Genomic DNA, 197,371 nt, shown 5'->3' on the forward strand with positions numbered 1-197,371 from the left:
GACAGGAGTCGCGGTACCGGGTGAGGCCGTCGGGGTCGTCGCGCCGTTTGAAGAAGGGGAAGCCGAGCGCGCTGGAGTCCCACTCCAGGGGTCAGCTTTCCTCGCGCCAGCCTTCGTGGGAGGTCGCGACAGCGTCGAGGGTGTGGAGAAGGGCGGGGGTCCAGCCGTTCTCGGGGGGTTCGACGACCACCAGCCACTGGGCGTCCTCGGCGTCGTCCTCCCCGGCGAGGGCGTCGCGGACGATTTCGAGCTCGCCGAGGTCGGGGTGGTCCGCACTGAGCTCCTCCGCGACCTCCTCGGCGGCGTCGCGGTCGGGCAGGACGAGCAACTGCCGGGCGTGCGGGTCGAAGTCGTCCGGCAGGTCGGTGGTGGGGTCTTCGGTCACCCGCCCATTCTCCAGGGGCGGAGCTGTCCGTCCCCCGTGGGATGCTGGTAGGCGATGGCCAGGAAGAGTGCACCCGACGACCTGCTCGCCCCGCTGACCCTCGCGGTCGGCCAGGAGGAGCTGCTGCTGGACCGCGCGGTCGCCCAGGTGGTGGCCGCCGCGAAGGCGGCCGACCCGGACACCGACGTGCGGGACCTCCCGCCCGGCGGCCTGCAGCCGGGCAGCCTGGCCGAGCTGACCACCCCGTCGCTCTTCGCCGAGCGCAAGGTCATCGTGGTCAGGGCCGCCCAGGACCTCCCCGCCGACTCCGTCAAGGAGGTCAAGGCGTACATCGAGGCCCCCGCCGATGAAGTGATCATGGTCCTGGTGCACGCGGGCGGCGCCAAGGGCAAGGGCCTGCTGGACGCGGGCCGGAAGGCCGGCGGCCGCGAGGTGGCCTGCGCCAAGCTCGCCAAGGCGAGCGAGCGGCTGGCCTTCGTCCGCGGCGAGTTCCGCACACTCGGCCGCTCGGCCACGCCGGAGGCCTGCCAGGCCCTGCTGGACGCGCTCGGCAGCGACCTGCGCGAGCTGGCGGCCGCCTGCAGCCAGCTCACCTCCGACGTCGAGGGCGCCATCGACGAGACCGTGGTGGCCCGCTACTACAGCGGCCGGGCCGAGGCGACCGGTTTCGAGGTGGCGGACCTGGCGGTCACCGGCCGGGCCGCCGAGGCGCTGGAGCGGCTGCGCTGGGCGCTGGCCGTCGGCCAGCCGCCGACCGGCATCACCTACGCGCTGGCCTCCGGCGTGCGCAGCATCGGCCGGCTGGCGACCACCGGGCGGAACATGCGCCCGGCGGACCTGGCCCGCGAGCTGGGCATGCCGCCGTGGAAGGTCGAACGGGTCCGCCAGCAGATGCGCGGCTGGACCGGCGACGCCGTGGCCACCGCCCTGACCGCGATCGCGCAGGCCGACGCCGCCGTCAAGGGCGGTTCCGACGACCCGGCCTTCGCGCTGGAGCGGGCCGTGGTCGCCGTGGCCAGGGCCGCCCGGGCCGGCTCCCGCACGCCCTCGTACTGACCAGGCCGGGGACCAGCACCGGGACGGGAGCTACGGGCCGCCGATCGCCTTGAGCATGTCCCGGGTGTCGTCGAGGATGGCCTTGCGCACGGTCTCGCGGTCCAGCGTGTGGTTCTTGCCGACCTGGTAGTTGTCCGTCCAGTACAGCGAGTACGTCATCGCGCCGTCGCGGACCTGCAGGTAGTAGTTGATGTCGTGGAAGGTCTTGTCCGAGCTGGTCGGCTCGTCGCCGTAGGCGAAGTAGGCCTCCTCGCCGAGGCCCGGCGCGTCGGTGATCTCGTACTTCTGCTGCTCGAAGTAGTGCCGCAGGGCGGCGAACTCGGGGACGGAGTCGACGGCCTTGTGCAGCTCGGCCCGGATGTCCAGGGTGGCGTAGTCGGGGGTCTCGCTGTCGCCGGGCGTGCGCTTCATCAGCGCGTAGCAGCGCATGACGTCCATGGACTCGCTGCGGCCGGCGTGCTCCAGCGGGTAGTTGTCCACCATCTTGTACTTGCCGCGGAACGCGGTGAGCTTGCCGGCTTCGCAGATCTTGTCGACGGCGTGGTAGCCGCGGACGCTCTTCGCGCCCGACCCGCCGTCCACGATGCCGGGCACCGCGACGACGGCGCCGGTCCAGACCGCCGAGGCCAGGATCGCGCCGACGAACGCCCAGACCGCGTTGCGCCGCAACACGCCGCGCCCGCCGCGCCCGCCGTCCGAGCCGGGCGCACCGGGCGCGCTCGGCACGCCGGGCGCACTGGGCAGCCCGGGCGGCGGCCCGAAGCCCGGCAGGCCGCTGGGTGCCGGCACCGGTGCCGGCGGCTGCTGCGGAAAGCCGGCGAAGCCGGGTCCGCTCGATGGCGGCGGCGGTGGCGGCGGTGTCCCCAATGTGTGCCCCCCTCGGGCCCTCGGCGTGGGTGCCGGACACCCGGGACCCTACCGGTCGTACCGGAGGGTGGGACAGGCGCCGAGGCGCTCCGCCCGACCGGTAGGGTCGGGGCCTTCATCGGCCACATGTCCCAGGGGGGACCTTGCGCACGCGCACCATCACGATCGTCTCGACGGCCGGTCTGCTGGCCGGCCTGACGGCATGCTCCGGCGGCGCGAACCCGGGGACGGCGGCGGGGGCCGCCCCGGTTCCGCCGCCCGCGGTCACCCAGACCGTCACCGTCACCGCCACGGTCACGGCCCCGGCGCCGCCCGCGCCACCGGCCCCGACGGTCACCGTCACCGTCACGGCGACCGCGACGCTCACCGCGCCGCCGCCGGCCACGACCGCGCCGCCCGCCGAGACCGCGCCCGCCGAGCCGGCCGACACGATCGCCGGCAGCGGCACCTTCCTGGTCGGCACCGACATCCGGCCCGGCACCTACCGGACGGCCGGCCCGAACAGCAGCTCGGTGGGCATGTGCTACTGGGAGCGCTCCCGGGCCGCCGACGGCGATCTCGGCTCGATCATCGCCAACGAGAACCTGATGGGCCAGGGCGTCGTCACGATCAAGAAGACCGACGTCGTCTTCAAGACGCAGGGCTGCCAGAGCTGGACGAAGATCGGCTGAGCCCGCCCGGACGCACGCGCGCACGCGCACGCACGCACGCGCACGGCCACCGGCCGCCCCGGAAACACGAACTGCCCGGCCGGTGGGGAACCGGCCGGGCAGTGGCGGGAAGGGCCGGCGGGCCGGCACTTCCGGTCGATCTCTCGTGCACCGCACCCGCGTGGCGAACGCAGGCCGCGTGCGGTGCGAAGTGTGCTGCGCCTCGGGTTTCCGGGTAGAGGGCCGGGTCGTCCCGAGGGGGTGGGGCCGTCGAGGCGGCCCCGGGGGCGTCAGGCCTGGACGGCCGCGTTGACGCGCTTGGTGATGGCCGACTTCTTGTTGGCGGCCTGGTTGGCGTGGATGACGCCCTTGCTCACGGCCTTGTCCAGCGCCTTGGAGGCGGCGCGGGCCAGCTCGGTGGCCTTCTCGGTCTCACCGGCGGCGGCGGCCTCACGGGCCTTGCGCAGGGCGGTCTTCAGCGAGGACTTGACGGCCTTGTTGCGCAGGCGCGCCTTCTCGTTGGTCTTGTTGCGCTTGATCTGGGACTTGATGTTCGCCACGAAAGAGCCTCAGTCTGTGTTATCGGTTCCGGGTCCCCCGGCCGGAGGCCGGCGGGGGCTGCACCGCGCGGCCGTCGGACCTGCTGAGAGGGCATGCCGAGGCCAGGTGCAGCGCCCCACGCTACCAGGGGCGCCGGGCCCGGCCCAAACCGGGCGCTGGCGCGCGGCCCGCTCGCGGGAAGTGGGAAGATGGGAGGAACTATCTCGATCGGACGACCGTCCGGTCGCCCGGGAAGCCGGTCAGCGATGATCCGGACACCCCCGGCCCCCGGACCAACGGAGAATCGGACCAAGGTGCCCGCGACCCCCAGCAATGTGCCAGAGCCCAGCCGTACCGACCCGGCGCTGATCCGCAACTTCTGCATCATCGCCCACATCGACCACGGCAAGTCGACGCTCGCCGACCGGATGCTGCAGATCACCGGTGTGGTGGACCCGCGGCAGATGCGCGCCCAGTACCTCGACCGGATGGACATCGAGCGCGAGCGCGGCATCACCATCAAGTCGCAGGCGGTCCGTCTCCCGTGGGCGCCGAAGACCGGCCCGGACGCCGGCAGCACGCACATCCTCAACATGATCGACACCCCGGGCCACGTGGACTTCACGTACGAGGTGTCCCGCTCCCTCGCGGCCTGCGAGGGCACCATCCTGGTCGTCGACGCGGCCCAGGGCATCGAGGCGCAGACCCTCGCCAACCTGTACCTGGCGCTGGAGAACGACCTCACGATCGTCCCGGTGCTCAACAAGATCGACCTGCCGGCCGCCCAGCCGGAGAAGTACGCCGAGGAGATCGCCCACATCATCGGCTGCGACCCGGCCGACGTGCTGAAGGTCAGCGCCAAGACCGGTCTGGGCGTCGAGGACCTGCTGGACCACATCGTCAACACCGTCCCGGCCCCGGTCGGCGTCAAGGACGCCCCGGCCCGCGCGATGATCTTCGACTCGGTGTACGACGCCTACCGCGGCGTGGTCACCTACGTCCGCGTGGTCGACGGCCAGCTCACCAAGCGCGAGCGCATCGCCATGATGTCCACCGGCGCGACCCATGAGCTGCTGGAGATCGGCGTCATCTCGCCGGAGCCCAAGGTCGCCGACGGCCTGGGCGTCGGCGAGGTGGGCTACATCATCACCGGTGTGAAGGACGTCCGGCAGTCCAAGGTCGGTGACACCATCACCTCGCAGCACAAGGGCGCCACCGAGGCGCTGGGCGGCTACAAGGACCCGCGCCCGATGGTGTTCTCCGGCCTGTACCCGCTGGACGGCTCGGACTACCCGCTGCTGCGCGACGCGCTCGACAAGCTGCGGCTGAACGACGCGGCCCTGGTCTACGAGCCGGAGACGTCGGTGGCGCTCGGCTTCGGCTACCGCTGCGGCTTCCTCGGCCTGCTGCACCTGGAGATCATCCGGGAGCGCCTGGAGCGCGAGTTCAACCTCGACCTGATCTCCACCGCCCCGAACGTGGTCTACCGGGTGATCATGGAGGACGGCACCGAGCACACCGTCACCAACCCGAGCGAGTTCCCCACCGGCAAGATCGCCGAGGTGTACGAGCCGGTCGTGCGCGGCACCATCCTGGCGCCGAACGAGTTCGTCGGCGCGATCATGGAGCTCTGCCAGTCCCGCCGCGGCAACCTCCAGGGCATGGACTACCTGTCCGAGGACCGGGTCGAGCTGCGCTACACCCTGCCGCTCGCCGAGATCGTCTTCGACTTCTTCGACCAGCTGAAGTCCAAGACCCGCGGCTACGCCTCGCTCGACTACGAGCCCATCGGCGAGCAGACCGCGAACCTGGTGAAGGTCGACATCCTGCTGCACGGCGACGCGGTGGACGCGTTCTCCGCGATCGTGCACAAGGACAAGGCCTACGGCTACGGCGTGATGATGGCCGGCAAGCTGCAGAAGCTGATCCCGCGCCAGCAGTTCGAGGTGCCGATCCAGGCCGCGATCGGCTCCCGGGTGATCGCCCGCGAGACGGTCCGCGCGATCCGCAAGGACGTCCTCGCCAAGTGCTACGGCGGTGACATCTCCCGGAAGCGGAAGCTGCTGGAGAAGCAGAAGGAGGGCAAGAAGCGGATGAAGATGGTCGGCCGGGTGGAGGTCCCGCAGGAGGCCTTCATCGCCGCGCTGTCCACCGACGCCGAGGCGCCCAAGGGCGAGAAGAAGTAACGACCGCCCATCGGAGGGGCCCGGAACGGACGCACCGCGCGGACGCGTTCCGGGCCCCTCCGGCATCTCCCGCCGCTCAGCGCAGCGACAGCACGACGCTCTTCAGGATCGCCGCCTTGGCCAGCCGCCCGGCCCGCCCGGTGAGGACGGCCGGCCGCATCGAGTCGTCACCGTGGATGAACTGCAGCAGCCCGTCGCGCCGCCCGAGGCTCAGGCACTGCACGACGTACCGGAAGGCGAACGGCTTGTCGGTGCGCCCGGTGAGCACCTTGCCGAGGTACTGGCCCTGCGGCAGGGCGGTGGCGCAGCCCATCCGCAGGGTGCCGGTGCCGGGGACGGTGACCTCGGCGGCGTCGCCGATCACGTACACCTCGGGGTGCGAGACCGAGCGCAGGTGGTCGTCGACGACCGCCCGTCCGGCGGGGGTGACGGCGAGGCCGGCCTCGGCGGCGAGCGGGTGCGGCTCCATCGAGGCGGCCCAGACGACCAGGTCGGCGGGGATCCGGCCGGCGGTGGTGGTGAGGCCCCCGGCGTCGACGGCGGTGACGGCGCCGTGCTCGTGGATCGCGACGCCGAGCCCGCGCAGCACCCGGTGGACGTGGTCGTGGCCCTTGGCCGAGAACCAGCCGCCGACCTGCTCGGCGGCGACGATCCGCACGGTCCAGCGGGGGTGGGCCTCGGCGAGTTCGGCGGCCAGTTCGATGCCGGTGGCGCCGCCGCCGACGACCGCGACGGTGCCGGGGCGCTCGGCGGTGCGCAGCCGCTCGGCGACCTCGGCGGCCCGTTCGACGGGGTAGGCGTGCTCGGCGGCGCCGGGGACGTCGTGCCAGGCGGTGCGGCTGCCGAGGGCGTGGACGAGGGTGTCGTAGGCGAGGGTGTCGCCGTTGTCGAGGAGGACCTTGCGGCCGGTGAGGTCGAGTTCGGTGGCGCGGGCCCGGACGTGCCGTACGCCGCGTCCGCGCAGCACCTCGGCGATCGTGGGCCGGTTCACCGGGAGGCCGGCGGTGGTCTCGTGCTGGCGGATGCGGTGCAGGATGCGGCTCTCGGGGGCGACCAGGGTCACCCGGCCGCGCTTGCCGGCCCGGGTCGCGGCGGCGAGGCCGGCGTAGCCGGCACCCAGTACGACGATCTGCTTCTCGGTCATGTCGTCCCGCTCCTTCGTGGCGCCGTCGGTGGCGTCCTCTCGCGGTGTCCCCGGGGTGGCCGGGGAGCGTTTCTCCGCGTGTTCGGAAGGGGGACGACGGCGCCCGCCGGAGTGTGACGGTGACCCGCGTCACATCTCCGGCGGGGTGGCGGGGGTGTTGAGGTGGGTGAGCTTCTCCGGGTTGACCACGGCGTAGGCCTCGGTGATCCGGCCGTCGGCGACGGCGAAGGCCATGACGCCGCCGATGACGCCGGGCCGGGAGTACCAGACCAGGCCGGGTTCGCCGTTGACCGGGGCGAACTCCACGGCGGCGTCGGCCGTGACCCACTTGTTGACGAGGCCGAGGACGAGCCGGGAGACCTTGCCGGCGCCGAGCACCGGGCGGGCGCCGGCGGTGACGATGCCGCCGCCGTCGGAGTGCCAGACGATGTCGGGGTCGAGGACGGCGAGCAGGCCCTCGATGTCGCCGCGGGCGCTGGCGGCGGCGAACGCCTCGACGGCCTGCCGGTGCTCGGCCGGGTCGGCGGTGGCCCGGCGTCCGCCGTCCTTGATCCGGCGGCGGGCGCGGGAGGCGAGCTGGCGGGTGGCGTCGGGGCTGCGTTCCAGGGAGGCGGCGATCTCGTCGAAGCCGACGGCGAAGACGTCGTGCAGGACGAAGGCGGCGCGTTCGGCGGGGGTGAGCTGTTCGAGGACGGCGAGCAGCGCGAGCGAGACGGATTCGCCGCGTTCGGCCAGGTCGGCGGGGGAGGCGGGGGTGTCCTGGTAGGAGAGGGACGGTTCGGGCAGCCATTCGCCGAAGTAGGACTCGCGGCGGGCCCGGGCGGAGCCGAGCTGGTCGTAGCAGAGGCGGGTGACGACGGTGGTGAGGTAGGCGCGGGGGTCGGCGACGGCGGTGCGGTCGGCGGCGCGCCAGCGCAGCCAGGCCTCCTGGAGGACGTCCTCGGCGTCGGTGAAGGAGCCGAGCATCCGGTAGGCGACGGAGCCGAGGTAGCGCCGGTGGGTCTCGAAGGCGTCCGGGCCGGTGGCGGCGGGCGCGCCGGCGGCGGTCCCGACGGCGGGCTCGGTGGCGGCGGTCGCCGACGGTTCGTCACTCACGGCCCTACCGTAGCGCCCGCCCCGGGCCCGGCGGCAGGGGCGGGCCCGGACGCGCGGGAGCCCGGGGCGGGCGGCGGGACCGTCCGCCCCGGGCTCCCCGGGGGCGGCGGCGCTACTCGACCTCGGCGACCGCCTCGGCGAACTGCGCCTTGTAGAGCCGGGCGTAGGCGCCGTCGGCGGCGATCAGCTCGTCGTGGCCGCCCTGCTCGACGATGGAGCCGTTCTCCATCACGAGGATCACGTCGGCGTCCCGGATGGTGGAGAGCCGGTGGGCGATGACGAAGCTGGTGCGCCCGGTGCGCAGCCGGGCCATGGCCCGCTGGATGAGCACCTCGGTGCGGGTGTCGACGGAGCTGGTGGCCTCGTCGAGGACGAGGATGGAGGGCTGGGCGAGGAAGGCGCGGGCGATGGTGATGAGCTGCTTCTCGCCGGCGCTGACGCCGGTGCCCTCGTCGTCGATGACGGTGTCGTAGCCCTCGGGCAGGGTGCGCACGAAGCGGTCGACGTGGGCGGCCCGGGCGGCTTCGACGACCTGGTCGCGGGTGGCCCCGTCGGCGCCGTAGGCGATGTTGTCGGCGATGGTGCCGCCGAACAGCCAGGTGTCCTGGAGGACCATGCCGATGCCGGAGCGCAGTTCCTCGCGGGACATCGCGGCGATGTCGACGCCGTCGAGGGTGATCCGCCCGGAGCTGACCTCGTAGAACCGCATCAGCAGGTTGACCATGGTGGTCTTGCCGGCGCCGGTGGGGCCGACGATGGCGACGGTCTGGCCGGGTTCGACCTTGAGCGAGAGGTCCTCGATGAGGGGCTTGCCGGGGTCGTAGCGGAAGGCGACGTCCTGGAAGACGACCCGGCCGCGCAGGGCGTCGGGGCGTTCGGGCATGGCGGGTTCGGGGGTCTGCTCGGGGGAGTCGAGGAGTTCGAAGACGCGTTCGGCGGAGGCGACGCCGGACTGCACCAGGTTGGCCATGCTGGCGACCTGGGTGAGCGGCTGGCTGAACTGGCGGGAGTACTGGATGAACGCCTGGACGTCGCCGATGGACAGCGCGCCGCCGGCCACCCGCAGGCCGCCGACGACGGCGATCAGCACGTACTGGAGGTTGCCGATGAGCATCATCGCGGGCTGGATGATGCCGGAGATGAACTGGGCCTTGAAGCTGGAGGCGTAGAGGGCCTCGTTGTGCTCGCGGAAGGTTTCGGCGGACTCCTTCTGCCGGCCGAAGACCTTGACCAGGGTGTGGCCGGTGTACATCTCCTCGATGTGCGCGTTGAGCTGCCCGGTGGACTTCCACTGCTGGACGAACTGGGGCTGGGCGCGCTTGCCGACGCGGGTGGCGACGACGACGGACAGCGGGACGGCGATCAGCGCGATGAGGGCGAGCAGCCAGGAGATCCAGAACATCATGGCGAGCACACCGACGACGGTGAGCAGCGCGTTGACCACCTGGCCCATGGTCTGCTGCATGGTCTGGCTGATGTTGTCGATGTCGTTGGTGACCCGGCTGAGGACTTCGCCGCGGGGTTGCTTGTCGAAGTAGCTGAGCGGCAGCCGGGCGAGTTTGGCCTCGGTCTCCTGGCGCAGCCGGTAGCCGGCGCGCTGGATGGCGTGGGCGGCGAGGCGGCCCTGGACGACGCCGAAGACGGCGGCGGCGACGTAGATGGCGAGGACCCAGAGCAGGACGGTGCCGATGGCGCCGAAGTCCATGCCCTGGCCGGGGGTGAAGTCGACGGAGGAGATCAGGTTGGCGAGGTCGCCGTCGCCGCGGGCGCGCATGGCGTCGACGACCTGCTGCTTGGAGGCGTCGGCGGGGAAGCGGCCGCTGATGACGCCGGCGAAGATCAGGTCGGTGGCGTGGCCGAGGATCTTGGGGCCGACGACGGCGGCGCCGATGCTGAGGGTGCCGAGGGCGAGGACGCCGGCGATGAGGGCGCGTTCGGGGCGGAGCAGCTTGAGCAGCCGCTTGCCGGAGCCCTTGAAGTCCATGGACTTCTCGGCGCCCTGGCCGCCCATGAAGCGGCCGGGGCCGGCGGGGCCGCGGCGGGCGGCGGCGGCCTGGGAGTCGCCGGCCGTCTGGGGCGGGCGCCCGCCGGCGCCGGGTCCGCCGGGCCCGCCCGGGCCTCCCGGCCGGCCGGGTCCGCCGGGGTGTCCGCCGGGGGCCTTGTCGAAGCCGGGCGCGGACTTGTCGGGGCTGGTCACGCCGCCTCCTGCTCGGTGAGCTGGGAGAGCACGATCTCCCGGTACGTCGGATTGCCGGCCATGAGCTCGCCGTGGGTGCCGCTGCCGACGACGGCGCCCTCGTCCAGGACGATGATCCGGTCGGCCTCGCGGATGGTGGAGACGCGCTGGGCGACGATCACCACGGTGGCGTCGGCGGTCTCGCGGGCGAGCGCCTTGCGCAGCCTGGCGTCGGTGGCGTAGTCGAGCGCGGAGAAGGAGTCGTCGAAGAGGTAGACGTCGGGGCGGCGCACCAGGGTGCGGGCGATGGCCAGGCGCTGGCGCTGGCCGCCGGAGACGTTGCCGCCGCCCTGGGAGATGGGCGCGTCGAGGCCTTCGGGGAGCTGTTCGACGAAGTCCTTGGCCTGGGCGATCTCCAGGGCGTGCCAGAGTTCCTCGTCGGTGGCGTCGGGCCGGCCGTAGCGCAGGTTGCTGGCGACGGTGCCGGAGAACAGGTAGGGCTTCTGCGGGACGAGGCCGACGCTGTCGGACAGGGCCGTGGGGTCGAGTTCGCGGACGTCGACGCCGCCGAGCAGGACCTGGCCGGAGGTGGCGTCGAAGAGCCGGGGGACGAGGCCGAGCAGGGTGGACTTGCCGCTGCCGGTGGAGCCGATGACGGCGGTGGTCTCGCCGGGGCGTGCGGTGATGCCGATGCCGCGCAGCACGGACGCCTCGGCGCCGGGGTAGCGGAAGTCGACGTCGCGCAGTTCGAGGTGGCCGCGGCGCAGTACCTCGGTGACGGGGGCGGAGGGCGGCACGACGCTGGAGCGGGTGTCGAGCACCTCCTGGATGCGTTCGGCGCAGACCTCGGCGCGCGGCACCATCATGAACATGAAGGTGGCCATCATGACGCTCATCAGGATCTGCAGCAGGTAGGAGAGGAAGGCGGTGAGGGCGCCGATCTCCATGTCGCCGCTGTTGATCCGGTGGGCGCCGAACCACAGGACGGCGACGCTGGAGACGTTGACGACGAGCATGACGCCCGGGAACAGGTAGGCCATCAGCTTGCCGACCTGCAGCGAGACGCCGGTGAGGTCCTCGTTGGCGCCGCCGAACCGGTTCTGCTCGTGGTCGTCCTTGACGAAGGCGCGGATGACCCGGATGCCGGTGATCTGCTCGCGCAGCACCCGGTTCACGGTGTCGATCTTCTCCTGCATGCTGCGGAAGCGCGGGCGCAGCTGGCGGACCAGGGCGGCGACGACGATGCCGAGGGCGGGGACGACGGCGAGCAGCAGTCCGGAGAGCGGCACGTCCTGGTTGAGGGCCATGATGATGCCGCCGACGCACATGATCGGTGCGGCGACCATCAGGGTGAACGACATCAGGACCAGCATCTGGACCTGCTGGACGTCGTTGGTGGTCCGGGTGATCAGGGAGGGGGCGCCGAACTGGCCGACCTCGCGGGCGGAGAAGCCCTGGACGCGGTCGAAGACGGCGGCCCGGATGTCGCGGCCGACGGCCATGGCGGTGCGGGCGCCGTAGTAGACGGCGCTGATCGAGCAGAGGGTCTGCAGGAGGGTGACGCCGATCATCACGGCGCCCACCCGCAGGATGTAGCCGGTGTCCCCCTTGATCACTCCGCTGTCGATGATGTCGGCGTTGAGTGTGGGCAGGTAGAGCAGCCCGAGGGTGGAGACCAGCTGGAGGAGCACCAGCAGGGTGATCGGTCGGGTGTAGGGGCGCAGGTACGCCCTGAGCAGTCTGATCAGCACTGGCTCACTCTTGTCGTCGTCGGCGGCGGCTTGGGCATCCCAATTCTCGTTGTTCGGGAGGCCGGTACATGAGATTCCGGGCAAGCGAGCCGGATCTTTGTCCAGCCCTTTGCCGAACGTTCCGGGGGACGCGGTGGTGCCGTGCACCGGTGGTTCGGGAGAGTGCCGCCTCGGTCAGCCCTCTTACGGAATGACCGGTTTCCCCCTAGGCTGCTGGCAGCCCTCTTGTTACTCGCTGGTACCAGTCCCGGTTGCCAGGGGGCCGGCGGCCGCCCCCACGGACGTCACATCCTTCAGACGGCCACCCGCTCCCGGAGGTCCTCGTTGAGTTCCGCGCAGTCCCTGATCGACTCCGGCCGTACCGACATCGTGGCCGGGCGCCCCGCCTCCGTCGCGCATCTGTTCCAGGAACGGGTCGCGCTGACCCCCGGCGGCGAGGCCTACCGCTACCCCGTCCCGGTGGACGAGCACGCGGCGGACAGCACCCCCGGCGCCGAGCAGTGGCGGTCGCTGACCTGGGCGCAGACCGCCGCCCGGGTGCACGCGGTGGCGGCCGGCCTGCTGTCGCTGGGCATCGAGGCCGAGGACCGGGTGGCGCTGGCCTCCTCGACCCGGCTGGAGTGGATCCTCGCCGACCTCGGCAACATGTGCGCGGGCGCGGCCACCACGGCCGTCTACCCGAGCACCAACGCCGACGAGACGGCGTTCATCCTCTCCGACTCCGGCTCCCGGGCGCTGTTCGCCGAGAACGCCGCCCAGCTGGACAAGGTGGTCGCCGAACTGGACCGGCTGCCCGGCCTGGAGACGGTGATCCTGTTCGACGCGCCGGACGGGCCCCCGCCGGCCGGCCGGCTGCGGGTGATCACCCTCGCCGAGCTGGAGCGGCTCGGCGCCGAGCACCTGGCCGCCCACCCGGACGCCGTGGAGAAGGCGGTCGCCGCCCTCGACAAGGAGCAGCTGGCCACCCTCATCTACACCTCCGGCACCACCGGCCGCCCCAAGGGCGTGCGCCTGGTGCACGACTGCTGGGCCTACGAGGGGCGGGCACAGGAGGCGAGCGGGCTGCTGGCCGCCGACGACGTGCAGTTCATGTGGCTGCCGCTGTCGCACGTGTTCGGCAAGACGCTGATCTCGGGGCAGGTCGCGACCGGGCACGTGATGGCGGTGGACGGCCGGGTGGACCGGATCATCCACAACCTGCCGGTGATCCGGCCGACCATCATGGCCTCGGCGCCGCGGATCTTCGAGAAGGTCTACAACGGCATCGCCGGCAAGGCCCGGGCGGAGGGCGGCGCCAAGTACAAGATCTTCCTGTGGGCGGCGCGCACCGCCCGCGACTACGCCCGCACGGTCCAGGACAACCGGGTGGCGACCGGCGTGGGCAGTGCCCCGGCGGCGCTGCGGATGAAGCACGCGCTCGCCGACCGACTGGTGTACGCGAAGATCCGGGCCGCGTTCGGCGGGCGGCTGCGCGGGGCGGTGTCCGGCAGCGCCGCGCTGGCCCCGGAGATCGGCTACTTCTTCGTCGGCGCCGGGGTGCCGATCCTGGAGGGCTACGGGCTGTCCGAGACCAGCGCCGGCTCCAGCGTCAACCGGGCCGAGGACATCCGGGTCGGCACGGTGGGCCGTCCGCTGCCGGGCACCGAGGTGCGGATCGCCGAGGACGGCGAGATCCTGCTGCGCGGCCCCGGCGTGATGCGCGGCTACCACAACCTGCCGGAGAAGACCGCCGAGGTGCTGGAGGCGGACGGCTGGTTCCACACCGAGGACATTGGCGAGCTGTCCCCGGACGGCTTCCTGCGGATCACCGACCGCAAGAAGGACCTGTTCAAGACCTCCGGCGGCAAGTACGTCGCGCCGAGCGAGGTGGAGGGCAAGTTCAAGGCGGTCTGCCCGTTCGTCAGCAACGTCCTGGTGATCGGCAACGGCCGCAACTTCTGCACCGCGCTGATCGGCCTGGACGAGGCGGTGATCATGCCGTGGGCCGCCGAGCACGGCCTGGCCGGCAAGTCCTACGCCGAGGTGGTCGCCGACCCGGCCACCCATGAGCTGATCGACGGCTTCGTGCGGCGGCTCAACGGCCGGCTGCAGCGCTGGCAGACGATCAAGAAGTTCCACCTGCTGCCGCGCGACCTGGACGTCGAGCACGGCGAGCTCACCCCGAGCCTGAAGATCAAGCGCCCGGTGGTGGAGCGGACCTACGCGGAGGCGGTCACCGCGATGTACTCGGGCGCCAACGAGGCCTGAGCCACCCGCTGTCCCGTACGGCCCGGAGGGATCACCCCGGCCGTACGGGACAATGGGGTCATGCCCTCCGCACTTCCCGACGGCGAACCGGTGCCGTCCGACGGTTCCCTGCCCGCGCACGCCCTCGACGGGCTGGGCTCGCGGCCGTTCGGCTTCTACCTGCACGTGCCCTACTGCGCGAGCCGCTGCGGCTACTGCGACTTCAACACCTACACCGCCACCGAGCTGCGCTCCTCCGGCACCGTCGCCTCCCAGGAGACGTACGCGGACAACGTGGTCGCCGAGATCCGGCTCGCCCGGCGGGTGCTCGGCGCGGACGCGCCGCCGGTGCGCACCGTCTTCCTCGGCGGCGGCACCCCGACCCTGCTGCCGGCCCGCGACCTGGTGCGGATGCTCGCCGCGATCCGCGCGGAGTTCGGGCTCGCCGACGGCGCCGAGGTCACCACCGAGGCCAACCCGGAGTCGGTGGACCCGGCGTACCTGGCGGAGCTGCGCGAGGGCGGCTACAACCGGATCTCCTTCGGCATGCAGTCCGCCCGCCCGCACGTGCTGAAGCTGCTCGACCGCCACCACACTCCCGGCCGCCCCGAGGCCTGCGTCGCCGAGGCCCGCGCGGCCGGCTTCGAGCACGTCAACCTCGACCTCATCTACGGCACCCCCGGCGAGTCCGACGACGACTGGCGGGCCTCCCTGGACGCCGCGATCGGCGCCGGCCCCGACCACGTCTCCGCCTACTCGCTGATCGTCGAGGAGGGCACCCGGCTGGCCGCCCGGGTCGGGCGCGGCGAGCTGCCGATGATCGACGACGACGTGCACGCCGACCGCTACCTGATCGCCGAGCAGGCGCTGGCCGCCGCCGGCTACTCCTGGTACGAGGTCTCCAACTGGTCCACCACCCCCGAGGGCCGCTGCCGCCACAACGAGCTGTACTGGACCGGCGGCGACTGGTGGGGCGCCGGCCCCGGCGCGCACAGCCACGTCGGCGGCGTGCGCTGGTGGAACGCCAAGCACCCCGCCGCCTACGCCCGGGCCCTCGCCGAGCACCGCACCCCCGCCCAGGGCCGCGAGCGCCTCACCGACGAGGACCGCCGCGTCGAGCGGATCCTGCTCGAACTGCGCCTCACCGAGGGCGTCCCCCTCGCCCTCCTCACCGCCACCGGCCGCGAGGCCGCCGCCCGCGCCCTCGCCGACGGCCTCCTCGCCCCCGCCCCCTACGACCACGGCCGCGCCGCCCTCACCCTCCAGGGCCGCCTCCTGGCCGACGCGGTGGTGCGTGACCTGGTGGACTAGTCGATCCGCCGCACGGGCTGCCCGGTCAGCCGGGCCATGGTCTCGAAGTCGGCGTCCTGGTGCAGGACCGTGAGCTTGTGCTGGGCGGCGGTGACGGCGACCAGCAGGTCCACCGGGCTCGCGCACTGGTGGGCGCCGGACTGGGCGAGCCGTTCCTGCAACTCGGCGGCGTCCTGCCAGGCGCTGTCGCGCAGGTGCTGGTACGGGAAGAGCTCCCGGAGCAGGCCGGTCGCCTCGAAGAAGGCGGCCCGGCCGCCCACCGCGCGCAGGAACTCCTGGCGGACCGGCTCGCAGAGCAGCACCAGCCCCGCCGTCACCGCCTCGTCCCAGGCCGCGCCGGTCTGGCCGCGCATCAGCCGGACCAGCGCACTGGTGTCGATCAGGAACTCCTCGGTCATGCGGTCGGCCTTCCGGACGCGTCCGAAGCGCTATCGGGGTAGCCGATGACCGAGAAGTCGATCTCGCCCTCGGCGACCATCTCGCGCATCCGGGCCAGCGCCGCGGCCCGGCGCCGGCGGTCCGCTATCTCCCGCAGGGCGGCGTTGACGGTGTCCTTCTTGGTCGTGGTGCCGAGGTAGCGGGCGGCATCGGCCAGCGCCTCGTCGTCCAGGTCGATCACGGTGCGGGACATGGCTACCTCCCATGGCGTATATCCGATTGCCGAAAAGGATATACGACCGAGTCACTCGGGGAGGGTGACGAAGTCGATCAGTTCCTCGACGCGGCCCAGCAGCTCGGGCTCCAGGTCCTTGTAGGAGTTCACCTTCGACAGGATGCGCTTCCAGGCGGCGGGGGCGTCCTCGGGCCAGCCCAGGCGGCGGCAGGTGCCGAGCTTGAAGTCCTCGCCGCGGGGGACGGCGGGCCAGGCGGGGATGCCGACGGAGGAGGGCTTCACGGCCTGCCAGACGTCGATGTAGGGGTGGCCGACCACCAGCACGTGCGGGCCGGTGACCCGGGCGGCGATGCGGTGCTCCTTGGTGCCGGGGAGCAGGTGGTCGACCAGGACGCCGAGGCGGCGGTCCGGGCCGGGGGCGAAGTCGGCGACGATCGCGGGCAGGTCGTCGACGCCCTCCAGGTACTCGACGACCACGCCCTCGATCCGCAGGTCGTCGCCCCAGACCCGCTCCACCAGCTCGGCGTCGTGCCGGCCCTCGACGTAGATCCGCGACTCGCGGGCCACCCGGGCGCGGGCGCCGGGGACGGCGACCGAGCCGGAGGCGGTGCGCCCGGGGGCGCGGGCGGGGGCCGGGCCCGAGGGCCGGACCAGGGTGACCGTCCGGCCCTCCAGCAGGAAGCCGCGCGGGACCATCGGGAAGACCCGGTGCTTGCCGAACCGGTCCTCCAGGGTGACGGTGAGGCCCTCGGCGGTCTTCTCGCAGCGCACCACCGCCCCGCAGAAGCCGGTCGCCGCCTCCTCGACCACCAGGTCCCGCTCGGCGGGCACCTCCGGCGCGGGGGCCTGGTTCTTCCACGGCGGGGTCAGATCGGGTCCGTACTGGCGGCTGCGCATTCCACGGAGTCTACGAGGCGTCAGCCGAGGTAGTACGAGGTGTTGATCGCCAGGACCTCGGCGAGTCGCTCGCGCAGGGCGGCGGCATGGCGCAGCGCCAGCGGCTCGGCGCCCGGGGCCGGGCGCACACCGCGGTCGGTGAGCAGGTACACCACCCGCAGCGTGCGCAGGGTGTTGGAGACGGTCGCGGGGACGACGCCGGGCTCGCGCCGGCCGGTCGCGGCGATCGGGTCGAGCCAGGCCAGCGCCTGGCGCTCGGTCAGTTCCGGGCGCGTGAGGACCTGGCCGACCGCGCGGCCGAGGCGGTCGTCCTCCATCGCGTCCAGGACGTGGCCGGTGGGGGCGAGCAGCCGGGCCGAGGCCAGCTCCAGCAGCGGCGCAGGGTCGGCCACCAGCGGGCTGCGGCCGAGCGCGCCCAGCAGGTCGGCGCCGTGCGCGACGGCGTGCAGCCAGCCCAGTTCGGCGTCCCAGCCGCGCAGGTCGGTCTCGGTGACGTACCAGTGGGCGAAGGCGTCCAGCCAGGCGGGGCGGTGGGCGCCGGCGTCGACGAGTTCGGCGAGGACCAGCGGGGCGAAGGTGCGGGCCTGGATCTCGGGGTCGGACAGCCGCTCGGCCATCTCGTCGCCGAGGGCGAGGCGCCGCTCCGGGGTGAGCAGCGGCACCCAGCGGCACAGCTGCTCGTAGGCGTGGGTGTCGCGGGTCTCGGAGTCGCGGGAGCGCAGGGCGTCGCTCACGGCGGCGAGCAGGTCGGGGGTGGGTTCGGCGGTCTCGATCTCGGTCCAGTTGATCACGGCCGGACCCTAGGCGGCCCGGGCCGCCGCGGCCACCGGTTTTCACCGTCCCGGCGCGTCCTCACCGCCCGGCGGCGAGGCCTCACAGCCCCGGCGCGCCCCAGACCGGGAACCAGCGGGTGAGGTCCTTCTCCAGCCGCAGGTCGTTGCCGAGCATCGCGTTGACCTCCAGCTCCAGCGGGCTGTCGCGCTTCTCCCCGCCGCCGGGCAGCGGGGCGAACGGGTAGAAGGTGCCGCGCTTGTACAGGTAGACCAGGGCCAGCGGCCGGCGTCCCCCGGCGTCGCGGAAGCCGACCAGTGAGCAGAGCAGCTGCGGCCCGAAGCCGTGCGCCTCCAGTTCGCTGTTGACCGCGTGCAGGTCGTTGACGAGGTCGGGAAGCTCCTCGGGGGTGTGCCGGGCGAGCAGCCAGGAGTAGCCGTAGGAGTCCTTGGACGCCTCGACGGGGACGCCGCCGCGCCCGGTGTCGGCGTCGAGCAGCGCCCGGACCTGCCGCTCGACCTCGTCGAAGGCCCCGCCCTCGACCGAGGCGAAGCAGACCGAGCCGAGCCCGGTGGGCCGGAAGCCCGCCCCGGCCTCCAGGGTCAGCGCGGCGGACGGGACGCCGAACAGCTGGTCGAGGTCGGGCCTGACGGGCTTGGTGCGGCCGAACAGCGCGTCCAGGATTCCCACGGCGGTCCTTCCGGTAGCGGCGGGCGGGGTGGGGGCAGGGGCAGGGGCAGGGGCAGGGGCAGGGGCAGGCGCGGGGGCGTCAGCGGCCGAGCCGGGCGGAGATCTTCGCGAGCTGCGCCAGCCGCTGCTCCAGGCTCGGGTGGGTGGAGAACAGCTGGGTGGCGGCCTCGCGGGCGCTCAGCGCGGGGGCGAAGTAGAAGGCGTTGTAGGCCTGCGCCCGGCGCAGGTCCTTGGTCGGGATGGCGGCGATCTGGCCGGTCACCTTGGTGAGCGCGGAGGCCAGCGCGCTGGGCCGGCCGGTGAGCTGGGCGGCGGCCCGGTCGGCGGCCAGCTCCCGGTAGCGGGAGAGCAGCCGGGTCAGCAGGAAGCTGATCGCGTACACCGCGATCGACACCAGCGGGATGATCAGCGCGATGATCGCGGCGTTGGAGTCGTTGCTGTTGCGCCCGCCGCCCATGAAGCCGCCGTACATGGCGATCCGGGTCATCGCGCCGGCCAGGACGCCGAGGAAGCCGGCCACCGTCATCACGGCGACGTCCCGGTGGGCGACGTGCGACAGCTCGTGCGCGAGCACGCCCTCCAGTTCCTCGGGTTCCAGCCGGCGCAGCAGTCCGGTGGTGACGCAGACCACCGCGTTCTGCGGGTTGCGGCCGGTGGCGAAGGCGTTCGGCATGTCGTTGTCGGCGACGGCGACCCGGGGTTTGGGCATGTCGGCGAGCGCGCAGAGCCGGTCGACGGTGCCGTGCAGCTGGGGGAACTGCTCCGGGGTGACCCGGTGGGCGCCCATGGCGCGTTCGGTGATCTTGTCGCTGAACCAGAACTGGGCGACGAACAGGCCGCCGGAGATCAGGACGATGATCGGCCAGGCACCGCGCAGCAGGGCGATCAGCAGCCCGGTGAAGCCGACGTACAGCAGTCCGATCAGGAACATCGTCCCCACCATCCGGCCGGTCAGGCCGCGGTCGGGGGCGAAACGGGTGTGCTGGCCCGAGGTCGACATCGCTGTTCCTCCGTTCGCCGTCCGCTTCCGATGCTGCCACCCGGGCGGGCCCGCGGCATCACCCGCGCGCCGCGAACTGCGGGCAGGATCACCCCGGCCGGGCCGTTCCTGCCGTCGGACCCGGGCCTTACACTGGCAGGTACGGTTCTGGCACTCGGATGGTCGGAGTGCCAAGGCCGGGGCCCTGCGGGGCCGGCCCGGACAGCTCGAATGCGGACACATGCCACAACGGCGTGTCACAACGGACAACGCGTGAAGACGGAGGTGCGTGCCCCATGGCCGGTGAGGTCCGCCAGCTCGACGACCGCAAGCTCGCGGTGCTTCGCGCGATCGTCCAGGACTACGTGGGGACGGAGGAGCCGGTCGGCTCCAAGGCCCTGGTGGACCGCCACAACCTCGGGGTCTCCCCGGCCACCGTCCGCAACGACATGGCCGCGCTGGAGGAGGAGGGCTACATCCACCAGCCGCACACCAGCGCCGGGCGCATCCCCACCGACAAGGGCTACCGGCTGTTCGTCGACAAGCTGGCCGAGGTCAAGCCGATGAGCGCGCCCGAGCGGCGGGCGATCCGGCACTTCCTGGACGGCGCGGTGGACCTCGACGACGTGGTCGCCCGCACCGTGCGGCTGCTGGCCCAGCTGACCCGCCAGGTCGCGGTGGTGCAGTACCCCTCGCTGAGCCGCTCCACGGTGCGGCACATCGAGCTGGTCGCGCTGGCCCCGGCGAAGGTGATGCTGGTGCTGATCACCAACACCGGCCGGGTCGAGCAGCGGCTGGTGGACTGCCCGGGCACCGTCGGCGAGACCCTGCTGTCGGACCTGCGGGCCCGGGTCAACGCGCGGGCCGCCGGCCAGCGCCTCCCGGACGTCCCCGGGCTGCTGGAGGAACTGCCCGCGCTGTTCGAGGCGGCCGACCGGCCGACCGTGTCGACGGTGCTGGCGACGCTCTTCGAGACGCTCGCCGAGCAGAGCGAGGAGCGGATCATGCTGGCCGGCACGGCCAACCTGACCCGTTTCGGCCACGACTTCCCGCTGACCATCCAGCCGGTGCTGGAGGCACTGGAGGAGCAGGTCGTCCTGCTCCGTCTCCTGGGTGAGACCGCGGACGCCGGGATGACGGTCCGGATCGGCCGCGAGAACGCCTACGAGGGGCTGAATTCCACGTCGGTCGTCTCGGTCGGTTACGGTTCGGGCGACGAGAGCGTGGCCAAACTGGGTGTGATCGGTCCGACCCGGATGGACTATCCGGGCACAATGGGGGCGGTGCGAGCGGTGGCACGGTACGTGGGCCAGATCCTGGCCGAGTCGTAGGGACGGGCACCGTCGGACCTGACGGTGCCCGAAGTCGCAAGCACTCTTACAGGCGGAACAAGCGGAGCATTTGGTGGCCACGGACTACTACGCGGTACTCGGCGTCCGACGGGATGCGGGGCAGGACGAGATCAAGAAGGCGTTCCGGCGCCTGGCGCGCGAACTGCACCCGGACGTCAACCCGGACCCGAAGACGCAGGAGCGGTTCAAGGAGATCAACGCCGCCTACGAGGTGCTCTCCGACCCGCAGAAGCGCCAGGTCTACGACCTCGGCGGCGACCCGCTCTCGCCGAACGGCGGGGGCGGCGGGGCGGGCGGCTTCGGCGCGGGCGCGGCCGGCTTCGGCTTCTCCGACATCATGGACGCCTTCTTCGGCGCCGCCTCCGGCCAGCGCGGTCCGCGCTCGCGGACCCGGCGCGGCCAGGACGCCATGATCCGGCTGGAGATCACCCTGGAGGAGGCCGCGTTCGGCACCACCAAGGAGCTCCAGGTCGACACCGCCGTCACCTGCACCACCTGCAGCGGCGAGGGCGCCGCGCCCGGCACCTCCGCGCAGACCTGTGACATGTGCCGCGGCAAGGGCGAGGTCTCCCAGGTCACCCGGTCCTTCCTGGGCCAGGTCATGACCTCCCGCCCCTGCCCGCAGTGCCAGGGCTTCGGCACCGTCGTGCCGACCCCGTGCCCGGAGTGCGCCGGCGACGGCCGGGTCCGCGCCCGCCGCACCCTGACCGTCAAGATCCCCGCCGGTGTCGACAACGGCACCCGGATCCAGCTGGCCGGCGAGGGCGAGGTCGGCCCCGGCGGCGGCCCGGCCGGCGACCTGTACGTCGAGATCGCCGAGACCACCCACGCGGTGTTCCAGCGGCGCGGCGACGACCTGCACTGCACCGTCACCATCCCGATGACGGCGGCCGCGCTCGGCACCCAGGTGCCGCTGCAGACGCTGGACGGGGTGGAGGAGGTCGACATCCGGCCCGGTACCCAGTCCGGCCAGTCCATCCCGCTGCACGGCCGGGGCATCACCCACCTGCGCGGCGGCGGCCGGGGCGACCTGATAGTGCATGTCGAGGTGCAGACGCCCACCAAGCTCGACGCGGAGCAGGAGGACCTGCTGCGCCGCCTGGCGGTGCTGCGCGGCGAGGAGCGGCCGTCCGGCCAGTTCGCGCCCGGGCAGCAGGGGCTGTTCTCCCGGCTGAAGGACGCCTTCAACGGCCGGTAGCCGTCCCGTGCGGGGGTGCCGAGGCTTCCTCGGCACCCCTTTCGCGTTCCCGTTCCCCTTCCCACCCCGGAGGTTCCCCGTATGACCGCGCCCGTGTTCGTCGCCGACACCGAGCGGCTCGCCGCCGCCGCGCCCGGTGCGACGGTGCTGCTGGACGGGCCGGACGGCCGGCACGCGGCCGCCGTGAAGCGGCTGGAGCCGGGCGAGGCGGTCACCCTGACGGACGGGCTCGGCCAGGGTGTGGACGGCACCGTCGCGCGGGTGCTCGGCAAGGACGCGATCGAGGTGACGGTCGCGGCGGTGCGTCACGAGCCGCAGCCGCAGCCGCGGATCGTCGTGGTCCAGGCGCTGCCCAAGGGCGACCGGGGCGAGCTGGCCGTGGAGACCATGACCGAGGTCGGCGTGGACGTGGTGATCCCCTGGGCGGCCTCGCGCTGCATCACCCAGTGGAAGGGCGAGCGCGGCGGCAAGGCGCTCGCCAAGTGGCGGGCCACCGCCCGCGAGGCCGGCAAGCAGTCCCGCCGGCTGCGCTTCCCGGTGGTCCGCGACGTGATGACCACCCGGCAACTGGCCCCGGTGCTGATCGGCGCCGCGTTCGCGGCCGTGCTGCACGAGGAGGGCGCCGAGCCGCTGGCCGGCGCCGCGCTGCCGCAGACCGGGGACATCGTGCTGGTGGTCGGCCCGGAGGGCGGGGTCTCCCCGGAGGAGCTGGCCGCCTTCGCCGCGGACGGCGCCAAGCCGTACCGGCTCGGACCGTCGGTGCTGCGCACCTCCACCGCGGGTGTGGCGGCCGGCGCGCTGCTGCTGGGCCGCACCGGCCGCTGGTCCTGAGCGGACGGCGTCCCCCGCAGGGGTCCGTGGTCGGGAAAGTCCCGGCGCGCGGAGCGGCCCCGTGCCTAGGGTGGCGGGTGTGAGCGAACCCGAGAACACTCCCGTGGGCGCCTATCTGCGCCACCCGCACCTGCACGGCGACCTGATCACCTTCGTGGCCGAGAACGACGTGTGGCTCGCCCCGCTGGACGGCGGCCGGGCCTGGCGGCTGACGGCCGATCACGTCCCGGTCCGCCGCCCCCGGTTCTCCCCGGACGGCCGGTACGTCGCGTTCACCTCGGCCCGGGACGGCGCCCCCGAGGTGCACCTCGCGCCGGTGGACGGCGGCCCCTCGCGCCGGCTCACCCACTGGGGCGACGCGCAGACCCAGCTGCGCGGCTGGACCGCGGACGGCCGGCCGATCGCCACCACCGCCGCCGGGCAGGCCTCGCTGCGCCGCACCTGGGCGCACGCGGTGCCGCTGGACGGCGGCGAGCCGGTGCGGCTGCCGTACGGGCCGGTCGGCGGGCTGGCCTTCGAGCCGGGCGGCGAGCGGGCGCTGCTGGTCTCGGCGTTCGGCATGGAGCCGGCCTACTGGAAGCGGTACCGGGGCGGGCGGGCCGGCAGGCTGTGGATCGGCGCTGAGCGCTTCGAGCGCGTCCACGAGGAGCTGGCCGGCAACATCGAGTCGCCGCTGTGGGTCGGCGAGCGCATCGCCTTCCTCTCCGACCACGAGGGCGTCGGCGCGCTGTACTCCAGCCTCCCGGACGGCTCCGACCTGCGCCGCCACGGCACCTCGCCGGAGGGCTTCTACGCCCGCGACGCCGCCACCGACGGCACCCGGGTGGTCTGGCACAGCGCCGGCCGGGTGTGGCTGCTGGACGACCTGGCGGGCGCCGAGCCGCGCCGCCTGGACGTCGGACCGGCCGGCCCGCGCGCCGGCCGCCGCCCCCGCCCGGTCTCCGCCGCGTACTGGCTGGAGGGCGCCGCCCCGGACCGCACCGGCCGGGCCGGCGCGGTGGTGGTGCGCGGCACCGTGCACTGGCTGACCCACCGGGAGGGCCCGGCCCGGGTGCTGGACGAGACGCCGGGCGTGCGCGCCCGGCTGGCCCGGGTGGTGCCGGGCGCGGCGGGCGAGGACGCCGCGCAGGGCGTGGTCTGGGTGACCGACGCCGAGGGCGAGGACGCGATCGAGTACGCGCCCGCCGTGCTCGGCACCGAGCGCCGCCGGCTGGCCGCCGGGCTGCTGGGGCGGGTCCGCGCCCTGCTGGTCTCGCCGGACGGCAAGCAGCTGGCCGTCGGCGCGCACGACGGCCGGGTGCTGCTGGTCTCGCTGGCCGACGGGGCCGTGCACGAGCTGGCGCGCAGCGCCGACGGCGAGGTCAGCGGGCTGGCGTTCAGCCCGGACTCGGCGTGGCTGGCCTGGTCGCAGCCGTCCCTCGGGCCGTGGTCGCTGCGCCAGATCGTGCTGGCCAACCTGGCCACCCGGACGGTCTCCGAGGCGACCCCGCAGCGCTTCATCGACACCTCGCCGGCGTTCACCGCGGACGGCCGGCACCTGGCGTTCCTCTCGGTGCGCAACTTCGACCCGGTGTACGACTCGCACGTCTTCGACCTGTCGTTCCCCAACGGCTGCCGCCCGTACCTGATCACGCTGGCCGCCGACACGCCGTCCCCGTTCGGGCCGAGCCGGGCCGGGCGGTCGGCCGGCGGCGAGGACGACGAGCCCAAGGGCAAGCGGGCGGACGGCGAGGACGGCGGATCCGACGCGCCGCCGGTGACCCGGGTCGACCTGAACGGCATCGCCGACCGGATCGTGCCGTTCCCGGTGGAGGGCGGCCGGTTCGGCGCCCTGCGGGCCGCCAAGGACGGGGTGCTGTGGACGCGCGTCCCGCTGGTCGGCGAGCTGGGCGACGACGCGGCCTCGCTGGAGGACGAGCGCCCGCGCCCCACCCTGGAGCGCTTCGACTTCCGCAAGCGCCGGGCCGAGCAGCTGGTGGACGGCCTGGACGCGTTCGCGGTGAGCGGCGACGGCACCCGGCTGGCCGTGCTGGACGAGGGCGAGCTGCGGATCCTGCCCGCCGACCACAAGGCGTCCGGCGAGGACGAGGAGATCGACGTCGACCTGGCCCGGCTGCGGGTGACCGTCGACCCGGCGGCCGAGTGGCGGCAGATGTACGACGAGAACGGCCGCCTGATGCGGGACAACTTCTGGCACCCCGACCTCGCCGGGGTGGACTGGGCCGGGGTGCTGGCCCGCTACCGCCCGCTGGTGGAGCGGCTCGGCTCGCACGACGACCTGGTGGACCTGCTCTGGGAGGTGCACGGCGAGCTGGGCACCTCGCACGCGTACGTGGTGCCGCCCGGCGCGCACACCGAGGCGGCCCGCCGGCAGGGCCTGCTCGGCGCGGACCTGGTCCGGGACGGCGAGGTGTGGCGGATCGCCCGGATCCTGCCCGGCGAGTCCTCGGACCCGAGGGCGCACTCGCCGCTGGCCGCGCCGGGTGCGGCGATCCGCCCGGGGGACGCCGTCCTCGCGGTCAACGGCCGCCCGGTGGACCCGGTGACCGGCCCGGCGCCGCTGCTGGCGGGCACCGCCGGGCAGCCGGTGGAGCTGACCGTGGCCGGCAAGGACGGCACCGACCAGCGCCACCCGGTGGTCGTCCCGCTCGCCGACGACGAGGCGCTGCGCTACCACGACTGGGTGGCCGGGCGGCGGGCCGCGGTGCGGGAGCTGTCCGGGGGCCGGCTCGGCTATCTGCACATCCCCGACATGCAGACCACCGGCTGGGCGCAGATCCACCGTGACCTGCGCTCGGAGATGGCCCGGGAGGGCGTGATCGTCGACATCCGGGGCAACCGGGGCGGGCACACCTCGCAGCTGGTGATCGAGAAGCTGTCGCGGCGGATCATCGGCTGGGGCGTCGCCCGGGACGTCGCCAACCCGACGCCGTACCCGGAGGACGCGCCGCGCGGGCCGGTCGTCGCGCTGGCCGACGAGTACTCCGGCTCGGACGGCGACATCGTCAACGCGGCGATCCAGGCGCTCGGCATCGGCCCGGTGGTCGGCACCCGCACCTGGGGCGGGGTGATCGGCATCGACAGCCGGTACTCCCTGGTGGACGGCACCCTGGTGACCCAGCCGAAGTACGCGTACTGGTCGGAGCGGGTCGGCTGGGGCCTGGAGAACCACGGCGTGGACCCGGACGTCGAGGTGCCGTTCCCGCCGCACGCGTGGGCGGCGGGGGAGGACCCGCAGCTCGCCGAGGGCGTCCGGCTGGCGCTGGCGGCGCTCGCCGAGCGGCCGGCGAAGACGCCGCCGGTGGTGCCGGGGCACCGGTAGGCCGGGTGCGCGGTGGGGGTCCGGCCGGTCCGGCCCCCCACCGCGCGGCGGCTCGGCTAGCATGCCGCCGTACGCACCGACCCGACCCCGCGAGGAGACCCCGATGGCCGGCGAGCCGCAGTCCGACTGCCTGTTCTGCAAGATCGTGGCGGGCGAGATCCCGGCCACCGTGGTGCGCAAGACCGAGCGGATCCTCGCCTTCCGCGACATCGCGCCCAAGGCGCCGGTGCACGTCCTGGTGATCCCGCACGCCCACTACCCGAACGCCGCCGCGCTGGCCGCCGAGGAGCCGGAGATCGCCGGCGAGCTGCTCGCCGAGGCCGGCCGGGTCGCCGCCGACGAGGGCGTCGAGGACTACCGGCTGATCTTCAACACCGGCGCCGGCGCCGGGCAGACGGTCTTCCACGCCCACGTCCACCTGCTCGCCGGCAAGCCGATGACCGAGAGCATGGTCTGACGGGGGTGTCGCAGCGCGAACTCGTCGTCCTCGGCACCGCCAGCCAGGTGCCGACCCGGCACCGCAACCACAACGGCTACCTGCTGCGCTGGGACGGCGAGGGCCTGCTCTTCGACCCCGGCGAGGGCACCCAGCGCCAGATGCTGCGCGCCGGGGTCTCCGCCACCCAGCTCACCCGGATCGCCGTCACGCACTTCCACGGCGACCACAGCCTGGGCCTGGCCGGGGTGATCCAGCGGATCAACCTCGACCGGGTGCCGCACCCGGTGGACATCTACTTCCCGGCCTCCGGCGAGGTGTACTTCGAGCGGCTGCGCCACGCCACCGCCTTCCACGAGACGGCCGTGCTGCGCCCCCGTCCGATCGAGGAGCCCGGCCCGCTGGAGGCGCCCGGAGCCCGCTTCGCGCTGGACGCCGTACGGCTCTCGCACCCGGTGGAGTCCTTCGGCTACCGGCTGCGCGAGCCGGACGGCCGCCGGCTGGTGCCCGAACGGCTGGCCGCCCTGGGCATCGGCGGTCCGGACGTCGGCCGGCTCCAGCAGAGCGGCGCGATCGAGGCGGACGGCCGGCGGGTCACCCTGGACGAGGTCAGCGAGCCGCGGCCCGGCCAGCGGTTCGCCTTCGTCATGGACACCCGGCTCTGCGAGGGCGTGCACGAGCTCGCCGAGCAGGCCGACCTGCTGGTCGTCGAGGCCACCTTCACCGACGCCGACGCCAGGCTCGCCGAGGACCACGGCCACCTCACCGCCGGCCAGGCCGGCAAGGTCGCCGCCGAGGCGGGCGCCCGCACCCTGGTGCTGACCCACTTCTCCCAGCGCTACCCGGACCTCGGCCAGCACCTCGCCGACGCCCGCAAGCACTTCGACGGCCCGATCGTGCTTGCCGAGGACCTCGCCCGGGTACCAGTACCGCCCCGGCAGCGGTGACCAGCGGCGGACGGTGCGGAAAACCGCTCGCGCCACTCGGGCGGTCTGCCGCAGCATCGTCGGGTGCGGCCCCGCCGCCCGCCGCGTCGATCACGTGCGCGGCGTACCCTGGTGCCCCGGAGAGACCCAGCGGCACCACGAGACACGGATGGGATGAGGCAGGCCCCAGCGCCGACCTATGAGTGACACATCGCAGACCCGTACCAACGGACAGCCGCGCCCCGAGCCGGCCGACGACGGCCGCGTCAGCGCCCGGATCGTCATCCCCGAGAAGCATCCGATGGTCACCCTGCTCGGTGCCGCCGACTCGCTGCTGCGGGTGATCGAGGAGGGCTTCCCCGCCGCCGACATCCACGTCCGCGGCAACGAGGTGACCGCGACCGGCGCCCGCGCCGAGGTGGCCCTCGTCAAGCAGTTGTTCAGCGAGATGATGCTGGTGCTGCGCACCGGCCAACCCCTGACGGAGGACGCCGTGGAGCGCTCCATCGCCATGCTCCGCGGTGCCGCGGAGGACCCCGACAGCCCGGCGCCGTCGCAGGTGTTCACCGCGAACATCCTGTCCAACCGGGGGCGGACCATCCGTCCCAAGACCCTCAACCAGCAGCGCTACGTCGACGCGATCGACAAGCACACGATCGTCTTCGGCCTCGGCCCGGCCGGCACCGGCAAGACCTACCTGGCGATGGCCAAGGCCGTCCAGGCCCTGCAGGCCAAGGAGGTCAACCGGATCATCCTGACCCGCCCGGCCGTGGAGGCGGGGGAGCGGCTGGGCTTCCTGCCCGGCACCCTCTACGAGAAGATCGACCCGTACCTGCGCCCGCTGTACGACGCGCTGCACGACATGATGGACCCGGACTCCATCCCGCGCCTGATGGCCGCCGGGACCATCGAGGTCGCGCCGCTCGCCTACATGCGCGGCCGCACCCTCAACGACGCCTTCATCATCCTCGACGAGGCCCAGAACACCTCGCCCGAGCAGATGAAGATGTTCCTCACCCGCCTCGGGTTCAACTCCCGGGTGGTCGTCACCGGCGACACCAGCCAGATCGACCTTCCCGGCGGCACCCGCAGCGGCCTCAAGGTCGTCCAGGAGATCCTGGCCGACGTGCCCGACATCCACTTCTCCGTCCTCACCAGCACCGACGTGGTCCGCCACAAGCTGGTCGGCCGGATCGTGGACGCGTACGAGCGCTGGGACGCCCGCCAGGAGTCCCAGGAGACCGAGGAGCGCCGCCTCCCGGTCAAGCCCGCCCAGCGGCGCGGCTCGCGCGCACCCCGACAGTCCCATCGCACCGAAAGCTGAGTAACCAGCCCGTCATGTCGATCGACATCGCCAACGAGTCCGGTTGGGACGTCGACGAGGAGTCCGTCCTCGCCGTCGCCCGCTACGCCCTGGACAAGATGCGGATCCACCCGCAGTCCGAACTGTCCGTGATCCTCGTGGACGGGGCGGCGATGGAGGAGCTGCACATCCAGTGGATGGACCTCCCGGGTCCGACGGACGTGATGTCCTTCCCGATGGACGAGCTGCGCCCCGGCAAGGAGGGCGAGGAGCTGCCGCAGGGCCTGCTCGGCGACATCGTGCTCTGCCCCGAGGTCGCCGAGCAGCAGGGCAAGGCGGCCCCGTCCAAGCACTCGATGGACGAGGAGCTTCAGCTGCTCACCGTGCACGGCGTGCTGCACGTGCTCGGCTACGACCACGAGGAGCCGGACGAGGAGGCCGAGATGTTCGGCCTCCAGAAGGCGATCCTGGACGGCTGGCGGGCCGAGCGGGGCCTCGGCGGCATCTCGCCCGCCCCCACCACCCACTGAGCGCGGAGCCCGAACCCCTGTGAGTGGTGAGAGTACGAGTTTCATCCTCGGTGCCGTGCTGCTCGTCGTGCTCGGCTGGCTGGCCGCGTGCGCCGAGGCGGGCATCTCCCGGGTCTCCCGGTTCCGGGCGGAGGAGGCCGTGCGCTCCGGGCGCAAGGGCTCGGCCCGGCTGCTGGCGCTGGCCACCGACCCGATCCGCTACCTCAACCTGGCCACCCTGATCCGGGTGGCCAGCGAGATGGCGGCGGCGGTCCTGGTCACCGTGGTCTGCGTGCGCACCATCGACACGACCTGGCAGGCCGTGCTGCTGGCGTTCGGCGTGATGGTGCTGGTGTCCTTCGTGGCGGTGGGCGTCTCGCCGCGCACGATCGGCCGCCAGCACCCGCTCACCACCGCCACCGCGGCCTCCTTCGTGCTGCTGCCGCTGGCCCGGATCCTCGGCCCGATCCCGCGGCTGCTGATCCTGCTCGGCAACGCCCTGACCCCCGGCAAGGGCTACAAGGAGGGCCCGTTCGCCTCCGAGGCGGAGCTGCGGGCCCTGGTCGACCTGGCGGAGAAGAACGACGTCATCGAGGACGAGGAGCGCCGGATGGTGCACTCGGTCTTCGAGCTCGGCGACACCATCGTCCGCGAGGTGATGGTGCCCCGCACCGACCTGGTGATGATCGAGCGGCACAAGACCGTGCGGCAGGCGCTGACCCTGGCGCTGCGCTCGGGCTTCTCGCGGATCCCGGTGGTCGGCGACAACGAGGACGACGTGGTCGGCATCGTCTACCTCAAGGACCTGGTGCGCCGCACCCACATCAACCGGGACTCGGAGTCCGACGAGGTCGGCGCCGTCCTGCGCCCGGCCGTGTTCGTCCCGGACTCCAAGCCGGCCGCCGACCTGCTGCGCGAGATGCAGCAGATGCGCTCGCACGTGGCGATCGTGATCGACGAGTACGGCGGCACGGCCGGCCTGGTCACCATCGAGGACATCCTGGAGGAGATCGTCGGCGAGATCACCGACGAGTACGACCGGGAGATCCCCCCGGTCGAGGACCTCGGCGACGGCTCGTACCGGATCACCGCGCGGCTGCTGGTGGAGGACCTCGGCGAGCTGTTCGGGATCGAGCTGGAGGACGAGGACGTCGAGACCGTCGGCGGCCTGCTGGCCAAGCACCTGGGCCGGGTGCCGATCCCCGGCTCGTCCTGCGCGATCCCGCTGCCCGAGGAGGTCCCCGGCGGCCTGACCGCGATCCGCCTGACCGCCGAGAGCTCCGCCGGCCGCCGCAACCGCATCGGCTCCGTCGTCGCCGCCCCCGTGCGGGCCGAGGCGGAGGTGGCCGGGGCGGGCGGCGAGTAGCGTTCGGGTGCGTGCGGGGCGACGATGGGAGGCATGACTCACCAACTTCGCGCGGAGTACGGCCCGCAGGGGACGGCGGGCGGGGTGAAGGTCTGGCACGTCGTGCGGGAGAGGGAACCGGCGCTCGCGCTGTGCGGCCGGGCCATTCCCGCCGAGGCCGAGACCCGGCCGGAGCAGGAGTGGGGGACCGGCCTTCGGGGTTGCCAGCAGTGCGGCTCGCTGTACATGCACGAGGTGCCGCACATGCAGGGGAGCCACCCCTACAGCTAGCCAGGCGTTACGGCCACCTCGGAGGTCGCCATGAAGCTGCAAGACGAACTGCCCGTCGACCACAAACTGGTGCTGGTCTGGCGGATCGGGGCGGGGCTCGGCGGGGTCTTCCTGATCGTGTTCGGCTGCCTGGGGCTGGCCGACCACCCGGGCTTCCTGTCCACCCAGGGCAACGAGATCGCCGGGATGTCCACCAACGGCGCACTGAGCATCCTGTCCATCGTGGTGGGCGGGATCCTGGTGGTCGGCGCGTTCATCGGCGGCAACTTCGCCGCCAACCTGAACATGGCGGCCGGTGCGCTGTTCATCCTGTCCGGGTTCTACGGGCTGACGGTGCTCGAACGGCCGGACGCCAACATCCTGAACTTCGGCATCCACAACGTGATCTTCGCGTTCGCCTTCGGCGTGGTGATCGCCGCGTTCGGGATGTACGGGCGGGTCAGCAGCCACCTGCCGCACGACAACCCGTACTGGCGCAAGCGGGCGGAGGACGAGCAGCCGCTGCCGACCGGTCCCAAGACCTTCGTGAAGGTGATGCGGCCCGGGCCGCCCAACCCGATCGGGCACTGAGGATCCCGCCGGGCCTCCTCGGCCGGGGCCTATGCTCCTGGGCATGAGTGACATCGTCGAGCTGGACCCCGAAGACAAGAAGATCATCACCCTGGCCCGCTCCGCCCGCGCCCGCAACGGCGTGGCGGAGGGGGCCGCGGTGCGTGACGAGACCGGCCGCACCTATGTGGCCGGGACGGTCGCGCTGGAGTCGCTGCGGCTGAGCGCGGTGCAGACGGCGGTGGCGATGGCGGTGGCCAGCGGCGCGAAGTCGCTGGAGGCGGCGGCCGTGGTGACCGAGGCGGAGCAGCCCTCGGAGGCCGATCTGGCGGCGGTGCGGGACCTCGGCGGCGCGGGCACCCCGCTGCTGCTGGCCGGGCCGGACGGGGCGCTGCGCGCCTCGGTCGGGGCCCGCTGAGCGGTGGCGGTGCCACCGGTGCCCGGGGTGCGCGCCCCGGGCACCGGCGCGTTCCAGGGCCCCTGAAATTGCCGGATAATCTCACCGGGGACGGGCGGGGAAACGGCGCGGTGAGGGGGCTGGGCGATGGGACCGTTCGCGTTCTTCGCGGGGCTGCTGCTGGGGGTGATGGGCATGGGCAAGTGGCAGGAGACCGGCTCGCCGTTCTGGCTCTGGGGCTCGGTCGCCTTCCTGCTGCTCGTCCTCGGCTGGGGCCTGGGCGCGGTGTTCGGAGGCAAGAAGTGAGGGCCCGGACGGGCGGTGTCCGCCCCGGCGGGGGTGATCAGGGAGAATGGAGCCCATGAATGCCCCTTCCTCCTCGTACCGCTCCGGCTTCGCGTGCTTCGTCGGCCGGCCCAACGCGGGCAAGTCGACCCTGACCAACGCTCTGGTGGGGACGAAGGTCGCGATCACCTCCGACCGCCCGCAGACCACCCGGCACACCGTCCGCGGCATCGTGCACCGCCCGGACGCCCAGCTGGTGCTGGTGGACACCCCCGGCCTGCACAAGCCGCGCACCCTGCTCGGCGAGCGCCTCAACGACCTGGTCCGCACCACCTGGGCCGAGGTCGACGTGATCGGGTTCTGCCTGCCCGCCGACCAGAAGCTCGGCCCCGGCGACAAGTTCATCGCCAAGGAACTCGCCGAGATCAAGAAGACCCCCAAGGTGGCCATCGTCACCAAGACCGACCTGGTCGACTCCAAGCGGCTGGCCGAGCAGCTGATCGCCGTCCACCAGCTCGGCGTCGAGCTGGGCATCGAGTGGGCCGAGATCATCCCGGTCTCCGCCGTCGGCGACAAGCAGGTCGAGCTGGTCGGCGAGCTGATCAGCAAGCTGCTGCCGGAGGGCATGCCGCTCTACCCGGACGGCGACCTCACCGACGAGCCCGAGCAGATCATGGTGGCCGAGCTGATCCGCGAGGCGGCGCTGGAGGGCGTGCGCGACGAGCTGCCGCACTCGCTGGCCGTCGTGGTCGAGGAGATGCTGCCGCGCGAGGGCCGCCCGGCCGACCGGCCGCTGCTGGACATCCACGCCAACGTCTACATCGAGCGGCAGAGCCAGAAGGCGATCGTGATCGGGGCCAAGGGCGCCCGACTCAAGCACGTCGGCACCACCGCCCGCAAGCACATCGAGGCGCTGCTCGGCACCCCGGTCTTCCTGGACCTGCACGTCAAGGTGGCCAAGGACTGGCAGCGGGACCCCAAGCAGCTGCGCAAGCTCGGATTCTGAGCGGCCGGGGAGGGACGGCGGCGTGAAGCTGCACACGCGGGAGTGGGGCACCGGCGACCGGGTCGCGCTGCTGGTGCACGGGATCATGTCCGACCACCGGACCTGGCGGTCGGTCGGCCCGGCGCTCGCCGGGCGCGGCTACCGGGTGATCGCCGTCGACCTGCGCGGCCACGGCGCCAGCCCGCGCGGCGAGGGCGCCACCCCGGTGGACCGCTACGCCCCCGAGCGGTACGCCGACGACCTGGTCGACACCCTGCCGCGGGGCGCCGACCTGGCCATCGGCCACTCGCTGGGCGGGCTGACCCTGCTGCACGCCGTCGAGCGGCTGCGGCCGGCCCGGGCGGTCTACGCCGACCCGGCCTGGCGGTTCGCCCAGCCGGGCCTGTTCGACCCGGCGGTCTTCGTCCGGTTCAAGGAGGCCACCCGGGAGCAGATCGGCGCGGTCAACCCGCGCTGGGACGCCGCCGACGTGGACGTCGAGCTGGCCACCCTGGCCCGGTGGGACCCGGACACCGCGCTGGCGCTCTCCGCGCTCCACGGCCGGGCCGCGCTGCCCGGCGCCCCGGCCGTGCCGTCACTGGTGCAGCTCGCCGACAACAGCTGGCTGATCGGGCCCGAGGACGCTGCGACCCTGCGCGGCCTCGGCTACCAGGTCCGCACGGTCGCCGGGGCCGGCCACACCATCCACCGCGACGACCTCCCCGGCTTCCTGGCCTCCCTCGACGGCTGGCTGTGACGCCCGGCGCCGCCGTGCCGCCCGGCGCTGCGGCGCCCGGCGCCCGTCTAGGCGCCTTCGCGCAGGACCAGCGAGACCAGTTCGCGCTGGGACTCGGTGAGCTTGGGGTCCGCGCAGTGCACCGTCCGCCCGTCGACCGTGATTTCGTAGTGGAAGCCGTCCGGCACCCCGTAGGAGGGCGTGCGCAGCCCGCCCGCGACGGCCTCGCGGGCGAGCGCGTGCACGTGCGGGGCGTCCACCCGTTCGGTGGTGTCGAGCTCAGCGCGGCGGACGTGTCCCGCGAAGCCGCCGGTCCGGGTCACCTGGATACGCATGGTGTCCATGGTGCTACCCAGCGATGGCGTTTGCCGGGGTTTTCCCGGACCTTGACTTAAGCGCGGCTCAAGTCGGGCTGATGCCGACCTTCGCCCAGGACGCGGTCACCGTGTCGGCCACCTCCGGCTCCGGGTAGCGGGCCCTCGCGGCGGCCACGGTGGCCCGGGCGAAGGCGGTGAAGTCGGCGTCGGAGGGCAGCCGCCGGCCGGTCAGCGCGTCGTACCAGATCCGCCCGGCGCGCTCCCAGGCCGGCCCGCCGAGCGCGGTGGCGAGCAGGTAGAAGGCGTGGTTGGGGATGCCCGAGTTGATGTGCACCCCGCCGTTGTCCTGGCCGGTGCGCACGTAGTCGCGCATGTGGGCGGGCTGTGGGTCCTTGCCCAGCCGGGGGTCGTCGTACGCGGTGCCGGGCTCCTTCATCGAGCGCAGCGCGACCCCCTGCACGCCGGGGGCGAGCAGTCCGGCGCCGATCAGCCAGTCCGCCGCGGCGGCGTCCTGCTGCAGCGCGTACTGCTTGACCAGGGAGCCGAAGACGTCGGAGACCGACTCATTGAGCGCGCCGGGCTGGTCGCGGTACTCCAGGCCGGCGGTGAACTGGGTGACGCCGTGGGCGAGTTCGTGGCCGATGACGTCGACGCAGGCGGTGAAGTCGCCGAAGACCTCGCCGTCGCCGTCGCCGAAGACCATCCGGTGGCCGTCCCAGAAGGCGTTGTCGTAGTCCCGGCCGTAGTGGACGGTGGCGTCCAGCCGCAGGCCCTGGTCGTCGATGGAGTGCCGCCCGAAGACGGCGGAGAACAGTGTCCAGGTGGCGCCGAGGCCGTCGTAGGCGCGGTTGACGGACTGGTCGGGCAGCGGGCTCTCGCCCTCCCGGCGGACGGTGCGGCCGGGCAGGCGTTCGCGGTGCCCGGCGTCGGAGATCACCCGCTCCAGGCGGTCGGCGGCGGCCCGGTCGGGGAGGGCGGCGGCGGTGAGCCGCGCGGCCCGGTGCGCGGCGTCGAGGGCGAGGGAGCGGACGGCGGGCTCGTGACCGTCCTCGGCGAGGCGGTCCAGGACGTACGGCGGAACGATCGCGCAGAGCGTCGGTTCGGCTGTCATGTGGCCCAGAGTGAGGCATCGATGACCTGTTGTCACCGGCGCGGACGGGATTGCGCGCCGCCCGTCCGGGCCCGCGCGCCGTCTCAAGGAATGGGAAGACCGGACGGCCCGCTTCGGGGTCGCACGACCCTGGGTTAGGGTGGGTCGCATCATGCGCAACGGCCTGCTTCTTCTTAGCTGCCGCGTCGAGGGCCTGTAGTCCACCAGGGGCCGGCTCCCTCGCCGCGGGGACTGTGCTGCGCGCTGAATTCGGGTGACCCCCTCGCGGGTCGCGAGCGGCAGCAGGCCGGCCGAGTCGGGTGAGGACACCGCCCCGACCAGCCCGCACCACGCACCACAGGAAGCCGAGACTCACCCCCATGACCGAGCAGAGCTCCGCCGCGTCCGTCCCCGCCGCCCGGGCCTTCGTCGACCGCCCCACCCCGATCACCGCCGGCTCGGTACGCCAGCGGCCGTCGGGCATGCGGCACGGCCGCTACCTGCCCTTCGGCACCGTCGACCTGCCGGACCGCGGCTGGCCGTCGAAGGTGATCACCAAGGCGCCGCGCTGGCTCTCCACCGACCTGCGGGACGGCAACCAGGCGCTGATCGACCCGATGTCCCCGGCCCGCAAGCGTAAGATGTTCGACCTGCTGGTCGCGATGGGCTACAAGGAGATCGAGGTCGGCTTCCCCTCCTCCGGGGCCACCGACCACGCCTTCGTGCGCTCGCTGATCGAGGAGGGGGCGATCCCCGAGGACGTCACCATCTCGGTGCTGACCCAGGCGCGCGAGGAGCTGATCGAGAAGACCGTCGAGGCGCTGGTGGGCGCGCCGCGCGCGACCGTGCACCTGTACAACGCGACCGCGCCGCTGTTCCGCCGGGTGGTGTTCCGCAACGACCGGGCCGCCACCAAGGAGATCGCCACCGAGGGCACCCGGCTGGTGATGGAGTACGCCGAGAAGCTGCTGGGCGACGACACCGTCTTCGGGTACCAGTACTCGCCGGAGATCTTCGTCGACACCGAGCTGGACTTCGCGCTGGAGGTCTGCGAGGCGGTCATGGACGTCTGGCAGCCTGGCGAGGGCCGCGAGATCATCCTGAACCTGCCGGCCACCGTCGAGCGGGCCACCCCGAACGTCCAGGCCGACCAGTTCGAGTGGATGTCGCGCAACCTGTCGCGCCGCGAGTTCGTCTGCCTGTCGGTGCACCCGCACAACGACCGGGGCACCGCCGTCGCCTCCGCCGAGCTGGCCTACATGGCCGGCGCCGACCGGATCGAGGGCTGCCTGTTCGGGCAGGGCGAGCGGACCGGCAACGTCGACCTGGTGACCCTGGGGATGAACCTGTTCTCGCAGGGCATCGACCCGCAGATCGACTTCTCCGACATCGACGAGGTGCGCCGCACCGCCGAGTACTGCAACCAGATGGAGGTGCACCCGCGCCACCCGTACGCCGGCGACCTGGTGTACACCTCCTTCTCCGGCTCGCACCAGGACGCCATCAAGAAGGGCTTCGACGTCCTGGCGGCGGACGCGGCCGCGGCGGGCGTGCCGGTCGAGGAGCACACCTGGGGCGTGCCGTACCTGCCGATCGACCCGAAGGACGTCGGCCGCACCTACGAGGCGGTCATCCGGGTCAACAGCCAGTCCGGCAAGGGCGGCGTGGCGTACGTGCTGAAGAACGACCACAAGCTGGACCTGCCGCGCCGGATGCAGATCGAGTTCTCCCGGATCATCCAGGCCAAGACCGACGCCGAGGGCGGCGAGGTCACCCCGGGCGAGATCTGGCGGGTCTTCGAGGACGAGTACCTGCCGACCCCCGCGAACCCGTGGGGCCGGATCTCGCTGAGCGGCTCGCGCACCCTGACCACCGAGGACGGCCGGGACGCGCTGACCGCCGAGGCCGTGGTGGAGGGCGTGCCGGTCACCCTGGCCGGTACCGGCAACGGCCCGGTCTCGGCGTTCGCCGACGCGCTGGCGCAGATCGGCGTGGACGTACGGGTGCTGGACTACGCCGAGCACGCGCTGAGCGAGGGCGGCGACGCCCAGGCCGCCGCGTACGTCGAGTGCGCGGTGGACGGCCGGGTGCTGTGGGGCGTCGGGATCGACGGCAACACCGTGCTGGCCTCGCTGAAGGCGATGATCAGTGCCGTCAACCGGGCGCAGCGCGGATAGTTCGTACGAGTGGTCATGGCCGGGCCGTCCCGTCGGGGGCGGCCCGGCGGCGTTCCCGGGCCGGGTCGGGCGCGTCCGGACCCCGGGGCGCGCCCGCTGTGTCCTGCGCCACATTTTTTCCGTGATCGGGCCGTTCGAAGTACTGACACGTGTCGGCAACCGTGGCAACATCGTCCCACCGGAAAGCCGGGTCGGTGGGACGGCCCTGCGTCCGGTCGCGTGACCTGCCCATTGTTGTGCAGGCCGCCTGCCATGTCTGGGGAGTGGCGCCGTGACAGGGATGTGGGGTGTTCGCCCGCGGTGGCGGACTGACGTTCTCGGTGACTTCTTCTGTCCAGGCTGCGGCGGGGACCGCAACTACCGCCGGCAGCACGGCCGGCGGTGGCTGCGGCTGCTGGGGACCCCGGTGCTTCCGCTCGGACCGGTGATCGGCAGTGTGCAGTGCACCAGCTGCCACGGCCGGTTCGGGGTGGAGAGCCTGGAACAGCCCACCTGCGTACGCCTGGGCGGGATGCTGCGCGACGCGCGGTACACCGTCGCGCTGGCCCTGCTGGCAGCCGGCGGCACCGCGCACCGCGCGGCCCGCGAGGCCGCCTGCGCGGCGGTCCGGGACGCCGGGTTCGAGGACTGCGGCGAGGCCCAGGTGCTGGCCGCGCTGGCGGCGCTGTCCGGGCTCGGCGGCGAACTGTACGACGCGCACGGCATGGCCGGCGGGCTGGCCGTGGAACTGCACGCGGTGCTCGAACCGCTCGCCCCGCACCTGGCCCAGCCGGGCCGGGAGCTGCTGTTGCTGCAGGGTGCGGCGATCGCTCTGGCCGACGGCCGGTACCGGCCGCAGGAGCGGGACGCGCTGGACGCCGTCGGGCGCTGCCTGGACCTGCCGCAGGCGCGGGTGGGGGCGCTGCTGGAGGCGGCGACCCGGGCGCCCTACTAGACCTGCCGGACCTGCCGGACCTACTGGATCTGCTGGACCTTTCCTCCCTCCTGGACCCCCACGAACGGGCCCTCCCCCTCCGGGCCCGCCGTGACCCGCACCGTTCGGCGGTCCCCCACGGCCCGGTGCGGGCACACGGCTGTCCGTCGGGAAGGGGCGGCCGGGGGAGGCGGTTGGGGGACAATGGTGGGATGTCCACACTGTTCGAGGCCCGCCGCGGCGAGGCGGGCGCATGAGCCTCTTCCGGGACGACGGCGTGGTGCTCCGGGCGCAGAAGCTCGGCGAGGCCGACCGGATCATCACCCTGCTCACCCGCCACCACGGCAAGGTGCGCGCGGTGGCGCGCGGGGTGCGCAAGACCAAGTCGAAGTTCGGCGCGCGCCTGGAGCCGTTCTCCCACGTGGACGTGCAGTTCTTCAGCCGGGGGAGTGAGCTGGTGGGGCGCGGGCTGCCGCTGTGCACCCAGGTGGAGACGATCGCCCCGTACGGCGGTTCGATCGTCAGCGACTACGGCCGCTACACCGCCGGCACGGCCATGCTGGAGACGGCGGAACGGTTCGCCGAGAACGAGGGCCAGCCGGCCGTCCAGCAGTACCTGCTGCTGGTCGGGGGCCTGCGCACGCTGGCCGCCGGGCAGCACGAGTCGCACCTGGTGCTGGACGCGTTCCTGCTGCGCTCGCTCGCGGTCAACGGGTACGGCGCGAGCTTCGACGACTGCGCCAAGTGCGGCATGGAGGGCCCCAACCGGTTCTTCTCGCTCCAGGCGGGCGGAGTGCTCTGCCCGGACTGCCGGGTGCCCGGATGTGCCGTACCCTCCCCTGAGACACTGGTACTGCTCGGGGCGCTGCTGTCAGGGGACTGGCAGACGGCCGACGCCTGCGAGCCGAGGTACTGGCGGGAGGGCAGCGGCCTGGTCGCGGCCTATCTGCAGTGGCACCTGGAGCGGGGCATCCGCTCGATGAGATACGTGGAGAAGTGAGCACATGGCAGCGCGACGGCTCTTCGGCGGCGGCAAGCAGAGGGAGTACCTCCCCCCGACCCCGCACCCCAGCGGCGCCCGGCCCCCGAAGATCCCCGGCGAGCTGGTGCCCGACCACGTGGCGATCGTCATGGACGGCAACGGCCGCTGGGCGAAGGAGCGCGGGCTGCCGCGCACCGAGGGCCACAAGGTCGGCGAGGGCGTCGTGCTGGACGTGCTGAAGGGCGCGATCGAGCTGGGCGTGAAGAACATCTCGCTGTACGCGTTCTCCACCGAGAACTGGAAGCGCTCACCCGACGAGGTGAAGTTCCTGATGAACTTCAACCGCGACGTCATCCACCGCCGCCGCGACGAGATGGACGCGATGGGCGTGCGGGTGCGCTGGGCGGGCCGGATGCCCAAGCTGTGGAAGAGCGTCGTCCAGGAGCTCCAGGTCGCCGAGGAGCAGACCAAGGACAACGACGCCGTCACCCTGTACATGTGCGTCAACTACGGTGGCCGGGCCGAGATCGCGGACGCGGCGGCGGCCATCGCGGCCGATGTGGCGGCGGGCCGGCTGGACCCGAAGAAGGTCAACGAGAAGACCCTGGCCAAGTACCTGTACCACCCGGACATGCCGGACGTGGACCTGTTCCTGCGCCCCAGCGGCGAGCAGCGGACGTCCAACTTCCTGCTCTGGCAGTCGGCGTACGCGGAGTTCGTGTTCCAGGACGTGCTCTGGCCGGACTTCGACCGCCGCGACCTGTGGCGGGCCTGCGAGCAGTACGCGATGCGCGACCGCCGGTTCGGCGGGGCGATCCCGAACGAGGTGCCGGCCGAGCTGGCCGAGGTGCCGGCGCAGCGCTGAGCCGAGCGCGTTCCGGTGCGCGGGAGGGCCCGCGGGAGGTGACTCCCGCGGGCCCTCGTGTCGTTCCGGCGCCGTTCAGGCCTTCTTGGCGCACTCCGCGCAGGTGCCGAAGATCTCCAGGGTGTGCGCGATGTCGCTGAACCCGTGCTCGGCGGCGACCGAGTTGGCCCAGCGCTCGACGGCCGGGCCCTCGACCTCGACGGTGGCGCCGCACTGGCGGCAGACCAGGTGGTGGTGGTGTCCGCTGCTGCACCGGCGGTAGACGGCCTCGCCGTCGGCGGTGCGCAGGACGTCGACCTCGCCGGCGTCGGCGAGCGACTGGAGCGTCCGGTAGACGGTGGTGAGGCCGACCGAGTCACCCCGGTGCTTCAGCATGTCGTGGAGCTCCTGCGCGCTGCGGAAGTCCTCGATCTCGTCCAGGACCGCCGAGACGGCGGCGCGCTGCCGGGTCGATCGGGCTCGCGGCGACGGGCCTGCGGTGGTCACCGTGGGTCCTCCTGGTGGTGTGGGCGGCTGGCACCTCATTGTGCCAGCCCCGCACGGGGGGCCGGAGTGCCCGCGTCCGCCCGGCCCGGGGCGCCTTCGTCGGCCTGCTGCGGGTCCGGGAGCCGGACGTCGCAGACCTGCGGTCCGGCGTCGGGGGTGGCACGGTGGCGGCGCCGGGCGAGCGGTGCGGCGATCGCGCTGAACACCGCGAACACCGCGATGGCGAGCAGCACGATGGCCGGGCCGGAGGGCACGTCGAGCTGGTAGGAGCCGGTGACGCCGGCCAGGGCGACGCCCACGCCGACCGCGATCGCGCCGGCCTGGGTCGCGGCGAAGGAGCGGGTGAGCTGCTGGGCGGCCGCCACCGGGACCACCATCAGCGCGCTGACCAGCAGCAGGCCGACCACCCGCATGGCGACGGTGACGGTGACCGCGGCCATCACCGCGAGCAGCAGGTTGAGCAGCCGCACCGGGACGCCGGTGACCTTGGCGAAGTCCTCGTCCTGGCAGATGGCGAAGAGCTGGCGGCGCAGGCCCAGGGTGACCGCGATGACGACGGCGCCGAGCGCGGCGATGGCGGCCAGGTCGGCGGGGGAGACGGTCAGGATGGAGCCCCAGAGGTAGCTCTCCAGTGAACCGGCGCCCGCCTGGGCGGACTTGGAGACCAGCAGCTTGCCGCAGGCCATGCCGCCGTAGAAGAGCATCGCGAGGGCGATGTCACCGCGCTGGTTGCCGCGCGAGCGGACCAGTTCCATGGTGACGGCGCCGAGCACGCAGACCAGGACGGCCATCCAGACCGGGCTGGTCTGGAAGACGAAGCCGAGGCCGACGCCGGTCATCGCGACGTGGCCCATGCCGTCGCCCATCAGGGCCTGGCGGCGCTGCACCAGGTAGATGCCGACGGCGGGGGCGGTGACGCCGACCAGGACGGCGGCGATCAGCGCCCGCTGCATGAAGTCGTAGCTGAGCATCTCGGTCATGACAGCAGTCCCCGGATCCGTTCGTGGTCGTGGCCGTGGTCGGCGTGCGGGTGGACGTGGTCGTGGCCGGGCAGCGCGTGCAGGCCGGTGTTGGGCACGGGCGGGCCGTCGTGCGCGACGCAGCCGTCGCGGAGCACCACGGCGCGGTCGATCAGCGGTTCCAGCGGCCCGAGTTCGTGCAGCACCAGCAGGACGGCGGCGCCGCGCGCGACCTCGGCGCGCAGGGTGTCGGCGAGCACCTGCTGGCTGGCGGCGTCCACGCCGGCCATCGGCTCGTCCATGATCAGCAGGTCGGGGGAGCCGGCCAGTGCGCGGGCGATCAGCACCCGCTGCTGCTGGCCGCCGGAGAGGTCGCCGACGCCGTCGCCGGCCCGGTCGAGCATGCCGACGGCGGCCAGCGCGCGGTCCACGGCGGCGCGGTCGGCGCGGCGGAACGGCAGCAGCCGGTGCAGCGGCAGCCGGCCGGTGGAGACGACCTCGCGCACGGTGGCGGGGACGCCGGAGGCGGCGGTGGTGCGCTGCGGGACGTAGCCGATCCGGTGCCAGGCGCGGAACCGGGCGAGCGGGGTGCCGAACAGTTCCAGGCCGCCGCGCTCCAGCGGGACGGCGCCGGTGACGGCCTTGACGGTGGTGGACTTGCCGGAGCCGTTGGCGCCGAGCAGGGCGACCACCTCGCCGGGGCGGACGGTGAGGTCGACGCCGCGCAGCACCGGCCGTCCGCCGCGCGAGGCGACGGCGTCGTGGAGGCGGACGGCCGGGGGGGCCGGTGTCGGGGGAGTCATGCCGGTGGTCCCGTCAGCTGGTGGGGGTGGTGGCGGCGGCCGCGGCCGGGCTCGCGCTCGTGTCCGGGCCCGCGCTCACGCCGAGGGCGGCCTGGAGGTTGGCCAGGTTCTGCCGCATGACCGTGAGGTAGTCGTCCTTGGCCTGGTCCTTGACGCCCTCCAGCGGGTCGAGGACGGCGGTCCTGAGGCCGAGGTCCTTGGCGACCGTCTCGGCGAGCCGGGGGCTGGCCAGGGTCTCGAAGAAGATCGTGGTGACGCCGTTCTCCTTGGCGGCCTTCTGGACGTCGGCGAGGCGGGCCGGGGTGGGCTCGGACTCGGGGTCGACGCCGTTGATGGAGACCTGGGTGAGGCCGTAGGCCTCGGCGAGGTAGCCGAAGGCGGCGTGGCTGGTGACGAAGGTGCGGTTCTTCGCGTCCTTCAGCCCGTCCTTGAACTCCTGGTCCAGGGCGGTGAGGCGGCCGACCAGCTCCTCGGTGTTCTTCCGGTAGTCGTCGGCGTGCGCCGGGTCGGCCTTGGCGAACTCGGTGCCGACGCTCCGGGCCACGGCGGCGTAGCGGGTCGGGTCGAGCCAGATGTGCGGGTCGCCGGCGGCCTCGTCGTGGTGGTGGTCGTGGCCGTCGCCCTCGGTGTGGCCCTCGCCCTCCGCGTGGTCCTCCGCGAGGTGGTGGTCCTCCAGCGGGACGGCGGCGGTGGCGTCGACCTTGAACTTGGCCCCGGAGCCGGCGACGGCCTTGTCGACGGTGGGCTGCAGGCCCTTGAGGTAGACGATCGCGTCGGCCTTCTGGACCCGGCCGACCTGCTTGGCGGTGAGTTCGAGGTCGTGCGGCTCGACGCCGGCGGCGGTCAGGCCGGTGACCTTCACGTGCTCGCCGCCGATCTTCGTGGCGAGGAACTCCATCGGGTAGAAGGACGCGACGACGTTCAGCCTGTCGTCCGCGCCCTGGCCGCCGCCGCTGCCGCAGGCCGTCAGGGTGAGGGCCGCGGCGAGGGCGGTGGCGGTCAGGGCCAGAGCGCTGCGGGCATGTCGTCGGATCATCATGACAACCATTCTCAGATTAGATGGAAATGATTGTCAAATCACTCGGACGGGTGAACGGGTGGTGACGGTGAGTGGGCCGGTGCCGGCGATACCGATTTGAACCCCGTACCCATATGGCCGGTAACCTGAGGTATTCGGGTACGCGCAACCAGCCGTGCCCTGACCGGGCCGTACGTACTGAAGAGAGCACTGTGGCAGCCGACAAGATCGAGACGATCGTCAGCCTGAGCAAGCGCCGTGGCTTCGTCTACCCCTGCAGCGAGATCTACGGCGGCACGCGTGCCGCCTGGGACTACGGTCCGCTGGGCGTCGAGCTCAAGGAGAACATCAAGCGCCAGTGGTGGCGCGCGATGGTCCAGGCCCGCGAGGACGTCGTCGGACTCGACTCGTCGGTGATCCTGGCCCGCGAGGTCTGGGAGGCGTCCGGCCACGTCCAGACCTTCAACGACCCGCTGACCGAGTGCCTCTCCTGCCACAAGCGCCACCGGGCCGACCACCTGGAGGAGAAGTACGAGGCCAAGCACGGCTTCCCGCCGCCGAACGGCCTCCAGGACATCAACTGCCCGGACTGCGGCACCAAGGGCCAGTTCACCGAGCCCAAGGACTTCTCGGGCATGCTGAAGACCCACCTCGGCGTCACCGAGGAGGCGAGCGGCCTGGCGTACCTGCGCCCGGAGACCGCCCAGGGCATCTTCACCAACTTCAAGGCCGTCCAGACCACCTCGCGCAAGAAGCCGCCGTTCGGCATCGCCCAGGTCGGCAAGAGCTTCCGCAACGAGATCACCCCCGGCAACTTCATCTTCCGGACCCGCGAGTTCGAGCAGATGGAGATGGAGTTCTTCGTCAAGCCGGGCGAGGACGAGCAGTGGCACGAGTACTGGCTGCAGCAGCGCTGGGACTGGTACGTCGGCCTCGGCCTGCGCACCGAGAACATGCGCCTGTTCGAGCACCCGAAGGAGAAGCTCTCCCACTACGCCAAGCGCACGGTGGACATCGAGTACCGCTTCAACTTCGGCGGCAGCGAGTTCTCCGAGCTGGAGGGCATCGCCAACCGCACCGACTACGACCTGTCGGTGCACAGCGAGGCCTCCGGCCAGGACCTCAAGTACTTCGACCAGGAGTCCGGCGAGCGGTACTTCCCGTACGTCATCGAGCCCGCGGCCGGCCTCAACCGCGCCCTGCTGGCCTTCCTGCTCGACGCCTACTTCGAGGACGAGGCGCCGAACGCCAAGGGCGTCATGGAGAAGCGGGTCGGCATGCGCCTGGACCCGCGCCTGGCCCCGGTCAAGGTCGCGGTGCTGCCGCTGTCGCGCAACGCCGACCTCTCGCCGAAGGCCCGCGGCCTGGCCGCCGACCTGCGCACCGCGTGGAACGTCGAGTTCGACGACGCCGGCGCCATCGGCAAGCGTTACCGCCGCCAGGACGAGATCGGCACGCCGTTCTGCGTGACGGTCGACTTCGACACCCTCGAGGACAACGCGGTGACCGTGCGCGAGCGCGACACCATGACGCAGGAGCGCGTCTCGCTGGACCAGGTGAAGTCCTACCTGGCGGCGCGCCTCATCGGCTGCTGACGTCCCCCGGTTCGCACGGAGCCCCCGTCCGCCCTTCCGGGCGGGCGGGGGCTCCGTGCTTCCCCTGCCGTCGGCCACGCCCTAGCGGCGGCCCCAGCGGGAGCGCCGGCGGGCGGCGGGGGTGGTCGGCAGGCCGGCCGTGCGGAGGGTGGCGAGCGTGGTGCGGTGGCGTGCGGGGTCGTCCAGCAGCGGTGTGAGCAGCGCCTCGTAGAGGTCCGGGCGGCCGGCCAGCGCGGCGGCCAGCCGGACCAGTTCGGCCGGCGGGCGCAGCGACGGCAGCTCGCCCAGCAGCAGGGTGGGCAGCGGCGGGGCCATGGTGACGGCGAGCGCGGAGAGGTCCCCGGTGGACCGGCCGGCCGCCTGGCGCAGCAGGGTCCGGGCGTCGGCGACACGGTCCGCCCGGTAGAGCCCGGTGGCCAGCGCGGCCAGTTCGGCGGTCGGCGCGGAGCCCCACTCCCAGAGCAGGGTGGCGCCGTCGGCGTGCTGCCCGGCCCGCTCAAGGGCGTCCAGCAGTGCGGGCAGGGCGGCGGCCGGGCAGGAGCGCAGCGCGTGGAACAGGTCGCCGGCCTCCTCGGCGAGCCCGGCCTGGCGCAGCTCGGCGAGGGTGGTGGCGGCGTGCTGGGGGCCGGCGTGGACGGCGCTGCGGGCGAGGCGGACGGAGGCGCCGGCCGGGCCGCGCCGGGCGAGCAGGGCGGCCAGCTGGGCGGTGTCGTGCGGCGTGAGGTGCTCGGCGCCCTGGTCCAGGACGTCGGCGGCCTCGTCGGGGGAGGCCCGGCGGCAGAGGACGGTGATCCGCTCGGCGAGCGCGGCCAGTTCGCCGGGGGAGCGCCGGCGGGGCGGGGTGGGGGGCGCCTGCTGCTCGGCGGGGGGCTGCCCGCCGTCGGGCGCGCCGCTGCCGCCGCCCTCGCTCCCGTGCGAGCTCCCGCTGTCGTCGGTGGGCGGATCGGACGGCGGGTTGGACGGCGGGCCGGACGGGGCGTCGCCGGGCGTGCCGGTGGGCTGGCGCGGGATCCACCGGCGCGGTGCGGGCTGCCGCAAGCGCTCCTCCAGTGCCTTCAGCCGGTCGCTCAGTTCCAGGCAGCGGGCGCCCAGGCCCTCGCGCAGCGTCCGCGCCTGGGTCAGCTGCCGCAGCAGCTCCCCGTCCGCCGGCTGCCGTTCGGGCAGCGCCCGCAGCGCCTCGGCGAGGCGCCGCTCGCGTTGGCCCGCGTACTGCCGGGCACGGAGTAACTCGTCGAGCTGTGCTCTGAGTTCGAGAGCCGCCTGCTCGCTCTCACTGCTGCCCGCAACCGGGGTGAGGGGCTGTTCCGTGTGCCGTGTACGCATGATCACCGCAACCTGTCCAACTCGGCCCTGACGGCAAGACATCCTCGCGTCGGAATACGGCGTTGGCGTTACGGCAGTGCGTCCACTGGCTTGCGAGTGGTGTCCAGGAGCGCGCAGAGCGCGAGGGTGGTGAGCAACCCGGCGCACGTGCCCCGCAGGAGCGCCGCCTCGTCGTGGGCGTCGGTGGCCCAGTGGACCGCCGCCCAGGCCGCGCAGGCGCCGGCGGCGGCGGCGGGCACGAGCGGGAGCAGGCGCCGCCCGCCGGTGCGCGGCGCGGCGGCGCCGAGCACCACCAGGCCGCTCGCGGCGGCGAGTTCCGGCGTCCCGAAGCTCCCCGCGTACCGCGGCGACGGTGCTCACCCGGCGGTGGTCCCGGTGGCGGTGGTGGTGCCGGCCGCCGCCAGCCGGGTGCGGGCCTCCATGAGGGCGAAGCCGAGCAGGTTCTCGCCGCGCCACTCGGCGGGGCGCCGGGCGCGTTCGTCGTCGGCGCCGAGGCCGATGCCCCAGATCCGGTCGAGCGGGCTGGCCTCCACGAGAACCCGCTGACGCGTGGACAGCAGGTGGGCGCGCAGCTCCCCGTGACCGCCGAACTTGGCCATGTTGCCCCGGACGACCAGCTCGAACCGCCCGGCGGTCCAGGTCGCGTCGTCGAAGTCCCGGACCTGGCGGCCGAGCTTCTTCGCCTCGGCGGGGCTCGCCGCCGCGAGGATCCGGGCGAGCGTCCGGTCGTCCCCGAACATCCGGGCCTTGCCCGCCATCATCCAGTGCTCGGCGGTCGCGTACTCGACGCCGTCGACGGTGAACGGGTGCCCGGGCCACCACTGGCTCAGCACCCCGGGACCGAGCGATCCGTCACGCTGCTGCTGATGCCCCCAGAACATCAGCCACTTGGGCTCCGCACCGGCCGCCACGGCGGCGGTCAGCGCGGCGCGGTCGCGGGTGTCGACGGGGTCGATCGTGCGTTCGTCGCTCATATCGTCATGCTGACACAAAGGGGTCCGAGGCGGCCAATGGGTTTTCCCGGACTGCCGTTTGGCGGTCCCGACGAGAACTGTTGAGGGATGAACAAGGGAATGTGACATATCATTGCGCCCGGTCGAATCCGGACGTATCGTCACGATTCCTCCGGGAGAGAAGCCCTCACCCTCCCGTACCCTCGAACATCCTCTGGAGTCCCCCATGAGAGACCGCATACCACCCGCCACCGGCGGGCAACGCCCGGCGCCCGCACACCGGTCCCGGCGCCTGCCCGGTCGGACGGTCCTCGGGGCTCTCGCCGCCTCGGCGCTCGTGCTCGCCCCGGCCGTGGCGCTCACCGCCCCGTCGGCGTCCGCCGCGCCGGCCACGACGGCTGACGCGGCCTCGGGCAAGGCCCAGGCGGGCAAGGCGGCTCGTGGGCTCGGCACCCAGCGGCCGATCGGACCCGACCCGACGGTGGACCTGCTGGCGCACGGCAACCTCACCATGGCGTCCAACTCCGTGCTGACCTGTGACGACAGTGACGGCTCGGCGTGCAACGACACCGAGGGCACCAACAACGGCCGCACCAAGTACGTGAAGAGCGATCCGAGCGCGCCCGGGGACAACGCGTCCTCGGCGCAGCTGGTGATCCCGGCCGGGGCCCAGGTGCTGTCGGCCCGGCTGTACTGGCAGTTCAACCCGACCAACACCAGCACCGCGGGCGGCACCTCCGGGGACATCGACAAGGGCAACCAGGTGTCCTGGAAGGTTCCGGGCAGCTCCTCCTACGAGCGGCTCACCGCCGACACCTACGACTGGTTCGACCAGCAGGTCGGCGGCACCCCGCCGGAGCCGCTGCTGGCCGGGGCGGGCGTGAAGGACGTCACCGCCCAGGTGAAGGCCGCGGGCCCGGGCAGCTACACCGTCGCGGACCTCCAGGCGTGCGCCGGGCGTTCCTCCGCGCAGAACTTCGGCGGCAACAACGTCGGCTGCTGGGGCGGCTGGTCGCTGGTGGTGGCCTACGAGAAGCCGTCGGAGCCGCTGCGCTACCTCCAGGTCTGGGACGGGTTCCAGCTGCTGCGCAGCCCCGACAACCTGGCGACGCTCACCCTCTCCGGCATCCACACGCCCGCCACGGCCCCGCCGGCCACCATGGGTGTCACCATCGGTGACGGTGACGCGCCGATCGCCGGTGACCAGCTGCTCGTCGGTTCCTCGACCGACGACCTGACGCTGCTGCCGATGCCCGGCCCCGCCGGTGCCGCCACCGACAACGCCTTCGCCGGCCGGATCGACCACGTCGCGGCGGACGGGACCGGCAGCAACCTCACCACCCGTGACCCCGCGCCGGTCAACAACTACGGCTACGACGCCCGGATGATCGACGTCACCGGCAAGATCCCCGCCAACAGCACCCAGGCCGTGCTCCGGATCAACGGCGCCGGCGACGCGCTGCACCCGCAGGCCGTCTGGCTCGCCGTCGACGCCCTCGAACCGGATCTGCAGATCACCAAGGCCAACCAGCCGGCCGGCTCCACCACGAACAACCCGCCCGGCAACGTCGACCCCGGCGCCGAGATCACCTACACCTTCAAGGTCGCCAACCGGCACAAGGACGGCAGCACCGCCGACCTCGACAAGGCCACCGGCGTCACCCTGACCGACGAACTGCCCGCCGGCACCAGCTACGTCGACGGCTCCGGCCCCGGCTGCACCGCCGCCGGGCGCAAGGTCACCTGCCTCGCCGCCGACCTCGCGCCGGGCGCCGAGACCACCGTCTCCTTCCGCGCCCGGGTCGACGCCGGCCTCGCGCCGGGCACCAAGCTCGACAACACCTCGTCGCTCTCCTACCGCGGCGCCCAGACCGGCCGCGACCAGCAGCGCACCAGCAACACCGTGCGCAACACCGTCGCCGAGCACGCCGGCTACCGGCTCGCCAAGACCGCCGACAAGGCCCAGGCCCTGCCCGGCGACACCGTGACCTACCAGGTGGACATCACCAACACCGGTAACGCGCCGCTCACCGGGCTGACCGTCACCGACGACCTCTCGGCCGTCCTGGACGACGCCGCGTACAACGGTGACGCCAAGGCCACCGCCGGCAAGGCGTCCTACGCCCAGCCGGTGCTCAGCTGGACCGGCGACCTGCCGGTCGGCGGCAGCGCCCGGGTGACGTACACGGTGAAGGTGAAGGACCCGGCCGCCGGGGACCACACGCTGCGCAACACCGTCGTGGCCGACCGGCCCGGCGGCAACTGCCCGGCCGGTTCGACGGCGGGGGAGTGCACGGCCACGGTGACGGTCACCACGTCCTCGCCGTCCCCCACGTCCTCCCCGACCGCGTCCCCGTCCGCCACCTCCTCCGCGTCCCCCGAGCCGACCGGATCGCCCTCGTCCGCGTCCTCGCCGACCGTGAGCGGTAGCCCGAGCTCCCACCCGCAGCCCACCGGCACGCCGGAGCAGCCGGGCGGCGGCAACCTCGCCTCGACGGGCAGCCAGGTCGTGCTGATCGGCGGCATCGGTCTCGCCGTGATCCTCGGCGGCGCGGCCATGGTCGTCGCCTCCCGCCGTCGGAGCCACCGGCACTGACGTGCCCTGAGCCGGAAATGAAGGCGGTCCCACCGCGGTTGTCGGTGGGACCGCCTTTCCCTTTCCGCCTCGCCGAGGAGCCGACGTGTCCCAGCCGTCCGACCGGACCCCCGCCGTCCGCGAACTCCGCCTGGTCGTCACCGCCGCCGACTACGAGCAGGCGCTGCACTTCTACCGCGACGTCCTCGGCCTCCCCGAACGCGGTGCCTTCACCTCCCCCGACGGCCGGGTCACCATCCTCGAAGCCGGCCGTGCCACCCTGGAGATCGCCGACCCGAACCACGCCGGCTTCATCGACGAGGTGGAGGTCGGCCGCCGTGTCGCCGGCCACCTCCGCGTCGCCTTCCAGGTCGACGACGCCACCGCCACCACCGCCCGCCTCTCCGCCGCCGGCGCCGAAGTCCTCGCCGAACCCGTCCGCACCCCCTGGAACTCCCTCAACTCCCGCCTCGAAGCCCCCGGCTCCCTCCAGCTGACCCTCTTCACCGAACTGGGCGCCCCGGCCGCAGAGTGACCGCGGAGTGACCGCGGTGGACCTCGCGGACGCGTTCCGGGTGTGCGCGAGGAGAACGGCAGCGGCCGGGGTGAATCCTTCTCGGGGTCGCCGCCTCTTATAGGCGGCTTCGGCGAGGGCCGGGGCGGACGAGGAGGCAGTGACGATGGTGTGGGTGGCTGTGGCGGTCGGCGCGGCGTTGATCGTGACCTGCAGTGTGACCGTGCTGCGGAAGTGGCGGCGGCGGCGTGGCTGAGGTGCGGGAGTGGCCGGGGAGTTCGGTGGTGGCCGCGGCGCAGGACGGTGATGTGGAGGCGATCGCCGCGTTGGTGTCGGGGGCGCACCCGCACGTGCAGCGGTTCGCGCGCTCGCTGTGCGCCACGCCGGAGGACGCCGAGGACGCAGCGCAGGAGGCGCTGATCATCCTGTACCGCAAGATCGGGATGCTGCGGGCGACCGGGGCGCTCGGCTCGTGGATGTTCCGGATCGTGCGGAACGAGTGCCTGCGGCGGGCGCGGCTGCTGCTGCGGGAGCGTCCGGTGGGCGCGGAGGCGCGGTACCGGTCGGCCGAGGACGAGGTGCTGGGGCGGCTGGAGGCCGGCCGGGTCGCCGAGGCGATCGCCGCGCTGCCGGAGGACCAGCGGCGGGTGCTGATCATGCGGGACGTGCAGGGGCTCAGCGGGCGGATGGTCGCGGACCTGCTGGGGCTCAGCACGGCCGCCATGAAGTCGCGGCTGCACCGGGCGCGGGCGGCGGTCCGGGCGGTCACCGCCGGTGGGGAGTGCTGATGGCGGCGGAGTCGGGGTACGCCAGCCGGACGCTGGCCGGGCATCTCGTGCGGGGCGGGGTGGGGTTCGGGGCGTCGGCGGGGGCGTTGGCGCTGCTGCCGTTCGTCGGGCCGGTGGCGCTGCTCCTGCTGCCGGTGGGGCTGCTCGCCTTCCGCGGGTGTCCGACGTGCTGGGTGATCGGGCTGATGGAGACCGTGTCGCGGGGGCGGCTGCAGCGCGAGTGCGTCGACGGGCGGTGCGAGCTGCGGAAGGCCGAAGGGGCGTAGCCGCGCCGCGGCCACCCACCACGGGGGAGTGGGTGGCCGCGGCGCGGCCGGGGGACCCGGGCCCGGCCGTCACCCGATGGAGCGGGGGAGTCGGGTCGTCAGGTAGAAGACGGTGAACGAGCCCAGGAGCTGGATGCCCAGGCAGAGGGCGAGCGCGTGGGCCATGCCCAGCGTCGGCGAGAGGGCCAGGTACAGGGAGCCCAGGGTGGCGACGCCCAGGGCGAGGCTGGACTGCTGGCTGGTGGCGAGCACGCCGCTGCCGACGCCCGCCCGGGCGGCCGGCACCTTGGAGAGGACGACCCGGAACAGCGGGGTGCCGATCAGTCCCTGGCCGATGCCGGCGAGGGCGACGCCCGGCACCATCCGCAGCGGGGAGAAACCGTCCGGGTCGGCGAGCACGGTGACCGCCAGGGTGGCCAGGCCGGTGGCCTGGACGGCGGCGCCGGCGGTGAGGACCCGGCTGCCGAAGCGGCCGATCAGGCGGGGGCCGGAGAGGGAGGCGGTGAAGTAGCCGACGGCCATCGGGACCAGCGCCCAGCCGGCCGCGACCGGACCGAGGTGCAGGCCCTGCTGGAGGGCGACCGCGATGACGAACATGAAACCGCCGAAGCCGCCGAAGTAGGGCAGGGCGATGCCGAGGCCGCGCCGCATCTCGGGGATGCGCAGCAGGGTGGGCGGCACCAGCGGGGTGTCACCGCGGCGCTCGGCCCGGCGTTCGACCAGGGCGAAGGCGGTGGCGAGCACGGGGAACAGCGCCAGCAGCAGCCAGGACCAGAGCGGCCAGCCGGCGGCGCGGCCCTCCATCAGCGGGACGAGCAGGGCGAGCAGGGCGGCGGTGAGCAGGACGGTGCCCGCGATGTCGACCTTGGTGGCCTGTTCGGCGCGGCTCTCCGGGACGAAGCGCAGCGCGAGCACCAGGGCCAGCAGGGCGAACGGGACGTTCAGCAGGAAGACCGAGCGCCAGCCGCTGCCGAAGAGGTCGGCGGCGACCAGCATCCCGCCGAGCACCTGGCCGATGACCACCGAGATGCCGCCGACCGCGCCGTAGACGGAGAGCGCGCGACCGCGCCGGGCGCCCTGGGTGGCGGCGGTGATGGTGCCGAGGACCTGCGGGATCAGCAGCGCGGCCGAGGCGCCCTGGGCGGCCCGGGCGGCGACCAGGGACCAGGCGTCGGGGGCGAGCCCGCAGGCGAGCGAGGTGACGGCGAAGGCGGCGGCCCCGGCGACGAACAGGCGGCGGCGGCCGAGGATGTCGCCCAGCCGGCCGCCGAGGACCAGCAGGACGGCGAAGGCGATGCCGTACCCGGCGGCGACCAGCTCCAGCACGGCGGGGCCGGCGGCGAGGTCCTGGTCGATGGTCGGCAGCGCGACGTTGACGATGAAGAAGTCGAGCATCGGGAGGAACGCCCCGAGCAGGACGGTGACCAGTCCGGCGGTGCCGAGGGAGGGGCCGGGCGAGGAGCCGGGGAGCGGCGAGGAGAGGGCGGCTGGGGCAGCGGGGGCGAGGGGCCTGGTGGCGGTCAGGTGCTGGGTCACGGTCCTACGATCCGCCGCGCCGCACCCTGGTACCAGAGTGTTCTTATCCGGGTATAAGAAGTACCTGGAAACAGGATGCCGAGTGGCGCATCCTGGTGGAATGAGTCTGACCACCGTCACGGCAAGCACCGGCCGAGCGCCCGTCGATCCGCGGCGCCAGCAGCTGTCGGCGTTCCTCCGCAGCCGCCGGGAGCGGATCACCCCCGAGCAGGTGGGGCTGCCGATGACCGGCCGGCGGCGCACGCCGGGGCTGCGCCGCGAGGAGGTGGCGCAGCTCGCCGCCGTCGGGGTGACCTGGTACACGTGGTTGGAGCAGGGGCGCGAGATCCAGGTGTCCGTGCAGGTGTTGGACGCGGTGGCGCGCGCCCTGCTGCTCGACCCGAGCGAGCGGGCCCATCTGTTCACGCTGGCCGGGGCGGAGGACCCGACGCCGGTGCGGGAGTGCCCGACGGTCACACCGGGGGTCCGGCTGACGCTGGACCGGATGGCGCCCTACCCGGCCGCGGTGATCAACTCCCGCTACGACGTGCTGGCGTACAACGCGCAGTACACCGGGATCGTCGGCGATCTGGAGGCGCTGCCGCCCGAGGACCGCAATCTGATGTGGCTGGCGTTCACCCCCTCGCGCTTCCGTGAGGTGCTGGTCGACCACGAGGACGAGCGCGAGGTCATGGTGGCCCGGTTCCGCTCCGGGATGGGCGAGCACGGGGGCGAGCCCGCCTGGCGGACGCTGCTCTGCCGGCTGCGCAAGGCCTCCCCGGTGTTCGACGAGGCCTGGCAGCGGCACGACGTGCTGCGGCCGGGCAACGGGTTGAAGCGTTTCCTCCTGCCGGAGGTGGGGCTGCTGCGCTTCGAGTACACCAGCTTCTGGCTGGGCCCGTCCCAGGGCCCGCGGATGGTGGTCTACACCCCGAAGGACGAGGAGAGCGCCGCGCTGCTGACCCGGCTGCCCACCCGGCTGCCGTCGCCGGCCGGTGCCGCGGCGGCGGACGGGGCGGTGCCGGCCCGCTGAGGGCCGCGCGGCGCGGGACAGGACGCGGGCCGGATCCCGGGACAGCCCGTAGGCCTGGGCGCGGGTCAGGCCGAGCGCCAGGCAGAGCGCGGCGAGCGGGAGTTCGACGCAGCCCGCCATCATCAGCGCGGCGAGCGTCTCGGCGCCCGGGCCCGCGGTGGCGATGTCGGCCAGCGCGTCGGCCGCGAGCAGCAGGGCGACCGCGGTGGCCGGTGCGACGGCGCCCGGGTGGCGGTGGCGCAGCACGGCGTCCAGCCGGAGCAGGGCGGTGAACTCGCACAGGTCGAGGACGACCCACGCCGTCTCGCCGGACGCCGCGAGCAGCGCCACCCAGGGCAGCAGCGCGAAGGCGGCGAAGGCGGGCACCCGCGAGGCGAGCGGGGTGAACCGGGCGAGCGGCGGGCGCACGGGCGGGACGGCGGTGCTCATCGGGCACCCCCGGTCCCCGGTGCGACGGTGCGGACGGCGTGGGTGGTGCGGGCGGTGCGGACCCGGGTCAGCGGGGACCGCTCGCACCCGGCCCCGCCGGCCGCCTCGACGAGCACGCCGTCGAAGACGCCCTCGGCCCACGCGAGCCAGAACTCCCCGGCGACGGTGACCACTTCGCCCGCCGCGACCACCGGCGCGGGCCGCCCCGGCAGCCGGAGCAGCCGCCCGCCGGTGAACCCGACGGCCGGGACGCCGCCGCCGTGCGGCAGCCGCCCCCAGGCGAGCCCGTGCCGGGGCCGGCGGCGCCCGCCCGCACCGGCACCGGCCCAGGCGCGGGCGCCGCGCAGCAGACCGCGGTCGAGCCGGGCCTCGACCAGCACGTCCACCAGCTCGCCGTGCTCGTACACCTCCAGGGCCGCCCGCCGCCCGCGGCCGCCCGGCACGCAGCGCACCGACCACGGCCCGGCCGGGGCGCCGGGCACGCCGGACCCGTCGGACACGGCCGGCCCGACCGGCAGCCGGCCCTCGCCCGCGGCGGCCGACGCGGCCAGGTCGACCAGGCCGGCCAGGTCGGCGGGTGCGACCGCGGCGGCGGACGCGGCGCGGGCGGTGCCGTGGGCCGGGCGCCCGTGCGGCGGGGTGGCGGAGTGCGATGCGGTCGTCGTCATGCCGTCAAGACTCGTCGTCGCGAGCGGCGTTGTCGGTAGTGCGCCGATCCGAATCGGGGGTGTACCTGGCTTCACCATTTCTCGGCAGCCCCCTTCATGGTGACGCTTGATCACCTCGCTCTAGGCTGTCCGCCATGCCCTCCACGACGCAGCGCCGCACACCCGCCGGGAGCGCCGTCCGGCCCCCGTGGTCGGCGGCGGTCTGGCGGGACACCCGTTTCCTCGCCGCCGGGATCCCGCTCTCCCTGCCCGCCTGGCTGATCGTCCTCGCCCCCGAGTTCACGCTGGCCCTCGTGGGCACGATCCTGCTCTCCGTCCGCCTGCTCACCGCCGCCCAGCGCGGCCGGCTGCGCGCCCTGCGCGGGGTGGAGATCCCGCCGCTGCTGCGCTCCGCCCGCACGCCCGCCGGCATACTGACCGCGCTGCGCACCGGCGTCAGCTGGCGCCAGGTCGGCTACCACCTGGTGGTCGGACCGCTGGTCGCGGCCGCCTCGACGGTCGTCGTGTACGGGTGGGGCGCGGCCGCGATGGGCTCCACGATCTTCGGCTGGTCCTGGCTGATGCCCCCCACCTCCCCGGTCCGCGACCAGTGGTCCAAGCTGGACATCCCGGTCACCGTCGGCGGCGCGCTGCTGCTCGTGGTGCTGCCCACGACGGTCGGCCTGCTGGCCCGGCTGGACGAGGTGCTCGCGGTGCGGCTGCTCGGACCCGGCCGCACCGCGGAGCTGGAGCACCGGATCGAGGAGGTGGTCGAGAGCCGGGCCGGCCTGGTCGACGCGGTGGACGCCGAGCGCCGCCGGATCGAGCGCGACCTGCACGACGGCGCCCAGCAGCGGCTCACCTCGCTCGCCATGAACCTCGGCCTGGCCCGCCGCACCCTCAAGGACGTGCCGCCCGCGGCGATGCAGGTGATCGTCGAGGCGCACGAGGAGGCCCAGGCGGCCATCGACGAGCTGCGCGACCTGGTCCGCGGCCTGCACCCGGCCGTCCTGGAGGACCGCGGCCTCGACGCGGCGCTCTCCGGCATCGCGGCCCGCGCCCCGCTGCCGGTCCGGCTGGACGTCGAGCTGGCCGAGCGGATAGCGCCGACCGTCGAGGCGGTCGCCTACTTCACCGTCTCCGAGGCGCTGACCAACGTCGCCAAGCACGCCCGGGCCTCCCGGGCGGACATCTCGGTGCGCACGGCCGGCGGCCGGCTGCGCCTGGTCGTCAGCGACGACGGCGTGGGCGGGGCGGACGCCTCGCGCGGTTCCGGCCTGACCGGACTGCGCCAGCGCACCGCCTCGGTCGACGGGTCCCTGTCCGTGCTCAGCCCCGCCGGGGGCCCGACCACCATCACCGTGGAGTTGCCGTGCGTGCTGTGATCGCCGAGGACTCGGTCCTGCTCAGGGTCGGCCTGGTCAAGGTCCTGGAGGCGGTGGGCTACGAGGTGGCCGCCGCCGTCGGGGACGCCGAGGAACTGCTCGCCGCGGTGGGCGAGCACCGTCCCCAGGTGGTGGTGGCGGATGTCCGGATGCCGCCGGGCTTCACGGACGAGGGCGTGCGGGCCGCGCTGGTGATCCGCCGGCAGTGGCCGGAGGTGGCGGTGCTGCTGCTCTCCCAGTACGTGGAGGAGCGGTACGCCGCGGACCTGCTGACCAGCAACACCAGCGGGGTCGGCTACCTGCTCAAGCAGCGGGTGGCCAATGTCGACGACTTCGTGGACGCGCTGCAGCGGGTCGCCGAGGGCGGCACCGCGCTGGACCCGGAGGTGGTGGCCCAGCTGCTGGTGCGCCGCCACCGTGATCCGCTGGAGCGGCTGACCCCGCGCGAGCGGGACGTGCTCGCCCTGATGGCGGAGGGCCGATCCAACGCCGCGATCGCCGCCGCCCTGGTGGTCAGCGACAGCGCGGTGGCCAAGCACATCAACTCGATCTTCGCCAAGCTCGACCTGCCGCCCGCCGACGAGAGCCACCGGCGGGTGCTGGCGGTGCTGCGCTTCCTGGAGGTGGGATGAGGATGACGACGGCCACCGGCCCCCAGGGCCCGGCCGCCGCCGGGGAGCGGGCGCCGGGGCCCGGCCGCCGCGGCCACCGGGCCTGGCGGGTGTTCGGCACGCTCGCGCTCACCGTGACGCTGGTCCTCGGCGCCGTGCAGACCTGGGCGATCGCGGTGCAGCAGCGCACCCGCTCGGAGATGTCCTACCCGGTCGCGGTGACCGGGGTGCGGCTGGACACCGGCAACGCCACCGTGCGGATCCGCCCGGGGCGGCAGGGCCAGGTGGTGGTCCGCCAGTACCTGAACTGGATGGTCAGGATGCCGGTCGTCTCGGCGCTCTTCGAGCAGGACCGGCTCGACGTCCGGATGCGCTGTGCCCAGGTGGTGCCGATCAGCGACCTCGGCTGCGGCGCGGTGATCGAGCTGGACGTGCCGCCCGGGGTCTCGGTCACCGGCAAGCTGTCCAACGGGAGCATCGACGTGGCCGGTGTGGCGGGGGAGATCAATCTGATCTCCACCTCGGGGGAGGTCGCGCTGACCGATGTGTCCGGTCCGGTGACCGTGCGCACCACCTCGGGCTCCGTCCGGGGGCGCCGTCTCAGCTCCCCGAGCGTCAACGCCGCCGCGACCTCGGGATATCTGGAGCTGGGCTTCGCCTCGGCCCCGCAGGTGGTGGACATCGGGATGACCTCCGGGTCGGTGGTGCTGGGCCTGCCCCGGGGGTCCCGCTACGACTTCGACGGCGGGGCGTCCCCGCGGGTGCGCGGCAGTATCGACACGACGCTGGCCGACCGCTCCAGTCCGAACAAGATCAGGGTCTCGGTCAGCTCCGGCTCGGTGTCGGTCTTCGCGAAGGACGCCTCCACCGACGACTGACCCCGACGGGGAGCGGCCGACCGCCGGCCCCGGGGTGAGGGCCCCGGACGGCTCGGCCGGGTGGGGGACAATGAAGAGTCCCCCACCCGCCGTCCCCGAGGTCAGCCGCGCATGACAGTCCCGCCCGCACCCACCGAGCCGAGCACGGCGACCGCCACCGGCACCGCGACCGCCACCGGCACCGCGACCGGCCCCGCCGGCGGAGGCGCCACCGCCACCTCCGCCGCCGCCGAGTTCGCGCCGCTGTCCATCGGCCCGCTGCAGGTCTGGCCGCCGGTCGTGCTGGCGCCGATGGCCGGCATCACCAACGCGCCGTTCCGCACCCTGTGCCGCGAGCAGAGCGGCGGTAAGGGCCTCTACGTCTCCGAGATGATCACCACCCGGGCCCTGGTCGAGCGCAACGCCAAGACGATGCAGCTGATCAGGTTCGACCCGAGCGAGAAGCCGCGCTCGATCCAGCTGTACGGGGTGGACCCGGTCACCGTCGGCAAGGCGGCCCGGATGATCGCGGACGAGGGCCTCGCCGACCACATCGACCTCAACTTCGGCTGCCCCGTCCCCAAGGTGACCCGCAAGGGCGGCGGCTCGGCGCTGCCGTACAAGCGCAATCTGCTGCGCGAGATCCTGCGCGAGGCGGTGGCCAACGCCGGCGACCTGCCGGTCACCATGAAGATGCGCAAGGGCATCGACGACGACCACCTCACCTACCTGGACGCCGGCCGGATCGGCGCCGAGGAGGGCGTCTCCGCGATCGCCCTGCACGGCCGCACCGCCGCCCAGCACTACGGCGGCACCGCCGACTGGTCGGCGATCGCCCGGCTGCGCGAGTCCGTCCCGGACGGGATCCCGGTGCTCGGCAACGGGGACATCTGGTCGGCCGACGACGCGGTGCGGATGATGCGCGAGACCGGCTGCGACGGCGTGGTGGTCGGCCGCGGCTGCCTGGGGCGGCCCTGGCTGTTCAAGGACCTGGTGGCGATCTTCGAGGGCGAGGTGGACTACGCCCGCCCGACCTTCGCCGACGTGGCACGGGCGATGGTCCGGCACGCGCAGCTGCTCGGCGAGTGGCTGGGCGACGAGGCCCGCGGCGTGATCGACTTCCGCAAGCACGTCGCCTGGTACACCAAGGGCTTCTCGGTGGGCTCGGAGCTGCGGGTGAGGCTGGCCAACTCCTCCTCGCTCGCCGAACTGGCCGAAACCCTGACCCTGGTGGAGCAGTCCCAGGCCTGGCCGGCCGGCGCCGACGGTCCGCGCGGACGGACCAGCGGCAACAACCGGGTCGTCCTGCCGGAAGGCTGGTTGGACGATCCGTACGACTGTGCCCGACCGGGCGAGGATGCCGAATCGGACATCTCCGGCGGCTGATGTATCCGAAGCGGCCAAAACGGCCCCTCGGGGCCGACTGCCACTCCGGCCCAGCCCTCTTAGCCGATCTGGCCAAGAGGGCTCCTTTCTGGCAGTCCGACATCACGGAGCGGACACATTTCTGGACGCAGTGCGACGAAGAGCGGAGGAGGCCTACGCCCGAACCGTGAGATGCGCTCGTGACGCTGGCCACATACCCTGGCGGTCGGAGGTGACCGACAGGACGAAATGAACAAGTCGGGGGCGGATCGCTTCCCGAAGGGGAGCGGCGGCGGATCGGGCACTCAGGGTGCAGGAAATCAAGCCGGTTCGTCAGGCCGGAGCATCCGCGACTACCGAGCGTTCCGGTTATGTGATCTTCCGGTTTCGCCGCCTTCAAGACTTGAACGCTCGCTAGCGTCAGCCGGACGATTTCACCACCAGAGGTGAACGCCATTCAGTGCATTCGATCTAGCGGGTTACTTGCCGATCCTGACGACGTACGCCCTATTGGCGGCGCGGAAGCGCCTTCGAAATGGGTATGTTCTCCGGCGTCAGGGCAACCGTGTGCGAGGAGACCGACCCGTGGCGTCCCAGCAGAAGTTTGTTTACTCCTTCACTGAAGGAAACAAGGACCTCAAGGATCTTCTTGGCGGTAAGGGCGCGAACCTGGCCGAGATGACCAACCTGGGCCTCCCGGTCCCCCCGGGGTTCACCATCACCACCGAGGCCTGCAAGGTCTTCCTGGAGACCGGCAGCGAGCCCACCTCGCTGCACGAGGAGATCAGCGCCCATCTGGACGCCCTCGAACAGGAGATGGGCAAGAAGCTCGGCCAGGCCGACAACCCGCTGCTCGTCTCGGTGCGCTCGGGCGCCAAGTTCTCCATGCCCGGCATGATGGACACCGTCCTGAACATCGGCCTCTCCGACGCCTCGGTGGCCGGTCTGGCCGCGCAGTCCGGCAACGAGCGCTTCGCCTGGGACTCCTACCGCCGCCTGGTCCAGATGTTCGGCAAGACCGTGCTGGGCGTCGACGGCGAGCTGTTCGAGGAGGCCCTGGACGAGGCCAAGCACGCCAAGGGCACCGTCAACGACCTCGACCTGGACGCCGAGGACCTGAAGCGGCTGGTCGAGGTGTTCAAGGGCATCGTCGAGCGCGAGACCGGCCGGGCCTTCCCGCAGGAGCCGCGCGAGCAGATGGACCTCGCCATCCACGCCGTCTTCCACTCCTGGAACGGCGACCGCGCCCGGCTCTACCGCCGCCAGGAGCGCATCCCGAACGACCTGGGCACCGCGGTCAACGTCTGCACCATGGTCTTCGGCAACCTCGGCGAGGACTCCGGCACCGGTGTCGCCTTCACCCGTGACCCCTCCACCGGCACCCAGGGCGTCTACGGCGACTACCTGTCCAACGCCCAGGGCGAGGACGTCGTCGCCGGCATCCGCAACACCCTGCCGCTGTCCGAGCTGGAGAAGCTCGACAAGAAGTCGTACGACGAGCTGATGACGATCATGCAGACGCTCGAGAACCACTACCGCGACCTCTGCGACATCGAGTTCACCATCGAGCGCGGCAAGCTCTGGATGCTCCAGACCCGCGTCGGCAAGCGCACCGCCGCGGCCGCCTTCCGGATCGCCGTCCAGCTGGTCGACCAGGGCCTGATCGACCTGGACGAGGCCCTGATGCGGGTCACCGGCGGCCAGCTCTCCCAGCTGATGTTCCCGCGCTTCGCCCCGAACGCCGAGTCCAAGCAGATCGCCTGGGGCCTCGCCGCCTCGCCCGGCGCCGCGATCGGCAAGATCGTCTTCGACTCCTACACCGCGGTGAAGTGGTCGCGCTCCGGCGAGAAGGTCATCCTGGTCCGCCGCGAGACCAACCCGGACGACCTGGACGGCATGATCGCCGCCGAGGGCATCCTCACCTCGCGCGGCGGCAAGACCTCGCACGCCGCCGTCGTCGCTCGCGGCATGGGCAAGACCTGTGTCTGCGGCGCCGAGGAGCTCGAGGTCGACACCAAGCGCCGCCGGATGACCACCGCCGACGGCCTGGTGCTGGAGGAGGGCGACATCGTCTCGATCGACGGTGCGACCGGCAAGGTCTACCTCGGCGAGGTACCCGTGCTGCCCTCCCCGGTGGTCGAGTACTTCGAGGGCACCCTGCACGCCGGCGCCGACGTCCAGGGCGGCCTGGTCCAGGCCGTGCACCGGCTGATGTCGCACGCCGACGGCCGCCGCCGGCTCGCCGTGCGCGCCAACGCCGACAACGCCGAGGACGGCTCGCGCGCCCGCCGCTACGGCGCCCAGGGCATCGGCCTGTGCCGCACCGAGCACATGTTCCTCGGCGAGGAGCGCCGCAAGGAGGTCGAGCACCTGATCCTCGCGGACAACGACAAGGACCGCGAGCAGGCGCTCTCCACCCTGCTGCCGATGCAGAAGGGCGACTTCGTCGAGCTCTTCCAGGCGCTGGACGGCCTGCCCGTCACCGTCCGCCTGCTCGACCCGCCGCTGCACGAGTTCCTGCCGGACATCACCGAGCTGTCGGTGCGCGTCGCCCTCGCCGAGGCCCGCAAGGACCCGAACGAGAACGACCTGCGTCTGCTCCAGGCGGTGCACAAGCTGCACGAGCAGAACCCGATGCTCGGCCTGCGCGGCGTGCGCCTCGGCCTGGTCATCCCCGGCCTGTTCGGCATGCAGGTCCGCGCCATCGCCGAGGCCGCCGCCGAGCGCAAGCTGGCCGGCGGGGACCCGCGTCCCGAGGTGATGATCCCGCTCGTCGGCACCGTCCAGGAGCTGGAGCTGGTCCGCGACGAGTGCGAGCGCGTGCTCGCCGAGGTCGCCCACTCCACCGGCGTCCAGCTGGACATCAAGCTGGGCACCATGATCGAGCTGCCCCGCGCCGCCGTGACGGCCGGCCAGATCGCCGAGGCCGCCGAGTTCTTCTCCTTCGGCACCAACGACCTCACCCAGACGGTCTGGGGCTTCTCCCGCGACGACGTCGAGGCCTCCTTCTTCACCGCCTACCTGGAGAAGGGCATCTTCGGGGTCTCGCCGTTCGAGACCATCGACCGCGACGGCGTCGGCTCGCTCGTCCGGCACGCCGTCGAGGCCGGCCGGGCCACCCGCCCCGACCTCAAGCTCGGCGTCTGCGGCGAGCACGGCGGCGACCCGGACTCGGTCCACTTCTTCCACGAGGTGGGGCTGGACTACGTCTCCTGCTCCCCCTTCCGGATCCCGGTGGCGCGCCTTGAGGCCGGCCGCGCCGCCATCGAGTCCGCGGGCAGCGACTCGCGCTGAACGCCGGGGGGCTCTGAGCCCCCCGGCACGGCGCGGTCGCTGACCGTGTCCCCTCCACCGGGGAGGGGCGTACACCGGAGCTCGGCGCAGGAGAACCGGCGTACGTAATGCGGCCGGGGCGGGAACGGACAACGGCGTCCGTACCCGCCCCGGCCGCGCGCGTGTGGCCGCGGCCACATGTGTGGCTGCCCGCACGCGGGGCCGCCGACTGCGAAGCTGGAGCCCATGACCAGCAAGAACCGCCTGTGGACCGTCCTCGCCGTCCTGTTCTGCGTGATCGCCGCCGCAGCCGGCTACGTCGTGTCCGACGGCACCGGCGACGGCACGCCCAAGGCCGCCGCGACCTCCACCGGCCCGGCCGCGGCGACCAGCGCCCCGTCGGCCCCGAAGCCGAGCGATCCCAGGTCCGGCGCGCCCAAGCCGTCCGCCCCGGCCACCCAGCCCCCGGCGGGCGCCGCCACCGGCTGGGTGCCGACCGACCCGGCGATGGCCGACGTCTGCCGCACCACGCTGCCCGGCCAGGCCCTCGACACCCTCGGCCTGATCGCCAAGGGCGGCCCCTACCCCTACCGCTCGGACGGCATCGTCTTCGAGAACCGCGAGAGCCGCCTCCCGCGCAAAACCTCCGGCTACTACCACGAGTTCACCGTGGTCACCCCCGGCTCCGCCGACCGCGGCGCCCGCCGCGTGGTCACCGGCGACTCCGGCGAGCAGTACTGGACCGCCGACCACTACGGCTCCTTCCAGGAGATCGACGCCCGCTGCTGAGCCTCCGAGGCGGGAACGGCCGCCCCGACGGCAGGGCCGCCGTGAAGCCTTCCGCGCGGTCTCTCGGGGGGCAGGGTGCACCGGGCCGTCGCGGCGGTCGCCTTCCCCGGCCTGCCGGCGGGGTGCGGCCCCGAAACGGAGGGTGGCCGGGCCGAGGACGGCCGGGCCCGAGCCGGCGGTCGGGCCGATCACGGCGGAGCCGCTGGACGGCGCCCGGTGGCACTGCCGCTGGACGGTCGCCCGGCGGCCGCCGAGGAGGCCGCCGAGGAGAACGCCGCCGTCCTCCGGGGTACGGGCGGGCGACCCGCACGTGCAGGCGGGCCGAGGGCTTCGCCTACGACCCGGACGAGGTCGCCGAGGCCCCGCCGCGGAGCCCCGCCGGTCCGGACCGCCTCGGGCTGCTCCCGGCCGCCGCCCGGAAGACCGGCTGCCACAAGCTGCCCCGGCCGGCCGGGACCGGCACCCGCGGTTCCCCGGCGGTCGGCGCGGGGGAGCGGAGTGACGCCCACCGGCAGGCGCCGGCCGGCCGCGCGACCCGCCGGGACCGACCGGGGTGCGCCGGGGGGCGAGTGGCGGCTCCTCTGGGTGAAGGCCCACGACCGGACCGCCGCCGGCAGCGGGTGAAGGCCGCACCGTCCGCCTGGCGGTCCTGCACGGCGGGGCTCGGCCACCACTGCTCCGGCCCGGTGCGGGCGAGTCCGGAGGCCCGGCCGGACCCGGTCCCGGACCAGCAGGGGACCGCCGCCGTCGCCGAGACCGCCCGCGAGCCCCGGGCCCGGCTGCTCGGTACCCGGTACACCGTCCGGACGGCCCACCGGCAGCAGCTCACGGCCGGAGCGGCCGCCCTGCAGACGGTCGAGGAGGCCTCGGCGCGGCGCTTGCCGGAGGCCGGCGGACCGCTCGACGAGGAGGTCAGCGGGCCCGGCGCCAGCTGATCCTGGTGTGCGGGCCGTGGGGGCCGGCCGCGAGCAGGACGGCGAGCTCCCGCAGTACGGGCCCCGGGTCGCGGCGCAGCTGGACGGGGGTGGTGCGGACCACCGGCAGGCCGGCGGCGGTCAGCCGGTTGGCGCGGGTCAGGCTCCGCTCGTGGTCGGCCGGGCGCAGGTGCCAGGCCCGGGAGTCGATCTCCAGCGCGACGCAGGCCTGCGGCCAGTAGGCGTCCGGCACGGCCAGGAACCGCCCGTCCAGGAACAGCACCGGGTTCCAGAGCGGCTCGGGCAGCCCGGCGCCGCGCACCGCGTCCCGTGCCTCGCCCTCGACCACCGAGCGCACCCCGGCCGTCAGCTCCTCCACCACCCCGGCCAGCCGGGGCAGCTCGCGGACGTCCGGCCGGGCGAGCAACTGGTCGAGCAGCTCGCCGAGTTCGCAGTGCCGGCGCTGGACGGCCTCGGCGCACAGCGCGCGGAACCGGTGGCGTCCGCTCTCCCGGGGCGCGAGGTCGGCCAGCGCCCGGGCGACCGAGGTGCTCCAGAGGCCGTCGTCGCGCTCGAAACCGCCGGGCATCGGCCCGCCGGCCCGGTGGATCCGCACGAACCCCCGGTCGGCGACCTTGCGCTGAGCGGGGATCAGCACGTCCACCTCGGTGAGGTCGGCCGGGTGCCCGGCCGAGGGGAGCCCGGCGTCGGCGAGCACCGCCGCGCCGGTGAGCAGGACCTGTCCGCCGGGCGGCGCGGCCAGCCCCTTGGGACCCGCGTAGGCGAGGGCGGCCCGCAGCCGCTGGTGCGCCGTCAGCCGCCCGGTCTGCAGGCAGATCACCCGGGGCAGCACCCGCTGCCACGGCCCGCCGGGCCGCAGCCGGTGCGCGATGGTGCCGGACGGCACGCCGAGCCCGCGCAGCTGGGCGCGGGTGGCGATGTGCTGCTGGTCGGCGCCGAGCAGCAGCAGCGGGTCGACGAGGGAGCTGGCGCTGGTCATGCCGGGGTGGTTCCCGCCCGGATCGGCGGTATGCGGAACATCGCCCGCCGGGGGACCGGCCGGTCAAACCGGGTTGACGCGGGGGCGGTGCGGAGGGTGGGCTTGCCCGCGATGACGACTCCTCACACCGGCCCCGCGTCCGACGCGCTCGACGGCCTCTCCGTGGGCGACGCCCTCGGCGCCCAGTTCTTCGTCCCCGCCACCGCCCGTGCCCACCTCGCGGCCCGTACCGCCCCGCCCGGCCCCTGGCCGTGGACCGACGACACCGAGATGGCCTGCTCGGTGTACGCCGCGCACACCGAGCGCGGCGGGATCGACGTGTTCGACCTCACCCACGCCTTCGCCCGCCGGCACGACTTCGACCGCGGCTACGGCCCGTCCGCCAACCGCCTGCTGCGGCTGATCCGGGAGGGCGGTGACGCGAAGGCGCTGGCCGCCGGGCTGTTCGACGGCCGGGGATCGTACGGCAACGGCGCCGCGATGCGGGTCGCCCCGCTCGGCGCGGCGTACGCGGACGACCCGGGTGCGGTGGTCGGGCCGGCCGCCGACACCGCGCTGATCACGCACACCCACCCGCAGGCGGTGGACGGCGCGATCGCCGTCGCGGTGGCCGCGGCGTACGCGGTGCGGGCCCGCACCGAGAGCATGACGCCCAGGAGCTTCCTGGAGCCGGTGCGGGACCTCACTCCGCTCGGGGCGGTACGTGACGGCCTGACCGAGGCGATCGCCCTGCTCGCCGAGCCGGACCTCGCGGTCGCGGCCCGGATCCTCGGCAACGGCAGCCGGACCAGCGCCGCCGACACCGTCCCGTACGCGCTCTGGTGCGCGGCCCGCCGGCTCACCGACTACCCGGCGGCGGTCTGGGAGGCCGTGTCCGCCGGCGGGGACGCCGACACCGTCGCCGCGATCACCGGCGGCGTGGTCGCCGCCCGCACCGGGACGGCCGGCATCCCCGCCGCCTGGCTGGCCGCCCGCGAGCCGCTGCCCGGCTGGGCGTTCGCCGAGCCGGGCAGCGTCGCGAGCGGGGCGGGCCGCGAGTACCTGAAGCCGCTCCGGCTGCCGCGCCCGTGCCCCGTCCCGGACGTGGTCTGGAGCGAGGAGCAGTGGCAGCGGATCCGCTACGGCCTGCGGTCGAGGGTGATGGAGCAGAAGTGGGAGTCCTACACCGCTGACGGTGTGCTCCACCTGCACCGCAGCTGGACCGGCCACGGGATCTGGGCGGTCCGGGTGGCACCCGTGCCGGGCGGCGGCTGGCGCCCGGTGTCGGCCGTGGTGGAGACCCACTCCGGGTATGTCGCGCCCCCGGGGCTCCAACCGGACATGCTCCGTCAGATCCTCGGCGTGGCCGCCGCGGGCTACGAGTACGGCTGACCGCCGTGCCCGCCGCCCGCCGGCCACGGCGGACGGCGGGCCCCGGGCGGTGAGCGGACCGGGACGGTCAGGCCGTGATCAGGTGCCCGGCACCGCCGCCGTGTCTAAGGCACTCCTGGTTGATCGCCGGATCCGGGGCGCTCGGCGAGGTGGCGGCGGCGATCCGCAGCTCGATGATGTCCCGGACGGCCGGCCACTCGCTGTCCAGGATCGAGTAGAACGCGGTCGACCGCACCACCCCGTCCAGCCCGCGCGAGTGCGCCCGGCGGACGCCCTCGGAGGTCGCGCCGAGCCGCTCGATGGCGGTGCGCGAGCGCAGGTTGCGGGCGTCGGCGCGCAGCGAGATCCGCTGCACGCCCCACGCCTCGAAGGCGTGCCGGAGCATCAGCAGCTTGGCCTCGGTGTTGATGCCGGTGCCCTGGGCGCGCGGCGACAGCCAGGTGTTGCCGATCTCGGCGGCGTCCGGCACCGCGGTGTCCGGATCGCCGAACGGCACGCCCGGCGCCGGGGGCCAGACCAGCGGCCCCTGCCAGTAGTCGAGTTCCAGGAACCGGGTGGACCCCACCACCCGGCCGTCGGCCTGGTTCACCGTGGCGAACGGCAGCGACCGGCCCGCGGCCTGGTCGGCCAGCGCGCGGGAGATGTACTCCCGGGCCGCTTCCAGGCCGTGCGGGACGGGGGTGAAGGCGTAGGTCGTACGGTCCTCGGCGCCGGCCTCGGCGATGGCCTCGGCGTGGTGCGCGGCGAGGGGCTCCAGCCGCACGGTGCGGCCGGTGAGGATGACAGGTACGGGCACGGAACCTTCGGTCCTTCATCGGTCGGAGGGCGCTGGCCCGTGCCGGGGTGCGGTGCGGGCCAGCGATGACGGTTTTCGCCCCGTCCCGGAGTGCGCCCACCGGTGCCCGCGCACGCCGGAGGCCGGTCGAACGGGGTGGGGAGCGACGGCCCGGAGACGGGCAGCGCGGTGCCGGAACGGACACGGGTCCACGGACCGGTCCGGCGGGATGAGCGAGGGGACAGTGTGCGTCCGCGAGATGGCCGAGGAGGAAACGAGTGCGCGAAGGGAAGCAGGCGGCCAGATGAAGGCAAGATGCGTCGTGGGTGGCTGGCCGAGCACCGGTCCGGGACGTGGTCGACGGCGTTACGGACGACGTGACGACGACGCGACGATGCGAGGCAGCGAGAGGACGATACCCGTCAGAAGGCGGTGCGTCACTTCGCGGCACACGAATGGCCCCCGGGGCAGCGTCCGGACGGGCTCCGGGGGCCGTTCGCTCCCCCCTGACCAGGGGCTTCGCAGGCGGGTGCGATCATGGTCCGGCCGGCCCGCGGGAGCCTGCCGAAGGGGCCCGGCAAACGGGCCCGGCGCGCCGGGAATTCCGGCGGCGCCCCGCACGCTGGACGAGGAGAGCCGGGTCATCAGCCCCCGCGCGGGCCGACGCGCGGGCGCAGCGGACGCGGCGAACCGCGACGAGGAAGAGAAACGGGGTGTGGGTGAGCGGTGCGTGATCCCCAGGCGCTGTACGAGCTGGACCAGCAGGGCGTGACCGCCGTGGCCGCCGCGAGGGCCGCGCTGGCGGACACCGGTGCCGGCCTGGTGCTGCTCCACCACTTCGAGGGCTTCATGGACGCCGGCGAGGCGGGTGCCCAGGTGGTCGCCCACCTGCTGGAGACGGGGGCGCCGCAGGTGGTGGCCCGCTTCGACCACGACCGCCTGGTGGACTACCGGGCCCGCCGCCCCGCGATGGTCTTCGACCGCGAGCGCTGGGTGTCCTACGAGCCGCCGGAGATCCTGCTCCAGCTGGTCCACGACACCGCCGGCTCGCCGTTCCTGCTGCTCACCGGCCCCGAGCCGGACGTCGAGTGGGAGCGCTTCGCCGCGGCCGTCGGCGAGCTGGTCGAGCGCTTCGACGTCCGGCTGAGCCTGGACTTCCACGGCATCCCGATGGGCGTGCCGCACACCCGCCCGGTCGGCCTGACGCCGCACGGCAACCGGCTGGACCTCGCGGCCGGCTACCCGCAGTGGTTCGAGCAGGCCCAGGTGCCGGGCAGCGCCCAGGCCCTGCTGGAGTACCGGCTCGCCGAGGCCGGGCACGACGTGCTGGGTTTCGCCGCGCACGTGCCGCACTACGTGGCGCGTTCGCCGTACCCGGCGGCCGCGGTGATGATCCTGGAGGCGGTGCAGTCCGCGACCGGGCTGGTGCTGCCCGGCACGCTGCTGCGCGAGCGGGTCGACGTGGTGTACGCCGACATCGAGGAGCAGCTGGCGCAGGGGGACGGCGAGTTGCGCTCGGCGATCCGCGGCATGGAGGGCCAGTACGACGCGGTGGCCGGCGCCGAGGGCCGGGAGAGCCTGCTGGCCGAGCCGGTGGACCTGCCGTCGGCGGACGAGCTGGGCCGGCGCTTCGAGCAGTTCCTGGCCGAGCACGAGCGCGGGCCGGAGTAACGGCACCGGGGGGACGGGGAATACCCGCCCCGGGCGGGAGCGATCGGGCACGCCCGTCCGTTGGGCACTGCGGTGCCCGGGGGACGGGCCTTCGTAGGAAGAACGCCGACGGCTCCTACCCGGGGGGATCCCGTGCCACTGTCCGTACGCCCGACCGCCGCGCTCACCGGAGCGGTGAGCGCGGGCCTCGCCGCCGTGCTCATCGCCGGCTGCTCCGGTTCCACCGGCGCCGGGACCGTCGCCGCCGCGGCCCCGGACGGCTCCGCACCGCCGAGGGCCGCCGCCGCGGTCACCCCGACGCCCACACCCGCACCGACCGGGCCGTACGTGGCGCTCGGCGACTCCTACACCTCGGGTCTGAAGATCAGCCCGCAGCAGACGGCGGAGCCGAAGGGCTGCTCCCGTTCGGCGGTCAACTACCCGTCCCTGGTGGCCGAGGCGCTCGGGCTGTCCGGGGAGCGGTTCCGCGACGTCAGCTGCAGCGGTGCCCGCACCGGCGACCTGACCGGCGCCCAGAGCACCGAGGGCGGCAGCAACCCGCCGCAGCTGGACGCGCTCACCCCGGCCACCCGCCTGGTGACCCTCGGGATCGGCGGCAACGACGCCGGGTTCATGGACGTCGTCGGCCAGTGCGCCAAGGAGAACCTGGTGGACGCGTTCAGGGGCCTGGTCGGCTCGGACCGCGCCGCCGCGCCGTGCCGCGACTCCTACGCCGCCGCGGACGGCGGCGACCAGGTGCAGAAGCAGGTGGACGCCGCGGGCGACCGGCTCGGCCGGCAGCTGGCGGAGATCAAGCACCGCTCCCCGCAGGCCCGGGTCTACGTGGTCGGCTACCCGTCGCTGCTGCCCGCCGACCCGGCGAGCTGCGTCCCGGTGCTGGGCTCGGCGGTGGCCAGCGGGGACATCGGCTTCCTGATGGAGAAGGAGCGGCAGCTCAACACCATGCTCAAGCGGCGGGCGGAGGCGGCCGGGGCGGTCTTCGTGGACCTCGCCGGGCCCTCGGCCGGCCACGACATGTGCGCCGGGGAGGACGCCCGCTGGGTGGAGCCGCCGTTCCCCGCGCACGGCCTGGCGGCGATCCACCCCAACGCCAAGGGCCAGGAGGGCGCCGCCGAGGCCGTCCTCAAGGCGGTCCGGGGCTGACAGACCCCGAGCGCGCGCGGGCCGGGAGTGCGCCCCAGGGTTCACGCCCCGGCCCGCGCGCCGTCGCGCGCGGCACACTTCCGGTGTCACAGCCGCGGCGTACGGTGAGGGTCATATGGACGACACCGCGCACCGCCTCACCGCCGCCGCCCCGACCTCGACCCCGATCCCGTACGACCGCGCCGCCGAGGCCCGCTGGGTGCCCGAACCGGACAAGCGCCCCGGCCGCACGGCGTTCCAGCGCGACCGCGCCCGTGTGCTCCACTCCGCCGCCCTGCGCCGGCTCGCCGGCACCACCCAGGTGGTCGCCCCGATGCGCAGCGACTTCCCGCGCACCCGGCTGACCCACTCGCTGGAGTGCGCCCAGGTGGGCCGCGAGCTGGGCGCCGCCCTCGGCTGCGACCCCGACCTCGTCGAGACCGCCTGCCTGGCCCACGACATCGGCCACCCGCCGTTCGGCCACACCGGCGAGGAGGCGCTCGACCAGGCCGCCGAGGACTGCGGCGGCTTCGAGGGCAACGCGCAGTCGCTGCGCATCCTGACCCGCCTGGAACCCAAGCGCTTCGCCCCGCAGGACGAGGCCCCCGCCCGGCTGGCCCCCTGGCCGGGCCGCAGCGTCGGCCTCAACCTGACCCGCGCCGCCCTGGACGCCGCCACCAAGTACCCCTGGACGCACGGCGCCCACCCCACCGACCCGGCCTCGCCCAAGTACGGCGTCTACGCCGACGACCTGCCGGTCTTCCGCTGGATGCGGGCCGGCTCCCCGGCCGGGCGCCGGTGCTTCGAGGCCACCGTCATGGACTGGTCCGACGACGTCGCCTACTCCACCCACGACGTCGAGGACGGCCTCCAGGCCGGCCACATCGACCCGGCCGCGCTGCGCGCCCCGGGCGAGCGGGCCGGACTGTTCAAGGTCGCCGAGCGCTACGCCCGGGACGCCGCGCCCGAGGAGCTGGCCGCCGCCCTGGACCGGCTGCTCGCCCAGGAGTGGTGGCCCGACTCCTACGACGGCACCGCCCGCGCCCGCGCCGGGCTCAAGGACCTCACCAGCCAGCTGATCGGCCGGTTCTGCCTGGCCGCCGAGCAGGCCACCCGGGCCCGCTACGGCCCCGGCCGGCTCACCCGGTACGCGGCCGAGCTGGTGGTCCCGCGCGAGGTCCGGCTGGAGTGCGCGGTGCTCAAGGCGGTCGCCGTCCGGTACGTGATGCAGCGCGACGAGCAGGCCCAGCTGCGGGCCCGGCAGCGGATCGTGATCGCCGAGCTGGCCGACGCCCTCGGCCGGCGCGCCCCCGAGGCGCTCGACCCGGTCTTCGCCGCGATGTACCGGGAGGCCGAGGACGACGGGGCCGCCCTGCGCACGGTGATCGACCAGATCGCCACCCTCACCGACGCCTCCGCGCTGGCCCTGCACGCCCGGCTGCTCGGCCCGGGCCGGAGCTGACCCGGCCCGTCGGCCCCGCCGTGCGGCCCGTCCGCCCCAGTAGACTTCCGGGGTGGCCGGGCGGATCAGGGACGAAGACGTGCAGGCGGTGCGGAGCGCACTGCCGATCGACGCGGTGGTCGGCGACTACGTACAGCTGACCAACGGTGGCGGTGGCGAGTACAAGGGCGTCTGTCCCTTCCACGACGAGAAGTCCGCCTCCTTCTACGTCAACCCCTCCAAGGGCGTCTTCCACTGCTTCGGCTGCCAGGAGAACGGCGACACCATCGCCTTCCTGATGAAGATCGAGCACTTCACCTTCGCCGAGGCCGTCGAGCGGATGGCCGCCCAGGCCGGCATCACCCTGCGCTACGAGGAGGGCGGCTACAGCCCCCGCCACCAGCAGGGCGAGCGCACCCGTCTGGTGGAGGCGCACAAGGTGGCCGCCGCCTACTACCGGGAACAGCTCGCCTCGCCCGAGGCCGAGATCGGCCGCCGCTTCCTGGCCGAGCGCGGCTTCGACGAGGAGGCCGCGAAGACCTTCGGCGTCGGCTACGCCCCGGCCGGCTGGGAGCACCTGGTCCGCTACCTGCGCGGCAAGGGGTTCACGGACAAGGAGATCCTGCTCGGCGGCCTGGCCTCGCAGGGCCAGCGCGGCGGGCTGATCGACCGGTTCCGGGGCCGGCTGGTGTGGCCGATCCGTGACATCGCCGGCGAGGTGATCGGTTTCGGCGCCCGGCGGCTGCGCGAGGACGACAACGGGCCGAAGTACCTCAACACCCCCGAGACGCCGATCTACAAGAAGTCGCACGTGCTCTACGGCATCGACCTGGCGAAGAAGGAGATCGCCAGGTCGGGGCGGGCGGTGGTGGTCGAGGGCTACACCGATGTGATGGCCTGCCACCTGGCCGGGGTCACCACCGCGGTGGCCACCTGCGGCACCGCCTTCGCCGAGGACCACATCAAGATCATCCGCCGGCTGCTGATGGACACCTCCCAGTACCGCGGCGAGACCGTCTTCACCTTCGACGGCGACGCCGCCGGCCAGAAGGCCGCGCTGCGCGCCTTCGAGGACGACCAGAAGTTCGCCGCCAAGACCTCCATCGCGGTCAGCCCCGGCGGCATGGACCCGTGCGAGCTGCGCCTGGCCAAGGGCGACGAGGCGGTCCGCGAGCTGATCGACAACCCCGTCCCGCTCTTCGAGTTCGCGCTGAACTCGGTCGTCGCCAAGCACCGGGTGGACATCCCGGAGGGCCGCTCGGCCGCGCTGGAGGAGGCGGCGCCGATCGTCGCCAAGATCAAGGACCGCTCGATCCAGCACGAGTACGCCGTCCGGCTGGCCGGCATGCTCGGCATCCTGGACGAGCCCTTCGTGGTCCGCCGGGTCTCCCAGCTGGCCCGCTGGGACCGCGAGCGCCAGCAGAACCCGCGCGCCAACGGCCGGCTCCGCGGCCCCGAGCAGGCGCAGCCGGCCCGCCCGGCCCGGCCCGCCTTCGTGCTCAACCCGCGCGACCCGGCCCAGTTCGTCGAGCGCGAGCTGCTCAAGCTGGCCCTGCAGCACCCGGACCTGGTCGCCCCGGCCTTCGACAACTACGCCGAGGACGAGTTCCCGACCCCGCCGTACACCGCCGTGCGCCGCGCGATCGGCCAGGCCGGCGGCGCCGCGTACGGGGCCACCCTGGCCGACTTCGTCGCCGTGGTCCGCGAGGCCTGCCCGGACGACCAGGTGCGCTCGCTGGTCACCGAGCTGACCGTGGAGCCGGTGCGCTCGCTCCGCAAGGCGGACGCCGTCTACGCGGGGGAGTTCCTGGTCAAGCTGCGGCTGCTGGCCGTGGACCGGCGGGTCGGCGAGGTCCGCGCCCACCTCCAGCGGCTCGGCAACCGGGCCGCCCCCGAGGAGCTGCACGCGGTGCAGACCGAGCTGTGGCAGCTCCAGCAGTACGGGCAGTCGCTGCGCAGCCTGGGCGCCGCCGGCCTGTAGGGCCGCGTTCAGAAAGTCCGCGCACGAGTCTCGGCCACGGAGTGTGGCGTGCCCCACACTGGAGGGCGTCCCACCTCCGTTCAGCGCGGGTCCGCCAGAGTCGCGCCCGCCCCGAGGGGATGCCCGTGGATCGAGGCCCCGCCGCGACCGCCCAGCCCGCCACCGACCCGTCCGCCCCGCCCGAGGAACACGGCCGGGCCCGGGCGCCGCTCCCGGACGGCTCCCGGGTGCCCGCCCAGGGCCTGCCGGCCGGGCACCCCGACGCCGGGGCGGACGCCGCCGAGGAGAGCGGGGAGGACGCCCCGGAGCGGCCCGGCGCAGAACCCGGCGGCCCGGCGGCCGACCTGCTCCGCCAGTACCTGCGCGAGATCGGCCGGATCCGGTTGCTCACCGCCGCCGAGGAGGTCGAACTGGCCCGCCGGATCGAGGCCGGCCTGTTCGCCGAGGAGCGGCTGACCCGGGAGCCGCCGCCCGCCGCCGGGCTGGCCGGCGAGCTGGAGACCCTGGCGGCGGTCGGCCGGCTCGCCAAGCGCCGGCTGATCGAGGCCAATCTGCGGCTGGTGGTCTCCGTCGCCAAGCGCTACGTCGGGCGCGGGCTGACCCTGCTCGACCTGGTCCAGGAGGGCAACCTCGGACTGATCAGGGCCGTGGAGAAGTTCGACTACGCCCGCGGCTACAAGTTCTCCACCTACGCCACCTGGTGGATCCGCCAGGCGATGAGCCGGGCGCTGGCCGACCAGGCCCGCACGATCCGGGTGCCGGTGCACGTGGTCGAGCTGATCAACCGGGTGGTGCGGGTGCAGCGCTCGCTGCTCCAGGAGCGCGGGAGCGAGCCGGTCGCGGCCGACATCGCGGCCGTCCTGGACCTCACCGAGGAGCGGGTGCGCGAACTGCTCCGGCTCGCCCAGGAGCCGATCTCGCTGCACACCCCGGTCGGCGAGGAGGACGACGTCGCGCTCGGCGACCTCATCGAGGACGCCGACGCGGCCTCACCCGCCGAGTCCGCCGCCTTCCTGCTGCTGCGTCAGCACCTGGAGGCGGTGCTGGCCACCCTCGGCGAGCGTGAGCGCCAGGTGGTGCAGCTGCGCTACGGCCTGGACGACGGGCGGGCGCGCACGCTGGAGGAGATCGGGGTGCTCTTCGGGGTGACCCGGGAGCGGATCCGCCAGATCGAGTCGAAGACCCTGGTCAAGCTCCGCGACCACGCCTTCTCCGCCCAGCTCCGGGGCTACCTCGACTGACCCGGTCAGCCGGACCGCCCGGAGGCCTGACCCGGTCAGCCGGACTGACCGGAGGGTGCGGGCTGGGCCGGATCGGTGGTGGCGGGCGGATCGGTGGCGGTGGGCGGCGGGGTGGCCGGGCCGACCGGGATCGGGGTCGAGGCGACCGTCCGGGCCAGGTCGGAGACCGAGGGCGAGCAGGCGGAGCCCTCCGGCTCCTTGCGCTGCCCGCAGACCTGGAGGGTGACCGTCGGATCCGCCGCGTTCACCATCCACGAGTAGTTGTCGTACCCCCAGTGGATCAGCGCGGTCTCCGACTCGCCGGCGCTGGTGGTGATGGTCGCCTGGTCGCCGGGCTGGCCCTCGCTGATCCCGGCCCAGGCCGCCTGGCACTTCTGGCTGTACCGGAGGTAGACGACGACCTTGCCGATGTTGGTGGTCAGCAGGGTCCGGGCGTCCCCGCCGCAGCCGGTCGGCTTGGGGTCCTTGTGGACGCAGCCGAGCGCCTGGCAGGCCGGGACCGGCGGGGCGGGGTTGGCGGGCACCGCGGCCGGCGGGGAGGCGGGCTGGGTGGCCGGGGCCGAGGCGGGCACGGTGGCGGCGGTCGGCGCGGCGCCGTCGCCGGAGTCGCCGGGGGAGAGGACCTGCACGCCGGCGAGGGCCAGCAGCAGCGCGGCCACCACCGCGGCGGCGACCAGGGCCACCGGGCGGCGCCGGGCCGGACGGGCGGCCGGCTCGGCGTCCCGCGCGGGCTCCGCGTCCTGCGCGCCCTCCGCCGCCGTCGCGGCCCCGGGTCCGGCGTCCGGCTCGGCGCCGGGTTCGGCGTCGGGCTCCGCGTCCGGCGCGGCCGCCTCCGGGGCCGTCCCCTCGTCGGCGTCCGCCGCCGCGGCCGCCGTCCGGTCCCACAGCGCCCGCAGCGCCGGCCCGTCGCACTCCACGGCCCCGATCAGCGCGTCGAGCGCCTGCTCGGTGACGACCCGCTTGCCGTTCAGCCAGCGCTCCCAGGAGGCCCGGCTGTAATGGGTCCGGACGGCCAGCTCGGAGAGCGAGAGCCCGGTCGCGTCCTTGACGGCGCGCAGTTCCTCCGTCAGACGTCTGGCGGGGTCGGACAGGTCGTCCGGCAGCTGCTTCCAGGCGGAACCCATGCGGTCTCTTCCAAACATGCGAGGCGGGCGGGGCGGGGCTGGAACAGGCGGCACCCGCGCGGGGCACCGTTCGGGGCCTGGGCGGCCGCCTTCGCGTCTCAAACCTCGGCGGCCCGGCGTCCCAAACCCCAGGTCCTGGGGGCTGAGACGGACGGAAGTGTCTCACAACCCCGGGAGGGGCTCGAACATTCATATGACCGTGGGGCATCGTTCTTCCAGCCGGAGCGGTGCGCCGCCCCGGTCCTTCGTCCGGGGACCGCTTCTGACGGACCGGCGCCTGCCGTGCCCTGGCCCCCACCGGTGCGTGGCAGCCTCCACGGGGGGAGGCTGCCCCGGGCCGCAGGGACGCGACGCGCGGCGGGGACGGGTGCCATGCCGCACCCTCCCCGCCGCGACCACTCCCGCCGCCGCGGCGGGGCGGTCGTCAGTGGTGGAAGCCCGTCCGGGCCGGCACCCCGAGGTCCTTGAGCGGGACCGGCTGGCGGCGCAGCTCCGGCAGCAGCCGTTCGAGGTCGCCCAGCAGCAGGTCGGCGAGGTCGCGGGAGAAGCCGTTGCGGCAGACCACCCGCAGCACCGCGAGGTCCTCCCGGTTCGGCGGGAAGGTGTACGCGGGCACCTGCCAGCCGCGCTCGCGCAGCCGCCGCGACACGTCGAAGACGTCGAACGGCACCTCGTCCGTCGTGGTGAGCGCGAACACCGGCAGCTGGTCGCCCCGGGTCAGCAGCCGGAAGCCGCCGAGCTGCCCGATCGCGTCGGCCAGGTACCCGGCCACCTCCCGGCAGGCCCCCTGGACGGCCCGGAAGCCGGCCCGGCCGAGCCGCAGGAAGACGTAGTACTGGGCGACCACCTCGGCGCCGGGGCGGGAGAAGTTCAGCGCGAAGGTCGGCATCTCGCCGCCCAGGTAGTTGACCCTGAACACCAGCTCCTCGGGCAGCGCCTCGGGGTTGCGCCACAGCGCCCAGCCGACACCCGGGTAGACCAGCCCGTACTTGTGGCCGGAGGTGTTGATGGAGGCGACCCGGGGCAGCCGGAAGTCCCAGAGCAGGTCCTCGTCCAGGAACGGCGCGATCATCGCGCCGGAGGCGCCGTCCACGTGCACCGGGACGTCCAGACCAGTGCGCCGCTGGAGGTCGTCGAGCGCGGCGCAGATCTCCGCGACCGGCTCGTAGGAGCCGTCGAAGGTCGAGCCGAGCACACCGACCACGCCGATGGTGTTCTCGTCGCAGAGCTCCACCGCCTGCTCGGGGCCGAGGTGGAAGCGCTCGCCGTCCATCGGCGCGGTGCGGGCCTCGACCTCCCAGAAGGTGCAGAACTTCTCCCAGCAGACCTGGACGTTGACGCCCATCACCAGGTTGGGCCGGGCACCGGCCGCGTAGCGGTCGGCGTTGCGGCGGATCCAGCGCCGCTTGAGCGCCAGGCCGGCCAGCATGCAGGCCTCGCTGGAGCCGGTGGTGGAGCAGCCGACGGCGGCGTCCGGGTCGGGGGCGTGCCACAGGTGGGCGAGGATGGACACGCAGCGCCGCTCCAGCTCGGCGGTCTGCGGGTACTCGTCCTTGTCGATCATGTTCTTGTCGAGGCACTCGGTCATCAGCCGGGTGGCCTGGTGCTCCATCGAGGTGCTGACGAAGGTCGCCAGGTTGAGCCGCGCGTTGCCGTCCAGCAGCAGCTCGTCGTGGATCAGCTGGTACGCCGTGTCGGCCGGGACGGGGCCGTCGGCGAGCCGGTGCAGCGGGGGCGCCAGCTCCATCGCGCCGAGCGGGTCGGCGGCGGTGCCGAGGAACGGCCCGACGGTCAGCCGGCGGTCGTCACCGGCACCCTTGTGCAGTGCCATGGGATCCTGCCGCCCTTCCGTCCGGTGGCCGCGTCTCCTTCCACGCTGCCACCGGTCACCGGGTGACGCATCTTCACCGCCGGGCGTTCGGGATCGCCCGCGCGCCGGCTCAGCCCGCCGTCTCCGGGTGGATCTGGTCGCGGGCGGCCCGGTACTGCTGGCGCACCGCCGAGCCGACCGGCAGGTCGTGCTCGGCGTCCGGGACGGCGGTGACGGCCTCCGGCAGGTCCCACCGCGGCGGCTCGGGCGTCCCGGCCAGGGCCCAGGCCGCCTGCCGGGCCGCGCCGCGCGCCGCGTGCGCCCCGGGCGGCGGGACGACCACCGGTACGCCGAACAGCTGCGGCGCGACGTGCCGCACCGCCGCCAGCCGCCCGGCGGCGCCCAGCAGGAAGACCCGCTTCACCTCGACGCCCCGGGCGCGCAGCACGTCCAGGGCGTCCGCGCTGTTGCAGAGCATGCCCTCGACGGCGGCCCGGGCCAGGTGCTGAGGGGTCATCGACTCCGCCCGCATCCCGGTCAGCGTGCCGGCCGCGTGCGGCAGCGCGGGCGTCCGCTCGCCGTCCAGGTAGGGGAGCAGCACCAGCCCGTACGCGCCGGGGGAGGACTGCAGGGCGAGGTCGCTGAGGCCCTCCAGGTCACGGCCGAGCAGGGCGGCGGTGGAGCGCAGCACCTGGGCGGCGTTCAGGGTGGCGACCATCGGCAGGTGGCGGCCGGTGGCGTCGGCGAAGGAGGAGACCAGGCCGGTGGCGTCCACCACGGCCTGCTCGTGCACCGCGAAGATCGTCCCGGAGCTGCCGAGCGAGACCACCGCGTCACCGGGGCCCAGGCCCAGGCCGAGCGCGGCGGCCATGTTGTCGCCGGTGCCGGCCGAGATGAGCAGGCCCTCGGGGGTGTGGCCGGCGGGTTCGGCGGGGCCGAGCACGTCCGGCAGCTTCAGCTCGTGGCCGAGCGCCAGCTCGACCAGGTCCTGCCGGTACTCGCCGGTGATCGGGGACCAGTAGCCGGTGCCGGAGGCGTCGCCGCGGTCGGTGGTGCGGCGCTTGGGGTGGCCGAGCAGCTGCCAGACCAGCCAGTCGTGCGGCAGCAGCACCTCGGCGACCCGCCGGGCGTTGGCCGGCTCGAACTCGGCGAGCCAGCGCAGCTTGGCGACGGTGTACGCGGGGCTGGGGACGGCGCCGATCGCCGCCGTCCAGGCCGCCGGGCCGCCCAGCTCGTCCAGCAGGGCCGCGGCGGCGCCGCTGGAGCGCGGGTCGTTCCACAGGATCGCCGGGCGGACCTGCACGCCGCCGGCGTCCAGGCCGATCATGCCGTGCTGCTGCGCGCTGACGCCGATCGCCCGGACGCCCTCCAGCAGGCCGCCGGCCGCCGCGTCGCCGAGCGAGTGCAGCCACAGCTGCGGGTCGGCCTCGCCGGGGCGGGCGTCGGGATCGTCGGACGCGGGGTGGGGTGCCTTGCCGGAGCGAAGGACGGCGCCGGTTGCGGAGTCGCACGCGACGATCCGGGTGCGACCGGTGGAGCTGTCTATCCCCGCGACGATGGCCATAGTCGAGATCATGCCTCAGCGGGCGTCCGGGCGCGGCCCGCCCGGGCAAGTGTTGCCCGTTCGGTACCGCGCCCGGGAGCCCTCGTCCGGCCGGCCGTCACCGCCGCGTCACCCGCCCGTCACGGACGGCCGCTAAGGGATGCCGGCCCGGGTCCGGGACGGTGCTCAGGGCCGGTAGGTGCCCCAGCTGTCGTCCTCGGTCCTGGCCCGGTTGAAGTACGGCACCCGGTCGGTGACGGAGTCCGGCAGCCGGTCGCCGACCTTGTCGGCGACGGCGCCGGCGGCCTTCCCGGCGACCGCGCCGGCCTGCTGCCGGGCCTTGTCCGCCGCGCCCTGGACCTTGGGGTTCTGGGCGACCTGCCGGGTCATCCTGGCGATCTGCTCGTAGCGCTGGCGTCCCGCCCGCGTGCCCAGGACGTAGCCCGTCGCGAGTCCGACACCGAACGACAGCTTCCACATGGTCGGATTCCACCCTCTCCTGGCGGCCATTGCCGCATTGCCCTACCCGTCCCCCGGGCCGGTGAACCGTCGGTGACCCCAGCATCCACGGACGGCGCCCCGGGCGCGCGGGGAACGCGCCGGGCGGGGGGCGTCCGGTGGCGGCCGGGGAAAGCGATTGGCGGACCACCCCCCCGAGTGCGCTAATGTATGTCCCGCAGCGAGCGCCGAGGAGCCCGGGAGACCGGGAGCCGGAGCGGGAAGCTCGATCCCCCATAGCTCAATTGGCAGAGCAGCCGACTGTTAATCGGCAGGTTATTGGTTCGAGTCCAATTGGGGGAGCCAGGGTGGCGGACCCCAGGGTCGGTCGCCCGCCCGTGGTACGGGAGTTGTGTACCGCGATCCCGCATAGCTCAATTGGCAGAGCAGCCGGCTGTTAACCGGCAGGTTTTTGGTTCGAGTCCAAATGCGGGAGCTGCGCCGGGTCCGCCCGGTGACTGCTCAGAGCGAAGGCCCCTCGGTAGACCGGGGGGCCTTCGTGTTGTCCCGGCCGCCCCGGGGGCCGTCCCGCCCGCGTGAGCCGTCTCACGTCACGGCCTGCTGGAAGAGCTCGGCGACCCGCTCGTCGAAGGTGATGCTGTACGAGGTGCCCGGCGTCTCGCCGCCCTCCTGGTAGCCGCCGATCACGCCGATCACCCGGCCGTTCGTGGTGAGCCAGGGGCTGCCGCTGGTGCCGTCGGTGTAGCCGGCGCAGTCGAACCGCTCCTGGGTCGGGCTCTGCGAGGCGGTCAGGCCCGAGCAGGTGATCGGCTCGTCGCCCTCGTTGGGGTAGCCGGTGACCGAGACCGCCAGGCCGAAGCCCTGGTCGGTACCGAGCGGGTTGCCGCCGACCGCGTCCTCGACCTGCCGCCCACCCACCGTGCCGACGGTGACGAACGCCACGTCGTACTCGGGGTCGGCGTCGGCGGACCAGCGCGGGTCGACGGTGACCGACCTCACCGGCCAACTCCCGTAGGGCGCGTACCCGTTGCGGTAACCAGGGGTGAACACCAGGCCGTCCAGCAGGCCGATCCGGTGGTTCTGCACGCAGTGCGCGGCGGTCACCAGCAGATTGCGCCGGGGGCTCTGCACCACGCTCGCCGTGCACGCCCGGGGCCCCTGGGCGGTGTGCACCGACAGCGTGCCGATCCGGTCCCAGGCCGGGTTCTGCGGGGCGACCGAGGCGCTCCGCCCGCCGCCCTGCCCTCCGCCGCACGCGATCGCGGCGGCCAGCAGCAGCGCCGCCACCGCGACCGTCCTGGTGGCGCGCGCGGTCCGGACCGGGCGGGAGGGCATCCAAGGCTCCGTATCGTCCTCGGGGCGGACGCGGGTCGTCCACGCGTTCCGCCGTTCGAGACCAAGATCTACCAGTCCGGCCCGCCCCGCGCCACCGTCGTCGGCCCGCCCCCGGCCCGCGCACCCGTGCGCGCGCCCCCGGCGCGCACCACGGGTGATCGACCGGCTATGCTGCCCGGGACGGCCTTTCGGGGCCGTCTGCTGCTGCCGCGACCGGCCTGCCGTCGCGTGCTGCGAACCGGGGCGGTAGCTCAGCCGGTTAGAGCAGGGGACTCATAATCCCTTGGTCGTGGGTTCGAGTCCCACCCGCCCCACCTTCCGTACCCGCGCGAGCGGCCCCCTGGCTGGGAAAACCCTAGGGGATCGGGCCTGTCGCCACGCCGCGACGCGCCGGAATTTCACCCGGACGATGACGCTCTCCGGGCCCGTTCGCGGCTCCGTATGCTGGGCGGATGCTTGCCGTTCCGCGTGTGCCGACCCCTGTCGTCGACTGTCCTGACGAGGTGTTCGAGCGGGCCGGGGTGGGGTTGCGGCTGAAGCGGGACGATCTGGTGCACCCGCTGGTGCCGGGGAACAAGTGGCGCAAGCTGGGGCCCAATCTGGAGCTGGCCGTGCGCGAGGGGCACCGGCGGCTGGTGACCTTCGGCGGGGCGTACTCGACGCATCTGCGGGCGGTGGCCCTGGCGGCGGGGGCGCTGGGGCTGGAGAGCGTGGGGCTGGTGCGGGGTGAGGAGCTGGCGGGGGCGCCGCGCAACTGGTCGCTGCGGGCCGCCGAGGAGGCGGGGATGGAGCTGGTGTTCCTCTCCCGGGCGGAGTACCGGGAGGCCACCGGGCGGGCCGGTGCGGACGGCCCCGGGGACGGGGAGCTGCGACGGCGCTGGGGGCCGTGCCTGGTGCTGCCGGAGGGCGGGTCCAACGCGCTCGCGGCGCGCGGTGCGCAGCAGGTCGTGGCGGAGCTGGCGGGGCTCGGGGAGCGGGACGTGGTCTGCTGCCCGGTGGGCACCGGCGGCACGCTGGCCGGGATCGCGGCCGGGCTGCCGCCGGGGGCGCGGGCGCTGGGCGTGGCGGTGCTGCGCGGCGCCGAGGGCTACCTGGAGGGCGAGGTGACCCGACTGCACCGGGAGGCCTACGGGCGGGAGTTCGGCGGCTGGCGGATCGACCACGGGCACCACGGCGGCGGGTACGGGCGGGTGCCGGCCGCGCTGGAGGAGTTCGCGGCCGCCTTCGGGCGGCGGCACGGCATCGCCCTGGAGCGGCGCTACGTGGCGAAGACGCTGGCCGCCCTGTACGCGCTCACGGCGGCCGGCGCCTTCCCGTCCGGGACCCGGCTGACCGCCGTCGTCACCGGGCTGCCCGACCCGGTGTGAACCGGGCCGGGAGGCGCCGGCCGGCTCAGCCGATCAGGTCGGAGCAGGGGTCGGTGTCGGCGCTGCGGGTGTTCTCGGTGATCCCGTTGGGGATGCCGGTGGGCGGCGGGCCGCTGGGGGCGCCCTGCGCCTCCGGGGCCCCCGGGGTGGGGCCGACGGCGGAGGCGGGCCGGTAGTCGCGGCCGAGGGTGACGGTGACGCCCTCGGAGCCCGGCTCCTCGGTCATCCGGGAGCCCGGGAAGAGCGGGGCGAGCTGCTCGGCGACGGCCTTGAACGGCGGGTCGTAGGCGATCTCGGTGCTCAGCCGGCCGCCGGTGGTCTGGCCGAGCGCGACGTTCTGGAAGCCCTGGGCGCGGATCGCCGCGGAGCCGCGGCCGGCGAGGCCGTCGGTGCCGACGCCGTTGACCACGGTGATCGGGGTGGCCAGCTGCTCGGCGGTGAGCGGGGTGGCGGTCGGGGAGGGCGCGGCCGCGGTGGGGGTGGCGCTCGCGCCCGCGGCGTCCGGGAGTTCGCCGGTGGCCTGGCCGTCCAGGGTGCGGTCCTCGCGCAGCAGCTGCCACAGCGTGTCCACATCGGGGTGGACGAGGTCGATCCGGCCCTTCTGCACGGTGGAGAACCGCCAGGGGGCGGTGACGAAGGTGATGTCGGAGAGCTTGATCTGCTGCAGCGACTGGGCGAAGTCCACCAGCTTCATCGCGGTGCCCAGACCCTCGTCGACGGTGAGCGAGCTGGTGGCGGCGTCGGCCAGCGGGAGCAGGGTCGGCAGCGAGAAGCCCTGGGACTGGATCTTGCGGATCATCGAGGAGAGGAAGGCCTGCTGACGCTTCATCCGGCCGATGTCGGAGTTGTCGCCGAAGCCGTAGCGGGCGCGCAGGTAGTCGACGGCGGGCTGGCCGGATATCTTCTGCTGGCCCTTCTTGAGCTTGATGTTGTGCGAGTCGACGTCGTTGGGGACGCAGACGTCCACGCCGTTGATGGCCTCGGTCATCGCGGCGACGCCCTTGAAGTCGACCACGATGGTGTGGTCGATGCGCAGGCCGGTGAGGGCCTCCACGGTGTTCTGGGTGCAGGCCGGGTTGCCCTCGGCGGACTCGCCGACGGTGAAGGCCTCGTTGAACATCTGGTTGGTCCGCGGCTTGGTCCAGTCGCCGCTGGGCAGCCGGCAGGACGGGACGGTGACCAGGGTGTCGCGGGGGATGGAGACGCCGACGGCGTGCTTGTGGTCGGCGTAGATGTGCAGCAGGATCGCGGTGTCGGAGTGGCCGACGCCCTCGTCGCCGCCGCCGAGGTCGGCGTTGCCGTCGTTGCGGGTGTCCGAGCCGAGCAGCAGGACGTTGACCGGCACCGAGGCGCCCGGCGCGGTCGGCACGGGCGCGGGCGGGCGTTCGGTGGCGACGCCGCCGGCGTCGAAGGTGGTGATGTTGGTGTCGAGCCGGTGGTAGAACCAGGCCCCGGCACCGGCCACGGACAGTACCAGCACGGCGGCGAGCCCTATGACGGTCCGTATGACACGCCGACGTCGCGAGCTGCTGCTCATCCTTCCCGTCCCCCCGTTGTCCGCTCTGTTTTCCCACCCGTACCGCCTGGTCGCGGGCGGGTGTCGACCTTCGAACGTTAGACGTTTCGGGGGAGTGTTCGGTTACCTCCGACCGGCGGCCAATTCGGCGGCCGGTGCTGTGATGCTTCTCACGCGCCCGTCCCGGAGGCGCCGGCGAGCATCCGCCGCAGCAGGTCGCGCAGCTGGGTCCGCTCGTCCGGGGCGAGCGCGGCCAGCGGCTCGCGGGCGAAGTTCAGCGACTCGCGCAGTTCCTCGGAGGCGGTGCTGCCGGTGTCGGTGGCGGCGACCAGCTTGACCCGGCGGTCCTGCCGGTCGGGTCGGCGGGTGACGAAGCCGCGGGTCTCCAGCCGGTCGACGATGCCGGTGATGTTGGAGGGCTCGCAGCTGAGCGTCTGGGCGATCTGGCGCATGGGCATCGGGCCGCGCCGCAGCAGCGCGAGGACCTTGGCCTGCGCTCCGGTGAGCGAGCGGGCGGCGGCGGCCTCCTCGTACTCGCGGTGGAAGAGCGCGACCAGGTTGGCCATGAGGTCGACGACCTCACGGGTGATCTCGTCGGCCGGCGGTGCGGTGTCCCGGATCTGCTGGGCGTTCATGGTGCATAGTCTACCTGAACATTTGACAACGTGAACTTTTCATACCCATGGTTACTTCATCGACTAAACCTTTCACGTGAGGAGTACCGTCATGACCGCAGAGCCGACCGCTCCGCAAGCGCCCGCCACCGCCCGCGAGTGGCACCTCGCCGCCCGCCCCGAGGGCTGGCCCGTCCCGGACGACTTCGCCCTCGTCGAGGCGCCGGTCCGCGCCCCCGGCCCCGGCGAGGTCCTCGTCCGCAACACCCACCTGTCGGTCGACCCCTACATGCGCGGCCGGATGTCGGCGCGCAAGTCCTACGCGGATCCGTACGAGCTGGGCAAGCCGATGCTGGGCGGGGCGGTCGGCCGGGTCGTCGCCTCGCGGGCGGAGGGCTTCGCCGAGGGCGACCACGTCCTGCACTTCTTCGGCTGGCGCGAGTACGCGACGTTCGACGCCCGGACGGCCGTCAAGGTGGACCCGGACGCCGCGCCGCTCTCGACCTACCTCGGCGTGCTCGGCATGCCCGGCCTGACCGCCTACGCGGGGCTCACCCGGATCGCGGAGGTCAAGCCCGGCGACGTGGTGTTCGTGTCGGGCGCGGCCGGTGCCGTCGGCGGCATCGTCGGCCAGGTCGCCAAGCTGAAGGGAGCCGCGCGGGTGATCGGCTCCGCCGGCTCGGACGAGAAGGTCGGGCTCCTCGTGGAGGAGTACGGATTCGACGCCGCGTTCAACTACAAGAACGGCCCGGTGGCCGAGCAGCTCCGGGCCGCGGCGCCCGACGGCATCGACGTGTACTTCGACAACGTGGGCGGCGAGCACCTGGAAGCGGCGATCGAGGTGATGAACCTGCACGGCCGCATCGTGGTGTGCGGCATGATCTCGCAGTACAACGCCACCGAGCCCACGCCGGCTCCGCGCAACCTGGCGCAGATCATCGCCAAGCGCTTCCGCATGGAGGGGCTGCTCGTCGGCGACCACTACGACCTCCAGCCGAAGTTCGTCGAGGAGGTCTCGGCGTGGGTGCGCTCGGGCGAGCTCAAGTACCGCGAGACGGTCACCGAGGGCATCGACAGCGCGCTGGATGCCTTCCTCGGCCTGCTGCGCGGTGCCAACACCGGCAAGATGGTGGTCCGCCTGGACGGCTGACGCGCCGTCACGGCCCCTCCGCCTCGTACCGGCCCGGCCGGTGCGAGGCGGTTTGCGTACCCGGCGGAGAGGATCCGGCCGCACTACCGTATTCCGGCCGGATCCGAAAGTGCGTCATCCCCGCTGAGGGGCCGCGCGGTACGGTGGTCACGCCCGGCGATGGGGCCGTTCGGGGGAGAGATCCGACCGAGGGGTGGACCTCGTTGCGGTTTCGACTAGCATTGAGCGAAAGCCTGTCCGTTTTGCTCGATTTAGTGGCTTAATGTCGGCTAGCGTGGGTAACTGCGGATCAACTACGGGCACCAACACGAGGCAGCTGGGGAAGGCGACCCTCGTCCACAGCCTGGAGGTCCCGGTGACGACACGTGGAGTCCTGTACATCCACTCCGCGCCCCGCGCGCTGTGCCCGCACGTCGAGTGGGCCGTCGCGGGGGTGCTCGGTGTGCGGGTGAGCCTGGACTGGATCCGCCAGCCGGCCGCGCCCGGACACTGGCGTGCCGAGCTGTCCTGGCAGGGCGAGCCCGGTACGGCCTCGAAGCTCGCCTCCGCGCTGCGCGGCTGGCAGCTGATGCGCTACGAGGTCACCAGCGAGCCCTGCGCCGCCGCCGAGGGCGAGCGGTACAGCAGCACGCCCACGCTCGGCATCTTCCACGCCGTCACCGGCATCCACGGGGACATCCTGATCCCCGAGGACCGGCTGCGGGCCGTGCTGCGGCGTGCCCGCAGCGAGGGCGCCGACCTGGAGGCGGAGATCGCCGCGCTGCTCGGCAAGCCCTGGGACGACGAGCTGGAGCCCTTCCGGTACGCCGGCGAGGGCGCCCCGGTGCGCTGGCTGCACCAGGTGGTCTGACCGGACGAGGAGACGGGAGAGGGGGCCGGCGCTCACGATGAGCGCCGGCCCCCTCCGCGTCGTCGGGGACGCCGGGTCAGCGGGTGCGGAAGGCCAGCACCACGTTGTGGCCGCCGAAGCCGAACGAGTTGTTCAGCGCGGCGATCCGGCCCTCGGGCAGCTTGCGGGCCTCGCCGCGGACGATGTCCGCGTCCACGTCGTCGTCCAGCTCGTCCACGTTGATGGTCGGCGGGGCGAGGCGGTGGTGCAGCGCGAGCACGGTGGCGACCGTCTCGATGCCGCCGGCGCCGCCCAGCAGGTGACCGGTCATCGACTTGGTGGCCGAGACGGCGATGTGGTCGAGGTCCTCGCCCAGCTCCTTGCGGAGCGCCTTCAGCTCGGCGGTGTCACCCTGCGGGGTCGAGGTGGCGTGCGCGTTGACGTGCACGATCTCGGCCTTGTCCAGCGGGTTGCGGTCGAACAGGTCGGCCAGCGCGCGGGCCACGCCGGCGCCGGTCGGCTCGGGCTGGGCGATGTGGTGGGCGTCCGAGGACAGGCCCTGGCCCACCGCCTCGCAGTAGATCCGGGCGCCGCGGGCCTCGGCGTGCTCCACCGACTCCAGCACGACCACGCCGGCGCCCTCGCCCAGCACGAAGCCGTCCCGGCCCTTGTCGTACGGGCGGGAGGCGCGCTCGGGCTCGTCGTTGTTCTTGGACATCGCCATCATGTTGGCGAACGCGGCGATCGGCAGCGGGTGGATCGCCGCCTCGGTGCCGCCCGCCACCACGACGTCGGCGCGGCCGCTGCGGATCATCTCGATCGCGTAGCCGATCGCCTCGGCGCCGGAGGCGCAGGCGGAGACGGGGGTGTGCACACCCGCGCGGGCGCCGACCTCCAGGCCGACGTTGGCCGCCGGGGAGTTGGGCATCAGCATCGGGACGGTGTGCGGGGAGACCTTGCGGGCGCCCTTCTCCCGCAGCACGTCGTACTGGTCGAGCAGGGTGGTCACACCGCCGATGCCGGAGGCGATCACGGTGCCCAGGCGCTCCGGGGCCAGCTTGGACGACTCGTCGGTGGCCGGGGTCTCGAAGCCGGCGTCGGCCCAGGCCTCGCGGGCGGCGATCAGCGCGAACTGGGCCGAGCGGTCCAGCTTGCGGGCCAGCGGGCGGGGCAGGATCTCGCCCGGCTCGACGGCGGTGCGCGCGGCGATCCGCACGGGCAGCTCGGCGGCCCACTCCTCGGTCAGGGCAGCCACCCCGGAGCGCCCGGCGACCAGGTTCTCCCAGGTGGTGGCGGCGTCGCCGCCCAGCGGCGTGAAGGCGCCGATACCCGTGACGACCACGGTACGGTTCTCAACAGTCACTGGATCTTCTTCTCTCACGTTGTGCGGGGGTCGGCGGCGGCCGAAGGTGAGCCCGGCCGGGCGCCCGGTGGGGCGTCCCGGCCGGCGGGTCGGCCGACCCGGCAGCGGGCCGGCCGATGTCAGGCGTCGAACGCGGTGACCGCGTCGACCGCTCAGGCGTGGGTGAGGATGTAGTCCACCGCGTCGCCGACGGTCTTCAGGTTCTTGACCTCGTCGTCCGGGATCTTGACGTCGAAGCGCTCCTCGGCGGCCACGACGACCTCGACCATGGACAGCGAGTCGACGTCCAGGTCGTCGGTGAAGGACTTGTCGAGCTCGACGTCCTCGGTCGGGATGCCGGCGATCTCGTTGACGATCTCGGCGAGACCTTCCAGAACCTCGTCCTTGGTAGCCATACTGGCTGCTCCTCTTCGGTGGTTAATGCGGCCGCCCGGCGGACGGACGCAGGTTTGCGGGTGGATCGGGCGAAATCGCCTAGGGGAGCGTAACGACTGCCGCGGCGTACACGAGACCCGCCCCGAACCCGATGATCAGGGCGAGGTCGCCGCTGCGGGCCTCGCCGCTCTCCAGCATGCGCTCCATCGCCAGCGGGATGGAGGCCGCCGAGGTGTTCCCGGTCTCCGTGATGTCACGGGCGACCGGCACCGAGGCGGGCAGCTTGAGCGCCTTGATCATGGCGTCGGTGATCCGCATGTTCGCCTGGTGCGGGATGAACGCGCCGAGCTGGTCGGCGGTGATCCCGGCGGCGTCGAGCGCCTGCTGGGCCACCTTGGCCATCTCCCAGACCGCCCAGCGGAAGACCGTCTGGCCCTCCATCCGCAGCGCGGGCCACTTGACCTCCTCGCCGGCGCCGTTGACGGCGTCCTCCTTGGCGAAGGCGGTGTCCCAGGCCTGGGTCTGCGAGATGACGTCCTTCTGCGAGCCGTCCGCGCCCCAGATCACCTTGCCGATGCCCGGGGTGTCGGACGGGCCGACGATCGCGGCGCCGGCGCCGTCGCCGAAGATGAACGCGGTCGAGCGGTCCGAGGTGTCGGTGAGGTCGCTGAGCCGCTCCACGCCGATCACCAGCACGTACTCGGCGGTGCCGCCGCGGACCATGCCGTCGGCCAGGCCCAGGCCGTAGCCGAAGCCGGCGCAGGCGGCCGAGATGTCGAAGGCCGGGGCGGTGCCGCAGCCGAGCCGCTCGGCGATCTCGGTGGCGATGGCGGGGGTCTGCTTGAGGTGCGAGACGGTGGCGACGATCACTCCGCCGATCCGGGCCGGGTCGATCCCGGCCTGGGCGATCGCCTTGCCGGCGGCCTGCACCGACATCTCGGCGACCGTCTCCTCCGGGCCGGCCCAGCGGCGCTCGGCGATCCCGCTGCGGGTGCGGATCCACTCGTCCGAGGAGTCGATCCAGGTCAGCACCTCGGCGTTGGGGATCACCCGGACCGGGCGGTAGCCGCCCACGCCGTGGATGCGCGAGTACCGCGCACCGGTCACCGGGCGGATCTGGGGGGTGTCGCTCATACCTGCTGCTCCTGCTCCTGACCGCCGTGCTCCGCGACGAGCTCGCGGGCTTTGTCCAGGTCGGCGGGGGTCTTGAGGGCAAGCGTCGCCACACCCTTGAGGTTGCGCTTGACCAGTCCGGTGAGGGTGCCCGCCGGGGCGAGCTCGATGACGGCGGTCGCGCCCAGCCCCCGCAGGGTCTCCATGCAGAGGTCCCAGCGGACCGGGTTGGAGACCTGCGACACCAGGCGGCTCAGCACCTCGGCACCGGAGGCGACGACCTCGCCGTCCTGGTTGGAGACGTAGGCGACCTTCGGGTCGGCGACCGGCAGGGTCGGGGCCAGCTTGGCCAGCCGCTCGACACCGGGGGCCATGTGGCTGGTGTGGAACGCGCCGGCGACCTTCAGCGCGATCAGCCGGGCACCGGCCGGCGGGTCCTCGCGCAGCGCGTCCAGCTGCGGCAGGGTGCCGGCCGCGACGATCTGGCCGCCGCCGTTGTTGTTGGCCGCGGTCAGGCCGTGCTCGGCGAGCTTCGCCGCGACGGCCTCCGGGTCGCCGCCGAGCACGGCGATCATGCCGGTCTCGGTGGCGGCGGCGGCCTCGGCCATGGCGAGGCTGCGCTCCCGCACGAAGGTCAGCGCGTCACGGGCGCTCAGCACACCGGCGCCGGCCGCGGCGGTGATCTCGCCGACGCTGTGGCCGGCGACCGCGCCGACCAGCGCACGGGCGGCGTCCTCGTCCGGGAACAGCGCACGCGCGGTCACCAGACCGGCCGCCACCAGCAGCGGCTGGGCGACGGCGGTGTCCTTGATCTCCTCGGCGTCCGCCTCGGTTCCGGCATGCACGAGGTCGAGCCCGGCGACCTCCGACCAGCCCTGCAGGCGGTCGGCGACACCGTCGAGCTCCAGCCAAGGGCTGAGGAAACCGGGGGTCTGGGCACCCTGTCCAGGGGCGACGATTACGAGCACGGTTCAACCCTCTCTCGCCAGGCGCCCGGGGGCGGGTAGGCGACGGTAACGAAGAAAAGCATCCGGGATTGTAAGGTCCCTACAGCGTGGTCAGCTTGACTCTCCGGCGGCCGTGAGCCGCCCCAGCGCCAGTGCGATACGCAGGGTGAACGCCGAACGTACGTCGGACGGGGCGTAGCCCGTGACGTCGGTCACACGTCGGAGCCGGTAGCGCACCGTGTTGGGGTGGACGAAGAGCATCCGGGCGGCGCCCTCCAGCGAGGAGGCCTGTTCCAGGTAGACACTCAAGGTCTCCAGGAGTGCCGAGCCCGCCTCGTCGAGTGGTGTGTAGATCTCCTCCACCAGTTGGCGCCGGGCCGCCTGGTCGCCGGCCAGCGCGCGCTCCGGCAGCAGGTCGTCCGCCAGCACCGGCCGCGGCGCGTCCGGCCAGGCCGCGCAGGCCCGCAGGCCGGCGGCGGCGGCATGGGCCGAGCGGGTCGCCGAGAGCAGGTCGGGCACGGTCGGGCCGACCACCACCGGTCCCGGAGCGAACTGGCCGATCAGCGCCCGGGCCGCGTGCACCGGCTCCTTGTCGCCACCCACCACGACCACCAGGCGCTTGCCCAGAACCCCGGTCAGCACATGGAGCTTGGCGTACCGGGCGGCCCGGCGGATCGCCTCGACCACCAGCTCGCTGTCACCGTCCGGAGCCGAGCCCATCACCACCCGGACCTGGCTGGGCTGGCCCCAGCCGAGCGCGGCGGCCCGGGACAGCACGCCCTCGTCGGCGTCGCCGGAGAGCAGCGAGTTGACCACCAGTGCCTCCAGCCGGGCGTCCCAGGCGCCCCGGGCCTCGGCGGCCTGGGCGTAGACCTGGGCGGTGGCGAAGGCGATCTCCCGGGCGTAGACCAGCACCGACTCGCGCATGTCGGCCTCGTCGCCGGGCGCGGCCACCTCCTCGATGGCCTCCTCCATCACCTCGATGGTGGTGCGGATCAGCTCGACGGTCTGGCGCAGGGTGATCGCCCTGGTCAGCTCGCGCGGCGCGGTGCCGAAGACGTCGGTGGAGATCGCCTGCGGGGTGTCCGGCTTGCGGTACCACTCGGTGAAGGCGGCGATGCCGGCCTGGGCGACCAGGCCGATCCAGGACCGGTGCTCCGGCGGCATCCGCCGGTACCAGCCGAGCTGGTCGTCCATCCGGGCGATCGCGGCGGAGGCGAGCTTGCCGGAGGACTTCTCCAGCCGCTTGAGGGTCGCGGCCCTGCGCTCGGCGCGCTCGGCGGCGAGCCGGCGCTCCTGCGCGGTGAGGCGCGGTGCCGCCCGGCCGGGCCGGTCTCTCCCGGCGCCCGGCGTCGGGCTCTTCCCGTTCTTGTCGGGATTGGCGGTCGGATCGCTCTTGGAGTTCGCGGAAGCGGCTGGCACAGGGACAAGACTGCCTCACCGGAGTGACTGCTCGTGCACAGGCCCCGGCGGACGGACGGGGTGGTGGCGGTCACACGTGTCACAGGGACCACACGCGAGTGGGAGGGCGCGCCGGGGCCGAGAGCGAGGAGCGACCAGCGACCGACGAAGGAGGGAGTGCCGGAGCGACGACCGTCGGCACCGGGTCAGAGCGCCCGGACCGAGCCATCGAGCAGGCTACGGTGGCTTCCGTGACCGATGCCGCCGCCCGTCCCCGCGCCGATCTGCGCCGCACCGCCGAGCGCTACCGCTCGACGCCCGCCGAGGGCGTCGAGACCCGGCACGCGTTCTCCTTCTCCGGGCACTACGACCCGAGGAACACCCACTTCGGCGCGCTGCTCGCGTGCAACGAGGAACTCCTCGCCCCCGGCGCCGGGTTCGACGAGCACAAGCACCGGGACACCGAGATCCTCACCTGGGTGCTGGAGGGCGCGCTGGCCCACCGGGACTCCTTCGGGCACGGCGGGGTGGTGCGCCCCGGCATGGTGCAGCACCTGAGCGCCGGCTCCGGCGTCACCCACACCGAGCGCAACGTCGGCGGCGCCGACGGCCCGGTCCGCTTCGTCCAGATGTGGCTCCAGCCCGACGTCTTCGACGCGCCCCCCGCGTACGGGCTGCGCGGGGTGGAGCGCGCGGCCGACGGGTTGACGCTGCTCGCCTCCGGGCTGGAGCGGGACGCCGGGACGCGGGCGCTGCGGCTGCGGCGCTCCGACGCCGCGCTCTGGCTGGTCACCGCCGGGCCGTGGCAGCCGCTGCCCGCCCTGCCGGCCGCCGCCTACCGGTACGCCCACCTGACGGCCGGCTCGCTCGGCTACCGGACGGTGCCGGGACCGCAGGGCGGGGGCCGCTCGATGGTCCCCGGCGACAGCGTGCGGATCACCGGGGACGCCTTCGTGGCGCCGACGGCCGGCGAGAGCGGCGCGGAGCTGCTGCTGTGGGAGATGCACTCGCCGGTCTCGTACGGCTGACGGCCGCCGGCCTCAGGCGAGTTCGGCGAGGACGGCGTCGCCGAGGGCCGGCCAGACCTCGGCGGCCCACGGGCCGAAGTCCCGGTCGGTGAGCGCGACGCAGGCCACGCCGGCCGACGGGTCCACCCAGAGGAAGGTGCCGGACTGCCCGAAGTGGCCGAAGGTGGCCGGGGAGTTGGCGGTGCCGGTCCAGTGCGGGGCCTTGCCGTCGCGGATCTCGAAGCCGAGGCCCCAGTCGTTCGGCCGGCGGTGGCCGAAGCCGGGCAGCACGCCGCTGGTGCCCGGGAACGCGACCTCGCGGGTGGCGGCGCGCAGCGTGCCCGGGTCGAGCAGCTTGGGCGCCTGCAGCTCGGCGGCGAACCGGGTGAGGTCGGCGAGGGTGGACAGGCCGCCGGCGCCGGCGGGGGAGCGGTGCGCGGTGTTGATCAGGGTGGCGTGCATGCCGAGCGGCTGGAACACGGCCTCGGCGGCGTACCGGCCGAACTCGATGCCGGCGGCCCGCTCCAGGGTCCGCGCCAGCACGTCGAAGCCGGCGTTGGAGTAGAGCCGGCGGTTGCCGGGCCCGGCCATCACCTTGTGCTCGTCGAAGGCCAGGCCCGAGGTGTGGGCCAGCAGGTGCCGGACGGTCGAGCCCTCGGGACCGGCCGGGTCGTCCAGTTCGAAGACGCCCTCCTCGACCGCGACCAGCACGGCGTACGAGGTGAGCAGCTTGGTCACCGACGCCAGCGGGAACAGGTGGTCCTGCGGCCCGTGCGCGCCCAGCACCGCGCCGTCCGCGCCCCGTACGACGGCGGCCGCCGCGTGCGGCACCGGCCAGGTCTCGATCTTCCGCAAGCTCTCCATGGGGCCCGACTCTAATCGGGCCGGCCGGCCCGGCGGGATGGCAGGCTTGACCGGAGCGCACTTGCTTCGAGTGCACTCCAAGGCGCTAGCGTCGTCGTCACGCTCATCACCGGGGGATCGACCATGACCGCACTCGCATCGATCGAGGCCGGACTGCGCACCTGCTGCGAGGTGTTCCAGGATCCGGTCGGCGCGCCCGACCGCACGCCGCGGCACACCATCAGCGAGGTGTCGGCGGCCAGTGGGCTGACCGCGCACACCCTGCGCTGGTACGAGCGGATCGGCCTGCTCGACCCGGTGGACCGTTCGGCCTCGGGCCAGCGCCGGTACAGCGACGCCGACCTGCACCGGCTGGCCTTCCTGGGGCGGCTGCGGCTGACCGGGATGCCGGTGGCGGACATGCTGCGGTACGTGGAGCTGGCCCGGGAGGGCGAGCGGAGCTCGGCGGCCCGGCGCGAGCTGCTGCTCGCCCACCGGGAGGCGGTGCGCCGGCAACTCGCGGACCTGCACGCGACGCTGGCCGTGCTCGACCACAAGATCGACGTGTACAACGGGCGCCTCGCGCGGTGCGCGCCGAGCCACTAGGGACGGTCGGGGCCGGGCGGGACGGCGGTTTTCCGGTCGGGAGGCAATCTCCCGGTAAACCCTGACAATCGTCGTCATGATTTCTGGGATCCTCGTGCCATGAAGGCCGACCGCCTGCTCTCGATCCTGCTGCTGCTCCAGACCCGCGGCCGGGTGCCCGCCACCGAACTGGCCGAACGGCTGGAGGTGTCGGTCCGCACCATCTACCGCGATGTCGAGGCGCTCTCGGCGGCCGGCGTGCCCGTCTGCACCGAGCGCGGCCGGCACGGCGGCATCAGCCTGCTGCCCGGCTACCGCACCGACGTCAGCGGCCTGACCGCCGACGAGGCGCGCGCCCTGTTCGTGCTCTCCGCCCAGGGCGCGCACAGCGACCTCGGGCTGGACGGCGCGCTCGGCTCGGCGCTGCGCAAGGTGATGGCCGCGCTGCCGGCCCCGCACCGGCCGGGCGCCGAGCGGATCAGCGAGCGGGTCCTGGTCGACCCGGCGCGCTGGATGCAGGCCGGTTCGCCGCCCGGGCCGGACCTGGGCGAGCTGCAGTACGCGGTGTTCGCCGACCGCCGGCTGCGGCTGCGCTACCGGCACGGCGGCTCGCCCGCGCCGGCGGAGTACACCGTGGACCCGTACGGCCTGGTCAGCAAGGCCGCGGTCTGGTACCTGGCGGCCGATCTGCACGGTGAGCCGCGGCTGTTCCGGGCCGACCGGGTGCTGTCCGCGGAGACCTCGGAGGAGCCGGTGCGCCGCCGGGCCGGGGTGGGGCTGGGCGAGGTCTGGGCGGTGCTGCGCGAGCAGGTGGAGCGGCTGCCCAAGGAGCTGACGGTGAAGGTGCGGGTGCGGCGCGGACGGCTGGACATGTTCGTCCGGATCCACGGTTCCCGGCTCACCGCCCCGCCGCCGGAGACGACGGGCGGGGCGCCCGACGACTGGGTCGAACTCACGCTCGGCTTCCAGTCGTTGCCGGGCGTGCGGCCGCTGCTCGCGTTCGGCGCGGACGCCGAGGTGCTCTCCCCGCCGGCCGCGCGCCGGGAGATGGGCCGCGTCGCCGCCGACGCCGTCCGCCTGTACGGCGAGGCGCGCTAGCTGCGGGGCTCAGGCCTCCGGGGCGGGGCGGACGACGTCCTGGTAGGCGCCGAGGGCGACGGCCGCGAAGTTGTGCAGGCTGTCGGTGCCGGTGGCGAAGTAGCCGTTGTGGCCGGCGGAGCGGGCGGAGGAGATCCGCTCGGAGCCGAAGTCCAGCGAGGTCGGGTCGGCGCCGTGGCCGAGCCCGCCGACCTCCAGGTACGGCACGTTGCCGATCCAGTCGCTCTCGTTGCGGGTGGCCCAGACGTGCACGCCGTCGCCGAGCTCCGAGGTGCCCTCCACGCCCATGCCGGGGGAGCCGAACACCACCAGGTCGGTGATTCCGGTGGTGTCGGCCGGCGAGGCGGCCGCCCGGGGGATGTCCGGCGCGGCGGTGCCGCAGACCACCGAGCCGTAGGAGTGGCAGAACAGCGCGGGCGGCGCCTCGGGCCGGGTGGTCTCCTTGAGCCCCGCGAGCAGCCGGCGCAGCCGGGGCGCGCCGATGTCGGCGAGCCGGGAGGTCACCGCGTCCGGGCCGAGGCCGGAGGGGGTGACGTAGCCGGTCCAGGCGACCACCGCGGTGCGGGTGCCCGGGGACTGCCGGTGCTCCTCCTGGTACAGCGCCCGGGCCATGCCGGCGGGGGAGCGCAGCGGTTCGACGGCCTGGTCGAAGTGGCCGAGGTCGGCGTCGGAGCCGGGGACCAGCACGGCGACCCGGTCGGCGCTGCCGAGGTCGCCCCAGACCTCGCTGAGCAGGCCGCGGCCGCGCGGGTCGAAGGCGAGGATCTGCCGGCCGGGCGCGAGCAGGCTCTGCACGTCGTTGGCCCGGGAGACGGCGAGCGCGCGCTGCTCCGGGGCGAGGGTGTGGTCGGCGGCGCGGGCCCGGGCGCGGTCGCGCTCCTCGGCCAGCGCGATCCGGTTGGCCCGGTAGCGCACGGCGAGCGGGGCGCCGTCGAAGTTGCCGACGACCAGCGGGTAGGCCTCGACCAGCCGGTCCAGTTCGGCGGGGGCGAGCCGGTCGAAGAACGCGGCGGCGGCGGCCGGGGCGGTGGTGGCCGGGTCGGGGAGGTCGTGTCCGTAGGAGTGGTCCTCGACCCAGGCGGCGCTGCCGGCCGGCGGGGTGGAGATGGCCAGCTGCTCGGTGGCGGCCGCGGCCTGGGCGGCCGCCGCGCCGGCGTCGGCGAGGACGGCGGCACCCGCGAAGGCGCCGATCAGGACGTGCTTCCACCGCCGACGGCGCATCGCCTCAACTCCCTGAGAGTCCCGTCACCGATCCCGGACGGGAGCCCGGAGGGTGGTACGACTGCCAACTTCCCTGCGCAAGCCTAGGGGCCAGGAGGCGCGCTGAGTCCGGCTCAAACTGTGGGATGGATCACATGAACCGGGAGTGTCCCGGACGCGTCCTGATCGTTCGCGCGAAGAGCGGTCCGCCCCCGCGGCCGGGCGGTCGCGGGGGCGGCGCGGGCGGGCCCGGGGCCCGGTTCAGAGGAGCGAGTTCCAGGCCGAGCAGGAGCGCGGGCCGCCGACCAGGCGGTCCGGGTGGCCGCTGCCGTCGGCCACCGAGATCCGGCGGTAGGTGTCGCCGTGGAACACCCAGTACTCGCTCCTGCCGCCGACCCGCTGGCTGTCGGGCACGGGCAGGAAGCAGTTCACCGCGACGGTGCCGTTCAGCGAGCCCCACTGGGACAGCTCCCGGTCGGAGCGCTCCAGCACATCGGCGTGGGCGGCGCCGTCGGCGACCGAGACCAGCCGGTAGCGCTGGCGGCCGCCGGTGGTGTGGAACGCCCAGTACCAGCTCTTGCCGCCCACCCGCTGCTGGTCGGGCACCGGCAGGAAGCAGTCCACCCGGTCGACGCCGTCCAGCGAGCGCCAGGCGGCGAGGTCGCGGTCAGGGCGCTCCACCGTGCCGGTGTGCCCGAAGCCGCCGGTGATCGAGACCACCCGGTAGCGCTGGCGGCCGCCGGTGCTGTGGAACACCCAGTACCAGCTCTTGCCGCCGGGGTTCTGCAGGTCGGGCATGGGCAGGAGGCAGTCGATCCGGCCGATGCCCTGGAAACAGGGGTGGCTGCTCAGCGGGGTGTCGCCCTTGACCAGCTGGTCGGCGTGGGAGGCGCCGTCGGCCACCGAGATCTTCCGGTACCGGTCGCCGTGGCAGACCCAGAACTGGCTCCGGCCGCCGCGCCGCCACTGGTCCGGGACGGGCAGCAGGTCGTCGCACGGGTAGGCCGGGCCGGCCTGGGCGGTGCCCTGGCCGCCCTGCTGGGTCTGGGTCTGGCTCTGCCCGCCGCCCTGGGCGCCCTGGCCGCCCGCGCCGCCGCGGGCAGGGCCGACGAGCCGTCCGTCGGCGAGCCCCCGCAGGGTGCTGAGGGAGGGCATGAAGGCGTACACCGAGCCGGTGGTCCGCACGAACTGGGCGAAGCTCAGCGGGGTGTGCTTGACCGTGCCGTCCGAGTCCCGGCTCTCGAAGTCGACGTCGGGGGCCTCCAGGACGACCGGGTCCTTGCCGGGCACCGGGTTGCGGCCGGGCGGGAAGTCCGCCTGGTCCATCCAGTCGGCCTGGATGAACTCGAACTGCCGCTGGATGTCGGCCTGGTAGCAGATGAACAGCAGTCCGCGCGGGTCGTCCGGGCCGCCCGGGCCCTCCGAGGCCGGGTCGAACGGCGCCCCGTACGGCGTGCCGCGGCGCATGATCCGCCGGCCGTCGAGTTCCTTGGCGTCGAACGGCGGGCGACTGGGGTCCGGCGCCTGGAGGCCGGCCCGGGGGCTGGTCTTGCGCAGGTGCGACCAGAGCGGGGTGACCAGGCCCTCCAGGTCGTCCCGGAAGTCGAAGTCGTTGTCCGACGCGGCCCCCGGATTGTTCGGGACGTCCCGGTCCTGGAAGTGGCAGACCGGGGCGCCGGAGCGCCAGCGGCCGACCATCCGGGCCGCCAGCCACTCGGTGGTGGCGCTCTCCGGGACGGCCTTGGCGAGCCGGAGCTCGTTCAGCTTGACCCCGATCTGCGACCACCAGCCGGGGACGTCCTGGGCGAGCCGGCGGACCACCTGGAAGGAGCCGGCGCGGGCCCAGTCGGGGAAGTCCCGGAAGCTGCCCGGCGCGGGCTCCTCGCCGCAGACGAACTCGCCGGCCGGGACGATCCGGGTGCCCGGGTGGCCCTCGACCTCCTCGGGCCGGTTCGGGTCGGGCCGGTCGAAGCCCCGGACGCCCGGCTCGCTGATGCCGTCCTTGAAGCCGAAGTGCTCCTTGCCGCGGCGGCTGCCGAGCAGGGTCTGCGCGTTCTGCTGGTAGACGATCAGCACCCGGCACTCGGCGGCGGCGATCCGCTGGGCCTCGACGGCCGCCTGGAGGTCCTTCTCGGTGTCCGCGGAGAGCTTCAGCACGGCGTGCACCGGCTGGCCCCGGCCGTTGCCGAAGAGCCAGTTCTCCGGGGAGTTGTCGCCGGTGTCGCCGAGCGCGCCGGCCCGTCTGGCCGAGCCCTCCTTGAACGCCTCCAGGCCGCTGCCGACCGGCGGGGGCTTGGCGAAGGGGTCGGTGGTGGAGAGCATCCGCAGGCCCTCGTAGGTGAAGCTGACGCCCAGCCAGGTCGCCTTGAGGGTCTTCGGGTCGTCGCCGCCGGAGGTCCTGCGGGCCTCGCTGAACGCCTCGTTGAACGCGGCGACCTCGCGAGTGGTGGCGATCTGCGGGGTGAGCTGCCGGAGCCAGTCGCGGGCCCGCGCCGCGTCCTCGAACTTGAGGAACAGGACGCTGACGTTGTCCTTCCGGAAGCCGGCCAGGACGTCGCCCTGGATCTCCTCGCTGTCGCGCAGGCTCAGATCCGTTGCCGTTGCCATGGGGTGGGGGTCTCCTTTCGGGTGCGCGGTCAGGCGGTGAGCTGGATCCACTTGGCGACGGAGGGCACGCCCTGGTCGTTGAGCAGGAAGAGCATGTACCAGCCGGGCGGCGCGGCCTTGGCGTCCGGCGGGGCCTGGAACTCCAGCCGGTTGCCGGCCCGGCTGCTGAGCCGCAGGTCGAGGTGGCGCTGGCTGGTGTTGATCGAGTGGGTGGAGGTGGTGGGCGAGAGCAGCACCGCCTTGGAGACCAGGCCCGGGGTCGTGGTGGTGACCTGGAAGGTCTGGTTGTAGCCGACGGGGGTGGTCGGGGCCCGGTCGAGGACGGGGCGGTCGCCCTGGTGGAGGTAGGCCGGCTCGTAGATCTCGATGGTCCCGTTCATGGTGACCGGGGCCGTGGTGCCGGGGATGTCGGCGACCGTGCCGTTGATGTCCGGGTTGTTGGCGAGCTGCTGGAGTTCGTCGCCGGTGACCATGACGCGCCCGTCGGGCAGCACCACGGCGTTGGAGTGGTAGCCGCGCGGCAGCCGCTGGACCGGGCCGAGCTTCCAGTTGCCCTGGTCGTCGCGGAGTTCGACCTGGCGGTACTTGAGGTCGGCGTTCGGGTTGTACGGGCCGTTGCCGTAGTCGCGGATGTCGTAGGCGCCGTTGACGGTCATCAGCCGGCCGTCGGGCAGCAGCAGGGTGTCGTCCTGGGTGCGGCCGAAGGCGCGGGACTTCTCCGCGGTCCAGTTGCCGTTGGAGAAGCGCAGGGTGCTCGGGTTGTCCCGGTCGCCGCCGAGGATCAGCGCGGAGTCCGGGCCGTTGATGCCGCCGGGCAGCAGCACCGCCGAGCCGTAGTTGCGCTTGCGGCCGTCCGGGCGGGCGGCCAGGTCGCTGCGGGACTCCGCGACCGGGTCGAACTTCCACTGCTCGGCGGCCTGCCGGCCGAAGCCGTAGACGTTGCCGTCGTTGAGCGAGAACAGGTGCGGGTAGTCCAGGGTGAACGGGGCGTCGGCCTTGAACCGGTCGACGGGGGTGTCCCTCGGGGTGTCGGTCTTGAGCGAGGGCACCGGGAAGTTCTTCGCCGGGAAGCGCTCGACCACCGGGGTGGGGGTGCCCCAGCCGAGTTCGGACTGGCCGGACATGATCAGCTGCCGGCCGTCCGCGCCGGTCACCACCGTGGGGTACCAGCGGCCGACGGACATGTCGGGGTTGCGGGTCCAGGTCTCGGTCCACGGGTCGAAGATCAGCGAGAGCTTGGCGCCGGTGCCGCCGTTGCCGCCGAGGTTGCCGCCGAAGACGCCGAGCATGCCGTTGGGCAGGAAGGAGTGTCCGGCGCAGAAGAACGGCGCCGGACGGGGCTGGTCCAGGCCGTCGGGCATGTTGACCACCGGCGGGGTGACCTGCTTGAACGCGTCCTTGGCGTAGCCCTTGGCCGGGTCCCAGAGGAACGCCCGGCCGGCGTTCTCCCGGCCGGTGGTCTGGGTGGGGGCGGGCTCCTTCTCCGGGTTGGTCTCGATCCGCTCGAAGGAGAACAGCAGCACCTTGCCGGTGGGCAGCAGCGCGACGTGGTCGCCGAAGTCGGGGGAGGGGAAGTACTGGTTGAACGTCCCGAAGGTCTCGGGGGCGAAGCCCTGGTTGTGGGTGGCCTGGGACTCCGTCAGCGCGTTCAGCCGGTTGGTGCGGGTGGTCTGCGGGTAGTCGCCGATGCCGCGGATGCCGGCACGCATCCGGGCGTGCTCCTCGGCGTGCTCCTGGCCGAGCGCGGCGACCTCGTCGTCGCGCAGCTCGGCGAGCACCCGGGGGTCGGCGACCCTGGGGGCGGTGGCGGTCGCGCCGTCGGGGGCGTCGTGGCCGCCGGAGCCGTGCGCGGCGGCGGGGACGACGGCGGACAGGACGGTGCCGGCGGTCAGCGCGCAGACCACGGCGGTGGCGAGCACGGTCGGAAGGCGCCGACCGGGCCGCGGCGGGGGCAGGGACATGGAACTCCTCGAACAGGGGGCCGTCCGGCTCGGAACTCCGGGCGGGGGCGGGGGAACGGCCGACGGGGCAGCGCCCGGTCGCCGACAGCCAACAGGCCATCACGGTGGGTTGCGGACCGCACGCGGAGTCACTGCGTTCGGCGGCGGGGGAGTCAGCAAGCGGGTGAGCGGGGGCGCGTGGAACGCGGAAGCGGGCGCGGACCCCTCGGTCCGCGCCCGTCCACCACCCCACCTGCCCGGGTGCGTCAGACGACGCCCAGCGCGTACGCGGTGAAGAACGCCGCCCCCGCGCCGGCCACCGCCCGGGCCGGCCGGGGCAGGCCCGTCCACGGGCCGTCGAAGCGCCGGGCGAACCACCCGATCGCGACCAGCGCGGCGCCGAACAGCGGCAGCAGCGCCAGCCGGAGCGCGACCCAGCCGAGCGAGTCCGGAGCCACCGTCAGCCCCGGCACCGCGCCGAAGGCGGCCGCGCCCGGCACCGCGACCGCGAGCATCGCGCTCTGGTGCCAGCAGAAGATCGTCATCGCCGAGAGGTTCACCGCCACCACCGGCAGCCAGAGCAGCGGACGGCGGGTCAGCAGCCGGCCGAGCCGCTCGCGCAGCAGCACCGCCGCGCCGCACTGCACCGCCGCCAGCGCCAGCACCAGCAGGGACGGCGGGTGGGAGTTGGTGCGCCCGGCCCCCGGCACGCCGACCATCGACGCCGGGTAGTGGAAGACCACCAGCAGCACGGCGAACAGCGCCCCGCCGCCGGCCAGCAGCAGCCGCGCCGCCGGACGGCCCAGCCGGCCGCCGGCCCAGAGCACGCCCAGCTGGTAGCCGAACAGCCAGCCCGGCAGGATGTTCAGCAGGCCGACCCAGGACGGCACCGACTCGGCCCACGGCCCGTACCGCAGCAGGTCGACGGCGGCGACCGCGGCGAGCAGCAGGCCCGCCGACCAGCCGCCCAGCCGGCGGGCGGCGGTGACGCAGAGCGGGGTGAGCGCGGTCAGCCCCAGGTAGACCGCGATGTACCAGAGCGGCTGCACCACCAGCGTCGAGCCGGTGCGCACGGTGTCGGCGGGCACGCCGAGGCGCGGCAGCAGCGGGATCAGCAGCGCCCAGACGGCCGTCACCCCGAGCACCGGCCGGAGCAGCCGCACCGCCCGGCCGCGCAGCCAGCCCGGGTACCCGACACCTCGCGCCCGGGCCCGTTCCAGCGAGCGGACCGCGGAGTGGCCGCCGACCAGGAAGAACACGCCCAGCAGCTGGAGCCCCCAGCTGACCGGGGCGAAGAAGCCGAGGTCGGGGGAGGAGAGCGGGCTGGCGTTGTGCAGGGCGCCGTCGGCGGAGCGGGTGAAGCCGCCGAGCATCCAGTGGCCGACCGGGACGGCGAGCAGGGCGAGGGCGCGCAGGCCGTCCAGGGCGCGGTCGCGGCTCTCGGGGGTGCGGGCGTCCACCTGGCGGGCGGCCCGGCGCAGCGGGGCGAGCAGGGAGCTGGGCATGACGGGGTCTCCGTTCGCGGGTGCGAGGGTCGTGCAGAGGGGAAGAGGGGCCGGGGTCAGCGGCCGAGCGCGACGTCGGCGAAGGCGGCCAGCGAGGCGGTGCCGGGGGCGAAGTAGCCGCTGTGGCCGTGCGAGCCGGTGGACGGCAGCGGGCGGGCGCCGAATTCCGGGTCGGTCGGGTCGGCGCCGTGGCCGAGGCCGAACAGCCGCACGTGCGGCACGTCGCCGATCCAGTCGGAGCCGTTGCGGGCGGTGGCCCAGAGCGGGACGCCCGGGTCGAGGTCGGCGGCCGAGCCGACGCCCAGGCCCGGCGAGCCGAGCACCACCACGCCGGAGGACTGCCGCGGGGCCGGCCGGGCCAGCCCGCAGACCACCGAGCCGTAGCTGTGGCAGAACACCGTGGCCGGGGCGTCCGGCCGGGTGCTGACGGCGAGCCCGTCGAGCAGCCGGGTCAGCCGCTCGGCGCCGGCGCCGGCCAGGGTCTCGGTGGCGGCGTCCGGGCCGAGGCCGACCGGCGTGGTGTAGCCGGCCCAGGCGATCACGGCGGTGCGCCCGCCGGTCGCCTCGTACAGCGCCCGGGCCATGCCGACGGGGGTGCCGTACGGGTCGCGGGCGCGGTCGAAGGTGCGCAGGTCGATGTCGGAGCCGGGGACGACCACCGCGGTGCGCCGGGCGCCGGCGAGGTCGCCGAACACCTCGGCGACCTGGCCGCGGCCGCGCGGGTCGAAGGCCAGGAAGCGGCGCGGAACGCCGGGCGCGGCGTCGTCGAGCAGGGTGCGGCAGCGCTCGGCGCGCTCCCGGGCGGCGGCGCGGTCCTGCGGGGTGAGCGCCGGGTCGGCGGCGCGGGCCAGGGCGCGCTCGCGCTCCTCGGCGATCGCCCGGGCGTTGGCCCGGTACCGCAGCTCGATGGGCGCGCCGTCCAGGTTGCCGACCACCTGCGGGTGGCGGACGGCCAGGTCCTCCCCGGCGGCGGGCGTCAGCCGGGCGAAGAAGGCGGCCACCTCGGCGGGGGAGGCGGTGGCGGGGTCGGGCAGCGGCAGGCCGAGGGCGGTGTCGGCGGTCCAGGCGGCGGCGCCGGGCGGCGGACCGGTCACCGGGCGCTCCCCGCCGGCGGCCCAGCCGCCCGCCCCCAGCACCGCGGCCAGCGCCAGCACGGCCGCGGCCGCCGCGCGCCCGATCCGGTTCCTCGTCATGTCCGTTCCCTCCGTGGCCTGTTCGGCTTCGACGGAGAGGACGGTAGGAACGAGGTGGCCCCGCGGACGTCACACCGCGGGGCCAACTGCCCGGTGCTACCCGGGTATCAGGGGGTTCTCCCCCGGGGGACAACCCCCGTGAGGCCCGGGGGGCGGCTCACTGGCCCGGGGTCACCAGGCCGGACTCGTAGGCGAGCACCACCGCCTGGGCGCGGTCACGGAGGTCGAGCTTGGCCAGGATCCGGCCGATGTGGGTCTTCACGGTCTGCTCGGCGAGGACCAGCCGGGCGGCGATCTCCTGGTTGGACAGGCCGCGGGCGATCAGCTCCAGGACCTCGGTCTCGCGCGGGGTCAGCCCGTTGAGCCGCAGCTTGGGGTCGCGGCGCCGGGCCGGCCTGGTCCGGGCGAAGTCCTCGATCAGCCGGCGGGTCACCGAGGGGGCGAGCAGCGCCTCGCCGGCCGCGACCACCCGGACGGCGGCGATCAGGTCGTCCGGGGGCGCGTCCTTGAGCAGGAAGCCGCTGGCGCCGGCCCGCAGCGCGTCGTAGACGTAGTCGTCCACGTCGAAGGTGGTGAGCATCAGCACCTTGGGCCGGTGCGCGCCGGGCACGGCCGGGTCCAGCAGCCGGCGGGCCGCCTCCAGCCCGTCCATGACGGGCATCCGGACGTCCATCAGCACGACGTCCGGGTGGGTCCGCCCGCTCACCTCCAGGGCCTGGGCGCCGTCCGCGGCGTCCCCCACCACGTCGATGTCGCTCTGCGCGTTCAGCAGGGCGGCGAATCCGGCCCGCACCATCGCCTGGTCGTCGACGATGATCACGCGGATGGTCATACGGTGCTCTCCCCGGGGCGGTCTACGGTGCGGCCGGCGGTCCGTCCGGGTCCTCCGGTGCGGGGCCGCCCGGCCGGCGGTCGTCCGACCGAGTATCCGTCAGCCCGGTGAGCGGCAGGACGGCGGCCACCTTGAACCCGCCGTCCGGCAGCGGCCCGGTGTCCAGCCGGCCGTCCAGCAGCCGGACCCGCTCGCGCATGCCGACCAGCCCCTGGCCGGTGCCCTCGACCGAGGCCTCCAGCGACTCGGCCCGCTCCGGCGGGGCCGCGTTGACCACGGTGACCAGCAGGGATCCGTCGGCGACGGCCAGCGAGACCCAGGCCGCGGCGCCGGGGGCGTGCCGGACCACATTGGCCAGCGCCTCCTGGACGATCCGGTAGACCGAGAGGCCGACGGCCGGCGGCAGCGGGTCGTCGGCCGGCTCCAGGGCGATGGTGAGCTCGGCGGACACCCCGGCCCGGCGGACCGTCTCGACCAGCTGGGCGAGCTGTCCGACGCCCGGCTGCGGCGCCTTCTCGGCCCCCGACTCCTCGCTGCGCAGCACCCCCAGCAGCCGGCGCATCTCGGCCAGCGACTCGCGCGCGGTGCCGGCGATCGCGGTGAACTCCTCGGCGGCCTCGGCCGGGACGCCGGTGATCCGGTACGGCGCGCTGGCCGCCTGCACGGCGATCACCGACATGTGGTGGGCGACCACGTCGTGCAGCTCGCGGGCGATCCGGGCGCGCTCCTCCAGCAGGGTGCGCCGCTCGCGTTCGGCCTCGCTGATGTGCTCCTGCTCGGTGAGCAGCCGGCGGGCCTCGGCGCGTTCGCGCAGCGCCCCGCCGAGCACCAGGACGGCGCCGGACAGGACGGTGGCGAGCAGGCTGTTGTCGCCGCCGAACTCCCCGGCGACGCCGACGACCGAGAGCCCCAGGCTGGCCGCCGCGGTGACCAGCCAGACCGCGACCAGGGTGCGCCGGCTCTCGCGCAGGGCGAGCGTCAGCATCAGCAGGAGGTAGCCGACCAGCCCCGGGGGCGGCCAGGGCCAGGGGCCGTCGACCCCGGAGGGGGCGGCGCCGTCGCCGGTGGCGAGGACCAGCGGCGAGGTCAGCAGGGCGCCGCCGCCGATCATCCACCAGGCGGGCAGCGGCCGGGTGACGGCGAGCAGCAGCGGCACCGTCTGGGTCACGGCGAGGGCGGCGGCCAGGCCCCCGTCCACCCCGTAGTCGTTGACCAGCACCAGGATGCCGGTCGGCAGCAGCGCGGCGATGGCGGCCGCGGCCAGGATGTACGGGAGCAGACGGATCCAGGGGCGCGGGGCCTGGGCGAGCAGCGGGGTGTGGTCGGCGGACGGCCGGGTGAGCGGGGCGAGCAGCGCGCGCACCGGACCGCCCCGGGCGGTCCCGGTGGGTGGCTTGATCATCCGGTCAGCCTAGGGCGGCCCGGCGCGGCGGGCGTCCCACCGGGGTCCGGACTTCGGCGTACTACCCAGGTATGAGGGTCACGCTCTCCAGTGCCCGCCCAGGGCCGGCACGAGCTGGTCGAAGTGGCGGTCGATCAGCGCGACCATGCCCTCCGGACCGGTGTCCTCCTGGTCGGCGCTCCAGGACAGGTGGGCGGCGCGCAGCACGCCGCCGAAGGCCGCCGCCAGCACGGCGGGCCGCAGGTCCTCGGCCGGGTCGACGCCCTCGCGCTCGGCGATGATCCCGATCAGCACCCGCTCCTGCTCGGTCACCCGGCGCAGGTGGGCGGCGAGCAGGGTGGGGGTTTCCTCGATCATCCGGATCAGCTCCAGCGCGGCCGTCACCGAGGAGGGCCCGGCGTCCCGGCCGCCGCGGTCGCGCCAGGCGTCGACGATCGCGGCGCGCAGCGCCTGGAACGGGGTCTCCTCGGCGGGACGGGCCCGCAGTTGCTGGATGAAGTGGTCCTCGGCCTCGGCGAGGACGGCGAGGGCGACCTCGTCCTTGTTGGCGAAGTAGCGGAAGAAGGTGCGCTGCGAGACGTCGACGGCGCCGGCGATCTCGTCGACGGTGGTGCGGGCGAAGCCCTGGCCGAGGAAGAGCCGGTGGGCCGCCTCGATGAGGGCGTCCCGGGTGCGCTGCTTCTTCCGGGCGCGCAGTCCGGGCTCCTGGACGGGGGCGGGGGAAGCGGGCTGAGCGGCCATGGTGCGGGCCTTCCGGAGGGTGATCGGGCTGGTGCTGTGGAGGCTACTGTAGCGATCTGACAAATGGCAGTCTCACGCAGAAGTCAGCGTTTGCCGAATGTCAGTGGCTGACATAATCTGCATCGGGTGGCGCCCCCGGGCCGGGCACTCGTGGGGACGGGTGGGCCGGGGCGCCACCTCCACGTCCGCCCGCAGCCAGCCCCCGGAGGGCCCCAGATGAGTCAGTCCCTCACCAAGAGCGCCAAGGCGGACGCCCCGCCGGGCGCGTCACCGGGCGGGAAGGGTCTCCAGGGACACCCCTGGCTGACCCTGCTCACCGTCGCCGTCGGCGTGATGATGGTCGCCCTGGACGGCACGATCGTCGCGATCGCCAACCCGGTCATCCAGGCCGACCTGCACGCCGCGCCCTCCGAGATCCAGTGGGTGACCAGCGGCTACCTGCTGGCCCTCGCGGTCTTCCTGATCACCGCCGGCAAGATCGGCGACCGGTTCGGCCACAAGAACACCTTCCTGGTCGGCGCGGTCGGCTTCGCCCTCACCTCGGCGGCGATCGGCTTCGCCGGGAACATCCAGACGGTGATCTTCTTCCGCGTGCTGCAGGGCCTGTTCGGCGCGCTGCTCCAGCCGGCCGCGCTCGGCCTGCTGCGCGGGGCCTTCCCGGCCGAGAAGCTCAACATGGCCATCGGCATCTGGGGCGGCGTCATCGGCGCCTCCACCGCGGCCGGCCCGATCGTCGGGGGCCTGCTGGTGGAGCACGTCAACTGGGAGTCGGTGTTCTTCATCAACATCCCGGTCGGCCTGATCGCGCTGGCGCTCGGCCTGTGGATCCTCAAGGACGTGCGGGCCGAGAACGCCGCCAAGTCCTTCGACATCCCGGGCATCGTGCTGCTCTCGGTGGCGATGTTCGCCCTGGTCTTCGGCATCATCAAGGCCCCCGAGTGGGGCTGGGGCGACGCCTCCACGCTGCTCTTCCTGGGCGGCGCGGTCGTGCTGATGACCGCCTTCGCGTTCTGGCAGCGGGTGGCCAAGGAGCCGCTGATCCCGCTCAGCCTGTTCCGTTCGCTGCCGCTGTCGGCCGGCACCCTGCTGATGGTGCTGATGGCCTTCTCGTTCTTCGGCGCGATCTTCTTCGTCACCTTCTACTTGCAGAACGTGCACGGGATGTCGCCGGTCCAGGCGGGCGTCCACCTGCTGCCGATGACCGGCATGATGATCATCGGATCGCCGCTGGCGGGCATCGCGATCGGCAAGCTGGGCCCGCGGATCCCGATCGTGGCCGGCATGCTGATCACCACTGTCGCGATGTACGGCATGTCCACCCTGGACGCCGGCTCCGGCAACGGCGTGATGGCGCTCTGGTTCGTGCTGATGGGCCTGGGCATCAGCCCGGTCATGGTCGGCGCCACCGAGGTCATCGTCGGCAACGCGCCGCTGGAGCTCTCCGGCGTCGCCGGCGGCCTCCAGCAGTCCGCGATGCAGGTCGGCGGCAGCCTCGGCACCGCCGTGCTGGGCGCGCTGATGGCCGCCCGGGTCACCGACGCGCTGCCCGGCAACTGGGCCGACGCGGGCCTGCCGCCGGTGGACCCGGCGCAGGCCGAGGGCCTCAACCAGGCGGCTCAGCTCGGCATCGCCCCGCCGGCTCCGGCCGGCACCCCGCAGCAGGTGGTCGACGCGATGGCCGGGGCCGTCCACGACTCCTTCGTCAGTGGCATGTCGCTGGCCTTCGCGGTCGCCTCGGTGGTCGCCTTCGCCGCCGCCGTGCTCGGCCTGCTGACCCGCCGCGGCACCACCGAGGCCGGGCCCGCCGTCCACATCTGAGAGGTGAATGGCCGCTGGGCTTCGAGACACGTCTCGAAGCCCAGCGGCCATTGCCGCGCCCCCGCCGGAGCGGGAAGTCGGCCGGTCCGACTTCCCGCTCCGGCCATGGTCAGGAGGTCGGGCAGTCCAGGGTCGGGTCGGTCTCGGCGGCGGCCCAGCACTGTTCGGCCCGCTGCCAGTACTCCTGGTCGGAGAGGGTCGCCGACGGGCTGGGGGACGGGCCGGGGAGCACCTGGGTCGGGCCGAAGTGATCGCCGCCGGTGGGCGGCGGGCCGGGCGGCGGCGCGGGCGCCGTCCGGGTGGGCCCGGGTGCCGGGGCGGCCGGGGTCGCGGTGGCCGCCGGGGCTCCGCCGGTGGACCCGGTCGCGGGCGGCGCGAGCGGGGAGGTGGGCGTCGTCGGCCGGGCGGGCGCGGCGGGTCCGGCGGCCGGCGCCGTGGACGCCGGTACCTCGGCGGAGACCAGCCCGAGGGATGGTCCCCGGCCGGGCGGGGTCCCGCCCCGGGGCACCGTCGGGGCCGCCGGGTCGCGGCCGGGCTCCGACGGGGCGGCGGTGGGCGCGGCCGGCCCGCTCCCCGCGTCCGGGGCCGCCGGCGGCGCGGCGGAGCCGGGATCGGCGGGAGCGGTCGGGACGCCCGGCGCGGGCGCCGGTACCGGCAGCAGGTCGGCCAGGCCCCGGTCCGGAGCGGCCGGCAGGGCCACCGAGGGCCCGCCCAGCTCCTCCGGAGCGGGCAGCAGCTGGGACAGCAGGGCGCCGGTCGTCACCCCGACCAGCAACGCCAGGGGGAAGGCCCCCGTCCTCGGTGCGCGCACGGTACCGGCCCCCTCCCTCGCCCCCCTGGAAAGACACCTTAAGCGTGACTCTCGGGAAGGTTAAGAGGGAACCGGCACCGTCCTGGATCAGGCCGCCGGGCGCAGCTCCACCAGCGGGACGACCCGGGTGGTTCGGGCGCGGAATTCGGCGAACACCGGCTCGACCTCGATCTGCCGGGCCCAGACGTCCTCGTGCTCGGCCGCGTCCAGCGGGACGGCGTGCGCGGCGAAGGTGTCCGGGCCGAGCTCGACGGTGACCTCGGGGGTGTCGGCGAGGTTGCGGTACCAGGCCGGGTCGGCCGGCGCGCCGCCGTTCAGCGCGAAGACGATCACCCGCCCGCCGTCCCTCAGGTACACCAGCGGGGTGGTGCGGGACTCCCCGCTGCGCCGGCCGCGAGTGGTGAGCAGCAGCAGGGTCTTGCCGGCGAAGTCGCCGCCGACCAGGCCCTCGGCCGCCCTGAACTCGGCGATCACCTTGCGGTTGTAGTCGTTCCCGCCATCGGCGGGCTGGGGGTGGGCGGCGTTCATCGGGTGACCCTCCTCGGCCGGTCCGGTTCGTCGGGACGAGCGTAGGAGCTGACACCGGTGTGAGGTTCAAGCCACTGTGACCGGAGTCACAGCGAAAGGCCGAGGGGCCGGTCCTCCCGCGTACGGCGGGAGGACCGGCCCCTCAGGAGCACCGGTCAGCGGCTCAGGCGTCGCCGCCCGCGGCGCCCGGGTCGGCCGCCGCCACGTCGAGCAGCTGGTAGCGGTCGATCGCGTCCTTCAGCACGCTGCGCTCGATCTTGCCCTGCTTGGCGAGCTCGGTGAGCACGGCCAGCACGACGGACTGCGCGTCGATGTGGAAGAAGCGGCGGGCCGCACCACGGGTGTCGGCGAAGCCGAAGCCGTCGGCGCCCAGCGACTGCCACGCGCCCGGCACCCAGCGGGCGATCTGGTCCGGCACCGCGCGCATCCAGTCGGACACCGCGACGAACGGGCCCTCGGCGCCCTGGAGCTTGCTGGTCACGTACGGGACGCGCTGCTGCTCCTCGGGGTGCAGCAGGTTGAACTCCTCGGCCTCCACCGCGTCGCGGCGCAGCTCGTTCCAGGAGGTCGCGGACCAGACGTCGGCCTTGACGTTCCACTCCTCGGCCAGGATCCGCTGGGCCTCCAGGGCCCACGGCACGGCCACGCCGGAGGCGAGGATCTGCGCCGGGATCTGGCCCGCGGTGCCGGCCGCGTACTTGTACAGGCCCTTGAGGATGCCGTCGACGTCCACGTTCTCGGGCTCGGCCGGCATCTTGATCGGCTCGTTGTAGACGGTGAGGTAGTAGAACACGTCCTCGCCGTTCGGGTGCTCCTCGCTGGAGCCGTACATCCGGCGCAGACCGTCCTGGACGATGTGCGCGATCTCGAAGCCGTACGCGGGGTCGTACGCGACGACGCCCGGGTTGGTCGAGGCCAGCAGGTGCGAGTGGCCGTCGGCGTGCTGCAGGCCCTCGCCGGTCAGCGTGGTGCGGCCGGCGGTGGCGCCGAGCACGAAGCCGCGGGCCAGCTGGTCGGCCATCTGCCAGAACTGGTCGCCGGTGCGCTGGAACCCGAACATCGAGTAGAAGACGTACACCGGGATCAGCGGCTCGCCGTGGGTGGCGTAGGCCGAGCCGGCGGCGATCAGCGAGGCGGTGCAGCCGGCCTCGGAGATGCCGTCGTGCAGCATCTGACCGGTGGGCGACTCCTTGTACGCCAGCAGCAGCTCGCGGTCGACCGACTCGTAGGTCTGGCCGAGCGGGTTGTAGATCTTCGCCGACGGGAACAGCGAGTCCATGCCGAAGGTGCGGTACTCGTCGGGCGCGATCGGCACGAAGCGGTTGCCGATGCCCTTGTCCCGCATGAGGTCCTTGAGCAGCCGGACGAACGCCATGGTGGTGGCGATGGTCTGGTTGCCGGAGCCCTTCTTGACCGCCTTGTACGCGTCGTCGCCCGGCAGCTCCAGCTTGCGCGGCCGCACCTTGCGGGTCGGCACGTAGCCGCCCAGCTCCTCGCGGCGGTCGTGCATGTACTGGATCTCCTCCGAGTCGCGGCCCGGGTGGTAGTAGGGCGGGTAGCCCTCCTCGAGCTGCTTGTCGGTGATCGGCAGGTGCAGCCGGTCGCGGAAGCGCTTCAGGTCCTCGACCGTCAGCTTCTTCATCTGGTGGGTGGCGTTGCGGCCCTCGAAGTTGGGGCCCAGCGTCCAGCCCTTGACGGTCTGCGCCAGGATGACGGTCGGCTGGCCCTTGTGCTCGCGGGCCGCCTTGAACGCCGCGTAGATCTTGCGGTGGTCGTGGCCGCCACGGCCCAGGTGCTGGATCTGCTGGTCGGTCATCGACTCGACCATCTTGCGCAGCCGCAGGTCGCCGCCGAAGAAGTTCTCGCGGATGTACGCGCCGGACTCGGTGGCGTAGGTCTGGAACTGGCCGTCCACCGTGGTGTTCAGCTTGTTCACCAGGACGCCGTCGCGGTCCTGCGCCAGCAGCGGGTCCCAGCTGCGGTCCCAGACCAGCTTGATGACGTTCCAGCCGGCGCCGCGGAACTGCGACTCCAGCTCCTGGATGATCTTGCCGTTGCCGCGGACCGGGCCGTCGAGGCGCTGCAGGTTGCAGTTGACCACGAAGGTCAGGTTGTCCAGGCCCTCGCGGGCGGCCAGGGACAGCTGGCCGAGCGACTCGGGCTCGTCCATCTCGCCGTCGCCGAGGAAGGCGTAGACCTGCGAGTCGGAGGTGTCCTTGATGCCGCGGTGCTCCAGGTAGCGGTTCATCCGGGCCTGGTAGATCGCGCCGAGCGGGCCGAGGCCCATCGAGACGGTCGGGAACTCCCAGAAGTCCGGCATCAGCCGCGGGTGCGGGTAGCTGGAGAGGCCGTAGGGGGCCTTCGACTTCTCCTGGCGGAAGGCGTCGAGCTGCTGCTCGGTGAGCCGGTCCAGCAGGAAGGCGCGGGCGTAGATGCCGGGGGAGGCGTGGCCCTGGAAGAAGATCTGGTCGCCGGACTCGCCCTCGGCGTCCTTGCCGCGGAAGAAGTAGTTGAAGCCCACGTCGTAGAGCGACGCGGAGGAGGCGAAGGTGGCGATGTGGCCACCCACGCCGATGCCCGGGCGCTGCGCCCGGGAGACCATCACCGCGGCGTTCCAGCGGGTCGCGTTGAGGATCTTGCGCTCGATCTCCTCGTTGCCGGGGAAGAACGGCTCGTCCTTGGTGGCGATGGTGTTGACGTAGTCCGTGCTGCGCATCTCGGGCACGGCGACACGCTTCTCGCGGGCGCGCTCGATCAGCCGCAGCATCAGGTAACGGGCACGCTCACGCCCCCGCTCGTCGATGGCCGCATCGAGCGACTCCAGCCATTCCGCGGTCTCCTCGGGATCGAAGTCCGGGACCTGACTCGGAAGGCCGCCAATGATGATCGGGTTGCGATCGGATCCGGAAGCCACGCTGTTCCTTCACTGTCGGTCGAAACTGAGGTGTGTCGCGCCGCCTCCATCGTGCTACCGCGCTCGGAGATCCGTCATCTCTACCGATCGGTAACCGTTCCGTCTGACAGAAGGAACGGTCTGGGGATGTGCGGTTCGGACAGCGTCGTCCGGGCCGCGCACCCCCGGGTTTACGAACAGAGGTGGTCCGACCTGGTTTCCCTTCCGTCCGATGGCGGACGGCCGGGGTGAGGGCCAACAGGAGACTCTACGCCCGCGCACGCGCGGACCCGAATGCCGTTCGCATCTCGGGCGTGCGTACGGCCTGTGGACCAGGACCACCCGAAGCATCCTTGTCCCATGCAGAGAAGGGCAAATCGGTGTGATTCACGACACGTCGCCCGGCGTGTCCCGGCGCGACACGTCAACCTTTGGAGGGGATCGGGGGTCGGGTACTTGCGCGAACCGCCGCGCCCGTGTGGACTACGGCCACAGCCTCGGCATGGACGCCGAGCCGAATACTGGAGGTTATTCCCGTGAGCGCGACCGCGGACCCCGCGGACAAGTCCAACCCGGCAGCCCGTCTCGGCTTCGAAGAGGGCCAGATCATCCAGGAGCTGGGGTACGACGAAGACACTGACCAGGACCTCCGCGAGGGCATCGAGGAGATCACCGGGACGGATCTCGTCGACGAGGACTACGACGACGTCGCCGACGCCGTCGTGCTGTGGCACCGCGACGACGACGGGGACCTGACGGACGCCCTCGTCGACGCCCTGGAATACCTGGCCGAGGGCGGCCTGATCTGGCTGCTGACGCCCAAGACCGGCCGGGACGGCCACATCGAGGCCTCGGACATCGCCGACGCCGCGAAGACCGCCGGCCTCTCCCAGACCAGCTCGATCGCGATCGCCAAGGACTGGGCCGCGACCCGCCTGGCGACCAAGTCGACCGCCAAGCAGGCCAAGCGCTGAGCGCCGCCTGACGGGCCCGCCGGGCCCCGCCGGAGCATCCTCCGGCGGGGCCCGGTCGTTTTCCGGCGTTCGGGGGAGGCGCGCCACGGACGGGCGAACCGTTCGCCCAGGGCGAAAGCGGTGGCCGTGGGCGGCGCGGCCCTCACCCGTCCGGCCCAGCCGCCCCCGGTGAATGCGAGGATGGCGCACGTCGCGCCACCCGCGCGGCCCAGTCGCGTCGAGTGGGAAAGGTCCCCGCATGGCCATCGAGATCGGCACCGAGGCTCCGGACTTCGAGCTCAAGAACCAGCACGGCGAGCTGGTCAGGCTCTCCGACTTCCGGGGCGAGAAGAACGTCGTCGTGGTCTTCTACCCGTTCGCGTTCACCGGTGTCTGCACCGGCGAGGTCTGCGCGATCCAGAAGGAGCTGCCGCGACTGCAGAACGACGAGGTGCAGGTGCTCGGCGTCTCCAACGACTCGCCCTTCAGCCAGCGGATCTTCGCCGAGCAGGAGGGTCTGGAGTTCCCGCTGCTCTCCGACTTCTGGCCGCACGGCGAGGTCTCCCGGGCCTACGGCGTCTTCGACGAGGAGAAGGGCTGCGCCGTCCGCGGCACCTTCGTGATCGACAAGGCCGGCGTGGTCCGCTGGAGCGTCGTGAACGCCCTCCCGGACGCCCGTGACGAGCAGGAGTACCTGGCCGCCGTCGGCGCGCTCTGAGCCCCTCGGGCGCTTCGCCCCGCCCGCGTCGGGCCGGTTCCCCGGCGCGGACGGGAACCCCGCACTACGATCGCCTCGTTGGCTGGTCAGAGGCCCGGGACGGTTCGCCGTCGGAGCCTCGGACCGCACCACGGGGGCACCGAGGAGTGCCTCCCGAATCTTGGAGGACAAGTGGGTGTCAGCCTGAGCAAGGGCGGCAATGTCTCGCTCACCAAGGAGGCCCCCGGCCTGACCGCCGTGGTGGTCGGCCTCGGGTGGGACGTCCGCACCACCACGGGCACGGATTTCGACCTGGACGCCAGCGCTCTGCTCTGCAACGACCAGGGCAGGGTCGGCTCGGACGGCAACTTCGTCTTCTTCAACAACCTCAAGAGCCCCGACGGCTCGGTCGAGCACACCGGTGACAACCTCACCGGTGAGGGCGAGGGCGACGACGAGCAGATCAAGGTCAGCCTGGCGACCGTGCCGGCCGATGTGCAGAAGATCGTCTTCCCGGTGTCCATCTACGACGCCGAGAACCGTTCGCAGAACTTCGGCCAGGTCCGCAACGCGTTCATCCGCGTGGTGAACCAGTCGGACAACAAGGAGCTGGCCCGGTACGACCTCACCGAGGACGCCTCCACCGAGACGGCGATGGTCTTCGGCGAGCTGTACCGCAGCGGCGCCGAGTGGAAGTTCCGCGCGATCGGCCAGGGCTACGCCTCCGGCCTGCGCGGCATCGCCCAGGACTTCGGCGTCAACGTCTGAGTCGGGCGGGGCCGCTGACGGCCCGGTGAAGTGGTACGAACGGCCGGGGCGGCCGCGGACGCGAGGGCGTCGGCGGCCGCCCCGGCCGTTCCGTCGTTCCCGGCGCACTGGAAGGATGGGAGTTCAGGAAAGTTCAGCCGGCCGGAAGGGGCCGGCCGGGGTCGCGGGGGAATAGACCTGAGATGCGCCCCGGGAGGCAAGGGAGGAAGGACAGCCCATGAGTGTCACGCTCGCCAAGGGTGGAAACGTCTCGCTCACGAAGGCCGCGCCGAATCTGACGCAGGTGCAGATCGGCCTCGGCTGGGACGCCCGGTCCACGACCGGCGCGCCCTTCGACCTCGACGCGAGCGCCCTGCTCTGCTCGAACAACCGGGTGCTGGGCGACGAGTACTTCGTCTTCTACAACAACCTCAAGAGCCCGGAGGGCTCGGTCGAGCACACCGGTGACAACCTCACCGGTGACGGCGACGGCGACGACGAGGTGGTCCTGGTCAACCTGGACCTGGTGCCGGCGCAGGTCGACAAGGTCGCCTTCCCGGTGTCCATCTACGACGCCGAGAACCGTTCGCAGAACTTCGGCCAGGTCCGCAACGCGTACATCCGGGTGGTCAACTCGGTGGACGGCCAGGAGATCGCCCGCTACGACCTCACCGAGGACGCGTCCAGCGAGACCGCGATGATCTTCGGCGAGCTGTACCGGTACGCGGGCGAGTGGAAGTTCCGCGCGGTGGGCCAGGGCTACGCCTCGGGCCTGCGGGGCATTGCTCTCGATTTCGGCGTAAACGTACAGTAAAGGCCGCGATCGTCATGATCGTCCCGCCATGAACCCGAAAGGTAACCAAGTCCCGTGTTCCTCCGCACATTCGGCTGGTCATTCGCGATCACCGTTCTCGGACTGATCGCCGCCGGCCTGCTCTGGGGAGCCGAGGGATTCGGCATCGTGCTGATCCTCTCCATCCTGGAGATCTCCCTCTCGTTCGACAACGCGGTGGTCAACGCCACGGTGTTGAAGCGGATGAACCCGTACTGGCAGAAGATCTTCCTGACCGTCGGCGTGCTGATCGCCGTGTTCGGTATGCGGCTGATCTTCCCGCTGCTGGTCGTCGGCCTCACCGCGCACCTCAACCCGGCGACGGTCATCGACCTCGCGATCCACAGCGACAAGACGTACGAGGGCCTCACCTACGGCCAGTACCTGGAGCAGGCCAACCCGGCGATCGCCGCGTTCGGTGGCGTCTTCCTGCTGATGATCTTCCTCGACTTCATCTTCGAGGAGAAGGACTACAACTGGCTGGCCTGGATCGAGCGTCCGCTGGAGAAGGTCGGCAAGCTGGAGGCCTTCTCCACCGTCGTCGCCCTGGTCACCCTGCTGCTCGCGTCCAACTTCTTCGCCGGTGAGCACGCCGAGACGGTGCTCCTCGCCGGCGTGCTCGGCCTCGTCACCTACCTCAGCGTCAACGGCCTCGCCTCGGTCTTCGAGTCGGGCCTGGAGGAGGAGGCCGAGAAGGAGGAGGAGGCCTCGAAGGCCGGCAAGTCGATCGTCCAGGTCGGCGGCAAGGCCGCGTTCTTCCTCTTCATGTACCTGGAGGTGCTGGACGCCTCGTTCTCCTTCGACGGCGTGGTCGGCGCGTTCGCCATCTCCAGCGACATCTTCCAGATCACCCTGGGCCTGGGCATCGGCGCGATGTACATCCGCTCGCTGACCGTCTTCCTGGTCCGCAAGGGTACCCTGGACGACTACGTCTACCTGGAGCACGGCGCGCACTACGCGATCGGCGCGCTCGCGGTGATCCTGATGGTCGGCATCGAGTACCACATCCCGGAGATCGTCACCGGCCTGATCGGCGTCGCCTTCATCGGCCTCGCCCTCGGCTCGTCGATCCTGCGCAACCGGCGCGAGGGCACCGGCGGCGGGGGCGACGGGGACGGGGAGCGGGAGCTGGTGGGCAGCGCCCAGTAGTCCCGCGACACCCTCCGCAACGCCGAACGGCCGTTCCTCCCGAGTGGGGAACGGCCGTTCGGCGTCGTACGCCGTCGTACGGGGCGGATGCCGCGGAGCGGGTGCTCAGCCGAGCTGCTGCTCGATGGCGCGCAGCTTGCGCTCCAGCGAGTCCAGCTTGGGCATCGAGAGGGTGTCGTCGTCCGGCGTCAGGTCGATGGCCGAGCTGCCGCGGTAGGACGAGGAGGCCGAGGAGGAGGCGGTGGTGCTGCCGGAGGCGGTGCGGCGGCGGCCGGTGTCCGGGGAACCGAGCGCGGCCGGCTCCAGCGCGGAGGCGGTGGTGGAGAGAGCGTCTGCCTCGGCGGCTAGGGCAGGCTCCGTAGCGCTCGGGCCGTCTCCGGCGGCGGCGAGGGCGGGCACCTGGCGGCCGCCGCGGTTGCGGGAGAGCATGCCGCCCGACTGCCGGGAGATGGCCTTCAGCTCGGCGCGCTCGCGGCGGTCGGCGCTGCGGGCCCGCACCTTGGCGTCCAGCTTGGCCTGGCGCTCCTCGCGCACCTCCTCGACCGCCTCGTCCAGGCTGCGGACGTTCTCCAGCAGCATCAGCGACCAGGCGGCGTAGGTCTCGCGGGGCGCGCGCAGCCAGCGGACGATGCGGATCTGCGGCAGCGGGCGGGGGACCAGGCCCTGCTCGCGCAGCGCGGCCTTGCGGGTCTGCTTCAGCGCGCGGTCGAAGAGGATCGCGGCCGAGATCGACATGCCGGAGAAGAACTCCGGGGCGCCGTCGTGCGAGATGCCGCGCGGGGCGTGCACCCAGTTGAACCAGGCCGAGGCGATCGCGAAGACCCAGACCAGCAGGCGCGAGCCGAGGGCCGCGTCACCGTGGCTGGCCTCGCGGACGGCGAGCACCGAGCAGAACATCGCCGCGCCGTCCAGACCGAACGGCACCAGGTACTCCCAGCCGTTCGACAGGCCGAGGTTCTCCTTGCCGAAGCCGACCAGGCCGTGGAAGGAGAGCGCGGCCGCGACGCCGGCGCAGCAGAACAGCAGCACGTAGGAGGAGATCCCGTAGATCATCTCCTTGCGCCGGCGGCGCTCCTCGCTACGCTCCCAGGAGTCGCCGGAGTCCTGCTTCCGGTTGTTGTTCTTGAAGCGCAGCGTCGCCACCAGGATGGCGGTGAACAGCAGGGCTGCGCCGCCGATGACGGTCCAGACCAGCTGTATGGAGGTCAGGTTCATTGCGGGTCGGGCCTCGGGTTTCCGCAGGGGACAGGTCACAGTGCGACACGGTGGTCAGGATCCGTCCCCGGGACCGGGCCTGACGAAGCGTCGTGGTCGGACGGGTGGCCCGGCGCGCCCGGACAGGGGGCGGGCGGGACACCTGTGCGGCTAGACGATATCGCGTCCGAAGTGGCCGCATGGTACGGGAGGTGAGCTTCGCCCCGCCAATCGACCCGCCGGTGTCCGGCCGGTGTCCGCGGAGCGGCGGTGGGTAGGGGAGTTCGGGTACCCGGCGGGCGGGTTGATGCCCGATCATGGAGCGGCGGACCGTCAGAGCGACTGGCGGGGCTGGGGGAGGACGGCATGGCCTCGATTTGGGAGTACCTGCGCGGCGAGCGGAACGCCCTCGACACGGGCGGCGGCCAGTTCAAGGTCACCCTGACCAAGGCGTCCCCGCAGCACGCGATCACCGGCGCGGCGGCGACCACCGGCTACCTCTACGTCAACCTGCACTGGACCACCCGGACGGGGGCGCCGCGGACGTCCGCGCGGGACGCCGTGCGGCGGTTCTTCAGCCCGCGCATCCTCAGCCCGATGGAGCCGGACTCCGCCCAGAACGCGCAGGTCAACGTGGACCTCGACCTGGCCTGCATGTACGAGCTGGCGGACGGCAAGCGGGGCGTGGTGCAGCCGCTGGGCGGCTTCCTCGGGGACCTCCAGCACGCGCCGTTCGTCAAGCTCAGCGGCGACGACCAGTACGGGGCGCCGTCCGGCGAGACGATGTACATCAACCTGGAGAAGAAGGACCAGTTCAAGCGGCTGCTGGTCTTCGTGTACATCTACGACGGCACGCCCGCCTTCGAGCAGACCAACGCGGTGGTGACGATCGTGCCGCAGTCCGGGCCGCGGATCGAGGTCAAGCTGGAGGAGCGGGCGCCGGCGGCGCGGTCCTGCGCGGTGGTGCTGATCGAGAACTCCGGGGACAACGCGCTCACGGTGCGGCGCGAGGTGCGCTATGTGAACGGGTTCCAGGCGGACATCGACCGGCTGTACGGCTTCGGGATGCAGTGGCAGCGCGGGTACAAGCCGGAGTGAGCCCCGGTGTCCCTGCCGCTGCCCCGGCCCGGGGATCCGGGTGGGGACTCGGGCGGGGGCTCGGGTGGGGACTCGGACGGGGGCGGTGGCTCAGCGGGGCTGGAACTGTGGGCCCTGCGGGGGCAGGGCGAACTCCTCGGCGGCGGCGGGCGCCGGCGGCTGCTGGTGCGCCAGGGGCGCGGTGTTCGGCGGCGGGTAGCCGTAGCCGCCCTGCTGGGGGGCCTGCGGTGCCTGGGGGGCCTGCTGCTGGGGGTAGCCGTAGCCCGGCGCCGGGGGCTGCTGGGGGTGGCCGTAGCCGCCCTGCTGCGGGGGCCGGGGGGCGGTGTTCGGCGGCGGGTAGCCGTAGCCGGGCTGCCCGGTCGGCGGCGCGGTCGGGGCCGGCGGGACGTTCGGCGGCATCGTGGGCGGGTTGGGCGGCGGCGGGGGCGTGTTGGCCGGGACGCCGGCCGGCGCCGGGGCGGCTTGGGCGGCGGCGGGCTGCGGGACGGCGGGCTGCGGGACGGCCGGGGCCAGGGTGAAGGTGCCGGGTTCGGGGCGGCCGGCCGGCCGGGGGTCGGGCAGCGCGGTGCGCGGGTCCGCGGCCGGTCCGGGCTGGGCGGGGGCGGGCTGGGTCGTGGCGGTCTGGGCGCCCGTGCCGCCCTCGTCCTCGACGGTGATGCCGAAGTCGGTGGCCAGGCCGATCAGCCCGGAGGCGTACCCCTGGCCGACGGCGCGGAACTTCCACGTGCCCGCCCGGCGGTAGAGCTCGCCCGCGACCAGCGCGGTGACCTCGTCCCCGTCGCCCATCGCGAACTCGGCCAGGGCCGGCGCCCCCTCGCCGGCGGCGGCGTCGAACAGCTGCAGGCGCAGCCCGCCCACCGCGCGGAACGATCCGCCCTCGGAGGAGCCGGCCAGCACCACCCGGTCGACGTCGGCCGGCAGCTTGCCGAGCTCGGCCTCGACGGTGTCGGTGATCTCGCTGCCGTCGGCGCTCTGCTGCTTGGGCAGATGGCGCACCAGGCCGGTGGGGTGGCGCGGCTGGTTGTAGAAGACGAAGTCGGCATCCGAACAGACCTTGCCGGCCGGGCCGAGCAGCAGTGCGGAGGCGTCCACGTCCGGCGCACCGGGCGTGGCGCTCCAGCGCAGCACGGCGCGGACCGCCGCCACCGGCAGTGCGATGTTGGCGCCCTTGGCCATCACGTGCGTCATAGCCGACCATCCTGCCTGTTCGCCACCCCTTCGGACAACGTGACCGGGGGAGGCGTCGTGGTGGGACTTTGCCAACGCTTGCGGTTTGTGAAGTGGAGGGTAACCTTCCGAGAATTCGCCATTGCGGAACCGGCGCGCGCCCGGAGCCGTCCGTACGATGGGCGGGCAGGAGACGCCGGGGGCCGGTCGACGGAGACCGGCCGGAACCGGGCCGGGAACCACCGGGGCCGTGGAGCCGGTTGAACCGGGTGCAGCACCGGGGCCCGTCGCCGCCCCTCCCCGCCTCCGCCGGACCGGCGGCCGAACTCCTGAGGAGAGCACCTTGCGCCACTTCGGCCACCTCGCGGACGACGTCCGCGACCGGCTCTTTCTCATGGCACCGGGGGAGTTCGCCCCGGACGGCGACCCGGCCGTGCTGGCCACCGCGCTCGGCGCCACGCTCTACAGCCCGGCCACCCGGCCGACCCTGCGCGCGGACATCCGCAAGCAGGCCGCGCAGGGGGTCGTCTCGATGGTCCTCTGCCTGGAGGACGCCATCGCCGACCACGAGGTGCCGGACGCCGAGGCCAACCTGGTGGCCCGGCTCGGCGAGCTGTGGACGGAGGTCACGGAGGGTGTCGGCGGTACCGATGTCTCCACGGATTGCGCACAGGATCTTCCCCTCCTCTTCATCAGAGTGCGGACCGCCGCCCAGCTCGCCGACCTCGCCGAGCGGCTCGGACCGGCGATCGGCGTGCTCACCGGCTTCGTCCTGCCCAAGTTCACCGAGGAGACCGGCGGGGACTTCCTGGAGGCGCTCGCCGTGGCCGAGGCGGCCACCGGGCACCGGCTGTTCGCCATGCCGGTCCTGGAGTCCCCCGAGCTCGCCCACCTGGAGACCCGCCGCGACCAGCTGTTCGGGATAGCGCGGCTGCTCGACAAGCACCGCGAGCGGGTCCTCGCCGTCCGCCTCGGCGTCACCGACCTCTGCGCCGCCTACGGCCTGCGCCGCTCGCCCGACCTGACCGCGTACGACGTCGCCCTGGTCGCCTCGGTGATCGGCGACGTGGTCAATGTGCTCGGCCGCGCCGACGGCACCGGGTTCACCGTCACCGGGCCGGTCTGGGAGTACTTCCCGGTCCAGGAGCGGATGTTCAAGCCGCAGCTGCGCCGCACCCCGTTCGCCGAGGCCGAGCCCTCGCGCGAGGCGGTCCGCCGGCGGATCATCGAGCACGATCTCGACGGGCTGATCCGCGAGATCGAACTCGACCGCGCCAACGGCCTGTTGGGCAAGACCTGCATCCACCCCAGCCATGTGCCCGCGGTGCACGCGCTCTCCGTCGTCACGCACGAGGAGTACAGCGACGCCCGGGACATCCTCCAGCAGGAGCGCGGCGGGGGCGGGGTGCTGCGCTCGGCGTACACCAACAAGATGAACGAGGCCAAGCCGCACCGGGCCTGGGCGGAGCGGGTGATGCTGCGCGCCGAGGTGTTCGGGGTGGCCCGTGAGGACGTCAGCTTCGCCGAGCTGCTGGCGGCCTGCCTCTGCCGCTGAGCCGCCGGCCTCCCTCCGACCGCTGAGCCGCCGGCTCCTCTCCGACCGTTGAGCCGCCGACCCCCTCCGACCGTGCCCATCCCACCGCACCACCGAAAGCAGGACCCCTTCGTGACAGCAGCAGAGCAGGAGCGCACCGGGGCGCAGCGGCGCGCCGGCGAGCGGGAGTGGACCGGCCGCTGGGTGGCCGAGCGGGCCGGCGTCACGCTGACCGGCTCCGAGCGCCTTCCCGAACTGGTCGGCCTCGCCCTGCGGGAGAACCGCAAGCGCGCCCACCTGCTGGTCTCCACCGTGCTCGGCAAGCACGTCCCGCAGCGCCCCGCCGTGGTGCACGGCGCCGGCCTCGAACTCGGCCGCCGGGTCCGCGAGCTGCTCGACCCGCTCGGCGAGCGGGCCCTCGCGGGCGCCGTCGTGCTCGGCTACGCGGAGACCGCCACCGGCCTCGGCCACAGCGTCGCCGACGGGCTGGACGCCCCCTATCTGCACTCCACCCGCCGCCCGGTGCCCGGCCTCGCCCCGCTCGGTGGCTTCGAGGAGGAGCACTCGCACGCCACCTCGCACCTGCTGCTGCCCGCCGACCCCGCGCTGCTCGCCGGCGACGGGCCGCTCGTCCTGGTCGACGACGAGTTCTCCACCGGCACCACCGTGCTCAACACCATCCGCGCCCTGCACGCCCGCCACCCGCGCGAGCACTACGTGGTGGTCGCCCTGGTCGACCTGCGCGGCGCCGCCGACCGGCAGCGGCTCGCCGACACGGCCGCCGAACTCGGCGCCCGGCTCGACCTGGTGGCACTGGCCGGCGGCGGCGTCGAGCTGCCCGCCGACATCCTGGACCGGGCCGAGCGGCTGATCGCCGAGGCCGCGCCGGCCTCCGCCCCCGCATCCGAGCCGCCGGCCGGCCCGCCGGCGCCGCTGGTGCGGGTCGACCTGGCCTGGCCGCAGGGCCTGCCCGACGGCGGGCGGCACGGCTTCACCCCGGAGCACCGGGCGCGGCTGGAGGAGGCGCTGCCGGCACTGGCCGATCAGCTGGCGGAGGCGATCGGCGGCTCCGACGGCGGTGGCTCCGACGGCGGTTCCGGCGACGGCGGCGGGCGGGTGCTGGTGCTCGGCTTCGAGGAGCTGATGTACGCCCCGCTGCGCCTGGCCGGCGCCCTCGCCGAGCGGCTGCCCGGCGGCGCCGACCGCGTCCACAGCTCCACCACCACCCGCTCGCCCGTCCTCGCCGTCGACGACCCCGGCTACGCCATCCGCACCCGACTGGCCTTCCCCGCCCACGACGACCCGGCCGACGACTCCTCGCGCGAGCGCTACGCCTACAACGTCGCCCCCGGCGCCGACCCGGCCCGCCGCTTCGACACCGTGGTCCTGGTGGTCGACGACGTCGCCGACACCCCGGCCCTGCACCGGGGCGAGCGCGCCCTGCTCGGCCAGCTGCGGCGGGTCACCGACCGGGTGGTGCTCGCCGTGCTGCCGTCCCACCGGCCCGGCGCGCTGCCGCGGCCGCTGTACGGCCCGGCGTTCTCCTCCTACCGGGCCGACGAGGTGGCCTGGCTGCTCAAGGACCTCTCCGGGGTCGCCCTGGAGGCGCCCACCGAGGAGCGCGAGGAGGCGGTGCAGAACGGCGGCGCCCACTACGCCGAGTCGCTGCCGGTCGAGTACCAGCCGAGCCCCGAGTACCAGGAGCTGTTCCACCAGGCCCTGCGGGCCTCCGCCCGGCGGATCGCGCTCGCCGTCGGCACCGTCGCCGAGACCCTGCTGCGCGAGCGCGGCCCCGGCCTGGTGCTCGCCTCGCTGGCCCGCGCCGGCACGCCCGTCGGCATCCTGATCCGCCGCTGGCTCGCCGCCGGGCACGGCGTCGACGCCCCGCACTACGCCGTCTCCATCGTCCGCGGCCGCGGCATCGACCCGGTCGCCCTGCGCTACCTGGACGCCCACCACCGGGCCGCCGACGTGGTGTTCGTCGACGGCTGGACCGGCAAGGGCGCGATCACCCGGGAACTCGCCGAGGCGCTCGCCGGCACGGGCTTCGACCCCGGCCTCGCCGTGCTCGCCGACCCCGGCCGCTGCGTGTCCACCTTCGGCACCCGGGACGACTTCCTGATCCCCTCCGCCTGCCTCAACTCGACCGTCTCCGGCCTGGTCTCACGCACCGTGCTGCGCTCCGGCCTGATCGGCCCGGACGACTTCCACGGCGCCAAGCACTACACCGAGCTGGCCGGCGCCGATGTCTCCGGGGCCTTCCTGGACACCGTCGCCGACCACTTCGCGGACGTCCGGGCCGAGGCCGTCGCGGCCGCCGGGCGCTTCCTCGCTCCCGAGCACGCCGGCGAGCGCGCCCCCGACTGGGCCGGCTGGGCCGCCGTCGAGCGGATCAGCGCCGAGTTCGGCATCGACGACGTCAACCTGGTCAAGCCCGGCGTCGGCGAGACCACCCGGGTCATGCTGCGCCGCGTCCCCTGGCGGGTGCTGGCCCGGCGCGGCGCGGGCGCCGACCTCGACCACGTCCGGCTGCTCGCCGCCCAGCGGGGGGTCCCGGTCGAGGAGGTGGACGACCTGCCGTACTCCTGCGTCGGCCTCATCCACCCCCGCTACACCCGGGGGGCGACCGGCGCCTCCGGCACGGCCGTCCTGGTGAAGGAGTCCTGAGCCCCGATGACTGGTTACCTGAGTGGTGGCATGAACGGCGGCGCCGCGGGCCGCTTCGTCGTCGCGAGCGACCTCGACCGCACCCTGATCTACTCCAACCGCGCCCTCGCCCTCGACGTGCCGGACCGGCTCGCGCCGCGCCTGCTCTCGGTCGAGGTGCACGACGGCAAGGCGCTCTCGTTCATGACCGAGGAGGCCGCCGGGCTGCTCGTCGAACTCGCCCGGGAGGCGCTGCTCGTCCCCGCGACCACCCGCACCCGCGCCCAGTACGAGCGGGTCAACCTGCCCGGCCCGACGCCCGGCTGGGTCCCGCCGTACGCCATCTGCGCCAACGGCGGCCGGCTGCTCGTCGACGGCGTGCCGGACGCCGACTGGCAGGAGGAGATGGCCGCCCGGCTGGCCGCCGGGGCGGCGCCGCTGGCCGAGGTGGTCGAGCACCTGGCGCTCTGCGCGGACCCCGAGTGGACGCACAAGCGGCGGGTCGCCGACGAGCTGTTCGCCTACCTGGTCGTCGAGCGCGCCGAGCTGCCGCAGGGCTGGCTCGCCGAGCTCACCGGCTGGTGCGCGGAGCGCGGGTGGACCGTCTCGCTCCAGGGGCGCAAGGTGTACGCCGTGCCGGCGCCGCTCAGCAAGAGCGCGGCGCTGGCCGAGGTCGTGCGGCGGGTGGGCGGGGCCACGGTGCTCTCCGCCGGGGACTCGCTGCTCGACGCCGACCTGCTGCGCGCCGCCGACGCCGCCTGGCGCCCCGGCCACGGCGAGCTGGCCGACACCGGATGGACGGCGCCGGGCGTCACCGTCCTCGACGAGGTGGGTGTGGCGGCGGGCGAGGAGATCGTCCGCCGCTTCCTGGCCCGCGTGCGCGGCGAGGCCGTCGAGCCGGCCGCCGCCGTCACGGTCTCCTGACCGCTGACCGCTAGCCGCAGCAGCCGCCGCCGCAGCAACCCCCGCCGCCACCGGCCGACGGGGCCTGCTGCGGCGCGCCGCCGGCGGAGGCCGCGCCGGTGACGGCGACGGTCGACAGCAGCTTCACGGTGTCCGGGTGGCCCTGCGGGCAGACGGCGGGGTCGTTCGCCTGCGCCATCGGACGGCGGAGCTCGAAGGTGGCGCCACAGGCGCGGCAGCGGAAGTCATAACGAGGCATGCCCGCCAGCGTATCCGCGCCACCGCCCGCTGTCCGTCCCGCTGCCGCCCTGTTGTCCTGCCGCCCTGCTGCCCTGTTGCCCGTTCCGCTACCGGACGCCGCCGCCCAGCTCGCCGCGGATCAACTCCACCACGTGCGCCGCCGTCTCCCGCACCGCGGCCAGCTCGGTCAGGAACCGCCAGTAGTCCGGGTGCCGCCCGGCCGACTCCAGCTCCGCCACCGCGCGGTCCAGCCGGGCCACCGCCGCGTCCAGCGGACCGGCGTGCCGCGGATCCGGCGCCTGCCGCCCGGCCATCGCCAGCCGCTGGGCGTCCCGCAGGGCGAACCGGGCGCGCTCGACCTCCTTGTGCGGGTCGATCTGCACCTCGTTCAGCTGCCGCAGCCGCTCGTTCACCGCGACCACCGACCCGTCCGCCGTCTCCAGCAGCGCGCGCACCGTGCCCAGCGCGCCCGTGGCGTCCGCCCAGCGCTGCTCGTCCCGGGCCCGGGCGGCCTCGGCGAGCTTGCCCTCGGCGGCCCGCCGGGTCTCCTCGACCTGGTCCGGCACCCGTTGGAGGTCCTGCCAGCACGCGGTGGAGAACCGCCGGCGCAGCTCGCTCAGCGCCGGCTCGACCGTCCCGGCCTTGGTCTCCAGCGCCTGGATCCTGGTCCGCAGACTGGCCACCCGCCGGTCGATCTCCCGGGCCCGCTCCGGCAGCTGACCGGCCTCCGCCGCGATCGCCTCGGCGCGCTCCCGCACCCGGTCCGCGCGCTCCAGCGTGCCCGGCACCCCGTGCTGCGCCACGCCCTCGTTCAGCCGCCCCAGCTCCGGCGCCAGCTCGGCCAGCCGCGCCGCCAGCTCGTCCGCCCGCAGCCCGGCGCCGCGCGCGGCGTCCAGCGCGTTGCTGGCGGCCAGCAGCGCCCGCTTGGCCTGCTCGATCGCCGGGGTCACCCGCATCAGCTGCTGCTCGGCCCGCTCCAGCGTCGGCTGCAGCTTGCGCAGGAAGTCGTTCAGCTCCGCGAGCGCCGAGCCGAGCTGGCCCTTCACGTCGTCCAGCTGGTGCTTGGCCCGGGCCGCGACCCCGGACTCCAGGTCCTCCGCGTCCAGGTCGTGCGCGTCGAGGGCGGTCAGGTAGTTCACGGTCACCTGGTCGACCCGGCCGGAGATCGCCTCGAAGTCCGCCAGCGCCCGCCGGGCCGTCGCGCTGTCCCCGGCCGAGCGCACCGTCTCCACCGCCAGCCGCACCTCGCGCTGGGTGGAGTCCACCTCGTAGAACGCCTGCTGCGCCGCGTCCCGCGCGGCCCGGGCGTCCGCCCGCATGCCGTCCCCGCCGCGCCGCCCCCACCAGCCCCCGCCGGTCCCGAACGACGCCGCCCCCGCGGCCCCCAGCGCACCGGCGACGACCAGCGGCAGCATCAGCGCCTCGGCCACCGCGCTCCCCGGCCACCGCCGCCCCCGCCCGCCTCCGCCGGCCACCCTCACTGCGCGCTCCCTGGTTCCCGACCGTTGATCCATCACCCATTCTTCCCGATCACCCCGCCCCACCGGCACCCCACCCGCCCCCACCCCCCGACCACCTGCACACACCACCCCCCGGACCAGGTACCCTAAGCATTCGTCGTGCGCCCGCCCCGGGCCCACACGACCCCGGGGCGCGTAGCTCAGCGGTAGAGCGCTGCTCTTACAAAGCAGATGTCGGCGGTTCGAAACCGTCCGCGCCCACGGATGAGAAGGGCCAGTTCGGAGGCAAGATCCTCCCGGACTGGCCCTTGATCGTTTCTGGGGTCTCAGTAGGGCTGTGCCGCTGGCGTGCCAGGTGCCGACGCGGGGAAGCGCTGAGCCAACCAGGCCTCGACCGCCGCAACGGACGTGTAGCCGTGCTGGCGAAGCAGGTCGACGATGTCACGGCCGCAGATCAGAATCACAGGGTGCTGGTCGTCACGGATCTCCTCCTGCATCTGCCGGTTGAAGAACGACGTTGTGACGAGGACCCCGAAGTTCCGGTGCCGGAGCCGGGAGATCAGCCGGCTCCCTTCCTTGACCCCGACCGACTGGTTCGGCGACTTGCACTTGGCTTCAAGCGCGAAGTCGATTGCGATCCGGTCTGCGGGAGGGCCCAGGTGGTACTGGCCGACCGCGTCCCGGCCCCCGTCGCGGCTCCGGCGGGTCACCTCGACCTGCCCGGTCGCCGGCGCGAGCAGGCGCCACAGCTCGACAGCACACGGCTCGAAGTCGTGTTCCCGGCCGCGGAAGTGTTCGCGGACAGCAGCCAGGATCTTCTGGGATTCAGGGTCGGATGGCAGTTGCTCCGTCTGGCTGCGGATCACGGTCGTCGCAGGAGCCGCGAGTGGCATGTAGGAACGGGTCTCGACCCAGGCCCGCCAAGCCTCAGGGCAGCCGCCTTCCAGAGCGTCACCGCCGCCCAGTACATGGTGGAGCCAGGTACGCGAGATCACGGCCTGATCCAGCACGGTGAAACGCGCCCGATAGTTCTGGAACCGCTGGCCGTTGGTGGTACGCCAGATCGCTGCCAACTCGTCGTCCGAGGTCAGCGCAGGTCCGCCAGGTGCGAGCAGTCCGCGGAACCGCACGCCGCGGCCAGTAGAGCCAGCCTTCTCGAAGAGGAGGAAGGGCGGTATCCGGCGGCGGGAGTCGGGCCCCTCATGGGAGGCGGCGAAGACGTCGCGCAGGAGGAGGTTCCCGCTGTGGGGAGTCTTGTGCATCTCGTGGCCGGGGGTCCGGTTGTCGCCGAAGTAGGTAAAGCCGCCGGTCTGCGGGTCGAGGGCATCCGGCCAGTCAGGCTGCCGTCCGGTCGTGTAGAGGACCGCCAGGCGTACGGACTGTTCCTTCGGCGACCCGGCAGGCCTGAAGCCGCCCTGGTTGCCGACACCTGGGACGAGCCGGTTGATCGGGTCATCCGAGCTGTTGCCCCTCGTGCCACCTGGGTAGAACGCATCGAGCTGGAGATCGACCCCGGACAGATCTGCAAAGGCGGCGGCAGGCCGTTCGGTCCGGGGCGAAGGTATGGCGGAGGCGGGCACGAGATCAGGCTCCGTTCTGCTGAGCTTGTAGTACGTATGTGCGAATCGGAGTGTCTCGTGAGCGTGATCACGCTCGGCCACCGGGGTCGCCACGGTCATAGCAGGCAGCAGTGCAGCCGGTCCGGAGGAACACCGGACCGGCTGCGTGCGCTGTCGAAGCTAGTGATCGGAATCTGTGGCCACGTCGTCGCGCTGGAGCGTCTTCCGGACGGCCTCGCTCATGCGGTCGGCGATGGCCCGGTCCCGGTCGCTGGTCATGTGCTGGTAGATGAGCGCGGCCCGGGTGCTGCTGTGGCCCATCCTGGTCATGAGCTCACGGGTGCTGGCCCCGTTCTGGGAGGCGAGCGTGTTGCCGGAGTGGCGGAGGTCGTGGAAGTGGTCATCCTCACTGACCCCGGCCGCGGTGCGGGCACGGATCCAGTCGTCCCGGAAGTTGCTGCGGGGGAGCTTGCCGCCGCGGGGCCAGATGAACAGGTGCCCGTCCGGGCCGGGGCCGGCGTAACGGTCGAGGTGGTGGGCCAGGTCATCGACGATCTTGGCAGGAAAGGCCACCGGCCGGAAGCCCGCGCGGCTCTTCGGCGCCTTGTCGTAGAGCCGCCCGCTGTTCAGCTCCGCCTGGTTGCGCTGGACCCGGACGAGCCGGTTCGCGAGGTTGACGTCCCGCCGGCGGAGCGCGGCCAGCTCGCCGAAGCGGAGCGTGGTGAAGGCGGTCAGCAGGACCAGGGCCCGCCAGCGCGGTCCGATCGCCTCGGCGACGGCGAACACTCTGTCACGGAGAGAACGGGACGCTCCGGCACGTCGTAGGTGTCGGTTCCCTTGATCCGGCACGGGTTGCGCTGGATCAACTCGTCGTCGAGGGCGGTGTTCATGATGGCCCGCAGCAGTTGGTACGCCTTGACCACCGAGGGCTCGCCGGCCCCGTCCTCCAGCAGCGCGGACCGCCAGGAGCGCACCCCGCGCCGGGGTGATCTCGGCGAGCGTCCGGTGGCCCAGGCCGGGCTGGATGTACTGGCGGAGCCCCGGGTGGCCCGATCACCACATGGTCGATGTCCGCACCGCTCGGCAGCGGGACGGGGTGCAACACGTACCAGCCCTGGGCCCGAAGCCCGTCGAGCAGTCCGCCGACCAGCTTCTCCCCGTCCAGCCCCTTGCTCAGTTCGGACCGGGTGAGGTTGTCTCCGGAGAGCTTGGCTGCCACGCGCACCAGCCACTTCCGCTTGCTCTCGTCAGCTTGGATCACGCCCCGGACGCCCTGTCCGGGACGGTTTCGAGGCAAGGTCGTCCTCAGCTGTGTATGGCGGCAGAGCGGGAATCGCCGCCGGCGGCACGGGCACGGGCGGTGAGGCCGGCGGAGCCGGGGCGCGCTGTGAGGCAGGAGCCGGGGGAGGCGTTGAGAGCGTGTAGACCACGGTCAGCGGAGGGATCGACCGGCCACTGGTCCGGCACCAATCCCTGACCCGATCGAGCGCCGGCGACTCGTGTGCGGCATCGGTGATCGTGACCACCCCGGTCAGGCAGTCCAGCCATGCAACGGCTTGACCACGCGGGCCCGGCAGGTTGACGTACAGCCGATCCTTGCCCGCCCGACGCCACGGGCTGACAGCCAGCTCCTCCACTCTGACCCGTCCGCAGATGACCTGACACGAGATCAGCACTCGGCAGGGGTCTTGGCAAGACGGCGATCGGCCACGCTCGACCAAGGTTCATGGATGGGGAGGTGGGAGGGGGTTGTTATGACTTTCGCTACTTCATCAAGGGCGCGCACGGCGCGCCAGCGCGCGGCCCAGGCCGCTCGCCGTCGCTCCTGTCTTCGCCCCGCTCCGGCGGCGGCCGGCCACGCGCACGGGGCTGAGGTCAGAACTGGCGGTGGCTGGGGCGGGCTCCTCCGCGGTTTACCCACCTCTCCGGACTGGGACCCGAGTCGAGCAAGACCGGGGGCCACTCGGCCAAATTGCGGTCAGGCCCAAAGAGCCCGGACCGAGTCGCAACAGCTTACGGCCCCCGATCATGCTCGACCCCAGACCTGACAGGACACCGGCCAAAACCGCTCCACCGCCCGAGTGGGACGACGCTGGGCACCTCGGGGCGGCCTATCAGACGCATGCGCGAGTACGCAATTCTTATAGCGAGAAAGCCTGCTGGCGTGGTAGGACGGTCCCCAACAGGCGGATTGCTAAGCGCAGGATGGTAAGGCGAGGGGCGTTAGTTGATCAAGGATCTCAAGCTGAGGAACTTTAAGGCTTTCAACGTCTTCAGTATCAACTTCCGTCAGACGTCTCTGCTAGTTGGGCCGAACAGTGCCGGGAAGAGTACGGTCCTCGCTGCATTGCGCCTTGCGGAAGCATGTTTGCGTCTCGCTAAGCGAGTCAAGCCCTCAGTGCCCAACTCGCACGGTGGCGCGTGGTATCAGACCTACCCGCTTCCGGTTCGGGATTTTGCCGCACTCAATGAGAGTGTTCGCCATAATTTCCGAGATAGCGAAACAAGCCTTGAGTTGCGATGGAAGAACGGATGCAAGCTTCGAATTGTCTGGCCCGAGGTAGTGCCTTACGAGGATGCGCCAGAGCCCTTTTTCTACCTTCTTGACTCGACGGGAAATACTCCTCGGACGACTGCGGCGGTAAAGGCGAGCTTCTCGACCATTGGAGTCATTCCCACTCTTTCTCCCCTTGAGCACGAAGAGCCGATCCTTGAGGATTCGACTGTCCGGAAGAATCTTTCCGGGAGGCTCAGCAGCAGGCACTTCAGGAACCAGCTTCGTCTTCTTGTCAAGTCGGGCGAATGGAACGATTTTCTGGCCTTTGCCTCACCTTGGCTGGCCGGAATCCGTCTCAAGGAGCCGGTCCTTCGCTATGACACGTCAAGTATTGATGTATTTTTCACCGAGCTTGGCAGTGGCGTGGAGAAGGAGCTTGTCTGGGCTGGCGATGGGGTGCAGATCTGGCTGCAGCTTCTGCTGCACATTTATCGAGCCCAAGACTTGCCTACCCTGGTTCTGGACGAGCCCGAGGTCTTTCTGCACGCCGATCTCCAGCGCCGACTGATCCGAATGCTTGAGTCCATGGATTCTCAGGTGATTCTGGCGACTCACTCTACGGAGGTGCTCGCTGAGGCCGACCGGGACTCAATCGTCTGGGTTGACAAGTCCAGGCGCTCGGCCGTCCGCGCCCCACAGGATGGGACTTTGGTCGAGCTCGATGCCGCACTGGGGACCTCTTTCAATCTGGCGATGGCAAAGGCGCTCCGAGCCCGAGGTGTCCTCTTTGTCGAAGGGAAGGATACTCGAATCCTCAAGCGCTTGGCGAGAAGTCTTGGCCTGAGCAGGCTTTCGGAGGAGAATACCTTGGCGATTGTCCCCATGAATGGCTACACGAAGTGGGAACAGGCTCAAGCGTTCGGCTGGTTCTTGAGGGAATTTCTTTCAGATTCTGTTAAGGCGATGGTTATTTTCGATCGAGACTATCGAACCGCTGGTCAGGTTGATGATGTGGTTGGGAAATTTGCTGCCGTCGATGTCAATGCTCATGTCTGGAAGAAGAAGGAGCTTGAGAGCTACTTGATCATTCCGACTGTAATCTCGCGCCTTGTGAGGTGCCCGATTGGTGAGATTGAATCCATCCTTGATGGAATCATGGTCGGAATGGAAGACAAGATCACTGCTCGCCTCCTGTTTGAGCGCCAGGAGGCGGAGAAGTCGACTGGGCGGAGCGTAGCAACTATTAACGAGGCGGGGCTCGTGGAGTTTCGGCAGAAGTGGGCAAAGTCCTCATATAGGTATAATTTTTGCCCCCCAAAGGAAGTGCTGTCTACCCTGAATCGAGAGCTTCAGGCTCGGAGTCTAAAGGCGACTTCCTTCGAGGCTATTTCTAGCAATGCTCGACCTGATGAGCTGGACCCTGAGATGGTTTCGTTGCTGCGTCAGATCGAGGAATTGGGGACGTGACGGGCGGGCGGCCACTGATCAAGATCCGGACCAGGACATCGCCGAGGTCTAGCGCTCTGCGCGTCGGCCAGGGCAGCGAACCCTAGAGGCAGGTTTTGCTTAGCGGACCGTAGATCTGTCGACGCTTGTGGGGCGGCTGGAGTCGTGCCACAGATGTGCCAGATCGGGTGGTACGTGACGGACTGACGGCGGACTGGGAGGCAGGTACGGCAAGGCCCAGGTCACCGCTGGTCCCGCACGCCAAGCCTTACAAAGCAGATGTCGGCGGTTCGAAACCGTCCGCGCCCACCTTGCGAATGGACGGAACGACGGCTGAGGCCCGGGCCGGGACGGATGTCCCGGCCCGGGCCTCAGGTGTGTGTGGTCCCTCCGTATGGCTTCTGGGTCTGGGCTGATGTCTCGCTCGGGGGGAGGCGGCCTCCTGGATTTCCCCTGAATGATCATGGTGTTGCCCCGGCTCGGGGGATGGCCGGGTGGGACGTCGTGGCTAGGGTGGGGTGGAGGCAGGGGAGGGAGTGGGGAGTGATGGGTGTGACGGCGGAGGAGTTGTTCGAGTTCGCTTCGGGGTTGCCGGGGGTGACGGATGATGAGGCGTTCGGTCCCGGGGTGACGGTGTTGAAGGTGGAGGGGAAGGTGTTCGCGGTTCTGCGGGACGGGGAGGGGGAGGGGGAGGTGTGGGTGACGCTGAAGTGCGAGCCGGGGCTGGCGTCGCATCTGCGGGAGCAGTACGCGGCGGTGGGGCCCGGGTATCACATGAACAAGCGGCACTGGAACACCGTGGTGCTGGATTCGTCCGTTCCGGACGACGAGGTACGGGAGATGGTGGAGCACTCGTGGGAGCGGGTGGTCGCGGGGATGGGTAAGGCGGACCGGGAGCGGTTGCGGTTGCAGCGGGGGTGAGCGGGCCCGCTTCGGGAGGCGGGGGGTGGTGGGGTGTGTTTGTGTGGGCGCTAACCGTTTGGGAGAGGTGAGCCTCCGTGACCATGCCGCCGTTCGGGTCCAATGACCCTTTCTCCGATCTGCTCAGCCGGTTCTTCGGGATGAGTCCGCTGGCCTCCCCACCCGCTGTGCAGCGGGTGCCGATCGGGCGGTTGCTCAGTGAGTCGGCGCAGGAGTTGCTGGCCACGGCCGCGCAGCGGGCGGCCGAGGACGGGAGCAGTGATCTCGACACCGCGCATCTGGCGTGGGCGGCCACTCGGGTGGAGCCGTCGCGGCGGATGCTGGAGCGGGCCGGGGTCGACCCGGACCGGTTGGCGGGTGATCTGGAGAAGGCCCTGCCGTACGGGGAGGGGGACGTGGACGGGGGGCCCGCGCTGACGCCGGCCGCCAAGCGGGCGCTGCTCGCCGCGCACGCGCGGTCGCAGGGGGCCGGGGTGTCGTACATCGGGCCGGAGCACATCCTCGGCGCGCTGCTGGAGGAGGAGCGGTCGGGGGCCGGTGCGGCGTTACGCAATGTCGCGCCCTCGCAGGAGGCGCTGCGGAGCGTCCTCGGGGGCGAGCGCGGTGAGCGCGGTGAGCGGGGACAGAGCCGGACGCCCACCCTGGACGAGTACGGCCGCGACCTCACCGCGGAGGCCAGGAGCGGCCGGCTGGACCCGGTGGTCGGCCGCGCCGAGGAGATCGAGCAGACCGTCGAGATCCTCTCCCGCCGGACCAAGAACAACCCGGTGCTGATCGGCGAGCCGGGCGTCGGCAAGACGGCGATCGTGGAGGGCCTGGCCCAGCGGATCGTGGCCGGGGACGTGCCGCAGAGCCTCAGGGAGAAGCGGGTCGTCACCCTCGACCTCACCGCGCTGGTGGCCGGGTCCAAGTACCGGGGCGAGTTCGAGGAACGGCTGAAGAGCGTGATCGACGAGGTCACGGCGGCCGAGCAGAGCGTGATCCTCTTCCTCGACGAGCTGCACACCGTGGTCGGCGCCGGCAGTGGCGGCGAGGGTTCGATGGACGCGGGCAACATCCTCAAGCCGGCGCTGGCCCGCGGCGAGCTGAGCGTGGTCGGCGCGACCACGCTGGACGAGTACCGCAAGCACGTCGAGAAGGACGCCGCGCTGGAGCGCCGCTTCCAGCCGGTGCTGGTGCCGGAGCCGAGCGTCGAGGAGACCGTCGAGATCCTCCGGGGCCTGCGCGACGCCTACGAGGCGCACCACCAGGTGCGCTTCACCGACGAGGCGCTGGACGCGGCCGCCACCCTCTCCGACCGCTACGTCAGCGACCGCTTCCTGCCGGACAAGGCGATCGACCTGCTGGACCAGGCCGGCGCCCGGGTGCGGCTGCGCAGCCTGAGCGGCTCCACGGTCGCGATGCCGGTCCAGGACCGGATCACCAAGCTGCGCCGCGAGCTGGAGGAGGCGGTGGCGGACGAGGAGTTCGTCCGGGCCGCCAATCTGAAGACCGAGCTGCGGCAGACCGAGGACGAGCTGGCCGCGGTCGCCGAGTCGCGCGAGCAGGTGGTGGCGGTCACCGCGGAGGACATCGCCCAAGTGCTCTCCAGCCGCACCGGCATCCCGGTCGCCGAGCTGAACGCGACCGAGCGCGAGCGGCTGCTGAAGCTGGAGGAGCACCTGCACGAGAAGGTGATCGGCCAGGACCAGGCGGTCACGGCGGTCGCCCAGGCGGTGCGCCGCGGCCGGGCCGGGATGGGCGATCCGGACCGGCCGACCGGCTCGTTCCTGTTCCTCGGCCCGACCGGGGTCGGCAAGACTGAGCTCGCCAAGGCGCTGGCCGCGCTGCTGTTCGGCGACCCGGACCGGATGGTCCGCTTCGACATGAGCGAGTTCCAGGAGAAGCACACCGTCTCCCGGCTGGTCGGCTCCCCGCCCGGGTACGTCGGCTACGACGAGGCGGGCCAGCTCACCGAGGCGGTGCGCCGCAAGCCGTACAGCGTGCTGCTCTTCGACGAGGTGGAGAAGGCCCACCCGGACGTCTTCAACCTGCTGCTCCAGGTGCTGGACGACGGCCGGCTGACGGACGCCCAGGGCCGCACGGTCGACTTCCGCAACACCGTGGTGATCATGACGAGCAACATCGGCTCGCAGCGGATCCTCGACCACGCGGGCGATGTGGACGAGATCGAGGACGAGCTGATGCGGGACCTGCGCACGCAGTTCCGGCCGGAGTTCCTCAACCGGATCGACGAGGTGATCGTCTTCCACGCGCTCACCCGCAAGGACCTGCTCCAGGTGGTGGACCTGCTGCTGGACCGCTCCCGGCGCCGGCTCAAGGCCCAGGACGTTGAGTTGGAGGTGACGGAGGGGGCGAAGGAGTGGCTGGTGAACCGCGGCTACCAGCCGGAGTTCGGGGCCCGGCCGCTGCGGCGGACGATCCAGCAGGAGCTGGACAACCGGATCTCCAACCTGCTGCTGGACGGCAGCGTGCGGGAGGGCGACACCCTCCGCGCGGAGGTGTCGGACGGGCAGCTGACGGTGGTGCCGGCCGGATAGCGGCGGGACGGACGGCGCGCCCGGGGAGCCCCCGGCGCGCCGTCCGCGCGCGTCAGGCGTCGGGGAAGACCTCGCGCAGCAGCGGGTCCGGCAGGCCGCGCTTGCCCCACTCGCGCGGGTAGCCGAGGGACACCTCCTCGAACGGGACCCCGTCGTAGCTGGTGCGCCGGGGGATGTGGAGGTGCCCGTAGATCATGGTGGCGGTGGTGAAGCGGCGGTGCCAGTCCGCGGTCAGCTCGGTGCCGCACCACTGGGCGAACTCGGGGTACCAGAGGACCTCGGTGGGCTGCCGGACCAGCGGGTAGTGGTTGACCAGCACCAGCGGCAGCTCCGGGTCGTGCTCGGCGAGCCGCTTCTCGGTCAGCCGGACGCGCTCGCGGCACCAGGAGTCGCGGTCCGGGAACGGGTCCGGGTGCAGGAAGCGCTCGTCCGCGCAGACGACGCCGGACTCGTAGGCGACCGCCAGCGACTCCTCCTTGGTGGTGGTGCCGGGGGCCCGGAAGGAGTAGTCGTACAGCAGGAACAGCGGGGCGACCGCGACCGGGCCGCCCGCGCCGGTCCACACGGGGTACGGGTCCTCGGGGGTCACCACGCCGAGCTCGCGGCAGATGCCCAGCAGGTGCTCGTAGCGCTCGACGCCGCGCAGCTGGACCGGGTCGTTGGGGTGGGTCCACAGCTCGTGGTTGCCGGGGGCCCAGATCACCTTGGCGAAGCGCTCGGCGAGCAGGCCCAGGGCCCAGCGGATGGTGGTGGTGGACTCGGCCACGTCGCCGGCCACGATCAGCCAGTCCTCCGGCGAGCCGGGCCGCAGCTGTTCGACCAGCTCGCGGTTCTGCTGGTAGGAGACGTGCAGATCGCTCACGGCGAGCAGCCGGCCCCCGGCCCCTCCCCGGCGCGTGCCGTCCGCGTGGTTGTCGCCCGCCATGTCAGCCCCCCAGGTGGTCGTCCCTGCCGTCCGGGCCACAGTACCGGGGTCCGGCGGCCGGAACACGGTGCCCGGATCCCCGGCCGGCGTCACAGCTCTTGACAGGGCGTCATGTCCGCGCCAGCTTTGGGGCACCCCCACACCGAGAGGTCTCTCATGAAGAAGCCGCTCATAGGCACGCTGGCCGCGCTCCTGACCGCCGGGGCGACCGCCCTCGCCGGAGCCCCGACCGCGACCGCCACCACCGCCACCACGGCCGGTGGCGCGGACTCGGCACAGGCCGGCAAGGTCGCCGCCGTCACCTTCGCCGGCACCGTGGCCCTCAGCAACTGTTCCGGCTCGCTCGTCCGGTTCCCCGCCTCCACCGCCAACGACCCGGCGCTGGTGCTCTCCAACGGCCACTGCCTGGAGACCGGTATGCCCGGCCCCGGCCAGGTGGTCGTCAACCAGGCCTCCAGCCGCAGCTTCACCCTGCTGAACGCGAGCGGCGGATCGCTGGGGACGCTGCGCGCCAGCAAGATGGTCTACGGCACCATGACCGACACCGATGTGTCGATCTACCAGTTGAACACCACCTATGCCGCGATCCAGTCGCGCTACGGCATCGCCCCGCTGACCGTCGCGGCCACCCACCCCGTCCAGGGCACCTCGATCAAGGTCGTCTCCGGGTACTGGAAGAAGATCTACTCCTGCTCGGCCGACGGCTTCGCCTACCGGCTCAAGGAAGCGGACTGGACCTTCAAGGACTCCCTCCGCTACACCTCCACCTGCAACGTCATCGGCGGCACCTCCGGCTCGCCGGTCGTGGACGCCGCCAGCGGCCAGGTCGTCGCGGTGAACAACACCATCAACGAGAGCGGCCAGCGCTGCACCCTGAACAACCCGTGCGAGGTGGACCAGAACGGTGCGGTGACCGTCCGTCCGGGCATCGGCTACGCCCAGGAGACGTACCTCATCCCCGCCTGCTTCAGTGCCGGGAACAAGCTCGACCTGACGAAGGCAGGCTGCACCCTGCCGCGCCCCTGACCAGCTGTTTCGTCCCCGATGGGCCATCCGCGACCGGCGGGTGGCCCATTCGGCCGTCTACCGGACGGCCGGTCCGCCCGGCGGCCGCGCGCCGGTCGCCGGAGAGTGGTACGGACCACCGCACCGCCCAGTTCCGTTGACCCGATGGAGAGTTGATGACCACCACGATCAGAAGACTGCTGGTCGCCGTTCTGCTGATACCGCTGCTCGGCCTCGGCCTGGCCCCGACGGCCCTCGCCGCCGGGCCGCAGGCCCCGGGGACGGGGGCCGCCCCGGTGGCCGACGACCCGTCGGCCGACCTCAAGGACCGCCTGGCGGCGATCCCCGGGATGACCGTCACCGAGGAGCAGCCCACCACCACCGGCCACCGCTTCTTCCTGCTCACCTACACCCAGCCGGTCGACCACAACCGCCCCTGGCTGGGCACCTTCCAGCAGCGGCTGAGCCTGCTGCACCGCGGCTACGACCGGCCGACCGTCTTCTTCACCAACGGCTACACGCTGCGCACCGCGCCCACCCGCACCGAGCCGGCCCGGCTGGTCGACGGCAATCAGGTCTCCATCGAGTACCGCTACTTCACGCCGTCCCGGCCCGCGCCCGCCGACTGGTCCAAGGCCGGCATCAAGCAGGCGGCCACCGACGCGCACCAGCTGATCACCGCGCTGAAGCGGATCTACCAGCAGGAGTGGCTCTCCACCGGCGGCTCCAAGGGCGGCATGTCCTCCACCTTCCACCGCCGCTTCTTCCCGGACGACGTGGCCGGCACCATCGCCTACGTCGCGCCCAACGACGTCGACGACCGCGAGGACTCCGCGTACAGCCGGTTCTTCCGCAACGTCGGCACCCCGGAGTGCCGGGCCGCGCTGACCGGCACCCAGCGCGAGCTGCTGGCCCGCCGCGACCGGCTGGAGGCGCGCTACGCCGCCGACAACGCCGCCGCCGGCTCCACCTTCACCACCATCGGCAGCGCCGACCGGGCCTACGAGCTCGCCGTGCTGGACTCGGTCTGGGCGTTCTGGCAGTACAGCCTGGAGGCCGACTGCGTGAACGTCCCGGGCGCCGCCGGCACCGACGACGCGCTGTACGCCTGGCTGGACGCGCAGGTCGGCATCACCGGCAACAGCGACGAGGCGCTCGCCGGGTACACCGCGTACTACTACCAGGCCGGCACCGAGCTGGGCTCGCCCGCGTTCGACGTCTCGCACCTCAAGGGCCTGCTGCACTACGACTACAAGGAGCTGTACGCGCCGCGCACCTACGTGCCGCGCTCCATCCCGATGCGGTTCGACCCGTCCGCCATGCGCGACATCGACCGCTGGGTGCGCCACTCCGCCGAGCGGATCATCTTCGTCTACGGTCAGAACGACCCGTGGGGCGCCGAGCCGTTCCGCCTCGGCCGGGGCAGCGAGGACAGCTACGTCTACACCGTGCCCGGCGGCAACCACGGCGCGAACATCGCCAGGCTGCCGGCCGCCGAGTCCGCCGCGGCCACCGCCAAGGTGCTGGAGTGGGCCGGCCTCGGCTCCGACGCCGCCAAGGCGCTGAACGGCGGGTACCAGGTGCCGCCGATCGGCCCGCTGGACGAGGCGGGGCTGAAGCAGGACCGCGTCCGGCTGTAGTGCGCCGGTAGTCCGCCGTTCCGTACGACACGAGGGCCGCCCGCCCACCGGGCGGCCCTTCGTCGTGCCGCAGGGTCCCGCGTCCCTTCCCGAAGCACTGAATCAGTGCTTCACTTCTTCCATGGCCTACCGACGCACCCCCGCCGTGCAAGCCCGCCTGGACGCCCAGCGCGAGGCGGTGCTCCAGGCCGCGGTCGGCCTGCTCGCCGAGCGCGGCTACGGCGGCTGCAGCATGGCCGCGGTCGCCGAGCGGGCCGGGATCGCCACCGGCTCGATGTACCGGCACTTCGCGAGCAAGGCGGACCTGTCCGTCGAGCTCTTCCGCCGGGTGGTCACCCGGGAGGTCGCCGCCGTGCACGAGGCGGTCGCCCGGCACGACACGCCCCGGGAGCGGATCGCGGCCGTCGTCGAGACCTTCGCCGCCCGCGCCCTGCGCGCCCCCCGGCTCGCCCACGCGCTGCTGGTCGAGCCGGCCGACACCGTGGTGGACGCCGAACGCCTGGTCTTCCGCCGCACCTTCCGCGACGTGCTCGCCGCCGAGATCGCGGCCGCCCTCGCCGCCGGCCGGCTGCCGCCCCAGGACCCGCAGCTGACCGCCGCCGCGATCGTCGGCGCGACCGCCGAGGCGCTCACCGGCCCGCTCGCCGCCGTCCCCTCGCCCGACCCCAGGACCACCCCCGACGCCGTGGTCCCCGCGCTCGTCTCCTTCACCCTCCGAGCCCTTGGAGAACGCGATGCCAGCGACGCATGAAGTCACCAACCAGGTTCCGCTCCCGTACGGGCACGACACCGCCGCCGACCCCGCGCTGCTCGCGGCCCTGCACCGGGCCGGCGCCGGCTGGGCCGAGCCCGGACTGCGCGAGCTCGGCCGGCTGGCCGGCTCCGAGCAGGCCGCCGAGTGGGGCCGGCTGGCCAACGAGAACCCGCCGGTGCTGCGCACCCACGACCGCTTCGGCCACCGGATCGACGAGGTCGAGTTCCACCCGTCCTGGCACGAGCTGATGCGCACCGCCGTCGGCCACGGCCTGCACGCCGCCCCCTGGCGGGACGACCGGCCCGGCGCGCACACCGCCCGCGCCGCCAAGTTCTTCGTCTGGGGCCAGGTCGAGGCCGGCCACACCTGCCCGGTCTCGATGACCTACGCCGCCGTCCCCGCCCTGCGCGCCACCCCCGCGCTGGCCGCCGAGTTCGAGCCGCTGCTCGCCGCCACCGAGTACGACTTCGGGCTGCGCGAGCCGCACGGCAAGCGCGGGCTGATCGCCGGCATGTCGATGACCGAGAAGCAGGGCGGCTCCGACGTCCGCACCAACACCACCACCGCCGTCCCGCAGCCGGACGGCAGCTACCGGTTGACCGGCCACAAGTGGTTCACCTCGGCGCCGATGTCCGACCTCTTCCTCACCCTCGCCCAGGCACCCGGCGGGCTCAGCTGCTTCCTGCTGCCGCGCGTCCTGCCGGACGGCGGCCGCAACCGGCTCCGGCTGCAGCGGCTCAAGGACAAGCTGGGCAACAAGTCCAACGCCTCCGCCGAGATCGAGTACGACGAGGCGTACGGCCTGCTGGTCGGCGAGGAGGGCCGGGGGGTGCGGACCATCATCGAGATGGTCAACATGACCCGCCTGGACTGCACCGTCGGCGCCGCCTCCGGCATGCGGCTGGGCGCCACCCGGGCCGTCCAGCACGCCCTGCACCGCCGCGCCTTCGGCAAGGCGCTGATCGACCAGCCGCTGATGCGCAATGTGCTCGCCGACCTGGTCGTCGAGTCCGAGGCGGCCACCACGGTGGCGATGCGGCTCGCCCAGGCCACCGACGCCGCGCTCGCCGGGGACGAGCGGGAGGCGCTGGTGCGCCGGCTCGGCCTGGCCGTCGCCAAGTACTGGGTCTGCAAGCGCGGTCCGGCGCACGCCGCCGAGGCCCTGGAGTGCCTGGGCGGCAACGGCTACGTCGAGGAGTCCGGCATGCCCCGGCTCTACCGCGAGGCGCCGCTGGTCTCCATCTGGGAGGGCTCCGGCAACGTCGCCGCCCTGGACGCGCTGCGCGCCATGGCCAAGCACCCGGAGACCGTCGACGCCTTCCTCGGGGAGCTGGACGCCGCCGCGGGCGCCGACCGCCGGCTCGACGCGGCCGTCGCCGGCCTGCGCAAGCAGCTCGCCGACCTCGACCAGCTGGAGTACCGCACCCGCCGGCTGGTGGAGGCGATGGCGCTGGCGTTCCAGGGTTCGCTGCTCGTCCGGTACGGCGACCCGGCGGTGGCCGACGCGTTCTGCGCCTCCCGGCTCGGCGGCGACCACGGCGCGGCCTTCGGCACCCTGCCGCCCGGCCCGGACGCGGCGGCGATCATCGACCGCGCCAAGCCGGTGCCCGCCGCATGAGCGCACCCGACCCGGCCGTCGAGGCGGCCGAGGTGCGCGCCTTCTGGCGCGGCCTCGGCCTGCCCGGCCTCATCGACGTCCATACGCACTTCATGCCGCAGAACGTCCTGGACAAGGTGTGGGCGTACTTCGACGCGGCCGGCCCGCTGACCGGCCGGCCCTGGCCGATCACCTACCGTGAGGCCGAGGAGCAACGCGTCGCCCGGCTGCGGGAGTTCGGCGTGCGGGCGTTCACCGCGATGCTCTACCCGCACAAGCTCGGCATGGCCGAGTGGCTCAACGCCTGGGGCACGGACTTCGCCGCCCGCACCCCCGACTGCCTGCACACCGCCACTTTTCATCCCGAGCCCGGCGCCGGCGCATACGTGGCCCGGGCGCTGGCCGACGGCGCCCGGGTGTTCAAGGCGCACCTCCAGGTCGGCGGCTGGGACCCGAGGGACGAGTCGCTCGACGCGGTGTGGGGACAACTCGCCGACTCCGGAACGCCGGTGGTCACCCACTGCGGCTCCGGCCCGGTCCCCGGCAAGCACACCGGTCCGGGTCCGATCGGCGAGGTGCTCGCCCGCCACCCCCGGCTGGCCCTGGTCGTCGCCCACCTCGGGATGGGCGAGTACGCCGACTTCCTCGACCTCGCCGAGCGGTACCCCGGGGTGCGGCTGGACACCACCATGGCGTTCACCGACTTCGCCGAGCGGACCGACCCGTTCCCGCGCGCCGAACTTCCCCGGCTGCGAGCACTGGGCGACCGCGTCCTGCTGGGCAGCGACTTCCCCAACATCCCCTACCCGTACCGGCACCAGCTGGAGGCGCTGGACCGGCTCGGGCTGGGGGAGGACTGGCTGCGCGCCGTCTGCCACGACAACGCGGCTGCGCTGTTCGGGATCTGACGGTCAGTCAAGACAGCTGAACAGGGGGAGCGCTCGGGCGTGCAGGCCGGGCGCGGCGGCCAGGAAGCCGTCCGCGGCGGGCGTCCAGGCGGCGCCGGCGGCGTCCGTCACCGCCGCGCCCGCCTCCGCCGCGACCAGGGCGCCGGGCAGCAGGTTGGCCGCGTCCGGCCCGAACTGCCAGAACAGGCCCAGGTGTCCGGAGCCGACCTGGGCCACCTGGAGCGAGGTCGGGCCGAGGTTGCGCACGGCCAGGACGGCGCCCGCCACCGCCGAGAGCGAGGCGCCCGCCCGGCGCAGCGCCAGCCGGTCCCGGGCGACCAGCGGTGGTTGGCTGGTCCCGGCCACGGTCACCGCCAACTCCCGTTCCACGGCGGCGATCGGCCGGCCGTCCAGTTCCGCGCCGCCGCCGCGCACCGCCCGGTAGGTGGCCCCGAGCTGCGGCGCGTGCACCACGGCCAGGACCGCGGCGCCGTCCCGCACCAGGGTCGCGGTCACCGCCCACTGCGGCAGCCCGAGCAGGAACTGCACCGCGCCGTCGGTGGTGTCGCAGAGCCACCACTCGCCCTCGGCCGGCACCGAGCCCGCCAGTTCGTCCGCCACCCAGCCGGCCCCGGGGCGCAACGCGCCCAGCCGCCGGCGGAGTTCGGCCGCCGCCGGTTCGTCCAGCGCGGCGAACAGCGTCCTCGCCTCCGCCAGGGTGGACGCCGGACACGGCCGGTCCGGCCGGCGGGCGGCCAGCGTCGCGCCGACCTCCCGGACCGCCGCCTCGACCCCTGCCAGCAGTTCGCGCGCTTCCGGCATCTCGTCGTCGCTCATCGTCCCTCTTCCGTTCGTCCCGGTCGCCTGGTCCAGGAGTACCGTCGGAGCGGCCGGACAGGGCGCCGAACGGCGACGGATCGACGGAGATCGGACATCATGGACGTCACAGCTGCTGATCCGGACACCGTGCTGGACACCCTGGACCGCCGGCTGGTCTGCGCGCTCCAGGTGAACGGCCGGGCCGGGGCCGGGCTGATCGCCGAGGTGCTCGGCGTCTCCGCGCGCACCGTCACCCGCCGGCTCACCCGGCTCCACCGGGCCGGCCTGGTCCGGGTGGTCAGGATGCCCGACGCCGAGGGCGCCGAGGTCGGCGCGCTGCTGCTGCGGATCCGGGTCCTGGGCGGCAAGGCCGACACCGTCGCCCGGGCCCTCGCCGACCGGCCGGACGTGCCGTTCGTCGACGTCATGCTCGGCGGCCAGGAGATCGGCGCGGTGATGCTGAGCGACGCCGGCGCTCGCGACCGCCTGCTGTACGGGCAGTTGCCGGCGACCTCCGCCGTCGCCGAGACCACCGTCCACGCCGTGCTGCACGCCTTCGCGGACGCCGGCCAGTGGCGCTCCGGCCACCTGGGCGAGGCCGAGGCGGCCGCGCTCGCCGACCCCCCGGTCGACCGGCCCGCCGCAGGGAGCGTGCCGCTGGACGAGCTGGACCGGGCGCTGCTGGTGCGGCTCGGCGAGGACGCCCGGCAGTCCCACGCGGCGCTCGCGGCGGCCCTCGGCACCCCCGAGTCGACCGTCCGGCGCCGGCTGCACCGGCTGGACGGGGCCGGGCTGGTGCGCACCCACGTCACCGTCGACCCGCGGCTGCTCGGCCTCGCCGTGGACGCCAACCTGTGGCTGGACGTGCCGCCGGGCCGGCTCGCGGCGGTCGGCGCGGCGCTGGCCCGGCACCCGCAGGTGCACGGCGTCTTCGCGACCAGCGGGCCGGCCAATCTGATGGCGGCGGTGTTCTGCCCGGACCACGGCGGGCTCTACCGGTTCGTCACCGACACCCTCGGCCCGCTCGGCGTCGGCCGGGCCGAGACCACGATCGTGGCGCGGGCCGTCAAACGGGCGGGCGTGGTGCTGCGGCGGCCGGGTGCGGCGGGCCGCCCGCGCCCGGCCCGGGCATGACGTCGGAGGTAATCGACGCCCGCGCCGCGCCCCGGCACAGTGGTGCTCACCCGGCGGCGGCACCGCCGACCGGGACCCCACCCCACCCCGGAGGCCGAGCCGCCATGTCCGCGCACACCCTGACCACCGCCCGCCGCACCGCCCCCGGCTCCGTCAAGGCGCTGCGCGGCTTCCTCGCTCTCGACGCCGTCGTCAGTGGCGGCAACGGCCTCGCCTACCTGGCCTTCCCCGGTCCGCTCGGTGAGCTGCTGGGCGTCGGCCGCTCGACCCTGCTCGAACTCGGCGCCGTGCTCGCGGTGTTCGGCCTCGCGGTCGGCCTGCTGGCGGCCCGCCCGCAGCCGCCGGGGCTCGCGGTGCGGGCGGTGATCGACGTCAACCTGGTCTGGGCGGTGCTCAGCGTGGTGGCGATGGAGCTCTGGTTCGAGCCGACCACCGCCGGCTACGTCTGGATCCCGCTCCAGGCCGCCACCGTGGCGCTGTTCGCCGCCCTGCAGTTCACCGCCCTGCGCCGCCTGCCGGCGTGACCACTGCTCCTGCGGTCAGCGGTCCGCTCCCACGGCGGCCTGCAGGAACGCGACCGTCTCCGGGTCGGCCGGAAGGAAGGTCTCCATGGCCAGCTCGGAGACGGTCACGTCCATCGGCGTGTTGAAGGTCGCGATCGTCGACAGGAACGACAGGACCCGCCCCTCGTGGGCGATCCGCAGCGGCAGCGCGAACGGGAACAGCTCGGTGATGTCCTCCTCGCCGCCGTCCTCCGCCGCGCCGGGCGGCTCGGGGTAGGACCGGACCTCCTCCAGCAGCGCCCGCAACGGCTCCGAGCGGACCAGCCCGACCTGCTGCTCCATCCGCTCCAGCAGGTGCCGCCGCCACTGCCGCAGATTGAGGATCCGTGGCGCGACGCCCTCCGGGTGCAGGGTGATCCGCATCGCGTTGAGCGGCGGCTCCAGCAGGTGCGGGGCGACCCCGGCGAGCAGCAGCCCGAGTGCGCGGTTGGCCGCGAGGACCTGGAAGGTCCCGTCGACGACCAGCGCCGGGTACGGGTCGTGCGAGGCGAGCAGCCGCTCCATCCCGGAGCGCAGCGCCGCCATCGCCGGGTCGTCCAGCCGCTTCTCCGGGTAGTGCGGCGCGTACCCGGCGGCCAGCAGCAGCGCGTTGCGCTCGCGGACCGGGACGTCGAGGTGCTCGGCGAGCCTGAGCACCATCTCCTGGCTGGGCCGGGCGCGGCCGTTCTCGATGAAGCTGATGTGCCGGGCCGAGGAGTCGGCCAGCAGGGCCAGCTGCAGCTGGCTGAGCCGGCGCCGCTCCCGCCAGCCGCGCAGCAGCACGCCCACGCCCGTCCCGGCGGCCTCCGGCCCCATCCCCACCACGATCGTCATGGCCGGGACAGTACTACCGCTCGCACCGCGGCGTCAGGCGCCGGTGGTGGAGCCCGGGCGGACGACCATCAGCACCACGACGACGGCCCAGAGCAGGTTGAAGACGCCCGCCGTCATCGGCAGCAGCTTGAGCCCCTTGACCGCCTTGCCGTGGTCCTCCGCTCCGGGCTCCAGGCCGAGCGCGTCCACCGCGGCCTGCTGGGCGGGCAGCACGAACAGCAGCAGCGCCAGCGCCGCGATCGCGGTCAGCACCATGGAGACGATCATCCAGGACTGGCCGAGCACGTCCATCACCTGGGCGAGCCCGATGCCGAGGACCGGTACGGCGATCCCGAGCAGTGCGTAGACCTGGGTGATCCGGTGCAGCAGCCGCAGCATGCCGGCATCGGCGGCCTGCTCGGGACCGCCCGTCAGCGCGGCCTGCGCCCGGCGCGGGAACATGCTGACGGCCACGGCCACCGGGCCGATGAACAGCACCGAGGCGAGGACGTGCAGGCTCAGCAGGAACTTGGCCATGGCGGGGCACCCTTGTGACTCAACGGGGGCGGCCCGTCGGCGGTCGCTGGGCGGGCAGCCGGGGCGGACGGTTCTCCTCGCCCCGTGCAGGACGCTAACACCGCTTATCCGACCGGTCCCCGGCAAGGTCGCCCCCGGCAGGCCGGCGCCCACCCGGGGCCGGCGCCTCAGAGCGCGCCCAGCTCCACCGCCCGCGGCGCCACCTCGCTGACCGCCGCGACGGCCGCGCCGTTCGCCTCGTCCACCCAGTCGAGCACCTGGAAGCCCTCGAAGCCGCTGAGCAGCGGCCGGCCGCCGGGCAGGTCGAGCGGGAGCCCGGAGAGGTCGACCGCGGCCAGGCCGTCGAGCGTCGTCCGGCCGACCTTGATCAGCGCCTCCTTGCGGACCCAGAGCCGCAGGAAGGCCCGCGCCGGGTCGGCGTGCTCCCGCACCCGCCGCAGCTCCGCCTCGGCGAGCACCCGGGGCGCGACGTCGAGCAGGGTGCCGCCGCGGTCGGTCAGCTCGACGTCGACGCCGATCGGCCGGTGCCCGGCGGCGGCCGCGACCACGCCCCTGGTGTGCGAGAGGCTGACCTCGGTCCCGGGGTGGTCGGGCAGGTAGGGCTTGCCGTGGTCGTCCTTGTCGCAGTCGGGGCAGTGCTGGGCGAGCGTCAGCGCGGTGGCCGGGACGCCGAGCAGCCCGGCGGCGCAGAGCCGGACCAGGATGTGCGCCGCGATGAAGTCGACCCGCCCGGACTCGTGCCGGAACCGGGCGGCGCGCTCCTTCTCCACGGCGGTGAGCAGGTGCTCGCCGGCCCCGGGGTGGCGCAGCACGTCGGCGCTGGTGGCGACGGTGGCGATCGCGTCGGAAGTCATGCCCCCAACCTATCGGGGCCCGGGGTGTCCCGGGAGGACATCGTCGGCTCATAGGGTTCGAGGATTTTCGTATCGGCCGTGAGGGTCTGTAGGGTACGGAACGTCCGATTTGGTATCGGTTATCACAAATCTCTGGATTCTCTGGGAATCGGCCGAGATGATCCAGGATCAACTGGAACGCGGTAGGCGTGCTTGCCCGCCTGCCCTCTCTCCGCGGAGGAATGTGTCGATGAGTCAGGGAGCCGGTACCCCCGGTCACAGAAGAGCCACCGCGGAGCGGGCCCCCGCCCCCCGCGGCCGCCGCAACGCCCGGATCGCGGTGGCGACCGCCGCCGCCGTGCTGCCGCTCGCGGCGGTGCTGACGGTCGGTTCGGCCGCCCCGCTGGCCCCGCCGCTGGGCGCGTGCAGCGGGCCGGACTGCCCGTCCACCTGGCCGCCGGTGAACAACGGCGACTTCACGGGCCGGGACGCCACCATCAACGTCTTCACCGGCGGCGACTACACCGTCAACGGCCGCGCCGCCGAGGCCGAGGGCAAGATCGTCACCCTCGGGGACTTCACGATCGACAAGAGCCAGGGCGGTGGCGCCTTCAACGCGGGCGTGGTCGGCGTCGGTTCGCGGGTCGTCCCGCCGAACGGCAGCGACTTCCTCACCGTCGGCGGCGCCGTCAACGTCCTGCCCGGCAACTCGCTGCTGATCGGCGGCAGCGACTCCAAGGGCCAGGCCTTCGGCAACCTGCGGCACGCGGGCGCGCTCACCGGCACGGTCTCCATCGACCCGACCGGCGAGGCGATCCAGGACCCCGGCGCCACCGCGCCGTACCGCTCGGTGCTCACCCAGATCGAGGACGTCTCCTCCTGTGTCGGCAAGGCCACCGCCACCGGCACCGTCGAGCTCACCGGCAGCGAGGCGACCTTCACCGGCGACGGGACCAGCATGAAGCAGGTCTTCAACGTCACCGGGAACCTGGCCTCGCCGTCCGGCGGGCAGATCGGCCTGGTGTTCGCCGGCATCCCGGCCGGCGCGACCGTCGTGGTCAACATGCTGTCGGCCGACCCGGTCATCAACACCTACACCGGCACCGGCCTGCCGGGCGACCAGATCACCGACATGCGCTCCAAGCTGATGTGGAACTTCCCCACGGCGACCGGGGCGAAGATCAGCGGCAGCGCGCAGTTCCAGGGCGCGGTGATGGCGGGCAACCCGGCCGGCACCACGACCATCGACATGCCGGGGATGAACGGCCGGGTGTACCTGGCGGGCAACCTGATCCAGACCGGCAACGGCGGCTACGAGATCCACAGCTACCCGTTCGACGGGGACCTGCCGGACTGCGGGGTCGTGCCGAGCCCGACGCCCACCGCGCCGTCGCCCACGCCGACGTCCCCGACGCCGACGCCGACGGAGACCACCACCTCGCCGGCGCCGACCAGCCCCACGGCGACGCCGACCTCCCCGACGCCGACCGCGACGGAGACCGCCACCTCCCCGGCGCCGACGTCCCCGGCCCCGACCGGGACCACCACCTCGCCGGCGCCGACCAGCCCGACCGCCACGTCGAGCTCGTCCGGCGCCGCGCCGACCACCGGCGGCCCGACCACCAACGGTCCGACCACCGGTCACCCGGCGCCCACCACCGGCGGGGGCGGCGGCCAGCTGGCCTCCACCGGCACGGGCAACGGCCCGATGGTCCTCGGCATCGCCGGCGCCGTGCTGCTCGCCATCGGCGGCGGCCTCGCCTTCCTTGCCACCCGTCGCCGGGGCCGCCACGGCTAAGCCCCCTCGGCGGTAGCCACCGCACCACCCAGGGCCGCCCGGTCACCCCCCGACCGGGCGGCCCTCCGCGTTCGCCGGCCACCCCGCGAGCCCGGCCGCCAGCAGGTCGAAGCCCGCCGTGACGGCCGCCGTGACCCGCTCCCGGACGGCGTCCACCGGTTCGCCGGCCACCATGCCCCGCCGGACCTCCGCCAGTGCCGCCCGGTGCGCCCCGGCCAGCGCGCCCGCCAGCACCCGGGGGAGCGGGTCCTCCGCCGCGCCGCCCGCCTCCTCGGCGAGCGCCGCCGCCAGCGCCTCCTCGGCCCGCTCGCCGAGGTCGAGCAGCCGGGCCCGCAGCGCGGGACTGTCCGTGACCGTCCGCCAGAACGCCGCGGCCCGCGGGTCCAGCCCGTACGTCGGCTCGCCGGCGTCCAGCCCGGCGAGCAGTTCCGCCCGGACGGCCTCGACGGGGGAGGTGCCGGCCGGCCGCTCCCGCACCACCAGGGCGAGCCGGCCCACCACCTCGTCCTGCCGGTCGAAGAAGAGGTCCTCCTTGGTCGGGAAGTAGTTGAACACCGTGTTGACGGCCACCCCGGCGGCCCTGGCCACCTCGGCCACCGTGACCCGCTCGAACCCGTGCTCGGCGAACAGCGCCGTCGCGGTGTCGGCCAGCAGGGTCCGGGTCTGCCGCTTCTTCTCCTCGCGAAGTCCCATGGGAAAATCCTAGCGCCGCACCAAATTTGCAGTGACACCAAAAATTTCGGCTAGGGTCGGGCCATGACCTTCACCTTCGGCATCTACCCCGGCGGCCTGCTCGGCGACGAGAGCCGTGTGATCACCCCCGTCCGCCCCGACGACCCGGAGCGGATCACCGCCGCGCTGCGCGCACTCCAGGGCGCCGCGCCCACCCTGCTGGTCCGCGCCTACCGCTCGTTCCCGCAGGGGCCGGCCACCCCGCCCACCCCGGCCGCCCCGGAGCGCTACGCCCGCGAGGGGCGCCGGCTCGACCTGGTCCTGCAGTTCCGGGCGCCGGACGGACGGCTGGACGGCTGGACGGACTTCGTCCGGCGGACCGTGCGCGCCGAGGGGGCGCGGATCGGCACGCTGCAGATCTGTGAGGAGCCCAACGTCGACTCCCCGGTGCTCGACGGCTCCGTGCCGAACGTCCGGCGGGCCCTGGTCGAGGGGGTGGTCGCGGCCAAGGAGGAGGCGCTGGCGCTCGGCCTCGACCTCGCCGTGGGGTTCAACGCGGCGTTCAGCCCGGACCCGGCCGAGCCGTTCTGGCCCGCCCTGGGCGAACTCGCCGGCGAACGCTTCCACCGCGCGCTCGACTACGTCGGCCTGGACTTCTTCCCCGACGTCTTCCGCCCGGTCCCGGCCGCGACGCTCGGCGCGGTGGTCGCGGCGGTGCTCACCGGCTTCCGGCGCGAGGTCGTCACCCGGGCCGGCATCGGCCCGGAGGTGCCGATCCGGGTCTGCGAGCACGGCTGGCCCACCAGCCCCGGTCGGTCGGAGCAGCGGCAGGCCGAGGTGGTCGAGGAGGTGGTCCGGACGGTCGCGGGCCTGGCCGGCGAGCTCCACCTGACCGGCTACGGTCACTTCGGCCTGCGCGACGCGGACAGCGCGGGCCCGGGCCCGTTCCACCGCTTCGGCCTGCTCCGGGACGACTACGCGCCCAAGCCGGCCTTCGCGGTGTACGGGAAACTGGTCGAGGAGCTGACGGCACCCTGAACGGTGCCATCGGCTCCTCGGACGAGCGTCAGGTGACCTCGCCGCGCCGGGAGAAGCGCTCGTCCTTCCACTCGCCGCTCTCCAGCACCTGCGCCAGGTGGCGCGCCGCGTCCCACACCTCGGTGTGCGAGAGGTACAGCGGGGTGAAGCCGAAGCGCATCAGGTCCGGCGCCCGGAAGTCCCCGATCACCCCGCGGGCGATCAGCGCCTGCACCACCGGGTAGCCGTCCGCGTGCCGCAGCGCCACCTGGCTGCCGCGCCGGGCGTGCTCGCGCGGGGTCACCACCTCGACGCCGTCCAGGTCCTCGACCAGGCCGATGAACAGATCGGTCAGCGCCAGGCTCTTGGCCCGGACGGCGGCCCGGTCGGCCCGCTCCCAGATGTCCAGCGAGGCCTCCAGCGCGGCCTGGCCGAGCAGCGAGGGCGAGCTGGTGAGGAAGCGGCCGATGCCGTCCTTGGGCTCGTACCCGGGCTCGAAGGCGAACGGCCGGGCGTGCCCGAACCAGCCGCTCAGCGGCTGGGCCGGCCCGGCCGCCAGGTGCCGCTCGGCGACGTACAGGAAGGCCGGCGCGCCGGGGCCGCCGTTCAGGTACTTGTAGGTGCAGCCGACCGCGAAGTCCGCACCGCTCGCGGCGAGTTCGACCGGCAGCGCGCCCACCGAGTGGCAGACGTCCCAGATCATCAGGGCCCCGGCGGCCCGCACCCGGGCGGTGATCCCGGGCATGTCCAGCAGCTCGCCGGTCCGGTAGTCGACGTGCGAGAGGACGATCGCGGCGACGTCCCCGTCCAGGTGCGCGTCCAGCTCGGCCGGGTCGATCAGCACACTGCGGGCGCCCGGGACCAGCCCGGTCACGCCCTCGGCGATGTAGAGGTCGGTCGGGAACGCCGCGCGGTCGCCCAGCACGGCGGAGCGGCCCGGGCGCAGCCGCAGCGCCGCTGCCAGCACCTTGAACAGGTTGACCGAGGTGGTGTCGCAGACCACGACCTCGTGCGGGGCGGCCCCGATCAGCGGGGCGATCCGCCGGCCCAGCCGGTACGGCTGCTCGAACCAGCCCGCGTCGTTCCAGCTGCGGATCAGCTCCCGGCCCCACTCCTGCTCGACGACCGTCCGCACTCGCGCCGGGGTGCGGACCGGCAGCGCGCCGAGCGAGTTGCCGTCCAGGTAGATCACCCCCGGCGGCAGGGCGAACTCCCCGCGGAACGCCGCCAGCGGGTCGGCGGCGTCCAGCGCCGCGCACTCCTCGCGCGTGATCATGCCCAGCCCTTCCGGTGCCTCGTCGTGCCCAGTGCCCAGCGCTCGTTCATACCCCGCGCCCGTTCATACCCCGCGCTCGTTGATGCCCACTGCCCGTTGATGCCCACTGCCCGTTCATGCCCACCGCTCGTTCATGCGCACCGCGCGCGGGTTCGTCACAGTCCGTCCCGGATCGCCCACAGCTCGGGGAAGACGTCCTGCTCGGCGGAGCGGCGCAGCCAGGTCAGCCCGCTGGACCCGCCGGAGCCGGGCTTGCCGCCCATCGCCCGCTTGACCGCCGCCAGATGGCGCTGGCGCCAGCGGGTGACCCGCTCGGCGACGTCCAGCAGCGCCTCGGCCAGCGGCAGCAGCCCGGCGTGCTCCGGCTCGGTGTACACCCGCCGCCAGGCGGCCGCGACCGTCTCGTCGGCCCGGTACCGCTGCTCGGAGACGGTTCCCGGCACGGCCAGGCCGCGGCGGGCCAGCAGCGCGAGCGCGTCGTCGTACAGGCCGGGGGAGCGCAGCGCGGCGGTCAGCTCGGCGCGGGTCTCCGGGCTGTCCCCGTACATGTTCAGCAGCGCGGGGTTCTTGTTGCCGAGCAGGAACTCCAGGTGCAGGAAGGCCGCGGACTGGAAGCCCGAGGCCTCGCCGAACAGCGGGCGGAAGGAGTTGAACTCCTGCGGGGTGAGCGTGGCCAGCAGGTCCCAGGACTCCACCAGCACGTCCTGGACGTGGGTGCCCCGGCGCAGCGCGGCCAGCGCGCCCGGCAGGTCGTCCGCGCGCAGGGCGCGCTGGGCGAGCGTCCACTCGTGCCGCAGCAGGCCGAACAGCAGCTCCATCACCTGGGTGGTGACGATGAACGACAGCTCGGCGGGCGCCTCGCTGAGCGGGTGCTGCAGGCTGTGCAGCTCGTCCAGCCGGGCGTAGCGCGCGTACGGGGTTCCCCGCTCCGGGCCCTCGATCCGCCCGAACGACAGATTGGGCCTCTCCACCGTGTCGTGCCCCATGCCCGATCCCTCCTGAAGTCACCGGCGAGCCGAACCGCCGCACGGGCCGGGATCCGCTCCCGTCGCCCCGGTCCTCGCCGGGGCCCCATTGTGCGGCGGCCCGTCGCGCATTTGAATGGGCGGCGGGCACGGCAACCGCGGTCGCGCCTGTCGTACGAGAGGTGTTTTCCCGATCCTCTTCACGATCGCAAAGCAGCGGGATCCAGCCAACCGGACCACACCCTCAGGAGCCGCCGTGGACGCCGTCGACCGCCGCCTGCTGGCCGAGCTGCAGGCCGACGCGCGGCTCTCCTACAACGAACTCTCCCGCCGGGTGAGCCTGTCCGCACCCGCCGTGGCCGAACGGGTCCGCCGGCTGGAGGCCGACGGGGTGATCACCGGCTACCACGCCCACGTCGACCTCACCCGCTCCGGCCTGCCGATCACCGCGTTGGTGCAGCTCCAGTGCTACGGCCCGCGCTGCGTGCTGCGCGACCCGCAGGTGGCCGGCTGGCCGGAGGTGCTTCAGTTGCACCGGGTCACCGGCGGCGCCTGCTGCGTGCTGCTGGTCGCCGTTCCGGCGATGGCCGATTTCGAGGCCCTCATCGACCGGCTCGGCGGCTACGGGCAGCCGGCCAGCTCGATGATCCTCTCCAGCCCCGTTCCCTGGCGGCCGGTGGTCGTGCCCTGAGCCGGCCGATAGGTTCCTGCCCATGCCGATCGACCGTCACATCCTGTTGCTCCCGGGCAGCCTGCGCACCGGTTCCGTCAACGAGACCGTGCTGCGCACCGCGGCCGCCGTGGCGCTGGCCACCGAGGGCGTCGCGACCACCTACTACACCGGGCTGGCGGAGCTGCCGCACTTCAACCCGGACCTCGACACCGACCCGCTGCCGGAGCCGGTCGCCGCGCTGCGGGCGGCGGTCGAGGCGGCCGACGCCCTGCTGATCTGTACGCCCGAGTACGCCGGGACCCTGCCGGGGGCCTTCAAGAACCTGCTGGACTGGACGGTCGGCGGCATCGAGATCGCGGACAAGCCGGCCGCCTGGATCAACGCCGCCGGGACCGGCCGGGGCCTGGGCGCCGAGGCGGCGCTGGGCACGGTGCTGCGCTACACGGGGGCGTCCGTGATCGAGGCGGCCTGCGTCCGAGTGCCGCTGGCGCGCGGGGACGTCGGGGCGGACGGGCTGGTCGCCGACCCGCTGGTGCGCGACCGGATCGGCGAGGCGCTGCTCCGGCTGGCCGCGGCCGCCTGAGCCGCGGCGCCGCCGCCCGCCCCGCCCCGCCGCGCGCCCCCGGACCGGCTCAGTGCGCCGCGAGCAGGTGCACGCCGAGCCCGGCCAGTCCCTTCAGGAACAGCTCGACGCCGACCGCCGCGAGCAGCAGGCCGAGGAGCCGCGCGACCACCTCCAACGAGGTCCGGTGGGTGCGCTGCATCAGCGGGGCGAGCGCGGCGACGCACGCGTAGTTGACCACCACCACGGCGACGTACGCGCCGGCCACGGTGGCGTGCCAGCTCCAGCCGTCCTTGGTGAGCGAGCCGACCAGGACCGCGGTGACCGCCAGCGGGCTGGCCAGGTACGGCAGCAGCAGCTCGCGGATGCCGTCCGCCAGGGGGCTGGCCAGGTGCTCGTCGGTCTCGTCGGCGCCGGCGCCGAGGTGGACGCCGAAGACCAGCGCGACCGCGTAGACGAAGAAGATCAGTCCGCCGGCGAGCTGCAGGGACTGGTCGCTGATGTGGAACAGGGAGGTGACGAAGTCGGCGCTGAAGGCGAGGGCCACGCCGATCACCGCCGAGATGAGCGTGCTCCACGCGGCCAGCCGCCGCAGCTCGCCGGTGGTCCGGGTGGCGGCCAGCCGGGTGAAGGCGAGCAGGACCTTCGGCGGGCCGACCACGGCGAAGAAGGCGATGAAGGCGCTGCTCAGGTCGAAGACGAACATGCGCCAAGCATGGCGGCGACGATCACCGCCGCCCGGCTGCCACGCCTGGGCCCGGACTATTCCCGTCCGCATCGTTATTCACCCGATCGGACGCCCCGGGTCGAGCCGGGCGGCGGTTTCCGCTGCCATGGAAGCCGGATCACCCCTCCGTGCGGCGGAGGGCTCCCGAAGGGGACGAGGACATGGCTCTGAACCGTAGCGACCTGGGCCTGCTGGCCCTGCGCGGCGCCGTGGGCGGGGTGCTGATCGCCCACGGCACCCAGAAGCTGTTCGGCTGGTTCGGCGGTGGCGGCCTGGACGGCACCGCCAAGGCGATGGAGGCGATGGGCTTCCATCCGCCGCGGCAGAGCGCGCTGGCCGCGGGGCTCGGCGAGACGGGCGGCGGCGCGATGCTGGTGGCCGGGCTGGCCACCCCGGCGGCCGGCGCCGTGGTGGCCGGGACGATGGCGGGCGCGGTCGCGGTGCACGCCCCGTCGGGGTTCTTCGCGATGTCCGGCGGCTACGAGTACCCGGCGTTCCTCGGCACGACCGGTCTGGCGCTGGGCCTGGCCGGGCCGGGCCGGTACTCGCTGGACCACCTGACCGGGCACACCTTCAACCGGCCGTGGGTCGGGGTGCTGGCCTTCGCGGTGAGCGCGGCCTCGGCGTACGGGGTGGTGGCCCGCCGCCGGCACGCGGTCCGGCTGGCGGAGGAGCGCGCGGCGGTGGAGGCGGAGACCCAGGAGGGCTCGGGGCTCTCCTGAGGCCGGCCGGGCCGCCGGGTCACCCGAACGTCCCGGCCCTGGTGGCGGGCGCCTCCCCGGCCCCGGAACGTGGGCGGGGAGGCGTGCCGGGCGATCCGGCACCGGCCGGACCCGGGGCCGGAGCGGATCCCGGGCCGGAGCAGACCCACGGCCAGAATCGAGGACCCCGATGGACCGCCACCCGCCCCGCCGCCCCGCGCCCCCGCCCCGGCCGACCGCCGCGGACCCGCGGGCCCCCGCCGTCCGCCGCCCGCACCGCGCCCTGGCCGCCGCCGTGGTCGCCGTCCTGCTCGGCGGGGCCGCGCTGGCCGGCTGCTCCGACGACGGCGACGGCGGCGGCAAGACGGGCAGCGCGGCCTCCTCGGCCGCCGCCCAGGCGGGCTCGGCGATCGCCGGAGCGGCCTCCGCCGCGGCCTCGGCGGCGAGTGCGGCGCTGGGCACGGCGGCGACCGGCCTCTCCTCGGCGGCCGCCTCCGCGGTCTCCTCGGCGCAGGCGGCGGCGTCCTCGGCGATCGCCGGCATCAAGGGCGGCCTGGACGCGAAGGGCGATGTCGCGCTCGGGGCGGTGTCCTTCGCGAACGGCAAGGCCGAGACCACGCTGACGGTCACCAACCACGGGCAGAACACCAGCCGGTACGTGATCCAGGTCAACTTCACCGACGACAGCGGCAATGTGCTGGACGTGACCGCGGTGACCGTTCCGGACCTGGCGGCGGGTCAGAACACCGAGGCGAAGGCGACCAGCAACCGGGACCTCTCGGGCTCGGTGAAGGCCGTGGTCGCCAATGCCGTGCGGTACTGAGTCCCGCCGGCCCGCCCCGCCGCGCCCCGGGCGCCCCCGCTGAACCGCAGGTCAGCGGGGGCGTCCGGGTTCCCGGTGAACCTTAAAGGCGGCTCAAGCGTCAACATCACCCCTTGACGGGGTAGTTGGTCTAGTCCATTTTAGTCCCCAGGTGCAGGGAGCCCCTGAGCCGGCGTCAGCGGTCCGCCGCTGACGCCGGTTCGGCTTATCCCGGTGTCCGTCAAGGCATGTTCCGCTCGATTCCCCCATCCCGTTCTGTCATGTCCCGGTCGTACGGCCCCACCCCGTACCTGCGCCCCGGGACGCGTCGGAATCCCCCACACCCAGGAGTCACGCACCCATGCTCCGTTCACGTATCGAAAGGGCCGGGGCCCCGGTTCAGGAGGGCGGCCGTCGCAAGCGGTCCAAGAGCCTGACCGCGATCGCCGCCGGTACCACGGCCTCCCTGCTGCTCGGCACGGCCCTCGCGCTCAGCGGCGGCACCGCGGCCAACGCCGCCGTCGGCAACAGCACCGGCGCGCCCGCCACCAGCGGTGGCATCAAGGTCGCCTACTTCGACCAGTGGTCGATCTACGCGAACGCGTACTACCCCAAGACGATCCAGGACACCGGCGTCGCCGGGAAGCTGGACTACCTGATCTACTCGTTCGGCAACATCCACCCCACCAACCTCACCTGTTTCCAGGCCACCAAGGCCGCGAGCCAGGAGGAGAACAACCCCAACGCGGGTGACGGCGCGGCGGACGCGTTCGCCGACTACCAGAAGAGCTTCGGCCCGGACATCTCGGTCGACGGTGTCGGCGACGTCTGGGGCCAGCAGATCGCGGGCAACTTCAACCAGCTGAAGAAGCTGAAGGCGAAGAACCCGAACCTCAAGATCCTGATCTCGCTGGGCGGTTGGACGTACTCCAAGTACTTCTCGTCGGCGGCCGCCACGGACGCCTCCCGCAAGAAGCTGGTCTCGTCCTGCATCGACATGTACATCAAGGGCAACCTGCCGGTCGACGCCGGCTACGGCGGCCCGGGCTCGGCGGCCGGCATCTTCGACGGCATCGACATCGACTGGGAGTACCCGGGCGGCGGCGGCCACCTCGGCAACCAGGAGAGCCCGAACGACAAGCAGAACTTCACCCTGCTGCTGAAGGAGCTGCGCGAGCAGCTCGACGCGCAGGGCAAGACCGACAACAAGCAGTACTACACCGCGGCCGCGGTGGGTGCCGGTCAGGACAAGATCAAGAACGTCGAGACCGACAAGATCGGTCAGTACCTGACGTTCCTCGACATCATGACCTACGACATGCACGGCGGCTGGGAGTCCAAGGGCCCGACCAACCACCAGGCCCCGATCTACTCCGGTCCGAACGACCCGATGAGCCCGGTCCCCGGTGGCACCGGCAAGTACTCGGTCGACAGTGCCGTCAAGGCCTACACCGTGGGTGACCCGCAGTACGGCATCCCCGGCGGCTTCCCGGCGAAGAAGATCAACGTCGGCGTGCCGTTCTACTACCGCGGCTGGACCGGCGTCCAGAACAACGGCAAGAACGGTCTGTTCCAGCCCGCCACCGCCCCGGCCCCGGGTGCGAGCCTGTCGGGCAGCGTCCCCGGCATCCAGATGTACAAGGAGCTCGGCGGCTTCGTCGACAACCCGGCGAAGACCTACTGGGACGACGACGCCAAGGCGACCTACTTCTACGACGGCAACGTCTTCTGGTCCGGTGAGGACGCCCGCTCGATCCAGGCCAAGGTGGACTACGCGCACTGCAACGGCCTCGGCGGCTCCTTCGCCTTCTCGCTGTACGACCTCGGCACCAAGACCGCGCTGTTCGACAAGATGGTCGAGGCGACCAACGGTTCGGCCGCCGGCTGCCCGGCCCCGCCGGTGACCCCCACGCCGACCACCACCCCGACCACGACGCCGACCACGACGCCGACCACCACCCCGACCACGACGCCCACCACCACGCCGACCACCCCGGCCGGCTGCGCGGGCGCCCCGAGCTGGGACTCGGCCGCCACCTACGCGACCCCGACCAAGGTCTCCTGGAAGGGTCACTACTACACCAACAAGTGGTGGACCAAGGGCGACGACCCGAGCGCCAGCGGCGCCTGGGGCGTGTGGACCGACAACGGTCCCTGCTGACCCGGCACTGACCGGATGAGGGCCTGACGGACCCTCGCACCACCGCACGAAGAGTCCGGCCCGCCGGGGGAGTCCCCCGGCGGGCCGGACTTGTTCTCGTCAGGGCCGGATCAGCCCAGGTCGGCGGTGCGCCCGAGGGCGTCCGGCTGGCTCTCCTCGATCCGGCGCAGCATCCGGGCCAGCATCCCGGAGAGCACGCCGCGGTCCTCGCCGACGACGTCCTGGAGCAGCTCCTCCTCGAAGACGGCGGCCATCCGCATCGACTCCAGCCACTTGTCCCGGCCGAGTTCGGTCAGCTCGATGATCACCCGGACCCGGTTGGCCTCGTCCCGTTCCCGGGTGACCAGCCCCTCGGTGACCATCCGGTCGATCCGGTGGGTCATCGCGGCGGGGGTCAGCCCGAGCCGCTTGGCCAGCTCGCCGGGTCCGAGCCGGTACGGGCTGCCCGAGACCACCAAGGCCTTGAGCACCTCCCACTCGGCGGAGGTGATTCCCAGCACAGTCAGCTGCCGGTCGTAGGCGACGGTCATCCGCCGGGCGACCCGGGAGAGCGTCTGCACGATGGTCTCGACCTGCGGGTCGACGGTGGGGAATTCCCGCTGGTAGAGGGCCACCTGCTCGCTGATGCCCAGCTCGCGGGGAGTGGCCGGCGCGGGCTTCTCTGCAGTCATGCGGACCAGTGTCCCATGCGAAGTGCACTCCTTAAGCCTTTGACTCAGCACTCTTCTGGTGCTAAGACTTTAGAGTCAAACTTTAGCTCTTAAGTCTTCTTCCCTTAAGAGTACGCAACGAAAACTGACGGAGTCCTGACGCCTCCGTCCGCCATGAAGGGGTGTGCACGGTGACCGGCACGGTGAAGCAGCAGAGGCAGCAGCGACGCGGGGCGGGCGGCCCGCTGCGCCGCGTCCAGATCGGAAACGCGCTCAGCGCGTTCGGCAGCGGATTCACGATGCCGTACATGTTCGTGTACGTGGACCAGGTGCGCGGGCTGGGCTCGCTCGCCGCCGGCATGGTGTTCACCGTCTTCGCGCTGGCCGCGCTCGCGGTCCTGCCGTTCACCGGCCGCGGCATCGACCGGTACGGGCCGCGCCCGGTGCTGCTGGCCGGCGCCGCGCTGGCCGCCACCGGCGCGTTCGCCTTCGGGCACGCCACCGGCACCCCGGCGCTGCTGGTCTCCTCCTTCCTGTTCGGCGCGGGTGTCACCACCTGCCAGCCGGCGCTCGCCACGATGATCGTCCGCTGCTCCACCGCGGCGACCCGCTCGCACGCCTTCGCGCTGCAGTTCACCCTGATCAACCTGGGCATGGGTGTCGGCGCGCTGGTCGGCGGGCAGATCGTGAACGTCGCCGACCCGGCCAGCCTGACCCGGCTGTTCACCATCGAGGCCATGACGTTCCTCGGCCTCGCCCTGGTGACCGGCACCGCCCGGATGCCGAAGGCCGCGCCGCTGCTCGTCCAGGAGCGGACCGACGGCCCGCAGGGCCTGCGCGCCCTGCTCGCCGACAAGGCCATGCTGCGGCTCAGCGTGCTCGCCGGGCTGATCTTCTTCACCTGCTACGGCCAGTTCGAGTCCGGCGTCGCGGCCTTCGCCACCGACACCGTCGGCACCGCCCCGTCCACCCTCGGCATCGCCATCGGCGCCAACGCGCTGACCATCGTGGTGCTGCAGATGTTCATGGTGCGGATCACCGCCCGCCGCCGGCGCACCACCGCGATGGCCGCCGCCGGTGTGGTCTGGCTCGGCGCCTGGGCGATGGCCCTGGTGGCCGGCCTGATCCGGACCGAGGCGATGGCCGCCACGGTCGCGATCGTCTCGATCTACGCCCTGTTCGGCGTCGGCGAGTCGCTGCTCGCCCCCACCATGGGCCCGATGGTCGCGGACCTCGCCCCGGCCCGGCTGCTCGGCACCTACAACTCCGGGTACGCCCTGGTGAAGCAGATCGCGATCGCCGTCGGCCCGGCGGTGGGCGTGCTGCTGGTCGGCTCCGGCACCTGGCCGCTCTACCTGGCGGCGATGGCCGGCTGCACCGTGCTGATCGTCGTCCTGGCGCTGCGCCTGCGGCCGTACCTCACCGCGGCCCAGGACAACGCGGCCGACGGCTCCGCCGGGGACGAGCAGGCCCCCGCCGCCCCGGTCCGCACCCCGGCCCGGCCGGTCCGCGAACTGCAGACCGCCGCCTGATCACGGTTCGACGGGCGCCGGACAGGTCACCTGTCCGGCGCCCGTCGCGCTTGGTTTCGCGCCCACCGGCACATAGTGTCGGTGGCTGTCGGCCGTCCGGCCGCGGTGAAACGGGCCGGTGCGGGCCACCCCCGGCCGGCGCGGGCCGACCGCGGCCACCGGCGCAACCCGTCGGCGGCCGGCCCAGGCGAGACAGGCGAACCGGCGAGGCAACCGACACCATGACCCAAGCGGCGCTCACCCACCCCCCGGCGGCAGCGGCCCCGGCCGACCCGGCACCGGAGCGGCGGGGGCTGCTGCGCCGGGCGGCGGCCCGCTCCGACTGGCTCGGCCCGATCGCCGTGGCGCTCTTCGCCGGGCTGCTGCGGTTCTGGAACCTCGGCTACCCCAACGCCTTCGTCTTCGACGAGACCTACTACCCCAAGGACGCCTGGTCCCTGCTCCAGCAGGGCTACGAGGGCACCTGGCCGGAGCACGCGAACGAGCAGGTCCTGGCCGTCCCGCAGCAGATCCCGCTCACCTCCGCGCCCGAGTTCATCGCCCACCCGCCGCTCGGCAAGTGGGTGATCTCGCTCGGTGAGTGGGCCTTCGGCCTGCACCCCTTCGGCTGGCGGTTCATGACCGCGCTGCTCGGCACGATCACCGTGCTGATGCTGGCCCGGATCGGCCGCCGGCTCTTCGGCTCCACCCTGATCGGCTGCACCGCCGCCCTGCTGATGGCCGTCGACGGCCTCCAGCTGGTGATGAGCCGGGTCGGCCTGCTCGACGGCGTCCAGATGTTCTTCGTGCTGGCCGCCTTCGGCGCGCTGCTGATCGACCGCGACCGCACCCGGGCCCGGCTCGCCGCCGTCCTGCCCGACCACGGCGGCGACACCGTCCGCCTCGGATGGCGCCCCTGGCGGATCACCGCCGGGCTCTGCCTGGGCGCCGCCGCCGGGGTCAAGTGGAACGGCGCCATGGTGCTCGCCGCCTTCGGCCTGCTCACCGTGCTGTGGGACCAGTCCGGCCGCCGGTGGGCCGGCGCCCGCCGCCCCTGGCGCGCGATGCTGCGCCTCGACGCGCTGCCCGCCTTCCTCGCCATGGTCGGCTCCGCCTTCGTCGTCTACGTCGGCGGCTGGGCCGGCTGGCTGTTCACCGGCGGCGGCTTCGACCGGCACTGGGCCGACGACCGGGCCGGGCTCTCCCCGGACAGCGTCCTCGGCGTCGGGCTGCCCCAGGTGTCGATGAGCTGGGTGCCCGCCCCGCTGCGCAGCCTCTGGCACTACCACGCCCAGATGTACGACTTCAATACCGGCCTGAGCAGCCCGCACACCTACCAGTCCAACCCGTTCAGCTGGCTGGTCCAGGGCCGGCCGGTCTCCATGTACTGGGAGCAGGTTCCGGCCGGCCAGCACGGCTGCACCGCGTCCGGCGGCTGCGCGGCGCAGATCCTCGGCCTCGGCACCCCGCTGCTCTGGTGGACCGCCTGCATCGCGCTGGTCTACCTGCTCTGGCGCTGGTTCTTCCGCCGGGACTGGCGCTCCGGCGCGGTGCTCTGCGGCGTGGCCGGCGTCTACCTGCCGTGGTTCCAGTACCAGGAGCGGACGGTCTTCTCCTTCTACATGGTGGTGCTCGTCCCCTTCCTCTGCCTGGCCGTGGCGCAGATGCTGGGCGCGATGCTGGGGCCGGAGGGCTGCCCGCCCGAACGGCGCCGGATCGGCGCGGTCGGCGCCGGGCTGATCGTGCTGGCGATCATGGCCTGCTTCGCCTTCTTCTACCCGCTGTACACGGCGGAGGTGATCCCGATGACGTCCTGGCAGGACCGGATGTGGTTCACCAGCTGGATCTGATCGGTGCTCCGCCTCGCCGACGGCGGGCAGCTGCTTCCGGTCACCCCGGGGCTGGGAGCGGTCACCGCCGTCCTGCTGCTGGCCGCCGTCGCGGTCGCCGGGTGGGGGCGGCTCGGCCACGGGCGGGCCGTGCTGCGGGCCGGGCTGCGCGCGGTGGTGCAGCTGGCCGCCGTCGCGCTGGTGATCACCTGGGTGGTCGGCTCGCTCCGCTGGTCGGCGCTCTTCGTGCTGCTGATGTTCGCGGTCGCGGTGCGCACCGCCGGACGGCGGATGGTGCCGGCCCCCGGGCGCGGGTGGGCGTGGGCGGCCGCGCCGATCGGGGCCGGGGTGCTGCCGGTGCTGGTGCTGCTGCTCGGCAGCGGGCTGCTGCCGCCGAAGGGCCTGTCGGTCATCCCGGTCGCCGGCATCCTGATCGGTGGCGCGCTCACCGCCACCTCGCTGTCCGGGCGGCGCGCCCTGGACGAGCTGCGCCAGCGGCACGGCGAGGTCGAGGCGGCGCTGGCGCTCGGCTTCGAGGAGCGCGACGCCCGGATGGAGATCTGCCGCACGGCCGCCGCCACCTCGCTCGTCCCGGCGCTCGACCAGACCCGGACGGTGGGCCTGGTCACCCTGCCGGGCGCCTTCGTCGGCATGCTGCTCGGCGGCGCCTCGCCGGTCCAGGCGGGGGCGGTGCAGCTGTTCGTGCTGACCGGGCTGCTGGCGGTGGAGTCGGTGGCGGTCGTGGTGGTGCTGGAGCTGGTCGGCCGGGGGCTGGTGCGCTCCGGGCGGCCGGGAGAGGTGATCGGGTAGGCTGGGCGCGTTGAAGGGGAGTAGCCCTCCACCGGACCGTCGACATACTGGCCCCCCGGGGCCCGGCGCCCGGGGCACCGCGGTTCCGCGAACCGGTGCCGGCGAGACCTTCGGCCGCAGTGCTGTGTGTACGGGCGCGCGTCGTGCGCGTTCCGTGGATTGCCATCAGCGCTGTCGGGCCGGAGCGACCCCCTGACGGAGCTGCTGCGGTCCGGCAGCCCGAACCCGAGGGACATCACCCCCGATGAGTCTGACCGTCGCCGCGATCACGTTCGGCATCGTCTTCCTGTCCGAACTGCCCGACAAGACCGCCCTGGCCAGCCTGATGCTCGGCGCCAAGTACCGGGCGAGCTACGTCTTCGCCGGGATCGCCGCCGCCTTCGCCCTCCAGGTGAGCATCGCCCTGGTCGCCGGGAAGCTGCTCTCGCTGCTGCCGCACCGCTGGGTGGAGGGCGTCACCGGTCTGCTGTTCCTGGCCGGCGCGGCGATGCTGCTGTTCCACGGCGGGGACGACGACGAGGACGGGCACGCCGCCAAGGAGCCGTCGTCCAGCAGCTTCTGGAAGGTCGCCGGGGCCAGCTTCGTGGTCGTGGCGATCGCCGAGTTCGGCGACCTGACCCAGATCATGACCGCCAACCTGGCCGCCAAGTACGCCGACCCGCTCGCCGTGGGCCTGGGTGCCTGGCTGGCGCTGTGCTCGGTCGCGGGGATCGCGATCCTGGGCGGGCAGAAGCTGCTGAAGCACGTCCCGATGAAGATGATCATCCGGGTGGCGGCGAGCATCATGGTGCTGATGGCCGGGTTCAGCATCTTCCAGGCGATCAAGGGCTGACGCGGCGGGCCCGCACCCCGTCGTCCGATCAGCAACCGGTGCGGTTGTCCAGGGCGGCGCGGGTGTTGGGGCCGTAGACGCCGCGGGCGTCGCCCCGGATGCTGTTGATGTCCTGGAAGTACATGACCATCAGCTCGGTGCGGTCGTCGTACTTACCGGTCGGGGGCAGCTTCTGCCAGCAGATCACGACGCCGAGCTTCCGCTGGAGCGCCAGGACGTCGGGCCCCTCCATGCCGCGCTCCAGGGTGCGGAACGTCGGGGTGGGGGCCGGGGTCGGGCTCGCGGTCGGGGCGGGGGAGGCCGGGACGGTCGCCGCGGTCGTGGGCGTCGGGGTGGGGGCCGGCGCCGCGGGCGTGGTCACCGGGTCGGGCGCCGGGGCCGGCTCCGGCGCCGGGGGAGCGGCGGTCGCCGTGGCGGCGGGGGCGGCCGGGGGCGGCGTGCTCGCGGTGGTCCGGGTCGGGGAGGGCTTGGCGCTCGTCCGGGTCGGCGTCGGCGTCGCGCTGGGGCTGTCCTCGGTGGGCGGCGGTGCGCTCGGACTCGGCTCGGCCGGGGTGGTCGGGTCGACCGGTGCGAGGCCGAGGGTGGCGGTCGGCACGGGGGCGGCCCGGCCGTCCGGCTCGGAGGAGGGGGTGACCGCGTAGGCGAGGCCGACGGTGACCGCCAGCAGGCCGGCGCCGGCCGCGATCAGCACGCCCTTGCGGCGGGCGAGCGGGCCGCGGGCCTCCTGCTGCTCCGCCGCGCGCCGGGCGGCCCGGCCGCCGGCGGGGGCGGCTTCGGGAGCGCCGTGGGCGAACGGGAAGACGCCGAGCTCGTCCTCGGCGGGCTCGGGTGCCGCCGGGGGCTGCGGCAGGGGTTGGGGCTGCGGCTGCGGGTGCGGAGGGAACACCGGGGCGGAGGCGATGGGCGGCAGCACGGTGGTCGCGTAGGCGTCGGCGTCCGGGCCCAGCGGGGGAACGGCGGGCGGCGCGGTCGGCGGCGCGGCGGGAGGCGCGGCCGGCGGCAGCACGGTGGTGCCGAACGGGTCGGTGGCCGGCGGCGCCGCTGCCGGATCGATGCCCGGCTCCACGACCTGGCCGACGGCCTGCGGCACGTACGGGCGGACCAGCGGCGGGCCCTCCAGGTGCGGCAGGACGGCGGTCTCGTCGAGGCTGCCGTCCGGGACGAGGCAGCCGCACCCGGCGGAGCGTGCGGTGCCGCACGTCGGGCAGTGCTGGTCCGGCATCGGCCGGCCCTCCTCGGTGTCGCGGTCGGTGGCGGTCTCGGACTCGGGCTGGGTTCGCACTGGGGTTCAGGCGGTGGACGGGCCTGATTATGCAGGACGTCCCTGAGAGGGGACAGGGCGGTCCGGCCCGCCGTGGGGGCCTTTGTGCCGGTTGGTGGCGGTTGGGGACTGATGAACGGTCGATGCGCCGGTGCGAACGTCCTGATATCGGACGACCTTACGTTCGGCTCAACTGAAAACGCGCGAACTGGTGCATTTCTGACAGCATGGTGAGTCGGAGTGATCGCCGCCGAGCCGCTACGGATACGGAGACGCCATGACGGATCCGATCGCCGCGTCCGACCGCGTCCCGGCGGGCGACCCGGGCCCGCCCCAGGCCGCCGCGGGCAACCTGTGGGTGCCGATCGGCGCCCTGCTGCTGGCGATGCTGCTCGCGGCGCTCGACCAGACCATCGTCTCCACCGCCCTGCCCACCATCGTCAGCGACCTCGGTGGCCTGGAGCACCTCTCCTGGGTGGTCACCGCCTATCTGCTCGCCTCCACCGCGGCCACCCCGCTGTGGGGCAAGCTCGGCGACATGTACGGCCGGAAGGTCTTCTTCCAGGCGTCCATCGTGATCTTCCTGCTGGGCTCGGTGCTGTGCGGCATCGCCCAGAACATGGGCGAGCTGATCGCCTTCCGCGCGCTCCAGGGCCTGGGCGGCGGCGGCCTGATCGTGCTCTCCCAGGCCATCGTCGGGGACCTCGTCCCGCCCCGGGACCGCGGCAAGTACCAGGGCGTCTTCGGCGCCGTCTTCGGCGTCACCAGCGTGCTCGGACCGCTGCTCGGCGGGCTGTTCGTCGACAACCTCAGCTGGCGCTGGGTGTTCTACGTCAACCTGCCGATCGGCGTGGTCGCCCTCGCCGTGATCGCGACCGTGCTGCACGGCGCGGAGACCCGGCGCCGGCACCGGATCGACTACCCGGGCACCGTGCTGATCGCCTCCGTCGCCACCTGCCTGGTGCTGGTGACCTCGCTCGGTGGCACCACCTGGGCGTGGGACTCCTGGCAGATCATCGGCCTGGCTGTGCTCGGGCTGGTCCTGCTGCTGGCCTTCGTCCTGGTGGAGCGGACCGCCGTCGAACCCGTCCTGCCGCTACGGCTGTTCCGCTCCCGGACGTTCAGCCTGGTGGCCGTCATCTCCTTCGTCATCGGCTTCGCGATGTTCGGCGCGCTCACCTATCTGCCGACCTTCCTCCAGGTCGTCATGGGCGTCTCGCCGACGATGTCCGGCATCCACATGCTGCCGATGGTGATCGGGATGCTGGTCACCTCGATCGGTTCAGGTCAGATCGTGGCCCGCACCGGTCACTACCGGATCTTCCCGATCGCCGGCACGGCCATCACCGTGGTCGGCCTGCTGCTGCTCTCGATGCTCGACGAGCACACCAGCACCTTCGTGATGAGCTGCTACTTCCTGGTCTTCGGCCTCGGGCTGGGCCTGGTGATGCAGGTGCTGGTGCTGATCGTGCAGAACTCGGTCGGCTACCAGGACCTCGGCGTCGCCACCGCGGGCGCCACCTTCTTCCGTTCCATCGGCGCCTCGGTCGGCGTCTCGGTCTTCGGCACCATCTTCGCCTCCGGCCTCAACAGCCGGCTGCGGGACGCCCTGGCCGGCGTCCCGCTGCCACCCGGCTTCGACCTCGGGGTGATCGCCTCCGACCCGCGGGTCGTCGAGAGCCTGCCCGCCGCCGTCCAGGACGGGATCCACCACGCCTACGCCGAGTCGATCACCCGGGTCTTCCTCTACGCGATGCCGGTGGCCGCGGTCGCCTTCGTCCTCGCGCTGTTCCTGCGGGAGCAGAAGCTGCGCAGCACCGTGACCGCCCCCGACCTGAGCGAGTCGATCGGCGTCAATCCGGTGGAGCGCTCCTCGCTGGACGAGATCAGCCGGGCGCTGTCCGTGCTCAGCACCCGGGAGGCGCGGCGCGACCTCTACAAACGGATCACCGCCACGGCCGGCCTCGACCTCAAGCCCGCCTCCAGCTGGATCCTGCTCCAGATGCACCATCACGGATCCGTCGAGCCCGCCGAACTGGCGGAGCGCCGGATCGTCCCGTTCGCGGTGGTGGAGGAGGCGGTGCGCGAGGTCGAGGGGCGCGGCCTGGCCGCCCGTACCGGCGGCCTGCCGCTGCGGCTGACCGAACCGGGCGAGGCGGCGGCCCTCCAGCTGGTCGCCGCCCGGCGCACCCAGCTGGCCGAACTCCTCGGGGACTGGGACGAGAAGCAGTTCGACGACCTCGCCGAGCTGCTCACCCGGCTGGCCTCCACCCTCGGCGCCGACCCCAGGGACCGGCCCGACCCGCCCGGCCACGAGCCCCCGTACCACGGCGAGGGCCGCTCCTTCTGACGCTCCAGGTGTGGACCTTCCTCACCGGCTCCGCCGTCGTCGAGCTGGCCGGCGAGGAACTCCTCCTCGGCACCGGAGACACCCTCGTCCTGCCCGCCGGCGCCCCGCGCCGGCTGCGTTCCGACGAGGGCTTCACCGCCGTGGTCGCCTCCCCGGCCCCGTCCATGGCGCACAACCTGGACACCGGGGACCGGGTGGCCCCGCCGTGGACCGTGTGAGGTGTAGCAGACTGCCTTCTCAGAACAACCCCGAGGAGGTACGGCGTGTCCGTCGTCAAGATCAATGTCCTGACCGTCCCCGCTGAGCAGCGGGAGGTACTGGAGAAGCGCTTCGCCGCCCGCGCCGGCGCGGTGGAGAACTCGGACGGTTTCGAGTACTTCGAGCTGCTGCGCCCGGTCGAGGGCACCGACCAGTACCTCGTCTACACCCGCTGGCGCGACGAGGAGTCCTTCCAGGCCTGGCTCACCGGCCCGATGCGCTCCGCCCACCGTCCGTCCACCCCGGAGGGCGAGGCCCCGCAGCGCCCCGCCGCCACGGACTCCACCCTCTGGTCCTTCGACGTCGTCCAGGCCACCGGCCCCAAGGCCTGAGCCCCAACGCCGCGCGGCCCCGGACCGTCCACGGACGGTCCGGGGCCGCGGCGTGTTTCGTGCCGGACGGCGCGCGTGAGGACGTACGGACGCCGGCCGCGAGGAGTGCTGAGGGGCGGGCGACGGTCGCGCGGGCGTTGCGTGACCCGGTGGGCGGACGGGTCAGGACGGTGGTCCCGGTGCATGAGGTGCCCGTGGCGGACCAGGCGGTTCACACGCTGCCGCCGGTTCCCGTGACCCCGGCGCGGCGGTCCTCGGCGGGTGGTTGCTGAAGGTGCCGCCCGTTCCGGCGGGCGGAAGCGCCGTGCTGCCGCGCCCGGGGCGGCACGAATGCCCGGGACGGGAGGGCCGGTGCGGCCGCCCCGTCAGCGGGGCGGGGGAGTCGTGCGCCGGCTGCCGTCCGCCCCGGGCGGTGGGCGGAACGTGATCGGGGCGGTGAAGGCGGCGCGGCGGGTGGCGCGGCGGAGGGCGCGCAGGACGGGGGTGCCGAGGGTGAGGCAGAGGGTGATGGTGAGGGCGGCGCGGGGGAGGTCCCAGCCGAGGGAGGTGGTGAGGCAGTAGGCGGCGAAGCGGACCAGGTTGTCGGAGAGCGGGTCGCCGGGGACGAAGGAGATCGAGCTCGCGAGACCGGCGATGTACGGCCAGCCCTGGAGGTTCATGAACACGCCGTAGAGGAGCGAGGCCACGGCGCCGTAGACGGCGAGGAGGTGGAGCTCGCGGCGGCCGCGCAGCCGGGCGGGGCCGGGGAGGAGGCCGGCGCCGAGGCTCACCCAGCCCATGGCGAGCATCTGGAACGGCAGCCAGGGCCCCACGCCGCCGGTCAGCAGGGCGGAGGCGAACATCGACAGCGCGCCGAGCACGAAGCCGAAGCCCGGGCCGAGCACCCGGCCGGACAGCACCATCAGGAAGAACATCGGCTCCAGCCCGGCGGTGCCCGCGCCGAGCGGGCGCAGGGCGGCGCCGGCGGCGGCCAGCACGCCGAGCAGGGCCACCGATTTGGCGTCCAGGCCGGGTGCGCCGCCGCCCGCTGCGCGGCCCTCGGAGATCTGGGCGACGACGACGGCGAGGAGGAGCGGGAGGAGGAGGGCGAACAGCCAGGGCGCGTCGGCGGAGTGGCCCACCAGGGCGGAGCTGGTGGAGGCGAGCAGCGGCCAGCCGAAGCCGGCCACGCCGACCAGGGAGGTCAGGGCGAGGGCGAGGACCGAGCGGCGGCCGAGCGGGACGGGGCGGGCCAGCGGGGCGTGGGGCGGGTTCACTCGGCGGCCTCCGCGAGGGCGTCGGCGACCTGGTGGACGGTGAGCCACGGGCCCGGCGCCAGGATCTTGGCGACCTGCGGGGCGAAGGCCGGCGAGCCGAGCACCACCTCGGGGGTCGGGCCGTCCGCGACGATCTCGCCGTCGGCCAGGACGGCCGTGCGGTCGGAGAGTTCGGCCGCCAGTTCGACGTCATGGGTGGCGAGGAGGACGGCGTGGCCGTCGTCGGCGAGGCCGCGCAGGATCTCCACCAGCCGGGCCTTGGCGGCGTAGTCGAGGCCCCGGGTGGGCTCGTCGAGCAGGATCAGTGGCGGGCGGCCGGTGAGCACCACCGCCAGGGCGAGGGTGAGGCGCTGGCCCTCGGAGAGGTCGCGCGGGTGGGCGTCGTCGGCGAGGCCGGGCAGCAGCCGCTCGACCAGGGCGCGGCAGGTGCCGGGCTCGGCGCCCGCGTCGCGGTCGGCGGAGGCGCACTCGGCGGTGACGCTCTCGCCGTACAGCAGGTCGCGCGGGTCCTGCGGGACGAGGCCGACCCGGCGGATCAGCTCGGCGGGCCGGGTACGGTGCGGGGTGCGGCCGCCGACGGTGACCGAGCCGGCGGCCGGCGCGTGCAGGCCGACCAGGGCGCCGAGCAGGGTGGACTTGCCGGCGCCGTTGCGGCCCATCAGGGCGGTGACCTCGCCCGGGTGGAGGGTGAGGTCGACGCCGCGCAGGGCGGGGACGGGGCCCCGGCGGACGACCAGGTGCGAGGCGGTGGCGAGCGGCGCGTCGCGGTGCGCGGGGGCGGACGGGGCGGGCGGGCGCCGGTCGTCCAGCCGGGTGCGGAGCCCGGCGGCCCGGCGGCGGGCGTCGCGGACGGTGAGCGGCAGCGGGTGCCAGCCGGCCAGCCGGCCGAGCCCGACCACCGGCGGGTGGACCGGCGAGTGCGCCATCACCTCGGCCGGCTCGCCGAGCACGGGCGGGGCGCCCGGGGTCAGCAGCAGTACCTGGTCGGCGTACTGGACCACCCGCTCCAGCCGGTGCTCGGCCATCAGCACGGTGGTGCCGAGGTCGTGGACCAGCCGCTGGAGCACGGCCAGCACCTCCTCGGAGGCGCCCGGGTCCAGCGCGGAGGTGGGCTCGTCCAGCACCAGCACGCGGGGGTGGACGGTGAGCACCGAGCCGATCGCCACCCGCTGCTGCTGGCCCCCGGAGAGCGAGGTGAGCGCGCGCCGGCGCAGGTCGGCCAGGCCGAGCAGGTCCAGGGTCTCCTCGACCCGGCGCCGCATCACGTCCGGGGGCAGGCCCAGGGACTCCATGCCGTAGGCGAGTTCGTCCTCGACGGTGTCGGTGACGAAGTGCGCGCGCGGGTCCTGGCCGACCGTGCCGACCAGGTCGGCGAGGTCGCGCGGGCGGTGTTCGCGGGTGTCGCGGCCGCCGACGGTGACCCGGCCGTGCAGCACGCCGCCGGTGAAGTGCGGGACGAGGCCGCTGACCGTGCCCAGCAGGGTGGACTTGCCGGAGCCCGACGGGCCGACGAGCAGGCAGAGTTCGCCCTCGGGGACGGTCAGGTCGACGCCGCTGAGCGCGGGGGCCGCGGCGTCGGCGTACTGGACGCCGACCTGTTCGAAGGTGATCACGAAATCCTCCGGGGCTCGGTCGGGCCGCTCGGGCCGGTCGGGCCGGAAAGGTCGGAAAGGTCGGAAAGCTCGGTCGGCCCGGTGACGCCGCCGGTGCTGGACGGCGGGGGCGGGGCCGCGAACGCGGGGACCAGACCGAGCAGGACGGCCGCCGCGGCGGCGACCGGCAGCACGGGCGCGGTCGGCGGGACGACGGTGGGGGCGAACGCGAGCGGGTCGAGCGAGGCGAGCCAGGCCGTCGACACGGCGACCGCGATCCCGGACCCGGCGGTGAGCCACTCGGGCAGCGCCCATGGATCGGGCCGGTAGCGCGTCCGCACCGAGCGCCGGCCGCCGAGCAGCAGCCCGGCGAAGGCGGCGGCCAGGCCGATCACCAGCACCGGCACCGCCCACCCGCCGCCGCCCGCGGTCAGCAGCCCGTACGCGGCCAGGCAGATGCCGAGCAGCCCGGTCAGGGTGAGCGCGGCGGTGAGCACGGCGAGCCGGCGCGGCACCGCGGCGGTGCGCCCGAACCCGCGGGTGTCCATCGCGGCCGCCAGCGCCACCGAACGCTCCAACGCGCCCTCCAGCACGGGCAGTCCGACGCTGAGCACGGCGGCGATGCCCCGGTCGTTGCGTCCGCGCAGCCGGCGGGCGGCGCGCAGCCGCTGCACGTCGGCGACCAGGTTGGGCGCGAAGGTCATCGCGACCACCACGGCGACGCCCGCCTCGTAGAGCGCGCCGGGGAGCGTGCGCAGCAGGCGGGCCGGGCTGGCGAGGGCGTTCGCCGCGCCGACGCAGACCAGCAGGGTGGCCAGCCGCAGGCCGTCGTAGAGCGCGGCGAGCAGGCCCTCGGCGGTGACCCGGCCGCCGATCCGCACGCCCTGCGCCCAGACGGGGAGCGGGACTTCGGGGAGGGTGAACAGGACGTGGGTGCCGGGAACCGGCGAGCCGAGCAGGACGGCGAAGACCAGGCGGATGCCGAGCACCAGGAGGCCGAGCCGGAGGAACGCGCCGTAGGAGCGGGACCAGGGCGCGTCGCCGCGCCGGGCCGCGACCACGTAGCCGGCGACCGCGGCGAGCAGCAGCAGGACCAGCGGGTTGGTGGTGCGGGTGGCGGCCGCGCCCAGGCCGAGCGCCCACAGCCACCAGGCCCCGGGGTGGAGATGGCGGGGTCCGGCGGCGGGCCGGCGGCGGGCGGCGCGGGATGGGGGCACGGTGGGGTCCAGGGGTGAGGCGTTCGGTGGAGCGGTGGAGGGGGAGTGGGGTGCGGCGCCGGGGCGCTCAGCGGCGGCGGCGCGCCTGCCAGGCGGCGCCCGCGCCGAGCGCGGCGACCAGCGCGAGGCCGGCGCCCACCCCGAGTACGGGGCCGCCGGCCGGAGTCCGGGCAGCGCTCGCGGCATCCGAGGGGCGCGCGGCGTCGTTCGGCGCGCCGGCTGCGCCGAGCTGCTCGGCGCAGCCGCCGCGCGGGTAGCCGGCGATGGCGCAGAGCAGACCGTTGGTGTCGTACCGCAGCGGCGGGGCGACGGTGGCCATGACCTCCGCCGAACTGGCCCGGGGCGCGACGACGGCGCACGCGGTGCGCGGGGCCGGCGGGCTCTCGCCGCCGGGCGCGTCGGCGGCGCCGCCGAAGTCCAGCACCACGGCCACCCGCTTGCGCCCGTCCTGGGCGGGCGTACCGGCGCAGACGGCGGCGAAGTCCCCGGCCGCGGCGGGCCGGGCGGCGTCCTGGCCGCCGTCCGGGCTGACGGCGAACCGCCAGCCCTCGACCGCGCCGTCGGCCGGCACGTGCACGGCCGGCCCCTGCTGCTGGTACGCCCAGCCGCCGTCGGACCACCGCCAGAACGACCAGTACCGGTACCCGGCGGCCTGGGCCTGCGCCGCCCCGAGCACCAGCAGGATCAGCACCCCGGTGAGCATCCCGACCGTGAACCGCACGGCCGCCCGCACCACCCGCCGCCGGGTCTCGGCCCGGGCGGCTGCGGTGGCTGCGGTGGTGGTAGCGGTGGCGGCGGCGGTGTCCGCCGGCGGGGCCGGCCGAGCGTCCCGGCCGGGGGTGGTCACAGCTTCGCGCCGCGCTTGCGCTGGAGGCTCAGGACGAGACCGCCGCCGATGCCGATCAGCAGGCCGATGCCGAGCGGCCAGTACTTGTTGAGGCTGCCGCCCTCGTCCTTCTTCTCGTCCTTCTTCGCCGGCGCGGAGCTCGCCGGGGCGGACGCGGCGCCGGTCGCCTTGGGCGCGGGGCCGAGCGCGGTCAGCTGCTTGACCAGGTCGCTCCCGCCGAAGGCGGCCGGGTCGCGCTGCGCGGCCTGGGCGACCAGCACCAGCGTGGCGGTGGCGGCGGCGTCGGTGCCGTCCTTCGTCCAGCCGCCGCCCTCCTTGGCCAGCCAGTCGACGGCGCCCGCGGCCTGCTGCGGGTGGCCGCCCTGGACCAGGCCGAGCGCGGCCCAGGCGGTGGCCGCGTAGTCGGGGCCGGGCGCGGCGCCGGGCAGGGCCAGCGTCAGGTGCTGCCCGTCCGCCGCGAGCCGCGCGGTGAGGTACGCGCCCGCCGCCTCGCCGGCGTCGGCGCGCGGGACGGCCGTGGCGGTGGCGCCGCCCTCCGGGCAGGCCAGGGCCTTGGGGGCGGCGTCGGTGCGGTTGGTGTTGGTGACCGGCAGCTTGCCGCCGGCCGCGGCCAGCGAGGCCTGGCCACTGGCCAGGCCGTTGGCGTCGGCGGGGGCGCCGTCGGGCGAGGTCTGGTAGACGAAGCCGCCGCGCTGCTCGGCCGGGGCGGCGCAGCCGAGCTGGAAGAGGGCGAGCCCGTCGAAGGCGTTCTTGCCGGCCTTGGCGACGGTCGCCGGGTCGGTCCCGGCGGCGAGCAGGGCGTTGACCGCGAGGCCGGTCGAGTTGGCGTCGCCCGGGTTGCCGGGGTTGTAGGCCCAGCTGCCGTCGGCGTTCTGGCTGGCCTTGAACCACTGGACGCCCTTGTCCACGGCGTCCTGGTGGCCGCCGAGGGCGACCAGCGCCTGGACCGCGACGGCGGTCGCGTTGCTGTCCTCCGTCTTGGCGTCGCAGGCGGCCGAGGCGTCGGCGCGGTAGGACGGCCAGCCGCCGTCCGCGCACTGCTGGCCGGTGAGCCAGGCGACGGCGGAGTCGGCCGGGGTCACCTTGGCGGTGGTCAGGGCGGTCAGCGCGAGCGCCTGGCGCCAGACGCCGTCGTAGGTCGGGTCGCCCTTGCCGTACAGGCCCTCGGGGATCGCGGCGGCGGGGGCCGTGCCGGTGCCGGGGGTGTCGGCCAGGGCCGGGACGGCGGCGGCGCCGGTGAGCAGCGCGGCGGTCAGGGCGGCGGCGCCCAGACGGGCGGCGGTCAGCATGATCGGAGGTGTGCCTTTCGGTGAGCGGTGCCGGCCCGGACGGGCCGTTCCGTAGTCCTCGACGGTGCCCGGCGGGGGTCCGCCGGGCGCGGGGCCGCTCGCCCTTCCCCGGGCACTCCGACTCGCCCGGCGGACGGGCGCCGGGCTCACGGTTGCGGGGTCAGCGCCGGATTCGCACCGGCTTTCCCCGGAGGAGGAGCGGATGGAGTTGTCCTGCCCGTCGACTCTAGCCGCCGGGCCGGGCCGCCCGGAGCGGGCCGGGTGAGAACAGGTTCCAGTCAGGCGCCCCGGGGAGCGCGGCCGGGGCGCGCTCAGGGCAGCGTGAGCAGCCTGGCCGCTGTGTGCAGGTCGGCCCGCACCTCGGCGATCGAGGCCCGGCCGGAGAGCCAGGCGACCAGCGCCGCGTGCCAGGTGTGCTCGATCACCCGGACGGCGGCGCGCTGCGCCTCGGTGGGCGGTCCGGACTGCCCGATCGCGTCCAGGATGAGCTGCCCGGTGGCGGCGGAGACCTGGTCCACCTCGGCGCCCACCGAGCGGTCGGCGAAGGACAGCGCGCGGACCATCGCCTCGGCCAGCAGCGGCTCGCGCTGCAGCGCGTGGAACGCCCGGGTGAGCGTCTCGGCGACCCTCGGCGCCGGCTCGGGCTCGGCCGGCGGATGCCTCCGGACCTGCTCCTGGAGGCCGCGCAGCTGCTCCAGCATCACCGCCACCAGCAGGTGCACCTTGGACGGGAAGTACCGGTAGAGCGTGCCCAGCGCCACCTGCGCGCCCTCCGCGACCTCGCGCATCTGGACGGCGTCGTAGCCGCCGCGCGCCGCCAGCGCGGTCGCGGTCCGCAGGATCCGCCGCCGCCGCTCCGCCTGCCGGGCGGAGAGCGGCGGCTCGGGCGGCGGGGCCTGTGCCTGAGGGGACGGCAGGGGCGGGGGCGAGGGGGGTGACGACGGTGACGGCAAGGAGGCTCCCGGGCGTGGCGCGAATCACCAGCCCTGGCTCCTGAGCGGAAGCTACGGGCCGGTATCTTCGAGGTCTCTCATTGTTCACATGGTCACCGGTGGACTCCACACCCACTGAAACCTGATCTACTTTACCGACCGGCAGCACAGACAGCAGCAGAGATGAGGGCCGACGATGACCGCGCAGCCGCTGCGGATTGCCCTGCTCTCGTATCGCGGCGACCCGTTCTGCGGCGGCCAGGGCGTGTACGTACGGCACCTCTCCCGTGAGCTGGCCCGGCTCGGCCACCACGTGGACGTGATCGGCGCCCAGCCGTACCCCGTCCTCGACGAGGTCGAGGGTCCGGGCTCGGTGCGGCTCGTCGAACTGCCCAGCCTGGACCTCTACCGCGCCGACGACCCCTTCCGCACCCCGGCGCGCGAGGAGTACCGGGGGCCGGTGGACCTCCTGGAGTACCTGACCATGCGCACCGGCGGCTTCCCCGAGCCGCTGACCTTCTCGTTGCGCGCCCGCCAGTACCTGGCCGCCCACCGCGGCCGCTACGACGTGGTGCACGACAACCAGACGCTCGGCTACGGCCTGCTCGGCCTCGGCCGGCACGGCTTCCCGCTGGTCACCACGATCCACCACCCGATCACCGTGGACCGCCGGGTCGAACTGGACGCGGCCACCAGCCGGCTCAAGCGGCTGTCGCTGCGCCGCTGGTACGCCTTCACCCGGATGCAGCGCCGGGTCGCCGCCCGGCTGGACCACATCATCACCGTCTCCGGTACCTCCAAGCGCGAGATCGCCGAGCACCTGGGCGCCGCGCCGCACGCGGTCTCGGTGGTGCCGGTCGGCGCCGACACCCGGCTCTGGTCGCCGTCCGACGCGGTGGCGCGGGTGCCCGGACGGATCGTCACCACCTCCAGCGCGGACGTCCCGCTGAAGGGCCTGGTGCACCTGGTCGGGGCGCTGGCCAAGGTCCGCACCGAGCGGGACGCGCACCTGGTCGTGGTCGGCAAGCCGCAGAAGGAGGACGGGCCGATCGCCCGCGCGGTGCGCGCCTTCGGGCTGGAGCGGCACATCGAGTTCCGGCACGGCCTGACCGACCAGGAGCTGGTGGACCTCTACCGCTCGGCCGAGGTGGCCTGCGTGCCGTCGCTGTACGAGGGCTTCTCGCTGCCGGCCGCCGAGGCGATGGCCACCGGCACCCCGCTGGTGGCCACCACCGGCGGGGCGATCCCCGAGGTCGCGGGCCCGGACGGCGAGAGCTGTCTGGCGGTGCCCCCGGGCGACCCGGACGCGCTGGCGTCGGCGCTCGGCCGGCTGCTGGACGACCCGGAGCTGCGCGCGGCGCTCGGCGCGGCGGGCCGGGAGCGGGTGCTCGCCCGGTTCACCTGGGAGCGCGCCGCCGAGCAGACCGTCGAGGGCTACCGGGCCGCGATCGCCACCGGCACCGGGAGCCGGGCCCGCTCCGGACCGGGCTGGCGCTACGTGGCCTGACGGCGGCCCCGGCGACCGGCCGGGTGGCGATCGGCCGCACCCGTCTTCCGGTGGTGCGCGCCGCCCCGTCCGCCCCCTGCGTGCGCCGCGCGCCCCGCGATTTCTCTGACTCGGCGTCAGGAACCTTGGGTACCGAAGGAATGGGAGTCCGCAGTGCTGACCGTTGATTTCTCGCGCTTCCCGCTCGCCCCCGGCGACCGGGTGCTCGACCTGGGCTGCGGCGGGGGGCGGCACGCGTTCGAGTGCTACCGGCGCGGGGCCCATGTGGTCGCCCTCGACCAGAACGCCGAGGAGATCGCCGAGGTCAGGAAGTGGTTCGCCGCCATGGAGCAGGCTGGCGAGGCGCCGGAGGGCGCGTCCGCGGTCGCGATCGAGGGCAACGCGCTGGCCCTGCCGTTCGAGGACGACCACTTCGACAAGATCATCATCTCCGAGGTGATGGAGCACATCCCGGACGACAAGGGCGTGCTCGCCGAGATGTTCCGGGTGCTCAAGCCCGGCGGCCTGCTCGCCGTCACCGTGCCGCGCTGGCTGCCCGAGAAGATCTGCTGGGCGCTCTCCGACGAGTACCACGAGGTCGAGGGCGGCCACATCCGGATCTACCGGGGCGACGAACTGCTCGACAAGCTCAAGGACGCCGGCCTGGAGCCGTACGGCACCCACCACGCGCACGCGCTGCACTCGCCGTACTGGTGGATCAAGTGCGCGGTCGGCGTCGACAACGACACGTCACTGCCGGTCAAGGCGTACCACCGGCTGCTGGTCTGGGACATCGTCGGCACCCCCGTCATCAGCACCCTCACCAAGGCCGCCGAGCGGGCCCTCAACCCGGTGATCGGCAAGAGCTTCGTCGCCTACGCCGCCAAGCCCCACCGGGCCGGCACCCGGGGCGGCGCGGCGGACCGGGCTGCGGGCGGGGCGGAGTGACCGCCGCCGTCCCGGAGGCCCTGCTGCTCGACGGGGTGCTCGACGCCGAACAGGCCGCCGGCACCGTCCGCAGCATCCTCGCCGAGCAGCAGCCCGACGGCGCCGTACCGTGGTTCCGCGGCCACCACCTCGACCCCTGGGACCACACCGAGGCGGCGATGGCGCTGGACACCGCCGGCGAGCACGCCGCCGCCGAGGCCGCCTACCGCTGGCTGGCCGCGCGGCAGAACCCGGACGGCTCCTGGTACGCCGCCTACGCCTACGGGCAGCCGGAGCACGCCGACGGCGCGGTCTGCAACGCGGCCAAGGAGACCAACTTCTGCGCCTACGTGGCCGTCGGCGTCTGGCACCACCACCTCTCCACCGGCGACGACGCCTTCCTGGAGTGGATCTGGCCGACCGTCCGGCGCGCGCTGGACTTCATCGTCGCCCAGCGGCTGCCCGGCGGCCCGATCGCCTGGCGGGTCGACGAGCACGGCGCGGCCACCGACGAGGCGCTGCTCACCGGCTCGTCCAGCATCCTGCACGCGCTGCGCTGCGGGCTCGCCGTCGCCGACTACCTGGAGGAGCCGCAGCCCGACTGGGAGCTCGCGGCCGGGCGGCTGCGGCACGCCGTCACCCACCACCCCGAGCGGTTCCTCGACAAGGACCGCTACTCGATGGACTGGTACTACCCGGTGCTCGGTACCGCGCTGCGTGGCCCGGCCGCGCTGGAGCGGATCGCCCGGGACTGGGACCGCTTCGTCGTTCCCGGCCTCGGCGTGCGCTGCGTCAGCGACCGGCCCTGGGTCACCGGCGGCGAGAGCGCGGAGCTGGCCATGGCGCTCTGGGCGGTCGGCGAGTCCGACCGCGCGGTGGACATCCTGCGCTGGATCCAGAAGCACCTGCGGCACGAGGACGGCTCGTACTGGACCGGGTACGTCTTCGAGGACGACGCGATCTGGCCCGAGGAGCGCACCACCTGGACGGCGGGGGCGCTGCTGCTCGCGGTCGCGGCGCTCGGCGGGGACCCGGCGACGGTGGCGGTGTTCGGCGGCGAGGAGCTGCCGGCCGGGCTGGTGGTCCAGGACTGCTGCTGACCGTCGCGCCGGTGACGCGAACGGCCGCGTACGGCGAAGGGGCGGGACCGGAGAGATCCGGTCCCGCCCCTTCGCCGTACGCGGCCGGGCCGGCCGCACGGGGTCAGCCGCGCTGGATGCCCGAGGTGTCGCCCAGCACGCCCTGGGTGCCGTCCTGCAGCTGGGCGACCAGCGCGGCGCCGCGCTGCTCGACCGCCAGGTACCAGGTGCCCGGGACGAGCTCGCCGACCGGGGCGCCGGCCGGGTTGTCCTTCGGGGCCAGCTGGCGCGGCGCCGGGACGGCGAACCAGAACGGCGCGAAGTCGGCCGCCGGGGCCGGCTGCGGCTGCGCGGCCTGCTGGGCGGCGGCGTGACGCGCGGCCTCGGCCTCGGCGGCCTGCGCGGCCGCGGCCTGCTGGGCGGCGGCGTCCTGCGGCTGGCCCTGGCCCTGGCCCTGGCCCGGGACCGGCTGGCCGGCCTGCGGGGTCGGGTAGCCGTAGCCGCCGGGCTGGCCGCCGAACGCGGGGGACTGCGCCTGGTTCGGGTCCTGGCCCGGGCCCGGGTAGCCGTAGTGGCCCGGCTGGCCGGGCTGACCGGGCTGGCCCGGGGCCGGGTAGCCGTCGCCGGCCGGGAAGGCGGCCGGAGCGGCCGGGCGGTCGGTGACCAGCGGGGTCTTGAGCACGGGGAGCAGCTGGCCGCCGGCGGCCGCACCGGCCAGGACGATCAGCGCGATGACGGCGAGCCAGGCGCCGATGCCGTGGTCGATGCCCTCCAGGCCGCCGCCGAGCGACCAGAGCGCGGCCCAGAGCGCGGCCACCGAGAAGGCGATGCCCCACTGGTCCAGGCGCAGGCCGAGGATCTGACGGTTCGCGGCCGCCTGGCCCTGGAAGCGCTGGACCAGGATCAGGGCGGCGGCGAGGATGCCGAGCAGGAAGACCGAGGGCAGGACGGGGAACAGGACGCTGTCCCAGGCGTTCGTCGAGGTGTCGCCGCAGTACTTGCCCTTGCAGTCGACGGTCCAGTACGGCAGGAAGGAGGCGATGAAGAGCAGGACGGCCGCACCTGCGACGGCGGCGTCTCCCTTGGTGAGAGCGCGCAGATTCACTAACGTTCCCCTCGTTGGTGTGTCGTGGTCGGCGGTTGTTCGTTGTCCGGCGCTCGGCCGGTGTGGTGTCGGCGCCCGTCCGGTCGCTGACCGGCCGGAAAACCCCGAACGGACCAGAAGCCTAGGGCCAACGGCCGCGCGGGTGCACGGCAGGGCACGGGAATGGGGCGAAGTCGTTGCAAACCACGCGGTTCCGACCAGGTGGTTCCGGCCTCGGCCGCCGGGCTCCGGCGGGCTCCTACCGGGTGGTCAGGAACGCCGTCAGCGCGTCGGCGATCCCCTGGGCGGCCTGCTGGCGCCACTGAGGATCCGTCATCCGGCGGGCGTCCACCGGGTTGCGCATGTTACCGCACTCGATGAACACCTTGGGCACGGTCGAGAGGTTGAGCCCGCCCAGGTCCGAGCGGGTGTCCAGGCCCTGGCTCGCGGTGTAGTCGGCGTACGGCTCGCCGGTCGCCGCCTGGAAGTTCTCGCGCAGCAGCAGGCCGAGGCGGTGCGAGGGGTCGACGATCGCCGAGGTGTTCGCCTTTCCCGCGACCACCTTGGCGGGCATGATCACATGGAAGCCGGTGCCGCTCGCCGGGCCGCCGTCGCCGTGCACCGAGACCGCCGCGTCGGCGTGGGCGGTGTTGCCGATCCGGGCGCGCTCGTCGATGCACGGACCCCAGGGCCGGTCGCCGTCGTGGACCAGCACCACGGTGGCGCCCCGGGCGGCGAGGATCGCGCGGGTCCGGCGGACCACGTCGAGGGAGTACTCGGCCTCGGTGTAGCCGGCGTTGGTGGAGGTGCCGGTGGTGTCGCACTCCTTGCGGGCGTTGCCGATGTCGACCTTGCGGTTGATCTCGGCGGTGTGCGCGAAGCTTCCGGTGTTGTGGCCCGGATCGAGCAGGACGGTGCGGCCGGTCAGGGTGGTGGCCGTGGGGGTGGCGGGGGCCGGGAACGCGGGGTCGGCGGTGGCGGGGCCGGTGGTGGCCGGGGCGGTGGTGGCCGGGGCGGTGGGGTCGGAGGGGGTCGCCCCGGGGGTGGTGGCAGGGGCGGTGGAGGATGCGGCGGCCGCGGCGGTGGGCGGCGGCGCGGCGTCGGGGGTGCCCCGGTCGGGGCCGCCGACGATCTGCCAGCCCAGCCAGCCGGCCAGGCCGAGCGGGGCCAGCACGCCGATCACGGTCACCGTGCGCGGCAGCGGGGACCGGCGGGGCCGGGCGGCCGGTGCGACGGCGGGCGTGGCAGCGGGCGCGGCGTCGTCGGGGGCGCTGTTCTCGGGGGCCTCGGCGTCGAGCGGGTCCATCGGGTCCATCGGGTCGAACGGCTCGGCCGGGTGGCGGGTGGTGCGCGTCACGGGTGGGTCAGATCCGGTCCTGGGTACGGGCGGTGAGTCCGAACTGGTCGGCGATCACCTTCCACTTCGTCACGAAGTCCTTCTTCGCCTGGGTGGCCTGCGGGTTGAGCTCGTCGGCGCGCTTCTTGTCGGCGGTGTTCGGGGCGCTGCCCGAGCAGCCCTGGCCGGCGACCGTCCGGGCCCAGCTCGCGTACGCCCGGTCGATGTCGGCGGACAGCTGCCAGGCGGACTTCAGCGACTGCGCGGCGTCCGCGCCGCCCGGCAGGTCGGTGACGCTCAGCGTGGCCAGCTTGGCGAGGAGCTGGTCGCGCTGCTTGGCGCCGTTGTCGAAGACCTGCGCGGCGGCGTCGATGTCCGGCTTGGCCGGGCAGCTGTTCACCTTGGCGACCGCGTTGCCGATCGGCGCCTTGGCGCTCTCGCCCTGGGTGAGCAGCTCGTCCAGGGCCTTGGCCTGGGACTGCGCGTTGGGCCCGCCGGCGGTCTCGGTCGGGCTGGGGGTCGCGCTCGCCGCGGCGGTGTCGGAGGCGGCCGGGGTCGGCGCGCCGGAGCCGTTGGGGGCCGGGGCGGGCGGCGGGTTCCCGGACGCGTCGGCGCCGCCGGTCGCGGCGGCGGACGGGGTCGTGGGGCCGGCCTGGTCGGTGCCGGACCCCTTGTCCCGGACCGCCCAGAGGATGCCGCCGCCCAGGGCCAGCACGAAGAGCAGGGCGAAGGCGATCAGCAGCGGTGCGCGCCGGCCGGCGGCGCGGTCCTCGTCGTCGGGCTCGGCGTAGCCGGTCGGGTAGTCGTGCTGCGGCTGGTCGTGCTGGGGGTGGTCGTACGGCGCGGGGCCGGACGGCCCGTAGGGGGCCGACTGGTCGTAGCCGGGCTGGTCGTAACCGGGCTGGGGCCGGGCCGGCTGGGGGAGGCCGGGCTGGTAGTGGCCGGGGTGGCCGTACGGGGGCTGGGCGCCGTAGCCCTGCTGGGGCGGGGGCGGGAACGCGGCCTGCTGCGGGTGCCCGGGCTGCTGCGGCGGCTGGTGGGGCGCGCCGTAGGACGGGCCGGCGCCCGGTGTGGCCTGCGGGAACGCCGGGGCGGTCCGGGGCGGCAGCGGGCCGGGGGCGGCGGGCCGCGGCGGCACCGGCTGCGGGATGACGGCCGTCGGGGCGTCGTCGGCGGGCGGTCCGGCCGGCGACTGCGGGGGGCGCGGCGGCGCGGCGGGGGCGGTCGGCGAGGAGGCGGGCATGGCGGGAGCGGCGGGGCTGGTCGGGGCGGAGGGCTGCTGGGGACCGCGCACCCAGCCGCCCGCACCGCCCCGGGCGGTCGGGTCCCAGACCGCCGGAGCGGTGTTCTGCTGGTCCGTCATCTGTGCTGGCCCCCACGGTCGGCCCGGGTGCGCTCCGCCCGGATGCTCTGCTGGTGTCTTGCGGCCGTGCCGCGGTCGCGGGTGTGCGCGACCGCGCGGACACCGTACCGTTCGCGCCCCCGCCCGACAGCCCCGGCACGACGTTAGAGCATCCGTGATCGTCCGTGGGCGGGGTGGGCGGATTCCGGACACCCCGGCCGGGCGGCGGGGTGTCCGGGGGCGGGCTCAGCCGGCGGTGCGGCGGCGCAGGACGCGCAGCGAACCGGTCACCGAGACCTCCTCGAACCCCTCGGCCAGCGCCCGCAGGTACACCCGGTAGGGCGCCTGGCCGCCGTCGGCCGGGTCGGGGAAGACGTCGTGGACCACCAGCAGGCCCTCGGGCGCCAGGTGCGGCGCCCAGCCCTCGTAGTCGGCGGTGGCGTGCTCGTCGGTGTGGCCGCCGTCGATGAAGACCAGGGCGAGCCGGCCGCCCCACAGGGCCGCGATCTGCGGCGAGCGGCCGACCAGGGCGACCACGTGCTCCTCCAGGCCCGCCGCGTGCAGGGTGCGGCGGAACCGGGGGAGGGTGTCCATTCGGCCGACCTCCGGGTCGACCAGCGTCGGGTCGTGGTACTCCCACCCGGGCTGCTGCTCCTCGGAGCCGCGGTGGTGGTCGACGGTCAGCGCCACGGTGCCGGCCTCCCGGGCGGCGGCGGCCAGCAGGATCGCGGAGCGGCCGCAGTAGGTGCCGATCTCCAGCACGGGCAGCCCGGTCCGGCGCGCGGCGGTCACGGCGGCGGCGTACAGGGCGAGGCCCTCGTCGACGGGCATGAACCCGGTCGCGCCCTCGAACGCGGCCAGGACCTCGGGCCGGGGGCGCGCGGTCTCCAGGAGGTCGGACATGGTGCTGCTCCTCGACGGGTGGTCCGGTGTTCTGCTCGCCGTCGGACCTTACTCGACGGTACGCCCCCGTTCCCCCGCTGCCCCGGGTGCGGGCCGGGGGTGGAACGTGTTCCAGTCGGCGGCCTGTGCGCCGTGCCAGAATCGGCGCGACCAGCGATCCGAGACGGACCCGGGAGCCGCCCCATGCGCGCAGCCATCCTGCACAAGACCGGTCAGGACACGCTCGACGTGCGCGACGACGTGGAGGCCGTGGGCTTCGGTCCCGGCAAGGTGCGGGTCCGGCTGCGCGCCGCCAGCCTCTGCCACTCCGACCTCTCGGCGATGAACGGCGTGCTGCCCCAGCCCGCGCCCTTCGTCCCCGGGCACGAGGGCGCCGGGGACGTCGTCGAGGTCGGCGAGGGCGTGACGGACCTCGCCGTCGGCGACCGCGTCGTGCTCTGCTGGATGGCGCCCTGCGGCCGGTGCGCGCACTGCGAGCGCGGCCGCTCGCACCTCTGCGTGGCCAGCCTGCGGCGGCTCGGCACGCCCAACTTCCGCTACGGCGCGGACGGTGAGGCGTCCGGGTTCTACGGCACCGGCACCTTCGCCGAGGAGGTGGTGGTCGAGCGCGACGCGGTGGTCCCGGTGCCCGCCGACCTCCCGTACGAGCTGGCCGCGCTGATCGGCTGCGGTGTGACCACCGGCGTCGGCGCGGCCGTCCACACCGCCCGGGTCGAGCCGGGCGCGTCGGTCGCGGTGATCGGCGCCGGCGGCGTGGGCGTCGCGGCGGTGCAGGGCGCGCGGGTCTGCGGCGCGGGGCGGATCACCGTGGTCGACCCGGTGGTCTCCCGCCGGGAACGGGCGCTGTCCTTCGGCGCGACCGAGGCGCTCGCCCCCGAGGAGCTCAAGGCGGTGGCCAAGGGCCTGCCGGGCGGCGGCTTCGACTACGTCTTCGAGGCGGTCGGCCGCTCGGCCACCGTCCGGGCCGGATACGGCGCGGCCCGGCGCGGCGGCGCGCTGGTGGTGATCGGCGCCGGGGCGCAGGACGACCTCGCGAGCTTCAGCATGGGCGAGCTGTTCTTCAACGAGAAGCGGCTGCTGCCCTCGCTGTACGGCGGCGCGCCGCTGGCCGTCACCGTCGCGCTGGTGGTGGAGCTGTGGCGGGCCGGGCGGATCGACCTCGCGGGGATGATCACGCACCGGGTGGCGCTGGCGGAGGTCAACGACGCGCTCGCGCAGATGCGCGGCGGCGAGGCGCTGCGGACGGTGGTGACGCCGGGCTGAGCGGCGTGGGGCCCGCCGGACGCTCCGGCGGGCCCCACGGCACTGGGCGTTCCCAGGGGGTCGCTCAGCCCTGGCCGGCGGCGCGGTGGCGGCCGTGCGGGTCGGCCTCGGGGCTGTCGTCGGCGGCGGACCGGCCGCGGTGGCGGCCGTGCGACGCGGTGTCCTCGGCCGTGGTCTCGTCGGCGTCGGTCCCGCTGAGGGGTCCGGTGGTGTCGGTGAGGGTGTCGGACATCAGAATCGTCTTTTCCTTGCGAGGGTGCAGGTGTTTCGGCGCCCGGCCGGCACATCGTGGGCGCGGTCGGGGCGCGACCGGTGATCGCGGCCCGTACCCCGGCCGCCACCTTAACCGCCGGAGCGGGCGAGATCCTATCGAGATCACGACCGCCTCCCGGGGAACGGCACGGCCCCGGACCACCCCGAGTACACCGGTGGCGCCGCCGCCCCCAGCCACCGGGTGGAGCGGCGCGAGCACCTGCGCATCGGCCGGCAGCACCCGCTGAGGGGCCGGAGCAGCAAGGTGCCGTCTTCGCCTGTCCGGACAGGCGAAGACGGCACCCGGGCCGATGGGCTACCGGCCGATCGCCACCACTAGCTGATGGTGAAGATCAGACAGGTCAGGATGAGACAGGTGAACTGGCAGCCGCCGCCGTGGCCGGTCAGCTCGACGGACTCGGTCTCCGGCAGCTCCTGCAGCGCCGCGAGGTCGGTCTCGAAGTCCAGCATGCTCTCCATGATCGGGTTCCTCCCCTTGGTGGTCGCGCCCGCCGCGACCTGCGGTGCGGGCGCTGTACTGGTGCTCCCCGGGGCGGCTCGGTGCGCCGCCGCGGGGTGTTCCCGGCCGCGCAGGGCCGGGCGGCCCGGGCCGCGAAGGGGCCCGGGAGTCCGTGGGTGAAGGTGGCCGGCGGGAGGGACTACCCCGGCCGGCCGGTGCGCAGGAACGTGGCGAGCAGTTCGTGCAGCACCGCGCCGCCCTCCTCGGCGAGGACCTCGTGCCCGGACCCCGCCGCCTCGACGTAGCGGAAGTCGGTCCCCTCCGTACGTCCGATCCGCAGCAACTCGTGCCGCAGCGAACGGGATTGGCTCACCGGGACGACCTCGTCCCGGTCGCCGTGCACGACCAGCAGCGGCGCGTCGATCCGGTGCGCGAGCTGGAGCACGTCGCGCGGCCCCCGGGCGTCCGCGATCGGCTCGCCGCCGCCCAGCCGGGTGGTCAACGCCCTGACGGGGGACGAGGCTTCGGCCAGCAGCCGGCCGCCCGACAGGAACGGTGCGACGACCGCGCAGCGCGTCACGTGCTCGGCGGGCGCGTGCGCCGCCGTCAGCAGCGCGAGGAACGCGCCGTAGCTGACCCCGAACAGGGCCGGCGGCTCCAGGCCGAGCGCGGCGCGCTGGCCGGCGACGGCCTCCAGCAGGTACAGCACGTCGTCGAGGTCAGGCCCGCCCCAGGCGCCCCGGATGGCCAGCGCGTGCGCCAACCCGTAGCCCGTGGACCCGCGCTGGTTCGGCGCGAGCACGGCCAGGCCCTCGGCCGCCATCCGCTGAAGCGCCGGGTCGAACTCCAGCCGCCAGGCGTCCGCCGGGCCGCCGTGCAGCGCCAGCACCAGGTGCGGGCTGCTCAGCCAGGCGTCCCCGCCGTACACCACCGCCTCCAACGGTCCCGCCGGGCCGGCGAGTTCGAGGCTCTGTGCGGGAAACCAGCGGCCGCCGTCACCGGGCTCGGCCGAGCCGTCCAAGCGCCAACCCCGCGGTGGCGCACCGGATCTCGCGCGGCCCATGGCGCCGGGACGCCAGGGCAGGACGGTGTCCCGCCAAGGGCCGGGCAGGCCGGAGCCGAGCGGCGCCAGTTGCAGCGGCAGCGGCACCGGAGCCGGGGTGGGCGCGGTGGCCGCCGGTCCCTGCGCCAGCAGCGCGTCCACGTCCAGGGTGGCGAGCGCGGCCGGGTGGTCGGGCGCCGAGTACGGCATCCGCAGCCCGCCCGCCGACCAGTGCCCCACCGCGCCGAGCCGCCCCGGCGGGACGGGCAGCGGGTCCAGCCGTCCGGCGGCCGGCCGCCACAGCGCGAGGGAGCAGCCAGCGCCGTGTTCGACCTGGACGGCCACCCGGGCCCCGTCCGGGCCCGGGCGCAGCGCCACCGGTCGCAGGAACATGCCCTCGACGTGCAGGGTCTCCGGGAAGCGCAGCGGTTCGCCGTCGCCCAGGACGCCCCAACCGATCCGGTCGGTGCCGGGCGCGTCACTGCGCACCATCGCGAACCGGCTGTCCGGGTCGAACAGCACCAGCCGGTCGTTGCTGCGCTCGCCGATCTCCAGCAGCGGGGTGACGGTGCCGCTGCGCAGGTCGAGCACCACGGTGCGGACCAGGCCGTCGCGCACCCGGTCGAGCGCCAGCAGCGTGCCGGTGCGGTCCAGCCAGACGCCCCCGCCGTGCAGGCCCGGGATCTCGGCGACCTGCTGCGGCGCGGAGCCGTCGGCACGCACCAGCCAGACGGTGGTGGCCGGCCGGGTGTCGCTGCCGAGGGCCAGTGCGACCGGCGCCCGGGAGTCCGACGGCGCGCCCTCCGGGAGCGGCAGGAGGCGCAGGCCGGGCATCCGCAGGGTGGTCAACGGCTGTTCGGCGGTGGTGGGCCGGCCGTCCTGGTCGGTGCCGGCGCGGAGCGTCACCAGGTCGTGCCGCTCGCCGTCGTGCCGGCAGACCAGCACCGAACCGTCCGGCAGGGCGACCAGTTGGGAGCGGAAGCTCTCGAAGCGGTTGCCCGGCAGGTGCAGCCCGGTCGGGACGGCGGGGCCGTCCGCCGGGAGGCGCCAACTCTCCACGTACCAGCCGCCGTCGGCGGCGGAGGCGAGGCAGGCGGCGTGGCTGCCGTCGGCGGCGAAGGTGAAGCTGAGCCGGCGCAGTGCCTGGGTGGCGGCGCGGGTGACCACGGTCATGTCGTCACCGCCCCGGCCGGGTTCGGAGCCGGGGCCGGGACCGGGTCCACCCAGAGCCGCGGGCCCCCGTGCCGCAGGCGCAGCAGGAAGGCCAGCGCGCCCGTCGTCCCGGTGCCGTACGCGGGGGCGGATCCGGTGCCGGTCTCGTCCGGCAGCACCAGCAGGCCGTCGCGCAGCGCCGACCGGGCGGCGATGAGGGTGCCCAACTCGGCCGCAGCGGTGCGGAATTCCGGATCGCCGGTGGCTTCGGCGAGGTCGAGCAGGAACTCTCCGTCGCCGGCCAGGCCGTGGCAGGCGGTGATGCCGCTGTGCCAGCGTCCGGCGGTCACCGCCCGGCCGGCGGCCACGGCCAGCCGGTGCGCGTCGGTGTCGCCGGTGGCGCGCCAGAGCCGGAGGAGGAAGGTTCCTGCGCCGGAGGACCCGCTGCACCAGTGGGCCAGCCGCACGTGGGCGGGGTCGTCGGCGCTCTGCGGCCACCAGGCGGCGGGGCCGGCGCCGTGGTCCGGGTCGAGGCGGGCGGTGGCGGCGAGGGTGCGGCCGGCCGCGAGCGCGCCGTCGAGGAACGCGCGGTCGCCCGTGGCGTGGGTGGCCGCCAGCAGGAACGTGCCGACCCCCGCGACCCCGTGGGCGAAGCCGAGGTGGGTGATCCCGGCGAGCGCCGAGTCGAAGTCCTGCGGCACCGGCCACACGGTGCCGTACGGCGCCTGCCGCGCGGCGGCCAGCAGGCCGTGGCCGCAGCGGGCGGCCCGGTCGAGGAATGCCGTCGGGTCGATCGTGTCGCCGGGGAATTCCTCGGCGGTGAAGCGGAGTTGGAGGAAGCCGGCGCCGGCCGCACCGTGGCAGACGTCGGGGTTGGGCCACTCGACCGCTATCCGGGTCGCCAGCCCGGCCGCTCGCCCGGCCAGGGCCCGGTCGTCCAGCGCGCGGGCGGCGTCCAGCAGCGCCCAGGCGGCGCCCGACCGGCCGAAGTGCAGGCCGGGCAGCACCACCGGCTCGGCGGCGCACCGGCGTTCGATCCACTCGGCGGCGGTCCGGGCGGTCACCCGGGCGGTCTCCCGGACGTCCTCGGGCAGGCCGGCGGTCACGACGGCCCGGGCGAGCACGGCCAGCACCCCGGCCGCGCCGTGCTGCACGTTGCACGGGTCCGACCGCTCGCCGGCCGGCACCACGGGCCAGAGCCGGTCCCGCCGCGCCGGCGTGGCACTGACGGCCAGCTGCCGCAGCCCGTCGTGCAGCACCCGGTCGAGGACGGCCGCCGAGCCGTTCCCGCCGCTCGCGGCACGGCGAACGCGCGAAGGGCCGTGCGGGGACTCCCAGCTGGTGCCGGCGGAGGACGGGCCGTCGGCGCGGGCCGCGTTCGGGGGCAGCGGCACGTTGTCGGCGGCCTCGGCCTCCCCGGTGATGCCGAGGGCGACGGGGGCGGTTGGCGGGTTGCCGGTGCGGGGCGGGTCCGGCGGCGGGACGGCGTCGGCGTGCGGGTCGTTCGTGGGCTCTGCTGCGGCGCCGAGGTTGGCGCCGGTGCGGGCCGTGTTCGGGGGCGGCGGCACGTTGTCGGTGTGCGGGGCGTAGCTGGGCTCTGTGACCGGGGGCTCCGTGTCCCAGCGCGTGGAAGGGGCTCCGGCCTCCTCGCCGTCACCGCCCGGCGCGGTCGCCAGGGCCTCCCGTACCCGGGCCGTGGGCCAGCGGAGCTGCGGGGTCTCGGCGCGGAGGCCGAGGACGGACGGGGCGAGGCGGTGGGCGGTGGTGCCGCAGCGGGCGGCCAGGGTGAGCCAGCGGCCGAGCCGGTCGGCGACCGGGCGGGCGTGCGGGAGGTCTTCGGGCAGCAGCGGGTCGTGACCGGTGGCGAGGAGGAAGAAGAGCCCGCCGAGCGCGTACAGATCGGCCTCCGGTTCGGCCGTGCGGACGCCCCCGCCCTCCCCGCCGTCCCCGGCGACCAGGGCGAGCCGCCCCGGCCCCTGCTCGGGGGCCCGGTAGCCGGGGGTGCCGGCCGAACCGGCGCGGCTGCCGGCCTCGGCGGCCAGCTCCAGGTCGACCAGCCGCAGCGAGCCGTCCGGCTGGACGAGGACGTTGCCGGGGGAGAGGTCGCGCAGGACGAGGCCCTGCTCGTGGACCCGCTCGACGAGGTCGAGCAGGGCGTGGGCCATCGGTCCGGCCTCGGCCCAGTCGACGTCGGGACTGCCGTCGCGGCGCAGCCGGGCCGCGACCCAGCTGCCCAGCGGCTGTCCGGCGATTCGTTCCTGCACGAGGAAGAGTGAGTCGTCCTGTTCGACGAGTTCGACCGGGCGCGGCGCCAGCTCCTGGCCCTCCAGCCGGGCGAGCAGTGCGGCCTCGTGCCGCAGCGCGGCGCGCGCGTCCGTGCCGGCGCGGTCCACCTCGATGTGCGCGCGGGCCTGCTTGACCACGACCTCGGCGCCGCCGTCGGTGTCCCGGCCGAGGAAGACGCCGCCCTTGGCGCCGTGCCGGATCGCCCCGGTGACCACGTACCGCCCGGCGAGCAGCACCCCGCCGCTGCCGCGCCGCCGCGCCGCCGGCCGGCCCGCGCCCGGCCGGTACCCGGACGCGGCGCCGTACCCGCCCCGACCGCCCGCGCCCCCGCCCGCGACTTCGTCCGGCGCCCCCGCCCCGTCGGCGGCCAGCGGGTCCCGCGCCCACGGCGGGCACCGGTACGCCGCCCCGCGCACGTCCTCGACCCGCTCGCCGCCCGGCCCGCGCAGCATCGACCGGTACCCGCCGTCGTTGCCCAGCTCGGCGCGGGCCGCGATGGCCCCGTACCGGTAGTGCACCAGGCTGCCCGGCCGGTACGGGCGGTCGGAGAGCACCACGGGACCGGGCAGGCCGTCGGTGGCCCGGTGCAGCGCGGCGGCCAGCCGCCGGAACTGCGCCTCGCCGGCCGGATAGACGGTGATGAACTTGCCGGCCGAACCCCGGTCGCTGTTGCGCGAGTTGAGCTGGTGCAGCCGCTCCTGCGAGGCCGCGAACTTGAACGCGCACGGGTCCTCGGCGAGCACCTCGGTGACGGCCGCGAGCACCGCGCCGCCGACCGCCGAGGCGGCGCTGACGTGGAGCTTCCAGCCCTCCTCGGGCAGCTCGCCCGCGGACGGCCTGGCCGTGCACCAGAAGCCCTCGACGGTGACCCGCCAGCCGGCCTGCCCGTCGGCCCGCGCGTCCCCCTCGCCTCCCCGGCCTCCGGCGGCGGCCAGCGCCGTCCGCGTCATCCCGGGCCACTGGCCGGCCGCATCCGGCCCGTGGTCCGCCGAGCCCGTCCCTCCGGCCGTACGAAGCGAGGTGCCCGCCTCCATTCGCCACCACATCCCTTCGTCTGGTGCCCGCGCCCCGCCGGTGCCCACGGCCCCGGCTCCGGGGCACGCGGCCACGGCCTGAAATCGGTTCCTCGGAAATGCCCCGGGTGTGCTGCCCGGCGGCGCCGACACCCTCGGCACCGCCCCGGCCGCGTCCGCCGCCGGGCCCGGTCCGCCCTGCTCGGCCGGGCCCGTACGTCCGGCGGAGCGCCCCCCGGCCCCCGGACCGGCTCCCTGGTCGGGTCGTCGGCCGGGCGACCGGTCGGGGGGCCGGCCGGGACAACCGGCCGGGCAACTCCCGTTCGCAGAAGTGAAGTTACGTTCGGTAGCGAGGGATGCTCAATCCGAAGCCGGTCACTTCACTCGTAAGGGTGATCCGGGCGCCGTTTCGAATTCGTGCGAACGGCCCGGTGTGCGCGGTGCACGCCCCGTCCCCCGGCGCGGAGCGCCGCCGGCCGCCGGTCGAACGGGGCCGCGCCGCCCGCCCGCGCATGCCGCGCCGCAGGTTGACGCGCAGCCGTACGCCCCACCCGCCGGCCGACCCGTCGGCCGAACCGCCCGCCCACCGACCGCCCGACCCGCCGCAGCCGGAGAACCGGCGGACCGCCCCCGCCCGCGCGCACGGTAGTCTCGACAGGTGCCGAAACTGTCCGACGTCATCACCGCCCTCGAAGAGCTGTACCCGCCGCAGTGGGCGGAGTCCTGGGACGCCGTCGGCCTGGTCTGCGGAGACCCTCAGGCCGAGGTCCGCCGCGTGCTGTTCGCCGTCGACCCCGTACAGGTGGTTGTCGACGAGGCCGTCGAGTGGGGGGCCGACCTGGTCGTCACCCACCACCCGCTGTACCTGCGCGGCACCACCACCGTCGCCGCGACCACCTTCAAGGGCCGCGTCGTGCACACCCTGATCCGCAACGGGATCGCCCTGCACGTGGCGCACACCAACGCCGACCACGCCGACCCGGGCGTCTCGGACGCGCTCGCCGAGGCGGTCGGCGTGACCGTCACCGGCCCGCTCGTCCCGGACCCGACCGACCCGCTGGGCCGGCGCGGCACCGGGCGGGTCGGCCTGCTGGAGCCCCCGCTGACCCTCGCCGTGTTCGCCGCGAAGGTCGCCCGGCGGCTGCCGGCCACCGCCGCCGGCGTACGGGTCTCCGGTGACCCGAACCGCCTGGTCAGCCGGGTCGCGGTGTGCGGCGGCTCCGGCGACAGCCTGTTCGCCGAGGTGCGCGCGGCCGGCGTGGACGCCTACCTGACCGCCGACCTGCGCCACCACCCGGCCTCCGAGGCCGCCGAGGCGGCGCCGGTCGCCCTGGTCGACGCCGCGCACTGGGCCACCGAGTGGCCCTGGCTGCCGCTGGCCGAGCGGGCGCTGCACGGCGCCGCCGAGAAGCACGGCTGGACCGTGGAGACCCGGGTCTCCCGCACGGTCACCGACCCGTGGACCGCGCACGCCCCCATGTCCTTCCCCGCCTGACCCGATTCACAGGAGCTCTCCGCTTGAACGCCGCGCCCGCCGACCAGATCCGCCTGCTCGACCTCCAGGCCATCGACTCCAAGCTCGACCAGCTGGCCCACCGGCGGCGCAGCCTGCCCGAGCACGCCGAGATCGACAAGGTCACCGCCGACCACACCGCCCTCAAGGACCTGGTGGTCGCCGCCCAGGCCCAGCACGGCGACACCACCCGTGAGCTCACCAAGGCCGAGCAGGACGTGGAGCAGGTCCGCACCCGGGCCGCCCGCAACCAGCAGCGCCTGGACTCCGGCGCGATCACCTCGCCCAAGGACCTCGAGAACCTCCAGCACGAGATCGGCTCGCTGGCCAAGCGCCAGGGCGACCTGGAGGACGTCGTGCTGGAGATCATGGAGCGGCTGGAGTCCGCCCAGACCCGGGTCACCGAGCTGGGCGCCCGCCTGGAGCACTCCACCGTCGTGCTGACCGAGGCCGAGGGCCGCCGGGACGCCGCGTACGCCGAGATCGACGCCGAGGTGGAGAAGGTCAAGCGCGACCGCGAGGCCGTCGCCGCCGTCGTCCCGGCCGACCTGATGAAGCTCTACAGCAAGCTGCGCGAGACGCAGGGCGGCGTCGGCGCGGCCCGGCTGTACCAGCGCCGCTGCGAGGGCTGTCGCACCGAGTTCTCGATCACCGAGCTCAACTCGATCAAGGCCGAGCCGGCCGACAAGGTGGTCCGCTGCGAGAACTGCTCGCGGATCCTGGTCCGCACCGCCGACTCCGGCGTCTGAGCCGGTGACGGCGCGCAGGTTCGTCGTCGAGGCGGACGGCGGCTCCCGGGGCAACCCGGGGCCGGCCGGCTACGGCGCGGTGGTCCGTGACGGCGACACCGGGCAGATCCTCGCCGAGGCGGCGGAGTTCATCGGTCACGCGACCAACAACGTGGCCGAGTACAAGGGGCTGATCGCCGGCCTGCGCGCCGCCCGGGAGATCGACCCGGGGGCCTCGGTGGACGTCCGGATGGACTCCAAGCTGGTCGTCGAGCAGATGTCCGGCCGGTGGAAGATCAAGCACCCGGACATGCAGCCGCTCGCCGCCGAGGCCCGCGAGGTCTTCCCGCGCGGACAGGTCCGGTACACCTGGATCCCGCGCGAGAAGAACAAGGAGGCCGACCGGCTCGCCAACGAGGCGATGGACGCGGGCAAGGCCGGCCGCCAGTGGGAGCCCCGGCCCGCCGCCGCACCCGCGCGGGCCGCACTCGCGCAGGCCGCCGAGGAGCCCGAGCCGCTGGAGACCGCCGCGCCCAAGGCGGGCTGGGCGGCCCCCGCGGACCTCGGCACCCCGACCACCCTCGTCCTGCTCCGGCACGGCGAGACGCACCTCACCCCGGAGAAGCGGTTCTCCGGCAGCGGAGGCACCGATCCGGAGCTCTCCGAGAAGGGCCGCTGGCAGGCCGAGCGGGCCGCCGAGGCACTCGCCGCGCGCGGCTCGATCCAGGCCGTGGTCGCCTCGCCGATGCGCCGCACCCGGCAGACCGCGGAGGCCGTCGCCGCCCGGCTGGGCCTGGACGTCCGCTACGAGGAGGGGCTGCGCGAGGTCGACTTCGGCGCCTGGGAGGGGCTGACCTTCGCCGAGGCGCGGGAGCGGTACCCGGACGACCTCACCGCGTGGCTCGGCTCCACCAAGGCCCGGCCGACCGGCGGCGGTGAGAGCTTCGCGACCCTGACCCACCGGGTCGGAGTGGCCCGGGACAAGATCCTCGCCCGCTACCCCGGGAAGACCGTGCTGGTGGTCTCGCACGTCAGCCCGATCAAGACGCTGGTCCGGCTGGCGCTCGGCGCGCCGCCGGACTCGCTGTACCGGATGGAGCTGTCCGCCGCCTCGTTCTGCGCCGTCCAGTACTACGCGGACGGCAACGCCTCGCTGCGGCTGCTCAACGACACCGGGCATCTGCGCTGAGAAGCCGGGACACGCCGGGGGCCGGTCGGATCGACCGACCGGCCCCCGGCGCGTGGTACCCGGCGCGCCTCAGTGCAGCTCGGTGACCACCACGTCCAGTTGCCACGGCTTGCGCGCGGTGCCCTCGGCGGCGACCTCCACCCGGTGACCCAGCGCGAGCAGCGCGTCCAGCAGCTCGCCCGGCGTCTTCGGCTCGGCGCCCGCCACCAGCAGGTCGCGGACCAGCCGCCCCTTGGTGGCCTTGTTGAAGTGGCTGACAACGGTCCGCCGGCCGTCGCGCTCCTGGAGCACCCGCACCGTCGCCGTCCGGGACACCAGCTCGCCGGCCGGCTTCCAGGCCGCCGCGTAGGCGGAGGAGCGCAGGTCCAGCACCAGGCCGTCGGCGACCTCCGGCAGCACCTCGGCCATCGCGCGCCGCCAGTACGCGCCGAGCGCCCCCGGGCCGGGAAGTCTCACACCCATCGAGCAGCGGTAGGGCGGGATCCGGTCACCGATCCGCACCGCGCCCCAGAGGCCGGAGAAGACCAGCAGGCTCCGCTCGGCCCGGCCGTACGCGGCCGCGTCCAGCGTCGCCAGCCCGAGGTTGTCGAACAGCACCCCGGTGTACACCTGCCCGGCCGGGAACGCCCCCGCCGCCGGCAGCCCCGCGTTGCGCGCCACCTCGCCGCGCAGCCCCGGGCTCAGCCCGAGCACCTCGGCGGCGGCGTCCTCGTCCCCGCGGCACAGCGCGACCAGCGACTCCAGCACCTCCGCCCGCGCCGCCGTCAGCCCGGGCAGCGACAGCCCGTCGAGCGCCACCGGCACACCGTCCCCGGACGCGGCCTTCCCCTCCGAGGGCGGCAACAGCACCAGCACGACGGACTCCTCCACGCTCCACGGCCACGAACCACGCCACCCTACGCAACCGACCCCCGCGCCGGGAAACGGCTGGTCACCGCCGCTCCGGCGCCGAGCGCCAGGCAGAGCGGCGCGTAGCACCGGGTGTCCATCCGCCGGAACCGCTCGCTGCTCGGGCCGAGCCCGAGACCGGACACCACCAGCCCGCCGGCCCCGCGGGCCAGCAGCACCGCCGACACCGTCCGCACCCCCGCCCGCCGCAGCCGCGCGGGCCCCACCGCCGGTGCCACCCCGGCCTCCGCCGCCACCAGATACGCGGCCGCGCCCAGCGCCCCGGCCACCGCCGCGCAGGCCGCCGCCGGAGGGACGCCCTCGCCCGTGCCGACCAGGGTGTCCGCGAACTCCTCCGGCGTCCGCAGCGGCCACGTCGTCACCGTCCAGAGCGCGTGCAGCGCCCCGGCCGCCGCGAGCCCCCCGGCCACCGCCGCACCCACACCCCGGGTCACCGCGCCCATCGCCCGAACCTCCGCCCCGCCCGACTCCTCGACACCGCCCACGCTATAACCCCTTACACGCCGGCCCCGCGCGGAAAACCGCTGGCCGGCGCGAGCCCGCCGGCCCTACTGTCGGGCCGGACCGGCAGTGACGACCGAGGAGCGTGCCGTGACGACCCCGCACCCCCTGGACCGCGTCCCCGACGACGGCACCGTGGCGGAGGAGCCGCCCGCCGAGCGGCCCCCGGCCACCCGCGCCGAGCGCCGCGCCGCCCTGGTCCACCGCATCCGGGAGGCCAACGCGGAAACCCTGGAGAGGCTCAAGGACCTGTGATCGACTACCTCGACCTGGACGACGTCGGCTACCTCGCCGGCGGCCCCCGGAACATCCGCGACCTCGACGCCCTGCACTCCGCACTCGGCCGCCCCCGGGCGAGCCTCTTCGGCGCGGACGCCTACCCCGACGTGTGGACCAAGGCCGCCGCGCTCGGCCAGAGCCTCGCCCGCAACCACCCCCTGATCGACCGGAACAAGCGCACGGCCTTCGAGGCGATGCCGCTGTTCCTCGACTACAACGGCGAGCCGTACACCGACCCCGGCCCCGACGAGGCCGTGGCCTTCGTCCTCCGGCTGGCCACCGGCGGCTACGACGACAGCCTCACCCTCGCCGCCGCGGACCTGCGCACGCTCCTCGGCCGCTGAACGCGCCGCCGCCGTCGATGTGGAGGACGGTGCCGGTGACGAAGGGGCTGGTCATGGCGAAGTGGACGGCGCGGGTGAGGTCTTCGGTGGTGCCGGTGC

The 197,371-nt window shown here is 73.8% G+C and carries 174 protein-coding genes, 4 tRNA genes, 2 pseudogenes and 1 riboswitch; of the genes and pseudogenes, 96 read left to right on the forward strand and 84 right to left on the reverse strand.

All coding sequences use genetic code 11. From position 1 onward, the window contains the following. Positions 1-91: 91 nt before the first annotated feature. A complete protein-coding gene (locus ABTX81_RS17585; RefSeq protein WP_350546153.1) occupies positions 92-385 on the reverse strand; it encodes a hypothetical protein in 294 nt (97 codons plus the stop codon). Positions 386-439: 54 nt separating this feature from the next. Here ABTX81_RS17585 and holA point away from each other — a divergent pair, with 54 nt between their 5' ends. Beyond that, positions 440-1,441 carry a DNA polymerase III subunit delta gene (gene holA / locus ABTX81_RS17590; protein WP_350546157.1) on the forward strand — a complete coding sequence of 334 codons (1,002 nt, stop codon included), beginning with the start codon at positions 440-442 and terminating at the stop codon, positions 1,439-1,441. A 30-nt stretch (positions 1,442-1,471) separates the two neighbouring features. On the opposite strand, the gene ABTX81_RS17595 is transcribed toward holA, so the two are convergent. Next, positions 1,472-2,230, reverse strand: coding sequence for a hypothetical protein (locus ABTX81_RS17595; RefSeq protein ID WP_350546160.1), 759 nt, complete (start codon positions 2,228-2,230; stop codon positions 1,472-1,474). A 221-nt stretch (positions 2,231-2,451) separates the two neighbouring features. Here ABTX81_RS17595 and ABTX81_RS17600 point away from each other — a divergent pair, with 221 nt between their 5' ends. Continuing rightward, complete coding sequence (locus ABTX81_RS17600) at positions 2,452-2,979, forward strand: Rv1352/Rv1906c domain-containing protein (RefSeq protein WP_350546163.1); 528 nt, start codon at positions 2,452-2,454, stop codon at positions 2,977-2,979. 269 nt (positions 2,980-3,248) lie between these two features. Here ABTX81_RS17600 and rpsT read toward each other — a convergent pair whose 3' ends face one another. Then, positions 3,249-3,518 (reverse strand): 30S ribosomal protein S20, encoded by a 270-nt coding sequence (gene rpsT, locus ABTX81_RS17605; RefSeq protein ID WP_350546166.1) that lies wholly within the window; start codon positions 3,516-3,518, stop codon positions 3,249-3,251. 294 nt (positions 3,519-3,812) lie between these two features. Between rpsT and lepA the strand changes: the two genes are divergently transcribed. Next, positions 3,813-5,684, forward strand: coding sequence for a translation elongation factor 4 (gene lepA / locus ABTX81_RS17610; RefSeq protein ID WP_350546171.1), 1,872 nt, complete (start codon positions 3,813-3,815; stop codon positions 5,682-5,684). Positions 5,685-5,760: 76 nt separating this feature from the next. On the opposite strand, the gene ABTX81_RS17615 is transcribed toward lepA, so the two are convergent. From ABTX81_RS17615 to ABTX81_RS17630, 4 genes are all read right to left on the reverse strand, one after another. Next, positions 5,761-6,828: an NAD(P)/FAD-dependent oxidoreductase gene (locus tag ABTX81_RS17615; RefSeq protein WP_350546175.1), complete on the reverse strand. Its 1,068-nt coding sequence runs from the start codon at positions 6,826-6,828 to the stop codon at positions 5,761-5,763. Between the two features lie 129 nt (positions 6,829-6,957). Next, complete coding sequence (gene sigJ / locus ABTX81_RS17620; protein ID WP_350546179.1) at positions 6,958-7,923, reverse strand: RNA polymerase sigma factor SigJ; 966 nt, start codon at positions 7,921-7,923, stop codon at positions 6,958-6,960. A 112-nt stretch (positions 7,924-8,035) separates the two neighbouring features. Next, positions 8,036-9,934 carry an ABC transporter ATP-binding protein gene (locus tag ABTX81_RS17625; RefSeq protein WP_350546664.1) on the reverse strand — a complete coding sequence of 633 codons (1,899 nt, stop codon included), beginning with the start codon at positions 9,932-9,934 and terminating at the stop codon, positions 8,036-8,038. A 182-nt stretch (positions 9,935-10,116) separates the two neighbouring features. Continuing rightward, positions 10,117-11,850: an ABC transporter ATP-binding protein gene (locus ABTX81_RS17630; protein WP_350546184.1), complete on the reverse strand. Its 1,734-nt coding sequence runs from the start codon at positions 11,848-11,850 to the stop codon at positions 10,117-10,119. A 324-nt stretch (positions 11,851-12,174) separates the two neighbouring features. On the opposite strand from ABTX81_RS17630, the gene ABTX81_RS17635 reads away from it, so the two are divergent. Together ABTX81_RS17635 and hemW are read left to right on the forward strand one after the other, a co-directional pair. Beyond that, positions 12,175-14,097: an AMP-dependent synthetase/ligase gene (locus ABTX81_RS17635; protein ID WP_350546188.1), complete on the forward strand. Its 1,923-nt coding sequence runs from the start codon at positions 12,175-12,177 to the stop codon at positions 14,095-14,097. Positions 14,098-14,157: 60 nt separating this feature from the next. Continuing rightward, positions 14,158-15,387, forward strand: a complete 1,230-nt coding sequence (hemW, locus tag ABTX81_RS17640; RefSeq protein WP_350546192.1) for a radical SAM family heme chaperone HemW — start codon at positions 14,158-14,160, stop codon at positions 15,385-15,387. Here hemW and ABTX81_RS17645 read toward each other — a convergent pair. From ABTX81_RS17645 to htpX, 6 genes are all read right to left on the reverse strand, one after another. Further along, positions 15,384-15,785 carry a PIN domain nuclease gene (locus ABTX81_RS17645; RefSeq protein WP_350546197.1) on the reverse strand — a complete coding sequence of 134 codons (402 nt, stop codon included), beginning with the start codon at positions 15,783-15,785 and terminating at the stop codon, positions 15,384-15,386. The genes hemW and ABTX81_RS17645 overlap by 4 nt on opposite strands. Beyond that, the gene (locus ABTX81_RS17650; RefSeq protein ID WP_350546201.1) at positions 15,782-16,018 is read right to left on the reverse strand and encodes a type II toxin-antitoxin system VapB family antitoxin; all 237 of its coding nucleotides are present in this window, start codon (positions 16,016-16,018) and stop codon (positions 15,782-15,784) included. Before ABTX81_RS17650 ends, ABTX81_RS17645 begins: the two co-directional genes overlap by 4 nt. A gap of 51 nt (positions 16,019-16,069) precedes the next feature. Beyond that, complete coding sequence (locus ABTX81_RS17655) at positions 16,070-16,897, reverse strand: DUF3097 domain-containing protein (protein ID WP_350546204.1); 828 nt, start codon at positions 16,895-16,897, stop codon at positions 16,070-16,072. Positions 16,898-16,917: 20 nt separating this feature from the next. Further along, positions 16,918-17,688, reverse strand: coding sequence for a DUF2785 domain-containing protein (locus ABTX81_RS17660; RefSeq protein ID WP_350546208.1), 771 nt, complete (start codon positions 17,686-17,688; stop codon positions 16,918-16,920). An 82-nt stretch (positions 17,689-17,770) separates the two neighbouring features. Then, entirely contained in the window at positions 17,771-18,358 is a 588-nt protein-coding gene (gene pspAB, locus ABTX81_RS17665) for a PspA-associated protein PspAB (RefSeq protein WP_350546211.1), read from the reverse strand. Between the two features lie 79 nt (positions 18,359-18,437). Continuing rightward, complete coding sequence (gene htpX / locus ABTX81_RS17670; protein ID WP_350546214.1) at positions 18,438-19,358, reverse strand: zinc metalloprotease HtpX; 921 nt, start codon at positions 19,356-19,358, stop codon at positions 18,438-18,440. A 275-nt stretch (positions 19,359-19,633) separates the two neighbouring features. Here htpX and hrcA point away from each other — a divergent pair, with 275 nt between their 5' ends. The 15 genes from hrcA (at position 19,634) to ABTX81_RS17745 (ending at position 33,823) form a co-directional block, all read left to right on the forward strand. Beyond that, on the forward strand, positions 19,634-20,668 hold the full coding sequence (gene hrcA / locus ABTX81_RS17675; RefSeq protein ID WP_350546217.1) for a heat-inducible transcriptional repressor HrcA: 1,035 nt from the start codon (positions 19,634-19,636) through the stop codon (positions 20,666-20,668). Positions 20,669-20,741: 73 nt separating this feature from the next. Then, the gene (dnaJ, locus tag ABTX81_RS17680; RefSeq protein ID WP_350546220.1) at positions 20,742-21,887 is read left to right on the forward strand and encodes a molecular chaperone DnaJ; all 1,146 of its coding nucleotides are present in this window, start codon (positions 20,742-20,744) and stop codon (positions 21,885-21,887) included. A gap of 81 nt (positions 21,888-21,968) precedes the next feature. Beyond that, positions 21,969-22,718, forward strand: coding sequence for a 16S rRNA (uracil(1498)-N(3))-methyltransferase (locus tag ABTX81_RS17685; protein WP_350546222.1), 750 nt, complete (start codon positions 21,969-21,971; stop codon positions 22,716-22,718). 79 nt (positions 22,719-22,797) lie between these two features. After that, a complete protein-coding gene (locus ABTX81_RS17690) occupies positions 22,798-26,040 on the forward strand; it encodes a S41 family peptidase (RefSeq protein ID WP_350546225.1) in 3,243 nt (1,080 codons plus the stop codon). Between the two features lie 103 nt (positions 26,041-26,143). Then, complete coding sequence (locus ABTX81_RS17695) at positions 26,144-26,497, forward strand: histidine triad nucleotide-binding protein (RefSeq protein ID WP_350546227.1); 354 nt, start codon at positions 26,144-26,146, stop codon at positions 26,495-26,497. A gap of 5 nt (positions 26,498-26,502) precedes the next feature. After that, positions 26,503-27,423, forward strand: coding sequence for a ribonuclease Z (locus tag ABTX81_RS17700; RefSeq protein WP_350546230.1), 921 nt, complete (start codon positions 26,503-26,505; stop codon positions 27,421-27,423). A gap of 178 nt (positions 27,424-27,601) precedes the next feature. Continuing rightward, positions 27,602-28,726 carry a PhoH family protein gene (locus tag ABTX81_RS17705; protein ID WP_502892796.1) on the forward strand — a complete coding sequence of 375 codons (1,125 nt, stop codon included), beginning with the start codon at positions 27,602-27,604 and terminating at the stop codon, positions 28,724-28,726. 14 nt (positions 28,727-28,740) lie between these two features. Continuing rightward, a complete protein-coding gene (gene ybeY / locus ABTX81_RS17710; RefSeq protein ID WP_350546232.1) occupies positions 28,741-29,235 on the forward strand; it encodes an rRNA maturation RNase YbeY in 495 nt (164 codons plus the stop codon). Between the two features lie 19 nt (positions 29,236-29,254). After that, positions 29,255-30,580: a hemolysin family protein gene (locus ABTX81_RS17715; protein WP_350546235.1), complete on the forward strand. Its 1,326-nt coding sequence runs from the start codon at positions 29,255-29,257 to the stop codon at positions 30,578-30,580. A 33-nt stretch (positions 30,581-30,613) separates the two neighbouring features. Further along, the gene (locus ABTX81_RS17720; protein WP_350546238.1) at positions 30,614-30,850 is read left to right on the forward strand and encodes a hypothetical protein; all 237 of its coding nucleotides are present in this window, start codon (positions 30,614-30,616) and stop codon (positions 30,848-30,850) included. 30 nt (positions 30,851-30,880) lie between these two features. Next, the gene (locus ABTX81_RS17725) at positions 30,881-31,420 is read left to right on the forward strand and encodes a DUF4383 domain-containing protein (protein ID WP_350546241.1); all 540 of its coding nucleotides are present in this window, start codon (positions 30,881-30,883) and stop codon (positions 31,418-31,420) included. A gap of 31 nt (positions 31,421-31,451) precedes the next feature. Beyond that, positions 31,452-31,817: a cytidine deaminase-like protein gene (locus ABTX81_RS17730; protein WP_350546244.1), complete on the forward strand. Its 366-nt coding sequence runs from the start codon at positions 31,452-31,454 to the stop codon at positions 31,815-31,817. A 126-nt stretch (positions 31,818-31,943) separates the two neighbouring features. Next, positions 31,944-32,102: a hypothetical protein gene (locus tag ABTX81_RS17735; protein ID WP_158960387.1), complete on the forward strand. Its 159-nt coding sequence runs from the start codon at positions 31,944-31,946 to the stop codon at positions 32,100-32,102. Positions 32,103-32,157: 55 nt separating this feature from the next. Beyond that, positions 32,158-33,087: a GTPase Era gene (gene era, locus ABTX81_RS17740; protein WP_350546247.1), complete on the forward strand. Its 930-nt coding sequence runs from the start codon at positions 32,158-32,160 to the stop codon at positions 33,085-33,087. A gap of 22 nt (positions 33,088-33,109) precedes the next feature. Next, positions 33,110-33,823, forward strand: a complete 714-nt coding sequence (locus ABTX81_RS17745; protein ID WP_350546250.1) for an alpha/beta fold hydrolase — start codon at positions 33,110-33,112, stop codon at positions 33,821-33,823. A 47-nt stretch (positions 33,824-33,870) separates the two neighbouring features. Here the strand turns inward: ABTX81_RS17745 and ABTX81_RS17750 are convergent, their stop codons facing one another. Then, a complete protein-coding gene (locus ABTX81_RS17750) occupies positions 33,871-34,137 on the reverse strand; it encodes a protealysin inhibitor emfourin (protein ID WP_350546252.1) in 267 nt (88 codons plus the stop codon). Positions 34,138-34,204: 67 nt separating this feature from the next. Next, on the reverse strand, positions 34,205-35,230 hold the full coding sequence (locus tag ABTX81_RS17755; protein ID WP_350546254.1) for a M4 family metallopeptidase: 1,026 nt from the start codon (positions 35,228-35,230) through the stop codon (positions 34,205-34,207). Between the two features lie 359 nt (positions 35,231-35,589). Here ABTX81_RS17755 and leuA point away from each other — a divergent pair, with 359 nt between their 5' ends. The 4 genes from leuA to ABTX81_RS17775 all read left to right on the forward strand — a co-directional run bounded on the left by leuA (position 35,590) and on the right by ABTX81_RS17775 (position 40,146). After that, complete coding sequence (leuA, locus tag ABTX81_RS17760) at positions 35,590-37,386, forward strand: 2-isopropylmalate synthase (protein ID WP_350546256.1); 1,797 nt, start codon at positions 35,590-35,592, stop codon at positions 37,384-37,386. Between the two features lie 424 nt (positions 37,387-37,810). After that, a complete protein-coding gene (locus ABTX81_RS17765) occupies positions 37,811-38,320 on the forward strand; it encodes a TerB family tellurite resistance protein (protein ID WP_350546258.1) in 510 nt (169 codons plus the stop codon). Positions 38,321-38,552: 232 nt separating this feature from the next. Beyond that, positions 38,553-39,299, forward strand: a complete 747-nt coding sequence (recO, locus tag ABTX81_RS17770) for a DNA repair protein RecO (protein ID WP_350546260.1) — start codon at positions 38,553-38,555, stop codon at positions 39,297-39,299. A gap of 4 nt (positions 39,300-39,303) precedes the next feature. Continuing rightward, positions 39,304-40,146 (forward strand): isoprenyl transferase, encoded by an 843-nt coding sequence (locus tag ABTX81_RS17775; protein ID WP_350546262.1) that lies wholly within the window; start codon positions 39,304-39,306, stop codon positions 40,144-40,146. 75 nt (positions 40,147-40,221) lie between these two features. Here ABTX81_RS17775 and ABTX81_RS17780 read toward each other — a convergent pair whose 3' ends face one another. The 4 genes from ABTX81_RS17780 to ABTX81_RS17795 are packed head-to-tail and all read right to left on the reverse strand — an operon-like array spanning position 40,222 to position 43,433. Then, positions 40,222-40,632: a Fur family transcriptional regulator gene (locus tag ABTX81_RS17780; protein WP_350546264.1), complete on the reverse strand. Its 411-nt coding sequence runs from the start codon at positions 40,630-40,632 to the stop codon at positions 40,222-40,224. Between the two features lie 35 nt (positions 40,633-40,667). Continuing rightward, positions 40,668-41,612 (reverse strand): metal ABC transporter permease, encoded by a 945-nt coding sequence (locus ABTX81_RS17785; RefSeq protein WP_350546266.1) that lies wholly within the window; start codon positions 41,610-41,612, stop codon positions 40,668-40,670. Continuing rightward, entirely contained in the window at positions 41,609-42,394 is a 786-nt protein-coding gene (locus ABTX81_RS17790) for a metal ABC transporter ATP-binding protein (protein WP_350546268.1), read from the reverse strand. The genes ABTX81_RS17785 and ABTX81_RS17790 overlap by 4 nt, the downstream gene beginning before the upstream one ends. Before the next feature lie 13 nt (positions 42,395-42,407). Next, positions 42,408-43,433, reverse strand: coding sequence for a metal ABC transporter substrate-binding protein (locus ABTX81_RS17795; RefSeq protein WP_350546270.1), 1,026 nt, complete (start codon positions 43,431-43,433; stop codon positions 42,408-42,410). A 191-nt stretch (positions 43,434-43,624) separates the two neighbouring features. On the opposite strand from ABTX81_RS17795, the gene ABTX81_RS17800 reads away from it, so the two are divergent. After that, positions 43,625-45,007: a glycine--tRNA ligase gene (locus ABTX81_RS17800; RefSeq protein WP_350546272.1), complete on the forward strand. Its 1,383-nt coding sequence runs from the start codon at positions 43,625-43,627 to the stop codon at positions 45,005-45,007. Between the two features lie 81 nt (positions 45,008-45,088). On the opposite strand, the gene ABTX81_RS17805 is transcribed toward ABTX81_RS17800, so the two are convergent. The 3 genes from ABTX81_RS17805 to ybiA all read right to left on the reverse strand — a co-directional run bounded on the left by ABTX81_RS17805 (position 45,089) and on the right by ybiA (position 47,304). Further along, the gene (locus tag ABTX81_RS17805; RefSeq protein WP_350546274.1) at positions 45,089-46,330 is read right to left on the reverse strand and encodes a hypothetical protein; all 1,242 of its coding nucleotides are present in this window, start codon (positions 46,328-46,330) and stop codon (positions 45,089-45,091) included. A 68-nt stretch (positions 46,331-46,398) separates the two neighbouring features. Continuing rightward, positions 46,399-46,623, reverse strand: a complete 225-nt coding sequence (locus ABTX81_RS17810) for a hypothetical protein (protein ID WP_350546276.1) — start codon at positions 46,621-46,623, stop codon at positions 46,399-46,401. Between the two features lie 63 nt (positions 46,624-46,686). Further along, on the reverse strand, positions 46,687-47,304 hold the full coding sequence (gene ybiA / locus ABTX81_RS17815) for a riboflavin biosynthesis intermediates N-glycosidase (protein ID WP_350546278.1): 618 nt from the start codon (positions 47,302-47,304) through the stop codon (positions 46,687-46,689). A 205-nt stretch (positions 47,305-47,509) separates the two neighbouring features. On the opposite strand from ybiA, the gene ABTX81_RS17820 reads away from it, so the two are divergent. The 4 genes from ABTX81_RS17820 to ABTX81_RS17835 all read left to right on the forward strand — a co-directional run bounded on the left by ABTX81_RS17820 (position 47,510) and on the right by ABTX81_RS17835 (position 51,426). Then, positions 47,510-49,879: a DUF7927 domain-containing protein gene (locus tag ABTX81_RS17820; protein WP_350546280.1), complete on the forward strand. Its 2,370-nt coding sequence runs from the start codon at positions 47,510-47,512 to the stop codon at positions 49,877-49,879. Between the two features lie 85 nt (positions 49,880-49,964). Beyond that, the gene (locus tag ABTX81_RS17825; protein WP_350546282.1) at positions 49,965-50,393 is read left to right on the forward strand and encodes a VOC family protein; all 429 of its coding nucleotides are present in this window, start codon (positions 49,965-49,967) and stop codon (positions 50,391-50,393) included. Between the two features lie 227 nt (positions 50,394-50,620). Continuing rightward, positions 50,621-51,160 carry an RNA polymerase sigma factor gene (locus tag ABTX81_RS17830; RefSeq protein ID WP_350546285.1) on the forward strand — a complete coding sequence of 180 codons (540 nt, stop codon included), beginning with the start codon at positions 50,621-50,623 and terminating at the stop codon, positions 51,158-51,160. After that, the gene (locus ABTX81_RS17835) at positions 51,160-51,426 is read left to right on the forward strand and encodes a hypothetical protein (RefSeq protein WP_350546287.1); all 267 of its coding nucleotides are present in this window, start codon (positions 51,160-51,162) and stop codon (positions 51,424-51,426) included. Before ABTX81_RS17830 ends, ABTX81_RS17835 begins: the two co-directional genes overlap by 1 nt. Before the next feature lie 69 nt (positions 51,427-51,495). Here ABTX81_RS17835 and ABTX81_RS17840 read toward each other — a convergent pair whose 3' ends face one another. Next, positions 51,496-52,962: an MFS transporter gene (locus ABTX81_RS17840; RefSeq protein WP_502892797.1), complete on the reverse strand. Its 1,467-nt coding sequence runs from the start codon at positions 52,960-52,962 to the stop codon at positions 51,496-51,498. Positions 52,963-53,062: 100 nt separating this feature from the next. On the opposite strand from ABTX81_RS17840, the gene ABTX81_RS17845 reads away from it, so the two are divergent. After that, positions 53,063-53,974, forward strand: a complete 912-nt coding sequence (locus ABTX81_RS17845) for a helix-turn-helix transcriptional regulator (protein ID WP_350546290.1) — start codon at positions 53,063-53,065, stop codon at positions 53,972-53,974. A 425-nt stretch (positions 53,975-54,399) separates the two neighbouring features. Here ABTX81_RS17845 and ABTX81_RS17850 read toward each other — a convergent pair whose 3' ends face one another. Continuing rightward, positions 54,400-55,071 carry a hypothetical protein gene (locus ABTX81_RS17850; RefSeq protein WP_350546293.1) on the reverse strand — a complete coding sequence of 224 codons (672 nt, stop codon included), beginning with the start codon at positions 55,069-55,071 and terminating at the stop codon, positions 54,400-54,402. A gap of 134 nt (positions 55,072-55,205) precedes the next feature. Here ABTX81_RS17850 and ABTX81_RS17855 point away from each other — a divergent pair, with 134 nt between their 5' ends. The 7 genes from ABTX81_RS17855 to ABTX81_RS17885 all read left to right on the forward strand — a co-directional run bounded on the left by ABTX81_RS17855 (position 55,206) and on the right by ABTX81_RS17885 (position 64,265). Continuing rightward, a complete protein-coding gene (locus tag ABTX81_RS17855; protein WP_350546295.1) occupies positions 55,206-56,435 on the forward strand; it encodes a sensor histidine kinase in 1,230 nt (409 codons plus the stop codon). After that, on the forward strand, positions 56,423-57,067 hold the full coding sequence (locus ABTX81_RS17860; protein ID WP_350546298.1) for a response regulator: 645 nt from the start codon (positions 56,423-56,425) through the stop codon (positions 57,065-57,067). Before ABTX81_RS17855 ends, ABTX81_RS17860 begins: the two co-directional genes overlap by 13 nt. A 2-nt stretch (positions 57,068-57,069) precedes the next feature. Continuing rightward, on the forward strand, positions 57,070-57,924 hold the full coding sequence (locus tag ABTX81_RS17865) for a DUF4097 family beta strand repeat-containing protein (RefSeq protein ID WP_350546301.1): 855 nt from the start codon (positions 57,070-57,072) through the stop codon (positions 57,922-57,924). 291 nt (positions 57,925-58,215) lie between these two features. Beyond that, a complete protein-coding gene (gene dusB, locus ABTX81_RS17870; protein WP_350546672.1) occupies positions 58,216-59,289 on the forward strand; it encodes a tRNA dihydrouridine synthase DusB in 1,074 nt (357 codons plus the stop codon). Between the two features lie 564 nt (positions 59,290-59,853). Continuing rightward, positions 59,854-62,562, forward strand: coding sequence for a pyruvate, phosphate dikinase (ppdK, locus tag ABTX81_RS17875; RefSeq protein ID WP_350546304.1), 2,709 nt, complete (start codon positions 59,854-59,856; stop codon positions 62,560-62,562). A 225-nt stretch (positions 62,563-62,787) separates the two neighbouring features. Continuing rightward, positions 62,788-63,330 carry a ribonuclease domain-containing protein gene (locus tag ABTX81_RS17880; RefSeq protein ID WP_350546308.1) on the forward strand — a complete coding sequence of 181 codons (543 nt, stop codon included), beginning with the start codon at positions 62,788-62,790 and terminating at the stop codon, positions 63,328-63,330. Between the two features lie 620 nt (positions 63,331-63,950). Next, complete coding sequence (locus tag ABTX81_RS17885) at positions 63,951-64,265, forward strand: hypothetical protein (protein WP_350546312.1); 315 nt, start codon at positions 63,951-63,953, stop codon at positions 64,263-64,265. Here the strand turns inward: ABTX81_RS17885 and ABTX81_RS17890 are convergent. Beyond that, complete coding sequence (locus ABTX81_RS17890; protein WP_350546315.1) at positions 64,243-65,244, reverse strand: putative endonuclease domain-containing protein; 1,002 nt, start codon at positions 65,242-65,244, stop codon at positions 64,243-64,245. The two genes, ABTX81_RS17885 and ABTX81_RS17890, sit on opposite strands and share 23 nt — an antisense overlap. 111 nt (positions 65,245-65,355) lie before the next feature. Here ABTX81_RS17890 and ABTX81_RS17895 point away from each other — a divergent pair, with 111 nt between their 5' ends. Continuing rightward, a complete protein-coding gene (locus ABTX81_RS17895; RefSeq protein ID WP_350546318.1) occupies positions 65,356-66,615 on the forward strand; it encodes an ADP-ribosylglycohydrolase family protein in 1,260 nt (419 codons plus the stop codon). Positions 66,616-66,682: 67 nt separating this feature from the next. Here the strand turns inward: ABTX81_RS17895 and ABTX81_RS17900 are convergent, their stop codons facing one another. After that, positions 66,683-67,411, reverse strand: coding sequence for a GNAT family N-acetyltransferase (locus ABTX81_RS17900; protein ID WP_350546322.1), 729 nt, complete (start codon positions 67,409-67,411; stop codon positions 66,683-66,685). Between the two features lie 705 nt (positions 67,412-68,116). On the opposite strand from ABTX81_RS17900, the gene ABTX81_RS17905 reads away from it, so the two are divergent. From ABTX81_RS17905 to ABTX81_RS17925, 5 genes are all read left to right on the forward strand, one after another. Further along, on the forward strand, positions 68,117-69,061 hold the full coding sequence (locus ABTX81_RS17905; protein WP_350546325.1) for a proteasome assembly chaperone family protein: 945 nt from the start codon (positions 68,117-68,119) through the stop codon (positions 69,059-69,061). Positions 69,062-69,193: 132 nt separating this feature from the next. Then, on the forward strand, positions 69,194-70,204 hold the full coding sequence (locus ABTX81_RS17910) for an SGNH/GDSL hydrolase family protein (protein ID WP_350546329.1): 1,011 nt from the start codon (positions 69,194-69,196) through the stop codon (positions 70,202-70,204). 115 nt (positions 70,205-70,319) lie between these two features. Next, positions 70,320-71,645: a deoxyguanosinetriphosphate triphosphohydrolase gene (locus ABTX81_RS17915; protein ID WP_350546332.1), complete on the forward strand. Its 1,326-nt coding sequence runs from the start codon at positions 70,320-70,322 to the stop codon at positions 71,643-71,645. A gap of 52 nt (positions 71,646-71,697) precedes the next feature. After that, positions 71,698-73,605: a DNA primase gene (dnaG, locus tag ABTX81_RS17920; RefSeq protein ID WP_350546335.1), complete on the forward strand. Its 1,908-nt coding sequence runs from the start codon at positions 71,698-71,700 to the stop codon at positions 73,603-73,605. A 119-nt stretch (positions 73,606-73,724) separates the two neighbouring features. Further along, positions 73,725-74,846 (forward strand): RNA polymerase sigma factor, encoded by a 1,122-nt coding sequence (locus ABTX81_RS17925; RefSeq protein ID WP_502892798.1) that lies wholly within the window; start codon positions 73,725-73,727, stop codon positions 74,844-74,846. Between the two features lie 35 nt (positions 74,847-74,881). On the opposite strand, the gene ABTX81_RS17930 is transcribed toward ABTX81_RS17925, so the two are convergent. From ABTX81_RS17930 to ABTX81_RS17945, 4 genes are all read right to left on the reverse strand, one after another. Further along, positions 74,882-75,970, reverse strand: coding sequence for a helix-turn-helix domain-containing protein (locus tag ABTX81_RS17930; protein ID WP_350546342.1), 1,089 nt, complete (start codon positions 75,968-75,970; stop codon positions 74,882-74,884). 424 nt (positions 75,971-76,394) lie between these two features. After that, positions 76,395-77,801 (reverse strand): glutamate decarboxylase, encoded by a 1,407-nt coding sequence (gene gad, locus ABTX81_RS17935; protein WP_350546346.1) that lies wholly within the window; start codon positions 77,799-77,801, stop codon positions 76,395-76,397. Positions 77,802-77,910: 109 nt separating this feature from the next. Continuing rightward, positions 77,911-79,344: an FGGY family carbohydrate kinase gene (locus ABTX81_RS17940; protein WP_350546349.1), complete on the reverse strand. Its 1,434-nt coding sequence runs from the start codon at positions 79,342-79,344 to the stop codon at positions 77,911-77,913. A gap of 165 nt (positions 79,345-79,509) precedes the next feature. After that, on the reverse strand, positions 79,510-79,803 hold the full coding sequence (locus ABTX81_RS17945) for a hypothetical protein (RefSeq protein WP_350546351.1): 294 nt from the start codon (positions 79,801-79,803) through the stop codon (positions 79,510-79,512). A gap of 248 nt (positions 79,804-80,051) precedes the next feature. Here ABTX81_RS17945 and ABTX81_RS17950 point away from each other — a divergent pair. Next, a tRNA-Asn gene (locus ABTX81_RS17950) sits at positions 80,052-80,127 on the forward strand. 57 nt (positions 80,128-80,184) lie between these two features. Continuing rightward, positions 80,185-80,257: transfer RNA gene (locus ABTX81_RS17955), tRNA-Asn, on the forward strand. Positions 80,258-80,367: 110 nt separating this feature from the next. Here ABTX81_RS17955 and ABTX81_RS17960 read toward each other — a convergent pair. Further along, complete coding sequence (locus ABTX81_RS17960; protein WP_350546354.1) at positions 80,368-81,117, reverse strand: trypsin-like serine peptidase; 750 nt, start codon at positions 81,115-81,117, stop codon at positions 80,368-80,370. Positions 81,118-81,357: 240 nt separating this feature from the next. On the opposite strand from ABTX81_RS17960, the gene ABTX81_RS17965 reads away from it, so the two are divergent. Further along, positions 81,358-81,431 (forward strand) — tRNA-Ile (locus tag ABTX81_RS17965). A 156-nt stretch (positions 81,432-81,587) separates the two neighbouring features. Beyond that, positions 81,588-82,484: a pyridoxal-phosphate dependent enzyme gene (locus ABTX81_RS17970; RefSeq protein WP_350546358.1), complete on the forward strand. Its 897-nt coding sequence runs from the start codon at positions 81,588-81,590 to the stop codon at positions 82,482-82,484. Between the two features lie 25 nt (positions 82,485-82,509). Here ABTX81_RS17970 and ABTX81_RS17975 read toward each other — a convergent pair whose 3' ends face one another. Beyond that, entirely contained in the window at positions 82,510-83,964 is a 1,455-nt protein-coding gene (locus tag ABTX81_RS17975) for an LCP family protein (protein WP_350546362.1), read from the reverse strand. Positions 83,965-84,170: 206 nt separating this feature from the next. Then, entirely contained in the window at positions 84,171-84,635 is a 465-nt protein-coding gene (locus tag ABTX81_RS17980) for a MarR family winged helix-turn-helix transcriptional regulator (RefSeq protein WP_350546365.1), read from the reverse strand. Positions 84,636-84,726: 91 nt separating this feature from the next. Here ABTX81_RS17980 and ABTX81_RS17985 point away from each other — a divergent pair, with 91 nt between their 5' ends. After that, positions 84,727-85,764, forward strand: coding sequence for an NADP-dependent oxidoreductase (locus ABTX81_RS17985; protein ID WP_350546368.1), 1,038 nt, complete (start codon positions 84,727-84,729; stop codon positions 85,762-85,764). 355 nt (positions 85,765-86,119) lie between these two features. After that, complete coding sequence (locus ABTX81_RS17990; RefSeq protein ID WP_350546372.1) at positions 86,120-86,614, forward strand: DUF3145 domain-containing protein; 495 nt, start codon at positions 86,120-86,122, stop codon at positions 86,612-86,614. A 76-nt stretch (positions 86,615-86,690) separates the two neighbouring features. Here ABTX81_RS17990 and fabF read toward each other — a convergent pair whose 3' ends face one another. From fabF to ABTX81_RS18015, 5 genes are all read right to left on the reverse strand, one after another. Next, positions 86,691-87,956, reverse strand: a complete 1,266-nt coding sequence (fabF, locus tag ABTX81_RS17995; RefSeq protein WP_350546377.1) for a beta-ketoacyl-ACP synthase II — start codon at positions 87,954-87,956, stop codon at positions 86,691-86,693. A gap of 152 nt (positions 87,957-88,108) precedes the next feature. Then, positions 88,109-88,351, reverse strand: a complete 243-nt coding sequence (locus ABTX81_RS18000) for an acyl carrier protein (protein ID WP_350546381.1) — start codon at positions 88,349-88,351, stop codon at positions 88,109-88,111. Positions 88,352-88,430: 79 nt separating this feature from the next. After that, a complete protein-coding gene (locus ABTX81_RS18005; protein ID WP_350546385.1) occupies positions 88,431-89,465 on the reverse strand; it encodes a beta-ketoacyl-ACP synthase III in 1,035 nt (344 codons plus the stop codon). After that, on the reverse strand, positions 89,462-90,412 hold the full coding sequence (locus ABTX81_RS18010; protein WP_350546389.1) for an ACP S-malonyltransferase: 951 nt from the start codon (positions 90,410-90,412) through the stop codon (positions 89,462-89,464). Before ABTX81_RS18010 ends, ABTX81_RS18005 begins: the two co-directional genes overlap by 4 nt. Positions 90,413-90,502: 90 nt before the next feature. Next, positions 90,503-91,633 carry a PucR family transcriptional regulator gene (locus ABTX81_RS18015; RefSeq protein ID WP_350546674.1) on the reverse strand — a complete coding sequence of 377 codons (1,131 nt, stop codon included), beginning with the start codon at positions 91,631-91,633 and terminating at the stop codon, positions 90,503-90,505. Between the two features lie 410 nt (positions 91,634-92,043). Between ABTX81_RS18015 and ABTX81_RS18020 the strand changes: the two genes are divergently transcribed. Next, positions 92,044-92,820, forward strand: coding sequence for a pirin family protein (locus ABTX81_RS18020; RefSeq protein WP_350546392.1), 777 nt, complete (start codon positions 92,044-92,046; stop codon positions 92,818-92,820). A 12-nt stretch (positions 92,821-92,832) separates the two neighbouring features. Here ABTX81_RS18020 and ABTX81_RS18025 read toward each other — a convergent pair whose 3' ends face one another. Next, a complete protein-coding gene (locus ABTX81_RS18025; protein ID WP_350546395.1) occupies positions 92,833-93,663 on the reverse strand; it encodes a serine hydrolase domain-containing protein in 831 nt (276 codons plus the stop codon). Positions 93,664-93,786: 123 nt separating this feature from the next. On the opposite strand from ABTX81_RS18025, the gene ABTX81_RS18030 reads away from it, so the two are divergent. Both ABTX81_RS18030 and ABTX81_RS18035 read left to right on the forward strand, forming a co-directional pair. After that, the gene (locus tag ABTX81_RS18030) at positions 93,787-94,248 is read left to right on the forward strand and encodes a MerR family transcriptional regulator (protein ID WP_350546398.1); all 462 of its coding nucleotides are present in this window, start codon (positions 93,787-93,789) and stop codon (positions 94,246-94,248) included. Between the two features lie 99 nt (positions 94,249-94,347). Continuing rightward, positions 94,348-95,325, forward strand: a complete 978-nt coding sequence (locus ABTX81_RS18035; RefSeq protein WP_350546400.1) for a helix-turn-helix transcriptional regulator — start codon at positions 94,348-94,350, stop codon at positions 95,323-95,325. A gap of 9 nt (positions 95,326-95,334) precedes the next feature. On the opposite strand, the gene ABTX81_RS18040 is transcribed toward ABTX81_RS18035, so the two are convergent. The 8 genes from ABTX81_RS18040 to ABTX81_RS18075 all read right to left on the reverse strand — a co-directional run bounded on the left by ABTX81_RS18040 (position 95,335) and on the right by ABTX81_RS18075 (position 106,745). Continuing rightward, a complete protein-coding gene (locus tag ABTX81_RS18040; protein WP_350546403.1) occupies positions 95,335-96,546 on the reverse strand; it encodes an alpha/beta hydrolase in 1,212 nt (403 codons plus the stop codon). A 240-nt stretch (positions 96,547-96,786) separates the two neighbouring features. Continuing rightward, a complete protein-coding gene (locus ABTX81_RS18045; RefSeq protein WP_350546406.1) occupies positions 96,787-99,132 on the reverse strand; it encodes a Dyp-type peroxidase in 2,346 nt (781 codons plus the stop codon). Positions 99,133-99,161: 29 nt separating this feature from the next. Next, positions 99,162-101,093, reverse strand: coding sequence for a galactose oxidase early set domain-containing protein (locus ABTX81_RS18050; RefSeq protein WP_350546409.1), 1,932 nt, complete (start codon positions 101,091-101,093; stop codon positions 99,162-99,164). Between the two features lie 245 nt (positions 101,094-101,338). After that, complete coding sequence (locus tag ABTX81_RS18055; RefSeq protein ID WP_350546414.1) at positions 101,339-102,577, reverse strand: acyltransferase family protein; 1,239 nt, start codon at positions 102,575-102,577, stop codon at positions 101,339-101,341. 56 nt (positions 102,578-102,633) lie between these two features. Beyond that, the gene (locus tag ABTX81_RS18060) at positions 102,634-103,770 is read right to left on the reverse strand and encodes an alpha/beta hydrolase (protein ID WP_350546418.1); all 1,137 of its coding nucleotides are present in this window, start codon (positions 103,768-103,770) and stop codon (positions 102,634-102,636) included. 157 nt (positions 103,771-103,927) lie between these two features. Beyond that, positions 103,928-104,602 carry a response regulator gene (locus ABTX81_RS18065; protein WP_350546423.1) on the reverse strand — a complete coding sequence of 225 codons (675 nt, stop codon included), beginning with the start codon at positions 104,600-104,602 and terminating at the stop codon, positions 103,928-103,930. A gap of 22 nt (positions 104,603-104,624) precedes the next feature. Next, complete coding sequence (locus tag ABTX81_RS18070; protein WP_350546427.1) at positions 104,625-106,004, reverse strand: sensor histidine kinase; 1,380 nt, start codon at positions 106,002-106,004, stop codon at positions 104,625-104,627. 78 nt (positions 106,005-106,082) lie between these two features. Then, the gene (locus ABTX81_RS18075) at positions 106,083-106,745 is read right to left on the reverse strand and encodes a TetR family transcriptional regulator (protein WP_350546432.1); all 663 of its coding nucleotides are present in this window, start codon (positions 106,743-106,745) and stop codon (positions 106,083-106,085) included. A 216-nt stretch (positions 106,746-106,961) separates the two neighbouring features. Between ABTX81_RS18075 and ABTX81_RS18080 the strand changes: the two genes are divergently transcribed. Then, entirely contained in the window at positions 106,962-108,563 is a 1,602-nt protein-coding gene (locus ABTX81_RS18080; RefSeq protein ID WP_350546437.1) for an MFS transporter, read from the forward strand. Positions 108,564-108,672: 109 nt separating this feature from the next. Here ABTX81_RS18080 and ABTX81_RS18085 read toward each other — a convergent pair whose 3' ends face one another. From ABTX81_RS18085 to aceE, 3 genes are all read right to left on the reverse strand, one after another. Continuing rightward, the gene (locus ABTX81_RS18085) at positions 108,673-109,374 is read right to left on the reverse strand and encodes a hypothetical protein (RefSeq protein WP_350546440.1); all 702 of its coding nucleotides are present in this window, start codon (positions 109,372-109,374) and stop codon (positions 108,673-108,675) included. A gap of 87 nt (positions 109,375-109,461) precedes the next feature. Then, positions 109,462-109,902 (reverse strand): nitroreductase/quinone reductase family protein, encoded by a 441-nt coding sequence (locus ABTX81_RS18090; RefSeq protein ID WP_350546444.1) that lies wholly within the window; start codon positions 109,900-109,902, stop codon positions 109,462-109,464. 163 nt (positions 109,903-110,065) lie between these two features. Further along, positions 110,066-112,816, reverse strand: coding sequence for a pyruvate dehydrogenase (acetyl-transferring), homodimeric type (gene aceE, locus ABTX81_RS18095; protein WP_350546449.1), 2,751 nt, complete (start codon positions 112,814-112,816; stop codon positions 110,066-110,068). Between the two features lie 515 nt (positions 112,817-113,331). Between aceE and ABTX81_RS18100 the strand changes: the two genes are divergently transcribed. From ABTX81_RS18100 to ABTX81_RS18120, 5 genes are all read left to right on the forward strand, one after another. Then, entirely contained in the window at positions 113,332-113,769 is a 438-nt protein-coding gene (locus ABTX81_RS18100) for a DUF3052 domain-containing protein (RefSeq protein WP_350546454.1), read from the forward strand. A gap of 238 nt (positions 113,770-114,007) precedes the next feature. Next, entirely contained in the window at positions 114,008-114,466 is a 459-nt protein-coding gene (locus ABTX81_RS18105; RefSeq protein WP_350546458.1) for a peroxiredoxin, read from the forward strand. Between the two features lie 171 nt (positions 114,467-114,637). Next, complete coding sequence (locus ABTX81_RS18110; protein WP_350546463.1) at positions 114,638-115,213, forward strand: TerD family protein; 576 nt, start codon at positions 114,638-114,640, stop codon at positions 115,211-115,213. A gap of 217 nt (positions 115,214-115,430) precedes the next feature. Continuing rightward, complete coding sequence (locus tag ABTX81_RS18115) at positions 115,431-116,006, forward strand: TerD family protein (RefSeq protein ID WP_350546468.1); 576 nt, start codon at positions 115,431-115,433, stop codon at positions 116,004-116,006. A gap of 54 nt (positions 116,007-116,060) precedes the next feature. After that, positions 116,061-117,173 (forward strand): DUF475 domain-containing protein, encoded by a 1,113-nt coding sequence (locus ABTX81_RS18120; protein ID WP_350546473.1) that lies wholly within the window; start codon positions 116,061-116,063, stop codon positions 117,171-117,173. A 105-nt stretch (positions 117,174-117,278) separates the two neighbouring features. Here ABTX81_RS18120 and ABTX81_RS18125 read toward each other — a convergent pair whose 3' ends face one another. Continuing rightward, positions 117,279-118,388, reverse strand: coding sequence for a DUF2637 domain-containing protein (locus ABTX81_RS18125; protein ID WP_350546478.1), 1,110 nt, complete (start codon positions 118,386-118,388; stop codon positions 117,279-117,281). Positions 118,389-118,733: 345 nt separating this feature from the next. On the opposite strand from ABTX81_RS18125, the gene ABTX81_RS18130 reads away from it, so the two are divergent. Next, positions 118,734-119,465 carry a Tellurium resistance gene (locus ABTX81_RS18130; RefSeq protein WP_350546481.1) on the forward strand — a complete coding sequence of 244 codons (732 nt, stop codon included), beginning with the start codon at positions 118,734-118,736 and terminating at the stop codon, positions 119,463-119,465. A gap of 90 nt (positions 119,466-119,555) precedes the next feature. On the opposite strand, the gene ABTX81_RS18135 is transcribed toward ABTX81_RS18130, so the two are convergent. Beyond that, positions 119,556-120,653 (reverse strand): TerD family protein, encoded by a 1,098-nt coding sequence (locus ABTX81_RS18135; RefSeq protein WP_350546485.1) that lies wholly within the window; start codon positions 120,651-120,653, stop codon positions 119,556-119,558. 322 nt (positions 120,654-120,975) lie between these two features. On the opposite strand from ABTX81_RS18135, the gene ABTX81_RS18140 reads away from it, so the two are divergent. From ABTX81_RS18140 to ABTX81_RS18150, 3 genes are all read left to right on the forward strand, one after another. After that, positions 120,976-122,187 carry an HpcH/HpaI aldolase/citrate lyase family protein gene (locus tag ABTX81_RS18140; protein ID WP_350546488.1) on the forward strand — a complete coding sequence of 404 codons (1,212 nt, stop codon included), beginning with the start codon at positions 120,976-120,978 and terminating at the stop codon, positions 122,185-122,187. A gap of 111 nt (positions 122,188-122,298) precedes the next feature. Continuing rightward, on the forward strand, positions 122,299-124,833 hold the full coding sequence (locus ABTX81_RS18145) for a phosphoribosyltransferase (protein ID WP_350546493.1): 2,535 nt from the start codon (positions 122,299-122,301) through the stop codon (positions 124,831-124,833). A 6-nt stretch (positions 124,834-124,839) separates the two neighbouring features. Beyond that, a complete protein-coding gene (locus ABTX81_RS18150) occupies positions 124,840-125,736 on the forward strand; it encodes an HAD family hydrolase (RefSeq protein WP_350546496.1) in 897 nt (298 codons plus the stop codon). Positions 125,737-125,746: 10 nt separating this feature from the next. Here ABTX81_RS18150 and ABTX81_RS18155 read toward each other — a convergent pair whose 3' ends face one another. Then, positions 125,747-125,974, reverse strand: a complete 228-nt coding sequence (locus tag ABTX81_RS18155; RefSeq protein WP_350546499.1) for an FmdB family zinc ribbon protein — start codon at positions 125,972-125,974, stop codon at positions 125,747-125,749. A gap of 88 nt (positions 125,975-126,062) precedes the next feature. After that, on the reverse strand, positions 126,063-127,469 hold the full coding sequence (locus ABTX81_RS18160) for a hypothetical protein (protein WP_502892799.1): 1,407 nt from the start codon (positions 127,467-127,469) through the stop codon (positions 126,063-126,065). 135 nt (positions 127,470-127,604) lie between these two features. Between ABTX81_RS18160 and ABTX81_RS18165 the strand changes: the two genes are divergently transcribed. After that, a tRNA-Val gene (locus tag ABTX81_RS18165) sits at positions 127,605-127,676 on the forward strand. Between the two features lie 65 nt (positions 127,677-127,741). On the opposite strand, the gene ABTX81_RS18170 is transcribed toward ABTX81_RS18165, so the two are convergent. From ABTX81_RS18170 to ABTX81_RS39660, 3 genes and pseudogenes are all read right to left on the reverse strand, one after another. Further along, positions 127,742-129,094: a restriction endonuclease gene (locus ABTX81_RS18170; protein ID WP_350546502.1), complete on the reverse strand. Its 1,353-nt coding sequence runs from the start codon at positions 129,092-129,094 to the stop codon at positions 127,742-127,744. Positions 129,095-129,154: 60 nt separating this feature from the next. Beyond that, a pseudogene (locus tag ABTX81_RS18175) lies at positions 129,155-130,012 on the reverse strand (tyrosine-type recombinase/integrase); the annotation flags it as partial. Positions 130,013-130,025: 13 nt separating this feature from the next. Beyond that, positions 130,026-130,235: pseudogene (locus ABTX81_RS39660) on the reverse strand (nuclease-related domain-containing protein); the annotation flags it as partial. A 966-nt stretch (positions 130,236-131,201) separates the two neighbouring features. Between ABTX81_RS39660 and ABTX81_RS18190 the strand changes: the two are divergent. From ABTX81_RS18190 to ABTX81_RS18200, 3 genes are all read left to right on the forward strand, one after another. After that, positions 131,202-132,938 carry an ATP-dependent nuclease gene (locus ABTX81_RS18190; RefSeq protein ID WP_350546512.1) on the forward strand — a complete coding sequence of 579 codons (1,737 nt, stop codon included), beginning with the start codon at positions 131,202-131,204 and terminating at the stop codon, positions 132,936-132,938. 465 nt (positions 132,939-133,403) lie between these two features. After that, the gene (locus ABTX81_RS18195; protein WP_350546515.1) at positions 133,404-133,838 is read left to right on the forward strand and encodes an MmcQ/YjbR family DNA-binding protein; all 435 of its coding nucleotides are present in this window, start codon (positions 133,404-133,406) and stop codon (positions 133,836-133,838) included. An 83-nt stretch (positions 133,839-133,921) separates the two neighbouring features. Then, on the forward strand, positions 133,922-136,378 hold the full coding sequence (locus ABTX81_RS18200) for an ATP-dependent Clp protease ATP-binding subunit (protein ID WP_502892800.1): 2,457 nt from the start codon (positions 133,922-133,924) through the stop codon (positions 136,376-136,378). Between the two features lie 52 nt (positions 136,379-136,430). On the opposite strand, the gene ABTX81_RS18205 is transcribed toward ABTX81_RS18200, so the two are convergent. Further along, complete coding sequence (locus ABTX81_RS18205) at positions 136,431-137,303, reverse strand: metallophosphoesterase family protein (protein WP_350546519.1); 873 nt, start codon at positions 137,301-137,303, stop codon at positions 136,431-136,433. Between the two features lie 156 nt (positions 137,304-137,459). Between ABTX81_RS18205 and ABTX81_RS18210 the strand changes: the two genes are divergently transcribed. The 5 genes from ABTX81_RS18210 to ABTX81_RS18230 all read left to right on the forward strand — a co-directional run bounded on the left by ABTX81_RS18210 (position 137,460) and on the right by ABTX81_RS18230 (position 143,207). Then, a complete protein-coding gene (locus tag ABTX81_RS18210) occupies positions 137,460-138,329 on the forward strand; it encodes a S1 family peptidase (protein WP_350546522.1) in 870 nt (289 codons plus the stop codon). A gap of 155 nt (positions 138,330-138,484) precedes the next feature. Then, positions 138,485-139,948, forward strand: a complete 1,464-nt coding sequence (locus ABTX81_RS18215) for a S28 family serine protease (protein ID WP_350546525.1) — start codon at positions 138,485-138,487, stop codon at positions 139,946-139,948. A 121-nt stretch (positions 139,949-140,069) separates the two neighbouring features. After that, the gene (locus tag ABTX81_RS18220) at positions 140,070-140,699 is read left to right on the forward strand and encodes a TetR/AcrR family transcriptional regulator (RefSeq protein WP_350546528.1); all 630 of its coding nucleotides are present in this window, start codon (positions 140,070-140,072) and stop codon (positions 140,697-140,699) included. Next, positions 140,683-142,320, forward strand: coding sequence for an acyl-CoA dehydrogenase family protein (locus ABTX81_RS18225; protein WP_350546530.1), 1,638 nt, complete (start codon positions 140,683-140,685; stop codon positions 142,318-142,320). Before ABTX81_RS18220 ends, ABTX81_RS18225 begins: the two co-directional genes overlap by 17 nt. Further along, the gene (locus ABTX81_RS18230) at positions 142,317-143,207 is read left to right on the forward strand and encodes an amidohydrolase family protein (RefSeq protein ID WP_350546533.1); all 891 of its coding nucleotides are present in this window, start codon (positions 142,317-142,319) and stop codon (positions 143,205-143,207) included. The genes ABTX81_RS18225 and ABTX81_RS18230 overlap by 4 nt, the downstream gene beginning before the upstream one ends. A 3-nt stretch (positions 143,208-143,210) precedes the next feature. Here the strand turns inward: ABTX81_RS18230 and ABTX81_RS18235 are convergent, their stop codons facing one another. Then, complete coding sequence (locus tag ABTX81_RS18235; protein WP_350546535.1) at positions 143,211-144,023, reverse strand: inositol monophosphatase family protein; 813 nt, start codon at positions 144,021-144,023, stop codon at positions 143,211-143,213. A gap of 99 nt (positions 144,024-144,122) precedes the next feature. On the opposite strand from ABTX81_RS18235, the gene ABTX81_RS18240 reads away from it, so the two are divergent. Both ABTX81_RS18240 and ABTX81_RS18245 read left to right on the forward strand, forming a co-directional pair. Further along, a complete protein-coding gene (locus ABTX81_RS18240) occupies positions 144,123-145,139 on the forward strand; it encodes an Lrp/AsnC family transcriptional regulator (protein ID WP_350546538.1) in 1,017 nt (338 codons plus the stop codon). A 104-nt stretch (positions 145,140-145,243) separates the two neighbouring features. Beyond that, positions 145,244-145,663: a hypothetical protein gene (locus ABTX81_RS18245; RefSeq protein ID WP_350546541.1), complete on the forward strand. Its 420-nt coding sequence runs from the start codon at positions 145,244-145,246 to the stop codon at positions 145,661-145,663. A 15-nt stretch (positions 145,664-145,678) separates the two neighbouring features. Here the strand turns inward: ABTX81_RS18245 and ABTX81_RS18250 are convergent, their stop codons facing one another. The 3 genes from ABTX81_RS18250 to ABTX81_RS18260 form a co-directional block, all read right to left on the reverse strand. Next, entirely contained in the window at positions 145,679-146,515 is an 837-nt protein-coding gene (locus ABTX81_RS18250; RefSeq protein WP_350546544.1) for an MmyB family transcriptional regulator, read from the reverse strand. A 33-nt stretch (positions 146,516-146,548) separates the two neighbouring features. Then, positions 146,549-147,031 carry a DUF2269 family protein gene (locus ABTX81_RS18255; RefSeq protein ID WP_350546546.1) on the reverse strand — a complete coding sequence of 161 codons (483 nt, stop codon included), beginning with the start codon at positions 147,029-147,031 and terminating at the stop codon, positions 146,549-146,551. Between the two features lie 167 nt (positions 147,032-147,198). Continuing rightward, positions 147,199-147,885, reverse strand: coding sequence for a 4'-phosphopantetheinyl transferase family protein (locus tag ABTX81_RS18260; RefSeq protein WP_350546548.1), 687 nt, complete (start codon positions 147,883-147,885; stop codon positions 147,199-147,201). 229 nt (positions 147,886-148,114) lie between these two features. Between ABTX81_RS18260 and ABTX81_RS18265 the strand changes: the two genes are divergently transcribed. Further along, a complete protein-coding gene (locus ABTX81_RS18265; protein ID WP_350546550.1) occupies positions 148,115-149,662 on the forward strand; it encodes a choice-of-anchor A family protein in 1,548 nt (515 codons plus the stop codon). Between the two features lie 42 nt (positions 149,663-149,704). Here the strand turns inward: ABTX81_RS18265 and ABTX81_RS18270 are convergent, their stop codons facing one another. Beyond that, on the reverse strand, positions 149,705-150,355 hold the full coding sequence (locus ABTX81_RS18270) for a TetR/AcrR family transcriptional regulator (RefSeq protein WP_350546553.1): 651 nt from the start codon (positions 150,353-150,355) through the stop codon (positions 149,705-149,707). Between the two features lie 63 nt (positions 150,356-150,418). On the opposite strand from ABTX81_RS18270, the gene ABTX81_RS18275 reads away from it, so the two are divergent. After that, entirely contained in the window at positions 150,419-151,372 is a 954-nt protein-coding gene (locus tag ABTX81_RS18275; protein WP_350546556.1) for a hypothetical protein, read from the forward strand. 28 nt (positions 151,373-151,400) lie between these two features. Here the strand turns inward: ABTX81_RS18275 and kynU are convergent, their stop codons facing one another. Then, positions 151,401-152,627: a kynureninase gene (gene kynU / locus ABTX81_RS18280; protein WP_350546559.1), complete on the reverse strand. Its 1,227-nt coding sequence runs from the start codon at positions 152,625-152,627 to the stop codon at positions 151,401-151,403. A 155-nt stretch (positions 152,628-152,782) separates the two neighbouring features. After that, positions 152,783-153,613, reverse strand: coding sequence for a tryptophan 2,3-dioxygenase (locus ABTX81_RS18285; RefSeq protein ID WP_350546563.1), 831 nt, complete (start codon positions 153,611-153,613; stop codon positions 152,783-152,785). 235 nt (positions 153,614-153,848) lie between these two features. Between ABTX81_RS18285 and ABTX81_RS18290 the strand changes: the two genes are divergently transcribed. Both ABTX81_RS18290 and ABTX81_RS18295 read left to right on the forward strand, forming a co-directional pair. Then, a complete protein-coding gene (locus ABTX81_RS18290) occupies positions 153,849-154,283 on the forward strand; it encodes an Lrp/AsnC family transcriptional regulator (RefSeq protein ID WP_350546566.1) in 435 nt (144 codons plus the stop codon). Positions 154,284-154,305: 22 nt separating this feature from the next. Beyond that, complete coding sequence (locus tag ABTX81_RS18295; RefSeq protein ID WP_350546569.1) at positions 154,306-154,848, forward strand: NADPH-dependent FMN reductase; 543 nt, start codon at positions 154,306-154,308, stop codon at positions 154,846-154,848. Positions 154,849-154,897: 49 nt separating this feature from the next. Here ABTX81_RS18295 and ABTX81_RS18300 read toward each other — a convergent pair whose 3' ends face one another. Next, positions 154,898-155,533, reverse strand: a complete 636-nt coding sequence (locus ABTX81_RS18300) for a MarC family protein (protein WP_350546572.1) — start codon at positions 155,531-155,533, stop codon at positions 154,898-154,900. A gap of 182 nt (positions 155,534-155,715) precedes the next feature. Here ABTX81_RS18300 and ABTX81_RS18305 point away from each other — a divergent pair, with 182 nt between their 5' ends. The 3 genes from ABTX81_RS18305 to ABTX81_RS18315 all read left to right on the forward strand — a co-directional run bounded on the left by ABTX81_RS18305 (position 155,716) and on the right by ABTX81_RS18315 (position 159,218). Beyond that, the gene (locus tag ABTX81_RS18305) at positions 155,716-156,276 is read left to right on the forward strand and encodes a DoxX family protein (RefSeq protein ID WP_350546574.1); all 561 of its coding nucleotides are present in this window, start codon (positions 155,716-155,718) and stop codon (positions 156,274-156,276) included. 169 nt (positions 156,277-156,445) lie between these two features. Next, positions 156,446-157,078 carry an FxLYD domain-containing protein gene (locus ABTX81_RS18310; protein ID WP_350546576.1) on the forward strand — a complete coding sequence of 211 codons (633 nt, stop codon included), beginning with the start codon at positions 156,446-156,448 and terminating at the stop codon, positions 157,076-157,078. A 340-nt stretch (positions 157,079-157,418) separates the two neighbouring features. Beyond that, complete coding sequence (locus ABTX81_RS18315) at positions 157,419-159,218, forward strand: glycosyl hydrolase family 18 protein (RefSeq protein WP_350546578.1); 1,800 nt, start codon at positions 157,419-157,421, stop codon at positions 159,216-159,218. 110 nt (positions 159,219-159,328) lie between these two features. Here ABTX81_RS18315 and ABTX81_RS18320 read toward each other — a convergent pair whose 3' ends face one another. Beyond that, entirely contained in the window at positions 159,329-159,889 is a 561-nt protein-coding gene (locus tag ABTX81_RS18320) for a MarR family winged helix-turn-helix transcriptional regulator (RefSeq protein ID WP_350546580.1), read from the reverse strand. Between the two features lie 182 nt (positions 159,890-160,071). On the opposite strand from ABTX81_RS18320, the gene ABTX81_RS18325 reads away from it, so the two are divergent. The 4 genes from ABTX81_RS18325 to ABTX81_RS18340 all read left to right on the forward strand — a co-directional run bounded on the left by ABTX81_RS18325 (position 160,072) and on the right by ABTX81_RS18340 (position 164,850). Continuing rightward, entirely contained in the window at positions 160,072-161,400 is a 1,329-nt protein-coding gene (locus ABTX81_RS18325; RefSeq protein WP_350546583.1) for an MFS transporter, read from the forward strand. Between the two features lie 221 nt (positions 161,401-161,621). After that, positions 161,622-163,229, forward strand: a complete 1,608-nt coding sequence (locus tag ABTX81_RS18330; RefSeq protein WP_350546585.1) for a dolichyl-phosphate-mannose--protein mannosyltransferase — start codon at positions 161,622-161,624, stop codon at positions 163,227-163,229. A gap of 3 nt (positions 163,230-163,232) precedes the next feature. Then, positions 163,233-164,018, forward strand: a complete 786-nt coding sequence (locus ABTX81_RS18335) for an ABC transporter permease (RefSeq protein WP_350546588.1) — start codon at positions 163,233-163,235, stop codon at positions 164,016-164,018. 244 nt (positions 164,019-164,262) lie between these two features. Continuing rightward, positions 164,263-164,850 (forward strand): TMEM165/GDT1 family protein, encoded by a 588-nt coding sequence (locus ABTX81_RS18340; RefSeq protein ID WP_350546590.1) that lies wholly within the window; start codon positions 164,263-164,265, stop codon positions 164,848-164,850. A gap of 28 nt (positions 164,851-164,878) precedes the next feature. Here the strand turns inward: ABTX81_RS18340 and ABTX81_RS18345 are convergent, their stop codons facing one another. Next, a complete protein-coding gene (locus ABTX81_RS18345) occupies positions 164,879-166,132 on the reverse strand; it encodes a peptidoglycan-binding domain-containing protein (protein ID WP_350546593.1) in 1,254 nt (417 codons plus the stop codon). Between the two features lie 256 nt (positions 166,133-166,388). On the opposite strand from ABTX81_RS18345, the gene ABTX81_RS18350 reads away from it, so the two are divergent. The 3 genes from ABTX81_RS18350 to ABTX81_RS18360 are packed head-to-tail and all read left to right on the forward strand — an operon-like array spanning position 166,389 to position 169,051. Then, on the forward strand, positions 166,389-168,461 hold the full coding sequence (locus tag ABTX81_RS18350) for an MDR family MFS transporter (protein ID WP_350546596.1): 2,073 nt from the start codon (positions 166,389-166,391) through the stop codon (positions 168,459-168,461). Between the two features lie 8 nt (positions 168,462-168,469). Then, positions 168,470-168,679, forward strand: coding sequence for a cupin domain-containing protein (locus ABTX81_RS18355; RefSeq protein WP_350546598.1), 210 nt, complete (start codon positions 168,470-168,472; stop codon positions 168,677-168,679). 45 nt (positions 168,680-168,724) lie between these two features. Next, the gene (locus tag ABTX81_RS18360) at positions 168,725-169,051 is read left to right on the forward strand and encodes an antibiotic biosynthesis monooxygenase family protein (RefSeq protein ID WP_350546600.1); all 327 of its coding nucleotides are present in this window, start codon (positions 168,725-168,727) and stop codon (positions 169,049-169,051) included. Between the two features lie 365 nt (positions 169,052-169,416). Here ABTX81_RS18360 and ABTX81_RS18365 read toward each other — a convergent pair whose 3' ends face one another. The 6 genes from ABTX81_RS18365 to ABTX81_RS18390 form a co-directional block, all read right to left on the reverse strand. Beyond that, positions 169,417-170,307, reverse strand: coding sequence for an ECF transporter S component (locus ABTX81_RS18365; RefSeq protein ID WP_350546602.1), 891 nt, complete (start codon positions 170,305-170,307; stop codon positions 169,417-169,419). Next, entirely contained in the window at positions 170,304-171,920 is a 1,617-nt protein-coding gene (locus ABTX81_RS18370) for an ABC transporter ATP-binding protein (protein WP_350546604.1), read from the reverse strand. The genes ABTX81_RS18365 and ABTX81_RS18370 overlap by 4 nt, the downstream gene beginning before the upstream one ends. After that, positions 171,917-173,116 (reverse strand): CbiQ family ECF transporter T component, encoded by a 1,200-nt coding sequence (locus ABTX81_RS18375; RefSeq protein ID WP_350546606.1) that lies wholly within the window; start codon positions 173,114-173,116, stop codon positions 171,917-171,919. Before ABTX81_RS18375 ends, ABTX81_RS18370 begins: the two co-directional genes overlap by 4 nt. 67 nt (positions 173,117-173,183) lie before the next feature. Beyond that, complete coding sequence (locus ABTX81_RS18380; RefSeq protein ID WP_350546679.1) at positions 173,184-173,819, reverse strand: SCO2322 family protein; 636 nt, start codon at positions 173,817-173,819, stop codon at positions 173,184-173,186. A 140-nt stretch (positions 173,820-173,959) separates the two neighbouring features. Then, entirely contained in the window at positions 173,960-175,252 is a 1,293-nt protein-coding gene (locus tag ABTX81_RS18385; protein WP_350546609.1) for an SCO2321 family membrane protein, read from the reverse strand. Between the two features lie 114 nt (positions 175,253-175,366). After that, a riboswitch (cobalamin riboswitch) is annotated at positions 175,367-175,436 on the reverse strand. Positions 175,437-175,563: 127 nt separating this feature from the next. Then, entirely contained in the window at positions 175,564-176,169 is a 606-nt protein-coding gene (locus ABTX81_RS18390) for a TetR family transcriptional regulator (RefSeq protein WP_350546681.1), read from the reverse strand. A 211-nt stretch (positions 176,170-176,380) separates the two neighbouring features. Between ABTX81_RS18390 and ABTX81_RS18395 the strand changes: the two genes are divergently transcribed. The 3 genes from ABTX81_RS18395 (at position 176,381) to ABTX81_RS18405 (ending at position 179,697) form a co-directional block, all read left to right on the forward strand. Continuing rightward, positions 176,381-177,691, forward strand: coding sequence for a glycosyltransferase family 4 protein (locus ABTX81_RS18395; protein ID WP_350546611.1), 1,311 nt, complete (start codon positions 176,381-176,383; stop codon positions 177,689-177,691). A gap of 153 nt (positions 177,692-177,844) precedes the next feature. Further along, positions 177,845-178,618 carry a class I SAM-dependent methyltransferase gene (locus ABTX81_RS18400; RefSeq protein ID WP_350546613.1) on the forward strand — a complete coding sequence of 258 codons (774 nt, stop codon included), beginning with the start codon at positions 177,845-177,847 and terminating at the stop codon, positions 178,616-178,618. Next, positions 178,615-179,697 carry a prenyltransferase gene (locus ABTX81_RS18405; protein ID WP_350546615.1) on the forward strand — a complete coding sequence of 361 codons (1,083 nt, stop codon included), beginning with the start codon at positions 178,615-178,617 and terminating at the stop codon, positions 179,695-179,697. Before ABTX81_RS18400 ends, ABTX81_RS18405 begins: the two co-directional genes overlap by 4 nt. A gap of 103 nt (positions 179,698-179,800) precedes the next feature. On the opposite strand, the gene ABTX81_RS18410 is transcribed toward ABTX81_RS18405, so the two are convergent. From ABTX81_RS18410 to ABTX81_RS18425, 4 genes are all read right to left on the reverse strand, one after another. Further along, positions 179,801-180,781, reverse strand: coding sequence for a hypothetical protein (locus ABTX81_RS18410; protein ID WP_350546618.1), 981 nt, complete (start codon positions 180,779-180,781; stop codon positions 179,801-179,803). 238 nt (positions 180,782-181,019) lie between these two features. Beyond that, a complete protein-coding gene (locus ABTX81_RS18415) occupies positions 181,020-182,117 on the reverse strand; it encodes an N-acetylmuramoyl-L-alanine amidase (RefSeq protein ID WP_350546621.1) in 1,098 nt (365 codons plus the stop codon). Positions 182,118-182,124: 7 nt separating this feature from the next. Continuing rightward, complete coding sequence (locus tag ABTX81_RS18420) at positions 182,125-183,459, reverse strand: hypothetical protein (protein WP_350546623.1); 1,335 nt, start codon at positions 183,457-183,459, stop codon at positions 182,125-182,127. Positions 183,460-183,684: 225 nt separating this feature from the next. Further along, positions 183,685-184,341, reverse strand: coding sequence for a class I SAM-dependent methyltransferase (locus ABTX81_RS18425; RefSeq protein WP_350546626.1), 657 nt, complete (start codon positions 184,339-184,341; stop codon positions 183,685-183,687). 183 nt (positions 184,342-184,524) lie between these two features. On the opposite strand from ABTX81_RS18425, the gene ABTX81_RS18430 reads away from it, so the two are divergent. After that, positions 184,525-185,604, forward strand: a complete 1,080-nt coding sequence (locus ABTX81_RS18430; RefSeq protein ID WP_350546629.1) for an alcohol dehydrogenase catalytic domain-containing protein — start codon at positions 184,525-184,527, stop codon at positions 185,602-185,604. 64 nt (positions 185,605-185,668) lie between these two features. Here the strand turns inward: ABTX81_RS18430 and ABTX81_RS18435 are convergent, their stop codons facing one another. From ABTX81_RS18435 to ABTX81_RS18450, 4 genes are all read right to left on the reverse strand, one after another. Then, entirely contained in the window at positions 185,669-185,836 is a 168-nt protein-coding gene (locus tag ABTX81_RS18435) for a hypothetical protein (RefSeq protein WP_350546632.1), read from the reverse strand. 356 nt (positions 185,837-186,192) lie between these two features. Next, complete coding sequence (locus tag ABTX81_RS18440) at positions 186,193-186,336, reverse strand: VenA family class IV lanthipeptide (protein WP_350546635.1); 144 nt, start codon at positions 186,334-186,336, stop codon at positions 186,193-186,195. 179 nt (positions 186,337-186,515) lie between these two features. Beyond that, positions 186,516-188,531, reverse strand: a complete 2,016-nt coding sequence (locus tag ABTX81_RS18445; RefSeq protein WP_350546638.1) for a S9 family peptidase — start codon at positions 188,529-188,531, stop codon at positions 186,516-186,518. Then, entirely contained in the window at positions 188,528-191,746 is a 3,219-nt protein-coding gene (locus ABTX81_RS18450; RefSeq protein ID WP_350546640.1) for a class III lanthionine synthetase LanKC N-terminal domain-containing protein, read from the reverse strand. The genes ABTX81_RS18445 and ABTX81_RS18450 overlap by 4 nt, the downstream gene beginning before the upstream one ends. A 721-nt stretch (positions 191,747-192,467) precedes the next feature. Here ABTX81_RS18450 and ABTX81_RS18455 point away from each other — a divergent pair. The 3 genes from ABTX81_RS18455 to ABTX81_RS18465 are packed head-to-tail and all read left to right on the forward strand — an operon-like array spanning position 192,468 to position 195,239. Beyond that, a complete protein-coding gene (locus ABTX81_RS18455; protein ID WP_350546643.1) occupies positions 192,468-193,304 on the forward strand; it encodes a Nif3-like dinuclear metal center hexameric protein in 837 nt (278 codons plus the stop codon). 23 nt (positions 193,305-193,327) lie between these two features. Then, positions 193,328-194,071, forward strand: a complete 744-nt coding sequence (locus tag ABTX81_RS18460) for a zinc ribbon domain-containing protein (protein WP_350546647.1) — start codon at positions 193,328-193,330, stop codon at positions 194,069-194,071. A gap of 4 nt (positions 194,072-194,075) precedes the next feature. Further along, entirely contained in the window at positions 194,076-195,239 is a 1,164-nt protein-coding gene (locus tag ABTX81_RS18465; RefSeq protein WP_350546651.1) for a bifunctional RNase H/acid phosphatase, read from the forward strand. A 69-nt stretch (positions 195,240-195,308) separates the two neighbouring features. Here the strand turns inward: ABTX81_RS18465 and yaaA are convergent, their stop codons facing one another. Continuing rightward, positions 195,309-196,094: a peroxide stress protein YaaA gene (yaaA, locus tag ABTX81_RS18470; protein ID WP_350546654.1), complete on the reverse strand. Its 786-nt coding sequence runs from the start codon at positions 196,092-196,094 to the stop codon at positions 195,309-195,311. Between the two features lie 41 nt (positions 196,095-196,135). Continuing rightward, positions 196,136-196,633, reverse strand: coding sequence for a DUF3995 domain-containing protein (locus ABTX81_RS18475; protein ID WP_350546656.1), 498 nt, complete (start codon positions 196,631-196,633; stop codon positions 196,136-196,138). A 106-nt stretch (positions 196,634-196,739) separates the two neighbouring features. Here ABTX81_RS18475 and ABTX81_RS18480 point away from each other — a divergent pair, with 106 nt between their 5' ends. Further along, positions 196,740-196,904 (forward strand): hypothetical protein, encoded by a 165-nt coding sequence (locus ABTX81_RS18480; protein ID WP_350546659.1) that lies wholly within the window; start codon positions 196,740-196,742, stop codon positions 196,902-196,904. After that, complete coding sequence (locus ABTX81_RS18485; RefSeq protein ID WP_350546661.1) at positions 196,901-197,272, forward strand: type II toxin-antitoxin system death-on-curing family toxin; 372 nt, start codon at positions 196,901-196,903, stop codon at positions 197,270-197,272. The genes ABTX81_RS18480 and ABTX81_RS18485 overlap by 4 nt, the downstream gene beginning before the upstream one ends. Positions 197,273-197,371 lie beyond the last annotated feature (99 nt).

The organism is Kitasatospora sp. NPDC097605 (assembly GCF_040302725.1).
Lineage (GTDB): Bacteria > Actinomycetota > Actinomycetes > Streptomycetales > Streptomycetaceae > Kitasatospora.

Excerpts from the sequence above, each read along its gene's own strand:
- holA (WP_350546157.1), top strand. The coding sequence starts at position 440 with ATGGCCAGGAAGAGTGCACCCGACGACCTGCTCGCCCCGCTGACCCTC.
- ABTX81_RS17615 (WP_350546175.1), bottom strand. The coding sequence starts at position 6,828 with ATGACCGAGAAGCAGATCGTCGTACTGGGTGCCGGCTACGCCGGCCTC.
- ABTX81_RS17625 (WP_350546664.1), bottom strand. The coding sequence starts at position 9,934 with ATGGGCGGCCAGGGCGCCGAGAAGTCCATGGACTTCAAGGGCTCCGGC.
- hemW (WP_350546192.1), top strand. The coding sequence starts at position 14,158 with ATGCCCTCCGCACTTCCCGACGGCGAACCGGTGCCGTCCGACGGTTCC.
- ABTX81_RS17645 (WP_350546197.1), bottom strand. The coding sequence starts at position 15,785 with ATGACCGAGGAGTTCCTGATCGACACCAGTGCGCTGGTCCGGCTGATG.
- ABTX81_RS17650 (WP_350546201.1), bottom strand. The coding sequence starts at position 16,018 with ATGTCCCGCACCGTGATCGACCTGGACGACGAGGCGCTGGCCGATGCC.
- ABTX81_RS17655 (WP_350546204.1), bottom strand. The coding sequence starts at position 16,897 with ATGCGCAGCCGCCAGTACGGACCCGATCTGACCCCGCCGTGGAAGAAC.
- htpX (WP_350546214.1), bottom strand. The coding sequence starts at position 19,358 with ATGTCGACCTCGGGCCAGCACACCCGTTTCGCCCCCGACCGCGGCCTG.
- hrcA (WP_350546217.1), top strand. The coding sequence starts at position 19,634 with ATGGCCGGTGAGGTCCGCCAGCTCGACGACCGCAAGCTCGCGGTGCTT.
- ABTX81_RS17685 (WP_350546222.1), top strand. The coding sequence starts at position 21,969 with ATGACCGCGCCCGTGTTCGTCGCCGACACCGAGCGGCTCGCCGCCGCC.
- ABTX81_RS17695 (WP_350546227.1), top strand. The coding sequence starts at position 26,144 with ATGGCCGGCGAGCCGCAGTCCGACTGCCTGTTCTGCAAGATCGTGGCG.
- ABTX81_RS17705 (WP_502892796.1), top strand. The coding sequence starts at position 27,602 with ATGAGTGACACATCGCAGACCCGTACCAACGGACAGCCGCGCCCCGAG.
- ybeY (WP_350546232.1), top strand. The coding sequence starts at position 28,741 with ATGTCGATCGACATCGCCAACGAGTCCGGTTGGGACGTCGACGAGGAG.
- ABTX81_RS17720 (WP_350546238.1), top strand. The coding sequence starts at position 30,614 with ATGACTCACCAACTTCGCGCGGAGTACGGCCCGCAGGGGACGGCGGGC.
- ABTX81_RS17725 (WP_350546241.1), top strand. The coding sequence starts at position 30,881 with ATGAAGCTGCAAGACGAACTGCCCGTCGACCACAAACTGGTGCTGGTC.
- ABTX81_RS17730 (WP_350546244.1), top strand. The coding sequence starts at position 31,452 with ATGCTCCTGGGCATGAGTGACATCGTCGAGCTGGACCCCGAAGACAAG.
- ABTX81_RS17735 (WP_158960387.1), top strand. The coding sequence starts at position 31,944 with ATGGGACCGTTCGCGTTCTTCGCGGGGCTGCTGCTGGGGGTGATGGGC.
- era (WP_350546247.1), top strand. The coding sequence starts at position 32,158 with ATGAATGCCCCTTCCTCCTCGTACCGCTCCGGCTTCGCGTGCTTCGTC.
- ABTX81_RS17750 (WP_350546252.1), bottom strand. The coding sequence starts at position 34,137 with ATGCGTATCCAGGTGACCCGGACCGGCGGCTTCGCGGGACACGTCCGC.
- ABTX81_RS17755 (WP_350546254.1), bottom strand. The coding sequence starts at position 35,230 with ATGACAGCCGAACCGACGCTCTGCGCGATCGTTCCGCCGTACGTCCTG.
- leuA (WP_350546256.1), top strand. The coding sequence starts at position 35,590 with ATGACCGAGCAGAGCTCCGCCGCGTCCGTCCCCGCCGCCCGGGCCTTC.
- recO (WP_350546260.1), top strand. The coding sequence starts at position 38,553 with ATGAGCCTCTTCCGGGACGACGGCGTGGTGCTCCGGGCGCAGAAGCTC.
- ABTX81_RS17775 (WP_350546262.1), top strand. The coding sequence starts at position 39,304 with ATGGCAGCGCGACGGCTCTTCGGCGGCGGCAAGCAGAGGGAGTACCTC.
- ABTX81_RS17785 (WP_350546266.1), bottom strand. The coding sequence starts at position 41,612 with ATGACCGAGATGCTCAGCTACGACTTCATGCAGCGGGCGCTGATCGCC.
- ABTX81_RS17790 (WP_350546268.1), bottom strand. The coding sequence starts at position 42,394 with ATGACTCCCCCGACACCGGCCCCCCCGGCCGTCCGCCTCCACGACGCC.
- ABTX81_RS17795 (WP_350546270.1), bottom strand. The coding sequence starts at position 43,433 with ATGATGATCCGACGACATGCCCGCAGCGCTCTGGCCCTGACCGCCACC.
- ABTX81_RS17805 (WP_350546274.1), bottom strand. The coding sequence starts at position 46,330 with ATGCGTACACGGCACACGGAACAGCCCCTCACCCCGGTTGCGGGCAGC.
- ybiA (WP_350546278.1), bottom strand. The coding sequence starts at position 47,304 with ATGAGCGACGAACGCACGATCGACCCCGTCGACACCCGCGACCGCGCC.
- ABTX81_RS17820 (WP_350546280.1), top strand. The coding sequence starts at position 47,510 with ATGAGAGACCGCATACCACCCGCCACCGGCGGGCAACGCCCGGCGCCC.
- ABTX81_RS17835 (WP_350546287.1), top strand. The coding sequence starts at position 51,160 with ATGGCGGCGGAGTCGGGGTACGCCAGCCGGACGCTGGCCGGGCATCTC.
- ABTX81_RS17845 (WP_350546290.1), top strand. The coding sequence starts at position 53,063 with ATGAGTCTGACCACCGTCACGGCAAGCACCGGCCGAGCGCCCGTCGAT.
- ABTX81_RS17850 (WP_350546293.1), bottom strand. The coding sequence starts at position 55,071 with ATGACGACGACCGCATCGCACTCCGCCACCCCGCCGCACGGGCGCCCG.
- ABTX81_RS17855 (WP_350546295.1), top strand. The coding sequence starts at position 55,206 with ATGCCCTCCACGACGCAGCGCCGCACACCCGCCGGGAGCGCCGTCCGG.
- ABTX81_RS17865 (WP_350546301.1), top strand. The coding sequence starts at position 57,070 with ATGACGACGGCCACCGGCCCCCAGGGCCCGGCCGCCGCCGGGGAGCGG.
- dusB (WP_350546672.1), top strand. The coding sequence starts at position 58,216 with ATGGCCGGCATCACCAACGCGCCGTTCCGCACCCTGTGCCGCGAGCAG.
- ABTX81_RS17880 (WP_350546308.1), top strand. The coding sequence starts at position 62,788 with ATGACCAGCAAGAACCGCCTGTGGACCGTCCTCGCCGTCCTGTTCTGC.
- ABTX81_RS17890 (WP_350546315.1), bottom strand. The coding sequence starts at position 65,244 with ATGACCAGCGCCAGCTCCCTCGTCGACCCGCTGCTGCTGCTCGGCGCC.
- ABTX81_RS17895 (WP_350546318.1), top strand. The coding sequence starts at position 65,356 with ATGACGACTCCTCACACCGGCCCCGCGTCCGACGCGCTCGACGGCCTC.
- ABTX81_RS17915 (WP_350546332.1), top strand. The coding sequence starts at position 70,320 with ATGGACGACACCGCGCACCGCCTCACCGCCGCCGCCCCGACCTCGACC.
- ABTX81_RS17925 (WP_502892798.1), top strand. The coding sequence starts at position 73,725 with ATGCCCGTGGATCGAGGCCCCGCCGCGACCGCCCAGCCCGCCACCGAC.
- ABTX81_RS17930 (WP_350546342.1), bottom strand. The coding sequence starts at position 75,970 with ATGGGTTCCGCCTGGAAGCAGCTGCCGGACGACCTGTCCGACCCCGCC.
- gad (WP_350546346.1), bottom strand. The coding sequence starts at position 77,801 with ATGGCACTGCACAAGGGTGCCGGTGACGACCGCCGGCTGACCGTCGGG.
- ABTX81_RS17940 (WP_350546349.1), bottom strand. The coding sequence starts at position 79,344 with ATGGCCATCGTCGCGGGGATAGACAGCTCCACCGGTCGCACCCGGATC.
- ABTX81_RS17945 (WP_350546351.1), bottom strand. The coding sequence starts at position 79,803 with ATGTGGAAGCTGTCGTTCGGTGTCGGACTCGCGACGGGCTACGTCCTG.
- ABTX81_RS17960 (WP_350546354.1), bottom strand. The coding sequence starts at position 81,117 with ATGCCCTCCCGCCCGGTCCGGACCGCGCGCGCCACCAGGACGGTCGCG.
- ABTX81_RS17980 (WP_350546365.1), bottom strand. The coding sequence starts at position 84,635 with ATGAACGCCCAGCAGATCCGGGACACCGCACCGCCGGCCGACGAGATC.
- ABTX81_RS17985 (WP_350546368.1), top strand. The coding sequence starts at position 84,727 with ATGACCGCAGAGCCGACCGCTCCGCAAGCGCCCGCCACCGCCCGCGAG.
- ABTX81_RS18000 (WP_350546381.1), bottom strand. The coding sequence starts at position 88,351 with ATGGCTACCAAGGACGAGGTTCTGGAAGGTCTCGCCGAGATCGTCAAC.
- ABTX81_RS18005 (WP_350546385.1), bottom strand. The coding sequence starts at position 89,465 with ATGAGCGACACCCCCCAGATCCGCCCGGTGACCGGTGCGCGGTACTCG.
- ABTX81_RS18025 (WP_350546395.1), bottom strand. The coding sequence starts at position 93,663 with ATGGAGAGCTTGCGGAAGATCGAGACCTGGCCGGTGCCGCACGCGGCG.
- ABTX81_RS18030 (WP_350546398.1), top strand. The coding sequence starts at position 93,787 with ATGACCGCACTCGCATCGATCGAGGCCGGACTGCGCACCTGCTGCGAG.
- ABTX81_RS18035 (WP_350546400.1), top strand. The coding sequence starts at position 94,348 with ATGAAGGCCGACCGCCTGCTCTCGATCCTGCTGCTGCTCCAGACCCGC.
- ABTX81_RS18040 (WP_350546403.1), bottom strand. The coding sequence starts at position 96,546 with ATGCGCCGTCGGCGGTGGAAGCACGTCCTGATCGGCGCCTTCGCGGGT.
- ABTX81_RS18045 (WP_350546406.1), bottom strand. The coding sequence starts at position 99,132 with ATGGCAACGGCAACGGATCTGAGCCTGCGCGACAGCGAGGAGATCCAG.
- ABTX81_RS18050 (WP_350546409.1), bottom strand. The coding sequence starts at position 101,093 with ATGTCCCTGCCCCCGCCGCGGCCCGGTCGGCGCCTTCCGACCGTGCTC.
- ABTX81_RS18055 (WP_350546414.1), bottom strand. The coding sequence starts at position 102,577 with ATGCCCAGCTCCCTGCTCGCCCCGCTGCGCCGGGCCGCCCGCCAGGTG.
- ABTX81_RS18060 (WP_350546418.1), bottom strand. The coding sequence starts at position 103,770 with ATGACGAGGAACCGGATCGGGCGCGCGGCGGCCGCGGCCGTGCTGGCG.
- ABTX81_RS18065 (WP_350546423.1), bottom strand. The coding sequence starts at position 104,602 with ATGACCATCCGCGTGATCATCGTCGACGACCAGGCGATGGTGCGGGCC.
- ABTX81_RS18070 (WP_350546427.1), bottom strand. The coding sequence starts at position 106,004 with ATGATCAAGCCACCCACCGGGACCGCCCGGGGCGGTCCGGTGCGCGCG.
- ABTX81_RS18075 (WP_350546432.1), bottom strand. The coding sequence starts at position 106,745 with ATGGCCGCTCAGCCCGCTTCCCCCGCCCCCGTCCAGGAGCCCGGACTG.
- ABTX81_RS18080 (WP_350546437.1), top strand. The coding sequence starts at position 106,962 with ATGAGTCAGTCCCTCACCAAGAGCGCCAAGGCGGACGCCCCGCCGGGC.
- ABTX81_RS18090 (WP_350546444.1), bottom strand. The coding sequence starts at position 109,902 with ATGAACGCCGCCCACCCCCAGCCCGCCGATGGCGGGAACGACTACAAC.
- ABTX81_RS18105 (WP_350546458.1), top strand. The coding sequence starts at position 114,008 with ATGGCCATCGAGATCGGCACCGAGGCTCCGGACTTCGAGCTCAAGAAC.
- ABTX81_RS18115 (WP_350546468.1), top strand. The coding sequence starts at position 115,431 with ATGAGTGTCACGCTCGCCAAGGGTGGAAACGTCTCGCTCACGAAGGCC.
- ABTX81_RS18125 (WP_350546478.1), bottom strand. The coding sequence starts at position 118,388 with ATGAACCTGACCTCCATACAGCTGGTCTGGACCGTCATCGGCGGCGCA.
- ABTX81_RS18130 (WP_350546481.1), top strand. The coding sequence starts at position 118,734 with ATGGCCTCGATTTGGGAGTACCTGCGCGGCGAGCGGAACGCCCTCGAC.
- ABTX81_RS18135 (WP_350546485.1), bottom strand. The coding sequence starts at position 120,653 with ATGACGCACGTGATGGCCAAGGGCGCCAACATCGCACTGCCGGTGGCG.
- ABTX81_RS18150 (WP_350546496.1), top strand. The coding sequence starts at position 124,840 with ATGACTGGTTACCTGAGTGGTGGCATGAACGGCGGCGCCGCGGGCCGC.
- ABTX81_RS18155 (WP_350546499.1), bottom strand. The coding sequence starts at position 125,974 with ATGCCTCGTTATGACTTCCGCTGCCGCGCCTGTGGCGCCACCTTCGAG.
- ABTX81_RS18160 (WP_502892799.1), bottom strand. The coding sequence starts at position 127,469 with ATGGATCAACGGTCGGGAACCAGGGAGCGCGCAGTGAGGGTGGCCGGC.
- ABTX81_RS18170 (WP_350546502.1), bottom strand. The coding sequence starts at position 129,094 with ATGACCGTGGCGACCCCGGTGGCCGAGCGTGATCACGCTCACGAGACA.
- ABTX81_RS18195 (WP_350546515.1), top strand. The coding sequence starts at position 133,404 with ATGGCCGGGTGGGACGTCGTGGCTAGGGTGGGGTGGAGGCAGGGGAGG.
- ABTX81_RS18200 (WP_502892800.1), top strand. The coding sequence starts at position 133,922 with ATGCCGCCGTTCGGGTCCAATGACCCTTTCTCCGATCTGCTCAGCCGG.
- ABTX81_RS18205 (WP_350546519.1), bottom strand. The coding sequence starts at position 137,303 with ATGGCGGGCGACAACCACGCGGACGGCACGCGCCGGGGAGGGGCCGGG.
- ABTX81_RS18210 (WP_350546522.1), top strand. The coding sequence starts at position 137,460 with ATGAAGAAGCCGCTCATAGGCACGCTGGCCGCGCTCCTGACCGCCGGG.
- ABTX81_RS18215 (WP_350546525.1), top strand. The coding sequence starts at position 138,485 with ATGACCACCACGATCAGAAGACTGCTGGTCGCCGTTCTGCTGATACCG.
- ABTX81_RS18220 (WP_350546528.1), top strand. The coding sequence starts at position 140,070 with ATGGCCTACCGACGCACCCCCGCCGTGCAAGCCCGCCTGGACGCCCAG.
- ABTX81_RS18225 (WP_350546530.1), top strand. The coding sequence starts at position 140,683 with ATGCCAGCGACGCATGAAGTCACCAACCAGGTTCCGCTCCCGTACGGG.
- ABTX81_RS18230 (WP_350546533.1), top strand. The coding sequence starts at position 142,317 with ATGAGCGCACCCGACCCGGCCGTCGAGGCGGCCGAGGTGCGCGCCTTC.
- ABTX81_RS18235 (WP_350546535.1), bottom strand. The coding sequence starts at position 144,023 with ATGAGCGACGACGAGATGCCGGAAGCGCGCGAACTGCTGGCAGGGGTC.
- ABTX81_RS18240 (WP_350546538.1), top strand. The coding sequence starts at position 144,123 with ATGGACGTCACAGCTGCTGATCCGGACACCGTGCTGGACACCCTGGAC.
- ABTX81_RS18245 (WP_350546541.1), top strand. The coding sequence starts at position 145,244 with ATGTCCGCGCACACCCTGACCACCGCCCGCCGCACCGCCCCCGGCTCC.
- ABTX81_RS18250 (WP_350546544.1), bottom strand. The coding sequence starts at position 146,515 with ATGACGATCGTGGTGGGGATGGGGCCGGAGGCCGCCGGGACGGGCGTG.
- ABTX81_RS18255 (WP_350546546.1), bottom strand. The coding sequence starts at position 147,031 with ATGGCCAAGTTCCTGCTGAGCCTGCACGTCCTCGCCTCGGTGCTGTTC.
- ABTX81_RS18260 (WP_350546548.1), bottom strand. The coding sequence starts at position 147,885 with ATGACTTCCGACGCGATCGCCACCGTCGCCACCAGCGCCGACGTGCTG.
- ABTX81_RS18265 (WP_350546550.1), top strand. The coding sequence starts at position 148,115 with ATGAGTCAGGGAGCCGGTACCCCCGGTCACAGAAGAGCCACCGCGGAG.
- ABTX81_RS18270 (WP_350546553.1), bottom strand. The coding sequence starts at position 150,355 with ATGGGACTTCGCGAGGAGAAGAAGCGGCAGACCCGGACCCTGCTGGCC.
- ABTX81_RS18275 (WP_350546556.1), top strand. The coding sequence starts at position 150,419 with ATGACCTTCACCTTCGGCATCTACCCCGGCGGCCTGCTCGGCGACGAG.
- kynU (WP_350546559.1), bottom strand. The coding sequence starts at position 152,627 with ATGATCACGCGCGAGGAGTGCGCGGCGCTGGACGCCGCCGACCCGCTG.
- ABTX81_RS18285 (WP_350546563.1), bottom strand. The coding sequence starts at position 153,613 with ATGGGGCACGACACGGTGGAGAGGCCCAATCTGTCGTTCGGGCGGATC.
- ABTX81_RS18295 (WP_350546569.1), top strand. The coding sequence starts at position 154,306 with ATGCCGATCGACCGTCACATCCTGTTGCTCCCGGGCAGCCTGCGCACC.
- ABTX81_RS18300 (WP_350546572.1), bottom strand. The coding sequence starts at position 155,533 with ATGTTCGTCTTCGACCTGAGCAGCGCCTTCATCGCCTTCTTCGCCGTG.
- ABTX81_RS18305 (WP_350546574.1), top strand. The coding sequence starts at position 155,716 with ATGGCTCTGAACCGTAGCGACCTGGGCCTGCTGGCCCTGCGCGGCGCC.
- ABTX81_RS18310 (WP_350546576.1), top strand. The coding sequence starts at position 156,446 with ATGGACCGCCACCCGCCCCGCCGCCCCGCGCCCCCGCCCCGGCCGACC.
- ABTX81_RS18315 (WP_350546578.1), top strand. The coding sequence starts at position 157,419 with ATGCTCCGTTCACGTATCGAAAGGGCCGGGGCCCCGGTTCAGGAGGGC.
- ABTX81_RS18320 (WP_350546580.1), bottom strand. The coding sequence starts at position 159,889 with ATGACTGCAGAGAAGCCCGCGCCGGCCACTCCCCGCGAGCTGGGCATC.
- ABTX81_RS18330 (WP_350546585.1), top strand. The coding sequence starts at position 161,622 with ATGACCCAAGCGGCGCTCACCCACCCCCCGGCGGCAGCGGCCCCGGCC.
- ABTX81_RS18340 (WP_350546590.1), top strand. The coding sequence starts at position 164,263 with ATGAGTCTGACCGTCGCCGCGATCACGTTCGGCATCGTCTTCCTGTCC.
- ABTX81_RS18350 (WP_350546596.1), top strand. The coding sequence starts at position 166,389 with ATGACGGATCCGATCGCCGCGTCCGACCGCGTCCCGGCGGGCGACCCG.
- ABTX81_RS18380 (WP_350546679.1), bottom strand. The coding sequence starts at position 173,819 with ATGCTCACCGGGGTGCTGATCCTGCTGGTGCTCGGGGCGGCGCAGGCC.
- ABTX81_RS18385 (WP_350546609.1), bottom strand. The coding sequence starts at position 175,252 with ATGCTGACCGCCGCCCGTCTGGGCGCCGCCGCCCTGACCGCCGCGCTG.
- ABTX81_RS18395 (WP_350546611.1), top strand. The coding sequence starts at position 176,381 with ATGACCGCGCAGCCGCTGCGGATTGCCCTGCTCTCGTATCGCGGCGAC.
- ABTX81_RS18420 (WP_350546623.1), bottom strand. The coding sequence starts at position 183,459 with ATGACGGACCAGCAGAACACCGCTCCGGCGGTCTGGGACCCGACCGCC.
- ABTX81_RS18425 (WP_350546626.1), bottom strand. The coding sequence starts at position 184,341 with ATGTCCGACCTCCTGGAGACCGCGCGCCCCCGGCCCGAGGTCCTGGCC.
- ABTX81_RS18430 (WP_350546629.1), top strand. The coding sequence starts at position 184,525 with ATGCGCGCAGCCATCCTGCACAAGACCGGTCAGGACACGCTCGACGTG.
- ABTX81_RS18435 (WP_350546632.1), bottom strand. The coding sequence starts at position 185,836 with ATGTCCGACACCCTCACCGACACCACCGGACCCCTCAGCGGGACCGAC.
- ABTX81_RS18440 (WP_350546635.1), bottom strand. The coding sequence starts at position 186,336 with ATGGAGAGCATGCTGGACTTCGAGACCGACCTCGCGGCGCTGCAGGAG.
- ABTX81_RS18445 (WP_350546638.1), bottom strand. The coding sequence starts at position 188,531 with ATGACCGTGGTCACCCGCGCCGCCACCCAGGCACTGCGCCGGCTCAGC.
- ABTX81_RS18450 (WP_350546640.1), bottom strand. The coding sequence starts at position 191,746 with ATGACGCGGACGGCGCTGGCCGCCGCCGGAGGCCGGGGAGGCGAGGGG.